This is a genomic window from Aminobacter sp. DSM 101952 (assembly GCF_001424795.1).
Classification (GTDB): Bacteria; Pseudomonadota; Alphaproteobacteria; order Rhizobiales; family Rhizobiaceae; genus Aminobacter; species Aminobacter aganoensis.
On record NZ_LMCL01000012.1, the window covers coordinates 329,913 to 514,214 of the forward strand.

Sequence of the window (184,302 nt, forward strand, 5' to 3'; positions counted from 1 at the left end):
AGCTTCGGACGGCGCGCAATGCCCTGGAACCAGGACACGCCTGTCGAACGCCTGCCGAACGCCCTGCGGAGATTCCAGCCATGACCGACCTTCTGCTGCTTCACGGCACCGTCATCGCGGTCGACCGCGAGCGCCGCATCATCGAGGACGGCGCGGTTGCCATCTCGGGCGACCGCATCGTCGAGGTTGGCACATCGGCCGACCTCGAACCCAAGCACGCCGGCAAGAAGGTGATCGACTGCCGGGGCAAGCTGATCATTCCTGGTCTCGTCGATGCTCATGGCCACGCCGGCCATTCGCTGATCAAGACGATCGGCGCCGACAGCCCGTCGGTGTGGATGCGCATCGTCACCCCGACCTATTTCCACTATACGACGCGCGACTTCTGGTATGCCGACGGCCTGGTTTCGGGCCTCGAACGCCTGCGCGCCGGCGTGACCACCGGCGCCAGCATCATCGCCTCGATGCCGCGCAGCGACGATCCGGTCTTCGGCATCAATCACGCCCGCGCCTATGCGGAAGTGGGCATTCGCGAGATCCTCTGCGTCGGGCCGACAGGATTGCCCTGGCCGCATCCGGTCACGCGCTGGGAGAGCGGCAGGCCGGAGCGCCGGAACATCGGCTTCGAAGAGATGATCGAAGGCGCCGAAGCGGTGATCGAAGCCTGCAATGGCAGCGCCGATGGCCGCATCAAGGTCTACCTGACCCCGTTCACCATCGTGCCTTCGGTCGACCCGTCAAACCCGACGACGCCCGACAAGGCGACCAGGCTTACCGACGACGACCGCATGCAGGCGCGCCGGGTGCGCGAGACCGCCCGCAAATGGGGCGTCCGCATCCATTCCGACGCCTTCGCCGGCCATGTCCGGATGGCGTTCCAGGACAAGGAAAACGCCCTGCTCGGCCCGGACGTGCACCTGCAGCACTGCATCGGCCTGTCGCACGAGGAGGTCGATATCCTTGCCGAGACCGGCACCCACATGACCCATTCGCCGGGTGGCCGCGCGCCGATCCTCGACATGATCTCGAAGGGCGTCAATGTCGCCATCACCTCGGATGGAACCGCGCCGCGCCGGCCGTTCGACATGTTCCAGATGGCGCGCATGGCCCAGTTCGGCCAGCAGTTCCTACATGCAGACCAGTATCTACTGCCGCCCGGCAAGCTGCTCGAAATGATCACCGTCGATGCGGCCAGGGCGCTCGGGCTCGAACACGAGATCGGCTCGCTCGAAGCCGGCAAGAAGGCCGACGTCACCATCCTCGACATGCGCCAGCCGCACCTGACGCCGAACTGGATGTTTGTGCACCGCCTGATGTACCAGGCGGTCGGATCGGACGTCGACACCGTCATCGTCGACGGCAAGATCCTGATGCAGGATCGCAAGGTGCTGACCACCGATGTCCGCGACGCGCTCGATTTCGGCGAGCGCGAGGCCCGCGCCCTGGTCGAGCGCGCCGGCCTGCAAGCCCATATGCGCGACCCGGGCTGGGGCAAGCTCAGCCGCAGCTTCGACGAGCCGATCGATCTGCCGCTGCCGCCCGCGGTCGACTGACGCTACGACCGGCGCGTCTTTCGCGCCGGTCGAATCCACCAACGCCGCATCCTGAGGGAGACAGAAGATGGCCCAGATCGATATCCGTGACGTCCGTAAATCCTATGGCACGACCGCCGTCCTGCACGGCGTCTCGATCGACATCCCCGATGGCGAGTTCGTCATTCTCGTCGGCCCCTCCGGCTGCGGAAAATCGACGCTGCTGCGCATGATCGCCGGCCTCGAAACGGTCACCAGCGGCGACATCCAGATCGGCAATCGCGTCGTCAACCACGTCGCCCCCAAGGACCGCGACGTCGCCATGGTGTTCCAGTCCTATGCGCTCTATCCGCACATGAGCGTCTACGACAACATGGCCTTTTCCCTGCAACTCGCCCGCGTTCCCAAGGCGGACATCGACACGCGCATTCGCAACGCCGCCGAAATGCTGAGCCTGACGGCGCTGCTCCAGCGCTACCCCCGCCAGCTCTCCGGCGGCCAGCGCCAGCGCGTCGCCATGGGCCGGGCCATCGTGCGCAACCCGCAGGTCTTCCTGTTCGACGAACCGCTTTCCAACCTCGACGCCAAGTTGCGCGTCCAGATGCGCACTGAAATCAAGGCCCTGCACCAGCGCCTGAAGACCACCACCGTCTACGTCACCCACGACCAGATCGAAGCAATGACCATGGCCGACAGGATCGTGGTTATGCATGACGGGATCGTCGAGCAGATCGGCACGCCGCTCGACCTCTACGACCGCCCGGTCAACCTGTTCGTCGCCGGCTTCATCGGCTCACCGGCGATGAACTTCCTTAGCGGACGCATCGCCGCCGACGGCAGCAAGGCCTTCATCACCGACGACGGCTACCGGCTTCCGCTCAAGAACGTCCCGGCCGACGGCGCCGGTCGCCAGGCGATCTACGGCATCCGTCCTGAGCACTTCGTGCTTGGCGGCGCCAATTCTGTCCCGCTCACCGTTGAGGTCATCGAGCCGACCGGCTCGGAAACCCAGGTGTTCGCCAAGCTGGGGGACAACAACGTCGTCGGCGTGTTCCGCGAGCGCATCGACGTGCGGCCCGGGCAGGCCATTTCGGTTGTCCCCGACCTGGACCATGTGCATCTGTTCGACGCCGACACCGGTGTCCGCCTCGTTGCCCGCAAGGAAGCGCTGGCAGCATGATTCAGATACGCTGGGCGATCCCCGGCGTGCCGCGCGGAAAGGTCAGGTCTCGATGGCGCTGGCCCTTGCCTGGTCCGCATGGACCCGAATGGCGGCAGCACAGGCATCGAGATAGGCATAGCCATATCTCAGATCGGGTTCGAGATACGCACCCTCGCCCCATTCGTTCCAGGCGTTGATGAAAACCAGGCGCTGGTCGGGAGGATTTTTCGATGCGCGCTGCATGGCCTGCGTCAGCCACTGCTCGAACAGCTTGGGTGTCGATCCATGGTAGATTTGGGCGGAACGGGGCAGACGCGCGCTGTTGTCCCACGATGGCATGACCCCCGGATGGACCACGCCCTGCCCCGCCGGTTTGGCCTTTTCGGCAGCCACCACATCGGCATAGTTTCGAATTCGGCCACCATCCCTGAAATGGGAGACTGCCAGGCCCTTTTCGATGTTGGTTGTGCGGACCTGGTGCGGCGGAAACTCCGACAAGGCGTCGAAGCCATATTGCTCGTGGCCGGCGAAATCGAAGGCGTTGGTCGCGATCAAATAGATGCCCGGATAGCCCATCCGTTCCATTTCGTCGCGCCAGCGCGCAATGGTTGCCTTTAGGTCGGGAAAGAGGCTGGCACGATAGATCGTGAAAACCGGCTTGCCGTCGATCTTCAGGTAGCGCTGATCGCGGAAATACCTGTCGAGACCGCGAATGACGGCGATGTCGTCTTCGGCCGAATGCCTCTGTGCCATGAGCACGTCCTGCTCGCGGCCGGACCAGCGCCGCGACCACGTCTCGTTGGCCCAGCACAGGCAGAACGGCAGATCGAGGCTCGTCGTCTCCAGATAGTGGTCGAGCGGCCTCTCGAGCAGCCGCCTGCCACCAAACCAGTAGAAATGAAAACAGAAGGCCGAGATGCCATGGAGCTTGGCAAGTTCGACCTGTCGTTCCATGACTTCCGGCAGGCGCAGGTCGTAGTAGCCGAGTTCTCCCGGAAGCCGCGGCTGATAGTGGCCCTCGAAGACAGGAAACGCGCGCGCCACGTTGCGCCACTCGGTGAACCCCTTGCCCCACCACGCGTCGTTTTCCTCGATCGCATGGTACTGCGGCAGGTAGTAGGCGATCAGCCGGACGTCGGCCTGCGGCGGCTCTTCGGCTGAAATCGGCACGTGGTCGGTAGGCGGGTAACGTCCCATCGCATTGCCGACATAGCAATCATACATCCGAGCGCCCGTTGCGGAATGCCAGGTTCCGGGCCGGACGGCACGGCGCAACAAGGCCCACAGCTTGCGCGGCCATGACACCTGCTCGCGCCATGGAACCCCGGCGCGCTCGCTCATGAACGCCCGCCGGCATTGTCCATCGGGCGAGCATTGAGGCCGCGCAGGAAGCCGAGAAGCTTGGAACGCCGCGCGCTGCTAAACAGCACATGGGGCGCCATCAGCTTCAGCCACGAGCGGTGGCGCTCCGCCGGCAGGTCGAGGCGCAGGTGATGCTTGTTCATGACATAGACGAGCGAACGGCCCATGGCTTCGCCCTTGATACGTCCGGACTGTGCCGATCGGGCGCTGGAGCAGCCTTCGGCGTGATCGATCACAGCCGCGGCAGCGAGCCGAATCCCGATGCCAGCCTGCCGCAGGCGCAAGCTGAGGTCATCATCCTCATGGAACAGGAAAATGTTCTGGTCGAAGCCGCCAACCCGTTCGAAATGCTCGCGGCGGATGAAGATGCACGCGCCATGCAGAACCGGAATGTCGCAATCGCTGTCGGGCGGCGCCCCAAGCCAGAAATCGGAGGCCGGCAGCAGCCTCGACCAGCGCCTGAAGCGACGGCGCGTACCTGAATAGAAGCGCGGATTGAAGGCAGCGTGTGGGTAGGAAGCCGCAGCCGACACCAGCGCCTCGATGGCGCCGGGTTCGAACCTGACGTCCGGATTGACGAACAGCAGGAACGCCCCGTCGCCGGCAGCGGCGCCCACGTTGCAGGCGCTGCCATAACCGACGTTTTCGCCGATTTCGACAACCTCGACGCCGGCAGCCGCCGCCACCGCGACGGAACCATCGGAACTGCCATTGTCGACAACGATGACATTCACAAAGTCGGGGATGCTGCCAAGAAACGGCCCAAGAACCGAACCGCTATTGTAGCTCACGACGATCAGATCGATGTCGAAGTTCATATTATTGTCCGCATCTCAGAGCGACAACTCCCGCAGAGCTCAAGGCACTCGAAAGCACACCCCGACACCATCTATAGGTTCCATTCTCAAATCTAGCGATCGCGATTGAAGGAAGTCATCGACTGCCTGCTTGGCGGCCGGCACCACGTTGTAATCGTCAACTATTACCCAGCCACCGGTTGGAATACGGTCATAGAGATGGACCAGCGGATCGATAGTAGATTCGTACATATCACCGTCGAGTCGTAGCACCGCTACGTTTTTGCATGGGAGCGTCGGCATGGTGTCACGAAACCACCCTTTTACAAAAACGACTTGGTCATCGAGCAGATCAAACTTCGCAAAATTTGATCTCACGGCATCCAAGGATACCGACAAGTCTACGTAGTTATGGAAGACGGAGCCTTCGTCCACTGGAAACTTGTCGGGGTTCGGGCGCGGAAGACCCTCGAACGAATCGCAAGCAAAAACTCTGCGGTCCGTTACGCAATATGCCTGTAACACCGCACGGGCCATGATACTTGCTCCGCCCCTCCAAACGCCGGTCTCCACGAAATCTCCCGGAACATCCGAGCCGATCACGGATTCCAAAAGTCTCCTCACATTCTCCAGGCGCTTTGATCCGACCATGGTGAAAGCGCGTGAAGGCCAGTCCCAACCGTGAGCCCTGAGGTTGGCGTCATATGCCACTGCCCCGCTCGCAGGCAGCGGTGGATCCTCGCATATCGAACCATCAAGCGATGCGGCAACCACTTTGAGATAGCGATTGCGAATATCTTGAATATAGTCGCCCATATCTACGCTTATCCCAGAGACCTTAACTTAGACCTCATTTTTTTCCAGGCGCGACTTGCCGCATTTTTCTTTTTAACTTTGAAATATGTGAATTGCGCTTGGGCTTCGTGACCATCGGAAGCCTCGGCGGGAATACCGCTGTGCGTCCACTTCATGTAGTTAGATCCTTGTCTAGCGCGTGCGGTTGCTTCAAGAAATTGGTGCCCGTACCTTCGGTCAGGCTCCAAATGGCAACCCTCTGCCCATTCGTTCCACGCATTGATGAAAAGCAGGCGCTCCTTCCCGGGATAGTCCTCGACAGTTTTGCGAATTGCCTCGGACAGCCAGTATTCATAGTTTTCCGGCGTCCCGTTTAGGATCACTGTTCCCCGCGCACCTCGCCGAGCCGTATTGTCCCAAGATGGAAAAACTCCCCTGAACCCACTGTTGGCATCGTCGTATCTGCGGGCAAGGTACATCTCTGCAACGTCCTTGTAGTCGGGGCAATATCCCTCATAGGGAGCGAAGAAATTGAGTTCCGTAGCTCGGTTGGCTGCCGTCATGTTATGAGGCGGAAATTCCACCCCACTGTCGAAGCCATAGGCCTGGTGGTCCCAGTTGCCATGCGTGAGTGCGCACGCGACATGCAAATTCGGAAAGCCTTTTTTGGCGCAGTACTGCCGCCAGACCTCTACAGAGCGCCGTGAGTCTGGCAAATGCTGTGGACGGTACACGAGCAGAAGTGGAGCGCCATCGACCCGGATATATCGCGGGTCCTCAAAAAACGGCATGAGGCTTTTGATGAATTCGACGTCATCCGTAGCTTGGTATTTTTGGGCAATAAGGACTTCTTGCTCGGCCGCATCCCACCGGCGCGTCCAGTTCTCGTTGGCCCAACACAAGCAGAAGGGCATGTTGCTTTGACGATCTCCCAGCATGTCGTCCAGTGGCTGTTCAAGCAACCGCTTTCCGGAGAACCAATAGTAGTAGTAGCAGAAACCATCAATTCCAAACAACTTGGCAAGCTGGATCTGCTCTCGGCGAGTTTCCCGCACCCGCAAATCATAGAAACCCATGTCGGCAGGAAGATGTGGTTGATAGTGCCCCGCAAATTGGGGGCCAACTTTGGTCACATTGGTCCACTCAGTGAAGCCCTTACCCCACCATAGATCATTCTCTGGAATAGGATGAAATTGCGTCAGATAAAACGCGATTAGCTTAACGCGATCACGGTCACTCTTTGCTAGCACGGAATCCACTCCGCTTATGAACCAAACAACCGCCGAGCGAAACGCCCAATGGGTGTCCTGCCGGAGTGCACACGGACAGCGACGCCGTCCCCCATGGTCGATCGTAAGTCGCTATCGTTCCCCGGGGAAAACGAAGACATGACCGATTCCCAATAAGACGCCACCTTCTTTTCCGGAGCAGGAACGTCCACACTCATGAGATCTATTTTGCCAACTGCACGCTCTCGTGGTACCGACCTAGTAACCACCTGGTATACATGCGAATAGCGGTTACGCTCGAGAGCATTCCGGACGTCTTCGGGAAGCCTTGCCCACCTGTGCGCAAATTCGGTCATCTGAGGCGTACGAACAACATACTCCGCCTGCTCGATTTCTAGTCCCTGGGACTGAATAAGAGCTTGCACGTTTTTGATACCGAAGAAGCGGATATGCGTCTTATCCAGAAGGCCCCAAGGGCCGTACTGAAAATCTTCGTCCAAGAGGCACGCCGCAACAGCAGAATGCCCCACATGAGGAATGGATAAGATTACCGATCCTGTGTCGTTGAGCAGGGCTTTCATGCCGTTGAGCACCCTCCAGGGATCGTAAACATGTTCCAGAACGTCCGCCGCGATGACGACGTCAAATTTCCCCTCCAGGTCTTCGATGTTTTGGTGCCACGTGGGGTCGTTAAGATCCAATTTGTACACGCTCCGCGCAAAAGGCTTCAGCTTTTCTAATGCCTCGGGTTCGATCTCCAATGCGACTACGTCGCAGCCAAGCGTCCCAGAAAGATGTCGCGTGATAGAGCCCGGACCTGCTCCAATTTCCAGTACTTTCTTTCCAGTTCCAACCATCCGGAGCACGCGAGCTGGTGCTACATCGCTGCCCAGATCAATATCGTATTCGTATTTGTGCGCCGTTTTGCCATTGCGTTTGGCCATATTGATCAATCCTATGACGTAGTTCAGTTCGTATGTTGGTCTGGCAGCGCTGTCGACTGGTTTTTGTCAAACATGACTTTCGTCCGCTTCGCGAAAGAGGCACACAGCGATATCTGATTCACCATTTCATGATTGTTGGACCAAGGTTTTCACCAGCGCCTCGACCCTCTCCCGCCAGTCTCCCGCTCGAAACCCGAAATCGCGTTGAAAGGCATCGGAGTTCAGCTCCGAATTGGCCGGGCGAACGGCCTTGGTCGGCCATTGCTCGCCGCTGACGGGCTCGACCACTGCCGACGGCCCGCCACGCAAAGCACTGGCCGCGAGCACGTGGCTTGCAAGTTCGAACCAGCTGGCGCGGCCCTGGCCGGCGAGATGGTAGAGACCCTGTGGAAAACCCTTTTGGCTTGGCCAGACGCCTGCCGCCGCCAAAAGGCCATCGGCCAGGTCGTCGGCGCAGGTCGGGTTGCCGAACTGGTCCGCGACCACCTGTATCCGCTCGCGTGCCGCAGCCAGCGACAGCATCGTCTTGACGAAATTGCGGCCATGGCGACTGACAACCCAGGCCGTGCGGACCACCAGGTGATCGGGATTGCCGGCACGGACCGCCTCTTCGCCGACGAGCTTGCTGCGGCCATAGACCGTCTGCGGGTTGGCGCCGTCAGTCTCGGCATAAGGCCTGTTCGACCTGCCGTCGAAGACGTAGTCGGTGGACACTTGGACGATCGGAATGCCGGCAAGCCTTGTCAGTCGCGCCAGTTCCGCCGGAGCCTCGGCGTTGATCCTGAAAGCTCTTTCGGACTCGTTTTCCTGCTGGTCGACACCTGTGTGCGCTGCCGCATTGATCACCATGTCAGGCGCGACCGACTTCAGGACGGGAGCCAATGTCGCCGGATTCTCGAGGTCGAGATCGGGGCGACCGACCAGCACGATCTCCGCCTGCTCCCGCGCCCGCGCTGCGAGGGAACACGCCAGTTGTCCAGATGTTCCTGTTACCAGAATTCTCACTTCGACCGCACCAGCCCCAGCCGGCTCCCGTCGAATTGTTGCGCACGGATCGGACGCCACCACCAGCCATTCGCCAGGTACCAGTCGACGGTTTTCTCCAAGCCGCTTTCGAATGTCTCCCGGGGTGCCCAGCCGAGCTCGACTTCGCTCTTGGTCGGGTCGATGGCATACCTCCTGTCATGGCCGGGACGATCCGCAACGTATGCGATGAGATCGAGATGTGAGCGACCGCCGGCCCTTGGTCTGCATGCGTCGAGCAACGAGCAGATCGTCTCGACGACCTCGAGATTGGTGCGCTCGGCCCGGCCGCCGATGTTGTAGCTCTCGCCGACCTTGCCTTTGGTCAGCACTGCTTCCAATGCCCGGGCATGATCCTCGACAAAAAGCCAGTCGCGCACGTTGGCGCCCTTGCCATAGACGGGCAGCGGCCGCTCGTCGAGCGCGTTGGCAATCACCAACGGGATCAACTTCTCCGGAAAATGGTAGGGTCCATAGTTGTTGGAGCAGTTGGACAGGACGACCGGCAGGCCATATGTCTCGTGCCAGGCCCGGACAAAGTGGTCCGATGCCGCCTTTGAGGCCGAATAGGGCGATGACGGCTTATAGGGCGATTCCTCGGTGAAGACGCCGGAATCGAATGGCAGGTCGCCGAAGACCTCGTCCGTCGAGACATGATGGAGGCGGAACCCCCTGCGGCTCTCCTCGCTCAGGCCGCGCCAGTGGTCGAGTGCCGCCGACAGCAGGCTTGCGGTGCCGACAACATTGGTAGTGACGAAGTCCATCGGCCCGTCGATCGAACGGTCGACATGGCTCTCGGCGGCCAGGTGCATGATCAGCTCGACCTTCTCGTCAGCCAGGATCTGGCGCACGCAGTCTGTGTCGCAGATGTCGGCCTGACGGAAGACGTAGTTGGAATTCCCGTCTATGTCGCGCAGGGACGCCAGGTTCCCCGCATAGGTCAACTTGTCGAGGTTGACGACCCGATAGTTGCCCGTGCCGATCAGATGCCGGCATACGGCAGAGCCGATGAAGCCGGCGCCGCCCGTGACCATGACTGTTTGAAGAGCTTGTCTCACGCGTATACGAACCCGGTTTCGACTTCGTTCAGGCGGGGAGCCGCCGCGTCCTTGGCTGACAGAACCATCTCGGCGACAGCCACCGGCCAATCGATCCCGATGTCGGGATCGTCAAAGCGGATCGAACGGTCATGCGGCTGCGAATAGGGGGCTGAAACCTTGTAGACGACCTCGGTGTCGGGTTCGAGCGTGACAAAGCCGTGCGCGAACCCCTTGGGCACCAGGATCTGGTTCCAGTCCCTGTCCGAAAGGGTCAATCCGATCCATTTGCCGAAGCTCGGCGATCCTTTCCTGATGTCGACCGCAACGTCGAAGATGGCTCCCCGCAGCACGCGCACCAGCTTGTCCTGCGCGAAAGGTGGCGTCTGGTAATGCAGGCCCCTCATCACCCCGCGAGCCCGCGAAAACGACTGGTTGTCCTGGACAAATTCCACCGCGACGCCGGCGTGCGCAAGTTTTTCGGCGTTCCATGTCTCGGAAAAGAACCCGCGCGCGTCTTCGATTTTGGCTGGCCAGATCTCGCAAACCCCATCCAGGCCAAGCTTCCGCACCTCAACCATGGGCGATCTCCCGGACACGGCGCTCGAGATAGCGCGCATAGTCGGTCTTGCCGAGCGACGCGGCCCGGCGGAGCACGTCATCTTCGGTGAGCCAACCCAGTTCGAAGCCAATCTCTTCGGGGCACATGATCTTGATGCCTTGGCGATGCTCGATGGTGCGGACGAAGGAGGAGGCATCGTGAAGGCTGTCATGCGTGCCGGTGTCGAGCCAGGCATAACCTCTTCCAAGCCGGACGACATGCAAATTGCCCTGCTCGAGGTAGGTCCGGTTGACGTCGGTGATCTCGAGCTCGCCCCGGGCCGAAGGTTTGATCGCCGCCGCGATGTCCACTACTGGGTTGTCGTAGAAATAGAGCCCCGTCACCGCCCAGTTCGAACGCGGTTGCACTGGTTTTTCCTCGATCGAAAGCGCCCGCTGGGTCGCCTTGTCGAAAGTCACGACGCCATAGCGCTGAGGGTCCTCGACCTGATAGGCAAAAACGGAGGCCCCGTTTTCGCGCGCAACTGCGGCGCGGCAGCGCTCGGAGAGGCCGTCGCCATAAAAGATGTTGTCCCCGAGGATCAGGGCCACTGGACTGCTGCCGATGAACTCGCGCCCGATGATGAAAGCCTCGGCCAGCCCGTTGGGAGACGGTTGGGCAGCATATGAAAACGACACGCCAAACGCCGAGCCATCGCCGAGAAGCTGCTGGAATTGCGGCAGGTCGCGCGGGGTCGAGACAACGAGGATGTCCTGTATGCCCGACAGCATGAGAACGCTGAGCGGGTAATAGATCATCGGTTTATCATATATCGGCAATATCTGCTTCGATACTGCAAGCGTGACCGGGTAGAGTCTTGTTCCGCTACCGCCGGCTAATATAATACCTTTCACCCAGGCGAGTTCCTGACCTTGTTGCCTTTGGCCCCCGCCTAGGCACCCCATTCGAGAATGATTCTAAGTCATACGCTGTACAGACTCCACGCATTTAGAGTCATAACCGCACAGATTTGATTACAACCGGTAACGTTTGGAGAACGACCTGCGGCTGGGATCGACGAGAACACCGAGACATGCGTCCAATATTGTCGTTTCGATGTGCTTTCAACAACTTAGTGTGCACTGCCGAGGGGAAGATGGTTAACAGTCGAAGGCGCTGGTAGAGATCGCTTACGAACGCGCGAGGTCTCGAATGTTACCAGAACCAGATACTTGCGACGCAAGCCTCTCTGTACTTCGAACGCAAAAAGCCGCCGGGGTTACCGGCGGCTCGAGCGAATGTCGACTGAAGCAGGCTATCGGGCCGAACGGCCTCAGATCGCGGCTTCCAGCGTCGACAGGTGGTTGAGGTAGGATTCTGCCTTGGTGCGAACCTGGTCGTCCTTGGCATCCGACACGTCTTCGCGGGCTTCCTGGATGCGGCGAAGCAATTCGGCGCGATCGATGTCCTTCACCGGCGTTGCCGATTCGGCAAGCAGCGTGCAGCCGGCAGGAACGATATCGGCGAAACCGCCGAACACGACGTAGCGCTCTTCCTTGCCGCCGACGGCCTTCACGGTCACGACGCCCGGCTTGATCGTGGTCATCACCGGCGCATGGTTGGCCATGACAGTCATCTCACCTTCCGCACCGGGAATGACGACGGACTCGACCTGCTCCGAAACGAGCAGACGCTCGGGCGAGACCAGTTCGAATTTGAAAGCTTCAGCCATGGTGTCTCACAAATGCTTGGACGGAGTTCCGAGCAGACCTGCCCGGAAGACCGGACAGTGATCGGTGCGACAGCGCGGACCGAAGGCCCGCGCTGCGGCTCTGATGATTACGCTGCTTCCGCAGCCAGGCGCTGGGCCTTCTCGATCGCCATATCGATACCGCCGACCATGTAGAAGGCAGCTTCCGGCAGGTGATCGTACTCGCCGTCGACCAGGCCCTTGAAGCTCTTGATGGTGTCTTCGAGCGGCACCAACTGGCCCGGCGAACCGGTGAACACTTCGGCGACGAAGAACGGCTGCGACAGGAAGCGCTCGATCTTGCGGGCGCGGGCGACCGTGATCTTGTCCTCTTCCGACAGCTCGTCCATGCCCAGGATGGCGATGATGTCCTGCAGCGACTTGTAGCGCTGGAGGATTTCCTGGACGCGACGGGCGACCGAGTAGTGCTCTTCGCCGACGATCAGCGGATCGAGCATGCGCGAGGTCGAGTCGAGCGGATCGACGGCCGGGTAGATACCCTTTTCCGAGATCGCGCGGTTGAGAACCGTCGTCGCGTCAAGGTGCGCGAACGAGGTTGCCGGCGCCGGGTCGGTCAAGTCGTCGGCGGGCACGTAAATGGCCTGAACCGAGGTGATCGAGCCCTTGTTGGTAGTGGTGATGCGTTCCTGCATCTGGCCCATGTCGGTCGACAGCGTCGGCTGATAGCCCACGGCCGAAGGAATACGGCCCAGCAGAGCCGACACTTCCGAACCCGCCTGCGTGAAGCGGAAGATGTTGTCGACGAAGAACAGCACGTCCTGGCCCTGGTCGCGGAAATGCTCGGCGATCGTCAGGCCCGACAGGGCGACGCGGGCGCGCGCACCGGGCGGCTCGTTCATCTGACCGAACACCAGGGCGCACTTCGAACCTTCGGTCGAGCCGTTGTTCTCGTGCGGGTCCTTGTTGACGCCCGACTCGATCATCTCGTGATAGAGATCGTTGCCTTCGCGGGTGCGCTCGCCGACGCCGGCGAACACCGAATAACCACCGTGCGCCTTGGCGACGTTGTTGATCAGTTCCTGGATCAGAACGGTCTTGCCGACGCCGGCGCCGCCGAACAGGCCGATCTTGCCGCCGCGGGCGTAAGGTGCCAGCAGATCGACGACTTTGATGCCGGTGACGAGGATCTGCGCTTCCGTCGACTGGTCGACATAGGCCGGCGCTTCCTGGTGGATGGCGCGCTTCGACTTGGTCTTGACCGGGCCGGCTTCGTCGACGGGCTCGCCGATGACGTTCATGATGCGGCCGAGCGTTTCGTCGCCAACCGGAACCATGATCGGCGAGCCGGTGTCGCGAACGGCCTGGCCGCGGACGAGGCCTTCCGAGATGTCCATGGCGATGCAGCGGACAGTGTTTTCGCCGAGGTGCTGCGCCACTTCGAGGATCAGGCGGTTGCCGCCGTTCATCGTCTCGAGCGCGTTCAGGATCGGCGGCAGCTCGCCATCGAACTGCACGTCGACGACGGCGCCGATGACCTGCGATACGCGGCCGGCACCCGAGGCGACGACCGCCGACTTTTCGACCTTGGCAGCGGCTGCCTTGGCAGGCGCCGCCTTCTTTGCTGCGGGGGCCTTTTCCGCCACCGGAGCGGCTTTCGGAGTAGCTGCTTTAGCCATCGTTCTAACCTCTGTGTCCGTTCGTTGTTTCACGCGGACCCGCCTTGCGGCGAGCCATCACGTGGCTAGAGCGCTTCGGCGCCCGAAATAATCTCGATCAGTTCCTTGGTGATCTGGGCCTGACGCTGGCGGTTATACGTGATCGTCAGCTTGTTGATCATGTCGCCTGCGTTGCGCGTGGCATTGTCCATCGCGCTCATCTTGGCACCCATCTCGCCGGCGGCATTCTCGAGCAGCGCACGGAAGATCTGCACCGAGATGTTGCGCGGAATGAGATCGCCGAGGATTTCGCCCGGCTCGGGCTCGTATTCGTAGACGGCGCCGCCGCTGGTATCGCTGGCAGCGTCCGCCGCCGAAGCAGCCGCCGGGATGATCTGCTGCGCCGTCGGGATCTGGCTGATCACCGACTTGAACTCGGAGTAAAACAGCGTGCAGACGTCGAAGTCACCCTGGTTGAACAGGGAGATCACCTTTCTGGCGATCATGTCTGCGTGGACGAAGCCAACCTGCTTGGCATCGCGCAATTCGACGCGATCGATGATCAGCGAAGCGAAATCGCGACGCAGGACATCGTAGCCCTTCTTGCCGACGGTGATGATCTTGACCGTCTTACCCGAGGCCTGGAGCTTGCGGACGTGGTCGCGAGCCAGACGCGAGATCTGGCTGTTGAAGCCGCCGCACAGGCCACGCTCAGCAGTGCAGACGACGAGCAGATGCACGTCGTCCTTGCCGGTGCCGGTCATCAGCGCCGGGGCATCGCCACCGCCGCCGACAGCCTGGGCGATGTTCGCGAGAACCGCACCCATGCGCTGCGAGTAGGGACGCGCGGCTTCCGCAGCTTCCTGGGCACGACGCAGCTTCGCCGCAGCGACCATCTGCATCGCCTTGGTGATCTTCTGCGTCGCCTTGACCGAGGCGATACGGTTGCGGAGGTCTTTTAGCGAGGCCATGCCTTATCCGTCAGTGTCAGGCGAAGTTTTTCGCGAAAGCGTCGATGTGACCCTTGAGCTTGCCGCGGAGGTCGTCGCTGAGCGCCTTCTCCGTACGGATGCCGTCGAGGACGTCCTTGCCTTCCGAGCGCATGTAAGCCAGCAGGCCCTGCTCAAACTTGCCGACCTTGTTGAGGGCCAGCTTGTCGAGGTAGCCGTTGACGCCGGCGAAGATCACCGCGACCTGCTCTTCGGTCTTCAGCGGCGAGAACTGCGGCTGCTTGAGCAGCTCGGTCAGACGCGCGCCGCGGTTGAGCAGACGCTGGGTCGCAGCATCGAGGTCGGAGCCGAACTGCGCAAACGCCGCCATTTCGCGGTACTGCGCCAGCTCGCCCTTGATCGAGCCTGCAACCTGCTTCATCGCCTTGATCTGGGCCGACGAGCCGACGCGCGACACCGACAGACCGACGTTCACGGCAGGACGGATGCCCTGGAAGAACAGGTTGGTCTCGAGGAAGATCTGGCCGTCGGTGATCGAGATCACGTTGGTCGGGATGTAGGCCGAGACGTCGTTGGCCTGCGTCTCGATGACCGGAAGTGCGGTCAGCGAACCCGAGCCGTTTTCGTCGTTCAGCTTGGCCGAACGCTCGAGCAGGCGCGAGTGCAGGTAGAAGACGTCGCCCGGATAAGCTTCGCGGCCCGGCGGGCGGCGCAGCAGCAGCGACATCTGGCGGTAGGCCACGGCCTGCTTGGACAGATCGTCATAGCCGATCAGCGCATGCATGCCGTTGTCGCGGAAATATTCGCCCATGGCGCAGCCGGCAAACGGCGCCAGGAACTGCATCGGGGCCGGGTCGGAAGCCGTGGCGGCGATGATGATCGAGTATTCGAGCGCGCCACGCTCTTCGAGCACCTTCACGAACTGCGCGACGGTCGAGCGCTTCTGGCCGACGGCGACGTAGACGCAGAACAGCTTTTCCTTGTCCGGGCCGACCTGGTGGATGGCCTTCTGGTTCAGGATGGTGTCGAGGATGATCGCGGTCTTGCCGGTCTGACGGTCACCGATGACCAGCTCGCGCTGGCCGCGGCCGACGGGGATCAGGGCGTCGATGGCCTTGAGGCCGGTCGACATCGGCTCGTGCACCGACTTGCGGGGAATGATGCCGGGCGCCTTGACGTCGACGCGGCGACGTTCCTTGGCCTTGATCGGACCCTTGCCATCGATCGGGTTGCCGAGCGCGTCGACGACGCGGCCGAGCAGCTCCGGACCGACCGGGACGTCGACGATCGAGCCGGTACGCTTGACGGTGTCGCCTTCCTTGATGTCGCGGTCGGCACCGAAGATGACGACGCCGACGTTGTCGCTTTCAAGATTCAGCGCCATGCCGCGGATGCCGCCGGGGAACTCGACCATTTCGCCCGCCTGGACGTTGTCGAGACCGTACACGCGGGCGATACCGTCGCCCACCGACAGAACCTGACCGACTTCGGTAACTTCGGCTTCCTTGCCGAAATTCTTGATCTGGTCTTTCAGAATTGCGGAAATTTCCGCGGCGCGGATGTCCATCAGCCGACCTCTTTCAGTGCAAGCTTGAGCGAATTGAGTTTGGTTTTGAGCGACGTATCGATCTGGCGCGAGCCCATCTTCACGATCAGCCCGCCGAGCAGCGAAGGATCGACGGCGACCGAGATCGCCACGTCCTTGCCGGCGACGCTCTTCAGCGCCGTCTTGAGTTCCGTTTCCTGGGCTGCCGTCAGCGCATGCGCCGAGGTCACTTCAGCCGAGGTCTCGCCACGGTGCTCGGCAGCGATCTGGCGGAACGCCTTGATCATGCCGGGCAGGGCGAAAAGGCGACGATTGCGCGCCACGAGGCGAAGGAAGTTGCCGGCCAGGCCAGTGATCTTGGCCTTGTCGGCGATCGCCGAGATGGCCTTTTCCTGGTCTTCGCCGGAGAAGACCGGGCTCTTGATCAGGCGGTCGAGATCAGCGCTGCCATCGAGCAGCGCGGCGAAACGACCGAGGTCGGCTTCTACCTTTGCAACAGCGCCTGCATCGAGCGCGAGATCGAACAGCGATCCAGCATAACGCTCAGCAACACCGGAGATTGGCGAGGAAGATTGGGTCACGGACCGTCTTTTCTCTTGTCTGACAGGCCGCAAGATTGTTGGCGCGAGCGTTTGACTCTAGCTAAATCTCTGACCTTACTGCGTTTTTTGACCCCGGAGCTCGCGGCAGCCGCATCCCCCCGGCCGAAAGTCGATTGCCGTCTAGCACAGGCTTTTGAGGACCGCAACACGTCCTCTAACAGCCATTTCAGGCACTATTGTCGCATCTTGGGCCTTGAGGCTGCCTCTGGACGGCGATTCACGGCCAGAAGCCGAAAACAAACCCCAGGGGTAGGACGGCCAGACCCAGTTCGATGACGATGGCTACCCAGTTGTACGGGGTGTTAGCGCCGTCCGACATCATGGCGACGATCCGGCCGAAGGCGGTGAACAGCCACGACACGCCCAACGCCATGTAGAGCCACGGCTGGGCGAGCAGGATCGAGCAAAGGCCTACGCCGAGAAAGAAGCCGGCCATGGTCGCGCGGCCCTGGGCGATCGCTTCGGGATTGTCGGGACGCGCCTGCAGCCGCAGCAGGCGGAAGGCTATCCTGGGCGCGAAGAACAGGATGACGCCGAACAGCAGCGTCGCCGCTGCCGAACTCCACGCCAGCCACTCGCCCTGGCTCATCGGCCACGGAAACGCGAACTCCATTTTTCCCCCTCCGGCAAGGCCCCGAATCCGCGGTGATCATAACTGACGCCGGGCCCGGCGCCAGAGCGCAACTGACGAGGCATGGGCAACCGGTTATGTTGGTGGCAGGACAGCCACAGGAGAGGGCAAATGGCGATACCTGAACGCATTGCCTGGGCGATCGGCCAACTCGACATTTCGGCGGGCGACCGGCTGCTGGAAGTCGGCTGCGGCCGCGGCGTCGCCATCGCCGAGATCGCCCCGCTGCTGATCGATGGCCACGTCACCGGGCTGGACCGGTCCGACAGCGCGATCAATTCAGCGGAGGAGAGAAACCGGGCATCGATCTCCTCCGGCAAGGCAGCGCTCGTCCAGGCCGCTTTGGCGGATTGGTCTAGCACGACCCCGCCTTTCGACAAGATTTTCGCCGTCAACGTCAACCTGTTCTGGCTGGAGGCTGCGCGCGAGCTGAAGCGGATTCGTTCACTGCTCACCCCTGAGGGCCGGCTGTACCTGTTCTTCGAGCCGCCAAGCGCCGGCCAGATCCCGACCATCGAGACGCGATCGCGGTGCGCCTGAAGGCAGCCGGCTATGTGCTGGAAAGGACGATGTACGGTCCAAGCCCGAAGCCGCCGCTGCTCGGCATGGTCGCAAGGCCCGGAGCTGTACCCAGCTAGAGGAAACTTTGCGGGTCGATGTCGACCTGGACCCGCACCGATCCGCGCACCTTCGGCCCGGCGGCGAGCAGCGCGCGGATATAGCCCTGGATGTCGGCCCTCCTGTCGGCCTGCACCAGGAGCCGAAAACGATGCCGGCCGCCGACAAGCGCCAGCGGCGCTTCGGCGGGGCCGAGCACGTGGACGTCCTGCGCCACTTGCGCCGCGCGCCTGAGGCCGCGTGCATGGCTCTCAGCCTCGGGCCGTGTCGCCGCGCTGACGATGATGCCGGCGAGCCTGCCAAAGGGCGGCAGGGCCGAGCGTTCGCGTTCTGAAATCTCGCGCTCGTAGAAAGCCTCCGAATCGCCGGAGACGATCGCCCGCATGACGGGGTGGTCGGGCTGGAACGTCTGCAGCAGACCAAGGCTCTTCTTGCCCGTGCGCCCTGCCCGGCCGGTCACCTGCGACAGAAGCTGGTAGGTGCGCTCTGCGGCACGCGGGTCGCCATTGGCGAGACCGAGATCGGCGTCGACGACGCCGACCAGCGTCATATTGGGAAAATTGTGGCCCTTGGCGACAAGCTGGGTGCCGATGACGATGTCGGCCTCGCCATTGGCGATCGCCTCCAGTTCGAGCCTGAGCCGCTTCACGCCGCCGAGCATGTCCGACGACAGCACGATCGTGCGCGCATCCGGGAAATGCGAGACGACTTCCTCGGCAATGCGCTCCACGCCAGGCCCGCAGGCGACCAGATGATCGAAGGTGCCGCATTCCGGGCAGGCCTCGGGCCGCTTCTCGTTGTGGCCGCAATGGTGGCAGACGAGCTGGCCGCGAAAGCGGTGCTCGACCAGCCATGCCGAGCACACCGGGCAGCCGAAGCGATGGCCGCAGACCCGGCACAAGGTCAGCGGGGCGTAGCCACGGCGGTTGAGGAACAAAAGCGACTGTTCCTGCCGGCCAAGCGTCTCGCGCATCTTGCCGAGCAGCACCGGCGACAGGAAACCGCCGCGCGCCGGCGGTGAACGCCGCATGTCGATGGTGGCAAGCTTCGGCAAAGCGGCTTCGGCAAAGCGCGCCGACAGCACCGAGCGCGCGTACTTGCCTTGCTCGGCGTTGACCCGGCTTTCGACCGAAGGCGTGGCGGAGGCCAGCACCGTGGGAAAGCCGCCGATATGGGCCCGCACCACGGCCATGTCGCGGGCGTTGTAGAAGACGCGGTCTTCCTGCTTGTAGGCAGGGTCGTGCTCCTCGTCGACGACGATCAGGCCGAGGTCGTTGAACGGCAAAAACAGCGCCGAGCGGGCCCCGGCAACCACCCGCACCCCGCCCTCCGCCACCTGGCGCCAGACGCGCTCGCGCATCCGCGGCGGCAGGTCCGAGTGCCACTCCGCCGGCTTTGCGCCGAACCGGTTCTGGAAGCGTTCGAGGAAAACCTGGGTAAGCGCGATTTCCGGGAGCAGGATCAGCACCTGCTTGCCCTTGTCGAGCGCCGCCGCCACCGCCTCGAAATAGACCTCGGTCTTGCCCGAGCCGGTGACGCCGTCGATGAGGGAAACGGCGAAGCGATCTGCTTCCACCTGGCCGCGTAGAGTATTCGCCACCGCCTGCTGGTCGTTGGTCAGTCCGGCGCTGGCATAGGACGTGTCGGGCGCCGCCACCACTGGCCGCGGCGGGATCATCACCGTCTCGAACACGCCTTGCGCCCTGAGTCCGTCGATGACGGTCGAGGACACGCCGGCAGCATGCGCCAGGCCCGAACGTGTCCAGGCCATGCCGTCATTGGCCATTTCGAGGACGCGTGAGCGCGCCGCCGTCATCCGGTCGGGTTCGCCGTCGCTGCGCTTGAGGCCCTCCGTCCAGGGCTCCGGATCGAAAGCCTCCGGCGCCCGTAGGATCATCCGCGCCACCATGCCCGGCGGCGACAGGGTGTAATGCGCGATCCAGTCGACCAGGCGGCGCATCTGGTCGGTGATCGGCGGGCAATCGAAGACGTGGGCGATCGGCCTGAGCTTCTTCGGATCGACTGCTTCGACCGGACCGTCCCAGACGATGCCGGCCACTTCGCGCGGACCCAGCGGCACGCGCACGATCGAGCCGGGCACCACCTGCATGCCGTCGGGGACGGCATAGGAATAGGCGCGCTCGGCCGGCATCGGCACCAGCACGGGGGCGGCCCTGGTTCTTGGCGAATCGGCGGTCATGACGCGTGACCTTGCCCCGAACTTGGTTTAGAGCAAAGGCCGACAAGTGCCGTGCCCCACAGGCACCCTTCCATTGCCAAGGAGACTCCCATGAAGTTTTTCGTCGACACCGCCGACGTCAAGGACATCCGCGAACTCAATGAACTCGGCCTCCTCGACGGCGTCACCACCAACCCGTCGCTGATCCTCAAGTCGGGCCGCAACATCGCCGAAGTGACCAAGGAAATCTGCGACATCGTCGAAGGCCCGGTCTCGGCCGAAGTCGCCGCCACCGAATACGCCGAGATGATGAAGGAAGCGGCGGTGCTGTCGAAGATCGCCGACAACATCTGCATCAAGGTGCCGCTCACCCTCGACGGCCTCCGCGCATGCCGCGCGCTGACCTCGGAAGGCCGCATGGTCAACGTCACGCTGTGCTTCTCCGCCAACCAGGCGCTGCTCGCCGCCAAGGCCGGCGCCACCTTCATCTCGCCCTTCATCGGCCGTCTCGACGACATGGCGGTCGACGGCATGGAACTGATCGCCGAGATCCGCCACATCTACGACAATTACGGCTTCGACACCGAGATCCTCGCCGCCTCGATCCGCTCGACCGAGCACGTCAAGCGCGCCGCCCTGATCGGCGCCGACGTCGCCACCATCCCGCCGGCAACGCTGAAGGCGCTGGTCAAGCACCCGCTGACCGACAAGGGCCTCGAGATGTTCCTGGCCGACTGGGCCAAGACCGGCCAGAAGATCGGCTGATCCTTCTCGACACGATGACCAAGGCCGGCGCCGCAAGCGCCGCCTTTTTCGTGTCCGCCTGCCGTCAGGCCAGCGGCGGCAGCCGCCGCTTCACCGGCTGCGCCTTGACGATCGAGCTGTTGGTCTCGGCCTTGTCGGTGATCTGGTCGAGGATTTTGTCGAGTTCGTCGATGGAACGGATGTGCAGTCTGGCGATGAAGCAATCGTCGCCGGTCACCTTGTCGCATTCCGAGAACTGGGCGATGTCCTCGATCAGCTTCTGCACCTGGTGCAGCTTGCCCGGCAGCGGCCGGATGCGCACGATCGCCTGCAGCGTATAGCCGAGCGCCTGGGGATCGATGTCGACCGTGAAGGCGCGGATGACGCCACGTTCCTCCAGTCGCCGCAGCCGCTCCGAGGTGCTCGGTGACGACAGGTTCACCCGCTGAGCCAGTTCCTTGAGCGAAATCCTGGCGTCGTCGACAAGGATTTCGACGATGCGCCTGTCCAGATCGTCCAGCATGCAATCCTCTTAGGCTACTCTACCATTCTACCTTATATGATTAGGAAACATCGAACAAACGCCTTCCGATAGCCATATACCCTCCCAAACCATAGGCGTAAAAATACAGCCCTGAACCGTAAGGGGCTGCAACATGTCGGACAAGATGCGCGGCACGGTCGATATGACAGCTGCCATGGTGATTTCGGGAACCATCGGACTATTCGTCGTGCTGTCGGGCCAGCCGGTGATGGACGTCGTCTTCTGGCGCTGCGCCTTCGGCGCGGTCACCCTGCTGATCGTCTGCGCCGCGCTCGGCCTGTTCCGCTCCGGTGTTATGTCGCGCAGCCAGATCGCGTGGGCGGCCGTTGGCGGCATCGCCATCGTCTCCAACTGGATCCTGCTGTTCGCCGCCTTCCCGCGCGCCTCGATCTCGATCGCGACCGCGGTCTACAACACCCAGCCCTTCATGCTGGTGGCACTGGGCGCGATGTTCTTCGGCGAACGCCTGACGCTGACCAAGCTGACTTGGCTCGGCATCGCTTTCGGCGGCATGCTGATGATCGTCCAGGCAAAGTCGGGCGCCACCGCTGGAACCGACTATCTCGCCGGCATCCTGCTGGCCCTGGGCGCCGCCTTCTTCTATGCGATTGCCGCCATCATCACCAAGAAGCTCAAGGGCGTGCCGCCGCACCTGATCGCGCTGATCCAAGTCACGGTCGGCATCCTGATGCTCGCGCCCTTCGCCAGTTTCGGCCAACTCCCCACCGGGGCGACTACCTGGGCACTGCTCGTCGCCGTCGGCGTCATCCATACCGGCGTGATGTACATCTTGCTCTACGGCGCGATCCAGAAGCTGCCGACCAATCTCGTCGGCGCGCTGTCCTTCATCTATCCCGTCGTCGCGATCGTCGCCGACTTCCTGGCTTTCGGCCATCGCCTGCAACCGCTGCAGATCATCGGCGCCGCAGCCATCCTGGTCGCCGCCGCGGGCATGACGCTCGGCTGGTCGCTGGCAAAGCCGCGCGTCGTCCGAACCTGAGCAGGCTCAATCGTCGTCCGGCATCAGCCCGCTGGTCCGCATGCCTTCGATCATGGTGGCACCTTCCAGGCGCACGACCGTCAGCGCCCGCGAACCGGTACGGTCATGCACGAAATCGGCAAGCTCGTGTGAATGCGTCACCACCCAGACCTGTGTCCGTTCGGCGGCGCGGGCGATCATGTCGGCGAGGGCCGGCAGCATGCGCGGATGCAGGCTCGCCTCCGGCTCGTTGAGCGCGATCAGCTTCGGCAGGCGGTAGGACATCAGGGCACCTGCCAGCGCCAGGAACCGGACCTGACCGTCCGACAGTTCCTGCGGCCGAAACACCCGCTGCGGAAACTCAGGCAGCACGAGCCCGAAAGTCGCCGTTTCGCCCGGCACCGGAACGTCGAGCAACGCCCCGCCAAGCGCCTCCGCAATGCAGCGGTCGAGATCGACGGTGTCGTCCCTGACATGCCGCAGTGTGGCAAAGACGGCGGCGAGGTTGGCGCCGTCCTCGTCGAGCATCGGCGCCGTCGTCGCCAGCGCCGGGCGGCGCACCAGCGAGTCCGCGTCGGTGCGAAAGCCGTGGTAGAAGCGCCAGCCGGAAACCGCAGCACGCAGGTCGCCGACCTCGGGATAGCGCCCGGCGACGCCGAGCAGCGCGAGCGCCGTTTCGGAACTGAGGATGCGCTCGGGATGCTCGACCCGGCGTCCGTCGCCGTCGCGGGCAAACACCGCCGGTCCCTTGCGTGTCATCATCTCCACCGGGCGGCGCCCGGCCTCGACGGTAAGGATCTCTTCCTTGACGTGCGGTTCGAAGGCGAAGCCGGCCGAAACCGGCGGCGGCAGGCCGATCTCGACCTTGTAGACGTATTTCGCCGCCGTCTCATCGTTGAGGAACTCGGCATCGATGACGACGCGGACCGGCTGGCCAGCGCGACGCTTGCCCGACCACAGCGCCGAACTCATGCCGCCCTCGCCCGCGATCTCGCGGGCCAGCGTTCCCTCGGCAGATGCCTTGATGAGTTGCAGCGAGCGGTAGAGGTTGGACTTGCCAACCCCGTTCTCGCCGACGAAGACACTGACCTGGCCAATGTCGAGCCGGATCGCTCTCAGCGAACGGTAGCCTGCAGCCGAAAAGGACGTCAGCTGCATCGACCGCCCTTCCGTGAAACGGCCTCAGCCCCTGGACATGTCCTGGGCGATGGCCAGCCTGAGCAGTTCGGCCAGCTCGCGTGCCGCGCGGTTTTCGGCGTCGCGCTCGGCGCGCATCCTGGCGAACTCCTGGCGCGGCCGATCGAACGATGCCGAGACGTTGCGTTTGCCCGCGGCGATGCGCTTGCCGGTCTTGACGTCGGTGATGACATAAGTGCCGGTCAGCGTCACCGCGCCCGCGGTCGGCTCATCGTCCTTGCTGGTCACTTCGGCCAGCAGGGAAGCCTCGGTGAGCGCTGCGACCGCCAGATCCATGCTGTAGGGCGCCGCGGCCTGCTGGCCCGCTCCGCCATTGAACATGAAGATCAGGTGGTTGCGGACTTCCTGGCCGTAGCGGGTGTTGATCGGCTTGATGTTGATCGAGGCCAGTTGCGTCGCCGTGCCGGCTTCGACGCCTGCCGACACCGGGCCATCCGAATAGAGCGGGCGCACCGTGCAGGCTGACGCCAGTGCAAGCGAGGCCAGAAAGGCCAGGCGTGCAGCAACACGCACCGGGCCGGCAGAATTTCGCGCATCAGGCAACGACATTGACGATCCTCTGCGGCACAACGATCACCTTGCGCGGCGACTTTCCATCCAGCGCCTTCTGCACTGCTTCCAGTGCCAGCGCCGCTTTTTCGACGGTCAATTGATCTGCGTCGCGGGCGATTGTCAAATCGGCTCGCTTCTTTCCGTTGATCTGCACCGGATAGGTGATTTCATTGTCGACAATGAGCGCCGGGTCGAATTTCGGCCATGGCCGATCGGCGACCATGCCTTCGCCCCCGAGCGCCACCCAGCACTCTTCGGCGAGATGCGGCATCATCGGCGCGATCATCACGATCAGGATGTCGACCGCCTCGCGCAAGGCCGAAACCATCTCGGCCGAAGCCTTGCCGGCGGCAGCGTCGGCCGCCGGGCCCTGCAGCGTGTTGGACAGCTCGTAGATGCGCGCCACGGCCTTGTTGAAGGCCAGCTTGCCGATGTCTTCGCCGACGGCTTTCAACGCCTTGTGCGCGGCCTTGGACACCCCGGATGCATCGCCCTCGATCGCTGCCTTGGCGTTCGCCTTGGCCAGCACTTCGGCAGTTTCCGAAATCAGCCGCCACACGCGCTGCACGAAACGATGCGCGCCCTCGACGCCGGCCTCGGTCCAGATGACGTCGCGCTCGGGTGGCGAGTCCGACAGCATGAACCAGCGCGCCGTGTCGGCACCATAGCTGGCGATGATGTCGTCGGGGTCGACCACGTTCTTCTTCGACTTCGACATCTTCTCGATCGAGCCGATCTCGATCGGCGTGCCGTCGGAGATGAGCGCGGCGCGGCGCTTGCCGTCGGCCTCCTCGATTTTGACCTCGACGGGCGTGACCCAGCCGTTCGGCCCCTTGTAGGTCTCGTGCACGACCATGCCTTGCGTGAACAGCCCCTTGAACGGCTCCGCCAGGTTCAGATGGCCGGCCTCGCGCATCGCGCGGGTGAAGAAGCGCGAATAGAGCAAGTGCAGGATCGCATGCTCGATGCCGCCGATATACTGGTCGACCGGCAGCCATTCATTGGCGGCCTTGGGGTCGGTCGGCTCGTTCTCCCACGGTGCGGTGAAACGCGCGAAATACCACGACGAGTCGACGAAGGTGTCCATCGTGTCGGTTTCGCGGCGCGCATCCTTGCCGCATTTCGGGCAGGCGACATGGCGCCAGGTCGGGTGGCGGTCGAGCGGGTTGCCCGGCCGATCGAACTCGACGTCGTCCGGCAGCTTGACCGGCAGGTCGGCCGTCGGCACCGCCACCACGCCGCAATCGTCGCAATGGATCATCGGGATCGGGCAGCCCCAGTAGCGCTGGCGCGAAATGCCCCAGTCGCGCAGGCGGAACTGCACCTTGCGCTCGCCCATCGGGCGGTTGCCGATCGAGATCTGCTCCAGCCGGCTGGCGACGTCGTCGAACGCGTCCGCCGGCTTCATGCCGTCGAGGAATCGCGAATTGATCATCACGCCGTCGTCGGTGTAGGCCTCCTCGGTGACCTGGAAGCTCTTCGCATCGCCGCCTTCCGGCATCACCACCGGCACGACCGGCAGGCCGTACTTGTTGGCGAAGTCGAGATCGCGCTGGTCGCCCGACGGGCAGCCGAAGATGGCGCCGGTGCCGTATTCCATCAACACGAAGTTGGCGACATAGACCGGCAGCGTCCAGTTTTCGTCGAACGGATGGACGACGCGGATGCCGGTGTCCATGCCCTTCTTCTCGGCGGTCTCGAGTGCTGCCACCGACGTGCCCATGCGGCGCACGTCTTCCATGAAGGCGGCAAGCTCGGGCTTGTTCTCGGCGGCCTTCCTGGCCAGCGGATGGTCGGCAGATATCGCCATGAACGAAGCGCCGAAGATCGTATCCGGACGGGTCGTATAGACCTCCAGTTCGGTCTCGCCGGCGGGTGCCGTGCCGGCGGCCAGCGGCCAGCGGATCAGCAGGCCTTCCGAACGGCCGATCCAGTTACGCTGCATCAGCTTGACCTTCTCGGGCCACTCGTCAAGGCCATCGAGCGCGTCCGACAGGTCCTGCGCGAAGTCGGTGATCTTGAAGAACCACTGCGTCAGCTCGCGCTGTTCGACCAGTGCGCCGGAACGCCAGCCGCGGCCATCGATGACCTGCTCGTTGGCGAGCACGGTCATGTCTTCCGGGTCCCAGTTGACCTTCGAGGACTTGCGCGTCACCAGTCCCTTCTCGACGAAGTCGATGAACAGCATCTGCTGGCGATGATAATAGTCGACGTCGCAGGTGGCGAACTCGCGGCTCCAGTCGAGCGACAGGCCCATCGACTTCAGCTGCGTCCGCATCGTGGCGATGTTCTGGTAGGTCCATTCCTTGGGGTGGACCTTGTTTTGCATCGCGGCGTTTTCCGCAGGCATGCCAAAGGCGTCCCAACCCATCGGATGCAGCACATTGCAGCCAAGCGCGCGGCGGTAGCGCGCGACCACGTCGCCCATCGTGTAGTTGCGGACGTGGCCCATGTGGATGCGCCCCGACGGATAGGGGAACATCTCGAGCACGTAGTATTTTGGCCGCGGATCCTCGTTCTTCGTCTCGAAGAGCTTCGCCTCGGCCCAGGCCTTCTGCCATTTGGGTTCGGAGGCGCGGGGATTGTATCGTTCGGTTGCCATCGGATGTTTTTCACTTAAAAGCGTGCGTGGACCGGGGCGAAAACCCGCGGTTCAGGAAATCGTTGCCGGGTGTTCACCATGGATTCCCGGACCCGTCAACTCCGGCAAGCCGGGGGCGGGCAAAAAGCAGCAGGGCCAGCGATATGGAAAAGTCGGTCGAACAGCTAACGCTGGTGAAAGATAAGATAGGTGCGGCCGAGCGCGAGGCCAACAGGCCGGAGGGTTCGGCAACGCTCGTGGCGGTCTCCAAGACCTTCGACGCCGAGCACATCCGCCCGGTCATCGAGGCCGGCCAGCGCGTCTTCGGCGAAAACAGGGTGCAGGAAGCGCAGGGCAAGTGGCCCGGGCTGAAGGCCGAATTCCCCGACATCGAGCTGCACCTCATCGGCCCGCTGCAGTCCAACAAGGCCAAGGAGGCCGTCGCCCTGTTCGACGTCATCGAGACCGTCGACCGCGAGAAGATCGCCGCCGAGCTCGCCAGGGAAATCGAGCGCCAGGGCCGCGCACCAAGGCTCTACGTCCAGGTCAATACCGGCTCCGAGCCGCAGAAGGCCGGCATCGAGCCGCGCGAGGCCGTGGCCTTCGTCAAGCGCTGCCGCGAGGTCCACGGGCTGGCGATCGAAGGCCTGATGTGCATTCCTCCGGCGGAGGAGAACCCGGGCCCGCACTTCGCCCTGCTCGAAAAGCTGGCGCGTGAAGCCGGCCTCGAAAGGCTGTCGATGGGCATGTCGGGCGACTACGAGCTTGCGGTTGCCTTCGGCGCGACAAGCGTCCGCGTCGGCTCGGCAATCTTCGGGACGCGCTGACCAGCGCCAGCCTGGAAAACGAAAAAGGCCGGAGCTTGCGCTCCGGCCTTTTTCTTGAACAGTTGACGCGCTGGGTTATTCAGCCGCGACGATCTTGCCGCCTTCCCACTTGAACAGCGAGAAGCTCGGCGAGGTCAGGTCGCCGCTTTCGCCATAGGTCAGGTTGCCGATGGCGGTGGCGATCGGCTCGCCCGACTTGAGCGCTGCGGCAACGGCCGCCGTGTCGTCGGCCTTGCCGGCCTTCTCGATGCCGGCCTTCAGCACCTCGACCGCAGCATAGGCGTTGAGCGTGAAGGCTTCCGGCGGAATGCCCTTGCCCTCGAGCACCTTGACGGCGTCGGCCGAAGCCGGGTTCTTCAGCGCGTCGGAGGCGTTGGTGAACAGCGTGCCGGCGGCGGCTTCGTTGCCGATGGCCCAGAACTCGGTGTTCGACAGGCCTTCGCCGCCGATGATCACGGCATTGACGCCACCGTCCTTGAGCTGGCGGGCCAGCAGGCCGCCCTCAGGGTGGTAGCCGCCAAAATAGACCACGTCGACGTTATCGGACTTCAGGCGCGTGACGAGGGCCGACAGGTCCTTTTCGCCAGGGGTCAGCGAGTTCTGCTGAACTTCCTGCAAGCCGCCGGCATTGATCGCTGCCTTAAAGGCATCGGCCAGGCCCTTGCCGTAGGTGCCCTTGTCGTCGATCACCGCGACGCGCTTGTCCTTCATGTTCTTGAGGACATAGGCAGCGGCGACTTCGGCCTGCTGGTCGTCGCGGCCGCAGGTGCGCAGCACGTTGGTCAGGCCACGGGTGGTGAGGTCCGGCGCGGTCGCGGTCGGGGTCACCATCAGGATGCCGTTTTCGGCAAACACGTCCGACGCCGGGATGGCGACGCCCGAGGTCACCGGACCGACGACGTACTGGACGCTTTCGCCGACCAGCAGGTTGGCGGCCGAAACGCCCTGCTTGGGATCGCCGGCGTCGTCGGCGAGCTTCAGCACGACCTTCTCGCCGAGAATGCCGCCCTTCTCGTTGATGGTGTCGACGGCCGCCTGGGCACCGTTCTTGACCTGGTCGCCATAGGCCGCGACCGGTCCGGTCAGCGGTGCAACGAGGCCAATGGTGATGTCGGCGCGCGCAGCAGAACCGAATGCGAGCAATGCAGCCAGCGAAACGCCAGCCAGGATCTTGGTGTTCATCGTAACTCTCCCTTTGACCCGCTGGCATCGAGGGCACAGCGGAAGTTCTCGTGGCGGAATACCCGTCCCGGGACCTGCATGCAATCAGCCCAGTGGCTGCATCGCTTGCGATTGATTTGTGCCAGCACGCCTGCCAGGCCACCGACAGCAGCGAAACCGCCCCTCAAAAGTATCGTCGCACCCGCGGATGCCGGCTCAGCGAGCCAGGCCTGTAGCGAGGGTTGTAATCGTCGAAACGCTTCTCGATGTCGACGCACAGCCTGTCGACGTCGATGGCCTTGCATTGGATCGAACGCTCTCCCGGCAGCCAGAATATACCCAGGCCCGTGCGTTCGTCATGCGCGCGGCCTAGCACCTTTCCTTCGATCTCGACTGCCACGGGAAAATCGAGGCCGGACAAGGTGCGCAGCCTGTCCAGCATCCAGCCGAGACTGAGCTTGGCCAGGTTGTCGTCGTCGTCATATCCCCCGCCGATGTCGGAATGCACGCCTGGAAACCAGCATTGTTCGACGACCTGGCCCGCAGCCCTGCCGTCGGCATCGACCTCGTCCCACGGCACCGGAGCAAATGCCTTGCGGTTTTCGTCGATGGAGAGCGCATGCAGGCCGACGGGAACGCGTACCGACAGTTCGTTGTCGTGGAACTCGTGCTTGTAGGGGTTCACCATGTTCATGATGCCGGGCAGCCCAAGCGCGCGAACGGTGTCGAACACGCCGATCACGTCGGGCACCACGGCTGCCGCACCATGCCTGGCGCCGAAATCGGAACCGGCCCTCTGCCGCTCGGTCTTGTTCTTGATCTTGTAGGCCGTGACCGCCGCCGCCGCGATGGCCCGCCGCCGCTCCGCACCGGCACCCTCCTTGTCCCGCGATATCGGCCCGCCAAGATCGGTCGTCGCGATCCCGCATGTCGCCAGCACACCGCCGAGGCAGCGCACGGTGTAGGCGCCGCGGGAAAAGCCGAACAGCCCGACCTTCATGCCTGGCCGCCAATCCATCATCAGGGCTTCGTAGCAATCGACGATGTTTGCGGTGATGCCCCAGCCGGTGGCCTTGCTCCATAGGTTGCGCAGGGTGCGAGTCCAGTTCCACTCGCCTGCCTCCGGCGCGCCGAGGCCGGCATCGTAGAAGGCGCGGATGCCCGGCCTGCCGTCGATGGCCGAATACATCTGGAACACATTGGTGTTCTTGAACTGCCTATCGCCGACCTGCTCGATCTCGTCGGCCCGGACGCCGCGCTGCCCCGTGCCATCGGAAAAGATCAAAACCCAAGCGCCGCTTGCCTGAGACATGCCGCCTCCCGCCGACTGCCGCCCACCGACGGCGAATACTAGCATGCAGGGCACGCTCACCTGCGCTGAATTGGCCGCGCAAGGTTAATCGGAAGGGCAGTCCGCCTAGTGCATCAGGAATTCGCCATCGACCTTGCGCCACTCGTTGGGTGCGATCAGCTTGCGATGGGTGTAGTGCACCGAATGCAACGGACCATCGAGCTTGGCCCGCCAGAACTCGATGAACCCGAACAGGATCGGAAATTTCGGCGCCAGGTCGTAGTCCTGCCAGATGTAGGTCTGCAGCACATGCGGATGGTCGGGCAGGTGGTACAGGATTTCAGCTGTGGTCAGGCCGTACCCCTTCAGCATCAGTTCCAGTTCAGAAGTGTCGCGCATCGCAAGCCTTCCGTGTCGAACAACTCCTCCACGGCCCGAGTCTGCGCCGCGGTCGTTAACCGTCCACTAAAATGAACGTGATCCACACGTGATAAGTTCCAAGAAATCAGCAGTTTAGAACTCGACCGCAGCCGTTTCCGACGGCTATAAGGCGGCGGCGATTTGCCGCTGCGGAATGCGCCGAGGCAAATCCAATGTCTAATATTGTGGCGAGGCGGGAATTGATAATAATGCCCGCCAACGTGCGGCCCTGAGGTCGCCGTCCGCCGGCCACCAGGAGCCGACGGATCGCATCCGGGAGGAAGGGAAAGAAATGTCCGAAGTCCGTGTCCACCGCGTCCAGCCGGCGTGGAAGAAGAATGCGCTCATCGACAACGACACCTACCTGAAATGGTATGGCGAGAGCGTGAAGAACCCCGACAAGTTCTGGGGCAAGCACGGCAAGCGGATCGACTGGTTCAAGCCCTACACTAAGGTCAAGAACACCTCCTTCGACGGCAAGGTCTCGATCAAGTGGTTCGAAGACGGCCTGACCAACGTTTCCTACAACTGCATCGACCGCCACCTCAAGAAGCGCGGCAACCAGACCGCCATCATCTGGGAAGGCGACAACCCATACGACGACAAGAAGATTACCTACAACGAGCTCTACGAGCACGTCTGCCGCCTCGCCAACGTGATGAAGAAGCACGGCGTCAAGAAGGGCGACCGCGTCACCATCTACATGCCGATGATCCCCGAGGCGGCCTATGCGATGCTCGCCTGCACCCGCATCGGCGCCATCCACTCGATCGTCTTCGGCGGCTTCTCGCCCGACGCGCTCGCCGGCCGCATCGTCGACTGCGAATCGACCTTCGTCATCACCGCCGATGAGGGTCTGCGCGGAGGAAAAGCAATTCCTCTGAAGGAAAACACCGACAAGGCGATCGACATCGCGGCCAAGAACCACGTCATCGTCAAGGACGTGCTGGTCGTGCGCCGCACCGGCGGCAAGATCGGCTGGGCGCCGGGCCGCGACCACTGGTACCATGACGAGGTCCGCTCGGTGAAAGCCGAATGCAAGCCTGAGAAGATGAAGGCCGAGGACCCGCTATTCATCCTCTACACCTCCGGCTCGACCGGCAAGCCCAAGGGCGTGCTGCACACCACAGGCGGCTACCTCGTCTATGCAGCGATGACCCACCAGTATGTCTTCGACTACCATGACGGCGACATCTACTGGTGCACCGCCGATGTCGGCTGGGTCACCGGCCACAGCTACATCGTCTACGGCCCGCTCGCCAACGGCGCGACCACGCTGATGTTCGAGGGCGTGCCCAACTATCCCTCCGCCTCGCGCTTCTGGGATGTCGTCGACAAGCACAAGGTCAACATCTTCTACACCGCCCCTACCGCGATCCGTGCCCTGATGGGCGCCGGCGACGAGCACGTGAAGAAGTCTTCCCGCAAGTCGCTGCGCGTGCTGGGCTCGGTCGGCGAGCCGATCAACCCTGAAGCCTGGGAGTGGTACTACAACGTCGTCGGCGACAAGAAGGTGCCGATTGTCGACACCTGGTGGCAGACCGAGACCGGCGGCATCCTGATCACCCCGCTGCCCGGCGCCACCGACCTCAAGCCTGGCTCGGCGACGCGGCCGTTCTTCGGCGTGGTTCCCGAACTGGTGGACAACGAGGGCAAGCTGCTCGAAGGTGCGGCCGACGGCAATCTCTGCATCGCCGACTCCTGGCCGGGCCAGATGCGCACCGTCTATGGCGATCACGAGCGCTTCATCCAGACCTACTTCGCCACCTACAAGGGCAAGTACTTCACCGGCGACGGCTGCCGCCGCGATGCCGACGGCTACTACTGGATCACCGGCCGGGTCGACGACGTCATCAACGTCTCCGGCCACCGCATGGGCACGGCCGAGGTCGAATCGGCGCTGGTCAGCCACGACAAGGTTTCCGAGGCCGCCGTCGTTGGTTATCCCCACGACATCAAGGGCCAGGGCATCTACAGCTACGTCACGCTGATGTCCGGCATCGAGGCCACAGAGGACCTGCGTAAGGAACTCGTCGCCCATGTCCGCAAGGAAATCGGCGCCATCGCCTCGCCCGACAAGATCCAGTTCGCGCCGGGCCTGCCCAAGACCCGCTCCGGCAAGATCATGCGCCGCATCCTGCGCAAGATCGCCGAGGACGATTTCGGCGCGCTCGGCGACACCTCGACGCTGGCCGATCCGGCCGTCGTCGACGACCTCGTCGCCAACCGCCAGAACAAGCGGGTCTGACCACTCTCCTCCCCCGCATCACCGATGCGGGGGATTTTGCTTCCGGCTGCTGGTCCAACGCCTTCCCGAAGCCGTCAATTGACAACTCCTCACATCGATCGCGGTGCGCGGCAACGCCATGGCGATCCTGCCGGTCGGCTCGCTGGAACAGCACGGACCGCATCTGCCCGTCATCACCGACACGGCCAGCGCCGAGGCCGCAGCCTGATCCGGTCTCGGCGCCCGGCCGCGGCTCGGCATGCGCGACAGGCGCACCGGCCGATCGCAACTCGTCGTCAGTAAGCTCCCGAAACAGGCCTTGACTTAGAGCGCGCTCGAACACCTAGCATCGCGAGCGTCGTAACGAGACAAGGTTGACCATGAAGATCGGAGAACTCGCCAGGCGCAGCGGTTTGACAGCCTACACGATCCGCTACTACGAGCAGATCGGGCTGTTGCCGGCGCCCGACAAGGGCGCATCGGGTCAACGCGACTATGATGCCTCGATCCTCGTCTGGATCGAGTTCCTCGGCCGCCTCAAGGCCACTGGCATGCCGATCCGCGAGATGCTGCGTTATGCGGCCCTCCGACAGACGGGTCCGGCTACCGACGCCGAGCGCCGCGTCCTGCTCGAAAAGCACCGCGACAAGGTGCGGGGCCACATCGCCGACCTTCAGGCCAACCTCCTCGTTCTCGACGCCAAGATCGCTGGCTACGCCGATGCAGAAGAAAGGACCGAGACCAATGGACAAGATCAACGAGAGCCGCTTCGAGCGCGGCACGCGCGCACTCGCTGAGATCGACGGCGCAGGCGGGCAGAAGGTGGTGGATTCCCTCGCCGACATCGCCCCCGATTTCGCCCGCTACATCATCGAGTTCCCGTTCGGCGACATCTACTCGCGCCCGGGCCTGGACCTCAGGTCACGCGAGATCGCTACGATCGCCGCCCTGACCGCGCTCGGCAATGCCACCCCGCAGCTCAAGGTGCATATCCAGGCGGGACTGAATGTCGGGCTCAGCCGAGACGAGATCGTCGAAACGATCATGCAGATGGCTGTCTATGCCGGCTTTCCAGCGGCACTCAACGGCCTGTTCGCCGCGCGGGATGTATTCCAGGAAAAGCACAGTCTCGCCGCATGATGCCGTACCAACGGTCTAGTGCCATGGTCGCACTTGCCAAATCGATGGAAAGCCCCCACCTTCCCTAATGTGTTCAACGAACTGAAAGGAGGTGATCCGATGTCGAGTGATTTCGTTTTCCTGAACGTGGCCTCTGCGGATTGCCTTCTCGGGAAGCAGCCTTCCTGAGCGATGCATGATGTGCGGCGGGCGATGCTCCGGCATCGCTGCTGACGGCCGCGCCACGGACGAAACACGGAAAGGCCGCGTCTTCGCAAGAAGCGCGGCCTTTTTGATTCCTCGCGGTGCCGCCTACTTGGTCAGTGACAGCTGTTCGATGTTGCGGGCGATGGTCTGGAAGGCTTCGTCGAGTTCCTTGCCCGTCGAGACTTCGAAATAACGCTTCAGCGTGCCGGTATCCGGCGTCGCACAGTTCTTGAGCACGGCCTTGGCCGCATTCCTTTCGGACTTCGAGGTGTCCTTGTTGTCGAGGTCGAAGCCGATGGTGAAGACCTCGATGCCGTCGTTCTTCATGTTGGTACAGATGCTTTCGGCATAGCTGCCGGACTTCGCCGACTGGCTGCCCTGGGGCCTTCCCGTGACGCCTGCAAAGGCAGTGTTGAACAGGCCGTCGGTCATCAGGATGGCCACCTTCGCGACCTTCTTCGCATCGGGATTGGCCGGGCCCGCACCGAGGTTCGCATCCTTGATGGCAGTGCGCCATTTGGGCGAAAGCATGTAGTAGCCCCACTGCGCGGCGATGCCGCCTGCGGTCACTCCGTTGGCCCTGAACCCGCCGATCGCGGCCGTCAGCTTCGTCACATCGGCGGTCAGCGGTATCAGCTTCGCCGACGGGCATGACCCGACGCGGTCGTCGCGATTGACCCTGGCGAGATAGATCTCGCCCTGGTTGTTCTCGCGCTCGGTGTAGGGGCCGTCGTCGCTGAAGTCGGCGGAGCCGTCCTTGTCCTTGCGCTCGCTGGCGCAACCGTCGCCGCTGCTGGCAGAAACAGCCTGCCAGGCATCGATCGGGGGCGGCAGGTCGGACTTGCCCGGCTTCTCGACGAAGACGGCGCCCGACAGCCCACCGGTGTTGACCGCCTCGGCATAAGGAACCAGCGCAATGCGTATGCGCGGCTTGTCGGCATCCTGGCCCGTGAGAAGGATATCGACGGCGTTCTGGGCGGCCGTCTTCAGATCCTTGATCTTCTGCCCGCCCATGGAGCCGGTGACATCGAGCATCATCGCAACTTCGATGCGCTTGTCGGAATAGAGCGACGCGGTCGTAGCCGAAACACGCTGCCGGTTGCCCTTGCCGAAAAGCGGGAAGAAGATGTCTACGTCGATCTCTGCGGTCGCCTCGACCGTGCCCGCCAGCCGGTCGACGGTGACGCTGCGCAGCACAACCTTCTCGCCGGGCGCCAGCAGGCTCGCAGCATTGACCTCGAGGAAAGTCCTGACGGACGCGTCGGCATCCTCTGGCTTGATCCTCCCGGTCGTCAGGTCGCGCGCCGTCGATGTCACCGCCCCGTCGACCGCCAGCGCCAGGCCGGATTTGACATTGGACAGCTGGGCGATGTTGACCCCGAAGCCGGCGGCCATGGCCAGCAGGGAAATCGTCACGCCACCCAGGACGGCAAAATTGCCACGACGATCCCCGGCCAGGCGAAGTGCCGTCCGTCCCACCTTCTGAAATTGCAACATGTCCCGCCCCGCCATTCGATTTGCCTCTGGCGAAGGCGTTGCAGGAAACTGGCCGTGTCGGCGCTCTGCTGGCCTCGTCAGGTCGACGGCACGACAAGTTATTGAATTTACAGGATTTCGAGTGGCATCAGGGTAAACGGAGCGTAAACGCAGTCCCCGCATGCACGGTTTATTCACCACTCGCTAGCCACGATGCATGCGGTTCGCCAGAGCCAGTCGTGGAGCTGTCCCGTTTCGGTGCGCAGGGGTGTGCCAAATTCTGTCAGCACCAGGCGTGCCGGGTCAGACCTCGGCATCCAAGCTTTAACCGGCCTCGGGTCAGAGCCGCGGTTCGCCCGTAACCGCGTCGATCTTGATTTCCACCTTGGCCTTGTCCGACGTGTAGTAGACGATGTCGTAATAGCCTTCGCTTTCCCATTCCACTTCGGAAAGATAGCGGAATTGATCGCGCTGCTCGATCTTGGCGATGATCTCGGACAGCTTGAGCGAATTCTGCGGCGGCACCGCCGGTTCCTTGGTCTGCGCCTGCGCCGGTATGGTGCCCAGCAGGGCAGTAACTACGAGTCCGGTAATTGACCACTTTGCCATAATCGCTCCTTTCGCACCTCCCAGCGAAACGACCGGCACGGATTTCAGTTCCCGCTCCAGCGTTCCAGTTGATTAGTCGAATGCAATAATGAATAGATTGACGAAAAGACGGGAGGGGAAGATGAAACGAAGAATAGACTCGGCATTAATTGTCGCGGCTATGCTGTTCTCGACAGGCTGCGTCCAGCAAATTCCGATACAAACGCAGTTCAACAATGCAGAACACGAATTCGCAAACAAGCCGGGCAAGGCGACCATCTCTGGCCAGGCATTCATGCGCCGCAATGATGGCGTGGTTGTTTATGCCGCCGGCAGCCCTGTCTACCTCACACCTCAAACGCCATACACCATGGAGGCGTTCAATCGCAGCGCGTCTGCCACCGGCCCGGTTGTATTCACCAATCCGGACGCGCGTCTGAAGGACTACACACGTGTGACTCAGACCAACGGCGAAGGCCGCTTCACTTTCTCGGGCGTGCCGGATGGTCCATTCATTGTCGCCACCACGGTGCATTGGATGGCTGGCGACATGCGGCAGGGCGGTGACCTGACTAAGCTGTTCGTCGTCACCAACGGCCAGGGTCACGACATCATCATGACCCGCTGACGAAAGCTCAGAAGTCGCTGGTCAGGCCCTTGATTTCCCAGTCGCCGTAGCGTCCCGGTTCCTTGCCGCCACGGCCACCGATCTCGCGCGGCAGCTTCGCCTCCTGCGCCCTGTAGGCTTCGCGGCGTGCCTCGGCCTCGGCTAAGGCGCGCCTGGCGGCCGGCGAAAGTTCCTTTGGTGCGGCCGTCTCGGCTTCGATTTGCGGCTCGGCGTCGTTCATGGGATTCCTCGGAAATGATTGAAACGCACCCTCGTGTTTCCCATCATATAGCGAAGCGCGCGACCGGGATCGACCCTGGCGCAGGCGGAAAAGGACGGAGCGGACGATGAACATGATGCGGACGGCTATGCTTCTGGCGACCATGACGGCGCTGTTCATGGGCGTCGGCTACCTGATTGGCGGATCGGGCGGCATGACAATCGCCTTCCTGATCGCCGCCGGCATGAACCTGTTCAGCTACTGGAACTCCGACAAGATGGTTCTGCGGATGAACCACGCCGTCGAGGTCGATGAGCGCAACGCGCCCGAATATTACGCCATCGTGCGCGGACTTGTCGCCAATGCCGGGCTGCCGATGCCCAAGGTCTACCTGATCGACAATCCGCAGCCCAACGCCTTTGCCACCGGCCGCAACCCGCAGAACGCGGCGGTCGCCGCCACCACTGGCCTGCTGCAGCGCCTCAGCCACGAAGAGGTCGCGGCCGTCATGGCCCATGAACTCGCCCATGTCGAAAACCGCGACACGCTGATCATGACGATCACCGCGACGATTGCCGGCGCGATCTCGATGCTGGGCAACTTCGCCTTCTTCTTCGGCGGCAACCGCGACAACAACAATCCGCTAGGCTTCGTCGGTGTGCTGGTGGCGATGATCGTCGCGCCCTTTGCCGCCATGCTGGTGCAGATGGCGATCAGCCGGACGCGCGAATATTCGGCCGACCGGCGCGGCGCCGAGATCTGCGGCAATCCGCTTTGGCTCGCCTCCGCACTTGACAAGATCGCTCGCAACGTCGAACGCATCCACAACCCCGAAGCCGAGCGCAATCCTGCCATGGCTCCCCTCTTCATCATCAATCCTCTATCCGGCGAGCGCATGGACAATCTCTTTTCGACCCACCCCAACACCGAGAACCGCATCGCCGCCCTGCAGGCGATGGCGAATGAGGGTATCGGTCGACCTGCACAGCGCACGGCACCCCAGCCGACAGCCCAGCGCACGGCTCCTGCCGGTCAGCAGGGCCCGTGGGGCGGTCGCCCCGCTGACGAGACGGCGCCCGAGCAACCGCGCCCGTCCGGCCTGTGGGGCCGCAATCCGACCGGGCCGAAGGGCCCGAGATCGTGAGCGCCGGCCAGCGCGACCGCTCGCGAAACCGCGCACGCACCGGCGACAGCAAGGGCAGCCGGCCGTCCATCGTTCCCGATGTCCCCGGCATCGCCGCGCGCATGGCCGCAGCGCGCCTGCTTGCAGCCACCATCGACGCCAGGACGCCGCTCGACGGCTTGACCGATCACGAGCACGGCCATCCGCAGTTCCGGGCGCTCGACCTGCGCGACCGCGGGCTCGTCCGCGCCATCCTGGCCACCGCCCTTCGCTATCGCGTCACCATCGCCAAGCTGATCTCGCGCCGCCTGGAAAAGCCGCTCCCCGCCAACGCCACCGTGCTGACGCATATCCTGCATGTCGCGGCTGCCCAGATCCTGTTCCTCGACATCCCCGACAGCGCTGCCGTCGACCTCGCCGTCACCCACGCCAAGGCAGATCCGCGCACCGTGCGCTTCTCCGGCCTGGTCAACGGCGTGCTGCGTTCGCTCGCCCGTGCCAAGGATGCCGAACTGCCTGAGATGCTGGCTACGACGAACGACGCGCCGGACTGGTTCGTCGAGCGGCTGACCGCGGCCTACGGCGCGGAACACGCGAAGAATATCCTCGCCGCGCATCGCATCGAGGCGCCGGTCGATTTCACCGCCAAGTGCGATCCCGCCAAATGGGCGGAGCAGTTGGGCGGCACCGTGCTGCCCACCGGCTCGCTGCGTATCGAGCGCCTCGCCGGACCGGTCGCCGAGCTGCCCGGTTTCGCTGAGGGCGCCTGGTGGGTGCAGGATGCCGCCGCAGCACTGCCCGCGCGGCTGTTTGGCGACGTCGCCGGCCAGCGCGTCGCCGACCTGTGTGCTGCGCCCGGCGGCAAGACCGCCCAGCTCGTGCTCACCGGTGCCAAGGTCACTGCGGTCGAGGCCTCGAAGAACCGCCTCGCGCGCCTTGCCGGCAATCTCGAGCGCCTTGGCCTCGACGCCGACAAGGTCAATGCCGACATCCTCGTCTACGAGCCGGAGGAGCTGTTCGACGCCGTGCTGCTCGACGCGCCATGCTCGTCGACCGGTACCGTGCGCCGCCACCCCGACGTGTTGTGGACCAAATCGCCTGAAGACATCGCCAAGCTCGCCGGCGTCCAGCGCGGGCTGCTCGACCGCACGGTGAAGCTGGTGAAGCCAGGTGGCCGGATCGTCTTTTCCAACTGTTCGCTCGATCCGCTCGAAGGCGAGGCGCTCGTCGCCGGCTTCCTCGCCGACCACAAGGGCAAGGTCGAACTCGATCCGATTCGCGTGGGCGAAGTCGCAGGAGCAGACGACTTCATCACCACGGAGGGTTTTCTGCGCACCACACCCGCAGGCCTCGACCTCGGCAATCCCGCCATCTCCGGTCTCGACGGCTTTTTTGCCGCGCGCTTCCGCCGTCTCGCCTGATCCGCCCTCGCATTTACCAAAAATTCACCCTCGCGCCTGCCATTGAAACAACCTAATTTGAGCCATGGCGTGGGTTGCGTCGGGAGGGATATTGTCGATTTCGGCGGACAACACGACGCGCCTGTGGACGCTCGTCGCCAAGGAGTTCTGGCGCAAGGCACGTCGGCGTTTGCGCGCCGGTCCGGCCTATCGCTGGCGCTACTCGGGGCGTACGCCCGAACGCGTGCTCATTGCTCCGCCCGACCTGCGGCTCGCCGATCCCCAGATCGCGCTTGAAATCTACTATGGCCGCTTTCCGCTGTCCGGCCACCTGGTCGAGACCGGCGGCCAGTCACCCTTCACGGTCGAAGTGCCCAACAGGGGCTGGCAGCGCAGCCTGCACGGTTTCCGCTGGCTGCGCCACATGCGCGCCGCCGGCACCGAACTCGCCGCAGCGAATGCGCGGGCGCTGGTGTCCGACTGGATTGCCATGCACGGCAACCGCATCTCCGGCGTCGCCTGGGAGCCGGCCACCACTGCCAAGCGCATCATCGCCTGGCTCCAGCATTCCTCGGTCGTGTTGCAGGGCGCCGAATTCTCCTTCTACCGGTCGTTCCTGCGCTCGCTGGCGATGCAGATCCGCTACCTCCGCTCGATGGCGCGCGAAATGCCCGCCGGCAAGGACCGGCTCAGGGCGCGCATCGCGCTTGCCTTCGCCGCCCTGTCCCTGCCCGCGCCGGTCTCGGCCCTGCGCTCGGCGACGCGCAGCCTCGCCGAAGAGCTCGACCGCCAGATCCTGCCTGACGGCGGCCATGTCTCGCGCAACCCGATGGCGGTGCTGGAGATCCTCGCCGACCTCCTGCCGCTGCGCCACACCTATGCCAACCAGGCCGAGCAGCCGCCGTTGGCGCTGATCAATGCGGTCGAACGCATGCTGCCCGCCCTGCGCTTCTTCCGCCACCAGGACGGCAGCCTTGCCCGCTTCAACGGCATGGGCGCCACCATCCACGACCGCATAGCGGCGATCCTGCGCCATGACGACACCGCCGGCTCGCCGCCGCTGCATGCCACCCACTCCGGCTACGAGCGGCTGGCCATGGGCGGCACCACCGTCATTGCCGACACCGGCACCGCCCCGCCCATCGACGTGTCGAACCACGCCCATGCCGGCTGCCTGTCCTTCGAGATGTCGTCGGGCCGGCAGCACTACATCGTCAACGCCGGCGTCGACACCTATGGCATCGCCGAACTGCGGCCACTGGCCCGCGCCACCGCCGCGCATTCCACAGTCACGATCAACGACACCTCGTCGGCAAGTTTTGCCCATTCGCAGCGCGTCAGCGGCCTGCTCGGCAGCCCGCTTTTCGGCGGCCCCAAATCGGTGTCCACGCAGCGCCTCGACAAGCCCGGCATCCATGGCTTCATCGCCAGCCACGACGGCTACGCCCAGCGCTTCGGCCTCCATCACGAGCGCGAGCTCAGCCTGTCGGCCGGCGGCAGCATCCTGTCGGGCTGCGACCGCCTGCTGCGCACCGGCAAGACGCCGATCCGGAACGACGGCCGCGATCTCGTCAGCGTGCGCTTCCATGTCCATCCCGACATCCAGCTGTTCCGCGACCAGAAGGAGCGGCTGGTGCTGACCGGCCCCGACATCGACACCTGGGTCTTCATCTCGCCGGACATCCCCGCCGAGGTCGAGGAATCGATCTATTTTGCGGGGCTTGGCGGGCCACGCCGCTCGCACCAGATCGTGCTGTCGTTCAAGGCTTCGGAAGTGTCCGAGGTGCACTGGCAATTCTCCCGCACCCGCATCATCAGCCGCCTCGAAAACTGAGCGAAAGGCCCTGCGCGCCTTGATTTCCAAACGTCATATGGTACGCCGCCCGCACGCAGCTCCTCCCATCCAGCCGTGAAAGGCCCCCTCGCCATGGCCGTCGTTTCCAAGAAGATCCCCGCTCCCGATCTGGTGCCGATCCGTCGCGCCCTGCTGTCGGTTTCCGACAAGACAGGCCTGATCGAGTTCGCCAAGTGCCTCGCCAATATCGGCGTCGAGCTTGTGTCGACCGGCGGCACGGCCAAGAGCATCGCAGCCGAAGGGATCGCGGTCCGCGACGTCTCCGAACTGACCGGCTTCCCCGAGATCATGGACGGCCGCGTCAAGACGCTGCATCCGTCGGTGCACGGCGCGCTGTTAGGTGTCCGTGACGACCCCGAGCACGCTGCCGCCATGGCCGAGCACGGCATCGAGCCGATCGACCTCGTGGTGGTCAATCTCTATCCGTTCGAAGAGGTGCGCGATTCCGGCGCCCACTACGCCTCGATCGTCGAGAACATCGACATCGGCGGGCCGGCCATGGTCCGTGCCTCGGCCAAGAACCACGCCTATGTCGCCATCGTCACCGACCCCGCCGACTACAAGGACGTGCTCGACGCCATCGTCGCCAACAATGGCAGCCTGCCCTACGAGATGCGTAAGAAGCTCGCCGCCAAGGCGTTCGCCCGCACCGCGGCCTATGACGCCGCGATCTCCGGCTGGTTTGCCGAAGCGCTCGAAATCGAGACGCCCGACTGGCGCGCCTTCGGTGGCAGGCTCGAGAGCGTCATGCGCTATGGCGAGAACCCGCATCAGTCGGCCGGCTTCTACCTGACCGGCGACAAGCGCCCCGGCGTCGCCACCGCCACCCAGTTGCAGGGCAAGCAGCTCTCCTACAACAACATCAACGACACCGATGCCGCCTTCGAGCTCGCCGGCGAGTTCGATCCGGTCCGCACCGCCGCGGTCGCCATCATCAAGCACGCCAACCCATGCGGCGTCGCCGAAGGCGCCAGCCTCGCGGAAGCCTATGCCAAGGCGCTGGCCTGCGATCCGGTTTCGGCCTTTGGCGGCATCGTCGCGCTGAACCGCATCCTCGACGCCGAGGCGGCCGAGGAGATCGTCAAGATCTTCACCGAAGTCATCATCGCGCCAGCCGCCACGCCGGAGGCCCAGGCCATCGTCGCCGCCAAGAAGAACCTGCGCCTGCTGGTGACGGGTGGGCTGCCCGATCCGGACCGCGCCGGCCTGGCCGTCAAGTCGGTTGCCGGCGGCCTGCTCGTCCAGTCACGCGACAACGCCATCGTCGACGCGCTTGACCTCAACGTCGTCACCAGGCGCCAGCCGACCCAGCGCGAGATCGAGGATATGAAGTTCGCCTTCCGTGTCGCCAAGCACGTCAAGTCGAACGCCATCGTCTATGCCCGCGACCTGGCCACCGTCGGCATCGGCGCCGGCCAGATGAGCCGGGTTGACTCCTCCCGCATCGCCGCACGCAAGGCGCTCGACGCGGCCGAGGCCGCCGGCCTCACCGAACCGCTGACCAAGGGTTCGGTCGTCGCCTCCGACGCCTTCTTCCCCTTCGCCGACGGCCTGCTGTCGGCCGTCGAGGCCGGCGCCACCGCCGTCATCCAGCCGGGCGGCTCGATGCGCGACGACGACGTCATCGCCGCCGCCGACGAGCATGGCATCGCCATGATCTTCACCGGTGTCAGGCATTTCAGGCATTGAGGCCCTTACCCTCCCCCTTGTAGGAAGGGTCGATCCGCGCAGCGGGGTGGGAGTCGCCAAGACTGTACCCAGCCACGTCTCGATCGTTTTACCCGGCAAAGCTTTCCCGCCGGCCCTTCCCGCTAGGGAAGGGTAACGCGCTACTTCACTTCATCAGCCGGATAGGGCGTCCGCAGCAGCACCGCCAGCCCGACGGCGAAGAAGATGATGATCATCGCCATGCCGAGGCGTGGCGAACCGCTCAATGCGGTCACCGTCGCGACCGCGAAAGGCGCGACGAAGCTGGTCGCCCGGCCCGACAGCGCATAGAGCCCGAAATAACGCCCCGCCTCGTCGGCCGAGACGCTGCGCGCCATGTAGGATCGCGACGAGGCCTGCACCGGACCGAAGGCGATGCCGACCAGCAGGCCGAAGGCGATGTAGGCCTTTTCCGCCGGCGTGCCGAACAGCCCGCCGGTGTCGGCGCCCGGCATCTGCCAGATGCCGAACAGCGTGTAACCCGGCCCGGTCGAGACGATGCCGATGGTGGCGATCGTCAGCAGGATGAGTGAGACCACGACCACCACCTTCGAGCCGAACCCTGTGTCGAGACGGCTGGCGACGAGACAGCCGAAGATGGCGACGACGTTGAGGATGATGCCGTAGATGCCGATCTCGGTGATGGTCCAGCCGAACATCGCCGCGGCGAACGCGCCGCCGAGCCCGAGCAATGCGTTGACGCCGTCCTGGTAGATCATGCGGGCGACCAGGAAGCGGAAGATGCCGGTGCGCTGGCGCACCTCGCCCAATGTCGATCTGAGCTCGCTCAGGCCCAGGCGCACGGCCGGGCGGATGGCGATGCCCTTGCCGCTGTCGGGCGTGAGCAGGAACATGGGCAGGATGAAGATCAGGTACCACAACGCCGAGATCGGGCCGGTGGCGCGTGCATCCTCTCCGAGTTTCGGATCGATGCCGAACAGCGGCTCGGCGCCGATGATGGTCTTGCCGGTTTCGAGCGATGCCGCCAGGAAGCCGACGACGAAGACCAGAACGATCATGCCGCCGAGATAACCGAGACCCCAGGCGATGTTCGAAATCTTGCCGATCTCGTCCTTCGCCACCAGGCGCGGCATCATCGAATCGTTGAACACGATCGAAAACTCCGCCGCTACCGAGGCGAGCGAAAAAAGCAAGACGATCGGCACCAGTGGCGAGCCGGGTTCGGCGTACCAGAGCAGACACAGGCTGATGATCTTGATCGCGGCGAAGAAGGCGATCCATGGCTTGCGCGGCCCTGTCTGGTCGGCGATCGAGCCGAGCACCGGCGACAGGATGGCGATGACGAAGCCGGCAGCGGCGATGCCGTAGCCCCAGGCCGCCTGGCCCATGGCCGGATCGGTCGCCATGCGCGAGACGAAATAGGGGCCGAAGATGAAAGTGGTGACCACGGTGAAGAAAGGTTGCGCCGCCCAGTCGAACAGCATCCAGCCCCAGACGCCACGCCGCGGCGTACGTTGAACCACCATCGTCTCAGCCATCATCCCTCCACGCGCGCCGCATCTGCGCGTCGTTGCGAGCTATAACGCAGTTCGCTTGCGTGGTCCTTGAGGAAATGCCCGCCGCGATTTTCCGCGGCAGGCCGGTTTGATAGGCCACTACCGGCCCGACAGGTCGCTCATCAGGCCGGCGGCAACCGTCAGCTTCGACACACTGATGTCGCCGCCCTCGGTCAGCGCCTGCAGCCTTTCGCGGGTACGGTTGATGCGCTCGCCACCGGCGTCGAGCCAGGCAGCGACAGGATCGGCAGCCGAGCCGAAGCCGGTAAGGGCTGCAACCGCGATGCCGCGCCGTGCCGCGCCGATCGTGTCCGACGCCCGGGAAAGAGCCAGCCCCTCATAATAGTCGGAGCTCGATATCGCATTGGCGGCGTCTTCGATGCGCGGAATGCGGAACGCCTCGCTGACGGCGAAGAACGACTTGGCTGCCGCGACGATGTCGGCCTTGGCCGTCTTGGCCACCAGAGCGATGTCAGGCACCAGTTCGCCGACTTCGAGCAGCGACAGCCGCTCGGCCAGTTTCTCGGGCGCACCGGCAGCCGCAAAGCCCGCCTTCCGCTTCTGGATGCGGTCCTGGGTGAAGGCAGGCAGCATGCCGGCAAACTTGTGCTCGAGCGCCGCCCGAGCCTGGTGCAGCTCGGCGATGCGACTTGCCAGCGGCGCGTCGCCGTGGTCGTTCCTGAGGTACCAGCCGCATGTCGCAAACAGCAGCCGGCTCACAGCCTGGTAGAGGTCGAGCTGCGTCGTGCCATCGACGACATTGTCCAGCGCGTCGATCTCGGCATAGAGCCCGGGCAGCGCAAAGCCGTCGCGCACGACCGCAAAGACCCGCGCCACGTCCGCCGCCGACCGGCCGCTCGCTTCCTGCAGGCGGTTGACGAAGGACGGCCCGCCGCGATTGACGAGATCGTTCACCAGCACGCGCGTGATGATCTCGCGGCGCAGCCGGTGGCCGCCGATCTCCGCCTCGTATTTCCTGGCCATGCGACCGGGGAAATAGCCCATCAGGTCGCGTGCGAACTGGGCATCGTCGGGCAGGTCGCTGGCGACGATGTCGGAGAACAGCACGATCTTGGCATAGGCGAGCAGCACGCCGAGCTCGGGTCGGGTCAGCGCCTCGCCGCGCGTCTGGCGCTCGGCCAGCGCAGCCTGGCTCGGCAGGTTCTCTACCGCGCGGTCGAGCAGGCCGCGCGCTTCGAGCGCGCTCATGAAGCGCCCCTGATGCGCGATGTCCTGGATGCCGCGCCGGGCGGCGAGAGACAACGCCAGCGTCTGCTCGTAGTTGTTGGCCAGCACCAGCCCCGCCACCTCCTCGGTCATCTCGGCGAGCAGCTTGTTGCGCGCCAGGCGCTGGAGCGAACCGGAGCGCATCGCCGAAGCCAGGGCAATCTTGATGTTGACCTCGACGTCGGACGAATTCACGCCGCCCGAATTGTCGATGGCGTCCGAATTGCAGCGCCCTCCCTTGAGCCCGAATTCGATGCGCGCCCGTTGCGTCGTGCCGAGATTGGCGCCTTCGCCGATGACCTTGGCGCGAACCTCGCTGGCCGTCGCGCGGATCGCGTCGTTGGCCCGGTCGCCGGCCTCCTGGTTCGTTTCGCCGGTTGCCCGGACATAGGTGCCGATGCCGCCGAACCACAACAGGTCCACCGGCGCCCGCAGGATGGCACTCATGATCTCGGTCGGCGAAGCGGTGGTCTTCTCCAGTCCGATCGCAGCAGCAGCAGCCGCGGGCAGCGTCACCGATTTCTGCGTCCGTGGGACGATCACCCCGCCGACCGACAGCTTCGACTTGTCATAGTCCTGCCAGCTCGAACGCGGCAGGGCGAACATGCGCTTGCGCTCGGCAAACGACGCCGCCATGTCGGGATCGGGATCGATGAAGATGTCGCGATGGTCGAAGGCCGCGATCAGCCTGGTCTGCTCGGACAACAGCATGCCATTGCCGAACACGTCGCCCGACATGTCGCCGACACCGACGGTGGTGAACGGCGACGTCTGGATGTCGCGGTTCATCTCGCGGAAATGCCGCTTCACCGCCTCCCAGGCGCCGCGCGCGGTGATGCCCATCTTCTTGTGGTCGTAGCCGGCCGAGCCGCCCGACGCGAACGCGTCGTCGAGCCAGAAGCCATGCTTCTCGCTGATGCCGTTGGCAGTGTCCGAGAAGGTTGCGGTGCCCTTGTCGGCGGCGACGACGAAATAGGAATCGTCGACGTCGCGCCGCACCACGTCCTTTGGCGGCACGACCTTGTCGCCGTCGATATTGTCGGTGATCGACAGCATCGACGAGACGAAGTTGATGTAGGCCGCCCGGCCCGCCTCGAAGGTGGCATCGCGGCTGCCGCCGACCGGCAACCGCTTCGGGAAGAAGCCGCCCTTGGCGCCGACCGGCACGATGACGGCGTTCTTGACCTGCTGTGCCTTCACCAGGCCCAGCACTTCGGTGCGGTAGTCCTGTGCCCGGTCCGACCAGCGCAGGCCGCCGCGCGCCACCGGGCCAAAGCGCAGGTGCACGCCCTCGACCTCGGAACCGTAGACGAAGATCTCGCGCCACGGCCGCGGCTCGGGCAGGCCGTCAACGCTGCGCGAATCGAGCTTGATCGCCAGCGACTGGCCCCGTTCCTTCTTGCCGGCGACGAAGTGGTTGGTCCTGAGCGACGCCTCGATCAGGTTGACGTAGCGACGGATGATGGTGTCGTCGTCGATGTTAGGGACCGCTTCCAGCGCATCCTTGATCTTGGCCTTGAGATGCTTGGCCGTGACCAGCCCGTCTTTTTCCTGCGCCGGGTCGAGCCTGGCGAGGAACAGCTGGTGCAGGCCGCGCGCGATATCGGGATAGCGGTTGAGCGCCGCGGCGATGAAATCCTGGCTCTGCGGAATGCCGGCCTGCTGCAGATAGCGGCCATAGGCGCGCAGGATGACGATCTCGTTGGCGCCGAGCCCCGCCGTCTGCGCCAGCGCGTTGTAGCCGTCATTGTCGGCATCGCCGGTCCACACCGACAGGAATACCTCCTCGAACAGCAGTCCGCCGTCGGCGAGGTCGATCGGCTGGCCGTAGGCGTTCTCCAGCTCCATGTCGTGAATGAAGATCTGGTCTTCGCCCTTTTCGCCGAGCTCGAAGGTACGCTCGCTGATCACCCGGAAGCCCATGTTCTCGAGCAGGGGCACGCGCCGCGACAGCGCCACCGGCGCGCCGTGGTGGTAGATCTTCAGCGAAGCCTGTTCCGGGGCCTGGCCGGCGTCGCGGTAGCAATCGATGACGATCGGGTTGGCGGCGCTGACGGTGGTGATCCGCTCGGCGTCGAGCAGGGCGGCCGTCGGCGAGAAACTGTTCTGGTAGTCCTGCGGAAAATGGCTGGCGACACTGACCAGCGACGCGGGCGAACCCGCCTCCGCCGACGCTTCGCGCAGCCCGTCTTCCCAGGTCGTGACGATGTCGCGGATCGCCGCTTCGATTGCCGATTGCTCGACCTTGGGCGTCTTGCCGCCGGAGCGGCCGATGATGAAGTGCACACGCGCCAGCCCGCCTTCGGGGAAGGCCGGGTAATAGGCAGACAGGCGGCCTTCGAACACCTTCTTGAGATAGGCGCCGATCCGCTCGCGCGCGACCGAATCGTAGCGGTCGCGCGGCACGAAGACGAGAACCGAGACGAAGCGGTCGAACTGGTCGACGCGAACCAGCGCGCGAACGCGTGGCCGCTCGACCAGGCCGAGGATTGCCTCGGCATGCTTGCGCAACGTCGGCACCGCGATTTGGAAAAGCTCGTCGCGCGGATAGGATTCAAGCACGTTGATCAGTGCCTTGCCGGAATGATCGGCGGGATCGAAACCCGATTTATGTATCACCGTCTCGGCCTTGGACCGCAGATAGGGGATCTTCATCACCGACCGTGTGTAGGCCGTCGAGGTGAACAGGCCGACGATGCGCAACTCGCCCGAAAGCTGGCCCTTGGCGTCGTACGTCTTGACGCCGATGTAGTCGAGATAGGCACGGCGGTGCACGGCCGACTTGGCATTGGCCTTGGTGACGATCAGCGGATCGGGGCCATGCAGGAAGACACGGATTTCCGGCGTCGTCGACATCGCAGCGACGGTGTCGCGGCGCAGAACCAGCACGTCGGGGTCGGCGAGGATACCCAGGCCCGGCTTGTCGGCGCGCTCCAGCGTTCCGCTCTTCTCGCCGCCCGAATATTTGAACTCGCGCATGCCGAGGAAGGTGAAATTGTCATCGCGCAGCCATTCGAGGAAGGCGATCGCCTCGAGCACCGCGTTCTTGTCGAGCGGGATCGGCGCATAGCGGAATTCCGAGATCGCCTGGTCGAGCCGAGCCAGCATCCGCTTCCAATCGGTCACGGCGGCGCGGACCTGGCCGAGCAGCTTCTTCAGCCGCTCGCGCAGCGCTTCCGCGGCGTCCTTGCCGAGCAGCGGGATGTGGACATGGATGACGCTCAGCTTGTCGGCACCCTGGTCGCCCTTGCCGTCGCTCAGGATCTCGTCGACGCCGGTACGGCCGTGGCGCACGCGCAGCACGGGATGGGTGACGAGTACCGGCTCGCCGGCTGCCTCGGTGATCTCGCCGAGGACCGAATCGAACAGGAACGGCATGTTGTCGTTGACGACGGTGACGACAGTCACCGGCCGGCCGTGCCGGATCACGCCCCCGCCGGTCTCGATGTCGATCACCGACGACCCCTTGCGGTGCTTGAGAACCGCCTGCTCGGCCAGGTGAGCCGCGCGCTCCAGCATGCCGGGTTCGTAGTCGGCCACATCCTCGGCAGGAGCGCGGCCAAGCAGGAGTTCAAGAATTTGTGGGGGTTTGGCGGAGGATTTGGAGGACGATGCAGTCTTGGCAGGTTTCGCCTTCGACTTCACTGATGCGGCCATGACGTTAGTTTCTCCCGTCCCGTCATATGCTTTTGCGACTATCGTAGCAGATGGCCCGCGTTTAGCGACAAAGGTTTGACGGAACGTTTGCAAAAATGCCTGCGCAGCGGGCACGCCGTGCCTGCTTTTGAGGCTGACGCAACGTCCTCAGGGCCTCCCGCTGCCAATCCCTGCCGAGAAAACCGGCACTATCTGGCGGCAATCGCCGCAGCCGCTCCAGCCATCGTCGTCGCGCTGACGCGATTGGCGATTCGCATTGCCCGATTGCTCCTCAGCAGCTTGCGCGCCTGCGCAGCCGCAAGCACCCAGCACAGGTCGATGGCGATCAGCACCGCAGCCATCGTCAGCGTCAGTTCCAGCCAGCCGACAACTGTGACGGAAGCGAGATCGATGATGGTCGGCAGCAGCGCGAGGTAGAACATCATGATCTTGGGATTACCCAAGGTCACGGCCATGCCGGCAGCGAACAGCCGGACTGCCGAATCCTGGCGCGGCATCTCGCCTTCACGCGCCTCGACCGGTGCGGTCCACATCTTCCAGGCGAGGTAGACGAGATAGGCGACGCCAAGCCATTTCACGATCACGAACGCCAGGTGGAAAGATTGCGCCACGAATGCGAGCCCGAACACCGCCAGCGACAGCCAGATCGCCTCCCCCATCCACATCGCCGCCAGGAACGGCAGCACGTCGCGAAAACCCTTCGAGATCACCCGTGCAACCAGGGCGGCGATCGACGGGCCGGGCGAACCCGCCGCCACCAGCAATGCGCCGGCAAAGATCAGAAGCGAAGTCGTTTCCATCGTCTTTTCCCCTTGAACTGGCAGCCAGAACTTATGCCAACGGCAAGATCTTGCAACCGGCGGACGATGCCGGCCGCAATGGCGAGATTTTGACGGAACCGGGCACCGGACGGCGCTTGCCCGCGACAGGCTTCGGGCGGATGGTGCGTCCTGCGCTGGCAAGATGCCGGGTGGCCGGCCTGTCGGCACGCCACGGGAGGTATGTCATGGCCAAGTTTCTCTTCGTCTATCACGGCGGTGCGATACCGCAGTCGCAGGAAGAAGGCGCAACGGTGATGAAGGCCTGGATGGACTGGTTTGCCGCCCTGGGAGCGGCCGTCGTCGATGGCGGTGCACCGGTCGGCACGTCCCAGACGGTCGCCGCCAATCCGGTGAGCGGCTACTCGGTCTTCGATGCGAAAGATGCCGCCGACGCTGCGCGCATCACCAAGGGTTGCCCGATCCTTGCCGCCGGCGGTTCGGTCGAGGTGGCGCCGATCATCGAGATGTGACAATCGACGCGATCCTGTCTTGCAAACAAAAAAGGGCGCCTCCAGTGGAGACGCCCTTTTTTGGTTCATGTCGGGTTGGCTTATGCCGCGCCCTTCGACTTTTCGAAGCGCTTGCGCTCGTTCGGGTCGAGATAGAGCTTGCGCAGGCGGATGGTCTTCGGCGTCACCTCGACCAGCTCGTCGTCCTGGATCCAGGCCAGGGCGCGCTCGAGCGTCATGCGGATCGGCGGCGTCAGGCGAACGGCTTCATCCTTGCCGGCGGCGCGGATGTTGGTCAGCTTCTTGCCCTTCAGCACGTTGACTTCGAGGTCATTGTCGCGGCTGTGGATGCCGATGATCATGCCCTGATAGACCTTGACGCCGGCGTCGATGACCATCGGGCCGCGATCTTCGAGGTTCCACATGGCGAACGCCACCGACTCGCCCTGGTCGTTGGAGATCAGCACGCCATTGGTACGGCCGGGCAGCTCGCCCTTGTAGGGCTGGTAAGAGTGGAACAGGCGGTTCATGACGGCCGTGCCGCGCGTATCGGTGAGCAGCTCCGACTGATAGCCGATCAGGCCGCGCGTCGGCGCGTGGAACACCAGGCGCTGGCGGTTGCCGCCCGAAGGACGCAGCTCGACCATCTCGGCCTTGCGCTCCGACATCTTCTGCACGACGACGCCGGCATGCTCCTCGTCGACGTCGATGACGACTTCTTCGACGGGCTCGAGCAGTTCGCCGTTCTCATCCTTCTGCATGACCACGCGCGGACGCGACACGGCCAGCTCGAAGCCTTCGCGGCGCATCGTTTCGATCAGCACCGCAAGCTGCAATTCGCCACGACCGGACACGAAGAACGAGTCCTTGTCCGGCGACTCTTCGATCCTGAGCGCGACGTTGCCTTCTGCTTCCTTCATCAGGCGGTCGCGAATGACGCGGCTGGTCACCTTGTCGCCCTCGGTGCCGGCCAGCGGCGAATCGTTGACGATGAAGGACATGGTGACGGTTGGCGGATCGATCGGCTGCGCGGCCATCGGCGCGTTCACCGACGGATCGCAGAAGGTGTCGGCGACGGTGCCCTTCGAAAGACCGGCAATGGCGACGATGTCGCCTGCGTGGGCCTCTTCGATCGGCTGGCGTTCGATGCCGCGGAAGGCGAGGATCTTGGTAACGCGGCCGTTTTCCAGCAGCGTGCCGTCATGGTGCAGCACCTTGACAGCCTGGTTCGGCTTCAGCGTGCCGGCCTCGATGCGGCCGGTGATGATGCGGCCGAGGAACGGGTTGGCCTCGAGGATGGTGCCGATCATGCGGAACGGGCCGGGATTAACCGTCGGCGCCGGAACATGCTTGAGCACGAGGTCGAACAGCGGTGCCAGGCCCTGGTCCTTCGGGCCTTCCGGATTCTCGGAAACCCAGCCATCGCGGCCCGAACCGTAGAGGATCGGGAAGTCGAGCTGCTCGTCGGTGGCGTCGAGCGCCGCGAACAGGTCGAACACCTCGTTGATGACTTCCTGGTGGCGGGCGTCGGGACGGTCGATCTTGTTGATGACGACGATCGGGCGGAGGCCGACCTTGAGCGCCTTGCCGACCACGAACTTGGTCTGCGGCATCGGGCCTTCTGCAGCGTCGACAAGCACGATGGCGCTGTCGACCATCGACAGGATGCGCTCGACTTCACCGCCGAAATCGGCGTGGCCCGGCGTGTCAACGATGTTGATGCGGGTCTCTTTCCAATCGACCGAGGTCGCCTTGGCCAGGATGGTGATGCCGCGTTCTTTTTCGATATCGCCCGAGTCCATCGCGCGCTCGGCGACGCGCTGATTTTCACGGAAAGAACCGGATTGCTTGAGGAGCGCATCGACGAGCGTGGTCTTGCCATGGTCGACGTGCGCGATGATCGCGATATTGCGGAGGTTCATATGTCTACTCGGGAGCGTTGCGGGCACTGCCTGTCGACGCGCCGCGTTTCGTGTGGGCGGGCTCATACAGCTTTTTTCGCAAATGCGAAAGGGGGGCGGGCAAATCGACTGATTTTCCTTCGCCCCGCAAGGCTACAAAATGTCGCCCCAGTCGACCCGGCGCGCCGTCCTGAACTGGTCGCCGTCGCGCTTGGTCAGGAGTTTTTCGACGAGGGAGCCATCGCTCTGGCAAAGCTTCAGCTGGATCTTTCCCGAGCCGCCGCGCGCTGGCGCCAGCACCCGGGCGGCATGCGTGTCGGCGGGCAGGCGCGATGCCGCAAGGAAGATGTACTTCTCGTCTTCCCAGGGCACGTCGCCGCGCTTGGTCAGGCGATGAACGCGCGAGCGCGCCACGCGCCGCGAAAAATGGCACCAGTCGGGTTCGACGATCGGGCAGGCCTGGCTGTGCGGACAAGGTGCCGCCAGATGCCCACCCAGCTCGACGAGCCGCGACCGCACCCCGACGATCCGTCGCCAGCCGGCCGGCGTGCCCGGCTCGACGATGACCAAGAGCCCCGAGGTCGCAGCCCACAGCCGCTCGATCAGGGTCAGCCCTTCGGCCGGCGAAAGCTCGTCCAGCACATAGGCCAGCGTCACCAGTTCGGCTTTTTCGGCGTCGAAGCTCTTGGAGGCATCCGCTGCTCGCCACTCGACATCGACACCCGCATGCGCCGAAAGCTCCTCTCCGACCTTCCGGATCGGCTGGCTGGCTTCGAGCATCGTCGCCGAGGCAAGCGTCGGCCAGCAGTCGGCGGCGGCCCAAAGTGCCGTGCCGGGCCCGGCGCCGACGTCGAGCAGGCTCTTCGGCTCGAAATCCGGCATAAGCTCGGCCGCGCTCTCGAGGCTCGCCCTGACCGCGGCAAATGTCGCCGGCAGCCGTGTCGCCAGATAGGCACGGGCAAACATCTCGTCGGACAGGTGCAGGCGGCCATCGCGCGTCTCGGCGCGATAGCGGCTCGACAGCGTGTCGGCGGCGCACTGCAACTCGGCCAGCGGCACGCCTTCCAGCGCCCGGTCGACCGCCGCCCGCAATGCTGCCGGTAGTTCCATCTTTGTCCTATTCCTAATGCTCTTGGTGGTGTTGATACACCCACCCGTCCCCCACCCCACAAGGGGGACGCCCTCTCGCCACCTCCGATGAAACGTCAAGGCAGTGCAAAGACATCAACGAAAGAGCTCGGCATGCGAAGCCCTCAAGTTCCGCTCCCCTTTGTGGGGAGGGGTTAGAGGTGGGGGCAGCCCGCAGTGCCTACCAAACTAAAAGTCAGTTCAGCCCGCGCTTTTCCATCATCGCCTCGGGCGACGGCATCTTGCCGCGGAAGGCCTTGTAGAGCTCCTCCGGATCGGCTGAACCGCCGGCCGAGTAGATGTGCTTGCGCAGCTTCTCCGCCATTGCCGGATTGAACGCATCGCCCGTTTCCTCGAAGGCGGCGAAAGCGTCGGCATCAAGCACTTCCGACCACATGTAGGAGTAGTAGCCGGCCGAATAGCCTTCGCCTGAGAACACATGCAGGAAATGCGGGGTGCGGTGGCGCATGACGATCGCCTCTGGCATGCCGAGCTTTTCCAGCGTCTCGGCCTCGAAGGCCGCCGGTTCCGCCGGCGCATCGGGACGGGCGTGGTAGGCCATGTCGACGAGCGCCGACGAGGTGAACTCGACGGTGGCGAATCCGGCGCCGAAGGTCTTGGCCGCCAGCATCTTGTCGAGCAGTTCCTTCGGCATCGGCCTGCCTGTCTTGTAGTGCAGCGCGTGCTTCTCCAGCACCGCCGGCACCGTCAGCCAGTGCTCGTAGAGCTGCGACGGCAGCTCCACGAAGTCGCGGCTGACCGAGGTGCCCGAGACCGACGGCCAGGTGACGTCGGTCAACATGCCATGCAGCGCGTGGCCGAACTCGTGGAACAGGGTCTTGGCCTCGTCGAGCGACAGCAACGCCGGCTCGCCCGCCGCCGGCTTGGCGAAGTTCATGATGTTGTAGATGAAGGGCGTTGCCCCCTTGCCCAGCCTGTGCCCCGACTGCAGCGAACTCATCCAGGCGCCGGAACGCTTCGACTGCCGCGCGAAATAGTCGGCCAGGAACAGGCCACGCTTGCTGCCGTCGGCGTTGAACACCTCGAAAACCCTGGCATCCGGATGCCAGGCGGCAATGCCCGGCTTTTCCTTGAAAGTGACGCCGAACAGCCTGGTCGCCACGTCGAAGCAGGCGTCGATGATCTTTTCGAGCTGGAGATAGGGCTTCAGCTCGGCCTCGTCGAAAGCATACTTCTCGGCCCGCAGCTTCTCCTGGTAAAAGCGCCAGTCCCAGGCGGCTAGCTTGTCATTGCTGCCCGCCGCTGCAGCCAGCCTCTGCAATTCCGCCTCGTCGGCGGCCGCCTTCTCGCGCGCCTTGTTCCACACCGGCTCGAGCAGTTCCATCACCGCCTTCGGCGTCTTGGCCATGGTGTCGTCGAGTTTCAGCGACGCATAGCTGTCGTAGCCGAGCAGCTTCGCCTTTTCGGCGCGCAGCCGCAGTGTATCGCGCACGACGCCGGCATTGTCGGTCGCGCCACCCGTTTCGCCACGCCCGGAAAATGCCTTGAAGGCCTTTTCGCGCAGGTCACGCCGCTCGGAGAAGGTGGTAAAAGGCTCATAGATCGAGCGTGACAGGGTGACGGCATACTTGCCCTTCTGGCCGCGCGTCTCCGCCGCCTGGGCCATTGCGCCGCGCACGAACTCGGGCAGCCCGGCGAGATCGGCCTCGTCGAGGAACAGCACCCATTCCTTCTCGTCGGCGAGCACGTTCTGGCCGAACCTGGCGCCCAGCGAAGCCAGTTCCTCCTGGATCGCGGCAAGCCGCTGCTTGCCCTCGGGATCGAGCTTGGCGCCGGAGCGGACAAAGCCCTTCCAGGTCTTTTCCAGTACCCGCAGCGTCTCGGCATCAAGGCCAAGCGCGGCACGGCGCCCATAAAGATCATCAATGCGGGCGAACAGCTTCTCGTTCATCGAAATGGCCGAGAAGTGCCGGGCCATCTTCGGCGAAATCTCGCGCTCCATGGCCTGGATCGCGTCATTGGTGTGGGCGCCGGCCCGGCACCAGAAGATCGACGACACACGATCGAGCGCGTCGCCAGCGAGCTCCAGCGCTTCCAGCGTATTGGCAATCGTCGCCGGTTCGGCATTGGCCGCGATCGCATCGACTTCGGCGGCATGCGCAGCAAGTGCCGCGTCGAACACCGGTCCGAAATCGCCGTCCGCGATCCTGGTGAAATCCGGCAGGCCCAGCGGCCCGGCCCAATGGGTCAACGGATGGCGCGCGAGATCGATCGTGACGGACATGGAAAGCTTCCTTGATTGGCGTTCGGTGCGGACAGCTTCGATGTAGGGCCGGACCGGAAGCTGCGCAACCGCATTGACTCGTCGCCTACGGTAAACTAAGTATTCCATATAATAAGGATTACTTAGCAAATGCCGAACAGCAGCGAAACCGACACGTTCGGCTTCATCGTCAACGACCTGTCGCGCATCATCCGCGCCGAGATGGACCGCCGCACTGGCGAGGCCGGCCTCGGCCTGACCACTGGCGAAGGCCGCGTGCTGTTCAATGTCCGCCGCGCCGGCCCGCTCCGCCAGACCGCGCTTGCCGAGCGCCTCGGCATCGAGGCGATGACGCTGAGCGGACTACTCGACCGGCTCGAAGGCAAGGGATATGTCGAGCGCCAGCCAGACCCGGCCGACCGGCGGGCCAAGCTCGTCAAGCTCACCGACGCGGGTTCGGCGGTGGTCGCGCAGATCGAACCCATCGCCGCCGGCATCCGCAGCGATGCCGCGCAAGGGATCGATCCCGACGACTGGCAGCGCCTTCTCGCCGCCCTCAGGTCCGCCCGCGCCAACCTGCTCGCCTCCCGGACCGAAGCCCAGTCGACCGAAAGCACGGCGGCATGAACATGCGTCCTGACATTTCAGCCGCCGAACCGCTGGCAACCGTCTCCGCGCCGATCATGAGCGAACGCCGGGTGTCCCTGATCGGCGGCCTGATGGTTGCCATCGGCCCGATCTCGCTCGCGCTCTTCACCCCGGCCATGCCCGAGATCGTCCAGGCCTTCGGCACCACCGAGGCGGCCGTCAAGATGACGCTGTCGCTCTATTTCGGCGGCTTCGCCTTCGCCCAGCTCGTCTGCGGCCCGCTTTCCGACGGCTTCGGCCGCCGTCCCATCACCCTTGTCTTCATGGCAATCTATCTCGCCGCATCGGTGCTGGCGCTGGTCGCGCCCAACATCGAAACCCTGATCGCCGCCCGTTTTCTCCAAGGGGTCGGCTCCGCTGTCGGCGTGTCGGTGTCGCGCGCGGTCGTCCGCGACGTCTTCACCAGCGAGCGCTCGGCCCGCATCATGAACATGATCGGCATCCTGTTGGCGCTCGGCCCGGCCATCGCCCCGACGCTCGGCGGCCTGACCATGGAGTTCTTCGGCTGGCACGCCATTTTCGTCGTCATGGTGTTGCTCGGCATCGTCGTCATGCTGGTCACCATCTTCGCCCTGCGCGAAACGGTGACCCGCGATCTCAGCCGCATCCGCCCGGCCGCGCTTGCCAGGTCCTATGGCTCGGTGCTGCGCAGCCCGTATTTCGTCCTGTGCAGCCTTGTCATCGCCGGAACCTCGGGCGCCATCTACACCCAGGCGACGGTGCTTGCCTTCATCCTGATGGACCGCGTCGGCCTGACCGCCACCCAGTTCGGCGTCGGAATGCTGATGCAGACCGCTAACTTCATGGCCGGCGCGCTGATCATGCGCAAGCTGATGCCGCGCTACGGCGCGGCGCGCATGGTGCCGGTCGGCCTGTTCTTCGTCGCCGTCGGCTCGATCGCCATGGCCATCGTGCTCAGGGCCTACGAGCCCACCTTCCTGCGCGTCATGGTCCCGGTCGGCATCTACGCCTTCGGCATCGCCATGGTCATGCCGGCCATGATGACGGCCGCCCTTGCTCCATTCCCCGGCAATGCTGGCGCCGCCTCGGCGATGATGGGCTTCTTCCAGATGGGTGCCGGCATGGTCGGCGGCGCGGCGTCCGCCTGGATGGGCGACCCCATCAACGCGCTGGCCACGGTCATTCCGCTGATGGGCCTCACTGCCATCTTGTCATGGCTGACCTGGCGCCGGCTGCCCCAGCCGACGCTGATGACGCGCCTGAAATAGGCTCAGAAGCCGTCGCAGTTCTCGCCGATGGTCATCTGCGTGTTGGCGACGATGACGCCGTCCTTGGTGGTGAAGGTCTCACGCATGGTCATGTCGTTGTTGAGGAAGTCGTAGCAGGTCCGCACGGCAACCGTGTCGCCCATTTCGGCCTCGATCTTGTGTCGGATGGTGGCGCCCTTCACGGCCACCTGCCACTCGCCCATCGAGGCGAGAAACTCCTGCTTCGTCTGGGTCACGCCGATGTCGTCGAGCCGGATCGTGGCATTGTCGGCCAGCATTGCTGAAAGCGCCACTCCGTCGGCCTTGAGCAGCGCCGCGTACCAGCGGTCGACGATGCTCTCCTGCGCCACCGCACTGACGGTCGCCAGCAAGGCCAGGGCCGCCGCCATCGCACGAATGGGTCTCATCGCACGTCTCCGTGTCGGATGACGGCATTAAACCCAGATCGCGACCGGAATGCCATGGCTATCCCGCCCGGGCGGCGACGGAAAGCTCATCGTTTCTCCGTGCCCGTGGCGCTGCGCAACCAGCATCATCGCGCAGGCATCGAGGAAATCGTCCGATGCAGCCCCGCGCGGCGGCGCTTGATCGAGGAAGCCGCGGTCATGACCGCAGCGTGCCAGCAGCGCCTTGCGCTCTTCCATGCCGGCGGCATTCACGCTGCCCTTGATCTTCTTCGGCAGGCTCATCGCCTGCCCGCCGTTCAGCCGCCAGAACGCCACCTCGGGATGCGATTCGATCACCCGCCCGCGCAGTTCCGGCCGGGCCAGCATCAGCGCATCGATCTCGCGGATCTTGGAAAAAATGCCGAACGCCTGGATCGACACGCCGCGCGGCGGTTCCGACGTTTGCATCGCCACCTCGCTCGACTTGCGATGGGCCGCATACCAGCTCTCAAGGTCGGTGAAGGCTGCCGGCTCGGCATGGACAGCCGCCCGTGACGGGATCGAAAACACGCTCGACTGCCTTTGGCCGAGCAATGGCCGCACCAGCGCCTCAGGCCCGCGTCCGCCCCTGGTCGTGAAATCGGGAAGCCCGATCGGCATGTCGACGGCAACGACCGCGTCATCGGGCAATGCCGCCAGCAGTCCCGTGAAGCTGCCAAAAACCTCGGCCTTCGTCGCAGCGTCGTTGCGGATCACCGCGATCCAGCCGGCCTTGCAGCCGTCGACGCCGACAATTGTCACGCCCCAGAATCCTGATCGGGTTTTCGGCGCCTGGAGGGATGGATCAGCGTGCGCAGTTCGACCTGTGCCATCGGATGCGACAGGCTCTGCGCATCGGTTTCGAGCTGCAACTCGTCGCCGCCACGTTTCGACGTGCGCGCCAGGATCTCGTAGACCGACGCCGTGGTCGACTGCAGCGCCTTGGCTGCCGGCTGTCCGGCCAGGAGCCGCGCCAGGAACACCGCGGCACTCAGGTCGCCAAGCCCGTTGGGCGGGCGCTCGACGGTCCGGTGTTCGGCCAGCAGTGCCTGTGTTTCGGTGACCAGCAGGTTGCCGGTGCCGCCGGCCATCATTGCCGGGGCCGATGTCACCAGCATCGTCGGCGGCGGTGCTGCGAGCGCTGCCGCCATGGTCGTGCGCATGTCGTCGAGCGTGGTGCCGGTCAGCCATTCCAGTTCGTAGCGGTTGGGCGTGGCGATGTCCGCCAGCGGCAGCAGCCGGTCTCGAATGCCCGACGCCAGCGCTTCCGCAACATAGAGCCCGCCCTTGTCGCCAATGACCGGATCGCAGATGTAGAGCGCCTGCGGGTTCCTCGCCTTCACCGTCTCGACCAGAGACGCGACCGCCTCCACCTGGCCGGCTTCGCCGAGATAGCCGGACAGAACGGCGGTTACCTCGCCCAGCCACGGCGCCCTTTCGAGATCGGCCATGAAGGCGGCAAACTGGTCGGTCGGCGGCACGATGCGCGTCGCCCGGCCATGCCCCGGATGCCAGGGCAACATGACGGTCGGCACCGCCCAGACCGGGTGCCCAAGCGTTTCCAGCGCGAAGACCGCCGCACGGTTGCCCACCGAGCCCCGCGCGACATGGCTCGACACCACGATCACCGCGCGTGGCGCGGCTGTCTCGCCTTGAACTATCATGAAGTCATCCGCCTCGAACGAGATAGTTGATCAGCCACAGGACCAGGCCGACCGTCAGCACGAAGCCCAGGATACGGCCGATGCGCGTCCCGAGGTGCTCGATCGGATCGGCCTTGTCGACATCGGCGGCCGCGAGATGGTTACGCATCTCGTCGGCCTTGCGCGCCACGAAGGAGGCGCCGCCCGGGTCGCTTTCGCGCGCGATGCGGTCGAGGATACGGCGCGATTCCTTTTCACCGTCGCTGTCTCTCGGCGAAGCCATCGTCAAAACTCTCCCGGCATCATCGCCATGGCGCGAACGGTTTTCTCCGCGCATGTTTGTGATAATGCTGTGCCATCAGTCGCTTTGTCGAGGGGACATTCCAATGCAGATGCAAGCTTCGCCGGCACTTCCCGCTTTCCGTTTCCGTCCGGCGGCGATCCTCCTGTTGCTTGTGATGCCGCTCCTGTCGGCTTGCGGCTACAACACCATCCCGACGCAGGAAGAACAGGCCAAGGCCGCCTGGAGCGAGGTGCTGAACCAGTACCAGCGCCGCGCCGACCTGATCCCCAACCTCGTCGAAACCGTGAAGGGTTACGCCTCGCACGAGAAGGACGTGCTCGAAGGCGTTGTCGAGGCCCGCGCCAAGGCCACCCAGGTCACCGTGACGCCCGAGACGCTGACCGACCCCAATGCCTTCAAGGCCTTCCAGGAAAACCAGGCCGGACTGACCAGCGCGCTGTCGCGCCTGCTCGCCGTCGTCGAGAACTACCCCGACCTCAAGGCCAACCAGAACTTCCTCGCCTTGCAGGCGCAGCTCGAAGGTACCGAAAATCGCATCGCGGTCGCCCGCCGCGACTACATCGAGACCGTTCGCGTCTACAACACCTCGCTCAAGACCTTCCCCGCCATGCTCTGGAACACCTTCTGGTTCCGCAACGAGCCGTTCCAGAACTTCACCGTCGCCGAAGACAAGCTCGAGGCGCCGAAGGTGAATTTCGGCACCAAGCAGGGTGGGTGACGCGCGGCCGTCGGGAACCCAGCAGTGCATTTCTCGCCAACGGAAGAGCCATGCCCCTCGCCCTTACCCTCTCCCCGTAAACGGGGAGAGGGAGGCGCCGACGTGGCCGCTTGTCCCTTCTCCCCGTCCTTCACGGGGAGAAGGTGCCGGCAGGCGGATGAGGGGCAGCGTATCCTTCGCATGAGGACACTGTTCCGGCTGCTTGTAGCGCTTGCTGGCGCCTGGCTGCTGTTCGCAGCCCCTGCCCTCGCCGCCGAGCTTCCCGCCCTCACCGGCCGTGTGGTTGACGACGCCAACATCATCGATCCCGCGACAAAGGCCGAACTCGTCCAGAAGCTCGAAGCCTTCCAGCAGAAGTCCTCCGACCAGATCGTCGTCGCCACGATTCCCAGCCTCGACGGCGAAGAAATCGAGCCCTACGCCAACCGGCTGTTTCGCGCCTGGAAGCTCGGCCAGGCCGGCGAAGACAACGGTGTGCTGCTGCTCGTCGCGCCCAACGACCGGCGCATGCGCATCGAGGTCGGCTATGGGCTGGAGGGCGTGCTGACCGATCTGCACACCAAGCTGATCATCGAAAACACCATGGTGCCGGCCTTCCGCGCCGGCGATTTCTCCGGCGGCATCTCCAAGGCGGTCGACGACATCGTCATGGTGGTCGAGGGCGAAGGTGCCGAACTCGAGGCCCGTGCCAAGCGCAACGAGCAGACCGGCATCTCCGGCATGAGCGAAGACGACATCATCTTCTTCGTTTTCATCGCGCTGTGGGCGACCCTGTTCTTCGGCGGCATGGCCATGGCCATCCTGCCGCGCATCTATGGCCGCAAGCTCGGTCCGGGCCGCTACGAATGGCTGGGCATGACCTTCAACTACAACCAGCGCTCCGGCTCCTCGTCGCGCGGCGGCTGGACCTCGGGCGGAGGCGGCTGGTCTTCCGGCGGCGGTGGCGGCGGCTGGTCGTCGGGCGGAGGCGGCTTTTCCGGTGGCGGTGGCTCCTCCGGCGGCGGTGGCTCTTCGGGAAGCTGGTAGGACGACATGACAGAAGCGACCCTCAATTCCGGCGACCACGAACGCATCGCAGCGGCGATCCGCGCGGCCGAGGCCGCAACGGCCGGCGAGATCTACTGCGTCGTCGCCCGCCGCAGCGACGGCTATTTCTTCGCCGCCGCCTTCGCCGTCACGTTGGGCATCCTGCTCGTCAGCCTCGCCGCTGCCTTCGCCCTCGAATACTGGTGGATCGCGGTCAGGCTGCCGCATTTCGTCGTCGTCCAGTTGCTGGCGGTCGCCGCCGCCTGCGCACTTTTGTGGTGGCTGCCTGGCCTGCGCCTCTGGCTGGTGCCGCGCCGGCTGCTCTGGCGCGCGGCACATGCCAATGCGCTCAGGCAGTTCCTCGCCCGCAACGTCCATCTGACCAGCGAACGCACTGGTGTCCTGATCTTCGTTTCGCTGGCCGAACGTTATGCCGAGGTCGTCGCCGACGCCGGCATCAACGCCAAGGTGCCGCAGGACACCTGGGACGGAATCGTCCGCGACCTCACCGCGCAAGCCCGCGACAACCGCCTCGCGGACGGCTTCGTAGCCGCCATCGCCACCGTCGGCGGCCTGTTGTCCCGGCATTTCCCGGTGTCGGCAAACGACGTCAACGAGCTCGACGACCATCTCGTCGAAATTTGACACGGCCGGCATCAGCTGAGTCCATTCGGACACACCTGCGCGCCGATCTCGTTCCCAATCCTGTGAAAGGCCCGTCGGCCCATCGGCGGACTCTTTGCAACGGCCGAAACGCGGTTTATGGTTAAGAAACTATGAACACGCTGACAATCGACATCAGGAAAGCCGAGCCCCGCGACGCGGATGCCATCGCCGAAGTGCATCATGAGGCCTGGCGCGGCGCCTATTCCGGCATCATCCCGCATCGCGCCCTGACCGCCATGATCAACCGCCGCGGCGGCGAATGGTGGGCCAACGCGATCCGTCGCGCCGCCACCGTGCTGGTCATCGAGATCGGCGGCAAGATTGCCGGCTACGCCACCCTCGGCCGCAACCGCGCCCGCGAGCTCAAGCAGCAGGGCGAGATCTACGAACTCTACTTGCGCCCCGAATGCCAGGGCATCGGCCTCGGCAGCCGGCTGTTTGCCGCCGCCCGCCAGCGCCTCGCCGACCACGGCCTCAAGGGCATGGTGGTCTGGGCACTCGAGGAAAACGAGAACGCCTTGTCCTTCTACGCCGGCGCCGGTGGCCGCGACATCGCCGAGGGCGTCGAAGTCTTCGACCAGAAAGCACTGAAGAAAGTCGCTTTCGTCTGGGAGTGATGGGAAAGGCTCGCCTTTCGTCGCAGCCTCCGGACATCAATATTGCATTGCACACGCGACCCAACGCGTTTATCGGGAGGCACCTTTAATCTGGAGCTTCCCTCATGCGCATCGATGCAATCGCGATCGGCAAGAATCCGCCCGAAGACGTCAACGTGATCGTCGAGGTGCCCGTTGGCGGGCAGCCGATCAAGTACGAGATGGACAAGGAAGCCGGCACGCTGGTCGTCGACCGCTTCCTCTACACCCCGATGCACTATCCGGGTAACTACGGCTTCGTGCCGCATACGCTTTCCGGCGACGGCGATCCGATCGACGTGCTGGTCTGCAACACGCGCCAGCTCATCCCCGGCTGCGTCATCAATGTGCGCCCGATCGGTGTGCTGGTCATGGAAGACAATGCCGGCCAGGACGAGAAGGTCATCGCCGTGCCGTCGCCCAAGCTGACGCGCCGCTACGAGGACGTGCATGAATACACCGACCTGCCCGAGATCACCCTCAAACAGATCGAGCATTTCTTTGCGCACTACAAGGATCTCGAACCCGGCAAGTGGGTCAAGATCGAGGGCTGGCACGATGCGGCCTACGCCAAGAAGATGATCGTCGAGGCGATCGAGCGCGCCAAGCAGCAGAAGGCCTGAGGCTTTTCGCTCCGGACCGGAGCCCGTCAATCTTAAGGCGCGGACGGTCCAGCCGTCCGCGCCTTAGTTCGCCGTCCTGTCGACTGAGATGAATTCGGGAATGGGCTCGCCGACGAGCACCCGCTCGTCGGCCCCGCAAGCAAAATCACGGGCCTGTTCGTCGGCGATCTTTCGTGCCAGCTCGTTGGCATTGGGCTTTCCCGTCGCCAGCACAAGCCCGACCGCGCAACCATCCGCCTTGCCCGGCTGGCCGACCTTGGCCACCACCAGCACCTCGATCTGCTTCGCATCGCTGGCCTCGTCCTGCACATACCAGCGATGGATGGTCGCGAACGGTACGGACAGGCCGTCATGGCTGGAAATACGCCACTCGATCCTGCCGCCGGTCGAATTGAAGGTACCGAAGCTCTGCCACGGCACGCCGTCGAGATTGGCTGGCGGAAAGCCGTAGTACATCGACTCCCTGAGGTCGCCGGTGAACATCAGCACCGGATAACCGCGATATCCCGCACAGGCGAAATTGGCGAAATCGCCGTCGTCGGCGCCGGCCTTCTCGTAGGTCACGCAATCCTGCTCGGTCCTGATCTCGGTGTAGGCGCTCGAGATTTCTTCCGCCGCCGCCACGGGCCAGGGCATCGCCAGAACGCCAGCCAGAACCAGTTTCCGCATCTCGGCCTCCCCGGCAATGGGCGATCTTGCCACGCCACCGGCCGCGAGTATGCCCCCTCGCCGCCGCCCGATCCAGGGATCTCAGGCTTTCCGTCCGGCCAGAAGGGCAAGCCCGGGCGCGAGGTCTCCCGGATGGCCAACGATCCGCACCGTCTTCAGTCGCGATGTGCCGCCGGCAACCACCGAGACCGATTTTTTGGGAATGCCGAGCGACGCGGCCAAAAGCCTTTCCAGCGCGGCATTGGCCTCACCCTTTTCCGGCACGGCGCGAACCCGTGCCGCAAGGTGGCTGCGTCCGTCGGCGGTCGTCTCAAGGCCTTCGACCGCATCTTTTGCGGCGCGCGGCGTCAGCCGCACGAACACCTCGACACCGTCACGGCATTCCCGGAAGAAGCCGGCCACCGGCAGGCCGCTCAGATGACGAGCGGCAGCACCGTCGTCAGGATGAACTGGCGCACGAAGAACAGCAGCAGCAAGAGGATGATCGGTGAAATGTCGATGCCGCCGAGGTCGGGCATGAAGCGGCGGATCGGCTTCAGCGCCGGTTCGGTCAGGCGGAACAGCATATTGCCGATGGTGCCGACGAACTGGTTGCGCGAGTTGACGACGTTGAAGGCATAGAGCCAGGAGAAGATCGCCGAGGCGATGATGATCCACCAGTAGAGGTCGAGGGCCAGAACGATCGTCTGAATGAGGGCGAGCATGCCGTTCTCCAATGTGTTGCCGACATTTAGCCATTGCATGCTTTTGCGGCAAGCCCCGGTCGCCTGGGCCGTGTCGATCGCAACACCGGCCATGGCCGGGACCAGGGGGTGCGCCCCGGTGGATCAGGCTGGAGCAGGGTCGCGAGAGGGAGGCGCTGCCGGCGCATGTTGAACGCCGACCTTCGCATAGCGGCCCGATCGGCCAACGCGCCCAAGGCCTGGCAATTGCCATTGCAATGCGCGTCGGCCATGCCGCCCCTGCGTCACGTGCCGCTTGACAGAAGCCGCCCACCGTCAATAAATGCGGCCATCCGCTGGACGGGGCTGTAGCTCAGCTGGGAGAGCGCGTCGTTCGCAATGACGAGGTCAGGAGTTCGATCCTCCTCAGCTCCACCATCGGACATTTCAAGCTATGTTACCTATTAAAATCAGATAGATAACGGAAGATGGCCTTTTGCTTTGGCCCACGCGTTTGGCCCACGCTTGATTTCCGAACTTGACTGCCCCTTAGAGAAAGTATGCAACATTGCTTTGGGGGAGCAATGAGCGGCACGACGTCCAATTTCAATTTCTTGGCAGTTCACGACACGAGACTGGTGACGCTCGGCGGGCTAGCCGAACGCTATTTCCGCGACGATCCATCCACCGCAATCGTCAAGCTGCGGCAGTTCGCTGAACTGATGGCCAAGCTTATCGCCGCTCGCAATGCTGCCTATCGCAACGAGCGCGAGACATTCGAGGAGACGCTGCGCCGGCTGTCCTATGAGCGCCTCATCCCGAAGGAAGTCGCGGATCTCTTCCACGCACTGCGCAAGACCGGCAATACAGCAGTGCATGAAGCGGAGGGCAACCATGCCAACGCGCTGACCTCCCTGAAGTTTGCGCGTTCCCTGGGCGTGTGGTTCCACCGAACCTATGGCAAGCAGCCCAACTTCAATCCCGGACCTTTCGCCCCTCCGCCGGAACCTGTCGACGCCACCGCACCACTAAGGGATGAGATCGAGGCGCTGCGCCGGAAAGTCGCTGAGAGCGAGGACGCCGTCGTTGCTGCTCGTCGTGAGGCGGAGGAACAGGTTCTCGTCCGTGAAACGCTGGAAGAGCGGCTCAAGCGCGAGGCTGACGATCGCGCAACATGGGAGCAACTCGCACAGGAGAACGAGACTGAGAAGGCAGCGCTCGCGGCTAAGCTTGCCAGCCTGCAAGCCGCAGCCGAAGCAGCGCCGCGTGCTGATGTTCTGGAACTCGTTCAGCGCGGCGAAGAAGCGGCAGCCAAGCTCGACCTGGACGAGGCCGAAACCCGCGCCCTGATCGACCAACAGCTTCGGGATCGCGGCTGGGAAGCCGACACAAAGACGTTGCGCCATAGCGCAGGTGTCCGGCCCGCCAAGGGCCGCAACGTTGCGATCGCCGAATGGCCGACCGCCAACGGTCCCGCCGATTATGCGCTCTTCGTCGGCACCATGTTCGTGGGGGTTGTGGAGGCCAAGCGACGGCGCAAGAACGTCTCGGCGGCCATCGATCAGGCCGAACGCTATTCCGTCGGGATCAAATCCTCATCAGACTTCGTGACCGCTGGAGGGCCGTGGGCAGAGCATCAGGTCCCCTTCGTCTTCTCGGCCAATGGCCGGTCCTATCTCAAGCAGATCGAAACTGAGAGCGGCATCTGGTTCCGCGATACCCGTCGCAGTGCCAATCATCGCCGCGCTCTGGTGGACTGGCCAACACCGAACGGATTGTCAGGTTTGCTGGAGGTCGATCAGGATGCCGCCACCGCTGCACTGAAGGGCCAGCCATTCGAGTTCGGCTTTCCGCTTCGCCCCTATCAGGAAGGGGCCATTCGTGCCGTTGAGACCGCCCTATCTGCCGAACAGCGATCTATGCTCGTTGCAATGGCCACTGGCACCGGCAAGACCAAGCTGGCGATTGCCCTGCTTTATCGTCTGCTGTCGGCCAAACGGTTCCGGCGTATCTGCTTTGTAGTGGATCGCAGCGCCCTCGGGCACCAGACTGAGGGTGAGTTCTCGACCACCAAGGTGGTGTCGGGCAAGACCTTTGCCGAAATCTTCGGGCTTAAGGGGCTTGAGGACGTGACCCCCGAACTGGAAACGAAGGTCCACATTTGCACCATTCAGGGGCTAGTCAAGCGGGTGCTGTTTGCCGCTGACACGTCGGAAGCACCACCCGTCGATCAGTATGACCTGATGGTCATTGACGAGTGCCATCGCGGCTATCTGCTCGACCGGGAAATGTCCGACGCGGAACTCAGCTTCCGAGGACAAGACGATTACATCTCCAAATACCGCCGTGTGCTGGAGTACTTCGACGCCGTGAAGATTGGCCTCACGGCCACGCCAGCGCTGCACACCACCGACATATTTGGCGAGCCGATCTTCAGATATTCGTACCGCGAGGCCGTGATCGACGGCTATTTGATCGACCACGAGCCACCAATCCGCATCGAGACAGCCTTGGCGCGGGCAGGCATTGGGTTCGCCGAGGGCGAGCAGGTCGAATACCTGGCACCCGAGACCGGCGAGATCAACACTGCGGTCCTGCCCGACGAAATCCGCTTCGAAGTCGATCAGTTCAACAAACAGGTCATCACGCCAGAGTTCAATCGAGTAGTGGCAGAGGAACTGGCCAGGCATATCGACCCGGCATTAGCCGGCAAGACGCTGATCTTTGCCGCCACCGACGCCCATGCCGACATCATCGTCGACGCGATCAAGAAAGCATTCGCCGATGCCTATGGCGAGATCGACGATGCGGCGGTGAAGAAGATCACCGGGAGCGTCGACAAGGTGCAGATCCTCATCCGTTCGTTCCGCAATGACGCCAATCCGCAAATCGTCGTCACCGTCGATCTACTCACCACCGGCATCGACGTGCCGAAGATCACCAATCTGGTCTTCTTGCGACGTGTCAACAGCCGCATCCTCTACGAGCAGATGATAGGGCGGGCCACACGCCAATGTCCCGAGATCGGCAAGGAGGTGTTCCGCATCTTCGACGCCGTGGACCTCTATCCACACCTGCAGAACCTGACCGACATGAAGCCTGTCGTGGTCAATCCGGCGATCAGCTTCGAGCAGCTCGTGCGCGAAATGACCGAGGCCACGGACCATCATCACCGCGACACGATCCGCGAACAGCTTGCGGTCAAACTGAGACGCCGTCTGAAGAAGCTGCCCGACGAGGCCCGTCAGCGGTTTGAGGCAGTCGCGGGCGAGACACCGGAGGCGATGCTGCAGCGTCTGCTGGCCGGAGATACTGTAACACTTGCGGCCTGGCTGAAGGGTCGCGCAGCCATTGGCCCTATCCTCGACTGGCAAACGGACGGCGAGAACCCTCGCTTCGTACCGATCTCGCATCATGCCGATGAGGTTGTCGCCGTCTCGCGCGGCTATGGCAAAGCGGATAAACCCGAAGACTTCCTCGACGGTTTCTCCGCCTTCGTGCGCGACAACATCAACACCATTGCCGCGCTGAAGCTGGTCGTACAGCGTCCCCGCGACCTGACCCGTGCCGATCTGAAGGAGCTTCGCCTTGCGCTAGACCGGAAGGGTTATTCCGAGGCCAATCTGCGCCGGGCGTGGGCCGATGCGAAGAACGAAGAGATCGCTGCGTCGATCATCGGTTTCGTCCGTCAGGCCGCCCTTGGTGACCCGTTGACACCATATGAGGACCGTGTGCGCTCCGCTATGCGCAGCATCATGACGAGCCGCCAATGGACCGAGCCGCAGAAACGCTGGTTGAAGCGCATTGGCGATCAGATCGAGAAAGAGGTTGTCGTGGACCGCGCAGCGATTGACAGGGAGCCCTTCAGCGCCGACGGAGGGTTCAACCGGCTCAACAAGGTGTTCGGCGGCGAGCTTGAAAGCATCCTCGCCGGGATCAACGAAGAAATGTGGAAGAAGACCGCCTGATGACCATCACCACCGACATCGTCGCCAAGCTCTGGGGCCTGTGCAACGTCCTGCGTGACGATGGCGTCACCTTCAACGAGTACGTCACCGAACTGACCTTCCTGTTGTTCCTGAAGATGCTTGAGGAGACCGGCAAGGAGGACCGTCTGCCTGATAGCTATCGCTGGGGCGTTCTGGCCAAACGCGAGGGCATGGAGCAGTTGGACTACTACAAGGCCATGCTGCTGGACCTCGGCAAGGCGAAAGACACTCTCGTGAGCGCAATCTTCATAGACGCCCAGACTCGCCTTCGTAAGCCGACCAACCTCAAGGCGCTGACCTCCAACATCGACCAGTTGGACTGGTTTTCGGCCCGCGAGGAAGGGCTGGGTAACCTTTACGAGGGGCTGCTGGAGAAGAACGCCTCTGACAAGAAATCCGGTGCCGGACAATACTTCACGCCGCGCCCGCTGATTGACGCTATCGTGCGCCTCATGAAGCCGCAGCCCGGCGAGACCGTGCAGGATCCTGCGGCCGGTACTGCTGGGTTCCTCGTTGCCGCCGACCGCTACATCAAGGACCACACCGACGATCTGTACAAGCTGCCGGAGGCGCAAGCGTTCTTCCAGCGGCACAATGCTTTCGTCGGGGCGGAGCTTGTGCCCGACACACACCGGCTCTGCATGATGAACCTGCTGTTGCACGGTATCGAGGGCGGTGTGGACAACATCGACACGCTGTCGCCCGATGGCGAAACACTGTCGAAGGCCAACCTAATCCTGACCAATCCACCGTTCGGGACCAAGAAGGGCGGCGGGCGTCCGACACGCTCCGACTTCTCAGTGACGGCGGACACTTCGAATAAACAACTTGCCTTTGTGGAGCACATCGTGCGTGCCCTGAAGCCAGGTGGTCGTGCTGCGGTGGTGGTTCCCGACAATGTGCTGTTTGAGGACAACACAGGACGACGTTTGCGCACGTGGCTGATGGAGCTTTGCAACCTGCACACCATTCTGCGCCTGCCGACCGGCATCTTCTATGCGCAGGGCGTCAAGACCAATGTGTTGTTCTTCCAGCGCGGCAACACCGACAAGGGCAACACCAGCGCAGTCTGGGTCTACGACATGCGTGCCAACATGCCCGCTTTCGGCAAAACCCGTCCGCTCACCGTGGCCGATTTCTCCGCTTTCGAGATAGCTTATGGCACTGATCCGAATGGCGAAGCCGACCGACTGGAGCAGGGTGAGGATGGGCGCTGGCGCAAGTTCACTCGCGATGCCATCGCCGACCGCAACGACAATCTCGACATTGCATGGCTGCGCGACACGGATGCTGAAGCCGAAGAGAGCCTGACCGAACCGGAGGACATTGCCGCTGCCATCATAGGCCACCTCAAGGCTGCATTGGAGGAGATCGAGGCGCTGTCTGAGGAACTGGAGCCGGATAGCGTCGACGAAGTCGTTGCCGTTGCGGAGGCGGCGGAATGAGTGAGTTGCCGGAGGGGTGGGAGATCGCAACAGGGGACGACTTGTTCGCTTCAGTGCGGGGGGTGACTTACAACAAAGCGGACGCTTCCTCGACACCCGCAGTTGGCCTTATCCCGATTTTGCGTGCCAACAACATTGCCGATGGTCAGATCATTGCCGATGATCTTGTGTACGTGCCGGAGAGTTATGTCGCGCCTGAGCAGTATCTTCAGGCCGGCGATCTCTTGCTCGCGACGTCATCCGGGTCAAGAACCGTTGTGGGCAAAGCAGCAGCGGCCAGCGAAGTGCATACTCCATTTGCCTTCGGCGCTTTCTGCACAGTGGCGAGGCCGAGAACTGAGGGCTTTGGACAATGGCTATCGTCATTTGCCCGGACACGGGCATATCGCGACTACGTAGAGCAGGTCGCTCTCGGGATAAGTATCAACAACTTGCGAGGCTCTGATCTTAAAGCGATGCCTATGGCTATTGCTCCGCTCCCCGAACAGCGGCGGATCGTGACGAAGATTGACAGCCTAACCGGTAAATCCAGACGCGCCCGCGATCACCTCAACCATGTGCCCCGCCTCGTTGAGAAATACAAACTGGCGGTGCTGGCGGCGGTGTTCAAGGGCGACCTGACGCGGGAATGGCGTCGCGACCAACAATACTTCCCTCCAGTCTCGGCACGAGAAGCTGGCGAGGTCAGGAGTAAGTTTGCCGACGCTGGCGAGTTTGTACCGCCATACGAACTGCCTGCCAGTTGGCGATGGCAGCGACTGCCTCAACTTGGCGATCTAGATCGAGGCAAGTCTCGTCACCGACCTCGTAACGACAAGCGGCTGTTTGGCGGTTCCTATCCCTTTATCCAAACTGGCGAGATAAGGCAGGCGGATCGTTTCCTCACCTCGCACTCAGAGACGTACAGTGAATTTGGACTGGCGCAGAGCCGGCTGTGGCCGGTCGGCACGGTCTGCATTACGATCGCAGCTAACATCGCCGAGACTGCAATTTTGGGGATCGATGCGTGTTTCCCAGACAGCGTGGTTGGCTTCCTTCCTGATAGCGATAGAATTGATGCAAGCTATGTGGAGTTCTTCATGAGGACTGCCCGCAGTGAGCTACAGGCCTTCGCCCCTGCGACTGCCCAAAAGAACATCAATCTGGACACTCTCGCCACCATTCGGGTGCCCACAGCGCCAAAGGCCGAGCAGACAGAGATCGTTCGCCGCGTGGAGAATGCGTTCACTTGGATCGACCGGCTTGCCTCAGAGGCGACCAGCGCCCGTAGGTTGATCGACCGTCTCGATCAATCCGTCCTCGCCAAAGCCTTCCGGGGCGAACTCGTGCCGCAAGACCCAACCGATGAACCCGCCAGCGTCCTGCTAGAACGCATCAGGGCGGAACGCGAAGCGGCACCGAAGGTGAAGCGGGGAAGGAAAGCCTACGCTGCTGCATAGAGAGGGGCTGATGGCAAAACCAATCGGGGAACACAGCGACCAGCAGTTGCGGAACATCGTCGGCAATCACCGCAAGAACGGCAAGCTGAACGAAACCTACTATCTTGATGCGCTAGAAGAACTGGCGCGACGCAAGGGGCATGGTCTCGATTTCCAGAGGTCGTTCGAGCTGATCCGCAAGGCGGCTGCGGAACACCGGTTCCTGTCCTACAAGGCGCTGACCGACGAGAGCGGCGCGGACTGGTCGAAGGTGCGATATGCCGTCAACGGTCATCTCGGCGATCTGATCGACTATGCCCACGGCAAGGGCTGGCCATTGCTCAGCGCCATCGTCGTCAACCAGAAGCATGTCGCAACTGGCGATATGGAGCCAACGACATTGAAGGGCTTTGTCGAGGCGGCCCGGGCGCTGGGATATGCAATCACCGACGAAACCAAGTTTCTACGGGTTGAGCAGCAGAGGGTCTTCGACTGGGCCAATAGGAAGGGCAATTCGATCGGGAACGAATGGCGCAATGAGAAGTAAGGTTTCAGCCGCGCCGCGTCAGACCTACTGCAAGTGGGTCGTCAATGCTCTCAAAGCGATCGGTCCATCCCGACTAAAGGTCGTGCATGGGTGGACCCGGCGCAAATGAGCCGCCCCTCCAGTGATCTTGCCGGCTCTACCACCTGTTCGAGAAGAATGTGCGCTGGACTCGTTTCGATCTGGCAAAAGAAGGCACGCCCAACCCGAGGAGTTTGGGCGCTAAGCACACGAATTTCATTCCATACGCCATGAGAGTGATCTGCTGGAACACCCAATGGCATCGCGGGACGTCGTGGCAGGGTGCGGCGATCCGTGATCGTCTCTTCGCCGCTCAAGCCGAGATCATCTGCTGTCCCGAGGCACACGAGGATTTCCTGGCCGATGAATGGCACGGCATCTTTAGCCAGCGGGATGCTGGTTGCCCGATTAAGGCGGGACGGCGGAAGGTCACGCTGTGGAGCCGACATCCGTGGGCCGAGATTGACGATCTGGATCGCACGACCTACCTTCCGGGCGTTTCGTTCGTGCCACCACCACGACAAGCCTCGGCCCGGTTGACGTGATCGGCATCTGTATTCCGTGGTTTGCGGCACATGTCTCAAACGGGCGACGTGACCGGCAGCGTTGGGAGGATCATCTCCTCTATCTTCGTGCGCTGAAGCCGCTGTTGGAGCGCAAGGTTGTCATGCCGACCATCATCATCGGTGACTTCAATCAAGCTCTCCCGCGCCGAACAGCCCCTACCAAGGCCCACGACGAGTTGCAGGTTGCGCTCGGAGATTTCGAGGTATGGACCGTGGGTGCAATGCCGACCTTGACGCCTTCCCGGTGTGCCACATCGCAAGCTCGGCGCACTTCACCGCAACCGCCGTGGCAGCGTTCTCCCGGCGGCAGGAAGGGAGAGCGTTGAGTGACCACGACGGGCTCATTGTGGATCTGGTGTTGCGCTGAGTATGCTGAGCAAGTCGTGGTGATCGAGGAGCAGTTCGGTCGCTTCTTGCAATGCCATCCCCAAGTGCCACAGGACACGACCGCGCGACCTTGGGTAGACGTGAAGCTCAGTCGCGCCGGGCCCTTCACCCCATCGCTTGTGCGTTCCGGACGCCAGCTTGTGGACCAACTTGGCAGCCTGGACTTGTTTGAACTCGATCTTCATCTCAGCCTGCGGATCAGCGCGGATGACCAACTCGACGGCCAGCCAAGCCGCGACCACTCGCCGAGGGTCCACCTTGGCCTTCCTAAGCCTTGCCCACGCTGCTCTTGCCCGCTCTTCCGGTGAGAGCCCGCGCAGCCTGAACGCCTCGACATGTGGCCCTGCGGCCCTATACAGCCCCTCCACACGCTCGACGGCATTGCGGACCCACAAGTCACCCTCGTTGACCTCCAGCCACGCCACTGCGGCCTTGCGATGTGGGGCGATCTCCTTTGCCGTGTAGGAGCCCTTGTAGGGGCTGCCGTGTCGGCTGTAGTGGTCTGAGTGCTTTCTGCAGAAGTACGTGTCCAGACCGTCCCCGGTGCCAGCACGGGCGGGCTTGTCGCAGCCGACCACACGGCAGCGGGTGAACATGTGGCTCGGCTCGGCAGCACGGGCCTTGACCTCGTTCTTACGCTCTCGCTTCTTCGTCCAATTCGTCAATCTCGAGTCCCTCTTAGGTGTCCCGTAGGTTTCCCCTTAAAGGGTACTGATCAGTCTGCTGGGGTGCCCTGAACGATCCACATGATCGTTGCCTAGACTCAGTAAAGGGATGGGACATCCCCCTCATGGGCTTCAACCGTAACAATGCCCTGAACATGGGTATGGGCATTGAAGACACGTAGCATGACCTCCTCGGCCATCGACACCTCCGAGGCTGGAACCATCACTGCGTCGTGGATCGGCAGAGCGACGATGCCCTTGGCCCGAAGATCAAGGAGAACATCGACGAGGATGTTGCTCTCGATGAATTGAGCGTCGTGGCCCAGACCCCTGTGGAAATAATCCTTGATGAGCGGGTGCTTCGCTTCGATGGCGTCGACCACTTCACCAATCTTGTCACCTTTGCGGAACAGCCTCCGGGTGTCTTTCGGGAACCGTTCAAGCCGTTCCTCGGCAAAGATCATGGCACTCATCACCTTCTTGATGCCACCCCGCTCGTGCTGGCCATAGCCATACATCGAATAGAGGTCTTCGGCTGCCGGCTGATGCCCCGCCATGCCATACAGGATGCGCGGCCCCATCTGACCGTAGTCCAACTCCACCGCCTTCTCTCCGTTGATCCTAAGCCCCTGCCGTCGCTCGTGCTTCCGCAACCGCTGCCAGAAGCCGCCAAATAGCCTCCCGCCACTGTCGAACCGCGCCTGTGTGAAGACGCGCCGCAATCGCCTGTCGCGGATGTCGAACGCGGTGTGGGGCCAAGGGATGCCGAGAGGGTCGTATTGGAGGTCCGCCGATGCCAGCCATTGGTTGATGTCATCAAGCTCACGGCGATAACGCTCCGTGACTGGGATGTCCTCGTACTCCTCCAGGCCGCCCTCATCCCAATAGTCGCCCCGGTCTTTCACGCGCTTGAGGATGATGGTCTCACCGTGGGGATGCTCGTCGAGGTCGTTGGCACCAATGCCGTGATCATCCATTCCCGCCAAGAGGGTCATGCCCGGTCGGATGATCGTCGACCTCGGAGTCCCTGCTATAGGTGCCGCCTTGTCCTGCAGGACGTAGCCCAACCCCGGCTCCGCCAAGAGGTCGAGAATGTCAGGAAACTTCTTGCTGTAGGCTCGCGGTCGATACCGGCTCTTCGTCCCCAAGATGCGATTGGACCGCCTGACATAGATGCCAGCGGGATACTCGACGACATGATGGTGCATCAGGTCGGACAGGATCGCATCCACGGTCAGGTCAAATGTCACCTGATCCCTGGCGCGTCGCTTGTTCCTCTTCAGGCCGACGCGCTGTTCATGGTCCAGAAGCGACGTGATGGCTTCCGCAACGATGCCCTTGGCGTTGTCCGAAGAAGCGAACCGATAGGCGTTGAAGGGGCGATCTCGTTCTTGATCGACATCATCCGTCGTGACGGTGAGCGGGGTAATCTGGTCCAACAGCAAGCTTCCAATTCTTCAATATGGCCACCCCGCACCCACGGCCACACAGAAGGCCATAGGCGGGCAGGGAGCCGTCAGGCAGGCAAGGGACTCGGCTGCGGCCGGCGACTCTGCTGGACCCCTCTGTGAGCGCCTCTGAGCCCTGGGGAGGCGACGCCTACCTTGACGTCAGCAGCCGACTAGGCGCGATACAGAGAACGATGCCCGATGCCAACAGACTTATGGCCCTCAGGCTCACATATCCCACAGGGCTAGCGCTTTCTCCGCGCCGACGCGGTCATCTCTGATCCTCAGGATGGCTTGTCGGGACAGATTGGTAGTGGCAGCGATTGCCGACGCCCCAGCTCCAGCGTCGATCATCCCGGTCACCACATCGAATGTCTCCCGGTCATAGCTCGGCTTTCGACCTCGATATGTCTTAGGGTCGGCCTTGGCTTCCGCTATCCCGGCTCGCTGGGCTTCCTTCGTCGCTGTTGCCTGCGCTTCTGCCGTCGCCGCCATAAAAGCGATCAGCGCGTCCCTGACGGCTTGCTGGATCGGGTCCTTGGTCGCACCATCGAACACCATGGAATTGATGACGGTCTTGATGATCACGCCATCCCGCATGAAATGGCGGATGCTGTCCGACACGTCACGATAATCGCGGCCCAACCGGTCGACCCAGCGCACAACGAGCGTGTCACCGGGGCGGAGAATGTCGAACAGCCGCTTGCCCTCGGGGCGCTCTGCTAGCTTTGTGGAGACACCGGAGACACCATGGTCCGCCACAACCTTGTCGATCTTGAAACCCGCAGCTTCCGCTTGGGTGCGTTGGTGATCGAGAGTCTGGTCGGCGGTGGATACGCGGGCATAGAAGACGGTCTTGGACACGGGCAGGCTCCTCCTATCCGCAGAGGTTATGTCCGTTGTATATGATGTCCGTAGATTGAAGTCAATCCTAACGGACACCATTTCGGGCACCTACCTGCATGTCCGCTGGACTATACCTTAGCGAACACTATCCGTTGCCGCATCGCTGATCGGGCTGCCCCCCGGCCCGCGCTGTCCATGGGTCCAGTCTCAGCCGCAGCGCTCGACGCCACTGGCGCGGCATCCACAGGGCAAAGCTGACCTTCTAAAGATGGCCGAGGATGGGCTGAGGCGTAACGGAAGGGGGGTACGGGGGTGAATGCGTGGTGCCCATATCTGATCGGGGTCAGAGAAATCTGTCCCAAATTATTCCGGCTAAACTACCTCTCTCTTAAAACGGGATTTCTCCGTCCAGTTCCTTCCCTGTCCGATAAGCAGGATCATTCTTTGGCGCGGGCAAAGCCCGAGGCATTGGGGGCAGTGGTTTTGGCTGCGGCGGGGGGCCAAGCCTCACGGCCTCGGCATCTTCCGCAACCTTGTCGGCACCAATCAGGCTGGTGATCGTGGCAACGGCATTAGGAGCGTCGGCAAGAAACGAGTTCGCTCCAATCAAGGTGGCGCTAACAACCCCCAAAATGGCCAACACTTTGCCGAACCTGACGCGCGGCTGGGACAGCTCGACGGAAAGTTCATTTAGTTTGTCCAGCAACCCTTTGCGTTGCGCCTCGGACAGATCACTGCTGAGAATGACGTCCCGCAACTTCGCAATCTGCTGTTCAATGCGTCCTCGGGTCTTGTTGGCAAGGCGGACTGAGTATGCATCAAGTTTGCCGGCGCCTCGCAATCGAAACCGTGTGGCGGCCCCGGCAGCTTTGAGAAGGAAGGTTTGAAATGCATCCGCTGGCTGCTCCATGTGCCAAGGAAAGTCGAACCCTTCGACCCCACACTCCTCAGCGGCGGCGGCTATCAACGTCATATATTGCATCCTAAGCATTTGATCGAAATGCTCCGGAGTTTCTCTTGTTATGCTTTGGTTTAGGTTACGCCGACAGATTTCCTCAAACGCAACAAACTTCTCCGACAAATCGTCAGGAAGAGATGCGAAATCCTCTGGAGAGACAAGTTCCAACTCAACCTCCTACCCAACGTCTACCTATATTTACTTGCGCGGTAGGCATTCTTCCAGTCCCATCCAAACTTTCCCCCATCGGCGGTCTAAGCTGGCGCTACAGGGGACGGTCTTTCATCCCGTGATGGGTGCCGTTTGGGTCTGCTTAGGCAACTTCACGGCCTCGACACAAATCACCTTCTGTGCATCGCTCGGCCCGCCCTTGTTGTAACCGCCAAAGGTCTGCCCCTTGCGTCCCACGGCGTGACCCACGACTGCCGCAACGGTCGTCTCAGGGATGCCTAGGTGCTCTGTCTGAGCGACAAACCAGCGCCGGCAGGAGTGGAAATTCACAAGACTTCTGCGCTTCCCCGGTTGCATGTCATCGACACCCAGCGCCAGTCGGTAGCGTCGGAACTGTTTGCCAAAAGCGTCACCGGGATCACGCTCGCCAGCCAACTCATGGAACAGCCAGTCCTTTGGTTTCTTGCCCTTTGTGCGGCGCTCCACGATCTCTTTCAGGTCAGTGTGTATCGGCACCGTACGAGGCGCTGAGCCGGTCTTACCGTGCTTCAGGTCAAACAGCTCGTCGTGGATGTCCTCGACCCATAGCGTTGCTACCTCAGCCAGCCTGAGCCCGGACAGACATGAGACCCGCAACATGTCCTCTATTCGCTGTTGAAACTCCGTTCCGATCTTCTTCGCCGGATAGTCGGCATAAAGGAGCGCCTTGAGTTCCTCGGTCGTGAATGGGCGTTCCTTGCTGTCCCTCTCTCCGCGCTCTACCCGCCGCTTGTTGTCCGGCAGCATCTGCCCTAGCCACGGGCTTTCGACCGCCTTGCCGTTCATGACCGCACCCGGCACATGGCCCCTGAGCGTAAGATAATCCCAGTAGCCCCGCAGTGCCGTCATGTGCTTCTTTGCGGTGCGGCGGTCCATCGGCTCAATAGCCGTCGTGACGTAGCGCCCAGCGGCCTTGCGGTCGATGTCCAGTAGCTTCAGTTCCTCCTGTTCGCACCATCGGGCGAACCGCTTCACCAACCCGCGCCGCTCGTTGGTCGTCTTGTCGGCAAGCCTGATCGCCTTCAGGTACGCCTCCAAATGCTCGTCCACGGGAACCCTTCCGGCAAATGCCGCGTCGAACTCATGCAAATCCTTGCCGCGAAGCTTCTCGGCCTCCTCTTGGGCTAGGTCTTGAGCGATGTCGTAGAGGCTGGGCTCGCCGGGGAGCGCGTCGGTGGCGTCATCGCGCACGAGGTCTGCCAGCGTCTCGCGCCAGAGAGTGCCACGCTCCCGCGCCGTTAGCGCAGCCGGACTGACCACCTTACCAGCCGCGATGTCCTTGAAGTGCTTCTGCACCTCGCGCTCAACCCGATCTCGCCGCTCCATCGCTAGCCGGATGTCACCCGTCTGAAGGTTCTCGCGATAGTGAGTCTTGGCGTCGAAATGGTGTCGGACCTTCGCCGGGATGCCGATCTTGAACCACCAGACTCTCCGCTTCAATTCAAGGTAGCGTCTGGCGCTGTTGCGTCGTTTCGGCATGAAAGACCCTCGGTTTGGCCCACGCTTTTGGCCCACGTTCCGGGGATCTATGCCACTGATTTACATTCAATTCAAGGAGTTAACCGACTCATGCGTCGATCCTCCTCAGCTCCACCAGCGGATTTTCATTTTTTCTCCTGGCACCTGACGCCCGGTGGCCGGCTATTGACCGTCTGGATCGGGCCGTAGGCCGACAGCTGGTTGCCTCCCGTCTGCTCGCGTTGAAGGTCCGCAGGTGTCCATCAGCCTGTGATGGACATCTGCGTGCGATCCGTGGGTATCAGGCCGCGCCGTTTGTTCCGGTCTGGTAGGTCATCGTGCGCGCTATGTCCTGCGCCGGACGCTTCTCGCCGGCGAGGACCTCGAAATCGAGTTGGTTCTCACGGGGGACCAGCGGACAGGTGACGAAGTTGGTGAAGGCACAGGGCAGCGCGACGGCGTAGTTGAAATCGATCCAGTCGATGCGGCTGTTTTTGTCATCGGCGAACTGCAACTCGATGACGCGGCCGGCACCATAGGTAACAGGGCCGCTGGTGCGGTCGCGAATGTGCGCGACAGGCTGCACGCCGGTCGCCGTGTCCTTGCCGATCAACTGGACGCTGTAGCTCTTGCCTTTGTGCTCGAACGTGAAGGTGCCGATGCGTGGCGTCGATTCACGCACGCCGGCTTCCACGGTTTCGGCCTCGTAGTCGGTGATCTCGGTCGGCGTGTAGATGCCGGGGACCCGCCAGGCAGGATCATAATCGAAAGCGGTGACGCCGGCGTCCTCCAGGCGCGTCGCCTCGCGCGGGTCGCGCACGCGCACGCCATAGAGGGACTGGCCGTCATGCTTGCTGCGCAGGATCGTCTCGACCTCGTTCACGCCGAAATAGACCGGCTCGCTCTTGCCGTGGCCGTAGGTCTGGTTGCGACCCGGGATGATTTCGACCGGCTCTGTCGGATACCTGCCATTCACCGTGAGGGTCGGACCGGAAGCCGGTGGCGTGAACATGACCCGGCCGTCTTCGACCGACCATGTGCCGGGCAACATGTCGAAGCTGACATCCTTGTCGTCGGCTTCGAGCCAGTACTGGGCAACCAGCGAGGTCCAGCCATAGGGGCGGAACATCGTGGCGACATGAGCGTAGCGCCATTCACGCCACTGGCCTTCCAAATGTTCTTTTGTGGGCATGTTCGTCTCCCTTTCGAAGAATTCAGCTGTCTGCTTGCGCATGGGGATTCCGGCTGGCTGCGCCTTGGCCGGCAGAACCGGCGGCCTCGCCCAGGAAGGCGAGCATGCCGCGCCAGGAGCCGTCATCGGCTCTGGTATTGCCGGAGGGCGTGCCGCCATTGGTGTAGGGCACCTTCGAGACCGGATGCAGGCGGCTAAGTTGCGTCGACGGCACGATCGGCAGGTTGATCGCGTGGCCGGCATCGTCGAAGTCGAGATGGCGGACCAGGTGAGGATGGTCATGCTTCCGCAGCGTCGAGACCACCATGCGGGAATAGAGACTGGACGGCCAGGCGCGGTCGTCGCGGCCCGAGATCAGCAGCACCGGGCCAGCGATGTTCTCGACCGGAATGCGCGCGCGCTCTGCCAGTGCTGTGTCCTTCAACCCTTCGAAGAAGACCGAGTGGTGCCGGCTGGGCGGGGTATCGCCAGCCCAGGGGTGCCAGTGCACGGCGGCATTGTCCTGCCACAGATGCGGCAGCGGAATGCCGCCCCGGGTCCAGGTCGTGCCTTGCCAGCCGCCACGGGCGGGATCGCCGGCTCCTTGAGCACCGTGGACCATGGCGCCGGGCACGAAGGCGATCACGGCGGAGACCAGATGCGGGAAGGTGGCGCCCAGCAGGAGTGCGAGTTCGCCGCCGCGCGACTGGCCGCTGACCGCAACGAAGCCGTCCTTTGGCTTCAGTTCCCGGTGCGCCCAGCGCAGGCCGGTCTCGAGATATTCGAGCGGCGTCTCGGTGATGAAGGGTGACAGGCCCGGTGCCTTGAAATAGCCGAGCGCGAAAGCCCGGTAGCCGCGCGACGCAAGAAGTGCCGCGCGCGGTTCGTTGATGCCGCCGCCCGAGCCGTTGAGCACCACCACGACCGGATGAGGGCCCGGTCCCGCCGGCGTGAACAGCGTGCCCACCAGTCCGTTCTCGCGAACTTCCCGCCGCTCCACGCCAGCTGCGGCAAATCCCTGGGCGAGCTTGCCCTCGGCCCGGACGCCATCTGCGGTTTCTGCCGTCAGCGTCGTTTGCAGGGGCTGCATGACGTCGTCGGGAAAGAGCTCGGCGCTCGTGCTGTCGACTGGTTGCTGGCCCCAGATCAGGCCCATGGCCGAGACTTCCGCATAATCGCCGCCGACGGGGGCGTCACGCTTCAGGTCGACCACGCCCTCGGCGTCGGCCATGAAGGTCGCCTGGCTCATCCAGGTAACGCCGCGTGCGCGTGCCGTACGGGCGGAAATGGCAACGAGTTCGTCGGGAGCAAGACCGGAGACGACGATCCGGCGCGGCTCATCGATCAGGCCATCGACCGGTTCGATGGAAAACACAGGTGCGGAAACTGGCTTTGTCGTCATCTGGGTCACAATCTCTGCAGGTGGAGCGCCGGCGCGATCATCGGCCCGGCTGGCCGGTCATGCGGGCGAGACAGGCGTCGAGACGCTGCGCGAAATCATCTTCCAGCACGGCTTGGGCCGACTGCCTGCCGCCGCGTGGCCAGTGACCGCCGCCATTCGTCCAGTCGCTCTTCAGCCTGGCGAGCTTGGCATTCCAATCGACACCTTCGCCGGGCCGGACGGGATCGAAGGCGAGGATGAACACGCCCCGACCCTTCGGGTCACCCCGGCCCCCGCCGGCGACACCGGCCATGAGCTCGACCACGAGCCCCAGCAGCGAGCCGACCTGGCCGCCGCGTGGCAGCAACGCTGCAACATCAGTGGCGAGGCTGGTCGGTCGTCCGTCGCCGTCCAGGGCGATCCCGTCAGGCAATGGCGTGCCGGAGGCGCGGGCATTGCGGATATCCGCCATCGTGGCGGTGCTTGTGGCGACGTCGATCACGACCCGATCGCTGCCCTGTCCCATGGCGAGTGCCAGCGGGTTGGTGCCGATAACCGGGCGGGTGCCGCCATGCGGCGCGACGAAAGGCGGCCCTTCAGCGCCAGCAATGCCGAGCAGGCCGGCATCGGCGAGATGGCGAACGAAGGGGGCGAGCCGGCCAAAACCCCTGACGCCGTGCAGGAAGACAGCGGCGATGCCGAACTGCCGGGCCGCCTCGGCCACGTCGAGCGTGGCGCTGGCGACAGCGAGCGGCGCAAAACAGGAGGAGGCATCTACCCAGCTTATGGCCTGCGGACTCGCGCCCGTCGGCACCGGGGCCGCATCGGCCGTCCACTCGTCGAGCATGGCGATGCCGAAGCGTGGCAGGCCGAGCGCATCGGCCTCGACCAGGGCCGAGGCCGCGAACTTGGCTGCCGGGCTGCCGCCCAGCGCCACGGCCAGCCGGCCGACCGCATCGGGAAATGCAATCATTCGCCCGGGCTCCGTGCTGCGGCGCCAAGCTGGATTTCATTTTCCGAGAGGTAACCCAGCGTCATCAGCCGCTCGATCAGGAATTCCCTGGCGTGCTTGATATGGGCAAACTCGATGGCGGCGGCCTTCTCGCCGTCGCCGGCTGCAATCGCATCGACGAGCGCCGTGTGCTCGTCGGAATGCTCGCCTGCCTTTACGGTGAAATCGATGGCAAAGCGCAGCAGGCGCTCGAGCTCGTCGAACAGGCTCTCCGACAGCGCAACGACTCGCTTGTTGCGGCTGCAGCGGGCGATAGCGAGGTGAAAGCGCCGCGCCACCTGTTGCATGGTGCCGATGTCCATCGGCGCGGCGTATTCCCTGACGATCTGGCGCAGCAGGGCGATTTCGGCCAGCGTGGCATAGCGTGCCGCCTGCCGCGCCGCATGCGGTCCGATCGCCGCGCGCATGTCGAGAATGTCATGCACGGCCTGGAACGTGATCGGGGCGACGCGATAGCCGCTGCGCGGCAGGATGGTCACCAGACCGTCGGCGGCGAGCTTTTGCATCGCGTCGCGCACCGGCGTCTTCGACACCTCGTATTGGCTGGCGATGGACGCCGCGTCGAGCGTCGTGCCCGGCACGATCTCGCAGCGCATGATCTCCTGGCGCAGCGCCAGGTAGATGCGCTCCGAAACCGGTGCGTGGGCGGTTGCGTCAGCCTCGACGGTCATGGCGTCTGCTCCTCAGCCCCTCAGTGCTTGGCCCAGGGCACGAAACGCCGCTCCAGCGCCTCGAGCGCGAGAATGGTGAGATAGCCCATGGCCGAGATGGCGACGATGCCGACAAACATGCGCGACACGGCAAAGGTCTGCCACGACGCCCAGATGAAGAAGCCGACGCCGCTGCGCGCGCCAAGAAACTCGGCGGCCGCGATGATGATGTAGGACGAACCGGCGGCGAGCTTAAGCCCGGTGAATACGCTCGGCAACGCCGCCGGGAAGGCGATGCGCCGGAAGATCTGCAGCCTGGTCGCGCCGGCATTCTTGGCGACGTCCATGTAGATCTGGGGCGTCTGCATCACCCCGCCCATGGTGTTGTAGAACATCAGGAAGAACACGCCGATGGCGATGACGACGAATTTCGATGCATCGCCGACGCCGAAGATCAGCAGGATCAGCGGCAGGATGGCGATCTTCGGCACGGGATAGAGCGCCGAGAAAATCGGACCCAGCAGCCGGCGAGCCGGTCGCGACAGGCCCAGGATCAGTCCCATGACGATGCCGGGCACCGCACCCATGACATAGCCGATGCCGACGCGGCGCAGCGTAGCACCTATGTGCTCGAACAGTTCGAAGCTTACGATCATGCGCCAAGCGGTGCCGGCAATCGCGCTCGGCGCCGGGAAGAAGCGCCGGTCAATCAGGTTGAACTGGCTCGACAGTTCCCACAGCAGCAACAGCAGCAGCGGGCTGAAATAGGAGGCAATGCGGAATATCCGTTCCCGGCGCGCCGGTGCCTTGAGCCGACGCCACTGTTCTTCCGTCAGAGTGGGAGTGACGCTCATCTCAGTCCCTCGCAGGCGAGGCCAGCAGACGCCAGACCTCGTAAGTCATGTCCCAGAACCGCTTGTCGCGGCGCATCTCGACAACGTCGCGCGGCCGCTCGAAGGGAACCATCAGATTGGCGACCAACGTGCCGGGACGCGGCGACATGACGAGCACACGATCGGCCAGCGTCAGCGCTTCGTCCACACTGTGGGTAATGAAGACCACGGTCTTGCCGGTCGTCTCCCATATCCGCAGCAGCTCCTGTTGCAGGACCAGGCGGGTCTGCTCGTCGAGCGCACCGAAGGGTTCGTCCATGAGCAGGATATCGCGGTCGTCGACCAGGGCGCGGGCCACCGAAACGCGCTGCTTCATGCCGCCGGAGAGCTGGTGCGGGCGGGCCTTGGCAAATTCAGTGAGGCCCGTCAGCGCCAGGAGGTCGCGCACGCGCGCTTCCTGCTCCGCGCGGGACACGCCCTTCAGGCTCAGCGGAAAGGCGATGTTCTCCGACACCGTCAGCCAGGGCAGAACGGAGGCCTCCTGGAAAACCATGGCCGGCGGGGTCGTGCTGTGCAGCTTCACCGTGCCGCCGAGCTTCTCTTCGAGATCGGCCAGGATGCGGAGTACCGTGGTCTTGCCGCAGCCGCTCGGGCCGACGATGCAGACGAATTCACCGCGCGCCACCGAGAAGCTGACATCGGAGACGGCCACGGTCACGCGGTCACCTTCGCTGTCGTAGAAGGCCTTGGTCAAATGGCTGACCTCGATGGCCGGCGGCAGCGCTTCCGCCGCAGCCGCATGCATCTCGCGCACGATTTCCATCACTTCTTGCTTGCAAGCAGGTCGTTGGCGCTCTTCAGCAGGTCGAGACGATAGACGGCGTCGATCTTGGCCTGGCCTTCATATTCGAGCGCGCCGCGCTTGCGGAAGAATTCCTCCTGCTCGCGCACCGAAGCCATGTCGATGGCGCCGTCCTCGGAACGGACGGTATAGGGGATGCCGCGCAGCGTATCGGGCTCGGTGCCGGTGTATTTCGACACGACCTCGACGACCTTGTCGTCCTTCCATCCGCCATTATCGAGCAGCCGGGCAGCCTTGAGATAGCCCGCCATGAAGCGCACCACCGCCTCCTCGTTCGCGGCGACGAAATCCTGGTTGAAGGCGATCAGGCCAAGCTCGGTGCCGAAGGTATGATCCTCGACCAGCCGGCGGCCAAACCCCTGCTTTTCGAGTTGCTGGGCGAAGGGCTCGATGCTCCACCCCGCTTCGAGGGCGCCATTGGCGAAGGCGGCTGCAGTGGCGGGGGGCGGCAGGAAGACCGCCTCGACGTCCTCGATCGTCAGCCCGCCCTTCTCCAGGGCCTTGGCGACGGAGTACATGCCAAAGCCTCCCGGGCCGGGAATGCCGACGCGCTTGCCCTTGAGGTCGGCGACGGTCCGGATCCCTGCGTCCCAGGCCGCCTGCGAGACCATGAAGGGCGATGGCGACGGAACCGTGGCCGGCATCCGGGCCAAGGTAGCGATGATCGCGACGGTTGCGCCTCGATCGAGCGCGTTGAAGAGGCTGGCGCCCCAGGTCGCGCCGCCGGCCTCGATGTTGCCGGAGGCGAGCATCTGGATGGTCTCCGCCGTGTCGCCCTTCGGCGAGAGCGTCACCTCGACGCCGAACTCATCGAAGAATCCGAACTCCTTGGCGACGAAGAACGGCGCGTAGTCGGCATAGGGCGAATAGAGGAACTCCAGCTTCGGCTGCTCTTGCGCCCAGGCCGGCAGGGCGAATGAGGACGCCAAAGCGACGGCAGCCGCGGCAGCCATGAGATCACGACGATTGATTGAAGACATGCGCGAGACTCCCCCCTCATGCACCAGTGCGGCTTTCGGGCCGGCACCAAACGATCCTGTCACTCCCGAAGCCAGGTTTTCGCCGCGGGTGAGCCGATGATCCATCGGAAAGACTGCTTACAACTGATGCATCAGATGCGCAACCTGATATTTCGATGACGTACCGCTGATCATCCACCGGCACTGGCATCCGCAACTTTCAGACTGCTGGAAATCATGAAGGATGAGGTTTTATGGCGGACATGGTCAGCGCCGGTGTGTACGCCTTGGGCGTGCTCGACGCGCAGCCGGCCCCGCCTCGGCGGGACCAACCTCGACTGACGAGGTTTGGTGGAAAGCAGAACGCGGCCGGCCAATGGTCATGACTGTGCGTCTCAACCGCTTGACCAAGCGTCCCAAGCTATTGACTGCTCCGATAGTTGCAGATCACCTCATATTGCTTGATCGGCGCTGCCGATGCAGGGGGATGAAAGAAGTCAAACCGGGGCTTGGAGCGACCATGGCAACGCCACAGCGACAGGAATGGCCATTTCCGCCTGGCGCGGAGTGCTTCGCCGCCTGGAAGAAGGCGATTTCTCTGCTTGTCGACTGCTCCTTGCCCGAGGACGCCGACCCCGCGCTTTTTGATTTCCATGGCTCCAGCTGGCAGCTTCCGGGTGCCTTTCTGCACGTGAGCGGCGGCTCGGCGATGGCGATGTCGCGGACGCAACAGGTCATCGACGAGCGGCCGACGCCGCATATGGTGTTGTTCATGGTCCTGTCGGGACGGGTGACGAGCAATTACGACGGACTGGTCCAGGAGCATGAGCCCGGAGACATCGTCGTCGTCGACTATTCGTTGCCGTACGAGAGCCAGACTTCAGGCTTCGAGGCCATCACGCTGACATTCGACAAGGCCAGCGTGCCGGCCGAGCTTCAGAACAACGCGCATGGTCTCGTGCTGACGGCAAACGACCCCACCGGCGCCATGTTGGGAACCCAGATCAAGGCGTTGGCGGAGCACATCGACGGGCTCAGCGTCCACCAGGGCCAGGTGACGGTCGACGGCATCCTGCAATTTGCCGCGGCCGCCTATGCCACCCCGACGACGCGGGAGAGGCGCGACAGGCGCTTCCTCTTCCAGCGCGCGTCATCGACCGCGCGACAGAGCCTGTCCGATCCCGACTTCGGCCCGGATGAGCTGGTCAACGCCCTGGGTGTCTCCCGATCGAAGCTGTTCCGCCTGTTCGAGCCGTATGGCGGCGTTCAGCGCTGGATGCTCGCCGAGCGGCTGAGGGGCAGCTTGCAGAGCATCCTGCGCTCGACACCGGACCACAAGATTGCCGCCATCGCCCGCAATCATGGATTTCGCAGCGAGGCCCACTTCAGCCGCGCCTTCCACAAGCGATATCAGATCAGCCCGAGTTCCGTCCGCACCCTCGCCGGAGAATCAATGCGGATGGCGACATACGAGACCATGCTGAGGCACGGCGGTGGCAACGGAGGAGCAATCGTCGAAGCCTGGCTCGCGGCGGCCCGCGCCTGAGATGCGCGAGCTGCGGACGGTCGTGCCAAACTAAAGGCGGCCTGAAGGCCGCCTCGTCATCTCCTGCGACCCGGCTCAGAACTTGTAGTTCAGGCCGGTCTTGAGCGTATGGAAGGCGGTATTCATTTCGATCCGATCTCCAGTGAACATGAGATTCGTCGACTTCAGGCTGCCGAGATCGACATAAAGATATTCGGTCTTCAGCGTGATGTCGCTGGTGATGCCATGTTCGACGCCGGCGCCGGCGGTCCAGCCCAGACTGGTGTCGCTGAGCGATTCGTTGTAGCCGTCGCTAGTTTGGTCGGAATACGCAATCCTGCCATAGGCGGCGCCGCCCGTGCCGTAGAACAGGACATTGTCCTGGGTGTAACCGAGGCGGCCGCGCAGCGTCCCGAACCAGTCGATCTGGATCGCATAGTTAGAGCTGTAGTCGTCAGTCGTCTCGCTGTGCTCGGCCTTGATCCCGGACAAGGAGAAGTCTGCTTCAACGCCAGCCATCCAGTTGGGAGCGATCTGGTGGTTGTACCCAACCTGGACACCGCCGAAACCACCGAACGCCCGGTCGCTGGCGAAGTAGCCGATCGGGCCAACCTCGGTGGCGATGACGTAGGAATTGTCAAACTCGCCACCGCCGATGCCGCCTGCCACGCCGATATAGAAGCCGCTCCAGTCACGGGCGAAGCGTTCCTCAACCGGCGCCGGCACCGGCTCGCTGAGGACATCGGCGGCTTGCGCCGAAGCTTGCCCCAGGAAAAAGATGGCGGAAATCGCAGTAATTCTGGAAGGATTTTTCAAAACAGGCCCCAAGATTTGCAAGTGAGAACACGAATGATCTCTACATGAGACGGCGGCCATCTACCTTGACCGACCGTCTCATCTTGATGACCGGACGTCCCAATGTGCCCGGCGGCTCGGTTCCGGGCAGTGACACCGCCATCCGGCGGTGCGAAACCTTCGGCGGCAGTTCACCGAATGCTCTGCCGGTGGCTGGCGCGCGCAATGTATGCTTCTTGCGTTGCGCCAGCCTCTTTCACGCTGTCCAGGCGTTTGATCGAGCCGGCACCATCCACCCGCCAAACTCATGACCGACCGTCTCATCTTGATGACCGAACGTCCCAATGTGCTTGGCAGCGCTCCTCGGGGCAGTGACAGCTCGGTCGAGTTCGCCGACAGATATTCTGGGTTCTGGCCGCAAGCCTGCTTGCCATGCGCAACGACCGGCAGGTCAGGACCGTCGCGGAACGTTGGAGCGAGCGCCAGGGAGGGTACGAGCATGCCAGACGAAGCAGTTCAGATGCAGCAGATCGGGGAAGTGCTGGCGGAGCAGCCTGCCCCCGGACACTCCTCGTATCTGGGACAGGTGATCGGCAGGGCATGGGCTCGTCTCACGGCGGCTGGCCCACGCCGACAGCAGTCGCCGCGGCCGGATGGCCTGGAAGCATTTGATATGCTCGGCGGCTGGAAGGGGTCCGATGCCCGGCAGCGCATCCCCTGAAAGTCCGCGTCTACGTTATCCGACGCCGATGACTGAACATCCGGCCTGAACCGGCAGAGCGACTTTCGGCGCACCGAACGCTCCCGGAGGCGCACTGCGCCTGTATTGGCTGCCTGAAAACTGAACATTTCGAGGGGAAAATGCCCAGCATTGCCAAGATGTATTTTATGACTGCGATCTTTTTTCTGGTCGCTGGAATTCTGGTCGGCCTGCAGATGTCGATCGCTCATGACTACGCCGCAACTGGCGCGCACGCGCATATCAACCTGCTCGGCTGGGTAACCATGTCCATCTTCGGCACGTTCCACGCGCTCAACCCGCGCGGAGCCGCAACCCGTTTGGCCAGGGCGCAGTACTATGTCTACACCGGCGGTGTGATTGTGATGACGCTCGCTCTCTATTTGCTCCTGACCGGCAACCCTTCACTGGAGCCGGTTGTTGCCGTCTCATCCCTTGTGGTTTTCGTTGGCGTGCTGATGTTCGCCGCGATCATTTTTCGCGCCCGCGCAGGCCAGGTCGACCCGCTCGCACAAACCTAGTCCGCCGTCCGGAACACCTCGCGCACGGTCTTGATCGCGCCGGCGTCGTTGACGCGGTAGCCGGGCAGTTGCGAGATCGCCGCGTGGAACTCTTCGCCGCGCATGATCGACAGCACGCGCTTGATGGCGTCGAGTTCGAGGATCTCCTTGCGGCAGACGAAGAAGTAGTCCTCGGTCACCAGCCGGACGAAGTCGAGATCGAACTGCCGCGCCGCAGCCTCGACGCCGAAGGCAACGTCCGCCATGCCGCTGGCCACATAGGCCGCAACGGCGGCATGGGTGAATTCGGCGTGCTCGTAGCCATTGATGCGGGAGCTGTCGATGTGGTGCTGGGCCAGCAGGTGACCGAGCAGCATCCGCGTGCCGGAATCCGGGTCGCGGTTGACGAAGCGGATCTGCGGATCGAGCAGGCGCTCGAGCGATGTGATGCCGAGCGGGTTTCCGCGCGCTACCATCAGCCCCATTTCCCGCGTCACGAAGCCGATGACACGGTGCGCGCTCGGCGTCAGCCAGCCCTTGCTCGCCGCGATGGCGCGCTTGCGCAACTCGCCCTGCGGCAGGTGCATGCCGGCAAGGTCGCAGCCGTCATGCGCCAGCGAGGCCAGCGAATTCTGGTTGCTGACATAACGGAAATCGACCCCGATGTCGGGCTCGCGGCTGAGCAGTTCCCTCAGCTTCGGCACCGCGAAGCCATGGCTGGCATGCACCCGCAGGATCAGCGGCCCATGTGGCAGCAACTGGTTGATTTCGGTCTCCAACTCCTGCGACAGGTTTTGCAGCAGCGGTCCGAGCCGCGCCTCCAGCCTCTGGCCGGCCCACACCAACTTGTCGCCGAACGGCGTCAGGCTGGTGCCGCTGCCCTGCTTGCGCACCACCAGAGGCGTGTCGAAAAAGGCCGACCATTTCTCGATCAAATTCCAGGCGTGGCGGTACGAAACGCCGGCGAGATCGGCAGCCTTGGTGATTTTGCCGCTCGACCGTATCTCGGCCAGGAAACCGAGCATGATCTGCATGGATTGTGAATCCGCACTGCGCCTGAAACGCCAGACGGGATCGATCTCGATACGGATCATCGCAACCTCCCAACCGCTGCAGCCAAATAAGATATGACTTTCATATCATATCTTGTCGGGTTCCAAACCGGCAGTCGGGATCATGTCTCAGGCCAAAAAGTTAGGCAACATATATCTTATTCCCATGGGAAAATATCTTTCCTACGGTGAGATCAGTCTCCCGGCGGTGGTTGGAGGAATCGATGCTCCGATCGGGAAATAGGAAATAAAGTTCATATGTGGAGGATGACCCGTGGTATACGCCTTTTCCGACTGGACCCAGAAGCTGTTGATTGACGGCAAGCGGGTCGACGCGCTTTCCGGCCGCACCTTCGACACGCTCGACCCCTCGACAGGCAACGTCATCGCCAGGATCGCCGAGGCCGACGCCGCCGATGTCGACGTTGCCGTACGCTCCGCCCGCGCCGCCTTCGAGGGCGAATGGGGCCGGATGCGCGCCAGCGAGCGCGGCCTGCTGATGCTCAAGCTGGCCGAGCTGATCCGCCAGAACGAGGACGAGCTGGTCAACCTGGAAAGCCTCGACAGCGGCAAGCCGGTGTCGGCCATCCGCCGCCAGGACCTGCCGGCGGTCATAGACACGCTGGTCTACTATGCCGGCATGGCCGACAAGATAAACGGCCAGGTCATCCCGGCGCGCCAGGACGCGCTGACCTACACCGTGCGCGAGCCCCTCGGCGTCGTCGGCGCCATCATCCCGTGGAACTTCCCGCTGATGATCGGCATGTGGAAGATCGCGCCGGCGCTGGCCTGCGGCTGCACCGTGGTGCTGAAGCCGGCCGAGATCACGCCGCTCACGGCGCTGCGCATCGGCGAACTGGCACTCGAGGCCGGCTTCCCCGCCGGCACGCTCAATGTCGTGCCGGGCTTCGGCAAGATCGCCGGACAGGCGATCGTCGACCATCCCGACATCGACAAGGTCACCTTCACCGGCTCGCCCGTCGTCGGCCGCCAGATCCTGCAGGGTGCCGCCAGCAACCTGAAGCGGGTTACGCTGGAACTCGGCGGCAAGTCGGCCAACATCATCTTCCCCGACGCCGACCTCGACGCCGCGGTCAAGGCAGCCGGTGCCGGCATCTTCTTCAACACCGGCCAGGTCTGCTCGGCGGGGTCGCGCATCCTCGCCCATGAATCCGTCTATGACGAGGTCGTCGAGCGCCTGGCAGCGCGTGCCGCGTCCACCCGCATCGGCGACCCGCGCGAGACCTCGACCGCCATGGGCCCGTTGGTCTCGGAAGTGCAGATGAAGCGCGTGCTCGACTACATCGAGATCGGCAAGAAGGAAGGCGCTGCCCTGGTCGCCGGCGGCAGCCGCCATGGCGACACCGGCTACTACGTCCAGCCGACCGTCTTTGCCGGCGTCGAACACGAGATGCGCATCTCGCAGGAAGAGATTTTCGGCCCGGTCGCCACCGTCATCAGGTTCAAGGACGACGACGATGCCCTGCGCATCGCCAACGGCACCGTCTACAGCCTCGCCGCAGGCGTCTGGACCGGCGACATCGCCCGGGCCCATCGCTTCACCCGGCGCCTGAAGGCCGGAACCGTGTGGGTCAACACCTACGGCCCGACAGACATCAGGTTGCCATGGGGCGGCGCCCGCGATTCCGGCTTCGGCCGCGAGCATGGCGACATGGCGATCGAGAATTTCACCGAGCCCAAGGTCGTCTGGATCAACACCGGCCGCTGACACGGCGCCTCGCCTGAGGGCGGGGCGCTCCCCAATCCCTGAGGAAATCCGGCAGCCCTGTCCACGGCAGGGACCGGAGAAGCTTTGCCAAGATTCTGGAGGAGTACAGCATCATGCGAATTGCAATCATCGGACAGCAGGCATTCGGACAGAGCGTGTTGGAGGCGTTCCTGGCGCGCGGCGATGAGGTCGCCGGCGTCTTCTGTGCGCCGGAAAAGACGGGCGCCAGGCCAGACCCGCTGCGGCTTGCGGCGGAAAAGGCCGGCCTGAAGGTGTTTCAGCTTCCGAGCCTCAAGGGCGAGGCGGCGGAAAACGCGCTGCGCGCGCTCGATGTCGATCTCGCCGTCATGGCCTATGTGCTGCAGTTCGCACCGCAGGCTTTCGTCAACATCCCCCGGCACGGCACCATCCAGTACCACCCCTCGCTGCTGCCCAGGTACCGCGGCCCGAGCTCCATCAACTGGCCGCTGATCAAGGGCGACACCGAGACCGGCCTCACCATCTTCCGCCCGACCGACGGCCTCGACGAGGGCCCGGTGATCCTGCAGAAGACGGTCGGCATCGGTCCCGACGACACGCTCGGCAGTGTCTATTTCGACTGGCTGTTCCCGCTCGGCGTCGACGCCATGCTGGAGGCGGCGGACCTGGTCGTCGCGGGCAAGCACAGCGAAACCGAGCAGGACGAGAGCCAGGCCTCCTACGAGGGCTGGTGCAAGGACGGCGAAGCCAGGATCAACTGGAGCGCCCACATCGACGCCGTGCACAATCTCATCCGAGGCTGCGACCCCGCGCCGGGCGCATGGACCACGGTCAACGGCACCAAGGTGCGGCTGTTCGAGGCGCGCAAGCATCTCGTTCGCCGGTTCGAGGATGTCACCGGCAAGCCCGGCGAGATCGTCTCGATCGGCGAGCGCAGCATCGGCATATCGGTGCAGGGTGGCGTGGTGGAGATCTTCAAGGTCCGCACCGAAGCCGGCCAGAAGCTTTCCGGCGCAGGCCTCGCCGAAGCCTTCGGCCTGAAGCCGGGCATGAAGCTCGGCACCGACGCACCGGCACCAGCGCAGGCCCCTGTGCCAACGAAGACAGCCGAACCGGTCGGCTGAACATTCCCCCCGCGTCGGCCGAGGCCGACCATCCTCCCGCGAAGCCGCCGAGCAATCGGCGGCTTTTGCTCTGGGCCGCTCCGCGACGCTTCCGCCGACGATCGCTTCCTTTGACTGCTACGCGGTCACGCCGTCTCACTTGACCTGGAAGGTAGGCTTGAACCAGGCCGGCGCCAGGCTTCGCTCGAGGTCGAGCGACTGCACATTGGTCCGGTCGACGATCTCGACCGGCGGGCCGACATGGCGATAGCGCAGCGTACCTTCGATCGCCCGGATCGCCTGGTCGATGGCGATGCGGCCCTGCAGTGGCGGCGAGTCGGTCGGCGCGGCGACGACCTTGCCACGGTTGATTTCGCGGAAGGTGCCGTGGGTGAAATAGTCAGCCAGGATCCGTACCTGGTTTGCCCGCCCCTGCGCCCTTAGGATACTGACCGCGGCGTCGGCCGTCGGCGCGCTGCCGACGATGTAGTCGATGTTGGGCTGCGTCTCGAGCAGTTCCTCGATCAGCAGCAACTGGATCTCCACGCCCGTGTCGCCCCATTTGACGGCTGCAATCTCGGCCGAGCTCTGCTTCAGCGCATCCCGGAAACCAGCTTCGACGAACTTGACCCAGCCGGCCCCCTTGGGACCTGGAAACCAAGCCACCCTGACCGGCATGGTCCCGGCCGGGTGAAGGCGGGCAAGATAGGCGCCGATCGACCGGCCCATCTCCTCCCACGAAACCCCCGACTTTGCCGTGATGCCGGCGTCGTCGATGTCGTTGACCGAGGCTATGACCGGGATGCGGCGGGCGATTTCCTTGATCGTCGGCGTCAGCCCCTCATAGGACACGGTCCCGACGATCAGGGCGTCGGCGGTGGCGCTGCAGGTCCGGATCTGCTCGATCTGGCGGTCGAGATTGGGGTAGCCTCCGGCCTCTACGACGGTCAGCCTCACGCCCGCCGAACGCGCCTGCTCGACCATGCCGTAGTTGACGCTGACCCAGTAAGAATCCTTGAGATGCGGATAGGAAGCGCAGATGCGCCAGGCTTTCGCGGCCTTCGCCACCGGCTGGTAGTCGATCGTCGTCGCCGGCCGGGAATAGCCGAACGGCTCCGCCCACGCGTTGAGCTTCCATGTGCCGGCGACATCCTCGGCCATGGCCTGCTGGCCGCAACCAAGCGCCAGGAAGACGGCGGCGAGGAAGCTGAAGCGATCAGGGCGTGCCGGCAATTTCATCGGCGCAAGCTAGACAGCTTACGCCGGCAGCGCAAATATGGACCATGCTTCATCGTTTCGGCATCGGCGGAAGGCTGTTCCTCGCCTTCCTGTGCATCACGGGATTGTCGCTGTCGTCGGGCATCGCCAGCTGGCTGATCCTGCGCAACATCGCCGACGCCCAGGCCGTGGTGAACGCCCAGGCGCTGCCCGCGGTGGCGGCAACCCAGCACACCGCCGAACTGAGCGCGAAGCTGATCGCCACCGCCCCCGCCCTTGCCGCCGTGCGTTCGCCCGACGAATTGCTGGCCGAGCAAGGCAAGCTCTCGACGCTGTCGCAGGAACTCGTCAAGTCGCTGACCGAGGTCAGGCGGTTGTCGATCGATCCCCGGCTCGTCGAGGAATTTGCCGGCTCGGTCGAAAAGATGCTCGCCAACCTCAAGCAGAACAACGAGCTGGTGCGGCAGCGGCTGGACGAGGACAAGGCCTACCGCGAGGGCGCCGAAGCGGCGGCAACAGCTGCCCAGTCGATCCTGCTGCTGTCCGAGACCTTGATCTCCAATGCATCTGCCGGTGCCTCGGCGGTGACGGCCAATCTCTACGGCCTGATCGGCGATCCCGCGCGCCGGGAAGACGCCTACACCGCCGTCGACCGGCTGATCGAGCACGACATCTATCTGATGGAGCGCATGTACGAGCTGCGCCACCGCAGTGCGCAGGTCAGCCTGCTGATCAACCGGCTCGGCCGGGCGGAGTCGCGTTCCGAAATCAGCGAGATCAGCGGCATCTTCCAGGACCACATGAAGGTCATCCGCCGCCGCATCCTGAGCATCGACGATCCGGTGCGGCGCAAGCAGGGTGTCGCCTTCTTCAGCGCCATCGAGGCGGCCGCCGGCGAGGTGCCGGTTTCGGGCTCCATCTTCGGCCGCCGCCAGCAGGTCATCGACCTCGCCGACAGGCTCGACGCCATGGCCCAGGCCAATCGCGATCTCGCCGTGACCCAGAACCAGGTCGCCCGCGACATCCTCGATCGCTCCGACGAGTTCGCCAGGACGACGGCCGACCGCGCCGACGACGCCGTCCGCATCGGCGTCATCGTGCTCGTCGTGACCCTGCTCGGCGCCATCCTCGCTTCGGGGGCGATCGTCTGGCTCTATGTCGAGCGCAACCTTGTCCGCCGGCTGAGCGGCTTGTCGCGCGCCATGCAGCGGCTGACCGCAGGCGATCTCGATGTCACAGTCACCGATACCGGCGACGACGAACTGCGCACCATGGCGGTCGCCGTCAACCAGTTCCGCGACGAGTCGCGCCGCCGCCTCGAACTGGAGCAGGAGCGCGAACGCATCACCGACGAACTCCGGCGCCACCGCGAGGAACTTCAGCAACTGGTCGAGGAGCAGACCGAGCAGATCAGGCAGGTCAACACCCGCCTGCGCCAGGAGGCGATCGATCACGACCAGGCGCGAGCGCGAGCCGAACAGGCAAGCAGCGCCAAGTCGGCATTCCTCGCCACCATGAGCCACGAGATACGGACGCCGATGACCGGCATGCTCGGCATGATGCGCCTGCTGGCCGACACCCGGCTCGGCCCGAGGCAGCGCGAGCACCTTTCGGTGGCGGCGAATTCGGGCGAGGCGCTGCTCGGCATCCTCAACGCCATCCTCGACTACTCCAAGGTCGAGTCGGGCAATGTCGCCGTCGAGAAGGTCGACTTCGACCTGTCGAAGCTGGTCACCGGCGTCGTCGCCTTCATGCGCCCGATGGCGACGGAAAAGGGCCTCGACCTGTGGCTCGAAATCGACCCGAAGCTGGCGCCTGCCTTTAGCGCCGACGCCGGCAAGATCCGCCAGGTCCTGTTCAACCTGGTCAGCAACGCGATCAAGTTCACCGAGCAGGGCCATGTCCGGGTCAAGGTAACGGTCGCCGCCGGCGCCAGCCAGGCGCAAACGGTGCGTCTCGCCGTTTCGGACACCGGCATCGGCATTTCGCCGAAGCGCCAGGAAGACATCTTCCAGGCCTTTACCCAGATGGACGCCTCGATCACCCGACGCTTTGGCGGCACCGGACTGGGGCTGGCGATCAGCCGCGAATACGCCCGGCTCATGGGCGCCGATCTCTCGGTCAGTTCGCGCCAGGGCGCAGGCAGCATCTTCACGCTGGAGGTGCCATTGCGGAGGGCCGCCATCGAGGCCGGCCTACCCGCCGTCAAAAGCCGCCGCTCGCGCAAGGCCGCTGCCTCGCCGCGCAACATCCTGCTGGTCGAAGACGACGACGCCACCCGGCTGGTCTCGACCACGTTGCTGTCCCAGGCCGGCCACCGTGTGAAGGCGGTAAGCTCAGGCTATCTTGCCTTGGAAGCCATCGCCGACTTCCGGCCCGACATCCTGGTGATGGATGTCAGCCTGCCCGGCATCGACGGCATCGAGACGATGAAGCGGCTGCGCGCCGCGCTCTCGGCGCCCGACCTCCCCGTCGTTGCGATGTCGGCGCATGTGTTCAGGTCGGACATCGATCGCTATCTCGACTCGGGCGTCGATGCCTTCGTGGCAAAACCCATCGTCCACGAACAGCTGCTCGACGCGGTGGCGGCACTTGCCGGCCGCCCGGCCTCGGCCGCAAAACCCATCGCCGCCTTCGACGCCGCCGCCGGCCAGGCCGATCTCGACGCACTCGGCCCCGAGACAGTGCGGCGGCTGCACCGCATCGCCCATGACAGCCTGCCCGGACGCTTCAAGTCGATGCACGATGCGCTGGAAGCCGGCGACCGAAAGACCATCGGCGACCTCGCCCATGCGACGCGAAGCTCGGCCGGCTCGCTCGGTTTTCCGCGCCTGCTGCAGGCGGCCGCGGCGCTCGAAGCAGCGGCGGCCGACGAACCCGTCGCCGGGCTGAAGCGCAGGGTCAAGGACTGCGAGGCGGCCTTTGCCGAGGGCACGAAGCAATGGCAGACGTTGCTGGAGGCCGACCCGGCGCATTCGGCCTGACGACAGGCCCTGGCCTCAGAAGCTTGCCGACGCGCGCACCATCTGGTGTGCATCCGGCGCGAAGAAATAACCCTCGCCATGGGCGGTGACGATGATGCGCGGCGTGCGCGGATTGTCGTTCAGCTTCTGCCGCAGCCGTCTGACCAGCACATCGACCGTGCGGTCGCTGGCGTCCCATTCGCGCCGCGAGATCTCGTGCAGCAGGCGTTCGCGCGACAGCACCTGTCCCGGATTGGCGGTCAGCACCGATAAGAGCTTGAATTCGGCGCCGGTCAACTCGATGAAAGTGCCGTCGTCAGCCTGCAGTGTGCGCCGCGCCACCTCCAGCGTCCAGCCGTAGAAATGGCGAGTGCCCGAGGCCACGGGGGCCAGCCGTCCCTTGCCGACGCGGCGCAAAAGGCCCTTGACACGGGCCAGCAGCTCGCGATGTTCCACCGGCTTGGTGACATAGTCGTCGGCGCCGATCTCGAGCCCAACGATGCGGTCCACCGTGTCGGTCCGGCCGGTGACCAGGATGATGCCAACGTCGGAGCGTTCGCGCTGCTCGCGGGTCAGCTTGAGGCCGTCCTCGCCGGGCAGATTGATGTCGATCATCAGCAGGTCGGCCGGATGCCTGCCCATGATGGCCCGCATCTGCTCGCCGTCGCCCGCCTCGCTGACCTTGTAGCCCTCGGCCAGGAAGTAGCCGGCAAGCTTCGCCCGCGTGACCGGGTCGTCCTCGACGATCACGATGTGGTGCTGAGCCCGCATGCCATCTTATCCTCCCAAGCCCTGATTAACATCTTTTCACAAGTCAGACCACGACTTTTACACCCCGCCCGACACCGGTTCACTTCTCACGGCTATGTTTGCTGGGCTGGAGTGGAAACAGGTCCACAGAGACCGACCTCCGCATCCCGTGGGAACAATCGCAACACAAAGGAAAGGGAGGTTCAATGAGGAATTTCACGAAGTCCGCAACTATGGCCACGATTCTGGCTTTTGCGACGGGCACGGCATTTGCCGAGGATTCCACTGACCCCATCAAGATCCCGACGCACAACTGGTCGAGCCAGATCGTCGGCGCCCACATCGTCGGCAAGCTGCTCGAAAAGGGCGGCGCCAAGGTCGAATACGTTTCCGCCGACAGCCAGGTCGTCTACACCGCGCTCTGCGAAGGCGACGTCAGCCTCGTGCATGAAGTCTGGGAAGGCGCCTTCGGCGTCGCTTTCCAGAAGGTGGTCAAGGAAGGTTGCGTCGTCGATGCGGCCACCCACGACGCCAAGACACGCGAGGAATGGTGGTACCCGACCTATGTCGAGGAAGTCTGCCCCGGCCTGCCGGCATGGGAAGCGCTGAATGCCTGCGCCGACAAGTTCGCCACCGCCGAAACCTCGCCGAAAGGCCGCTTCCTCGGCGGTCCGGTCGACTGGCTGAAACATGACTCCGAACGCGTCGAAGCCCTCGCCATGAATTTCGAGGTCGTCAACGCCGGTTCGGCTGCAGCCCTCTGGGCGGAGCTCGATTCCGCCGTCAAGCGCAAGGAGCCGATCGTCCTGTTCAACTGGACGCCGAACTTCGTCGAAGCGCTGTACGACGGCAAGTTCGTCGAATTCCCGGCCTTCGACCCCAAGTGCAAGGACGATCCGGCCTGGGGCAGCAACAAGGACCTGAGCTACGACTGCGGCAACCCGAAGGACGGCTACCTGAAGATCGCCGCCTGGAAGGAATTCCCGACCAAGTGGCCCAAGGCCTACGCCATCCTGCAGAAGATCAACTTCTCCAACATGGACATCGCGGTTCAGGCAAAGCTTGCCGACATCGACAACATGGAGCCCGAGCAGGCCGCCGACAAATGGCTGGCCGACAACGAGGCTCGCTGGAAGGCCTGGCTGGGTTCCGCCAGCTAACCCTGCACCAAACGACATCGCGTGGTGAAAGTGGCGCTTGCAGCAGCAGGCGCCACCTCGCCCCTGCACACCCATCGGCCACCTTGGCGAGAGGCAAACTCGACATGACCGAAGCAAAAATCGCATGCCGCAATCTCTGGAAGCTCTACGGCGCCGACCCTGCCGGCTTCCTGAAACGCCACGCCGGCAACCCCTCGATCGAAACCATCAGGGCCGAAGGCTACGTTCCCGCCGTCCGCAACGTCTCGTTCGAGGTCATGCCGGGCGAAATCCTTGTCGTCATGGGCCTGTCGGGCTCGGGCAAGTCGACACTTCTGCGCTGCCTCGCACGCCTGGTCGAGCCGACCTCCGGCGAGGTCATGTTCGAGGGTCGCGACATCCTTGCCGCCAGCGAGCGCGAGCTGATCGAGATCAGGCGCCACAAGATGGGCATGGTCTTCCAGCACTTCGCCCTGCTGCCGCACCGCACCGTGCTCGACAATGTCGCCTTCCCGCTCCAGGTCCGCGGCACCGACCGCCAGAAGCGCGAGGCCCGCGCCCGTGAAGTGATCGAACTGGTCGGTCTGAAAGGCCGCGAGTCCTACTATCCGCGTGAGCTCTCCGGCGGCCAGCAGCAGCGTGTTGGCATCGCCCGTTCGCTCGCCGTCGGTCCCGACGTCTGGTTCCTCGACGAGCCCTTCTCGGCACTCGACCCGCTCATCCGCCGCGAGATGCAGGACGAGTTCCTGCGCCTGCAGAAGATGCTCAACAAGACCATCGTCTTCATCACCCACGATTTCGACGAGGCGATCCGTGTCGCCGACCGCATCGCCATCATGAAGGATGGCGTCGTCGAACAGCTTGGCACCGCGGAAGAACTGGTCACCTCCCCGGCCACGCCCTACGTCGCCGAATTCACCCGCAACGTTTCTCACGACCGCTTGCTCTCGGTGGGCGCCGTCATGGCGCCGGCATCCGCCCGCAAGCCGGATGCGGCAGCCGTCCAGGTCGAGGCGCTTCTGGCGAGCGTCGCCCGCCAGGTGCTGTCGTCGGAACGCCCGGTCGACGTCGTCGACGACGGCGGCGCCCTTGTCGGCACCCTCAGCCGCGACAGCCTGCTCGATGCGCTCTACGGCAAGGAACAGCACGCATGAGTGCCGCGATCCTGACCCGCGCCACCGAGATGGAGCCGCAAAAACCCCTGGCGTCCCTGACGAAACCGCTGCTCGTGGTGCTGCCCTTCATCATCCTGCTGCTGGCAGCCTCGCTGCTGCCCGCCTGGGCGGTCAAGGTTCCCGCAGGCTGGACCGTCCCGTTCGTCGGCTGGGCGAACACGCTGATCGAGCACATGCGCGACGACGCCATCTTGGGGCTGTTTTCGTTCCGCGACCTGACCCGCGCCATCGCCGAACTCATCACCTGGCCGCTGGCCTTCGTCGAGGGCCTGCTGGTTTCAGGCTTTCCGAAGATCGGCCTGGCAGCAATGCCATGGGTCATGACCGCAGGCCTGTCCGGCGTGCTCGGCTGGTATCTGAAAGACTGGCGCCTCGGCCTGCTCTCCGCAGGATGCGTCGCCTATATGGCGATCTTCGGCAAGTGGGAGCTGTCGATGATCACCTTGTCGGTCGTGCTTGTCGCAGCCCCGATTGCCGGGCTCATCGGTTTCCTGATCGGTATCCTCGCGGTCAAGAAGCCGTGGTTCGAGGCACTCGTCGTGCCCCTGCTCAACGTGCTGCAGTCGCTGCCCCACTTCTCCTACCTGATCCCGATCGCCGTCTTCATCGGCGTCGGCCACAAGGCCGGAACGATCGCCACCGTCATCTTCGCGATCCCGCCCATGGCGCGCCTTACCATCCTCGGCCTGAAGGGCGTTGCCGAGGAAGTTCGCGAGGCCGGCAAGATGGCCGGCTGTACCCGCTTCCAGACATTGTGGATGGTCGAGATCCCGTCCGCTCGCCAGCCGCTCCTGGTCGGCGTCAACCAGGTCATCATGCAGTGCCTGGCAATGGTGGTGATCGCATCCTTCGTCGGCGCCCGCGGCCTGGGACACGATCTCCTGTTCCGGCTCCAGGCGCTGAAGATCGGCCAGGCGCTGGAAAGCGGCGTCGCCATCGTTCTGATGGCGATCACGCTCGACCAGCTGAGCCGCGCCGCCGCCCACAAGGAGCCGTCGCATGTCGCCGCGGACGCCACTCTCCTGCAGCGCTTTCCGTTCCTCGCGGCTTCCGTTCTGGTCGTCATGGCGTCGCTCCTGCTGGCCGCGATCACGCCCTATGCCCAGGCCTGGCCGTCCGAACTTGCCCTCAGCACCGCACCGCTCTGGGATGCGCTGGTCGACTGGGTCACCGTCACCTTCTACGACCCGCTGCAATATGTCCGCAACGCCATGCTGCTCTACGTGCTGATCCCGGTGCGCGACCTGTTCCAGAGCATTCCCTGGACGGCGATGGTCGCGCTCGTCGCCGCGGCAGGCTGGTCGCTCGGCGGCTTGCGCCTCGCGCTCACCGTCTCCGGCTTCGTGCTGTTCATCGCCTTCGCCGGCTACTGGGAGCGGTCGCTGATCACCGCCTACATGGTGACGGTCGCCGTGCTGATCTGCATCCTGGTCGGCCTTCCGATCGGCATCTGGGCATCGCGCAGCGAACGCCGCACTGCCATCGTCAAGCTGCTGTGCGACACCTTCCAGACCTTCCCGTCCTTCATCTACCTGATCCCCGTGATCATGCTGTTCAAGGTCGGCGACGTCGCGGCGATTTCAGCGATCATCATCTACGCGATGATCCCGATCGTCCGCTACACGATCTTCGGGTTGCGCAACGTGCCGTCCGAAATCGTCGAGGCCGGCATCACCTCGGGCTGCACCAGGCGGCAGCTGCTGTGGAACATCCGCATGCCGCTGGCCTTCCCCGAGATCATGCTCGGCATCAACCAGACCATCATGTTCGCGCTGTTCATGGTCATCATCGCTGCCTTCATCGGCACCAAGGACATCGGCCAGGAGATCTTCCGCGCCCTGACCTTCAACGATGCCGGCAAGGGGCTGGTGCTCGGCCTCTGCGTCGCCTTCATGGGCCTCACCGCCGACCAGCTGATCACCGCCTGGGCGGCCCGCCGAAAGCAGCGGCTCGGCCTGTCCTAGAAACTCGGGCCCGGCGGGCGCTTGCGCCTCCGCCGGGCCCACCTCAGCGTTCGCGCAGCATCAGCCGGTTGGCAAAGCCGCAGGTCAACGCCAGTCGCGTCGTCCGCTGGCCGCTGCCGCCTGGCCCGGTGCACCGGATCCCGATCCGCGAGTTGATCGTTTCGAGCAGCGCCGTATCCTCTGCCGCCGCGACCAAGGCCGCGACAGCCAGGGGATCGACGTCGTCGGGCGCCCCTTGGTCTGCTCCGCCAGCCTTCACCATGTTTCCGTCATCGGCTGCGTCGGCATAATGCCTTAGCATCGCCCGGATCAGCTCGCCCTTGGTCGAGAAGTGGTGCAGCAGCCCGCCCTTGCTGATGCCGGCCTGTCGGGCAACGGCATCGAGGGTGACCTTGCCGAAGCCGTTTTCCAGCGCCACGCAAACCGCCGCATGGAACAGGCGCTCCTTTTGCTCGAGCCGTCGCACGAGTGCTGTCCGTCCGGATGCCGGCCGGCTGGCGGAACCGGTCATTCCGCCGGCACCCGTTCCGCCTCGGACGCATCTGTGCCCGCCTGCGCTTCCGCCTTGCCCCGCCGCGTCAGCTTCATGACGGCGACGAAGAACACCGGCACGAAGAACACGGCAAGCACGGTCGCCGAGATCATGCCGCCCAGCACGCCGGTACCGATCGCGTTCTGGCTCGCGGCACTGGCCCCGGTGGCAATGGCCATCGGCACGACGCCAAGGCTGAAGGCCAGCGACGTCATGATGATCGGCCGGAAGCGCAGCTTGGCCGCTTCCACCGTCGCATCGAGCAGCGACATGCCTTCCTTGCGCAGGTCCTTGGCGAACTCGATGATCAGGATCGCGTTCTTGGCCGACAGGCCGATGATGGCGATCAGGCCCACCTTGAAATAGACGTCGTTGGGCATGCCCATGACCATCACCGCCAGCACCGAGCCAAGCACGCCCAGCGGCACGACGAGGATCACCGACACCGGGATCGACCAGCTCTCGTAGAGTGCCGCCAGAAGCAGGAACACGAACAGGATGCTGAGCACGATCAGGGCCGGCGCCTGCGAGCCGGACTGGATTTCCTGCAGCGACTGGCCGGTCCATTCATAGCCGAAGCCGGACGGCAACTGGTCCGCCAGGCGCTCCATCTCCGTGATCGCCGCACCCGAGGAATGGCCCGGCGCCGCCTGGCCGCTGATGCGCACCGCAGGATAGCCGTTGTAGCCGACGACCTGCGCCGCGCCCTTCTGCCATTCGACGCTGGCGAACGACGACAGCGGCACCATACCGCCATGGGCGTTACGCACGTTGAGGCTCATGAGGTCCTCGGTTTGCATGCGCCGCCCTGCATCCGACTGCACCGTCACGCGCTGCATCCTGCCGGCATTCGGGAAGTCGTTGACATAGGCCGAGCCGAGATTGGCCGAGATCGTCGAATTGATATCGGCGAAGCTGACGCCGAAAGTGTTCGCCTTCTCGCGGTCGATCAACAGGTTGACCTGCGCCGCATCGGGCATGCCTTCGACGCGCAGGCCGGTGATGACGTCGCTGTCCGCCGCGGCCGCCATCAGCTGGTCGCGCGCGGCAGCCAGCGCCGCCTGGCCCCGTCCCGACCTGTCCTGCAGCCGGAAGGTGAAGCCGTTGGACGTGCCGAGGCCCTGGATCGGCGGCGGCGACAGCGCGAAGGACACCGCGTCCTTCATCTGGAACAGCGCCTTGTTGGCCCGGCCGGCGATGGCCGCAGCCGAGTTGTCGTCGTCGCGTTCGCTCCAGTCGTCCAGCGTCACGAAGGCTAGGCCGGCGTTCTGGCCGGCGCCCGAGAAGCTGAAGCCGTTGACCACCACCATGCGGTCGACCGCCTCCTCGCCCATGAAGATCGTCTCGACATTCTCGGCGATCGCCCGAGTGCGGTTGCTGCTCGATTCCGGCGGCCCCTGGATGTCGACGATCAGGAAGCCCTGGTCCTCATTGGGCAGGAACGACGTCGGCAACTGGATGAAGGACCAGCCGAGGCCGACCAGCAGCGCCAGGTAGATGACCATGAAGCGGCCCGTACGCTTGACGATCCATCCAACGCTGGAAGTATAGCTGCGCGTCGTCCGGTCGAAGCCGCGGTTGAACCAGCCGAAGAAACCCTTCTTCTCATGGTGCCCCTTGGCGACCGGCTTCAGGAAGCTGGCACAGAGCGCCGGCGTCAGCGACAGCGCCAGGAAGCCGGAGAACAGGATCGACACCACCATCGTCAGGCTGAACTGCCGGTAGATGACACCGACGGCTCCCGGGAAGAACGCCATCGGCACGAACACCGCCGTCAGCACCAGAGTGATGCCGATGATCGCACCGGAGATCTGCTTCATCGCCTTGCGCGTCGCCTCGCGTGGCGACAGCCCCTCTTCGGCCATGATGCGCTCGACATTTTCCACCACCACGATGGCATCGTCGACCAGGATGCCGATGGCCAGCACCATCGCAAACATCGTCAGCACGTTGATCGAGAAGCCGGTCGCCAGCATCACCGCGCAGGTGCCGAGCAGCGCCACCGGCACGACCAGGGTCGGGATGACCGTGTAGCGGAAGTTCTGCAGGAACAGGAACATCACCGCAAAGACGAGCAGGATCGCCTCGAGGAGGGTGCTGATCACCTTCTCGATGGACACCTTCACGAAAGGCGAGGTGTCGTAAGGGATCGCGTATTCCAGCCCGTCGGGGAAGAAGCGCGACAGCTCCTCCATCTGCGCCCGGACCGCTTCCGATGTCGCCAGCGCATTGCCTGTCGGCGACAGCTGCACCGCAATCGCCGCGCTCGGATTGCCGTTCAGCCTGGTCGAGAAATTGTAGTTCTCGGCGCCGACCTCGATCCGCGCCACGTCGGACAGCCGCACCGAAGAGCCGTCGGGATTGGCGCGCAGCACGATCGAGCCGAACTCCTCGGCGGAGGTGAGCTGGCCCTTGACCAGGACGGTAGCCGATATCTGCTGCGTGATCGGGTTGGGGTCGGCACCGATGCGGCCGGCGGCGACCTGCGCGTTCTGGGAGCGGATCGCGTTGGTGATATCGTCCGACGTCAGGTTCAGGCCGACCATCTTGTCGGGGTCGATCCAGATGCGCATCGCGCGCTGCGTCGCAAACAGCTGCGCCCGGCCGACGCCGTCGATGCGGCGGATTTCGCTGAGCACGTTGCGGCTCAGATAGTCGCCAAGGCCGACGACGTCGAGCGAACCGTCCGTCGAGGTCAGCGCCACCATCATCAGGAAGCCGCTGCCGGCCTCCTCGATGCGGATGCCGACCTGCTTGACGACTTGCGGCAGCCGCGGCTCGACGCGGCGAACCGCGTTCTGGATGTCGATCGAGGCCTGGCCGCTGTCGGTTCCCGGCGCAAAGGTCGCGGTGATGCTGACCATGCCGGAAGAATCCGACGTCGATTCGAAATAGAGCAGACCGGGGACCCCGTTCAGCTCTTCCTCGATCGGCCGGGTGACGCTCTGGTAGATATCTTCAGGCGCAGCACCGGCATAGGTCGCATTGATCGAGACCTGTGGCGGCGCGACGTTCGGATATTGCGCAACCGGCAGGAACGGAATGGCGATGGCGCCGGCGAGCATGATGAAGATCGCCACGACCCATGCGAAGATGGGTCGATCGATGAAGAACTGAGGCATGTCTGATAATCCTTAGCCGGCCTTGGGCTTGCTGGCTGGAACTGCCGCGCCGCTGCTGCCGGTTGCTGACGTCTTGTCCTGCGGCTTCCACGCCTGGGCCGCCACCTCGGCGCCCGGCCTGACTTTCTGGAACCCTTCGACGACAACTTTGTCGCCCGCCTCGACGCCGTCTTCGACGACCCAGCGGTCGCCGACCACGCGCCCGACCCGGACCTGGCGACGCTCGGCCACGTTCTTGTCGTTCACCACATAGATCTGGGCGCTGCCGCCGGAATCGCGCTGGATCGCCTGCTGGGGGATGGCGATGGCGTTCTGCTGAACACCCTGCTCGATCAGCACCCGGACATACATTCCAGGCAGCAGGTCGCCCTCGGGATTGGGGAACTCGCCACGCAGCGTCACCTGCCCGGTCATCGCGTCGACCGCGGCCTCCAGGAACAGCAGCTTGCCCGGATGGGCATATTCGCTGCCGTCGTCGAGACGAAGCCCGACGCGCGCGGCCCCTGCCTCGTCATTCGTCAGCGCGCCGTCTTCGAGCCCGCGCCGCAGCCTGAGAAGCTCGTTCGCCGACTGGGTAAAGTCGGCATAGACCGGATCGATCTGCTGGATCGTCGCCAGGCTTTCGGGACCGTTGGCGCTGACGAGCGCACCCTCGGTGACCATGGCGCGGCCGATGCGCCCGGAGATCGGTGCCTTGATTTCGGCATAGCCGAGATTGAGCTGCGCCGTCGCAAGCCCCGCGGTGGCGATCGCCACGTCGGCGTCGGCCTGCGCAAGGGCGGCGACGGCATTGTCGAGTTGCTGGCCGCTGGAGACATTGCGCTCGCGCAGTTCGCTCTGGCGCTCGGACTGCTGGCGCGCCTGGAGTTGCACGGCCTGCGCGCGTTGCAGCGTCGCCTCAGCGCTTGCCACCTGCGCCTGGAACAGCGCCGGGTCGATGCGGTAGAGCACGTCGCCCTCCTTCACCAGGCTGCCCTGTTCAAAGACGCGCTCCAGCACGATGCCCGAGACGCGCGCCCGCACCTCGGCGATGCGAGTCGGGGCAATGCGCCCCGGCAGCTCGTTCAGGATGGGCAGCGCTTCGGGAACCACCTCGATCACGCTCACCGGCGAAGGCGGAGGGGCTGACGGCTTCGGTTCGGACGAGCTGTTGGCGTCGCTGCATCCGGAGACCAGGGCGAGCAGGCCGATGGCCGCTGCAAGTTTCAGCGGCAGGGCGGGAATACGCATGGGAAAATCCACAAAAGGTTGACGGTGGCCGGAACGGCGAGTGATGGTTTGATGATGGGATGGCTTGATCGGGAGCGATCAGTCGCCGGCGTCTCTGGGTGGTTTCAGGTGATCGGCGTCGATCAGCCAGCCTATGTCGCGCAGCATGTCCGCGCGTTCGGCATCCGACCAGGGATGCAGATTGTGCATCTCCAGGCGCTTGAGCCCTTCAAGCGCCAGGAATGCGAGAATGGCGCCGCGGGGGTTTTCCGCAGTCTCGGTGACCGAGGCGATTGTCCTGGTATAGACCGCTTCGATGATGCCGCGTGCTTCGGCATCCTGGGCTAGGGCCGAGACCAGGTTGACCGCCACGGCGCGGGCATGATCGCGGGGCCGCTCGGCAGCCGCTGCAATGAGCCCGTTGATTGCCGGGCTTGCAACGGGGCCCAGGCCAGCCGTCACCGCCTGGACGCGCTGCTCCTCGTTCTCCACCCGCCGCCGGATGACGGCGTTGATGAGCTCGCGCTTGGATTTGTAGTCGTAGACGACGCTGGCCTTGCCGATCCCGGCCGCCGTGGCGACAGCGTCGAGCGTCAGATGCGCGGCGCCTTCGCGCACGACCACGAGTTCCGCCGCATCCAGAATGTCGCTCTGTTCGATTACCCTGGGACGGGCCATACGTTCACGCCTGCACTGCTTCGACAATTACCGAACAACCGGTCGGTAATTGATAATAGGTGCGGTGCAGCGATAACTTCAATTCACCAATATGTGTGCGGAGACGGCCACGCCCCTGCCTCCGACCAGATTCGAGATCCCCGTTTGCATCGATTTTCCGGTAGGATCCGCCGCTGCGGATCCCCGATGTCGCGTCCGTCCGCGGCAAAGCTTGCCACGGCCGGAAGCCTTCGAAACCGGGGCTTGCAGGCTGGTTTTTGGAACCGGCCGCCCGGGCTTTCGATTGCCAAAGCAGACACGACAGAGCCGTCTCGCAGCCCTGTCCGCAACCTCGCGTCGTCTAGAAGTTCGAGGTCATGCTGACCCAGAGCCGTCGCCCTTCCATCACGGCATTGTGTTCCGCGGTCTCGACCCTCTCGTCCATCAGATTGTAGACGGCGGCGTTCATGACGAAGCTTTCGCTGAAGGCATAGGTCGCCCCAACATCGATGGTGGCATAGGCGTCGTACTTCCTCCCGACTGCGCCGTTGCGGATCACCGGCGTACCGATGATGCCGACGCGCGGCCCGGCATTGATCTCCGAGCCGTGGTAGTTGGCCGCCGCCCATGCCGACAGCCCGTCGACCGGCGTCGTCCAGTCGGCACGGATGTTGGCGAGATGCGCCGGCGTGCGTGCCAGCGGGAAGCCGGCATAGACGCCCGTCTGCTGCTCCGAATGGGTGTAGGTATAGCTGCCGCGCAAGGTCAGCGTGTCGGTCGCCTCCCAGCCCGCCGTCAGCTCGACGCCCTGGATGACGGCATCGTCGATATTGTAGTTGTACCAGAGCCGGTAGTTCGGATCCTCGCTCCAGCGCACCGGATTGCCGGCACCGTCGAGCACCAGCGAATTGGCGATCTTGTCCTTGAAGTCGGTGTAGAAATAGGTCGCCCCCAGCGTGATGCCGTCATGGCTGTCCCACAGCGCGCCCAGTTCGTAGCTGGTGCTGGTTTCTGCCCTGAGGTTCGGATCGGCAATGATCACCCCGCAAGTGCCGTTCGGGCCGTAGGTGCAGCCGCCACCGCCAGTCGTGTAGGCGTAGCCTGGGGCGATGGCGCGTATCTCCGGCGCGCGGAAGCCCGTCGAGATGCCGCCCTTCAGCGTCAGATGGTCGGTCGGGTTCCAGACGCCGTAGAGCCTCGGGCTGAAATGCGAGCCGTATTCCTGGTGCTGGTCGAAGCGCAAGCCACCGGTCAACGCGAAGCTATCGCTGATCTTCCACTCGTCCTCGGCAAACAGCGCCCATTGCGCGATCTGGAACTGCTCGTCGCGGCCTGTCCTGCGGCCCGGATTCTGATCGGTCAGCAGCGCGTCGAAGAACTGGCCGCCGGTCACCAGCGTGTGCGAACCGAAAAGCTCGAACGGCGTCGTGAACTTGCCGTCGATCACCGAGTTGCGCACCTCCGGAGAGCGCGCCTGTTCGAGGTAGCTGCGCCGTGTGCTGTCCCAGTTGAAATTGGTACGCTCGGCCCATTCCTGCATGATCGAGAATTCCGACGTCGTCCAACCCCAGTCGCCGACATGCGACAGCGACCAGTGGTCCCGGTCGTTGTAGTTGTAGGTCGAGGTGCCGTTGGCGGCGAGCGTCTCGCCGGCATTCGCGTCGCGCCTCAGCCGCGCCGTGCCGCCCTCGAGGCGGAACTCGTGGTTCTCGTTCGGCACGAAGGTCAGCCGGCCGCCGAGAGTGCCATCCTTGGCGCCGGTGATGCCGCCCAGAAACTGGTCCTCGTCGCGCTTCAGGCCCTTGCCCCAGACCTGCAGGCCGAGCGTGTCGGTGACGACCGGTCCGTTCAGGTAGAACGAGCCCTGCCCGGAATTGCCGAACTCATTGTGCTGCTGCACGGTGCCGTCGGCGGTGAACGAGCCTGACCACGTCTCCCCGACCTTGCGGGTGATGATGTTGATGACGCCGCCCATCGCATCCGAGCCGTAGAGCGAGGACATCGGCCCACGCACGACCTCGATGCGCTCGATCGCCGCGAGCGGCGGCATGAAATTCTGCTCGAAGCCCGAATTGCCGTTGGTGCGCGCATCGCGCGTGCTCTGGCGCTTGCCGTCGACGAGGATCAGCGTGTACTGGCCCGACAGGCCTCGGATGAAGATGTCCTTTTCGTTGGCCGGTCCCGTCACCGCCACGCCCTGCACGTCGCGCAGGGCATCTGTCAGGTCGCGATACGTCCCCTTCTCCAGCTCCTCGCGCGAAACCACGGTGATGCTGGCCGGGGCGTCCTTGACGTTCTGCTCGAAGCCCGACGCCGTCACCACCAGTTGCTGCAGCACCAGCGCATCGCTTTCCGCGCCCGCCTTTTTCTGGGCGGCCTGTGCGAATGCGGCCGAGGATGCCATCAACGCTATGCCCGAAAGGCAGGTGCATGCGAGCAACGCGCGCCCGAACGGGCCAAAGCCCGTGCCTGGCCAGTAGCGCGCAGTGTCACGCTCCGCGAGCGTATCCGGGTTGAGAACGTTCATGAAAAGCCCCATCACCTAAACTTGAGTATAAAAGTCTTCTTATTTATCGAATAGGGACGGTCAACTCGGGTGTTTGAGAGCGATTCCAAATTCAGAAAAGCGCAATTTGGACTGGTGCCTGCACGTGCCCGGATGGTTTTCGCAGGCGATGAAGGAACAGATGGATAGGACTGACGCGCACGAAACCAGGCCGCCGGCGGAAGCACGCGGCGCCGTGGCGGAGCCGCGCCTCGGCCAACTGCGCCTGCTGGTGGCGTTGGATGCGCTCTTGGTCGAGGGCAGCGTCGGCAAGGCCGCCGCGCGCATGGGCCTTGGCGCTCCGGCCATGAGCCGGCTTCTGAAGCAGATCCGCGAACTCTACGGCGACCCGATCCTGGTGCGGACCGCGCGCGGCATGACGCCGACCCCCTTCGCCGAGACATTGCGCCTGCGCCTGCGCGCCGTGGCGGCAGAGACCGAAGACCTCATCGCCCCGCGACGTGAAGCAGCCGGGAAGGCAAGTACCGAGACCAGCGGCTGGAACCAGGCCACCATCATCGACGCCCCGCCGCTGGCCATGCGCCCGAGCCTCTATCTTGAGGACGAACCGCTGCCAGAGGACTTTGCCCGTAGGCTGCGCTCGATCGGCAAGGATGCCGCGCCGCGGCAGAGGCTGGCCAGACACATCGCGACCACAGGCGCCGGCGTCGGCGGTGCCCGGCCGCTGACCCTCGATGAGGCCGACGACGCCTTCTCCTTGCTGCTCGAAGGCGAGGCCGACCCGATACAGGTCGGAGCACTTCTGGTCGTTCTGCAATATCGCGGCTTGACGGCGATCGAGCTTGCCGGGTTGACCAAGGCGAGCCGGCGCCATCTCGGCTGCCCCGTCCATCCCGGACTGGCCGACCTCGACTGGCCGGCCTATGCCTCGCCGAGATCGAGGTCGGCACCGTGGTTCCTGCAGGCGGCCAGGCTTGTCGCCGACGCCGGCCACCGCGTGCTCCTGCACGGCAACAGCGGCGGCGGCACGACCCCCAACGCGCTCGACATGGCTGCCGGCGCCCTCGGCATATCAGTTGCGGCATCCATTGCCGAAGCTAGCGAGGCCCTGCAGCAACGCCGCATCGCCTACCTGCCGCTCGCGGCGATGTCGCCGCAGCTCCATCGCCTGCTCGGCATCTACAACCTGCTTGAAATGCGCTCGCCGCTCAGCGCCGTCGTGCACCTGCTCAATCCGCTCACCGCCGGGGCCAGCCTGATCGCGGCGTTCCGGCCGAGCTACCGCGACCTGCACCGCGATGCCGCCGCCCTGCTCGGCTGGCCGAAGCTCGGCATCCTAGGCAACAGCCGCGACGTCGCCCAGGCGACGCCCTTTCGCACGACGACGATGTACACCCTCGACGATGGCAGTCCGGGCGAGGTGATCATCCCGTCGCACAGGCGCCCGAGAGCCGAGCTGCCGACGGGGCTCACCAGCTTCGAATACTGGCGGGCGGTCTGGTTGGGACAGGCCAGGGACGAGGCCGCCGAACGCACCGTCGTGGACACTGCCGCCGCCGCCTTGCTGACGCTCGATTCGAAGACGAATTTCGCCGACGCCCGCAGCAAGGCGGGCGAACTCTGGCGCCTCCGCCTGTCGCAATGACTGGTCGCAGAAGCTACCGCGCCGCGTCGGCGAACGTGACGAGCCGCCGGCGGTCTTCGCACCACAGCGCGAGATTGACGCAGGCAACGCTGTTCCAGAAGGTCAGCTTTACGCTCTGGCTGGCGTCGCGCAATTCCGCATTGCTGTCGAAGCAGGCCTGCAGGCGATAGAACGGCACCCGGCTGCACAGATGGTGGATGTGGTGCAGGCCGATCGAACCGGTGATCCACTGGGCCACAGCGGGCAAGGCATACCACGAGCTGCCCCCGAAGGCGGCGACATGCAGGTCCCAGACTTCGCCGGCATCCCAGCGTGTTTCTTCGAATTGATGCTGCACGTAGAACAGCCAGCCGCCGACCCATGCACCCATCACCACGACAGGCAGGATCGCCAGCATCACCGCCCAGCCGGCCACGAACACCAGCCCGCCATAGACGACCAGCAGTGCAAGGTTGAGCCCGCCGGCGCTGCGCCAGGCCTCGACGCGCGGAATGGCGTCGTTGTAGGGCAGCCGGTGCATGATCAGGAAATAGATCGGCACGCCGATCACGATCAGGATGATCGGATTGCGATAGATGCGATACATCAGCCGCTGGCCGGTGGTCATCGCCTCGTATTCGGCGACGGTGCGGGTATCGATGTCACCTATGCCGCGCTTGTCGAGATTGCCCGACGAGCCGTGGTGCACGGCGTGGGCCTTCTGCCATAGCGTGTAGGGCGTGAAGGTGAAGACGCTCAGCACCCGCCCGATGACGCGGTTTGCCTCGCGCGAACTGGTGAAGGAGCCGTGGCCGCAATCGTGCTGGATCGCAAACAGCCGGACCAGGAACGCCGCGCATACCGGCGCCAGCAGCGCCAGCAGCAGCCAGCGCCAGGCGCCGAGTAGCGGTTCGGCATAGGCGGCGAGCCAGACCAGCACCGCTCCCATCGCCAGGAACGGCACCAGCGTCACCGCCAGTTCGAAGGCCGCGCGCCGGTCGTCGGGATCGCGAAAGCGATTGCAATGCGACGCAAGCCGGCGAACCAGCGCCTTTTCAGACGCATGATCGGCAGCAATGACAGCCCCCGCAGGCAGGCCGTCCGCCCTGGACGACATCAATTTCGTCATTCAATCCCCGAAATCTCGCTGCCAACTCGGTCAAGCGCGCCATTTGTCCATAATGCGCGGCAAGCGCCGTGACTAGTGGGTCCGCCGTGGCATATTGGCTAAATACAGTGTCGTTGCACCGCTGCATGCCAATCATGGCGTTTTCCTGTTGAGTGCGGCCGCCAATACGTCTTAGGTCGCGGAATTCATGCAATTCGGCGCCGCCAGCCGCAAGGGAACGCTCTCCATGGCTTCTTTGGACATTTCCGCCGGCTCGGCCAGGTGGACCACGCTCGCCAGCCACCGCCTGTGGCTCTTGCAGCAGGCGGACGCGCTGTTCTCCTTCTTCGAACGCGAAAGCCTCAATCCGCTCGGCGGTTTCCACGATCTCGACGACCGGGGCCACCCGCTGGCGCCCGGTGCCGTGCCGGGCAAGTTCGCCGGCCGCCAGATCCACGTCACCACGCGCATGGTGCACTGCTTTTCGATCGCCCATCTGCTCGGCCGGCCGGGAGCCGGCACGCTCATCGACCACGGCATGGAGTTCCTCTGGAACGGCCATCGCGACAGCGCCAATGGCGGCTATTTCTGGGGCGTCGGCTATGACGGCCCGGCCAACGACACCAAGCAGGCCTATGGCCACGCCTTCGTGCTGCTGGCAGCCTCGAGCGCCAAGGTCGCCGGGCATCCCGATGCCGACCGCCTGCTGACCGACATCTCGACCGTCCTGTCCGAAAAATTCTGGGAAGACGGCCATGGCGCCGTCGCCGAAGAATTCACCCGCGACTGGAAGCCTTTCGACAGCTATCGCGGCCAGAACTCCAACATGCACCTGACCGAGGCGCTGATGGCCGCCTTCGAGGCAACCGGCGACGGCAATTACCTCCGCATGGCCGAACGCATCGCCGATCTGATCATCCGCCGCCATTCGGCCGCTGCCGGTTGGCGCCTGCCGGAACATTTCACCCTTGATTGGAAGCTCGACCGTGACTATTCCGGCGACCCGATGTTCCGCCCCTACGGCACCACGCCCGGCCATTCGCTGGAGTGGGCGCGGCTTCTGCTGCAGCTCTGGGAGCTCGGCGGCCGCAAGCTCGACTGGCTGCCGGATGCAGCCAGGAACCTGTTCGGCCGGGCAACGGCGGATGGCTGGGACGCAGCGACGGGCGGCTTCTACTACACGCTCGAATGGGACGGCTCGGCCCGGATCAAGGATCGCTACTGGTGGCCGTGCTGCGAGGCGATCGGAGCGGCCAGCGTGCTCGGCGCGATCGATGGCGACCCCGCCTACGAGGAATGGTACCGCCGTATCTGGAGCTTCTGCGCGACGCGCTTCATCGACCGTCGCAATGGCGGCTGGCATGCCCAGCTCGACGACGATCTCAAGCCCAATGCCGGCCCCTTCTATGGCAAGCCCGACATCTACCACGCGCTCCAGGCCTGCCTGATCCCGCTTTTGCCAACCACCGGCAGCATCACCCGCGGCCTCAGTCAGGGCGGCATCCAGCTCTAGCCACGACTATGGCCGGCGGTCCGGCTCACTGCCAGTGCGCAGCAATCTGGTTGCCGAAGATCGCGCGCTGCATCGAGCCCGCAAGTGTCGCCGCATAGGGCGTGGCGATGTGATGCCGATCGCGGAAGGTCAGCTTGCCGCCGATCATCGCCGGGCATGTGGTGGCGTTGCAGAACAATTCGGTGAGGTCGACATACCGGACCCCACGCAGGCCGGCCGTCGCGGCCTGTTCGGTCTCCGATATCCGCTCGTCGATCGCCTGGTCTCGCGGTGTGTCGCAGACCGTGGCACTCCGGCCCTGCCACAATGAACGGGCCACGCAGCGGTCGAGATACGATTTGTGGACTGGAACATCCCGCAGCAGCACGACCTCGGCGCCCGTCTCGCCCAGTTTTGCAAGCGATGCCCTCAAGCCGCCACCCCAGACATTGCGGCTGACCAGATGTTCCAGGCCGCCATTCACATCATTTTCGACATAGCTGTAGGAGAACTGCGCGACGATCACGGCGTCGGGCTTCAGCTTGGCGATTTCCTTCATCGCCGATTTCCGCCACGCATCGCATTCTTCATAGGCCCGCATCAGCCGCACGTTCCACGTCGGCACCTCGGCGACCGAACAGGAGGATTTCAGATAGGTGACCACGCGCCAGTTGTTCGCCTCGGCGATCTTTGCCAGCGGTGTCGACCAGTGGTCGGCGTGTGAATCGCCGAAAAGCACGATCGTCTTGCGGGGTTCCTCTGCCCCGAGGCTGCAGCTGCGCGGTTCCGTCTGTTCCAGGCTGGCAACGCAGCCGGCATCGACCTGGCGCGCCGACGACGATCGCGCCGCGCTTTCCGCGATCAGCTTCTGGTCCGGGTCGACGCTTCGCGCCGCGATCTGGGCTGCGCCATAGGACAACGTCACGCCCGATGACGTCAGCAGTGCGGCAAGCCCAAGCGAGCGCACCGAGCCGGCCGACAGCCAGCCGCTCAGGCGCACCGGGTTCTCGACGAAATGGTAGCTCAGCAGCGACAGGCCGAAGGTTGCGGCAAGGCACGCCAGCCTGCCGGCCAGCGACAGGTCGGGGATCAGGATGGTGGCGAACACGATCACCGGCCAGTGCCAGAGATAGAGCGAGTAGGACAGCTTGCCGGTCCACTGGAAGGGCGCAAGCGACAGCAGCGCCGCCGGCCCTGCTGCGCTTTGGCGCGCACCGGAAAGCAGCAACATTGCCGTGCCGAGCACCGGCATCAGTGCAAGGAAGCCGGGGAACGGATCGGCCTCCGACACAGTGAGGTAGGTTACGACGATCAGCGCCAGGCCGGCCCAGCCCATGGCAGGCGCGAAGCGGAAGCCCGACGCCCAGCGTTCGGCGACCGTCAGCGAGACCAGCCCGCCGACGGCGAACTCCCAGGCCCGCAATGGCGAAAAATAGAACGCCCAGGGTTGCGACACCGTGGTCATCCAGGCGCAGGCGGCAAACGACGCCACCGTCGCCACGCCAAGGAAAACGGCCACGCCCCTTTCGCCTGGACGGAACCGTGCCACCAGCAGCAGGAACGCCGGCCATAGCAGATAGAATTGCTCCTCGACCGAAAGCGACCAGAAATGCAGGAACGGGTTGATTGCCGTATCGGCGGCGAAATAGTCGAACGACCACCGCAGCAGCCAGAGATTGATGACGTAGCTCGAGGCGAACAGGGCGCCCTTGGCGTAGAGCTGCTGTTCGGACGGCGCCAGGATGAAATAGCCGGCCAAGAGCGTCGCCACGATCACCAGCAGCGATGCCGGCAGCAGCCGGCGCGCGCGACGCCCGTAGAAGCGCCAGAGGTCGACCGTGCCGCTGCGGCCGATCTCCTGCATCAGGTGCCTGGTGATCAGGAAACCCGAGATGACGAAGAAGATATCGACGCCGATGAAACCGCCGGGCAGGTTCGACATGCCGAAATGGAAGGCCACCACGCCACCCACGGCGATGGCGCGCAAGCCTTCGATGTCGGGCCGGAACGTCGACGGGCCTGCGCTCATGAGGCGGAAATGAGGCTGCTGGACATCCGCGCAGGATCGGCGAGGCAGTCCGGCAGGACAATTCAAACTATGTTGCAATGCAATATGCCCGCTTCCGCGCGATGTGGCGCAACACCATGGAAACGAAGGCGCCACGGCACATGCCGTTCATAACATCTGCCCCGACATTTCTTTCCGGGGCCGATTTGAGCGGAACCGATGCCGCGCCGACCGGTTAAACCGTCGCGAAGGGGTGAAATTCGAAGAGGAAGAAGATGAGACATTCACTCGCCGCCGCGATCCTGCTTGCATCCACCGTCGTTGCTGCGCCCGCCTTTGCCGCTGGTGCCACCAGCAGCGAGGCACAATCCGTGGACACGTCCACCACGGCGAGCACCGGCGCCAAGGCAGATCTCGGCACGGTGCTGCCGGCCATCCAGGCCAGCAGGACCACCGCGACCGCCATCCAGGCCCTCACCACCGTCGGCACCGTCAACGTCGTCAAGCTGTCGCCCACGGGCAATGACAAGGAGGCGCTGGAAAAGGCCGTCAGCGAAAATCAGGCCGACATCACCGGCTTGCAGGCTGCGATCATGGCCAACAGCGCCCTGAAGACGAAACTCGACAGCGAAACGATCGACACGTCGGCGGTGGTCGCCGCCAGCATCGAAGCCGACGGCTCGGTTACGGTCTTTGTGAGATAGCCTCGCATCGGCCGCGCGGCGCGGTCCGGCGGCTCGAAAGCGCCGGACCTCGCTGGCACCTCTCGTGGCACGCTTGCCGAAAAGTTTTGATCCAGCGGCACAATGTTGCCCGCCGGACAGTGATCTGCGCTATTGCACCCTCGCCGGCGTGATCCGATCCGGCGTCGAAACCCGCCGGACCAGATGACAGCCCATCCCGCAACAGCGCCCGAACACCGCTTCGCTGCCTTTCGTCATGGTGCGTTCTCGCGCTTCTGGATCGCGCGTTTCCTCGCCACCTTCTCGACCCAGATCGTCTCCGTCGGCGTCGGCTGGCAGGTCTACGACCTGACGCGAAATCCCTTCGACCTCGGCCTCGTCGGCGTCATCCAGTTCGCGCCGGCCTTGCTGCTGGTGCTCGTCACCGGCGTCGTCGCCGACCGCTTCGGCCGACGCCTCATCATGGCGCTGGCAGCGCTTGTTGAAACTGCGTGCGCCGCTGCCCTGCTGCTCCTCACCTATCATGGCCTCGCCAGCCCGCTGCCGATCTTCGCCGTGCTCGCCGTCTTCGGCATCGCCCGCGCCTTTTTTGGCCCAGCATCGGCATCGCTGGTCGCAAACCTGGTCCCAGCCGAGGATTTCGCCAACGCCGTTGCCTGGAATTCGTCTGCCTGGCAGACCGCCACCATCGTCGGCCCGGTCGCCGGCGGCCTGCTCTACGGCGTCTCGCCCGAAGCCGCCTATGGCGCGGCCACCGTCCTCATGCTCGCCTCGGCGGCGCTGATCTTTTCCATCCCGAAACCAACCCAGCGCAGCGAGACGGACACATCCACCGCCGAAACCCTGTTCGCCGGTTTCCGCTACATATGGGGCGAGAAGATCGTGCTCGGCGCGATCTCGCTCGACCTGTTCGCCGTGCTTCTGTCAGGCGCCGTCGCTCTCCTGCCGGTCTACGCGCGCGACATCCTGGAACTCGGGCCCTGGGGCCTTGGCATGCTGCGCGCCGCCCCCGGCGTCGGCGCCATCGTCGTCGCCGTCTGGCTTGCCGGCCATCCGATCCGCGATCATGCCGGCCTGGTGATGTTCGTCTTCGTCGCCTTGTTCGGCATAGCCACGGCGATTTTCGGCGTCTCGACCATTCCCTGGCTGTCGATCACGGCCCTGGCCCTGATCGGCGCCACTGACATGGTCAGCGTCTACATCCGCGAGACGCTGATCCAGCTGTGGACGCCGGATCGTGTCCGCGGCCGCGTCAACGCCGTCAACGGCGTCTTCGTCGGCGCCTCCAACGAACTCGGCGAATTCCGCGCCGGCACCATGGCAGCCCTGATCGGCACCGTGCCTGCCGTCGTCTTCGGTGGCATCGGCGCCGTCGCCGTCGCCGGAATCTGGGCCTGGACCTTCCCGCAGTTGCGCAAGGTCAGGCGCCTCGACGGCCGCGTCTGATACAAGGGCAGCAGGAAGCCCCCCTGCCTTACCGGCCCCCTCGGCCAAATATCGTGACGAGAAACTCGTCGAGCCAGCGCTTGAGGTGCATGTCCCAGATCAGCCGGCCGCCCAGATGGTCGCGGCCTGGCTGTGCGCCGGGCAGCACGAAGCGTTCGGCCCCGCGCACCACCCAGCGCTGCATCATCACCCGTGTCAGTTCGGCGTGGAACTGGATGCCCCAGGCATTGTCGCCATAGCGGAATGCCTGGTTGGGATAGGTGTCGGATGATGCCAGGAGCACGGCGTCGGTGGGCAGCGAAAAGCCCTCGCGATGAAACTGGTAGACCATCTCGGGCCAGTGCATCAGCTTGCGGCCTTCCTCGGTCGCCTTGATCGGATACCAGCCGATCTCCACCAGCCCATCGCCATGGCCCTCGACCTTGCCGCCGAGATGGTTGACCAGCATCTGCGCGCCAAGGCAGATGCCGAGGAACGGCCGGTTTTCGCTGAGCGGCACCGCCAGCCAGTCGGTCTCGCGGCGCACGAACTCGTCATGGTCGTTGGCGCTCATCGGCCCGCCGAAGACCACGGCGCCGGCATGGTTTTCCAGTGTTTCGGGCAAGGAATCGCCCAGCGGCGGCCGGCGGATATCGAGATCGAAGCCATTCTCGATCAGCAAGTGACCGACACGGCCGGCGCTGGAATGCTCCTGGTGCAGGACGACCAGGATCTTCGCTCTCGCCTTGCCCGGCATCGAGCGCCTATTCGTCCGTTTCGGGTCCGACCGCGCGCTGCGCCTGCTGCGCCGCCTTGCGCTTGGTCTCAATGCGGTCGCGGCTTGCGACCCCGATCAGTTCGGCGATGCGCCAGATGGTGTTGTCCTCCATCTCATGCAGTTCGCCGTCGGCATAGACGATCTCCCACATCATGCCGATGAAATCCTTGCGCGCATCCTCGTCGAGGCTGCGCTTGAGCACGCTGGTGAAGGCGTAGAGATCGATCGCCTCGTTGTCGGCCTGCTCGCCGGCCTTCGCCAGCCGGTCGAGCTCGGTGCCCGAGACGCCGTAACTCTTGGCGAGCAACTGCTTGACGCGCTCCCACTCGATGTCCTGCCGGTCGCCGTCGGCGTCCATGACATGGTACATCAGCGCCGCCGCCGCCACGCGCGGGTCGTCCTCACCGCTGTGCCTGGCGCCTGCCGCGGGCAGGTCCTTCAGGAAGGAAATCATGCGTTCGAACATCGGCGAATCCTGCTTGGGGCAAAGCCTAGACTTAGGGTCGGCCTCGAATCAAAACAAACGGAAACGTCGCTGCGCGTTGTCCCGTTCCACCTCGGGGTCCACGCCGGGATCGTCGGGAAGCCGGATCGGCTCTGCCTTGTCCTCGTCCACGACCCCGGCAACGCCGTCCAGCGCCGGTGGAACGACTTTTGCCACGGCCGGCTCGGCCTCCTTTTCCGGCATGGCCTCGACGTCGCTCTCGACCTCTACGATGTCGTCGCCGGCGGGCTGCGCGGCCCGGATCGCCGGGATCGCCACGCGCTCCTCCGGCTCCTCGTCGTGCTGTTCGATGAGATGGCCGAGCCGTTCCTCCGGCGCCTTCCACTCGAATGCGTCGAGCCTGCCGGTCACCGGCGAGAACGGCGCCCAGCGCTCGGAAACGACGCCGTCGGCGACCCATGCCGGGTCGCGCGGCGCCCGCACCGCCTTGGCCAGCCACTGGCGCACCTTGCCCTGGTTGCCGGTCTCGGCCTCCTCGATGTCCGCGAGCAGCAGATAGGCGCCCTCGCGCGGCTGCATCCGCGCCGCTGCCTCGGCCTCGGCGCGTGCCAGCGCATAGTCCTGCGCCTCCAGCGCAGCGCGCGCCACGGCGAGTGAGGATTCCGGGTGGTTCTGCCGCAGCGACTGCAGCTTCTTCGCCCGGGCCAGCCGGTCGAGAACGGCGTCGCCGGGTCGGCCATGGACATAAAGTTCGGCGACATCGGGCAGCGGCTCGGCCTTCCACGCACCTTCCAGCGCCTTCGAACCCTTGCGCACGTCGTTCTGGCGGAACAGCGCCTTGGCTGCGGCGATCGCCGCCGGGCCGAATTCCGGCCGCAGCCGGTTGGCCTCGAGCGCTGCCGTCCGTGCCGCATTGAAGTCGCTGTCGAACAGCTGCATCGCCTTGGCCGTCAGCAGGACCGAGCGGCGATTGTTGGCGACGTCGCGCTCGATCTGCCGCGTCGACTTCTGGGCATCGACCAGCGCCAGGGCACCGTCCCAGTCGCCGCGTTCGGCCTTTTCCTCCAGCGTCGAATCCGCCGCCCAGGAAAGCTGCGGCGCCAGCCCCGCGGCACGCCCGGCATAGTGGCGCGCGGCCGAGCGGTCGCCCAGTCTCTCGGCCTCGAGATAGAGCCCGCGCAGGCCAAGCAGGCGCATCTCGGGATCGTCGAGCATCGCCTCGAATTTCTGCCGCGCGCCGTCATGATCGCCTTCCAGCAATGCCGCCTGCGCGTCGAGCAGCTGGATCAGCGGTTCCTGGTCGGAGCGGATCAGCTTCGCCGCTTCCTTGTTCTTCTTACGCGCAAGCGCCGCATCGCCGGCACCCGCCGCGATCATCCCGGTCGACAGCGCCTGGTAGCCGCGGTCGCGGCGGCGGGCGCGGAAATGGCGGGCGATGGCATAGGGACTGTTCCACAGCGACTTGGTCAGCCACCACAAGAGCATCACCGCCGCAACGATGGCCGTCACCGCCACCGCCGCCACCATCAGGCTGACCTGGTACTGGTAGCCGCCGAAGGTCACCACCATGTCGCCCGGGCGATCGGCCAGCCAGGCGAAGCCCAGACCGAGAGCGAAGACGATGGCGAGGAAGAACAGGATGCGTATCATCTGGTGTTCCTCACGCCTTCATCGCATTGGCGACCAGTTGGTCGACCAACGCCTCGACCTCCTGCCGCGCCTTGAGCGTGGCGGCGAAATCGGCGCCCGCCGCCTTGGCGGTGTCCGGCAGCGTCTCGTATTCGGCCAGCGCCTTGGCGAAGTCGCCCTGGGTGACCGCCAGTTCCATGCGCGCCACCGTCTCCGGCGCGCCTGCGCCTTCGACGGCGCCGATCGGCCGCACCTTGACCAGTTGCTCCGCGCTCGAAACCAGCCGCTCGAACACGCCGGCATCCGGATTAACCGGCTTCGCCGCCGCGATCATCGCATTGGCGGCGGCGTCGGTTTCGGCAACGATGTTGGCCCGCGTCGCCACGCCCTTTTCGGCATGGGCCCGGAGTTTCGCCAGCTCCGCCGCGTCGGGCGAAATGGCGGCAAAGGTCTCGAGTTCGGCGCCGAACGCGCCACCCCGGTCGACGGCTGCCTTGAGCGCCGATGCGGCAATCGCCAGCGCGATCTTGGGCTGCGATGCCTGTGCGTCGACCTTGGAGGTCAGCGCGGAAACCGACTGCTCCAGCGTCGCGATCTTGCCGTCATCGCTGGAAGCAGCCTCGCCCGCGGCCTTCAGCGCTGTGTCCAAAGCGCCCACCTTCTCGTTCAGGGCCGCAACCTCGCTTGCCGCCGCCCCGCCCTGTCCGAGCGACGTCACCGCCGTCTCGACATCCTTGATGCGCTGGTCGAGCCCGGCCAACGCCTCCGGCGAACCCGCCTGGCTGCCGGCTGTCTTCAGCCCTTCGACCTCGCTCTTCAGCTGCGCGATCTCGCCCGACAGGCTTTCGATCTGTCCGCCGGCGTCGCCGCTGCTGCGCGCGGCCGAAAGTTCGGCCACCTGCGACTTCAGCGAGGCGATCTCGGCCTGCATTTCGCCGCCATCGCCGGCACCAGACGACGGCGCGCCCAGCACGCCTGCATATTGCAGTCCGCCGGCGACCAGCAGCGCGATCAGGCCGCCGGCAAGGCCCGGCAGGAGGCCTGACGTCGGCTGTCGCATCGGCGCTTGCGAGGACGTCGCCGAACTCGAGGCATAAGAACTGCCGCCATCCGAAGCTGCGGCTTGTGCCGGCGCCTCGGCCTTGGGCTGCTGCGCCTGCGGGCCGTTGTCGAAATCATAGTCGTAGGACGCATATCCGCTGTCGGCCGGCGCTTGCGCCTCGCTGGCAGCGGGCTCCGCCGCCATCGCCTCGTCGCCCATCGCCGCCGAAACCTTTTCGCCCTCCGTCACGGTCTCGGCCTTGGCGGCATCCTCGACCCGCGACACCGCGCCTGGCTCAAGCTCGATCATCACCGGCTCGCGATGCGTCTTCGAATGGCGCGTCTTCGGCGTCTTGACCATGCTTGGGGCTCCGCGATTTTCGTTGGCACAGGTCCCGCGGCGAATGCGGGGTCGAAGATCAAAATCAGTAACACCCACCGTCCAGCGAAAAAAGGCCGCGTGATGGCACGGTCGACGCAACGTCAGTCCGGCGCGCCGAGAAGGTCGAGCAGCGCGTCCTCGTTGGGATCTGGCGCGACCTCGATGTCGAAGCCGTCGCCCAGCGCCGAGGCAATCCGCCCTGACAGGCAAAAACACGTCGCGCCCCGGATCAGGTAGTCCGCCTCGGCATGCGTTTCCATCAGCGTCCCGAACGCTGCCGCCGAGCGTGCCGAATAGATCAGCACCGCGTCGATCGGCTGGCCGCCGAGTTGCTGCCGCACGTAAGTAGGAGGCGGTGAAAGTGCGATCGTGTCGTAGGTCTCGATCGGCACCACCTTGATGCCGTTGGCGCCGAGGCGCCGCTCGAAATCCGGCATCCGCACGCGCCCGCAGAGATAGGCCAGCGTCGCCTTGCCCAGCTCGATGGCGATCATGTCGGCAAGTGCTGCTGCATCGCCCGGCCCTTCGCTGACGGAGAAAAAACCCGCCTTGCGCGCGCCCTCTGCGGTCCGGGCGCCGACTGCGTGGCACGGCAGGTGGCTGAGCCGCTCGACCAGCCCGCTCGGGGCGTGGCGGAGCGCGTTGGCACTGGTCACGGCCACTGCGGTGGCGTTGGTCGGCACGCTTTCGCGCGCCACCGGCAGCGGCTGCGTCTCGGAAAGCGGCAGCAGCACCGGTTCGAAGCCGAGCGCTTCAAGGCGCCGCGCGGTGCGGGTGGCGCCGGGATCCGGCCTCGTCACCAGCACACGGCGTGCCATCTAGCTCCATCCCTCGAAGAATTTCTCGCCGGCGCGTGCCCTGACGTCTTCGCCGGCCTTGCGGCCGATCTCGGCGGCGTCCGCCGCGCGGCCTTCGGCCTTTGCCTCGTGCCACAGCGTACCATCTGGCGTCAGGATAAGCCCGGAGAACGCCAGCATGTCGCCATCGATTGTTGCATATCCGGCGATCGGTGTCCGGCATGAACCGTCGAGTGCGGCGAGAAACGCCCGTTCGCAGGCCAGGGCCTGGCCGGTTGGCCTATGGTCGATGGCTGCCAGCATGTCGCGCACGCGGCTGTCGCCGACGCGGCTTTCGATGCAGATCGCGCCCTGCCCCGGCGCCGGCGGAAACATGTCCAGCGGCATCAGGTCGGTGATGATGTCCGCCAGGCCGAGCCGGCGCAGGCCGGCATTGGCCAGGATGGTGCCCTGGGCCACGCCCTCGTCGAGCTTGCGCAGCCGGGTCTGCACGTTGCCGCGGAACATCACCACGTCGAGGTCGGGGCGCATGCGGCGGATCAGCGCCTGCCGCCTCAGCGACGACGAGCCGACGACGGCACCTTCCGGCAGCTCGGCGATCCTGGCGGCAGCCCGGCCGATGAAGGCGTCGCGCGGGTCCTCGCGCGGCAGGAACGCCGACAGTTCCAGCCCGTCGGGCAGCTGCGTCGGCATGTCCTTGGACGAATGCACGGCGAAGTCGACGTCGCCGGCATAGATCGCCTCTTCCAGCTCCTTGGTGAACAGCCCCTTGCCGCCGGCCAGCGCCAGCGAGCGGTCCTGGATACGGTCGCCGCTGGTGGTGATCGGCACGATCTCGAACGCCTCTTCCGGCAGGCCGTGCGCCGCCATCAGCCGCGCGCGCGTCTCATGCGCTTGCGCGAGCGCCAGCAGGCTGCCGCGGGTTCCGATTCTCAAGGCTCTAGTTTGCATCGCGCTTGGTCCGTGATAACCCCGCGCTGGCGGGGCGGTCCCGTACCTCCTATCTAGGAAATTACCACCGGGCAATCATGCAGGGTAGCGACCAATTGATCCGCGTTCTGGGCATCGAGACAAGCTGCGACGAAACCGCGGCCAGCGTGGTCGCGCTCGAAGCGGGCAAGAAGCCGGTCATTCTGTCGAGCACGGTCTTCAGCCAGATCGAGGAACACGCAGCCTTTGGCGGCGTCGTGCCCGAAATCGCCGCCCGCGCCCATGTCGAGGCGCTCGACGGCATCGTCGAGGCCGCACTTGAGGATTCCGGCCTCTCGCTCGATGACATCGACGCCGTCGCCGCCACTGCCGGCCCGGGCCTCGTCGGCGGTCTGATCGTCGGGCTGATGACCGCCAAGGCGATCGCCGCATCCGCGCAAAAGCCGCTGCTGGCCATCAACCACCTCGAAGGCCACGCACTCACCGCGCGGCTGACCGACGGGCTCGAGTTCCCCTACCTTCTGCTGCTCGTCTCGGGCGGACACACCCAGATCGTGCTGGTTCGCGGCGTCGGCGACTACCAGCGCTGGGCCACCACCATCGACGATGCGCTCGGCGAGGCCTTCGACAAGACCGCCAAGATGCTGGCCTTGCCTTATCCCGGCGGCCCCAATGTCGAGAAGGCGGCGGCCTCGGGCGACGCCACCCGCTTCGTCTTCCCGCGTCCGATGAAGGGCTCGGCCCAGCCGGACTTCTCCTTCTCCGGCCTCAAGACCTCCGTGCGTCAGGCCGCCACCTCGGTCGCCCCGCTCAGCGATCAGGATGTCGCCGACATCTGCGCGTCGTTCCAGGCGGCGGTCACCGACACGCTCGGCGACCGCGTCAAGCGCGCGCTCGCCCGCTTCCGTGCCGAATTCCCCGATGTCGCAGCACCGGCGCTGGTCGTCGCCGGCGGCGTCGCCGCCAACCACCAGATCCGCGCCAGGCTTGAACTGCTATGCGCCGGCCATGGCTTCGCCTTCATTGCGCCGCCCATGGCGTTGTGCACCGACAACGCCGCGATGATCGCCTGGGCCGGCATCGAGCGGCTGCGCGCCGGGCTCGCCGAGCCTGACGCATTCGATTTCGTGCCGCGCTCGCGCTGGCCGCTGGACACCGTGTCCGCGCCGGTCGTCGGCTCCGGCAGGCGGGGAGCCAAGGCATGAGCGCATACAAGGTCACGGTTCTGGGCGGCGGCGCCTGGGGCACGGCGCTGGCCCTGGCCATGCTGCGCGCCGGCCATGCCGTCACGCTCTGGGCGCGCGACGCAGACAGCGTTGACGCCATCGCCAGGGGCCAGAACCCGCGCTACCTCCCCGGCATCACCTTCGAGACCGGCATCGTCGCCACGACCGACCTCGCCGCCAGCGTGGCCGGCGCCGACTGCGTGCTGGTCGTCACCCCGGCGCAGGCGCTGCGCAGCGTGCTGTCGGAGGTCAAGCCGCATGTTGCCGCCCATGTGCCCCTGGTGCTCTGCGCCAAGGGCATCGAACGCGACACCGGCACGCTGCTCTCGGCCATTGCCGCCGAGATCCTGCCGGACAACCCGGTTGCGGCCCTGTCGGGCCCGAGCTTCGCCACCGACGTCGCCCGCGGCCTGCCGACCGCCGTCGTCGTCGCCGCCGAGGACGAGGCCCGCGCGTCGGCGCTTGCCCTGCGCTTCTCCGCCGCCAATCTGCGCTGCTACTCGACCGACGACCTCATCGGCGTCGAGCTCGGCGGCGCGCTGAAGAACGTCTTCGCCATCGCTGCCGGTGCCGTCACTGGTGCCGGCCTCGGCGCCTCGGCGCAGGCAGCCCTGGTCACCCGCGGCTTTGTCGAACTGCGCCGCATCGGCGCCGCCTTCGGCGCCCGGCCCGAAACGCTGATGGGTCTGTCCGGCCTCGGCGACCTGATGCTCACCTGCTCTTCCGTCCAGTCGCGCAACTTCGCCTACGGCGTGGCGCTCGGCAAAGGCGAGGAACTGTCCGGCCGGCCTCTGGCCGAGGGCGTGGCCACCGCCTACATCGCCGCCCGCCTGACGCGCGAGCGCGGTATCGATGCCCCCATCGTCGAGGCGGTTGCCGCTTTGCTCGACAAGGCCATCACCATCAACGAGGCCGTCGCCGGGCTGATGACCAGGCCGCTGCGCGCCGAAGCCGACTGAATTCATCGAGAGGGACAACATGCTTTTCGCACTGATCTGCAAGGACAAGCCGGGCCATCTTCAGCTCCGCCTCGACACCCGCCCCGACCACGTGGTCTTCCTCAACGACCTCAACGCCAGGGGCGCGCTGAAATTCGGTGGCCCGTTCCTCGATGCCGACGGCAAGCCGGAGGGTAGCCTCGTGGTCATCGAAGCGGCGGATGCGGCTGTGGCCCAAGCAATCGCCGACGCCGATCCCTACGCCAAGGCCGGCCTGTTCGAAAGCGTCCAGGTCCGTCCGTGGAACTGGGTCTTCAACAATCCGGCCAGCGCCTGAACTGGCATCTATCGGGCATCGAGGGGACGACATGAGCGACAAGAAGTACTGGCTGTTCAAATCCGAGCCGTTCAAATTCTCCTTCGAGATGCTGAAGGCGGCCGGCAAGAAGGGCACGCAGTGGGACGGCGTGCGCAACTACCTCGCCCGCAACAACATGCGCGCCATGCAGATCGGCGACCTCGGCTTCTTCTATCACTCAAATGAGGGGCTGGAAGTCGTCGGCATCGCCGAAGTCTGCGCGCTCGCCCACCACGACACCACCACCGAGGACCCGCGCTGGGAATGCGTCGACATCCGCTACCACAGCGAGATCCCCAGGCCCGTCACGCTCGCCGACGTAAAAGCCAATCCGGCGCTCGAGAAGATGGCGCTCGTCACCTCGATGCGCCTGTCCGTCCAGCCGGTCACGCCGGACGAGTGGCAGGAAGTCTGCCGCATGGCCGGGCTCGACAAGGCGCCGTGACCACGGCCTCCACGACACGCCTGACGTCCGAAGGCGCGGCCACCTTCATCCGCGCCAACACGGCGCTGATGCGGCCGCCGCATGTGCCCGAGATTGCGCTCTACCTCGCCGACGAGGCGCATGATCTCTGGCACCGGACCGAAGAGGAACTGGCCGAGATCGGCCTGCCACCGCCCTTCTGGGCCTTCGCCTGGGCCGGCGGCCAGGGCTTGGCGCGCTATGTGCTCGATCACCCTGGAACCGTGGCCAGCAAGCGCGTCCTCGACTTCGCCTCCGGCTCCGGCCTCGTCGCCATTGCCGCCATGCAGGCCGACGCGGTGTCGGTCGTCGGCGCCGACATCGATCCCTTCTGCGAGGCGGCCATCCGCCTCAATGCCGGGGCCAACGATGTGACGATCGGGTTCGAAGGCGCAGATCTCGTCGGCCATGACGGCGGCTGGGACGTCGTCCTCGCCGGCGATGTGTTCTACGAAAAGCCCTTCGCCGACCGGCTCGTGCCCTGGTTCGAAAAGCTCAGGGCACGCGGCGCAGACGTGCTCGTCGGCGATCCCGGCCGCTCATACCTGCCCAGGGAGCGGCTCGAAAAGCTGGCCACCTACGAGGTGCCTGTCACCCGCGCGCTCGAGGACGCCGAGGTCAAGCGTACCACCGTCTGGCGCTTTGCCTGAGGCCTTCAGGCCAGCGTCTGGGACGCTTCCCCGACAATCCACTCCCGGAAGGCCGCAATGCGCGAATCGCCCTCCGAGCTTTTCGGATAGACGAGGAAATAGGCGAACTCGCGTGACGCCCTGATGCCGAGGTCGAACGGCCTGATCAGCCTCCCCTCGGAAAGATCGTTGGCCACCATGGCGAAATCGGCGAGTGCCACGGCACTGCCGTCAATCGCCGCCTGCACGGCGTCGGACGAATTGGTGAAGACGATGGCCCGGCTGTCGTCGAAGTCGTCGACGCCCGCCGCCGCCATCCACATCCGCCAGTTCGGCCAGGTCACGCCCTGCTGCGACCATTCGATGTGCACAAGCGTGTGATGGAACAGGTCGCGCGGCACGTTGAGCGGCCGCTCGGATTGCAGAAGCCTCGGACTGCACACCGGAATGATGATGTTGTCGAACAATCGTTCGGCATGCAGCCCCGGATACTTGCCCGTGCCGAAGCGGATACCGACATCGACATCGTCGAGGTCGAAATCGCGCACGTCGTAGCTGATGTCGAACCGCAGCTCGACGTCTGGATGCAGCTTGCGAAAAGCGTCGATGCGCCGCATCAGCCATTTCGAGGCGAAATGCGCATCGAGCGTCACCTTCAGAAGCGCCGTCCCGCGCGTCAGCTTGCGCGCCTTCGAAACGGCCCGGTTGAGCAGGTCGATGGCATCGGCCGATGCATCCACCAGCGCCACCCCCGCCTCGGTCAGCCGGATGCTGCGGCTGGTGCGCGTGAACAAGGTGACGCCGAGCTGGTCCTCGATTTCCTTGATTTGGTGGCTGACGGCGGCCGGCGTCAGCCCGAGTTCGTCGGCGGCACGCGTGAAATTCAGGTGCCTGCCGGCAGCCTCCAGCGTCCGCAAAGCACGTGTCCCGGGTACGAAGCGCATCGCCAGATCTTCAAATTCGGTTTGAGGATCGAGAAAGAACTACTCGTTTCTCTTTTGTCTTTCAGCGCTGCATCATGAGCCCAGTTCAATCAATGTCAAACCGGATTTGATGTCCGGACGAAACGGAACCGACCATGTCTACCGATGTCCTGAAAGCCACCTTTGTCCAGCCGGCACGGCTGCAGCCGGTTTTCGATTGGTTTCGCCAGATGAGGGCAGCTCTCAACGTGCCTGTACAGGACGCGTCCGAGTTGTCCGAGCACTACCGCCGCGACACCGGTATCGCCAAGCAGGACATCGCCAAGGCCGTCGACGCCGATCTTGGCCGCCTGGGCCTGCTCGACATCGGCTGGCAGCAGCCGCGCCGCCAATCCCATCGCTGAAACCCCTCTCCCACTCACTCTGGGAGTTCACTCGGCCCGAAGATCACGTCTCCCGATCTTCGGGTCGCTTTCTTTGCCGCGCCTCGCGTCTATCTGGACGCGCAAAAACGCACCGCGTTCCCTTGGATCGTCCTAGCGTACCACTTTCAAGATCGTGCGGCTCGATAGGTGCGGCAAAAGCCGCGCCATCGTCTGCGCCGTCACCGCCACGCAGCCCTGCGTCGGGGTGAAACCCGGCCGCGCCAGGTGGAAGAAGATGGCGCTGCCGCGCCCGCGCCGCCGTGGTCGGATGTTCCAGTCGAGCACGATGCAGGCGTCGTAGAGCCGGTCGTCGCGCTTCATCCGCTCGTGGCTCGCGCCGTAGGGGATTTTCACCGGCCTGTTGTAGTTGCGATCGTCGGGCACCTCGCACCAGCCGAGATCCGCGCTGATCGGGCTCATCTCAAGCCGCGTGCCCCGCCCTCTGAAGTGGTCGTTGCGGAAATAACCCGACAAGAGCCGCATCTGCCCGAGCGGCGTGCCGCCATCGCCCTCGCGCTTGTTGGCGGTGATGCCGCCACGCCCCAGCGCACAGGGAAACACCACCCCGCCGACTTGCAGCAGCCCCTTGGTCGGCTCGCCCGGCTTGGCGCGCACGACGATTGTCGAAATGCGTTGTCGCAAAAAACCGTCCGCCCCAATTACGCCTTTGATTTTTCTTGTATGATCGTACGCGGAACAAATCACCGCGTTGACAGTTGTGCCGTTCAGCTTCTTCATCCAATTGCCGCGGTCAACAGAATTTTGATTTTAAAACAACGGATTGATTCATGACCTCACGTACCATCCTGATCGTCGACGACGACGACGATCTGCGCAGCACGCTGGTCGAGCAACTCGCGCTTTATGAGGAGTTCGAAGTCCTCGAGGAGGCTTCCGCCGCCAAGGGCGTCAACGTCGCCCGCGCCGGCCTCATCGACCTGCTCATCATGGATGTCGGCCTGCCCGACATGGATGGCCGCGAAGCGGTGAAGATCCTGCGCAAGGGCGGCTACAAGGCACCCATCATCATGCTGACGGGCCACGACACCGATTCGGACACCATTCTCGGTCTCGAAGCCGGCGCCAACGACTATGTCACCAAGCCGTTCCGCTTCGCCGTCCTGCTCGCCCGCATCCGCGCCCAGCTGCGCCAGCACGAGCAGAGCGAAGACGCCACCTTCTCCGTCGGTCCCTACACCTTCAAGCCGAGCCAGAAGCTTCTAATCGATGCGCGCGGCGGCAAGGTCCGGCTGACCGAGAAGGAAGCCTCGATCATCAAATATCTCTATCGCGCCGACCAGAAGGTGGTCACCCGCGACGTGCTTCTCGAAGAGGTTTGGGGCTATAATTCGGGAGTGACGACACATACGCTGGAAACACATGTCTACCGGCTGCGGCAGAAGATCGAGCGCGATCCTTCCAATGCGGAAATTCTTGTGACAGAAAGCGGCGGATACAAGCTGGTTCCCTGACCGGTTTTCCGGCGGTGTGGGGCCGCCGGCCAACAACAGGGAGAAGGAGCCGGTCTGAGAAGTCGGGGACATAATGGCGCTGGATGACGACATCCGCATCCTGTCCGGCGTGAGGCTGTTCGAGGGCTTCACCCAAGAACAGCTGCGTTTGCTGGCCTTCGGCGCGGAGAACGTAAATCTCCCGGCCGATCGCAAGCTCTATCGCGAGGACGACGAGGCTGATTCGGCCTATGTCGTCATCTCGGGCCGCATCGCGCTCTATCGCGAGGCCGATGGGGTGCGTCTCGACCTCGGCTCCGCCGGCCCCGGCGCGATGCTCGGCGAACTCGCCCTCATCGCCGACACCAGGCGGCTGACCAGCGCCGCCGCCGCCATCGATTCGGAAATCATCCGGCTCAACCGCAAGATGTTCCACCGCATTCTCGAGGAGTACCCCGAGGCCGCCGCCCGCCTGCACCAGCACATCCTCGAGGACCTGCAGGACATGCTCGCGCGGATCGAGGACATGGCTCCGAGGTTCGGAAAGTAGGCTCACGTCGGCCAATGGAACGTGAGCATGGGCGAAGGCGACCCGGTAGCCCTCATGGTGAGCCTGTCGAACCACGAGGGCTACGCCAGGCTCAGCTACGTGACGGAAGCGGAGAAAGCTGCGACAGATGCCCGCCGGCGCGTGTTTTCCCTAGTCCAGGTCGAACCGGGCGATGACCGGCACATGGTCCGACGGACGGTCCCAGCCGCGTGCAGCGCTTAGGATCTCGATGCCGGTCAGCTGCGGCGCCAGATTGGCCGACGACCAGACATGGTCGAGACGGCGGCCGCGATTGGAAATCTCCCAGTCCTTCGCCCGGTAGCTCCACCACGTGTAGATCTTCTGGTCGTCCGGCACGTTGAGCCGCATCAGATCGACCCAACCGCCGGCCTTGCGCATCGCCTCGAAATTCTCCGTCTCGACCGGCGTGTGGCTGACCACGTTGAGCAACTGCTTGTGCGACCAGACGTCGTGCTCCAGCGGCGCGATGTTCAGGTCGCCGACCAGGACCGAGGCCGACTTTTCGTCGTGAGCCGCCGGGATGGCATTCATCTCGGCGACGAAATCGAGCTTGTGGCGAAACTTCGCGTTTATCTCGGGATCGGGCTCGTCGCCGCCAGCCGGCACGTAGAAATTATGCGCCGTCACCTTCTTGCCGCCGGCGTCGAACCGCACCGACAGGTGGCGGCTGTCGTCGATTTCGCAGAAACGCCGCTTTTCCACAATCTCCAGCGGCCGCCGTGCCACAGTCGCCACGCCATGGTAGCCCTTCTGGCCATGGATCGCGATGTGCTCGTAGCCGAGCTTGCGAAACGCCGCCGACGGAAACTGGTCGTCCGGGCACTTGGTTTCCTGCAGGCACAACACGTCGGGCGCGTATTCGTTCAGCAGCCGCTCGACCAGCGGCATGCGCAGGCGCACTGAGTTGATGTTCCAGGTGGCGATGGACAAGGGCATGGCGGGTTCCGGCACGAAGTTGCCGCGGAACCTGCCAGCAAGGCCAAGCGATGACAAGGCGCGAAGACGGATGCAGCGCCGGTCGCGGCGCTGTCCACAGCTTAGCCGTGCGGAACGGCGTCAGTCGTTCTTCTTTTGCGCGTTGAGTTCGCGGTTGAGCTTGTAATCGATCTTGAACGTGTCGGCGGCAAACGAACCGCCCTGCTTGACGTTGAACACCATGACGGTGGTGTCCTTGCCCTGCGCGTCGGTGATCGTCCACTGCCGGAGCTCATAGGTCTTCGGGTCGAACATCATGGTGATGGTCGAATTGCCGAACACCTGCCGGTCGGACAGCTTGATCGTCGTCAGGTCGTCCTCTTCGGTGACGCTCTTGACCTTGTTGCCGGTGAGATCGATGCGCTCGTCGAGCAGCAGCTTCAACGGCGTCTTCGACAGCGGATAGAGATCGGAGGTCCGCATCTTGGAGTTCAGGATGACCACCGACTTGCCGTCGGAGATGACCTTGAAATTCGACGGCGCCTCATAGTTGAAGCGGATCTTGCCCGGGCGCTGCAGGAAGAACTTGCCGCCCGTCTGTTCGCCGCGCGGACCGAACTGCACGAACTCGCCCGACATCGAGCGCACGTTCGAAAAATGGTCGGCGATGCGCTGCGCTGCCTCGGAAGCCTGCGCCTGGACCGGGGTGGCCTGCAGCGCCATCAGCGGCGTCGCGGTCAGGGCCATCGCTGCCGCGAAGCCGAGCAGGCGTCGGCGGGTCGGGGTGCGAAAATCGTCGTTCATGCCGTTACTCTCTCATTCCATTTGGACGGTTCTATCGGCACTTAGTAGGGCTGAAGTTTGACATGGTTCACGCCATGCGCCCAGAACGCGAAAACGTGATCGCGGGTTCCCCTGATCCTACATCTTGTCGTCTTCGGTCGGCACCAGGATCTCGCGCTTGCCGGCATGATTGGCCGGCCCGACGATGCCTTCCTTCTCCATCTTCTCGATGATCGAGGCGGCACGGTTGTAGCCGATGCCGAGACGGCGCTGGATGTAGCTGGTCGAGGCCTTGCCGTCGCGCAGCACCACGGCGACCGCCTGGTCGTACGGATCGTCCGAATCCTCGAAATTTCCGCCGCCACCGCCGCCCTTGCCCGACGGCTGGTCGTCCTCGTCCTCGCCGTCGTCCTCGGTGATCGCGTCGAGATATTCCGGTACGCCCTGCAGCTTGAGATGGGCGACCACCTTCTCGACCTCGTCGTCCGAGACGAAGGGGCCGTGCACGCGCTGGATGCGGCCGCCGCCGGCCATGTAGAGCATGTCGCCCATGCCGAGCAATTGCTCGGCGCCCTGCTCGCCCAGGATGGTGCGGCTGTCGATCTTCGACGTCACCTGGAAGGAGATGCGGGTCGGGAAGTTTGCCTTGATCGTGCCGGTGATGACGTCTACCGACGGACGCTGCGTCGCCATGATGACGTGGATGCCGGCGGCGCGGGCCATCTGCGCCAGGCGCTGGACAGCACCCTCGATGTCCTTGCCGGCGACCATCATCAGGTCGGCCATCTCGTCGATGATGACCACGATATAGGGCATCGGCTCTAGGTTGAGGTCCTCGGTCTCATAGATCGCCTCGCCGGTCTGGCGGTCGAAGCCGGTCTGCACGGTGCGCGAGATCTTCTCGCCCTTCTTGTCGGCGGCAGCCACCCGGGCGTTGAATCCGTCGATGTTGCGCACGCCGACCTTCGACATCTTGCGGTAGCGGTCTTCCATCTCCCGCACGGTCCATTTCAGCGCCACGACGGCCTTCTTGGGGTCGGTCACGACGGGCGTCAGAAGGTGCGGGATGCCGTCATAGACGGACAGCTCCAGCATCTTGGGGTCGATCATGATGAGCCGGCATTCCTGCGGCGTCATGCGGTAGAGCAAGGACAGGATCATGGTGTTGATCGCCACCGACTTGCCCGAGCCGGTGGTGCCGGCAACGAGCACGTGCGGCATCTTGGCGATGTCGACGATGACCGCTTCGCCATTGATCGACTTGCCGAGCGCGAGCGCCAGCTTCGACTTGGTCGTCTCGAAGTCGCGGCTCGCCATGATCTCGCGGAGATATACGGTCTCGCGCTTGGCATTGGGCAGTTCGATGCCGATGGCGTTGCGCCCCGGCACCACGGCGACACGGGCAGCGATGGCGCTCATCGAGCGTGCGATGTCGTCGGCGAGGCCGATGACGCGGGACGACTTGATGCCCGGCGCCGGCTCGAGCTCGTAGAGCGTCACGACCGGGCCCGGGCGGACATGGATGATCTCGCCCTTGACGCCGAAATCTTCCAGCACGCCTTCGAGCAGGCGCGCATTCTGTTCTAGCGCGTCCTTCGACAGGCTGGCGTCGCGCGCCACGTTCTTGGGCTCCGAGAGGAAATGCAGCGACGGCATCTCGAAGGTCTCGGAGCCGATCAGCGTCGTCTGCGCCTCGCGTTGTACGCGTGCGCCGGGGGCAGGCCGCGGTGCCGGGGCCGCGACGCGGGCCGAGGCGGGACCGGCCGAGGCCGGCGTGCGGAAGTTCTGCACCTGTGCGCCGCCCTCGAGCGAGGGCATGTCGAAATCATCGTCGTCGCCGAACACATCCTGGTCGTCCGGGGCGATCGAGACCTGGCGGTCCTGCGACACCATCTGCGCGAAAAATTCCGGCTCGACGCGCGCGCGTCCACCCGCGGTCACGCGTGCCTCGGCCCGCTCGGCCGATTCGACGCGCTCGGCGGCCTGGCGCCAGGCGCTCTCGCGCTTCACCGGCGGCATGTCGTAGCCTTCCTGCTCGCGCCGCTTGGCGGCGCGGCGGCGCATCCAGGCCTTGGCCGACAGCCACCAGTGCGTGATCGCGCCCAGCGCCAGCACGCCTTCGTTGTCGTCTTCGTCCTCATCATCGAAGCTGGCGAAATCCTGCTCGCGCATGTCGGGCTTCGGCTTCGGGTTGACCACGGCAAAGCCGTTCTCGCGGTTGAGCAGGCCGGCTCCGAAGGCAAACATCCACAACGCCGGCGCGATCAGCAGCACGCCGATGACGGTGGCGATCAGCCCGGTCGGATAGCCGCCGATGAACAGCCCCGGCACCTTGAGCACCATGTCGCCGAACACGCCGCCGAGGCCGGTCGGCAGCGGCCAGGTCGGCGGTGCGCCGACACAGCCGGCGATCGCCGCCGAAAGCATCGCCGAGCCGAACCAGACCAGGCCGCGCTTGGGCATGCGGTCGACGCCGCGCGCGGTGGCAAACAGCACGCCCCAGATCACTGCCGGCATGAGGGCTGCCACCGAGGCCAGGCCAAAGAACTGCATGGCGAGGTCGGCAAACACCGCGCCGGGATAACCCATGGCGTTGGTCACCGGATTGTCGGTGGCGTGGCTGAAACTCGGATCGGCGACGTTCCAGGTGCCGAGCGCTGCCAGCCCGAAGGCAACGAAGGCAAACAGGCCCAACCCCGCCGCTCGGCCTGCCTGCCGCCGCGCGAATGCCTGGATGCCGTGCCCCGTTTCGGTCAGCGCGAGCGGTGAGGAAACCCCAGAACGCATGCCTCGTCCCCGTCCAATAATGCCTTGGCCCGGGCGCGGACGCGTCTCGGGCAGATTCGACTGTCAGACTATCGGGGCGAAGGTTAAGGCCGCATTAAGGTTAAGCCATCGTTCATCGGGCCGCCCGCAGCCTCAGCGGCCGAGCCACGCGCGATCGAACATCTCGACGAGGCGCTGGAAATCCTCGGTGGCGATCTGGTCGACGCCGCCGTCGCCGCTGCGTTCCAGGAACCTGCGCAGGTGCCCGTCCGCAACTTCGGGCTGGTCGAGGTTGATGCCGAACCGCGCCAGGTCTTCCGTGATCGTCAGGGCCGGATCGAGATAGCCGTCGGCCGCGCTCGCCTGCGTCTCCGGCTGCTTCAGCCGCACCAGCACGGCGCGCGTCGCCGACGGCTGGGATTCCGGGCCGAGCACCGTGGTGCCCGTCAGATATCCGCCAAGCACGCTGCCCGGCGGCGAGAACGGAAACAGCGCGAAGAAGAAATGTGTGTCGTCACCTGCTCCGCCGACATGGATGTAGACACTGCGCCGCGTCACCGTCACCTGGCCCTTGCGCTGCAGGCGCATCGTCGGGAGTTGCTCGGAATAGGTCGCCGTCAGACGCTGCGGCCCGTGCTCCTGTTCGATCACCAGCGTCCCGCGGATGAGCTGGCCGCGAAAATAGGGCGACCAGCTGTGCGAATAGCAGGCATAGCGGCCGACGATCGTGGCGCCACTGTCGTCCAGTCCGTGCAACTGGGGCTTGCCGAAGGCCGCCGCCCTCCGCTCGAGCTGCTGGCGGTTCTTGCCGTGGTGGTCGCAAATCTGGCCGACGAAGGTTTCCAGGTCGCAGTCGACGATCCAGTCAGCCGGCTGCGGCAGGTCCAGCAGCCTGATCCAGTCTTCATAGACGCTGAACTGTCTAGGCCTTGATCGACCCTGCAGCCACTTGTCTGCACGGTCGACATCGAATGCGGTCGTCGGGTTGATCCGCCTGAAAGCCGCCGCCAAGTCCTTACGTGTCGCAGCACCGACAAAAGCTGCGGTCAGGCGCAGCTTCCGGTCAATATTCATTCCAAGAAATCTCCCAAGCCCCAGCGGCATATTTTCTTCTTTGCCGCCGAAAGCAAGGCATGTCGGGAACTTCCCGGAAATTCCACAGTGTTCCAGCCATTCCATATCCGTTGCATTTACACTGCCATCAGCCTGCGAGATCGTCCGCTCGCACGGTCGGGCATTGTCGCCGGGGGGCGCCAGACTGCTCGATGACGCGGGCCATAGGCCCAAGCCGGGTTCCGGCTTGGGCCGGCGCCGCGTGTCCCCGCTTTCGGCACTGGAAGGGCGCAAACTCATGCAAGGCGATGCGATCCAGCTACGGCAGCCTGCCGATGGCAGTCCCAAGGCTGCCTTCCGGCGTTCATACCTCGCCAACGTCTTCCGGCGCGCCCTCGCGCTGTTCCCGTCGACACGGTCGCATCCCCAGGAGCACGCCGACGGCCTCGAAGCCTTTGACATGCTCGGTGGCTGGCAAGGCTCGGACCGGAAGCAGCGCAAACGCTAGCCGGCGGTAAAGATCTCCACCCCGGACGCCTCCTGCGCCTGCCTTTGGGCGCAGCCCCTCCTGCTCGCCGCTCAATTGATGCAACCATGCCGGCCTTGGGCCGTTGGTACGGCGAGGGACGCAACCAAGGAGAAGCAGAATGAGAAAGCTCGTTTTGGCTTTGGGTGCCGCGGCACTCATGACAGGTGCAGCTTGGGCCGCCTCGGCCGACGGCGTCGTCAAGGAGTTCAATAAGGACACCCGCGTCGTCACGATGGAAGACGGCAAGAGCTACACCGTGCCGGCTGACGTGGCACTGCCGGCCGATCTGGCAGCCGGCATGAAAGTCACGGTCACGACGGCCGACGACGATGCCACAAAGGTTACAGCACTGACGATGTCCGCGATGTAGCGCATGTTGCAGGCCTGATCTCTGGAAACCCCGCTCCATCCGAGCGGGGTTTTTCCGTTCCGGCAGGCCGATACGGGCTTGCCGCGGCATCGGCACCGCCATACCTTTGTATATTAGCGAAAACTAAAAGGAGGCAACGATGAAGCACCATAGCATCGAGCAATTGCAAGCCTTCGCTGAAGTCCGTCCCGCCAGCCCGCACCTGCCGATGACGCGAACCGAGCGCCTCGAACGCTGGGCCGAGCTTCTCGAGCGCGAGCCGGAACGGCGCCTCGGAACGCTTTCGGGCACGGAGTACACGCCGCGCGCCGCACGGCAGGCGCTGCGCGTCGCGGGCTCCCCCATCACCGTGGCATTCGAAGACGCGGGCTTCCGGGCCGATGGCCTGGCCGACGACAGCTATGGCGAGGCAAAGCGCTTTTTCGACTTGTCCGACAGGCAACTGCACAACATCGTTTGCTACTGCCACTTCGGCGAAGCGGTGAGAGGTGCCAATGCCGCCCGCCGCGTGCGCGCAGCGATCGGCTGGTGGCCGCGGATACGGGCGTTTTTCGCCTGAGCTGGTGCGCACGGCATGAAAAAAGAGGGCCCGGATTGCTCCGGGCCCAAGGCGCGGGCGCCTTTCGGGCGGCCACGACGGGATAGGGAGGATGCGGCGCCGGATCTGAGATCCGCCGCCGACCGGGATTACGTGTGGTAGGCCACTTCGCCATGCGAGGTCAGGTCGAGACCCTGGCGTTCGGCCTCGACGGTCGGGCGCAGGCCGACGACGAGGTCGACCAGCTTGTAGAGCACCAGCGAACCGACGCCGCACCAGACGACCGTGACCGATACGGCGAGGATCTGCGTCCACACCTGGCCGGCGATCGACATATCGCCATAGCCAATGCCGCCGAGCGACTCCGCGTTGAAGATGCCGGTGCCGATCGCGCCGACGATGCCGCCGACACCGTGGATGCCGAACACGTCGAGCGAGTCGTCATAGCCGAGCTTGATCTTCACCACAGCCACGAAGAAGTAGCAGATGGCCGAGGCGATGGCGCCGAGCACGATGGCGCCGACCGGGCCGACGAAGCCAGCGGCAGGCGTCACCGCAACCAGCCCGGCGACCATGCCGGAAGCCGCGCCCAGCATCGAGGCCTTGCCGCGGGCGACCACTTCGATGAGCACCCAGGCCAGGATCGCGCCGGCGGTGGCGGTGAAGGTGTTGACCATGGCAAGTGCTGCGCCGCCATTCGCTTCGAGGTTGGAGCCGGCATTGAAGCCGAACCAGCCGACCCACAGGATCGAGGCGCCGACCATGGTCAGCGTCATCGAGTGCGGTGCCATGTTGTCCTTGCCGTAGCCCGTGCGCTTGCCGACGAGCAGGGCGCCAACCAGCGCTGCGATGCCGGCATTGACGTGCACGACGGTTCCGCCGGCGAAATCGAGCGCGCCCCAGCCATAGATCAGGCCGTCCGAATCCCAGACCATGTGGGCGATCGGGAAGTAGACGAAGGTCACCCACAGCGCCACGAACAGCAGTACCGCCGGGAATTTGATGCGTTCGGCAAACGAGCCGACGATCAGCGCCGGCGTGATGCAGGCAAAGGTCATCTGGAAGACGATGAACACATATTCGGGAATGACCACGCCCTTGGTGAAGGTCGCCGCCATGCTTTCCGGCGTCACGCCGGCAAGGAAGGCCTTGCCGAGGCCGCCCCAATAGGGGCTCGCGGCGTCGCCGAAGGCCATCGAATAACCCCAGAACGTCCAGATCACGATCACCAGCGCCACGATCATCGTGCACTGCATCAAGACCGACAGCATGTTCTTGGCGCGCACCAGGCCGCCATAGAACAGCGCCAGGCCCGGCAGCGCCATGAACAGCACCAGCAGCGACGAGGTCAGCATCCAGGCGACGTCGCCCTTGTCCATGACGTCGGCGGGCGCGGGTGCGGCGGCCGCGGCGTCAGCGGCAGCCGGTGCGGCTTCCTGGGCGAAGGCCGCGACCGTTCCCAGGGCGGTCAGCGCGAGCGTGCCGACAAGGGCCGTCCGCGCCGCCGTCTTCAATGAGGTTGGAATTTGCATTGAGGTCTCCATGAGAATTGGTTGGCCGGCTCAGAGCGCGTCGGTGTCGGTTTCGCCGGTACGGATGCGCACGGCCTGGTCGATGCCGAAGACGAAGATCTTGCCGTCGCCGATCTGGCCGGTCTTGGCCGCGCCGGTGATCGCCTCGACCGCCTTGTCGACGAGGTCGGTGCTGACGGCGACTTCGATCTTGATCTTGGGCAGGAAGCTGACGGCATATTCGGCGCCGCGGTAAATCTCGGTATGCCCCTTCTGGCGCCCGTAGCCCTTGACCTCGGTGACGGTCAGGCCCTGGATGCCGACATTGGTGAGCGCTTCGCGCACCTCGTCGAGCTTGAACGGCTTGATGATGGCCATCACGATTTTCATCAGGTTTCACCCCTTTCTGATGCGGGTCCCCCGCGATTGCAGACGTCGCCGGCGGACCCGAAAGCCACCGGTGAGTGCAATACGGGATTCAAGCTCCGTGCCAGTTTGCGCGGACAGGAGATAAAGCACTGAAATTCAAGTGAAATTCCAAACGGACAAGCAGCATCCCGAGCAGATGCCGCAAGGCATCTGCTTACAGAATATGCAGAATCTCCGAAATGCCTATTTTGAAGGCTTCGTGCGCAGGCGGATCAGCCCTTCCTGGGCCACCGAAGCGATCAGGGTGCCGTCCTGGGCGTAGAGCGCGCCGCGCGTGAAACCGCGCGATCCCGATGTCGACGGGCTGTCCTGGGTGTAGAGCAGCCAGCCGTCCAGCGCATGCTCGCGGTGAAACCACATGGCGTGGTCGATGCTGGCGGCCTGGATGTCGGGATCGAAGATGCCGCGGCCATGGGCAAAGGTTGCCGTATCGAGCAGCGTCATGTCGGAAACATAGGCAAGCACCGCGGCGCGCAATGCCCGGTCGTTGGGCACCGGCCCGGTCAGTCGCAGCCATACCTTCTGCAGCGGTGGCAGCTTGTCGCGACTGGAATAGTGCTCGGCATAGACCGGCCGCAGCTCCAGCGGCCGCTCCTTGGCCCAGAACAGCCGGATCTGCTCGGGCACGTGCTTGGCCTCCTGCAGAAGCTCGCGCTGCGATTTCAGCTTCTCCGGCGGCGGCACGTCGAGCGGCATCGGCATCTGGTATTCGAGCCCCTCCTCCTCGACCTGGAAGGATGCCTCGAGCGAGAAGATCGCATGGCCGTGCTGGACCGCCACCACCCGTCGCGTGGTGAAGCTTGAGCCGTCGCGGATGCGGTCGACCTCGTAGACGATCGGCACGTTGATGTCGCCCGGCCGCATGAAATAGCCGTGCAGCGAATGCACGTGCCGGTCGGGCGTCACCGTGCGCTGTGCCGCCACCAGGGCCTGGGCGATGGTCTGGCCGCCAAACACCCGTTGCCAGTGCGCCTGCGGGCTGCGACCACGATACAGGTTGTGTTCCAGCTTCTCGAGATTGAGAATGCTCAGAAGCTCTTGTATTCCGGCCGGCATGCTTTCCCCTTTTCGGGACGAAGTATCCCCGGGTTCCATCAGGAAGCCCCTGTCGAGTCAAGGCAGGAAGCCTAGCCGCAAAGGACACCGCCATGGTCGCACGCCAGACTGACGACAACAAACCGACACAGCTCGACGTGCTGGTCGCAGGCGCCGGCTATGTCGGCCTGGCGACCGCCGTGTCGATCAAGCAGGCCCGGCCCAACCTGCACGTCGCCATTGTCGACGCCGCTCCGGCCGAGGTCTGGCGCAAGGATGGCCGTGCCTCGGCAATCGCCGCTGCCGCCTGCCGCATGCTCGACCAGCTCGGCTGCTGGGAAGAGATCGCGCCGGAGGCGCAGGCCATCACCGACATGGTCATCACCGATTCGAAGAGCGCCGATCCTGTCCGCCCGGTTTTCCTCACCTTCGACGGCGACGTCGGCGCCGGCGAACCCTTCGCCCATATGATCGAGAACAAGGTGCTCAACGGCGCGCTGCGCCGCCGCGCCGCCGAACTCGGCATCGACATCATCGAAGGCGTTGCAGTCGAGGCCTTCGAGGCAGGCATCGCCGGCGCCAAGGTCCATCTCGCCGATGGCGTCAGCATCGACACCCGCCTTCTCGTCGCTGCCGACGGCGTGAAGTCGCGGCTGCGCGACATGGCCGGCATCAAGACCGTACGCTGGGACTACGGCCAGTCCGGCATCGTCTGCACTGTCGCCCACGAACGCCCGCATGGCGGCCGCGCCGAAGAGCATTTCCTGCCGGCCGGCCCCTTCGCCACGCTGCCGCTCAAGCCGAAGGACGGAGTCAACCGCTCCTCCATCGTCTGGAACGAACGCACCGAGGACGCCGACAAACTGGTCAACGGCGACCCGTTCGTCTTCGAGATCGAACTCGAGCAGCGCTTCGGCCTGAAGCTCGGCGAGATCCGCGTCGAAGACAAGCCCCGCGCCTGGCCGCTCGGCCTGACGCTGGCACGCGCCTTCGTCGCGCCCCGCTTCGCGCTTGCCGGCGACGCCGCCCACGGCATCCACCCGATCGCCGGCCAGGGCCTCAATCTCGGCTTCAAGGATGCCGCCGCCCTCGCCGAGACCATCGTCGAGGCCGACCGCCTCGGCCAGGACATCGGCGCGCTCGACGTGCTCGAACGCTACGAGACCTGGCGCCGCTTCGACACCGTGCGCATGGGCGTCACCACCGACGTCCTCAACCGCCTGTTTTCCAACGACATCGCCCCCATCCGCGCCATCCGCGACATCGGCCTCGGGCTGGTCGACCGCGTGCCCCGGCTCAAGGACTACTTCATCCGCCAGGCGTCGGGCCTGACGGGCGAAACGCCACGACTGCTCAAGGGCGACGCGATCTAGGAACGAGGTTATTCCACCTCACCCGGAAGTCTGTAAATCGCGGAGTTCTCCGCTACTCGCAACACAGGCGATTGGCGGACGCGCTCCCTCAACCGTCATCCTCGACTTCGCGAGCGAGCGAAGCGAGCGGAAGAGTGTCGGGGATCCATGCGGGAACGGTGAGGCCTGAACCGGTCCAGAACCTCCCACCCACCTCGGCCCGTGCAGCCGGTCGGTTGTGCGTCCTTCGACAGGCTCAGGATGAGGGCCTTGGTGCTGCTGACGTGCACGTCGAGAGGTTCTGCTAGACGGCAGCGCATCGGTCCTCATCCTGAGCCTGTCGAAGGACGCACAACCCAGGCAACCTCGCTTCTACACCTCCCGCAACGGGCGCCAGCGCGGGCACGAGCGCACCGCCCCCGAGACAGTTTTTTCGCCCGACATGGCTTTCCTGGCGCCGGAACTCTGGCAGCCGCGTCAACCGGCGCTATAGTCTCATCCGGCTGCCGAACCCGGCCCCGTCAGAAATCATGGAGAAGATCATGAACCACAGCGCCAACGCCGTCTGGAAAGGCAATCTGAAGGAAGGTTCCGGGACGCTCGACACCCAGAGCGGCGCGCTCAAGGGCCAGCCCTATTCGTTCAAGGCACGCTTCGAGGACGAGACCGGCAGGTCCGGCACCAATCCCGAGGAGCTGATCGCCGCCGCCCATGCCGGTTGCTTCGCCATGCAGCTGTCGCACTTCCTCGCCGAGAATGGCACGCCTGCCGACAAGCTCGACGCCAAGGCAGTCGTGACGCTCGTCCCGGGCACCGGCATCACCGAAAGCGCGCTCACCCTCGTCGGCACCGTCCCCGGCATCGACAACGCCAAGTTCCAGGAACTCGCCGCCAAGGCCAAGGAAGGTTGCCCCGTGTCCAAGGCGCTCGGCGCCATCAAGGTCTCGCTCGACGCCAGGCTCGCCTGATCCAGGCTTTCCCATGAGGCGCCGGGCGATGGCTCGGCGCCCTCATGCCGCCAGAACCCCCGCGCGGATGTCCGACGGCGTGACGCCGTAGCGCTTGCGGAATGCCCTGTTGAAATAGGACAGGTCGTTGAAGCCGGCCTCATAGGCGATGTCGATGATGCCGTGACCCGCCCAGACCGGATCGGCCAGCATCCGGTGCGCCCGCATCAGCCTTTGCCCAAGCGCGAATGCGGTGAACGACAGCCCCTCGCCTTCGAACAGCTTCCTGACATAGCGCGCCGACAGCCTGTGCTCGGCCGCGAGTGCTTCGGCTGAGAGCCCGCGCAGGTCGGCCCGCGCCGAAATGTCGGCCTTGATCGCCGCCAGGCGCGCCGCCCGCAGCCCGCGCCCCATCGCCACCTGCTCGGCGTCGCGCGTCGCCCCCAGCGTCAGCGCCGTCAGGTCCAGCATGTGGCTTGCCACCTTGCGCGCCATGTCCCCGGGCAAGGCATCGTCCAGTTGCTGAAGAGCAGTGGCATAGCTCAGCAGCAGGTGCATCGGCCCTTGGTCCACGGCGATCGGGCGCATCATCAGCTTCGACACGTCTCCGACAAGCGGCTGCAGCGTCTTCCGCTCGAAGCGCAGGTTGACATAGCTGAAGCCTGGCCGCGTCACATTGGCGCCTGCCCGTCCGCCGGGCACGAACATTGCGCAACCGGGCAGCACGCTTTCTTCCTGCTTGCCGATCTGCATGTGGCTGCCACCGGCGAGCGCGGCCAGGAGAATGACGTCGTCATTCTCGATCATCTCGGATTTGACGCCGACCTTGATCGGCGAGGCCGTGCCGGTGGCGATGCCGATCCCCGGCAACAGCCTGACCCGCATGTCCATCTCAAGTGGACTGTCGTCGACGGGTTCGAGGTCGGCCTTGAGGATGGTCTTGCCATAGACCTCGCGCAGCATGGGCAACCTGTCCTCTACCGGCAGGTCCGCCGTCACGATGCGGAATGAAGTGAACTGTCCGTCAGTTGCCATCGACTCACCCAACCAGATACAACCCGTACGCGAGATTGCGCTTTCTAGTTCTCGTTTGATGATAGGTCAATCCAGGACCGCCCAGACCCGGCGCAGGTGCCGTTCCGTCCAAGAATCTGCACTGGCCGGCCTCTAGTTTGCCGCCCGTACATCGAACTTGGTCCAGTCCAGTCACGAGGAAACGGGCATGCACCATCTTCAGTTCTGGAAGACTTTGAAGGCCCTGGCCGCGGCGGGGTTCAACCCGCGCGCGTTTCTGGCGCCGATGGCATCGGGCAGCAAGCTTCCAGGGCCGCCCGAGCCGAAACCGCCAAGGGAGCGGGACGAACGAAGGCGCTGAGGGCGCAGGGACCGTACGGATTGACAGGTCTGGCTGCAGAGCAAGCAAGCTGGGGGCAGTGGCAACTTGCGGCAGCACAGCGGCCGGGCGTCGGGTGGGCAGACCTGGCGTCCGGCCATTTTTTCGTTTGTTGCGCGGCAGCCCGCGCAAGCGCAACGCGCGGTCGCGGCGCGCCCTGTCTTCGAAACCAAAAATCGCCCGAAATGTTTACCCTCCAGGGGATCAGCCTACCGGGAGGAGCCCTCATGCTGAATGTCCTGGAACCGCGCCACCAGAAGCTTGCCGGCGCAACCACGCTCGAAATCACCGACATCACCGCAGACGTTGCCCGCCTCGACGGTTTCGACCGGCACGAGCAGGTCTGGCTCGGCCGCGACACCGCGCGCGGGCTGACGGCCATCGTCTCCATCCACACCACCGTGCTTGGCCCGGCGCTGGGCGGCACCCGCATCTGGCCGCATGTCAGCTTCGAGGCCGGCGTCATCGACGCGCTGCGGCTGTCGCGCGGCATGACCTTCAAGTCGGCCATTGCCGGCCTGCCGCTCGGCGGCGGCAAGGCGGTCATCATCGCCGACGCGAAAAAGGACAAGACGCCGGCCATGCTCGAGGCCTATGCGGAGATGCTCAACAAGCTCCAGGGCCAGTACATCACCGCCGAGGACGTCGGCATGACGCTCGCCGACGCCGACTTCCTCGCCGAGCGCGCGGCCAATGTCAGCGGCACCACCAAGGGCGGCAGCGGCAACCCCTCGCCCTTCACTGCGCAGGGCACCTTTGTCGGCCTCAAGGCAGCGCTGCGCCACCGCACCGGCAGCGACGCACTGTCGGGCGTCCGCGTCGCCGTCCAGGGCCTCGGCTCGGTCGGCTGGTCGCTGTGCGAAAAGCTCCATGCCGAAGGTGCCGTGCTCACCGTCTCCGACCTCGATGTCGCCAGGACCGCCCGCGCCGCCGAAAAGTTCGGCGCGATGGTGGTGTCCGGCGATGCCATCCTGTCGGCCGACGTCGACATCTTCGCACCCTGCGCGCTGGGCGGCATCCTGTCCGCCGAGACGATCCCGCAGCTCAAGGCCGGGATCGTCTCCGGCGCCGCCAACAACCAGTTGGCGACGGCCGAAGACGGCATGCGCCTGGTCGAGCGCGGCATCCTCTACGCCCCCGACTACGTCATCAACGCCGGCGGCGTCATCAACGTCGCTGCCGAGATGGCCGAGGGCGGCTACAGCGTCGGGGCGGTTTCCCCGCGCGTCGAAAAGATCGCCGACACGTTGGCCGCCATCTTCCAGCGCGCCGACCGCGAAGGCCGCACCACTGACGCGGTCGCCGAAACCATGGCCCGCGAGATCGTCGAAGCGGCACGGAAGTAAGCCATTAGCTCCCTTCTCCCCGCCCGCGGGGAGAAGGTGCCGGCAGGCGGAAGAGGGCAGCGCCGCCTCTGCGAACACCCACCCAATGCAAAACGGCCCGGCTGCTTCCGCAACCGGGCCGTTTTCAATTACCCTGCCAAGCGCCTAAGCCCCGGCAGCGTCAAGCCGTGCCTTCAGCGCCGCCACTTCTTCTTCCAGAAGCCGGACGCGTTCCTCGAGCTCAGAAACAGCGGGGGCGCTCACGCTCGGCGCCCGGCTTGCCGTGACAACCGCAGCGTCGACATCACCGGACAACAGATGCGCGAAGCGATCTTCGCGCTGGCCGGGTGCTCGGCCGATCTCCTTGACCAGCGCCGGCCTGCGGCCGATCAGCATGTCGAGTTCGCTGCGCACGGCGTCGGCATCGGCAAAGTTCGCCATGCGCTCAGTGCGGGCGAGCAGTTCGTAGACGGTCTGCGGTCCGCGCAGCAGCAGCAGGCCGATCAGCGCACTCTGGTTGCGCGTCAGCGAGAACTTCTGCGCCATCTGGTGTTCATAGCGCTCGACACGCGATGCGAATTGCTGCTTCGCCAGTCCCTTTGCCTGCAGCGAACCAAGCGTCCTGGTGATGTCGACCATCTCCAGGGCCATCACCGGCTCGCGCGACGTCTTCTGGTTGGCAGCAGCAACCAGCGCATTCGACGTCATCGGATAGACGTCAGGCGTCAGTTCCTTCTTCTCGATCAGGCAGCCAAGCACGCGTGCTTCGGCTGGAGTAAGGTGGGGAAGGTCCGTGTCCGTCATATGCGCTGTTGCCTCAAGCCGATCGACGAAACTACACCCGGCGTTCGACCATCATCTTCTTGATCTCGGCGATCGCCTTGGCCGGGTTCAGCCCCTTGGGGCAGGTCTGGGCGCAGTTCATGATGGTGTGGCAGCGATACAGCCGGAACGGATCCTCGAGATCGTCGAGGCGCTCGCCCTTGGCCTCGTCGCGGCTGTCGATCAGCCAGCGATAGGCCTGCAGCAGCACGGCCGGGCCGAGGTAGCGGTCGCCGTTCCACCAGTAGCTCGGGCAAGAGGTCGAGCAGCAGGCGCACAGGATGCACTCGTAGAGGCCGTCGAGCTTGGCGCGGTCTTCATGGCTCTGCAGCCATTCCTTCGCCGGCTCCGGCGACACAGTCTTCAGCCACGGCTCGATCGAGCGGTGCTGAGCGTAGAAATTGGTGAGGTCGGGCACCAGGTCCTTGACCACCGGCATGTGCGGCAGCGGGTAGATCTTCACCGCGCCCGAAATGTCGTCGCAACCCTTGGTGCAGGCCAGCGTGTTCGAGCCGTCGATGTTCATCGCGCAAGAACCGCAGATGCCCTCGCGGCACGAGCGGCGCAAGGTCAGCGTCGGGTCGATCTTGTTCTTGATGTAGAGCAGGTGGTCCAGCACCATCGGGCCGCAATCGTCGACGTCGACGAAATAGGTGTCGATGCTCGGGTTCTCGCCATCGTCCGGCGACCAGCGATAGATCCGGTATTCGCGCAGGTTGGTTGCGCCCTCGGGCTTGGGCCAGGTCTTGCCCTGCCTGATCTGCGAGTTCTTGGGGAGCGTTAGTTCGACCACGATCGGTTCCTCACAGCTTGGCGCAGTTCCTTGCGGATGACGAGCTTGAGCCCGCTCCACACGGCGTCCACGGCACAGACCTTGACGTCCACCAGCCCCTCGGGCAGCGCCACGTCGCGAATGACATCTTCGGTGATGTCGGTGGCGATCTTCGACGCCTTCTTGGGCCAGGAAATCCAGACCGCGCCGTCGGGCGCGATCATCTTCTTGAAAGTCCCGACATTGTCGTCGAGATCGGCACGGCGCCGCGTGAAGGCGTGCACCACGTCGTGGCCCCCGCCTGCCTCGCCCAGCGCCGGCCAGTCGGTCAGCGTCTTGACGGCGAAGTCACGCGCCGTGGCCAGGTCGCCAAGCGCGTCCGGCAGGCCGACAAACACCACGCTCTGGCCGTCCTTCAGGCCGAGCTTCGCCGCAAGCGGCGTTGGCGAATATCCTGCTGCCGCCGACGCCATGGCTCAGTACACGCGCGCCTTCGGCGCGATCTTGGCCAGGCTGATGCCGCCGTCTTCTTCCTTGAGCAACGGCTCGGTGTGCACCGGCCGGTAGGTCAGCGTCACCTCGCCATTTTCGGCGACATTGGCCAGCGTGTGCTTGCGCCAGTTGGCGTCGTCGCGCGCCGAGAAGTCCTCACGGGCATGCGCGCCGCGGCTTTCCTTGCGTGCTTCGGCGCCATAGACGGTGGCGATCGCGTTCGACATCAGGTTCTCGAGTTCCAGCGTCTCCACCAGGTCCGAGTTCCAGATCATCGAGCGGTCGAAGACCTTGATGTCCTTCATCTCGCCCCAGATCTGGGAGATGCGCTTGCAGCCCTGCTCCAGCGATTCCTGCGTCCGGAACACGGCGGCGTCGTCCTGCATCGCGCGCTGCATCTTCTCGCGCAGAACCGCCGTCGGCGTGCCGCCATTGGCGTGCCGCAGGCGATCGAAGCGGTCCATGATCTTTTCGACCGATGCCGCGTTCGGCGCCTGGATCGGCGCGTTGCGGTCGACCACTTCGCCGGCGCGGATGGCGGCGGCGCGGCCGAACACCACGAGGTCGATCAGCGAGTTGGAGCCGAGGCGGTTGGCGCCATGCACCGAGGCGCAGCCGGCCTCGCCGACGGCCATCAGGCCAGGAGACACCTGGTCCGGATTGCCGGCTGTCGGGTTCAGCACCTCGCCCCAGTAATTGGTCGGGATGCCGCCCATGTTGTAGTGCACCGTCGGCAGCACCGGGATCGGCTCGCGGGTCACGTCGACGCCGGCGAAGATCTTCGCCGATTCCGAGATGCCGGGCAGCCGCTCGTGCAGCACCGCCGGATCGAGGTGGTCGAGGTGCAGGAAGATGTGGTCCTTGTTCTTGCCGACGCCGCGGCCGTCGCGGATCTCCAGCGTCATGCAGCGCGAAACCACGTCACGCGAGGCCAGGTCCTTGGCCGACGGCGCGTAGCGTTCCATGAAGCGCTCGCCCTCGGCGTTGACGAGATAGCCGCCTTCGCCGCGCGCGCCTTCGGTGATCAGGCAGCCCGAGCCGTAGATGCCGGTCGGGTGGAACTGCACGAACTCCATGTCCTGCAGCGGCAGGCCGGCACGCGAGGCCATGCCGCCGCCGTCGCCGGTGCAGGTATGCGCCGAGGTCGCCGAGAAATAGGCGCGGCCGTAGCCGCCGGTCGCCAGCACCACCATCTTCGCCGAGAAGCGGTGGATGGTGCCGTCGTCGAGGTTCCAGGCCACGACGCCGGTGCAGGTGCCGTCCGGCTCCATGATCAGGTCGAGGGCGAAATACTCGATGAAGAACTGCGCGTTGTTCTTCAGCGACTGGCCGTAGAGCGTGTGCAGGATGGCGTGGCCGGTGCGGTCGGCGGCAGCGCAGGTGCGCTGCACGGGCGGGCCGTCGCCGTAGTTCATCATGTGGCCGCCGAACGGCCGCTGGTAGATTTTGCCTTCCTCGGTGCGCGAGAACGGCACGCCGTAGTGCTCGAGCTCGTAGACGGCGGCGGGTGCTTCGCGCACCAGGTATTCCATGGCGTCGACGTCGCCGAGCCAGTCCGAGCCCTTGACGGTGTCGTACATATGCCACTGCCAGGAGTCAGGCCCCATGTTCTGCAGCGAGGCGGCAATGCCGCCCTGTGCCGCGACCGTGTGCGAGCGGGTCGGGAACACCTTGGTGATGCAGGCGGTCTTCAGGCCCTGCTCGGCCATGCCGAGCGTGGCGCGCAGGCCGGCGCCGCCGGCGCCGACGACGACGACGTCGAACTTGTGGTCGACGAATGTGTAGGCGGATGCTCCGCTGGTCTTGCTGGCCACCGTATCAGCCTCCGAATGCGATCTTGAGCAGGGCGAACAGCGAAGCCGCACCCACCACAATGGTGAAGAAGGTGTTCAGCATGAGCAGGGCAAGCTTGCCGCCCTCGCCATGCACATAGTCCTCGATGACGATCTGCATGCCGAGCTTCATGTGGTAGAGGCCCGAGATCAGCACCAGCGCCATCACCAGAGCCACCAGCGGATTGGCGAGCGTGGCGCGCACGGCGGCGTAATCGGCGCCGTTGAGCGCGATCAGCAGGCCGACGAAGATCAGCATCAGCGGAATGTTGGCGACCGCCGTCAGGCGCTGGCGCCAGAAATGCAGGGTGCCTTCGCGGGCGGAACCCAGGCCGCGCACCTTGCCGAGCGGCGTGCGCATGTCGTTGTTGCTCCCGCTCATGTCAGGCTCCCCGAACCATGTAGCCGACGATCCAGACCAGCGCGGTCACCACCACGGAGGCGACCACCGTCGCCCAGGCGATCTTCGACGCGGTGTGCTTCTCCAGGCCCACGCCGGTGTCCCAGACCAGGTGGCGGATGCCGCCCATCATGTGGAATACCAGCGCCCAGGTGTAGCCGAGCAGCACCAGCTGGCCGAACCAGCTGCCGTAGATCCCGCTGACGAAATCGAAATATTCCTGCGACGTCGCCGCCGCGATCAGCCACCAGGCGACCAGCAGCGTGCCGAAATACAGCGCGCCGCCGGTGATGCGGTGCAGGATCGACGTCGTCATGGTGATCGGCGGGCGATAGACGGTCAGGTGCGGCGACAATGGCCGCGCACGCGATGTGGCTTGGGTGGCTTGTGATTTGCTCATGGCTCCCCCGGTCTGCATCCGAGCGTGGCTATGTTTGAATACGGCGCCGCCGCACCGTTTTGCGACGTCGGACTGCGCGCTTTCTAATGTGCTTTTTGCACCGCGTCAAAGACCAAAAAACCGTTCAGGCGCACCTATTTAGTCGCATCGCGGCTTCAATCGATTGAACGCCGATTGGAGCTACCCGCCTGGGTAAGTGGGGGATCGGCGACCGGGCACGGGTAACAGCCAAGGCCTCCCCATTGGGGCGAGCGACGCCCTACCCGGTCGGGTGAGTCGCAACCTGCCGGTCGCATCGGGGCAGAATTAACCATGTTCGTTAATCAGTGCGGCCCCGACCGTGCCGGCCTCTTAACAAAGATTAAGAAAAGGTTAAGGTTCGAATCGAAACTTCGCGCCGCAAACCATGGAGATTGCGCGATGCGCCTCCCGTTGGCTTTCCTCGGAACTGCGTCCCTCGCACTCGCGGCGACGATGGCCTTGGCGACACCTGCCGTTTCCGGCGGCTGGGACCATGACCGCGTCTACGCCGATTCGTTCGGCAATCTGGTGGTCGACAGCGCTGCCGGCTACAAGCGCATCGTCGTCGGCCAAGGCCATTCGGCACGCCAGTTGGCCGAATACACCGGCTCCGCCAAGCCAAAGGTCGTCTATCTCGACGAAGGCCGGCGCGCCGCGCGGCATTGCTACCGGCCGCCGATGCTGCTCAAGGGCCGCAGCTACATGTATGGCTTCTCCGAGGGAGAAATCCCCCAGCCCGGCCTGCGCTGCTACTGATTTCGGGTCAGGACTTGCCGCCGAAGGGCACGATGTTTGACTCGGCGTGCATCTCGACGACGCTGCCGGAGGCCACCCGCACGCAGTCGCGCCCGTCCTTCTTGGCTTCGTAGAGTGCTGCGTCCGCGCGGCGCATCAGCTGGTCGATGAACTCGCCGGTGACCAGTTCGGCCACGCCGAAGCTCGCGGTGAACCGTTGGTTCGACGGCAGCCCTTCGATCGGCAGGGCCGAGAACGCGCTGCGCGCGCCTTCGGCGAACAGCCGTGCCGCCGCCAGGTGCGTGCCGGGCAGGATGATCGCGAACTCCTCGCCGCCGATGCGCCCGGCGATGTGATGGCCCACCTTGGATTCGTGGATGAAGCGCGCGAACGCCTCGATCACCCGGTCGCCGGACAGATGGCCATAGGTGTCGTTGATCGACTTGAAATGGTCGAGGTCGGAGATCACCAGCGTCACCGGCAGGCCCTGGCGCTCCGCCTCGCGTAGCGCAATCGCCGCCTGGCGCTGGAAACCGCCGCGGTTGAGCAGGCCCGACAGCGCGTCGGTCTCGGATTTCTGCGTTGCATCGGCAAGGATGTCGCGGACCAGGATGACCAGCAGCATCAGCGCGATCGACAACGCAAACACCGTGCCCAGCGCCTGCGAAATCATCGCATAGGTACTCTGCAGATATTGATGCGGATCGGAACCGGAGCCGACGGCTAGCGCCAGATAGGGCTTGGAAAAGAACTGCAGCGCACTCGCCAGCAGCACGCCGGCGAGGCCGTAGTCGAACTGGCTGAGCTTGTCCCGCGACCTGAGCACGATCGCCGCCCCCATCGCCTGCACCGCGGCATAGGGCGTCTGGAACATCATCATCCTGAGCAACGAATCGCGCGGCAGGCCCTGCGTGATATAGACGGCCACCGTGGCCGCCACGACGAACACCAGCATCGTGCGCCAGGGCGGCGGCACCTCGTAGCGACGCGCCAGCCCGACATTCATGATGCACAGCGTCGCCAGGAAGGCGGCGAAATTGGCGGTGACGATGGGCCTCGTGTTCTCGAACCACGGGATCGAGAATTCCGTGCCGATATAAAGCAGGCCGGTCAGGTAGCAGAGCGCGAACCAGCGCGCCGAAGCGCGCTTGGCGTCATAGATCGAGATCGCCATGAACGCCGCGGCCAGCAGGCCGGCAACGAACACGTTGATCGCGAGAATGAACTCTGCACCACTCATCGTCTGGCGTCGTCTCCCACCTCCGGACCAAACCATATCGGGGAGAAAAAGACGTTAACATGACCCCACGGAAGCAGAAGCTTCTCGACATCCTCAACAAAATGAAAAGGCGGCGGGCTCGCGCCCACCGCCTCGAATTTGACAGGCCGATATCGCCCGCGCTGGTCAGTGCCAGTCGCGGATGTCGACGAAATGGCCGGCGATTGCCGCTGCCGCTGCCATGGCCGGCGACACCAGGTGGGTGCGACCCTTGAAGCCCTGGCGGCCCTCGAAGTTGCGGTTCGAGGTCGAAGCGCAGCGCTCATGCGGCTTGAGCCGGTCGTCGTTCATGGCCAGGCACATCGAGCAGCCCGGCTCGCGCCAGTCGAAGCCGGCGGCAACGAAGATCTTGTCCAGGCCCTCGGCCTCCGCCTGCTCCTTGACCAGTCCCGAACCCGGCACGATCATCGCGCTGACGGTCGACGCCACCTTCTTGCCCTCGACGACCTTGGCGACGGCGCGAAGGTCCTCGATGCGGCCATTGGTGCACGAACCGATGAACACGCGGTCGACCGCGATGTCGGTGATCTTGGTGCCGGCGGTCAGGCCCATATAGTCGAGCGCGCGCTTCTTGGAGTTGCGCTTGGCCTCTTCCTCGATCACTTCCGCGTCCGGCACCACGCCGGTGACGGCGACGACGTCCTCGGGCGACGAGCCCCAGGTGACGATGGGCGGCAGCTTGCCGGCATCGAGCACGATGATCTTGTCGAAATGCGCGCCTTCGTCTGTGTGCAGCGTCTTCCAGTAGTCGAGCGCCATGTCCCACGCCTTGCCCTTCGGCGCGCGCGGTTTGTCCTTGACGTATGCGTAGGTCGTCTCGTCGGGCGCGATCAGGCCGGCGCGGGCGCCACCCTCGATCGACATGTTGCAGATCGTCATGCGGCCTTCCATCGACAGCGCGCGAATCGCCTCGCCGGCATATTCGATGACGTAGCCGGTGCCGCCCGCGGTGCCGATCTCGCCGATGATGGCGAGCACGATATCCTTGGCGGTGACGCCTTCCGGCAACTGGCCGTCGACACGCACCAGCATGTTCTTGGCCTTCTTCTGGATCAGCGTCTGGGTCGCCAGCACGTGCTCCACTTCAGACGTGCCGATGCCGTGGGCCAGCGCGCCGAACGCGCCATGCGTCGAGGTGTGGCTGTCGCCGCAGACGATGGTCATGCCCGGAAGCGTAAAGCCCTGCTCGGGGCCGACGATGTGCACGATGCCCTGGCGCTTGTCGTTCTCGGAGTAATATTCCACGCCGAAATCGGCCGAGTTCTTGGCCAGCGCCTCGACCTGGATGCGGCTTTCCTCGTTCTTGATGCCGTTTTTGCGGTCCGGCGAGGTCGGCACGTTGTGATCGACGACGGCCAGCGTCTTCTCGGGGTGACGCACGGTGCGGCCGGTCATGCGCAGGCCTTCGAAGGCCTGCGGGCTGGTCACTTCGTGCACCAGATGGCGGTCGATGTAGAGCAGGCAGGTGCCGTCGTCCTGGCGGTCGACAACGTGGTCATCGAATATCTTGTCGTAGAGGGTACGCGGTGCGCTCATGATCTTGGATCCGTCGATGGCAATAAATGAAAATGACCGGCCGAAATGCCGGAAGGAGCCCGTCGGCTCAGGGAAGTCGGCAGCTTAGCGCGCCGGAAATGCGGGCAAAGAACCGGGCCGGCAGGCGCTTGTGGTCCTGCAGCACGAAACCTTTGTAGGCCGGATCTCCAAAGAGCTCTTCCATAAGCGGCTCAATATCAATCTTTTGACGTTCCGGCAATCGGCTGCTTGCCCGGGCAGGCTGACCGGCGACCTGAGACCGCCAGACAGGGACACGCAGGGCTCAAGCTGTACGCGCCAACGCCTGGGCATTCGCTCGCAATCCGTGCCGGTCTGCCCACCCGGCAATGGCTGCGGCAATCGCCTCGGGCTGATCCTCTGGCGCTGCATGCCGCGCCGGCCCGCAATTCTCGACCTCGATGCCGGCGATGTTCTCGGTACACCACGCGGTCATCTCCGCACCTATCATCAGCGTCTCGGGCGACCCCTCGAAGGTCAGAAGCAGCTTGGGCACATCCGGACTCTCGGCCAGCCAGCGGTCATAAGCCTCGATGCGGGCGATCACATCGGCCGGCTCGCCGTTGATCGGCATGGCGCGCGGCCATGCCAGCAGCGGCCGCCGGCTGTCGCGTGTCGGATAGGGCTTGCGGTAGGCGTCGAGGTCTTCGTCGCTCAGCCCGTTGAGCACGGTCGCACGCAGGGCGAACTCGATGAAGAAGTTCTCGTCCAGCACCTTGGCCTCGCCGGTGCCCGCGCCGCGCAGCGCCTCGTAGCGCGGCCTGGCACTGTCGGGAAAATCGGCCCATGTCATCGGCCGCACGATGGTCTCCATCACGGCAACCCCGCGCACTCCACCGGGATGCCGCGCCGCCCGGTCGAAGGCCAGTGCCCCGCCCCAGTCGTGGCCGACCAGAACGACCTCCTCCAGCCCCATCGCCTCGAACCAGGCGTCGAGATAGCGGGCGTGGTCGTCGAAGCTGTAGGCGATGTCAGGTTTGCCGGAATTGCCCATGCCGATCAGGTCGGGCGCAAGGCAGCGCACATTGGCGCCCATCCCAGGCAGCACGTTGCGCCACAGATAGGACGAGGTCGGGTTGCCGTGCAGAAAGACGAACGGCACGCCATGGCCAATGTCGACATATGAAATCTCGGAGTCGAGTACGCTGATGTTCGGCATCCGGCTTCCCTTCCCGCCCGGCAGATAGTAAGGTACCTGTCTATATATCATTTGGTCAGGCAGCTGTCTATCTTGAAGGAAACGATTCCCGACAATCCCCCGCTCGGCCTGTTGCTGCGCCTCGTCCACCAGCATTGGACCCAGGCCGTCGACAATGCGCTCGATGCCGCCGGCTTCGGCGACATCCGTCCGCCGCATGCCAACGTCTTCACCTTCACCCCGCCGGAAGGCATCCAGGTGAGCGAACTCACCAAGCTCGCCCATGTGCGCAAGCAGACCATGACGCAGGCGGTCGAGGAACTGGAAAAACTTGGCTATGTCGAGCGCCGGCCCGACCCCAACGACCGCCGAGGCCGGCTGGTCTTCCTCACCGAGCGCGGCAGAGCGGTGCGTCCTATCGCCTCCGCCACCGGCCGCAAGGTCGACGAACGCTGGGCCGAACTCACCAGCCCGGAGGAAATGGAGATGCTGCGCCAGGCGCTCAAGCTGCTGTTCGAGAAGCTGCGCGACGACCAGCCGGCCGGTGCGGTGTCGACATCGAGGTCTGATAGCTAGGCCCGCTTGCTCTTTGCCGGGGCCTTGCGCGCCTCGGGCTTCTCGTCACGCTTGTCCTCGCTGAGGTCGAATTTCACTTCGAGCGAGTGCATCAGCCCGAGCACGACGAGCACCAGCAGCGTACCAAAGCCGGCGATCTGCCAGAAGCCGAGCCCGGCGGCCAAGCCGATCGCGCCGGCCAGCCACATGCCGGCCCCTGTGGTCAGCCCCTGCACTTCGCCGCGCGCAAACAGGATGGTTCCGGCTGCCAGGAAGGCGACGCCCGCCGTCACCGCCTCGACCGCGCGGATCGGGTCGACCTTGACCATCTCCTTCATGCCGCCCGCCGCGAACATCGGCGCATGCACGATCTCGATAGTCAGGATGCCGAAGGTTGCCGCGGCAACGCACACCAGCACATGGGTCCTGAGGCCCGCCGGCCGGTTGCGCCATTCACGCTCGAAGCCGATCACCGCGCCGAAGATCGTGGCCAGCAAAAGCCGCGCCACGATGACGGGAAAGGATGTGTAGGTCGGGTGGCCGAATTCCTCGACAAGCTGTTCCATGGCGCCTCTCGCTGGTTCGGCCCCCAACGCGCCGAGACAGCCGAGGTTCCTTCGCCACCTTACAGGACTTCGAAAACGAAGGCCTGCACCAGCACCTCCGGCTCGGCCACGGCGAAGGCCCGGAACGGCGGGCTCTCTTCGACCGGCCGCCACTTTCTTGCCAGCTCCAGTGCGGCGAATTTCGGCCGGAACCCGCCAGCCTCCAGCACCACGTCGCGCACGGTGAAGATGACGAAGCCGCCCGGCCGTGTGATCCTGGCCAGTTCGTCCAGGCTCGAGGCCGGCGCGTGCCCCGCGGTGAACACGCCGGTCGAGAAGGCGGCGGCGAAGTGCCCGTTGGCCCACGGCAACGGCCCGCCCAGCGCGGCCCTGGTCAGCGCCGTGTAGCCGCCGCGTGCCCGGGCGAGGTCGAGCATCTCGTCCGACAAATCGAGCCCTTCGATCTCGTCATAGCCCAGTGCCCGGAGATACGGTCCCGACAGCCCGGTGCCGCAGCCGGCGTCGAGCAGCGGCAATGCACCCTTGGCGACGTGCCGCGCCACCCACGCCGCGATCACGAAGGGCAGGCAGTAGCCCAGCGCCGCCGTCTCCGTGTCATAGCTATTGGCCCATGCCGCATAGGCAGCCGCCAGTTCCGTTTCAGTCGAGGCCGCATAGACCATGTCGAGCGCGGTCTTGTCGGCCTCTCCGGTCATGGCTTGAAATCCCTCCGTATCCGCCGCTCCAGCGCCCTGAGGCTGAGCGACAGCCCGACGGTCAGGAGCAAGTAGACATAGGCTACGATGGAATAGGTTTCGAAGAAACGAAATGAGCCCGAGGCATAAACCTTGGCCATCTGGGTGATGTCGGCGACGCCGAGCACCGACACCAGCGAAGAATCCTTCACCATGGCGATGAAGTCGTTGCCATAAGGCGGCAGGATGGTCCTGAACGCCTGCGGCCAGACGATCAGCCGGAAGCGCTGATAGCGCGACAGCCCCAGCGCCTTCGCCGCCTCGATCTGGCCGACATCGACGGCCTGGATGCCGGCGCGGAATATCTCGGCGATGAAGGACGAATATGCGATCGTCAGCGCGAGGATCGCCCGCCACAACAGCGAGAAGTCGCGCACCTGCATCGGCTCGACCAACCCCGCCGACTGCAGCGGGATGGTCACCCAGTTCCACCCAACCACGAAGGCCGGGGCACCGACGAAGGCGATCCAGAACAGCAGCACCAGGATCGGCAGCCCGCGGATGATCTCGACATAGAAGCGCGAGATCTGGCGCAGCACCTTTGAACTCGACAGCCCGAGCAGCGCGATGAACAGGCCGAGCGCCGAAGCCATGGCGAAGGCGACGATGGTGACGAACAGCGTCACCCACAGCCCTTTCACCAGCGTCGCGAGAATCTGGCTGTAGACGTCGCTGGTACCGATTGCCACCGCCGAGACCGCCGCGATTGCCACCGCGGTCACCAGCCACCACGGAAAATCGTCCTTCTTGACCGGATGGCTCATAGCGCTGCGTCCAGCCGCGCAAACGACTGCGGCAGCGTCTCGAACTGGTCGAGAATCGCAACCACCTGGCGGCCGCCCGATGTCAGCGAATAGACCACGCCGCGAGGGAAGGCGGCGACTGCATCACGCTCGACAAGCCCACGCCGCGACAGACCGTCCAGCCGCTCCGACAACACCTTGGCGGTAATGCCGGGCAGACGCGCCATCAGGTCGCCATGCCGTTTCGGACCAGCCGACAGCTGCCACAGCACCAGCGCGTTCCAGCGGTGACCGAGAAAGGAAAGCCAGTCCTCGACCGGGCACACCTCCGGCCGCCGTGGCATCGGCACCTCGCGCTCGCTGGTCGCGGTCATCTCTGTTCTCATTCGGGGTATCCGTTTGGATAGTTCTGGAACGGCATGTTTTGCTCGCCAAAACAGGAGAAAGCCAATGTCATCGCCAATGTCATCGAAAGTCTACCGGCCTGCCGACATGAACAAAACCTTCGCCGCCATGCGCAACAGTGGCGATGTCGGGGCTATGCTGGAGCTCTACGAGGAAGGCAGTCAGTTGCTGGTCGATGCCAGCGGCTCCGGCTTCACCGGCAAGGCCGCGATCGCCGAGGAGCTTGAACGGCTGGTGCGCATGCCGGGCAAGATGACGTCCAAGAACACCTTCTGCGTCGAGCACGGTAACCTGGCGCTGCTGCGCGCCGATTTCGCAATCGTCAATGAGGAAGGCGTGACCCTCTATTCCGGCTTCACCGCCGAGATTCTGCGCAAGCAGGCCGACGGCGCATGGCTCTATGTCGTCGACCACGCCGGCGCCAGCCGCTACGGAGCGGACGCTTAGCCGGCAGCTTGCCGTCTCCGCCGCGAAGCGGAGACGGCAGCGCAATCACTGGCCCATCTTGTAGTCGAGGAACCACTTCTTGTTCATCCCGTCGAACGTGCCGTCGGCCTTGAGCGCGGCGATCGCCGCGTTGATCGGGGCAACGAGGTCCGAGCCCTTCTTGAAGATGAAGCCGAAATCCTCGCTGCCCAGCGGCCCGCCCACCACCTTGAGCTTGCCTTCCGAGGCGTCGACATAGCCCTGGGCGGCGACGCTGTCGGTCAGCACCAGGTCGACGTCGCCGGCCTTGAGCGCCTGCACGGTGGCCCCAAAGGTCTCGAAGAGCTTGATGCGCGGGTTCTGCTCGTTGCCGTCGAGGATCTCGTAGACGGCGGTGTAGAACGGCGATGTGCCCGGCTGTGCCGCGATCAGTCCGTCCTTGAGGGCGCCGAAGCTCTTGGCGTCGGTGAAGCGGCTCTCGTCGGCGCGCACCAGCATGAACTGCTGCGAGCGCATGTAGGGATCGGAGAAATCGACCTTTTCCTTGCGGTCGTCCTTGATGGTGATGCCCGTCATGCCGACCTGGTACTGGCCGTCCGACACCGCCTGGATCATCGCGTCCCAGCTGGTGTTCTGGTACTCGATCTTGAAGTTCAGCCGCTTGGCGATCTCGTCCATCGCGTCATATTCCCAGCCGATCTGCTTGCCGGTCTTGGGATCGACGAACTGCAGCGGCGGATAGGCGTTCTCGGTCACCACCACCACCGTCCTGCCGCCGAGGTCGGGCAGGCTCTGGGCCTGGGCGGCGAAGGGCGAAAGAACGAGGGCGAGAGCGGCGGCAAGCGCGAGCTTGAGATGGTTCATGGTCAGTTCCCCGAAAACACAGGACCGGCGGCGCCGGTCGTTTGCGCCAGACTTTAGCTCGCCGCGGGCCGCATGCAAGCAGGCGCCCTGCCTCGCGCATGGAAGAACTGGAATTCCATCCCCCCGAAACACAAAAGGGCGACCGAAGCCGCCCTTTCGAAAATCATGAAGTGCCGGAGATTATTCGGCTGCAGGCTCGGCGGCGGCTGCCTCAGCTGCCTTGGCGGCCTCGTCTGCTGCCTTCTTCTCTGCTGCTTCCTGGGCGGCCTTCTCGGCGGCCAGGGCCTGGGCGGCTGCGACCTTCTCGGCCTCGATGCGAGCCTTCTCGGCGTTGGCTGCCTCGCGCTCGGCGTCGTTCAGCTTGCGGGCGCGCACGCCGGTGTTCTCGACGATACGAGCCGACTTGCCGCGGCGATCGCGCAGGTAGTACAGCTTGGCGCGACGGACCTTGCCGCGGCGGACGATCTCGACGCCCTCGATCATCGGCGAGTAGACCGGGAACACACGTTCCACGCCTTCGCCATAGGAGATCTTGCGGACGGTGAAGTTTTCCTGGAAGCCCGAGCCGGCGCGGGCGATGACGACGCCCTCATAGGCCTGCACGCGGGTGCGCGAACCTTCGGTGACGCGGACCAGAACGCGCACGGTGTCGCCTGGCTGGAATTCCGGCAGGGTGCGCTTGGCTTCGATCTTGGCGGCCTGTTCGGCCTCGAGCTGGCGGATGATATCCATCTCAACTATCCACTTCTTGTTCTTCCGACAGCCAGAGCGCCCGCGCTCGCCTTGCAGTTCCAATGACCGCTCGGATATGCCTTGTTCCCTCGCGGGCCTTCCGGCAGGGGCGACTACACCGTCACTGTTGACGGGTCCGGTCGATTATTCGTCCGGTTCGGGCGGGCACATACCGCTATTTCAGCCATTTGTCACGCCTTTGCCGCGTCTTTTTTGCGCGCCTCGCGTGCTGTCGCCGCTATCGGGAGCTTGGACCACATGGCCGCCATCGGCAAGCCATGGCTTGCATCGCCGGCCCGGGCTTCCTACAGACCCCATGGCGCAGCGTATCGGAGCAGGCAACCCGTGACCTTCATCACAGTCGTGATCCTCTTTGTCGCGGGCTTTTTGTCGGGCGTGGTCAACGCCATTGCCGGCGGCGGCACCTTCCTGACCTTCGGCGCGCTGACGATGGCCGGCCTGCCGCCGATCTCCGCCAATGCGACGTCGTCGATCGCCCAATTCCCCGGCTACATCACCTCGACCTGGGCCTACATCAAGGACATCCGCCTGATGTGGCGCGGCGCGCTTGCTTTCGCCGTCATCTCGGCCGTCGGCGCCCTCATCGGCTCGCTGTTCCTGCTTTCGCTCGACAATGTCTCTTTCGGCGCGCTGGTGCCGTGGCTGCTGCTCGCAGCAACCGCGCTGTTCGCCGCCGGTCCCTGGCTTCGCCCGGCAAAGCTCGCCGATCGGCCGGAAGGTGCGCCGTCGTCGCTCGCCGGCCGCATCGTCCAGTTCTTCACCGCGATCTATGGCGGCTTCTTCGGCGCCGGCATGGGCGTCATGATGCTGGCGACGCTTGGCCTGACCGAAGGCGGCGACTACCACCGCCTCAATGCGCTGAAGAACATGCTCTCCATCGTCATCGCCGCGGTCGCCATCGTCATCTTCGCCTCAGGCGGCGTCGTCGCCTGGACGGCAGCGGCGGTCATGGTGCCCGGCGTCGCGCTCGGCGGCTATGCCGGCGTCTGGACCGCCCGCCGCGTGCCGCAGTCCATCGTCCGCGCGCTCGTCGTCGCCATCGGCCTGTTCCTGGCGTTCTATTATTTCACCAGGGGCTGACCAGCCGGCCAGGCTCGCTGAACCTTCCCAATTCGGGAAATTTCTTGTTCCCAAATTGGGAAACGGCTATATGAAGACATGCAGATATTGAGCGGGAAGACGCTGCGTGACTTCTGGGAGAAACACCCCCAGGCGCAGCGTCCGCTCACCGCTTGGTATCAGGCCGCAAGCGTCGCTGTTTGGTCGGGCCCAGCCGACATCAAGGGCGCGTTCGGCGCGAGCGTGAACTTTGTCGCCGACAACCGTGTGGTCTTCGACATTGCCGGCAACAAATACAGGCTGGTCGTGCATGTTAGCTATACGTTCAGACGTGTGTTGATCAAATTTGTCGGGACCCATGCCGAGTACGACAAGATAGACGTGGAGAAGGTGTGATGGACAACATTCGACCTATCCGCAATGACGCAGACCTCGAATGGGCCATCTCAGAAGTAGCCCGCTACTTCGAGCATGAGCCCGAACCGGGCAGCGCCGATGCGGAACGCTTCGACGTGCTGTCGACACTCATCGAGGCTTACGAAGACAGGTACCATCCGATCGAGATTCCGGACCCGGTCACCGCCATCGTCGCGCATATGGAGATGCGGGGTCTGAAGCAGCGCGACCTCGCCGTCGTCCTTGGATCGGCATCGCGCGCGTCTGAGATCGTCAACCGCAAGCGTATGCTCAATGTCGACATGATCCAGCGGCTTCACGCGCAGTGGAAGATGCCGGCAGAGGCGCTGATTCAGCCCTACCACCTCGCAGCGCCAGACACTCGCGCGGTGAGAAAGCCGTCAAAACGTTCGGCGGCGGCGGTCCACAAGTCGTAGGGCACCGCCTTCAGCTCTTGTGTTGCGCCCACAAATCCGGCCGCCGCTCTTTCGTCAGCCTCTCCGCCTCGGCGCGGCGCCATTTGGCGATCTTGCCGTGGTTGCCCGAGGTCAGCACTTCGGGGATGGCAACACCCTCGAATTCCTGAGGCCGGGTGTAGTGCGGATGCTCCAGCAATCCGCCCTCGAAGCTCTCTTCTTCGCCCGAAGTCTCGTTGCCCATCACGCCGGGCAAAAGCCGCACCACGGCGTCGAGCAGCACCAGCGCCGCGGGCTCTCCGCCAGAAAGGATGAAATCGCCGACCGAGATCTCTTCCAGCTCGCGCGTGTCGATCACCCGCTGGTCGACGCCTTCGAAGCGGCCGCACAGGATCACCGCGCCCGGCCCGGCCGCCAGTTCGCGCACCCGCTCCTGTGTCAGCGGCCTGCCGCGCGGGCTCATCAGGATGCGTGGTCGCGCGTCGCCCTCGGGCGAGGCATGGTCGATCGCCTTGGCCAGGATGTCGGCACGCATCACCATGCCAGCGCCACCACCTGCAGGCGTGTCGTCCACGGTGCGATGCTTGTCGGCGGCGAAATCGCGGATCTGCACCGCCTCCAGCGCCCAGTCGCCCCGCTCCATCGCCCGCCCCGCCAGGGAAACCCCCAGCGCGCCCGGAAACATCTCCGGATAGAGCGTCAGGACAGTTGCCCGAAACCCGGGCAAATTCTTCTCATCATTTCCCGACACGATCAGCCGCGCGCCTTTCGTTTTTCTTCTCTCTCGATCTCGTGCTTGGCGGCGACCGCCAGAAAGCCCGAGCGCGTATAACCCGATTGCTGCGCAAACAGGTCGATCTGCTTGAGCACATCCTCGGAGAAGGTCACGTTGACGCGAATGGAGCGCTGGTCGAGCGGCGGAGCTTTGACCAGCACAGCAACGCCGTCGCGGTTTTCGGCGACGCCCATCACATCCTCCAGTGACGTCGGCTCGGGAATTGGCTCACCGTCCTCCATCATGCCTTCGATATGCAGCGCCAAGGCCTCTTCGGCGCCGGCACGCGCTTCATCGAGCGTCGGACCAGCCGACACGCAACCCGGAAAGTCGGGGAACGATACGCCGTAGTCGCTGTCGGCGTCCTTGTGGATGAGGGCAATGTAGTTGGCCATGCTATTTCAGCCTGATCCCGGATTGTTTCTCGATGCTGCGCAGCGTGCCCAGGGGAATGTCCCTTTTAGGATCCGGCACGGTGACCCTGCCTTTCTTGACAGGATGCTTGAACTGGACGTGGCTGCCTTTGCGCGCCACCTCAAGCCAGCCGTCCGCAACAAGCAGTCTGATCACCTCACGGCTGCGCATGATGTGTATCTATACACATAGAGACCGCAGTTCAAGATCATCGAAGTCTGATCTGACTAGCGATTGCCCCCGGCGTCCTTCGGTCCGCGCGGCCGGGCCTTGTGCTCGAACTCGCCATCGGATGGCGCGTTCTCGTCGTCTTCGTCCTCGACAAGCCCGGCCGCCACCGTATCGATGGCGACGAAGCCGCCGGCGATGTCGACCACCGGAACCGCCGCTTGCGTGAAGGGTATCAGCACGCCCTTGCGGCCCTGGTACTGGATTTCGAGGATGTCGCCGCCGCCGAAATTCTGCACGGCAAACACCTTGCCGACCGGCTCACCGGTCTCGTCGCGCACGACAAGCCCGACAAGGTCGGTGTGGTAGAACTCGCCCTCCTCGCCATCGTCGGGCAGGGCCGAGCGGTCGACGAACAACTCGGTATTGGTCAGGGCCTCGGCGGCATTGCGGTCGTTGACGCCCTTGAAGCGCACCACCACCACCTCGTTGGCCGGCCGGATCGCGGCAATCTCGAAGGCGCGGCCGTCCTTGGCGTAAAGCGGGCCGTAGTCGGCCAGCGCCAGCGGATCGCCGGTGAAGGTCTTCACCCTGAGTTCGCCCTTGATACCGTGGGCAGCGCCGATCACGGCCATCTGGATTGGATTTTGGGGTCTGGCCATTGCCTGCGCTTCACCGGTTGCTAACTTCGCTCGTTCAACACTGCCTTATTCCAATCGGACGCCGACTGCCAATGCAGGAATTCCTCATCGCTGCAAAACCCGACCTCCAGGCCGCCCGCCAGGGCTGGCTGAAGTCGCTGGCCGGCGAACGCCGCCTGTCGGCACTGACGGTCGATGCCTACGAACGCGACACGCGCCAGTTCCTGCAGTTCCTCACCGGCCATTGCGGCGGCCCGCCCGGCATCTCCGACATCAGCGACCTCCGCCCGGCCGACCTGCGCGCCTATCTCGCCGCCCGCCGCACTGATGGGGCCGGCCCCCGCACGCTTGGCCGCGGCCTTGCCGGGGTGCGCTCGCTGCTGCGTTTCCTCGAACGCCAGGGCCTGGTCAATGCTGCCGGCTCTGCGGCGCTGCGCGCGCCGAAACAGCCAAAATCGCTGCCCAAGCCTCTCACCGCGATCGATGCCAGGCGTGTCGTTTCGGCCGGCGAGCAATTGGCGGAGGAGCCCTGGATCTCCGCCCGCAACGCCGCCGTGCTCACCTTGCTCTACGGCTCGGGCCTGCGTATTTCCGAAGCGCTCAATCTGTCCGGCACTGAACTCGATTCGCCCTCCGACACCGTGCTGCGCATATCGGGCAAGGGCGGCAAGACCCGCCTCGTCCCGGTCCTGCCGGTGGCCCTGCAGGCGGTCGCCGAATACCGCAAGCTCTGCCCATATCATCTCGCTGCAGAAGGCGCGCTCTTTCGCGGCGCCCGCGGCGGCCGGCTCGACCCGGCGATCATCCAGCGCGAGATGCGCAAGATGCGCTCGGCCCTGAACCTGCCCGACACGGCGACGCCACATGCGCTGCGCCACTCCTTCGCCACCCACCTGCTCGGTCGTGGCGGCGACCTGCGCACCATCCAGGAACTGCTCGGCCACGCCAGCCTGTCGACCACCCAGGTCTATACCGGCGTCGACACCGCACGCCTGCTGGAGGTCTACGACGCCGCGCACCCCCGCGCCTGACCTCGCGAGGCTGACAATTGTCACTGCGGCATTAACCGTTTTGCCGCTTTTGGCGGCTACACAAATGCCCATGACACGTCTCACCGCCCTTGCCGACCGCGCCTCGCTGCCAGCGCTGAAGCTGCTCGCAGCACTCAACGTGCTGTTCTTCGTCCTGTTCTTCGCCGTCGCGTTTCTGTTCGCCGGCAAGGCCCATGCCGAAGCGCCCGTCTGCACCGGCTCCGACATCCTGGCGGAACTCGCCAAGGACAACCCGGCGGTTCTGGCCAGGATCGAGACCGAGGCCAAGGCCACGCTGAACGGCCAGGGCCTGTTGTGGAAGCTGGAAAAGCCCGGCCAGAAACCGTCATGGCTCTACGGCACCATGCATGTCACCGATCCGCGCGTCACCAAGCTCCAGCCCGAGGCGCAGAAGGCCTTCGACGGCTCGCACACTTTGGTCATCGAAACCACCGATGTGCTCGACCAGAACGCCATGGTCGCCAGCCTGATGAAGCAGCCCGAACTGATGATGTTCACCGACAGCACGACGCTGCCGTCGCTGATGTCCCCGGAAGAACTCGCGACCGTCAATGCCGCACTCGAAGCACGCGGCATCCCGCCGGCAAGCGTCTCCAAGATGAAGCCGTGGATGCTGTCGTCCATGGTCGCGCTGCCGGCCTGCGAACTCACCCGCAAGGCTGCCGGCGCGCCGGTGCTAGACATTCTCATTGCCCAGCAGGCCAAGGCCGCCGGCAAGGAGGTCAAGGGGCTGGAGAGCGCCGCCGACCAGCTTTCAGCCATGGCCTCGCTGCCGATCGAGTTCCACATCAAGGGCCTTGTCGAGACCCTCAAGCTCGGCAGCCGCATGGACGACGTCATCGAAACCATGGTCGTGCTCTACCAGCGCGGCGACACCGGCATGTTCTGGCCGCTGTTCCGCAATGCCCTGCCATCCGGCGGCTCCGACGATTCCGGCTACGCCGCCTTCGAGGAAACGATGGTGACGACGCGCAACAAGACCATGGCCGAGCGCAGCGCACCTCTCGTCGCCCAGGGCGACGTGTTCATGGCCGTCGGCGCACTGCACCTGCCCGGCCCCGAAGGCCTGGTCGAGCTGTACCGCAAGGCCGGCTACACCGTCACTGCTGCCGACCGCTAGAGCAATTCCAGGAAAAGTGTGCAGCGGTTTTCCGTCCGGAATTGCGCAATAACAAGAGCTTAGAGCGTTTTCGCGTTTCGAAGAAAAGCTGAAACACTCTAGACGGTCAGCCGGGCCAGCATCGCCGGAACGATGATGCGGTGGAACGGCGTGACGACTGCAAGGTAGATCCGGCCGAACCGGTTGTGCGGCCTGACCAGCGTCGTCGCACTGACCTCCTGCCGCCCCGCGCCCAGTTCCCTGACCTCGACCAGCAGCCGGAAATCGAGATGGCGGTCGTCGAGGCCGAGAACCACCCGCTCCGGCGCCTCGCTGATCACCGGAAACATCCCCACCCGCTTTTGCTTGGGCGGCAGGTCGCCGTGCCCGGTTTTCAGCCCGAACGGCCGCACCAGCAGATTGCGCAGCATCATCAGCCGGCCGATCCAGGCCGGGCCATTGACGATGGCGCGCTCCGCCGATGTCATGGCATCCAGCGACTGCCCGCCGACCACCACGGCGTAGCGGTCGGCAAAGCGTGTGCCGGGCAAAAATTCGTCTGTGTTGGAAAGGCACTGCACCACGGGCATGTCGCTGGCCTCAGGGTCGCTGCATCTCGCTCGAAGCTAGCGCGAATTGCGGGCCTCGGCGGCGTGGCGAAACGCCGCCGTCCCCGCCTCCTGCCCGCCATCCACCGTCGGCCTGCTGTATTTGCAGTCTTTTTTCGTCTCCGGTGAAACCGAAATGCGTTTCGCGCGTTGATTGCGATGTTCACGCAATGATTGCGGAGCGCAGCTGAGGGAGATCTCAATGGTGAACAATCCAGATCCAGGACGCCCCACCGGTCAGTCGAGCATGGGCAGCACGTGGCTGATAGCCATCATCGTCGTGCTGCTCGCCGCCGTGGCTTACTACATCTTCGGCCCGACCGGAGAAGCGCCGGCACCGGCCGAACCCCCGGCTGCGACAACGCCAGCTCCCGCTCCTTCAGAACCGGCACCCGCCCCCGCGCCGGCAGAGCCTGCCCCTGCGCCCGCACCGGCGGAGCCTGCTCCTGCGCCAGCTCCGGCTGAACCGGCTCCGGCTCCTGCTGAGCCCGCCCCGGCAACACCGGCACCTGCCCCGGCAGCCCCTGCCAACTGAGGTTGGTCCCGACATGCAAACGGCCCGCTCAAGAGCGGGCCGTTTTTGTTTTCAGGCGTGGTCGCCGGTCCTACATGTGGATCGGCTTGAAGAAGGTGGCGAGCGCCGCCTCCTTGACCGCTTCCGACATCGTCGGATGCGCGTGGCAGGTGCGGCCGAGGTCTTCCGACGACCCGCCGAATTCCATCAGCACCGCCGCCTCGTGGATCATCTCGCCGGCGCCGAAGCCGACGATGTGCACCCCCAGAACCTTGTCGCTGTCCTTGTCGGCCAAGACCTTGACGAAGCCGTCGGTGTGCAGCATGGCGCGCGCCCGGCCATTGGCCGTGAACGGGAACTTGCCGGCCTTGTAGGCGATCCCGGCCTTCTTGAGTTCTTCTTCGGTCTTGCCGACCGAGGCGACCTCGGGGCTGGTGTAGACCACGCCGGGAATGACGTCGTAGTTCACATGGCCGGCCTGGCCGGCAATGATCTCGGCAACCGCCACGCCTTCGTCCTCAGCCTTGTGCGCCAGCATCGGGCCCGCGACGACGTCACCGATGGCGTAGATGCCGGCGACGTTGGTGCGCAGGTGGCCGTCGGTCTTGACCCGGCCGCGCTCGTCCATCTCGACGCCCGCCTCCTTGAGGCCGAGGCCTTCGGTGTAGGGCTTGCGGCCCGTGGCGACCAGCACGACGTCAGCCTCGATGGTCTCGGCAGCACCGCCCTTGACCGGCTCGAAGGTCACAGTCGCGCCCTTCTTGGCCTTGGCGACACCGGTCACCTTGGAGCCGAGCTTGAACTCGAAGCCCTGCTTGGCCAGCATGCGCTGGAACTGCTTGGCGACGTCGCCGTCCATGCCGCCCAGGATGGAGTCGAGGTACTCGACCACCGTCACCTTGGCGCCGAGGCGCGCCCACACCGAGCCGAGCTCGAGGCCGATGACACCACCGCCGACAACCACCAGGTGGCCGGGAACCTTTTCCAGCGACAGGCCGCCGGTCGACGAGATGATCACCTTCTCGTCGAAGGCGACGTCGACGCCCGGAATGCCGGCGACGTCCGAGCCGGTGGCAATGACGATGTTCTTGGTCTCGATTTCCTGGCTCTTGCCGTCAGCACCGGTCACGCCGACCTTGCCCGCGCCCAGCACCTTGCCGGTGCCCTGGAAGCTCTCGATCTTGTTCTTCTTGAACAGGAACGACACGCCGGTCACGTTGGCGGCGACGGTGGCGTCCTTGTGCGCCATCATCTTCTTCAGGTTCATCTTCGGCGTGCCGACCTCGACGCCGAGCGCATCGAAGGAATGCTGCGCCTCGGCCAGCATTTCCGAGGCGTGCAGCAACGCCTTGGAGGGGATGCAGCCGATGTTCAGGCAGGTGCCGCCGAAGGTCGCGTTCTTCTCGACCACGGCGACCTTCAATCCGAGCTGTGCCGCCTTGATGGCGCACACATAGCCGCCTGGGCCCGAGCCGATTACGACGACGTCATATGCCATTGTTCTTTCCTTCTTGCCTGGGGCGGTCAGCGGCCGCCGCTCACGTTCAAAATCGAGCCCGTCGTATATGATGCCTCATCCGACAAAAGCCAGATGACGGCGTGGGCAACTTCCTCAGCCTTGCCTTCGCGCTTCACCGGCACCATGCCGCGAATGGCGGCGATCCGGTCCGGCTGCCCGCCGGACGCATGGATCTCGGTGTCGATGATGCCGGGGCGCACCGCGTTGACGCGCACGCCCTCGGTCGCCACTTCCTTGGCAAGCCCGATGGTCAAGGTGTCAATCGCCCCCTTGGAAGCGGCATAGTCGACATATTCGCCGGGAGAACCCAGTGTGGCCGCCACCGACGAGATGTTGACGATCGCGCCGCCGGCGCCGCCGTGCAGGCTCGACATGCGCTTCACCGCCTCGCGGGCGCACAGGATCGAGCCGACGACATTGATGCGCATCATGCGCTCCAGCCGGGCCACGCTCATCTCGTCGACGCGCGCCTTCATGTCGACAACGCCGGCATTGTTGACGAAGGCATCCAGCCGGCCGAACGTCTTGTCGACCTCGGCGAACATGGCCAGCACGTCGGCCTCGTTGCCGACATCGCCCTTGATGGCGATGGCCTCGCCGCCGGCTGCCTTCAACTGCGCCACCAGGGCATTGGCCGCCGCATCGTTGGTCACATAGCTGAAGGCCACGCGATAGCCTGCCTCGGCACCAAGCCGGCAGATGGCGGCACCGATGCCGCGGCTCCCGCCGGTCACCAGCAGTACCTTTCGGTGAGCGCTCATTCCTGGCACCCCTGTATCTCGAACACGTCCCACGGCACTTTCGAAAAGCCGTCCGGACCATAGGCCGCCGACATGCGCAGCGAATGGCCAAGGTCGGCGAAGATCAGCTTCTTGGGTGCTGCCGCCGCGATGCGCTCGCGCGGCAGGAGCCCGACATTGCCCTGCTCGTCGACGCTGTAGATCACGCCTTGCCACACCGTGCAGGCATCCAGCTCCTCGCCGGTCACATCGCCTTCCGGGCACTGGTGCATCAGCATGCCGTTGGGCCGCGCCACCTCGTCCGACCACATCACCACGCCGTCCAGCACAATGTCGTTGTCCATCACCATCTTGAAGCTGTTGGTGACTGTCGCCGACTCCAGCGTCGGCCGGAAGTCGATCGACGCCGCCTTGTCGCGGTCGCCATAGACGGCCAGTTCGATCGGGCAGGCGGCGTTGGCCGTCGTCGCCCAGAGCACCGCCACAGCCGGGATCAGGGCCGCGAACCGCATCAGCCGGCCTGTACGGTGGCGAGCTTCACGCCAAGCCCGATGAAGATCATGCCGGTCGCCTTGTTGAACCAGCGGCCCCAGGAGACGAAGCGCTCGCGCACCGACGCCATGGTGAAGAACATCGACACGCCGACGAACCAGGCGATCAGCACCACAGCCATCAGCAGGCCATAGATGCCCTTCACGCTCGCCGGCGTTTCGTGGCTCACCATCGCCGTGAACAGCGGCACGAAGAACAGCACCGCCTTGGGGTTGAGCGCATTGGTGACGAACCCCATCAGGAAGCAGCGCGCAGCCGAAATGGACTTCGGCTCGTCAGCCCCCTCCGGCACGTCGACGGAGACCATGTCCATCGGACCGGCGCGCAGCGCCATGATGCCGAGATAGATCAGATAGGCGGCACCGGCCCATTTCAGCATTGAAAACAGAAGCAGCGACTTCGACACGATCAGCCCGATGCCGAGGATGGTGTAGCTGACATGGAACAAAAGCGACGTGCCGATGCCGAAGCTGGTGATGATCGCCGCGCGGCGGCCGTGCACCACGCTCTGGCGCACCACCATCACGAAATCGGCGCCGGGCACCACCATCAGCACCGAAAACACCGCCAGCAGGCCGGCAAATTCGAACACGTATTGCGTCATGTCCTGTCCTCCGCCGCCGTGCCCAGGGCAGCGTTGCCCAGGGGCGCGTTGAAGGCCCAGACATGGCCAAACGGATCGCGGATGCGGCCGTAGCGGGCGCCCCAGAACACATCGTCCGGTTCCATGGTGATCTCGGCACCGGCGGCGACCGCGCGCTCGACGGCCTGGTCGACTTCGCCGGGCAGCTTCAGGTTGATGTTGACGGTCATGCCGGCGCCGCCTCGCGACAGCGGCGACAGCACGTCGGCGCCGATTTCGGGAAACTCGTCGTGCAGCATCACTTCGCTGCCGAACATGGCAAGGTTGGCATGCAGCACGCGCACCCCGTCATCGGCCAACTGCTCGAAGGTCTCGACCGCGTCGAACGCCTTCTCGTAAAAGACAATCGCTTCCTTGCCGCCCTTGACGCAGAGATGCACCTGGATCGGGGGAATGTCGGGTTCGAATGCCATGCAACCGTCTCGTTTCCGTTTCTTCAGGCGGCAAGGTTACGTCATCAGGCGGACGATCATCAGGACCAGTCCGGCAATCGAAACGAACCAGACGATCGAGCGCAGCACCGGCACGCCGGACACGTACAGGACCGCATAGGCGACGCGTGCGACGATCCACATCATCGCCCCGACGGCACCAAGGTCGCCGGTCTTGCCGGTGACGGCCAGCGCCAGAGCCAGCCCGATGAAGACCGGATAGGTCTCCAGCATGTTGTTGAGCGACCTGATGAGCCGCCCTGCCACCACGCTTTTCGGCACGCGCTGTTCGTCGCGCGGGCCGAGCAGGTATTTCGTGCCGAGACCGTCGGAGAGATCGAGCGCCAGCGCCTGCACCAGTATGTGCGCGATCAGCAGCACCGCGCTCCAGCCAAGCACCCAGATTTCAGTCGATACAGCCGCGGCTTCCATCACGTCTCCCCACTCTCAACATCGCTGATCAGCAAGGCGTTCCCGATTACCGGCAATTCCCCCGGAGGTAAGGGAAGGCAGGGTGCCCGGCCACGCGGGCACCCCTTGAGCTTGTCCGATCAGAGATCGAGGACCAGGCGCTCCGGATCTTCCAGGCTATCCTTGACGCGGACCAGGAAGGTCACGGCTTCCTTGCCGTCGACGATGCGGTGATCGTAGGACAGCGCGAGATACATCATCGGGCGGATGACGATCTGGCCACCGACGACCATCGGGCGCTCCTGGATCTTGTGCATGCCGAGGATGCCCGACTGCGGTGCATTGAGGATCGGCGTCGACATCAGCGAACCATAGACGCCGCCGTTCGAGATGGTGAAGGTGCCGCCCTGCATGTCGGCGACCGACAGCTTGCCGTCACGCGCCGCGAGGCCGAGACGGCCGATTTCCTTCTCGATCTCGGCGATCGACATCTGGTCGGCATCGCGCACCACCGGCACCACCAGGCCCTTGTCGGTGCCGACGGCGACGCCGATATGGGCGAAGTTCTTGTAGATGATGTCGGTGCCGTCGATCTCGGCATTGACCGCCGGGATCTCCTTCAGCGCGTGCGTCACCGCCTTGGTGAAGAAGCCCATGAAGCCGAGCTTCACGCCGTGCTTCTTTTCGAAGATGTCCTTGTACTTGGTGCGCAGCGCCATCACCGCGCTCATGTCGACCTCGTTGAAGGTGGTCAGCATGGCGGCAGCCGACTGCGCCTCCTTGAGGCGGCGCGCGATCGTCTGGCGCAGCTTGGTCATGCGCACGCGCTCTTCGCGCGGTGCGTCCGCCGTGGCCGACGGAGCGCGTACGGCCACCGGGGCGGCAGGCGCTGCCGGCGCCGCGGCGGGAACACCCTTGGCGATGGCTTCGAGCACGTCGCCCTTCAGCACCTGGCCGCGCTTGCCCGAACCGGCGACCTGGTCGACCGAGAGGTTGGTCTCGGCGAGCAGCTTGGCGGCTGCCGGTGCCGGCGGCATCTTGCGTTCTTCGATCGGCGGTTCGCCTGCGATCTTGGCGGTCTGGGCAACCGCCTCCTTGACCGTCGAAGCGGCTTCCGGCGCGGACGCCTGCGCCACGGCCGCGGGCTTGGCGGCCGTTGCGGCCCCGTCGCCGGCACCGATGGTGCCGAGCAGCGCGCCGACGCCGACGGTCTCGCCTTCCTTGACAGTCAGCTCGACCAGCACGCCGGCGGCGGGCGCCGGCACTTCGATGGTGACCTTGTCGGTCTCAAGCTCGACCAGCGGCTCGTCGACGGCGATCACGTCGCCGGCCTTCTTGAACCACTTGCCGATGGTCGCCTCGGAAACGGATTCGCCGAGGGTGGGGACACGGATTTCGGTAGCCATTTTTTGCCTGTCCGTTCTTTGGTTATTCGCCGAGGGCGTCGTCGAGGAATGCCTGGAGCTGCGCCAGGTGCTTGGACATCAGGCCCGTCGCCGGGGAGGCGGCGGCCGGACGGCCGGTGTAGCGCACGCGCTGGTGCTTGGCGTCGATATGGGCGAGCACCCATTCCAGATACGGGTCGATGAACGACCACGCGCCCATGTTCTTGGGCTCTTCCTGGCACCAGACCATCTCCGCGTTGCGGAAGCGGCTGAGCTCGGTGATCAGCGCCTTGGCCGGGAACGGATAGAGCTGCTCGACGCGCAGCAGGTAGATGTCGTCGATGCCGCGCTTCTCGCGCTCCTCGTAGAGGTCGTAATAGACCTTGCCGGTGCACAGCACGACGCGGCGGATCTTCGAATCCTTGACCAGCTTGATCGGCTCGTTGCCGAGATACTGGGCATCGTCCCACAGCAGGCGGTGGAACGAGCTCTCGCCCGAGATCTCCGACAGCGAGGACACGGCGCGCTTGTGGCGCAGCAGCGACTTCGGCGTCATCAGGATCAGCGGCTTGCGGAAGTCGCGCTTCAGCTGGCGGCGCAGGATGTGGAAGTAGTTGGCCGGCGTCGTGACGTTGGCCACCTGCATGTTGTCTTCGGCGCAGAGCTGCAGGAAGCGCTCGAGGCGTGCCGACGAGTGCTCCGGGCCCTGGCCTTCATAGCCGTGCGGCAAGAGGCAGACGAGACCCGACATGCGCAGCCACTTGCGTTCGCCCGACGAGATGAACTGGTCGAACACCACCTGCGCGCCGTTGGCGAAGTCGCCGAACTGCGCTTCCCACAGCGTCAGCGCCTTGGGCTCGGCGAGCGAGTAGCCGTATTCGAAGCCGAGCACGGCCTCTTCCGAGAGCATCGAGTTGATGACCTCGTAGCCGGCCTGCGCCGCCGACAGGTTGTTGAGCGGAATGTAGCGGTTCTCGTCGCGCTGGTCGTAGAGCACGGTGTGGCGCTGCGAGAAGGTGCCGCGCTCGGAATCCTGGCCCGACAGGCGGACCGGGTTACCGTCGAGCAGGATCGAGCCGAACGCCAGCGATTCCGCCGTCGCCCAGTCGATGCCTTCGCCCGATTCGATCGCCTGGCGGCGGTTTTCGAGGAAGCGGCCGATGGTGCGGTGGACCTCGAAGTCCTTCGGCACTTCGGTCAGCTTCTTGCCGATTTCCTTCAGCGTCTTGACCGGCACGGCGGTCTTGCCACGGCGCTGTTCGTCCTGGTTGTCGGCCGTGCGCATGCCCGACCAGGCGCCGTCTAGCCAGTCTGCCTTGTTGGGCTTGTAGGCCTGGCCGGCCTCGAACTCGGCTTCCAGGAAGCCGCGCCAATCGGCGCGCATCTTGTCGACCTCGGCCTGGTTCATCAGGCCTTCGGCCATCAGCTTGTCGGCATAGGTCTGCACCGTGGTCTTATGGGTGCGGATGTTCCGGTACATGATCGGCTGCGTGAACGCAGGCTCGTCGCCTTCATTGTGGCCGAAGCGGCGGTAGCAGAACATGTCCACGACCACCGGCTTGTGGAACTTCATGCGGAATTCGGTCGCGACCTTGGCCGCGAACACCACCGCCTCCGGATCGTCGCCGTTGACATGGAAGATCGGCGCCTCGATCATCTTGGCAACGTCCGACGGATAGGGCGACGAGCGCGAGAAACGCGGGTTCGTCGTGAAGCCGATCTGGTTGTTGATGATGAAGTGCAGCGTGCCGGCGACGCGGTGGCCGCGCAGGCCCGACAGGCCGAGGATTTCCGCGATCACGCCCTGTCCGGCGAATGCCGCATCGCCGTGCAGCAGAAGCGGCATCACCTTGGCGCGCTCTTCCTGCGGCACGATCTCGCCGCGGGCCCGGCCGAACAGCTGGTCCTGCTTGGCGCGCGCCTTGCCCATCACCACCGGATCGACGATCTCGAGATGCGAGGGGTTGGCGGTCAGCGACAGGTGCACCTTGTTGCCATCGAACTCGCGGTCCGACGAGGCACCGAGATGGTACTTCACGTCGCCCGAACCCTCGACGTCGTCTGGGGCGTAGGAACCGCCCTTGAACTCGTGGAACACCGCGCGGTGCGGCTTGGCCATGACGTTGGTAAGCACGTTGAGGCGGCCGCGGTGGGCCATGCCGAGCACGACTTCCTTGAGGCCGAGCGAACCGCCGCGCTTGACGATCTGCTCGAGCGCCGGGATCAGTGACTCGCCGCCATCGAGGCCGAAGCGCTTGGTGCCCTTGTACTTGACGTCGATGAACTGCTCGAAGCCCTCGGCCTCGATCAGCTTCGACAGGATCGCCTTCTTGCCCTCGGGCGTGAACTCGATCGCCTTGTCCGGACCCTCGATGCGAGCCTGGATCCAGGCCTTTTCCTCGGGATCGGAGATGTGCATGAACTCGACGCCGAGCGTCGAGCAATAGGTGCGCTTCAGGATCTCGAGCATCTCGCGGATTGTCGCGTATTCGAGGCCCAGCACATGGTCGATGAAGATCGGCCGGTCGTAGTCGGCTCCGGTGAAGCCATAGGCCTCCGGCGACAGCTCGTTATAGTCCTCGAGCGGCTTGGCGATGCCGAGCGGGTCGAGATTGGCATGCAGGTGGCCGCGCATGCGGTAGGCGCGGATCATCATGATGGCGCGCACCGAATCGCGCGTCGCCTGCAGCACGTCGGCCTTGGACGGCTCGGCGCCGGTGGCGGCCACGGCCTTGTCCTTGACCTTCTTTTCCAGGTGCTTCTCGACCAGGCCCCAGTTGCCGTCGAGTGCCGACACCAGTTCGCCATTGGCCTGCAGCGGCCAGCTCGGGGTCGACCACGAGGCGCCCTTGGCATTCTGGCGGATGTCGCCGGCGTCGTCCTTCAGGGCCGAGAAGAAGTCGCGCCACTCGGGATCGACCGCTTCCGGATCGTCAAGGAAGGCAGCGTGCAAAGCCTCGATGTAGTCGGCGTTGCCGCCGTAGAGGAACGAAGTGAGGGAAAATTGATCGTTGGCCTGATCTGATCGCGCCATCTTACCGCTCGGAGCCTCTGGCTCCTCTCCTGTTTCAGCGCCAATAGAGAGTAGCGAATAGCGAGTAGGACTTTGCTTTTGCTTGGTCGCTCATCGCTCTTCTCTACTCTCTATTCGCTACTCTCTATTGGCTGTTAACTTAGCCCTTGATCGCCTCGACAAGCGTGGTGCCGAGACGTGCCGGCGACGGCGACACGCGGATGCCCGCTGCCTCCATTGCCGCAATCTTGTCTTCCGCGCCGCCCTTGCCGCCGGAGATCACAGCACCCGCATGGCCCATGGTGCGGCCTTCCGGTGCGGTGCGGCCGGCGATGAAGCCGGCCATCGGCTTCTTGCGGCCGCGCTTTGCCTCGTCGATGAGGAACTGCGCTGCGTCCTCTTCGGCCGAGCCGCCGATTTCGCCGATCATGATGATCGACTTGGTCTCTTCGTCGGCCAGGAACATCTCGAGCATGTCGATGAATTCCGTGCCCTTGACCGGGTCGCCGCCGATGCCGACAGCCGTCGACTGGCCGAGACCGGCATTGGTGGTCTGGAACACCGCCTCATAGGTAAGCGTTCCCGAGCGCGAGACAACGCCGACCGAACCCTTGCGGAAGATATTGCCCGGCATGATGCCGATCTTGCACTGGTCCGGCGTAACGATGCCCGGGCAGTTCGGCCCGATCAGCCGCGAGGCCGAGCGGTCGAGGCGTGCCTTGACCTTGATCATGTCGGAAACCGGGATGCCCTCGGTGATGCAGACGATCAGCGGGATCTCGGCGTCGATCGCCTCGATGATCGCAGCCGCAGCCCCTGCCGGCGGGACATAGACCACTGATGCGTTTGCGCCGGTCTTTTCCTTGCCTTCGGCAACCGTCGAGAAGATCGGCAGCGGTACCGAGCCGTCCCACTTCTCGCCGCCCTTCTTGGGGTGGATGCCGCCGACCATCTGGGTGCCGTGATAGGCCAGCGCCTGCTCGGTGTGGAACGAACCGGTGTTGCCGGTCAGGCCCTGCACCAGGATCTTGGTGTTCTTGTCGATGAGAATGGACATTGGCTCAGTTTCCCTTCACCGCGGCGACGATCTTCTTCGCCGCGTCGTCGAGGTCGTCGGCGGAAACGACGTTCAGCCCGCTCTCGTTGATGATCTTCTTGCCCAGTTCGGCATTGGTGCCTTCGAGGCGAACCACCAGCGGAACCTTGAGACCGACTTCCTTGACGGCTGCGATCACGCCTTCGGCGATGATGTCGCACTTCATGATGCCGCCGAAGATGTTGATCAGGATGCCCTTCACGGCCGGATCGGCGGTGATGATCTTGAACGCCGCCGTCACCTTCTCCTTGGAGGCGCCGCCGCCGACGTCGAGGAAGTTGGCGGGCTCGGCACCGTAGAGCTTGATGATGTCCATCGTCGCCATGGCGAGGCCGGCACCGTTGACCATGCAGCCGATGTTGCCGTCCAGCGCGACATAGGCGAGGTCGTACTTCGACGCCTCGATTTCCTTGGCGTCTTCCTCGGTGGTGTCGCGCAGCTCAAGCACGTCGGCGTGGCGGAACAGCGCGTTGTTGTCGAACGACACCTTGGCGTCGAGCACGCGCAGGCGGCCGTTCTTCATGACGATCAGCGGATTGACCTCGAGCAGGCTCATGTCCTTCTCGACGAACGCCTTGTAGAGGATCGGGAACAGGCTCTCGCCGTCCTTGGCCGCATCGCCCGACAGCTTCAGCGCGCCGTTCAGCGCCTTGAGGTCGTCGGCCGTCACGCCCTTCTCGGGGTCGATTGCAACGGTGATGATCTTTTCCGGCGTGTCGTGGGCGACAGCCTCGATGTCCATGCCGCCTTCGGTCGAAACCACGAAGGCGACGCGGCCGACCGAGCGGTCGACCAGGATCGACAGGTAGAGTTCGCGGTCGATGTCGGCGCCGTCTTCGATGTACAGGCGGTTGACCTGCTTGCCGGCCGGGCCGGTCTGTTTGGTCACCAGCGTATTGCCGAGCATCTCTTTCGCGAACTCCACGACCTCGTCGACCGACTTGGCAAGGCGCACGCCGCCCTTGGCGTCGGCCGGCAGTTCCTTGAACTTGCCCTTGCCGCGGCCGCCGGCGTGGATCTGGCTCTTCACGACGTAGAGCGGGCCCGGCAGCGCCTTGGCCGCCGCTTCCGCTTCCTCGATCTTGAACACCGGTACGCCGTCAGCGACGGGCGCACCGAAACCCTTGAGCAGTTGCTTGCCCTGGTACTCGTGGATGTTCATACGCTTGGTCCTTACTTCTTGGCGAGGTTCGGCGCGATCGCGACGCAGGCCTCGCACAGGCCCTTCACCGCTTCGACCGACTTTTCGAACATCTTCTGCTCGGCCTTGTTGAAGTCGAGTTCGATGATGCGCTCGACGCCACCGGCGCCGATCACCACGGGCACGCCGACATACATGTCCTTGACGCCATACTGGCCCGACAGGTGGGTCGCGCAGGGCAGCACGCGCTTCTTGTCCTTGAGATAGGCCTCGGCCATCTGGATCGCCGACGAGGCCGGCGCGTAATAGGCCGAGCCGGTCTTGAGCAGGCCGACGATCTCGCCGCCGCCCTTGCGGGTGCGCTCGACGATGGCGTCGAGCTTGTCCTGGCTGGTCCAGCCCATCTTGATCAGGTCCGGCAGCGGGATGCCGGCAACCGTCGAGTAGCGCGTCATCGGCACCATGTCGTCGCCGTGGCCGCCCAGCGTCATGGCACTGACGTCCTCGACCGAAACCTTGAACTCTTCCGACAGGAAGTAGCGGAAACGGGCCGAGTCGAGCACGCCGGCCATGCCGACGACATGGCTCTTCGGCAGGCCCGAGAACTTCTGCAGCGCCCACACCATGGCGTCGAGCGGGTTGGTGATGCAGATGACGAAAGCCTTCGGCGCATACTTCTTGATGCCGGCGCCGACCTGCTCCATCACCTTGAGGTTGATGCCGAGCAGGTCGTCACGGCTCATGCCCGGCTTGCGCGGCACGCCGGCGGTGACGATGCAGACGTCGGCACCCTCGATGCCGGCATAGTCGTTGACGCCGGTGAAGCGCGAGTCGAAGCCGTCGACCGGCGAGGACTGGGCGATGTCGAGGCCCTTGCCCTGCGGCGTGCCCTCGGCAATATCGAACAGAACCACGTCGCCGAGATCCTTGAGACCGACCATGTGGGCGAGCGTGCCGCCAATCATGCCGGAGCCGATGAGGGCTATCTTGTTGCGTGCCATGAAGGAATTTCCCTTTGCCTTTAACGACGCCGTGGCGGCGGGGTGGAGTAGGTTTGGGCCAGGAGGCCGCGAGAATGCAGCCAGAAATAGCGGCTCGCAATAGCTCTGCGGCCAAAAAAATTCAACCGATTATTTCGACCTCAACTTTTTCAATCGGTTAGAAACAATGGGATTTACGTAAACGTCAAAGTTTTATGACAAAAATACAAACGAAGGATGAAGGCGCTGCAATGACTGCCATCCAGATCCGCAGACTCGTCCCCGGCGATGAAGCCCTTCTCGGCACCGTCGCGCCCGACGTCTTCGACGCCCCCGTTGACCCAGTCCGCGTCGACGTCTGCCTTGCCGCGCCCGGCCACCTGCTCTTCGTCGCCCTCGATGATGGCCAGGTTGTGGCGCAGGCCGCCGGCATGATCCACCACCATGCCGACCGGTCGCCGGAACTCTACATCGACAATGTCGGCGTCTCGCCCGCCTGGCGCCGCCTCGGCATCGCCAACCTCCTGGTCGACGCCCTTTTCGCCGCCGGCCGCGACGCAGGCTGCGAGGAAGCCTGGCTCGGCACCGAACCCGACAACCTTGCTGCGCGCGCACTCTACGGGCAACGCACGGAGCCTGCGGAAGCCGCAGAGACATTCGTCATGTACGCCTACGACCTGCGCGCCGGAAGCTGAGCGCAGCCCTCATCCTGAGCCTGTCGAAGGATGTATGAAGGCGGCCCACGTCACGCGGCCGCCCAAACAAAAGCCGCCGGAGCTTGCGCCCCGGCGGCTGTTTCACATGAATCGCGCAGAAAGCTTACGCTGCGAGGTCGCGCAGGACGTATTGCAGGATGCCGCCGTTCTTGAAGTAGTCGAGTTCGTCGAGGGTATCGATGCGGCASAGGATCGGCACGTCCTTGGTMGAGCCGTCGGCGAAGGTGATCCTGGCCGTCATCTTCTGGCGCGGCTTGATCGTCTCGAGGCCGTCGATSGTSACCTGCTCGTCGCCCTTGAGACCGAGCGTCTTCCAGCTCGTGCCCTCTTCGAAGGTGAACGGGATGACGCCCATGCCGACCAGGTTGGAKCGGTGGATGCGCTCGAACGACTGGGCGATGACCGCGCGGACGCCGAGCAGGTTGGTGCCCTTGGCCGCCCAGTCGCGCGACGAGCCGTTGCCGTATTCGACGCCGGCGAAGATCACCAGCGGCACGGTACTGCATGGCGGCGTCGTAGATCGGCATCTCTTCCTTGGACGGGTAGTGGAAGGTGTAGCCACCCTCGCGGCCGTTCTCGCCCAGCATGTGGTTGCGGATGCGGATGTTGGCGAAGGTGCCGCGCATCATCACYTCGTGGTTGCCGCGGCGCGTGCCGTACTGGTTGAAGTCGGCGACGCCGACGCCATTGTCGGTCAGGTACTTGCCGGCGGGCGAGGCCGCCTTGATCGAACCGGCCGGCGAGATGTGGTCGGTGGTGATCTTGTCGCCGAACAGGCCGAGCACGCGCGCGCCCTCGATCTTGCCGATCGCCCCCGGGCGCGAGCCCATGCCGGCGAAGTAGGGCGGGTTCTGCACATAGGTCGAGTTGTCGTCCCAGGCATAGGTCTGGCCTTCCGGCGCCTGGACGTTCTGCCAGTTCTCGTCGCCCTTGAAGACGTCGGCATATTTGCGCGCGAACARCTCGCGGGTGACGTTTTCGGCGATGAACTGCTCGATCTCGACATTGGTCGGCCAGATATCCCTGAGGAACACCGGCTTGCCGTCGCGGTCCTCGCCCAGCGGTTCGGTCGTCAGGTCCCTGGTCACCGARCCGGCSAGCGCATAGGCGACCACCAGCGGCGGCGACGCCAGGTAGTTGGCCTGCACGTCGGGCGACACGCGGCCTTCGAAGTTGCGGTTGCCCGACAGCACTGCAGCCCCRATCAGGCCCTTGTCGTTGATGGTCCTGGAGATCGGCGCCGGCAGCGGGCCGGAATTGCCGATGCAGGTCGTGCAGCCGAAGCCGACGAGGTTGAAGCCGATCTGGTCGAGYTCCTTCTGCAGGCCCGACTTCTCGAGATATTCRGCSACCACCTGGCTACCGGGCGCCAGCGAGGTCTTGACCCACGGCTTCTGCTTSAGGCCGATGCGGTTGGCGTTGCGGGCGAGCAGGCCGGCACCGATCAGCACGCTCGGGTTCGAGGTGTTGGTGCASGAYGTGATCGCCGCGATCACCACGTCGCCATGGCCGAGGTCGAAGGTCTCGCCCTCGACGGCATAACGCTTCGACTGGTCGACGGTCTTCTTGTATTCGGCTTCAAGGGCGGTGGCGAAGCCCGAGGCGATGCCTTCGAGCGGGATGCGGCCTTCGGGGCGCTTCGGGCCGGCCATCGACGGCACCACGGTTGCCATGTCGAGYTCGAGCAGGTCGGTGAASACGGGATCGGCCGAGCTGGCRTCGCGCCACATGCCCTGGCACCTGGAATACTCCTCGACCAGCGCGATGCGGTTTTCGGCGCGSCCCGACATGTTGAGGTAGCGGATGGTCTCGGCATCGACCGGGAAGAAGCCGCAGGTCGCGCCATATTCCGGCGCCATGTTGCCGATGGTGGCGCGGTCGGCCAGCGTCATGTTGCTGAGGCCCGGGCCGAAGAACTCGACGAACTTGCCCACCACGCCCTTCTTGCGCAGCATCTGGGTGACGGTCAGCACCAGGTCGGTGGCGGTGACGCCTTCCTTCAGCTTGCCGGTCAGGCGGAAGCCGATGACCTCGGGCAAMAGCATCGACACCGGCTGGCCGAGCATCGCGGCYTCYGCCTCGATGCCGCCGACGCCCCAGCCGAGCACGCCAAGGCCATTGACCATGGTGGTGTGCGAATCGGTGCCGACGCAGGTGTCGGGATAGGCCGTGGTCTCGCCGTCCTCGGTGTTGGTCCACACCGTCTGCGCCAGGTATTCGAGGTTGACCTGGTGGCAGATGCCGGTGCCGGGCGGCACGACGCGGAAGTTGCGGAACGCCTGCTGGCCCCACTTCAGGAACTTGTAGCGCTCTTCGTTGCGCTCGTATTCGAGCTCGACGTTGCGGGCGAACGCCAGCGGCGAACCGAACTCGTCGACGATGACCGAGTGGTCGATGACCAGGTCGACGGGAACCAGCGGGTTGATCTTCTCAGGGTCGCCGCCGAGCGAGGCCAGGCCATCACGCATGGCGGCGAGGTCGACGACGGCGGGAACGCCGGTGAAGTCCTGCATCAAGACGCGCGCCGGGCGGTAGGCGATCTCGACGCCGGCGGTGCCCTTGTCGGTCAGCCAGCCGGCAACCGCCTGGATCGCCTCCTTGGTGACGGTGCGGCCGTCTTCGTTGCGCAAGAGGTTTTCCAGCAGCACCTTCATCGAATAGGGCAGCTGCGAGATGCCGGTCAGGCCGTTCTTCTCGGCCTCGATCAGGCTGTAATAGACATAGTCGGTGCCCGCAGCGCTCAGCGTGCGGCGGCAATTGAAACTGTCGAGTGATTTGGACACGGTGCGATCCATCCTTGGAGGTTCAGCCTACGCGGGAACGGACTCCGATGGCATGCAATCACGCGCAAAGGTGCGGGTACGGCCATTTCCGCTGTCCGCTCCCAAGCAACCCGAGCCGTTCAAGGCGGCGCGTGCGCTGGTTCGGCGCATATTCTCTTTACCATGCCGACCGCTGGCATCGTCGACTGGCATATAG

The 184,302-nt window shown here is 64.5% G+C and carries 176 protein-coding genes, 1 tRNA gene and 1 pseudogene (1 of these 178 cut by a window edge); 66 read left to right on the forward strand and 112 right to left on the reverse strand.

Annotation, left to right across the window (positions count from 1 at the left end; translation table 11 throughout):
* From ASC75_RS11700 to ugpC, 3 genes are all read left to right on the forward strand, one after another.
* Positions 1–84 carry the final stretch of a TIM barrel protein gene (locus tag ASC75_RS11700; protein ID WP_055974864.1) on the forward strand. 849 nt of this gene lie to the left of the window's left edge, so only the last 84 of its 933 coding nucleotides appear in the window; its start codon lies off the left edge, out of view; it ends in the stop codon at positions 82–84.
* The gene (locus tag ASC75_RS11705; RefSeq protein ID WP_055974867.1) at positions 81–1,553 is read left to right on the forward strand and encodes an amidohydrolase family protein; all 1,473 of its coding nucleotides are present in this window, start codon (positions 81–83) and stop codon (positions 1,551–1,553) included. Before ASC75_RS11700 ends, ASC75_RS11705 begins: the two co-directional genes overlap by 4 nt.
* Positions 1,554–1,620: 67 nt before the next feature.
* On the forward strand, positions 1,621–2,712 hold the full coding sequence (gene ugpC, locus ASC75_RS11710; RefSeq protein WP_055974870.1) for a sn-glycerol-3-phosphate ABC transporter ATP-binding protein UgpC: 1,092 nt from the start codon (positions 1,621–1,623) through the stop codon (positions 2,710–2,712).
* A gap of 42 nt (positions 2,713–2,754) precedes the next feature.
* Here ugpC and ASC75_RS11715 read toward each other — a convergent pair whose 3' ends face one another.
* The 15 genes from ASC75_RS11715 to ASC75_RS11790 form a co-directional block, all read right to left on the reverse strand.
* Complete coding sequence (locus ASC75_RS11715; protein WP_082496525.1) at positions 2,755–4,035, reverse strand: glycoside hydrolase family 99-like domain-containing protein; 1,281 nt, start codon at positions 4,033–4,035, stop codon at positions 2,755–2,757.
* Positions 4,032–4,874 (reverse strand): glycosyltransferase family 2 protein, encoded by an 843-nt coding sequence (locus tag ASC75_RS11720; protein WP_055974877.1) that lies wholly within the window; start codon positions 4,872–4,874, stop codon positions 4,032–4,034. The genes ASC75_RS11715 and ASC75_RS11720 overlap by 4 nt, the downstream gene beginning before the upstream one ends.
* Positions 4,875–4,913: 39 nt before the next feature.
* Positions 4,914–5,669 (reverse strand): TylF/MycF/NovP-related O-methyltransferase, encoded by a 756-nt coding sequence (locus tag ASC75_RS11725; RefSeq protein ID WP_082496526.1) that lies wholly within the window; start codon positions 5,667–5,669, stop codon positions 4,914–4,916.
* An 8-nt stretch (positions 5,670–5,677) separates the two neighbouring features.
* Positions 5,678–6,898 carry a glycoside hydrolase family 99-like domain-containing protein gene (locus tag ASC75_RS11730; RefSeq protein WP_162244917.1) on the reverse strand — a complete coding sequence of 407 codons (1,221 nt, stop codon included), beginning with the start codon at positions 6,896–6,898 and terminating at the stop codon, positions 5,678–5,680.
* 14 nt (positions 6,899–6,912) lie between these two features.
* A complete protein-coding gene (locus ASC75_RS11735) occupies positions 6,913–7,821 on the reverse strand; it encodes a class I SAM-dependent methyltransferase (RefSeq protein ID WP_082496528.1) in 909 nt (302 codons plus the stop codon).
* A gap of 126 nt (positions 7,822–7,947) precedes the next feature.
* Positions 7,948–8,886 carry a dTDP-4-dehydrorhamnose reductase gene (gene rfbD, locus ASC75_RS11745; RefSeq protein ID WP_343065570.1) on the reverse strand — a complete coding sequence of 313 codons (939 nt, stop codon included), beginning with the start codon at positions 8,884–8,886 and terminating at the stop codon, positions 7,948–7,950.
* A complete protein-coding gene (rfbB, locus tag ASC75_RS11750) occupies positions 8,823–9,878 on the reverse strand; it encodes a dTDP-glucose 4,6-dehydratase (protein WP_055974893.1) in 1,056 nt (351 codons plus the stop codon). The genes rfbD and rfbB overlap by 64 nt, the downstream gene beginning before the upstream one ends.
* Before the next feature lie 20 nt (positions 9,879–9,898).
* Positions 9,899–10,462: a dTDP-4-dehydrorhamnose 3,5-epimerase gene (gene rfbC, locus ASC75_RS11755; RefSeq protein ID WP_055974896.1), complete on the reverse strand. Its 564-nt coding sequence runs from the start codon at positions 10,460–10,462 to the stop codon at positions 9,899–9,901.
* Positions 10,455–11,336: a glucose-1-phosphate thymidylyltransferase RfbA gene (rfbA, locus tag ASC75_RS11760; RefSeq protein WP_055974899.1), complete on the reverse strand. Its 882-nt coding sequence runs from the start codon at positions 11,334–11,336 to the stop codon at positions 10,455–10,457. The genes rfbC and rfbA overlap by 8 nt, the downstream gene beginning before the upstream one ends.
* A 419-nt stretch (positions 11,337–11,755) precedes the next feature.
* Positions 11,756–12,154 carry a F0F1 ATP synthase subunit epsilon gene (locus tag ASC75_RS11765; protein ID WP_055974902.1) on the reverse strand — a complete coding sequence of 133 codons (399 nt, stop codon included), beginning with the start codon at positions 12,152–12,154 and terminating at the stop codon, positions 11,756–11,758.
* 107 nt (positions 12,155–12,261) lie between these two features.
* Positions 12,262–13,809: a F0F1 ATP synthase subunit beta gene (gene atpD / locus ASC75_RS11770; protein ID WP_055974905.1), complete on the reverse strand. Its 1,548-nt coding sequence runs from the start codon at positions 13,807–13,809 to the stop codon at positions 12,262–12,264.
* 65 nt (positions 13,810–13,874) lie between these two features.
* Complete coding sequence (locus tag ASC75_RS11775; protein WP_055974908.1) at positions 13,875–14,759, reverse strand: F0F1 ATP synthase subunit gamma; 885 nt, start codon at positions 14,757–14,759, stop codon at positions 13,875–13,877.
* A 16-nt stretch (positions 14,760–14,775) separates the two neighbouring features.
* Positions 14,776–16,305, reverse strand: coding sequence for a F0F1 ATP synthase subunit alpha (gene atpA, locus ASC75_RS11780; protein WP_055974911.1), 1,530 nt, complete (start codon positions 16,303–16,305; stop codon positions 14,776–14,778).
* Complete coding sequence (locus tag ASC75_RS11785) at positions 16,305–16,865, reverse strand: F0F1 ATP synthase subunit delta (RefSeq protein ID WP_055974913.1); 561 nt, start codon at positions 16,863–16,865, stop codon at positions 16,305–16,307. The genes atpA and ASC75_RS11785 overlap by 1 nt, the downstream gene beginning before the upstream one ends.
* Positions 16,866–17,103: 238 nt before the next feature.
* The gene (locus ASC75_RS11790; protein WP_055974916.1) at positions 17,104–17,499 is read right to left on the reverse strand and encodes a DUF4345 family protein; all 396 of its coding nucleotides are present in this window, start codon (positions 17,497–17,499) and stop codon (positions 17,104–17,106) included.
* A gap of 129 nt (positions 17,500–17,628) precedes the next feature.
* Between ASC75_RS11790 and ASC75_RS11795 the strand changes: the two genes are divergently transcribed.
* Entirely contained in the window at positions 17,629–18,057 is a 429-nt protein-coding gene (locus ASC75_RS11795) for a class I SAM-dependent methyltransferase (RefSeq protein WP_055974920.1), read from the forward strand.
* Between the two features lie 94 nt (positions 18,058–18,151).
* Here ASC75_RS11795 and ASC75_RS11800 read toward each other — a convergent pair whose 3' ends face one another.
* Positions 18,152–20,335: a primosomal protein N' gene (locus ASC75_RS11800; protein WP_055974923.1), complete on the reverse strand. Its 2,184-nt coding sequence runs from the start codon at positions 20,333–20,335 to the stop codon at positions 18,152–18,154.
* Positions 20,336–20,425: 90 nt separating this feature from the next.
* Here ASC75_RS11800 and fsa point away from each other — a divergent pair, with 90 nt between their 5' ends.
* A complete protein-coding gene (gene fsa / locus ASC75_RS11805) occupies positions 20,426–21,079 on the forward strand; it encodes a fructose-6-phosphate aldolase (RefSeq protein ID WP_055974926.1) in 654 nt (217 codons plus the stop codon).
* Positions 21,080–21,143: 64 nt separating this feature from the next.
* On the opposite strand, the gene ASC75_RS11810 is transcribed toward fsa, so the two are convergent.
* Positions 21,144–21,581: an Lrp/AsnC family transcriptional regulator gene (locus tag ASC75_RS11810; protein ID WP_055974929.1), complete on the reverse strand. Its 438-nt coding sequence runs from the start codon at positions 21,579–21,581 to the stop codon at positions 21,144–21,146.
* A 133-nt stretch (positions 21,582–21,714) separates the two neighbouring features.
* Here ASC75_RS11810 and ASC75_RS11815 point away from each other — a divergent pair, with 133 nt between their 5' ends.
* Complete coding sequence (locus ASC75_RS11815; RefSeq protein ID WP_055974932.1) at positions 21,715–22,602, forward strand: DMT family transporter; 888 nt, start codon at positions 21,715–21,717, stop codon at positions 22,600–22,602.
* Between the two features lie 6 nt (positions 22,603–22,608).
* Here ASC75_RS11815 and ASC75_RS11820 read toward each other — a convergent pair whose 3' ends face one another.
* From ASC75_RS11820 to leuS, 3 genes are read right to left on the reverse strand one after another with little or no spacing between them, the layout of a single operon-like run.
* On the reverse strand, positions 22,609–23,739 hold the full coding sequence (locus tag ASC75_RS11820; RefSeq protein WP_055974935.1) for an AAA family ATPase: 1,131 nt from the start codon (positions 23,737–23,739) through the stop codon (positions 22,609–22,611).
* Positions 23,740–23,763: 24 nt separating this feature from the next.
* The gene (gene lptE / locus ASC75_RS11825) at positions 23,764–24,327 is read right to left on the reverse strand and encodes an LPS assembly lipoprotein LptE (protein WP_055974937.1); all 564 of its coding nucleotides are present in this window, start codon (positions 24,325–24,327) and stop codon (positions 23,764–23,766) included.
* The gene (gene leuS, locus ASC75_RS11830) at positions 24,314–26,932 is read right to left on the reverse strand and encodes a leucine--tRNA ligase (RefSeq protein WP_055974940.1); all 2,619 of its coding nucleotides are present in this window, start codon (positions 26,930–26,932) and stop codon (positions 24,314–24,316) included. Before leuS ends, lptE begins: the two co-directional genes overlap by 14 nt.
* A gap of 143 nt (positions 26,933–27,075) precedes the next feature.
* Between leuS and ASC75_RS11835 the strand changes: the two genes are divergently transcribed.
* The gene (locus ASC75_RS11835; protein WP_055974943.1) at positions 27,076–27,738 is read left to right on the forward strand and encodes a YggS family pyridoxal phosphate-dependent enzyme; all 663 of its coding nucleotides are present in this window, start codon (positions 27,076–27,078) and stop codon (positions 27,736–27,738) included.
* A gap of 75 nt (positions 27,739–27,813) precedes the next feature.
* On the opposite strand, the gene ASC75_RS11840 is transcribed toward ASC75_RS11835, so the two are convergent.
* The 3 genes from ASC75_RS11840 to ASC75_RS11850 all read right to left on the reverse strand — a co-directional run bounded on the left by ASC75_RS11840 (position 27,814) and on the right by ASC75_RS11850 (position 30,589).
* Positions 27,814–28,920: a branched-chain amino acid ABC transporter substrate-binding protein gene (locus ASC75_RS11840; RefSeq protein WP_055974946.1), complete on the reverse strand. Its 1,107-nt coding sequence runs from the start codon at positions 28,918–28,920 to the stop codon at positions 27,814–27,816.
* 163 nt (positions 28,921–29,083) lie between these two features.
* On the reverse strand, positions 29,084–30,211 hold the full coding sequence (locus ASC75_RS11845; protein WP_162244918.1) for a DUF2235 domain-containing protein: 1,128 nt from the start codon (positions 30,209–30,211) through the stop codon (positions 29,084–29,086).
* Positions 30,212–30,316: 105 nt separating this feature from the next.
* Positions 30,317–30,589, reverse strand: a complete 273-nt coding sequence (locus ASC75_RS11850; protein ID WP_055974952.1) for an usg protein — start codon at positions 30,587–30,589, stop codon at positions 30,317–30,319.
* A 313-nt stretch (positions 30,590–30,902) separates the two neighbouring features.
* Here ASC75_RS11850 and acs point away from each other — a divergent pair, with 313 nt between their 5' ends.
* The 4 genes and pseudogenes from acs to ASC75_RS11865 all read left to right on the forward strand — a co-directional run bounded on the left by acs (position 30,903) and on the right by ASC75_RS11865 (position 33,977).
* The gene (gene acs, locus ASC75_RS11855) at positions 30,903–32,858 is read left to right on the forward strand and encodes an acetate--CoA ligase (protein ID WP_055974955.1); all 1,956 of its coding nucleotides are present in this window, start codon (positions 30,903–30,905) and stop codon (positions 32,856–32,858) included.
* Positions 32,859–32,955: 97 nt separating this feature from the next.
* Positions 32,956–33,063 (forward strand): annotated as a pseudogene (locus tag ASC75_RS25435) (creatininase family protein); the annotation flags it as partial.
* Between the two features lie 154 nt (positions 33,064–33,217).
* On the forward strand, positions 33,218–33,634 hold the full coding sequence (locus ASC75_RS11860) for a MerR family transcriptional regulator (protein ID WP_055974959.1): 417 nt from the start codon (positions 33,218–33,220) through the stop codon (positions 33,632–33,634).
* The gene (locus tag ASC75_RS11865; protein ID WP_184117378.1) at positions 33,582–33,977 is read left to right on the forward strand and encodes a carboxymuconolactone decarboxylase family protein; all 396 of its coding nucleotides are present in this window, start codon (positions 33,582–33,584) and stop codon (positions 33,975–33,977) included. Before ASC75_RS11860 ends, ASC75_RS11865 begins: the two co-directional genes overlap by 53 nt.
* A 291-nt stretch (positions 33,978–34,268) precedes the next feature.
* On the opposite strand, the gene ASC75_RS11870 is transcribed toward ASC75_RS11865, so the two are convergent.
* Positions 34,269–35,660, reverse strand: a complete 1,392-nt coding sequence (locus ASC75_RS11870) for a pilus assembly protein (RefSeq protein ID WP_055974966.1) — start codon at positions 35,658–35,660, stop codon at positions 34,269–34,271.
* 318 nt (positions 35,661–35,978) lie between these two features.
* Positions 35,979–36,248 (reverse strand): PepSY domain-containing protein, encoded by a 270-nt coding sequence (locus tag ASC75_RS11875; RefSeq protein ID WP_055974969.1) that lies wholly within the window; start codon positions 36,246–36,248, stop codon positions 35,979–35,981.
* Between the two features lie 121 nt (positions 36,249–36,369).
* Here ASC75_RS11875 and ASC75_RS11880 point away from each other — a divergent pair, with 121 nt between their 5' ends.
* Entirely contained in the window at positions 36,370–36,855 is a 486-nt protein-coding gene (locus tag ASC75_RS11880; RefSeq protein WP_156381210.1) for a hypothetical protein, read from the forward strand.
* A gap of 7 nt (positions 36,856–36,862) precedes the next feature.
* On the opposite strand, the gene ASC75_RS11885 is transcribed toward ASC75_RS11880, so the two are convergent.
* Entirely contained in the window at positions 36,863–37,075 is a 213-nt protein-coding gene (locus tag ASC75_RS11885; protein ID WP_055974974.1) for a DUF1674 domain-containing protein, read from the reverse strand.
* A 106-nt stretch (positions 37,076–37,181) separates the two neighbouring features.
* On the opposite strand from ASC75_RS11885, the gene htpX reads away from it, so the two are divergent.
* The 4 genes from htpX to purH all read left to right on the forward strand — a co-directional run bounded on the left by htpX (position 37,182) and on the right by purH (position 43,121).
* A complete protein-coding gene (gene htpX, locus ASC75_RS11890; protein ID WP_055974978.1) occupies positions 37,182–38,198 on the forward strand; it encodes a zinc metalloprotease HtpX in 1,017 nt (338 codons plus the stop codon).
* 68 nt (positions 38,199–38,266) lie between these two features.
* Positions 38,267–39,598: an RsmB/NOP family class I SAM-dependent RNA methyltransferase gene (locus ASC75_RS11895; RefSeq protein WP_055975472.1), complete on the forward strand. Its 1,332-nt coding sequence runs from the start codon at positions 38,267–38,269 to the stop codon at positions 39,596–39,598.
* 91 nt (positions 39,599–39,689) lie between these two features.
* Positions 39,690–41,411, forward strand: coding sequence for a heparinase II/III family protein (locus ASC75_RS11900; RefSeq protein ID WP_055974981.1), 1,722 nt, complete (start codon positions 39,690–39,692; stop codon positions 41,409–41,411).
* 93 nt (positions 41,412–41,504) lie between these two features.
* On the forward strand, positions 41,505–43,121 hold the full coding sequence (gene purH, locus ASC75_RS11905) for a bifunctional phosphoribosylaminoimidazolecarboxamide formyltransferase/IMP cyclohydrolase (protein ID WP_055974984.1): 1,617 nt from the start codon (positions 41,505–41,507) through the stop codon (positions 43,119–43,121).
* A 140-nt stretch (positions 43,122–43,261) separates the two neighbouring features.
* Here purH and ASC75_RS11910 read toward each other — a convergent pair whose 3' ends face one another.
* The 3 genes from ASC75_RS11910 to ASC75_RS11920 form a co-directional block, all read right to left on the reverse strand.
* Positions 43,262–44,638 carry an MFS transporter gene (locus tag ASC75_RS11910; RefSeq protein WP_184117379.1) on the reverse strand — a complete coding sequence of 459 codons (1,377 nt, stop codon included), beginning with the start codon at positions 44,636–44,638 and terminating at the stop codon, positions 43,262–43,264.
* Between the two features lie 117 nt (positions 44,639–44,755).
* On the reverse strand, positions 44,756–49,540 hold the full coding sequence (locus tag ASC75_RS11915) for an NAD-glutamate dehydrogenase (protein WP_055974988.1): 4,785 nt from the start codon (positions 49,538–49,540) through the stop codon (positions 44,756–44,758).
* Positions 49,541–49,728: 188 nt separating this feature from the next.
* The gene (locus tag ASC75_RS11920) at positions 49,729–50,340 is read right to left on the reverse strand and encodes a LysE family translocator (RefSeq protein WP_055974990.1); all 612 of its coding nucleotides are present in this window, start codon (positions 50,338–50,340) and stop codon (positions 49,729–49,731) included.
* A gap of 206 nt (positions 50,341–50,546) precedes the next feature.
* On the opposite strand from ASC75_RS11920, the gene ASC75_RS11925 reads away from it, so the two are divergent.
* On the forward strand, positions 50,547–50,831 hold the full coding sequence (locus tag ASC75_RS11925; RefSeq protein ID WP_055974993.1) for a YciI family protein: 285 nt from the start codon (positions 50,547–50,549) through the stop codon (positions 50,829–50,831).
* A gap of 80 nt (positions 50,832–50,911) precedes the next feature.
* Here the strand turns inward: ASC75_RS11925 and typA are convergent, their stop codons facing one another.
* The 3 genes from typA to ASC75_RS11940 all read right to left on the reverse strand — a co-directional run bounded on the left by typA (position 50,912) and on the right by ASC75_RS11940 (position 56,084).
* The gene (typA, locus tag ASC75_RS11930; protein WP_055974997.1) at positions 50,912–52,732 is read right to left on the reverse strand and encodes a translational GTPase TypA; all 1,821 of its coding nucleotides are present in this window, start codon (positions 52,730–52,732) and stop codon (positions 50,912–50,914) included.
* 132 nt (positions 52,733–52,864) lie between these two features.
* Positions 52,865–53,821: a small ribosomal subunit Rsm22 family protein gene (locus tag ASC75_RS11935; protein WP_055975000.1), complete on the reverse strand. Its 957-nt coding sequence runs from the start codon at positions 53,819–53,821 to the stop codon at positions 52,865–52,867.
* A gap of 214 nt (positions 53,822–54,035) precedes the next feature.
* A complete protein-coding gene (locus ASC75_RS11940) occupies positions 54,036–56,084 on the reverse strand; it encodes a M3 family metallopeptidase (protein WP_055975003.1) in 2,049 nt (682 codons plus the stop codon).
* A gap of 129 nt (positions 56,085–56,213) precedes the next feature.
* Between ASC75_RS11940 and ASC75_RS11945 the strand changes: the two genes are divergently transcribed.
* Both ASC75_RS11945 and ASC75_RS11950 read left to right on the forward strand, forming a co-directional pair.
* Entirely contained in the window at positions 56,214–56,690 is a 477-nt protein-coding gene (locus ASC75_RS11945; protein WP_055975007.1) for a MarR family transcriptional regulator, read from the forward strand.
* On the forward strand, positions 56,687–57,940 hold the full coding sequence (locus ASC75_RS11950) for a multidrug effflux MFS transporter (protein ID WP_055975010.1): 1,254 nt from the start codon (positions 56,687–56,689) through the stop codon (positions 57,938–57,940). Before ASC75_RS11945 ends, ASC75_RS11950 begins: the two co-directional genes overlap by 4 nt.
* Before the next feature lie 2 nt (positions 57,941–57,942).
* On the opposite strand, the gene ASC75_RS11955 is transcribed toward ASC75_RS11950, so the two are convergent.
* The 4 genes from ASC75_RS11955 to ASC75_RS11970 are packed head-to-tail and all read right to left on the reverse strand — an operon-like array spanning position 57,943 to position 60,291.
* The gene (locus ASC75_RS11955) at positions 57,943–58,347 is read right to left on the reverse strand and encodes a nuclear transport factor 2 family protein (RefSeq protein ID WP_055975012.1); all 405 of its coding nucleotides are present in this window, start codon (positions 58,345–58,347) and stop codon (positions 57,943–57,945) included.
* A gap of 27 nt (positions 58,348–58,374) precedes the next feature.
* Complete coding sequence (locus tag ASC75_RS11960) at positions 58,375–59,127, reverse strand: DUF429 domain-containing protein (RefSeq protein WP_055975016.1); 753 nt, start codon at positions 59,125–59,127, stop codon at positions 58,375–58,377.
* Positions 59,124–60,029 (reverse strand): pyridoxal kinase PdxY, encoded by a 906-nt coding sequence (gene pdxY, locus ASC75_RS11965; protein WP_055975019.1) that lies wholly within the window; start codon positions 60,027–60,029, stop codon positions 59,124–59,126. Before pdxY ends, ASC75_RS11960 begins: the two co-directional genes overlap by 4 nt.
* Before the next feature lie 4 nt (positions 60,030–60,033).
* Positions 60,034–60,291 (reverse strand): hypothetical protein, encoded by a 258-nt coding sequence (locus tag ASC75_RS11970; protein ID WP_055975022.1) that lies wholly within the window; start codon positions 60,289–60,291, stop codon positions 60,034–60,036.
* Between the two features lie 103 nt (positions 60,292–60,394).
* Here ASC75_RS11970 and ASC75_RS11975 point away from each other — a divergent pair, with 103 nt between their 5' ends.
* From ASC75_RS11975 to ppa, 5 genes are all read left to right on the forward strand, one after another.
* Positions 60,395–61,030, forward strand: coding sequence for a LemA family protein (locus tag ASC75_RS11975; protein ID WP_055975025.1), 636 nt, complete (start codon positions 60,395–60,397; stop codon positions 61,028–61,030).
* Positions 61,031–61,210: 180 nt separating this feature from the next.
* On the forward strand, positions 61,211–62,056 hold the full coding sequence (locus ASC75_RS11980) for a YgcG family protein (RefSeq protein ID WP_210309437.1): 846 nt from the start codon (positions 61,211–61,213) through the stop codon (positions 62,054–62,056).
* Positions 62,057–62,062: 6 nt separating this feature from the next.
* On the forward strand, positions 62,063–62,701 hold the full coding sequence (locus tag ASC75_RS11985; RefSeq protein ID WP_055975028.1) for a TPM domain-containing protein: 639 nt from the start codon (positions 62,063–62,065) through the stop codon (positions 62,699–62,701).
* A 131-nt stretch (positions 62,702–62,832) separates the two neighbouring features.
* Positions 62,833–63,339 (forward strand): GNAT family N-acetyltransferase, encoded by a 507-nt coding sequence (locus ASC75_RS11990; protein WP_055975030.1) that lies wholly within the window; start codon positions 62,833–62,835, stop codon positions 63,337–63,339.
* 104 nt (positions 63,340–63,443) lie between these two features.
* Positions 63,444–63,980, forward strand: a complete 537-nt coding sequence (gene ppa / locus ASC75_RS11995) for an inorganic diphosphatase (RefSeq protein ID WP_055975033.1) — start codon at positions 63,444–63,446, stop codon at positions 63,978–63,980.
* A 63-nt stretch (positions 63,981–64,043) separates the two neighbouring features.
* On the opposite strand, the gene ASC75_RS12000 is transcribed toward ppa, so the two are convergent.
* The 3 genes from ASC75_RS12000 to ASC75_RS12010 all read right to left on the reverse strand — a co-directional run bounded on the left by ASC75_RS12000 (position 64,044) and on the right by ASC75_RS12010 (position 65,353).
* On the reverse strand, positions 64,044–64,649 hold the full coding sequence (locus ASC75_RS12000) for a hypothetical protein (RefSeq protein ID WP_055975036.1): 606 nt from the start codon (positions 64,647–64,649) through the stop codon (positions 64,044–64,046).
* Between the two features lie 81 nt (positions 64,650–64,730).
* Positions 64,731–65,051, reverse strand: a complete 321-nt coding sequence (locus ASC75_RS12005; RefSeq protein ID WP_055975040.1) for a DUF167 family protein — start codon at positions 65,049–65,051, stop codon at positions 64,731–64,733.
* Positions 65,052–65,062: 11 nt separating this feature from the next.
* The gene (locus ASC75_RS12010) at positions 65,063–65,353 is read right to left on the reverse strand and encodes a YggT family protein (protein WP_055975475.1); all 291 of its coding nucleotides are present in this window, start codon (positions 65,351–65,353) and stop codon (positions 65,063–65,065) included.
* Positions 65,354–65,673: 320 nt separating this feature from the next.
* Here ASC75_RS12010 and ASC75_RS12015 point away from each other — a divergent pair.
* The 6 genes from ASC75_RS12015 to ASC75_RS12040 all read left to right on the forward strand — a co-directional run bounded on the left by ASC75_RS12015 (position 65,674) and on the right by ASC75_RS12040 (position 73,273).
* A tRNA-Ala gene (locus ASC75_RS12015) sits at positions 65,674–65,749 on the forward strand.
* A 146-nt stretch (positions 65,750–65,895) separates the two neighbouring features.
* Positions 65,896–69,279 carry a type I restriction-modification system endonuclease gene (gene hsdR / locus ASC75_RS12020; RefSeq protein WP_055975044.1) on the forward strand — a complete coding sequence of 1,128 codons (3,384 nt, stop codon included), beginning with the start codon at positions 65,896–65,898 and terminating at the stop codon, positions 69,277–69,279.
* Complete coding sequence (locus tag ASC75_RS12025) at positions 69,279–70,745, forward strand: N-6 DNA methylase (protein WP_055975047.1); 1,467 nt, start codon at positions 69,279–69,281, stop codon at positions 70,743–70,745. The genes hsdR and ASC75_RS12025 overlap by 1 nt, the downstream gene beginning before the upstream one ends.
* The gene (locus ASC75_RS12030) at positions 70,742–72,184 is read left to right on the forward strand and encodes a restriction endonuclease subunit S (protein ID WP_055975050.1); all 1,443 of its coding nucleotides are present in this window, start codon (positions 70,742–70,744) and stop codon (positions 72,182–72,184) included. The genes ASC75_RS12025 and ASC75_RS12030 overlap by 4 nt, the downstream gene beginning before the upstream one ends.
* A gap of 10 nt (positions 72,185–72,194) precedes the next feature.
* Entirely contained in the window at positions 72,195–72,710 is a 516-nt protein-coding gene (locus tag ASC75_RS12035; RefSeq protein ID WP_055975053.1) for a hypothetical protein, read from the forward strand.
* A 158-nt stretch (positions 72,711–72,868) separates the two neighbouring features.
* Positions 72,869–73,273 (forward strand): hypothetical protein, encoded by a 405-nt coding sequence (locus ASC75_RS12040; protein WP_156381212.1) that lies wholly within the window; start codon positions 72,869–72,871, stop codon positions 73,271–73,273.
* Between the two features lie 362 nt (positions 73,274–73,635).
* Here the strand turns inward: ASC75_RS12040 and ASC75_RS12045 are convergent, their stop codons facing one another.
* The 12 genes from ASC75_RS12045 to ASC75_RS12100 all read right to left on the reverse strand — a co-directional run bounded on the left by ASC75_RS12045 (position 73,636) and on the right by ASC75_RS12100 (position 86,155).
* A complete protein-coding gene (locus ASC75_RS12045; RefSeq protein WP_055975058.1) occupies positions 73,636–74,346 on the reverse strand; it encodes a hypothetical protein in 711 nt (236 codons plus the stop codon).
* Positions 74,347–74,444: 98 nt separating this feature from the next.
* Entirely contained in the window at positions 74,445–75,785 is a 1,341-nt protein-coding gene (locus tag ASC75_RS12050) for a hypothetical protein (RefSeq protein WP_055975476.1), read from the reverse strand.
* 237 nt (positions 75,786–76,022) lie between these two features.
* Entirely contained in the window at positions 76,023–76,658 is a 636-nt protein-coding gene (locus ASC75_RS12055) for a recombinase family protein (RefSeq protein WP_055975480.1), read from the reverse strand.
* A gap of 370 nt (positions 76,659–77,028) precedes the next feature.
* Positions 77,029–77,766 carry a hypothetical protein gene (locus ASC75_RS12060; protein WP_156381213.1) on the reverse strand — a complete coding sequence of 246 codons (738 nt, stop codon included), beginning with the start codon at positions 77,764–77,766 and terminating at the stop codon, positions 77,029–77,031.
* 114 nt (positions 77,767–77,880) lie between these two features.
* A complete protein-coding gene (locus tag ASC75_RS12065) occupies positions 77,881–79,287 on the reverse strand; it encodes a tyrosine-type recombinase/integrase (RefSeq protein WP_055975066.1) in 1,407 nt (468 codons plus the stop codon).
* 280 nt (positions 79,288–79,567) lie between these two features.
* Positions 79,568–80,458 carry a DUF1684 domain-containing protein gene (locus ASC75_RS12070; RefSeq protein WP_244487813.1) on the reverse strand — a complete coding sequence of 297 codons (891 nt, stop codon included), beginning with the start codon at positions 80,456–80,458 and terminating at the stop codon, positions 79,568–79,570.
* 22 nt (positions 80,459–80,480) lie between these two features.
* A complete protein-coding gene (locus ASC75_RS12075) occupies positions 80,481–81,839 on the reverse strand; it encodes an acyl-CoA thioesterase/bile acid-CoA:amino acid N-acyltransferase family protein (protein WP_055975072.1) in 1,359 nt (452 codons plus the stop codon).
* 37 nt (positions 81,840–81,876) lie between these two features.
* Positions 81,877–82,791, reverse strand: coding sequence for an Ldh family oxidoreductase (locus ASC75_RS12080; protein WP_055975075.1), 915 nt, complete (start codon positions 82,789–82,791; stop codon positions 81,877–81,879).
* A complete protein-coding gene (locus tag ASC75_RS12085; protein ID WP_055975078.1) occupies positions 82,788–83,501 on the reverse strand; it encodes a GntR family transcriptional regulator in 714 nt (237 codons plus the stop codon). The genes ASC75_RS12080 and ASC75_RS12085 overlap by 4 nt, the downstream gene beginning before the upstream one ends.
* Positions 83,502–83,521: 20 nt before the next feature.
* A complete protein-coding gene (locus ASC75_RS12090; protein WP_055975081.1) occupies positions 83,522–84,334 on the reverse strand; it encodes an ABC transporter permease in 813 nt (270 codons plus the stop codon).
* Position 84,335: 1 nt separating this feature from the next.
* Positions 84,336–85,136, reverse strand: coding sequence for an ABC transporter ATP-binding protein (locus ASC75_RS12095; RefSeq protein WP_055975084.1), 801 nt, complete (start codon positions 85,134–85,136; stop codon positions 84,336–84,338).
* On the reverse strand, positions 85,136–86,155 hold the full coding sequence (locus ASC75_RS12100) for an ABC transporter substrate-binding protein (RefSeq protein ID WP_244487814.1): 1,020 nt from the start codon (positions 86,153–86,155) through the stop codon (positions 85,136–85,138). The genes ASC75_RS12095 and ASC75_RS12100 overlap by 1 nt, the downstream gene beginning before the upstream one ends.
* 361 nt (positions 86,156–86,516) lie before the next feature.
* Here ASC75_RS12100 and ASC75_RS12105 point away from each other — a divergent pair, with 361 nt between their 5' ends.
* Positions 86,517–87,680 (forward strand): AraC family transcriptional regulator, encoded by a 1,164-nt coding sequence (locus ASC75_RS12105; protein WP_244487815.1) that lies wholly within the window; start codon positions 86,517–86,519, stop codon positions 87,678–87,680.
* 75 nt (positions 87,681–87,755) lie between these two features.
* Here ASC75_RS12105 and ASC75_RS12110 read toward each other — a convergent pair whose 3' ends face one another.
* Positions 87,756–88,535 carry an outer membrane protein gene (locus tag ASC75_RS12110; RefSeq protein ID WP_082496531.1) on the reverse strand — a complete coding sequence of 260 codons (780 nt, stop codon included), beginning with the start codon at positions 88,533–88,535 and terminating at the stop codon, positions 87,756–87,758.
* Between the two features lie 780 nt (positions 88,536–89,315).
* On the opposite strand from ASC75_RS12110, the gene ASC75_RS12120 reads away from it, so the two are divergent.
* Positions 89,316–89,714 (forward strand): hypothetical protein, encoded by a 399-nt coding sequence (locus ASC75_RS12120; RefSeq protein WP_055975096.1) that lies wholly within the window; start codon positions 89,316–89,318, stop codon positions 89,712–89,714.
* Here the strand turns inward: ASC75_RS12120 and ASC75_RS12125 are convergent.
* Positions 89,711–90,787: a substrate-binding domain-containing protein gene (locus ASC75_RS12125; protein ID WP_055975099.1), complete on the reverse strand. Its 1,077-nt coding sequence runs from the start codon at positions 90,785–90,787 to the stop codon at positions 89,711–89,713. The two genes, ASC75_RS12120 and ASC75_RS12125, sit on opposite strands and share 4 nt — an antisense overlap.
* Positions 90,788–91,019: 232 nt before the next feature.
* Between ASC75_RS12125 and ASC75_RS12130 the strand changes: the two genes are divergently transcribed.
* Complete coding sequence (locus ASC75_RS12130) at positions 91,020–92,474, forward strand: aldehyde dehydrogenase family protein (protein WP_055975101.1); 1,455 nt, start codon at positions 91,020–91,022, stop codon at positions 92,472–92,474.
* 113 nt (positions 92,475–92,587) lie between these two features.
* Positions 92,588–93,577 (forward strand): methionyl-tRNA formyltransferase, encoded by a 990-nt coding sequence (locus ASC75_RS12135; RefSeq protein ID WP_055975104.1) that lies wholly within the window; start codon positions 92,588–92,590, stop codon positions 93,575–93,577.
* A gap of 135 nt (positions 93,578–93,712) precedes the next feature.
* Here the strand turns inward: ASC75_RS12135 and torT are convergent, their stop codons facing one another.
* On the reverse strand, positions 93,713–94,795 hold the full coding sequence (gene torT / locus ASC75_RS12140; protein ID WP_244487816.1) for a TMAO reductase system periplasmic protein TorT: 1,083 nt from the start codon (positions 94,793–94,795) through the stop codon (positions 93,713–93,715).
* 44 nt (positions 94,796–94,839) lie between these two features.
* Between torT and torS the strand changes: the two genes are divergently transcribed.
* Entirely contained in the window at positions 94,840–97,758 is a 2,919-nt protein-coding gene (gene torS, locus ASC75_RS12145) for a TMAO reductase system sensor histidine kinase/response regulator TorS (RefSeq protein WP_055975107.1), read from the forward strand.
* 15 nt (positions 97,759–97,773) lie between these two features.
* Here torS and torR read toward each other — a convergent pair whose 3' ends face one another.
* On the reverse strand, positions 97,774–98,508 hold the full coding sequence (torR, locus tag ASC75_RS12150; RefSeq protein WP_055975111.1) for a two-component system response regulator TorR: 735 nt from the start codon (positions 98,506–98,508) through the stop codon (positions 97,774–97,776).
* Between the two features lie 212 nt (positions 98,509–98,720).
* Between torR and ASC75_RS12155 the strand changes: the two genes are divergently transcribed.
* From ASC75_RS12155 to ASC75_RS12165, 3 genes are all read left to right on the forward strand, one after another.
* A complete protein-coding gene (locus ASC75_RS12155; protein WP_082496532.1) occupies positions 98,721–99,647 on the forward strand; it encodes an ABC transporter substrate-binding protein in 927 nt (308 codons plus the stop codon).
* A gap of 104 nt (positions 99,648–99,751) precedes the next feature.
* Positions 99,752–100,780 (forward strand): betaine/proline/choline family ABC transporter ATP-binding protein, encoded by a 1,029-nt coding sequence (locus tag ASC75_RS12160; protein WP_055975118.1) that lies wholly within the window; start codon positions 99,752–99,754, stop codon positions 100,778–100,780.
* Positions 100,777–102,765 carry an ABC transporter permease subunit gene (locus tag ASC75_RS12165; protein WP_055975121.1) on the forward strand — a complete coding sequence of 663 codons (1,989 nt, stop codon included), beginning with the start codon at positions 100,777–100,779 and terminating at the stop codon, positions 102,763–102,765. Before ASC75_RS12160 ends, ASC75_RS12165 begins: the two co-directional genes overlap by 4 nt.
* A 43-nt stretch (positions 102,766–102,808) precedes the next feature.
* Here ASC75_RS12165 and ASC75_RS12170 read toward each other — a convergent pair whose 3' ends face one another.
* The 5 genes from ASC75_RS12170 to ASC75_RS12190 all read right to left on the reverse strand — a co-directional run bounded on the left by ASC75_RS12170 (position 102,809) and on the right by ASC75_RS12190 (position 110,689).
* Entirely contained in the window at positions 102,809–103,276 is a 468-nt protein-coding gene (locus ASC75_RS12170) for a helix-turn-helix domain-containing protein (RefSeq protein ID WP_082496533.1), read from the reverse strand.
* Entirely contained in the window at positions 103,273–106,419 is a 3,147-nt protein-coding gene (locus tag ASC75_RS12175) for an efflux RND transporter permease subunit (RefSeq protein ID WP_055975128.1), read from the reverse strand. The genes ASC75_RS12170 and ASC75_RS12175 overlap by 4 nt, the downstream gene beginning before the upstream one ends.
* A 12-nt stretch (positions 106,420–106,431) precedes the next feature.
* Positions 106,432–107,649, reverse strand: coding sequence for an efflux RND transporter periplasmic adaptor subunit (locus tag ASC75_RS12180; RefSeq protein ID WP_055975131.1), 1,218 nt, complete (start codon positions 107,647–107,649; stop codon positions 106,432–106,434).
* Positions 107,650–107,727: 78 nt separating this feature from the next.
* Complete coding sequence (locus ASC75_RS12185; RefSeq protein WP_055975134.1) at positions 107,728–108,306, reverse strand: TetR/AcrR family transcriptional regulator; 579 nt, start codon at positions 108,304–108,306, stop codon at positions 107,728–107,730.
* A 340-nt stretch (positions 108,307–108,646) separates the two neighbouring features.
* Entirely contained in the window at positions 108,647–110,689 is a 2,043-nt protein-coding gene (locus tag ASC75_RS12190) for a TonB-dependent receptor (RefSeq protein ID WP_082496546.1), read from the reverse strand.
* Positions 110,690–110,972: 283 nt separating this feature from the next.
* Between ASC75_RS12190 and ASC75_RS12195 the strand changes: the two genes are divergently transcribed.
* Positions 110,973–112,436 carry a glycosyl transferase family protein gene (locus ASC75_RS12195; RefSeq protein WP_156381215.1) on the forward strand — a complete coding sequence of 488 codons (1,464 nt, stop codon included), beginning with the start codon at positions 110,973–110,975 and terminating at the stop codon, positions 112,434–112,436.
* Positions 112,437–112,449: 13 nt separating this feature from the next.
* Here the strand turns inward: ASC75_RS12195 and ASC75_RS12200 are convergent, their stop codons facing one another.
* On the reverse strand, positions 112,450–113,544 hold the full coding sequence (locus tag ASC75_RS12200) for a fatty acid desaturase (RefSeq protein ID WP_055975137.1): 1,095 nt from the start codon (positions 113,542–113,544) through the stop codon (positions 112,450–112,452).
* A 226-nt stretch (positions 113,545–113,770) separates the two neighbouring features.
* Between ASC75_RS12200 and ASC75_RS12205 the strand changes: the two genes are divergently transcribed.
* On the forward strand, positions 113,771–115,036 hold the full coding sequence (locus ASC75_RS12205; protein ID WP_055975499.1) for an AGE family epimerase/isomerase: 1,266 nt from the start codon (positions 113,771–113,773) through the stop codon (positions 115,034–115,036).
* A 25-nt stretch (positions 115,037–115,061) separates the two neighbouring features.
* Here ASC75_RS12205 and ASC75_RS12210 read toward each other — a convergent pair whose 3' ends face one another.
* Positions 115,062–117,044 (reverse strand): acyltransferase family protein, encoded by a 1,983-nt coding sequence (locus ASC75_RS12210; RefSeq protein WP_055975139.1) that lies wholly within the window; start codon positions 117,042–117,044, stop codon positions 115,062–115,064.
* A gap of 254 nt (positions 117,045–117,298) precedes the next feature.
* On the opposite strand from ASC75_RS12210, the gene ASC75_RS12215 reads away from it, so the two are divergent.
* Positions 117,299–117,727 (forward strand): hypothetical protein, encoded by a 429-nt coding sequence (locus ASC75_RS12215; RefSeq protein WP_055975144.1) that lies wholly within the window; start codon positions 117,299–117,301, stop codon positions 117,725–117,727.
* 183 nt (positions 117,728–117,910) lie between these two features.
* Complete coding sequence (locus ASC75_RS12220) at positions 117,911–119,152, forward strand: MFS transporter (protein WP_055975146.1); 1,242 nt, start codon at positions 117,911–117,913, stop codon at positions 119,150–119,152.
* Between the two features lie 28 nt (positions 119,153–119,180).
* On the opposite strand, the gene ASC75_RS12225 is transcribed toward ASC75_RS12220, so the two are convergent.
* The 6 genes from ASC75_RS12225 to hemC form a co-directional block, all read right to left on the reverse strand.
* The gene (locus tag ASC75_RS12225) at positions 119,181–119,888 is read right to left on the reverse strand and encodes a glutamine amidotransferase (RefSeq protein WP_055975149.1); all 708 of its coding nucleotides are present in this window, start codon (positions 119,886–119,888) and stop codon (positions 119,181–119,183) included.
* Between the two features lie 7 nt (positions 119,889–119,895).
* Positions 119,896–120,375: a TerB family tellurite resistance protein gene (locus tag ASC75_RS12230; protein WP_055975152.1), complete on the reverse strand. Its 480-nt coding sequence runs from the start codon at positions 120,373–120,375 to the stop codon at positions 119,896–119,898.
* A gap of 48 nt (positions 120,376–120,423) precedes the next feature.
* The gene (locus ASC75_RS12235; RefSeq protein WP_055975156.1) at positions 120,424–122,004 is read right to left on the reverse strand and encodes a heme biosynthesis protein HemY; all 1,581 of its coding nucleotides are present in this window, start codon (positions 122,002–122,004) and stop codon (positions 120,424–120,426) included.
* 10 nt (positions 122,005–122,014) lie between these two features.
* Positions 122,015–123,385, reverse strand: a complete 1,371-nt coding sequence (locus tag ASC75_RS12240) for a hypothetical protein (RefSeq protein WP_055975160.1) — start codon at positions 123,383–123,385, stop codon at positions 122,015–122,017.
* Between the two features lie 122 nt (positions 123,386–123,507).
* Positions 123,508–124,224, reverse strand: a complete 717-nt coding sequence (locus tag ASC75_RS12245; protein ID WP_055975163.1) for a uroporphyrinogen-III synthase — start codon at positions 124,222–124,224, stop codon at positions 123,508–123,510.
* Positions 124,225–125,154 carry a hydroxymethylbilane synthase gene (gene hemC, locus ASC75_RS12250; RefSeq protein WP_055975165.1) on the reverse strand — a complete coding sequence of 310 codons (930 nt, stop codon included), beginning with the start codon at positions 125,152–125,154 and terminating at the stop codon, positions 124,225–124,227.
* 98 nt (positions 125,155–125,252) lie between these two features.
* Between hemC and tsaD the strand changes: the two genes are divergently transcribed.
* From tsaD to ASC75_RS12275, 5 genes are all read left to right on the forward strand, one after another.
* On the forward strand, positions 125,253–126,338 hold the full coding sequence (gene tsaD / locus ASC75_RS12255; protein ID WP_184117386.1) for a tRNA (adenosine(37)-N6)-threonylcarbamoyltransferase complex transferase subunit TsaD: 1,086 nt from the start codon (positions 125,253–125,255) through the stop codon (positions 126,336–126,338).
* Entirely contained in the window at positions 126,335–127,318 is a 984-nt protein-coding gene (locus ASC75_RS12260; protein WP_055975171.1) for an NAD(P)H-dependent glycerol-3-phosphate dehydrogenase, read from the forward strand. The genes tsaD and ASC75_RS12260 overlap by 4 nt, the downstream gene beginning before the upstream one ends.
* Positions 127,319–127,337: 19 nt before the next feature.
* Positions 127,338–127,634 carry a YciI-like protein gene (locus ASC75_RS12265; protein WP_055975174.1) on the forward strand — a complete coding sequence of 99 codons (297 nt, stop codon included), beginning with the start codon at positions 127,338–127,340 and terminating at the stop codon, positions 127,632–127,634.
* Between the two features lie 31 nt (positions 127,635–127,665).
* Entirely contained in the window at positions 127,666–128,100 is a 435-nt protein-coding gene (locus ASC75_RS12270; protein ID WP_055975177.1) for an EVE domain-containing protein, read from the forward strand.
* Between the two features lie 68 nt (positions 128,101–128,168).
* Complete coding sequence (locus tag ASC75_RS12275; RefSeq protein ID WP_055975502.1) at positions 128,169–128,768, forward strand: methyltransferase; 600 nt, start codon at positions 128,169–128,171, stop codon at positions 128,766–128,768.
* A 5-nt stretch (positions 128,769–128,773) separates the two neighbouring features.
* Here the strand turns inward: ASC75_RS12275 and gcvA are convergent, their stop codons facing one another.
* The gene (gene gcvA, locus ASC75_RS12280) at positions 128,774–129,691 is read right to left on the reverse strand and encodes a transcriptional regulator GcvA (RefSeq protein ID WP_055975181.1); all 918 of its coding nucleotides are present in this window, start codon (positions 129,689–129,691) and stop codon (positions 128,774–128,776) included.
* Positions 129,692–129,825: 134 nt separating this feature from the next.
* Here gcvA and ASC75_RS12285 point away from each other — a divergent pair, with 134 nt between their 5' ends.
* Positions 129,826–130,074 (forward strand): hypothetical protein, encoded by a 249-nt coding sequence (locus ASC75_RS12285; RefSeq protein ID WP_055975184.1) that lies wholly within the window; start codon positions 129,826–129,828, stop codon positions 130,072–130,074.
* Between the two features lie 132 nt (positions 130,075–130,206).
* On the opposite strand, the gene ASC75_RS12290 is transcribed toward ASC75_RS12285, so the two are convergent.
* Positions 130,207–130,833: a L,D-transpeptidase gene (locus ASC75_RS12290; protein ID WP_082496536.1), complete on the reverse strand. Its 627-nt coding sequence runs from the start codon at positions 130,831–130,833 to the stop codon at positions 130,207–130,209.
* Positions 130,834–130,883: 50 nt separating this feature from the next.
* On the opposite strand from ASC75_RS12290, the gene ASC75_RS12295 reads away from it, so the two are divergent.
* Positions 130,884–131,567, forward strand: coding sequence for a response regulator transcription factor (locus ASC75_RS12295; RefSeq protein ID WP_055975187.1), 684 nt, complete (start codon positions 130,884–130,886; stop codon positions 131,565–131,567).
* Between the two features lie 73 nt (positions 131,568–131,640).
* Positions 131,641–132,096 carry a cyclic nucleotide-binding domain-containing protein gene (locus tag ASC75_RS12300; RefSeq protein ID WP_055975190.1) on the forward strand — a complete coding sequence of 152 codons (456 nt, stop codon included), beginning with the start codon at positions 131,641–131,643 and terminating at the stop codon, positions 132,094–132,096.
* A gap of 150 nt (positions 132,097–132,246) precedes the next feature.
* On the opposite strand, the gene ASC75_RS12305 is transcribed toward ASC75_RS12300, so the two are convergent.
* The 4 genes from ASC75_RS12305 to ASC75_RS12320 form a co-directional block, all read right to left on the reverse strand.
* Positions 132,247–133,053, reverse strand: a complete 807-nt coding sequence (locus tag ASC75_RS12305; protein ID WP_055975508.1) for an exodeoxyribonuclease III — start codon at positions 133,051–133,053, stop codon at positions 132,247–132,249.
* Between the two features lie 120 nt (positions 133,054–133,173).
* Positions 133,174–133,836 (reverse strand): outer membrane lipoprotein carrier protein LolA, encoded by a 663-nt coding sequence (locus ASC75_RS12310; protein WP_055975194.1) that lies wholly within the window; start codon positions 133,834–133,836, stop codon positions 133,174–133,176.
* A gap of 117 nt (positions 133,837–133,953) precedes the next feature.
* On the reverse strand, positions 133,954–136,602 hold the full coding sequence (locus ASC75_RS12315) for a DNA translocase FtsK (RefSeq protein WP_055975195.1): 2,649 nt from the start codon (positions 136,600–136,602) through the stop codon (positions 133,954–133,956).
* 132 nt (positions 136,603–136,734) lie between these two features.
* Positions 136,735–137,655, reverse strand: coding sequence for a hypothetical protein (locus tag ASC75_RS12320; RefSeq protein ID WP_055975198.1), 921 nt, complete (start codon positions 137,653–137,655; stop codon positions 136,735–136,737).
* 277 nt (positions 137,656–137,932) lie between these two features.
* On the opposite strand from ASC75_RS12320, the gene ASC75_RS12325 reads away from it, so the two are divergent.
* From ASC75_RS12325 to ASC75_RS12335, 3 genes are all read left to right on the forward strand, one after another.
* Entirely contained in the window at positions 137,933–138,142 is a 210-nt protein-coding gene (locus ASC75_RS12325) for a hypothetical protein (protein ID WP_055975202.1), read from the forward strand.
* A gap of 139 nt (positions 138,143–138,281) precedes the next feature.
* Complete coding sequence (locus ASC75_RS12330) at positions 138,282–138,533, forward strand: DUF1344 domain-containing protein (RefSeq protein WP_156381216.1); 252 nt, start codon at positions 138,282–138,284, stop codon at positions 138,531–138,533.
* A 139-nt stretch (positions 138,534–138,672) separates the two neighbouring features.
* A complete protein-coding gene (locus tag ASC75_RS12335; RefSeq protein ID WP_055975208.1) occupies positions 138,673–139,092 on the forward strand; it encodes a hypothetical protein in 420 nt (139 codons plus the stop codon).
* A gap of 128 nt (positions 139,093–139,220) precedes the next feature.
* Here ASC75_RS12335 and ASC75_RS12340 read toward each other — a convergent pair whose 3' ends face one another.
* The 3 genes from ASC75_RS12340 to ASC75_RS12350 form a co-directional block, all read right to left on the reverse strand.
* Positions 139,221–140,603, reverse strand: coding sequence for an ammonium transporter (locus ASC75_RS12340; RefSeq protein WP_055975211.1), 1,383 nt, complete (start codon positions 140,601–140,603; stop codon positions 139,221–139,223).
* 30 nt (positions 140,604–140,633) lie between these two features.
* Positions 140,634–140,972, reverse strand: a complete 339-nt coding sequence (locus ASC75_RS12345; RefSeq protein ID WP_055975214.1) for a P-II family nitrogen regulator — start codon at positions 140,970–140,972, stop codon at positions 140,634–140,636.
* Positions 140,973–141,194: 222 nt separating this feature from the next.
* Complete coding sequence (locus ASC75_RS12350; protein ID WP_055975218.1) at positions 141,195–142,067, reverse strand: acyl-CoA thioesterase II; 873 nt, start codon at positions 142,065–142,067, stop codon at positions 141,195–141,197.
* A 92-nt stretch (positions 142,068–142,159) separates the two neighbouring features.
* On the opposite strand from ASC75_RS12350, the gene ASC75_RS12355 reads away from it, so the two are divergent.
* Together ASC75_RS12355 and ASC75_RS12360 are read left to right on the forward strand one after the other, a co-directional pair.
* The gene (locus ASC75_RS12355; RefSeq protein ID WP_055975221.1) at positions 142,160–143,419 is read left to right on the forward strand and encodes a ubiquinone biosynthesis hydroxylase; all 1,260 of its coding nucleotides are present in this window, start codon (positions 142,160–142,162) and stop codon (positions 143,417–143,419) included.
* Positions 143,420–143,940: 521 nt separating this feature from the next.
* Positions 143,941–144,366 carry an OsmC family protein gene (locus tag ASC75_RS12360; RefSeq protein WP_055975511.1) on the forward strand — a complete coding sequence of 142 codons (426 nt, stop codon included), beginning with the start codon at positions 143,941–143,943 and terminating at the stop codon, positions 144,364–144,366.
* Positions 144,367–144,408: 42 nt separating this feature from the next.
* Here ASC75_RS12360 and ASC75_RS12365 read toward each other — a convergent pair whose 3' ends face one another.
* The gene (locus ASC75_RS12365) at positions 144,409–145,380 is read right to left on the reverse strand and encodes a helix-turn-helix domain-containing protein (RefSeq protein ID WP_055975223.1); all 972 of its coding nucleotides are present in this window, start codon (positions 145,378–145,380) and stop codon (positions 144,409–144,411) included.
* Between the two features lie 187 nt (positions 145,381–145,567).
* On the opposite strand from ASC75_RS12365, the gene ASC75_RS26445 reads away from it, so the two are divergent.
* Positions 145,568–145,720 (forward strand): hypothetical protein, encoded by a 153-nt coding sequence (locus tag ASC75_RS26445; protein ID WP_184117380.1) that lies wholly within the window; start codon positions 145,568–145,570, stop codon positions 145,718–145,720.
* 245 nt (positions 145,721–145,965) lie between these two features.
* Positions 145,966–147,084, forward strand: coding sequence for a Glu/Leu/Phe/Val dehydrogenase dimerization domain-containing protein (locus tag ASC75_RS12370; protein ID WP_082496537.1), 1,119 nt, complete (start codon positions 145,966–145,968; stop codon positions 147,082–147,084).
* A 144-nt stretch (positions 147,085–147,228) separates the two neighbouring features.
* Here ASC75_RS12370 and ASC75_RS12375 read toward each other — a convergent pair whose 3' ends face one another.
* Genes ASC75_RS12375 through sdhC form a run of 6 tightly spaced genes read right to left on the reverse strand, consistent with a single transcriptional unit; the run spans position 147,229 to position 151,781 of the window.
* Positions 147,229–147,867 (reverse strand): DUF480 domain-containing protein, encoded by a 639-nt coding sequence (locus tag ASC75_RS12375; protein WP_055975227.1) that lies wholly within the window; start codon positions 147,865–147,867, stop codon positions 147,229–147,231.
* A 31-nt stretch (positions 147,868–147,898) separates the two neighbouring features.
* The gene (locus ASC75_RS12380; RefSeq protein WP_055975230.1) at positions 147,899–148,678 is read right to left on the reverse strand and encodes a succinate dehydrogenase iron-sulfur subunit; all 780 of its coding nucleotides are present in this window, start codon (positions 148,676–148,678) and stop codon (positions 147,899–147,901) included.
* Positions 148,666–149,130, reverse strand: a complete 465-nt coding sequence (locus tag ASC75_RS12385) for a DUF3052 family protein (RefSeq protein WP_055975232.1) — start codon at positions 149,128–149,130, stop codon at positions 148,666–148,668. Before ASC75_RS12385 ends, ASC75_RS12380 begins: the two co-directional genes overlap by 13 nt.
* 3 nt (positions 149,131–149,133) lie before the next feature.
* Positions 149,134–150,963 carry a succinate dehydrogenase flavoprotein subunit gene (gene sdhA / locus ASC75_RS12390; protein WP_055975236.1) on the reverse strand — a complete coding sequence of 610 codons (1,830 nt, stop codon included), beginning with the start codon at positions 150,961–150,963 and terminating at the stop codon, positions 149,134–149,136.
* A 4-nt stretch (positions 150,964–150,967) separates the two neighbouring features.
* Positions 150,968–151,363: a succinate dehydrogenase, hydrophobic membrane anchor protein gene (gene sdhD, locus ASC75_RS12395; protein WP_055975238.1), complete on the reverse strand. Its 396-nt coding sequence runs from the start codon at positions 151,361–151,363 to the stop codon at positions 150,968–150,970.
* 1 nt (position 151,364) lies between these two features.
* On the reverse strand, positions 151,365–151,781 hold the full coding sequence (gene sdhC, locus ASC75_RS12400) for a succinate dehydrogenase, cytochrome b556 subunit (protein ID WP_055975515.1): 417 nt from the start codon (positions 151,779–151,781) through the stop codon (positions 151,365–151,367).
* Between the two features lie 420 nt (positions 151,782–152,201).
* Between sdhC and ASC75_RS12405 the strand changes: the two genes are divergently transcribed.
* Positions 152,202–152,558, forward strand: a complete 357-nt coding sequence (locus tag ASC75_RS12405; RefSeq protein WP_055975240.1) for a hypothetical protein — start codon at positions 152,202–152,204, stop codon at positions 152,556–152,558.
* A 7-nt stretch (positions 152,559–152,565) separates the two neighbouring features.
* Here the strand turns inward: ASC75_RS12405 and ASC75_RS12410 are convergent, their stop codons facing one another.
* From ASC75_RS12410 to ASC75_RS12420, 4 genes are all read right to left on the reverse strand, one after another.
* The gene (locus ASC75_RS12410) at positions 152,566–153,777 is read right to left on the reverse strand and encodes a GGDEF domain-containing protein (protein ID WP_055975244.1); all 1,212 of its coding nucleotides are present in this window, start codon (positions 153,775–153,777) and stop codon (positions 152,566–152,568) included.
* Between the two features lie 165 nt (positions 153,778–153,942).
* Positions 153,943–155,352 carry a 3-isopropylmalate dehydratase large subunit gene (leuC, locus tag ASC75_RS12415; RefSeq protein ID WP_055975247.1) on the reverse strand — a complete coding sequence of 470 codons (1,410 nt, stop codon included), beginning with the start codon at positions 155,350–155,352 and terminating at the stop codon, positions 153,943–153,945.
* Between the two features lie 67 nt (positions 155,353–155,419).
* Positions 155,420–155,572 carry a hypothetical protein gene (locus tag ASC75_RS25980; RefSeq protein ID WP_162244913.1) on the reverse strand — a complete coding sequence of 51 codons (153 nt, stop codon included), beginning with the start codon at positions 155,570–155,572 and terminating at the stop codon, positions 155,420–155,422.
* A gap of 63 nt (positions 155,573–155,635) precedes the next feature.
* Positions 155,636–156,529: a haloalkane dehalogenase gene (locus tag ASC75_RS12420; protein WP_055975250.1), complete on the reverse strand. Its 894-nt coding sequence runs from the start codon at positions 156,527–156,529 to the stop codon at positions 155,636–155,638.
* 72 nt (positions 156,530–156,601) lie between these two features.
* Here ASC75_RS12420 and ASC75_RS12425 point away from each other — a divergent pair, with 72 nt between their 5' ends.
* Complete coding sequence (locus ASC75_RS12425; protein ID WP_210309440.1) at positions 156,602–157,084, forward strand: MarR family transcriptional regulator; 483 nt, start codon at positions 156,602–156,604, stop codon at positions 157,082–157,084.
* Here ASC75_RS12425 and ASC75_RS12430 read toward each other — a convergent pair.
* The 4 genes from ASC75_RS12430 to ASC75_RS12445 are packed head-to-tail and all read right to left on the reverse strand — an operon-like array spanning position 157,081 to position 159,480.
* Complete coding sequence (locus ASC75_RS12430; RefSeq protein WP_055975257.1) at positions 157,081–157,629, reverse strand: MgtC/SapB family protein; 549 nt, start codon at positions 157,627–157,629, stop codon at positions 157,081–157,083. The two genes, ASC75_RS12425 and ASC75_RS12430, sit on opposite strands and share 4 nt — an antisense overlap.
* Positions 157,630–157,688: 59 nt before the next feature.
* Positions 157,689–158,324: a class I SAM-dependent methyltransferase gene (locus ASC75_RS12435; protein WP_055975261.1), complete on the reverse strand. Its 636-nt coding sequence runs from the start codon at positions 158,322–158,324 to the stop codon at positions 157,689–157,691.
* Positions 158,321–159,127: an amino acid ABC transporter permease gene (locus ASC75_RS12440; RefSeq protein ID WP_055975264.1), complete on the reverse strand. Its 807-nt coding sequence runs from the start codon at positions 159,125–159,127 to the stop codon at positions 158,321–158,323. Before ASC75_RS12440 ends, ASC75_RS12435 begins: the two co-directional genes overlap by 4 nt.
* Positions 159,124–159,480, reverse strand: a complete 357-nt coding sequence (locus ASC75_RS12445) for a helix-turn-helix domain-containing protein (protein ID WP_244487817.1) — start codon at positions 159,478–159,480, stop codon at positions 159,124–159,126. Before ASC75_RS12445 ends, ASC75_RS12440 begins: the two co-directional genes overlap by 4 nt.
* A 76-nt stretch (positions 159,481–159,556) precedes the next feature.
* On the opposite strand from ASC75_RS12445, the gene ASC75_RS12450 reads away from it, so the two are divergent.
* Positions 159,557–159,958, forward strand: a complete 402-nt coding sequence (locus tag ASC75_RS12450; RefSeq protein WP_244487818.1) for a hypothetical protein — start codon at positions 159,557–159,559, stop codon at positions 159,956–159,958.
* A gap of 45 nt (positions 159,959–160,003) precedes the next feature.
* On the opposite strand, the gene ASC75_RS12455 is transcribed toward ASC75_RS12450, so the two are convergent.
* Both ASC75_RS12455 and rplS read right to left on the reverse strand, forming a co-directional pair.
* The gene (locus ASC75_RS12455; RefSeq protein WP_055975270.1) at positions 160,004–160,801 is read right to left on the reverse strand and encodes a basic amino acid ABC transporter substrate-binding protein; all 798 of its coding nucleotides are present in this window, start codon (positions 160,799–160,801) and stop codon (positions 160,004–160,006) included.
* A gap of 180 nt (positions 160,802–160,981) precedes the next feature.
* Positions 160,982–161,533 carry a 50S ribosomal protein L19 gene (gene rplS, locus ASC75_RS12460; RefSeq protein WP_055975272.1) on the reverse strand — a complete coding sequence of 184 codons (552 nt, stop codon included), beginning with the start codon at positions 161,531–161,533 and terminating at the stop codon, positions 160,982–160,984.
* A 345-nt stretch (positions 161,534–161,878) separates the two neighbouring features.
* Between rplS and ASC75_RS12465 the strand changes: the two genes are divergently transcribed.
* From ASC75_RS12465 to ASC75_RS12475, 3 genes are all read left to right on the forward strand, one after another.
* Positions 161,879–162,634 (forward strand): sulfite exporter TauE/SafE family protein, encoded by a 756-nt coding sequence (locus ASC75_RS12465; RefSeq protein WP_055975523.1) that lies wholly within the window; start codon positions 161,879–161,881, stop codon positions 162,632–162,634.
* 78 nt (positions 162,635–162,712) lie between these two features.
* A complete protein-coding gene (locus tag ASC75_RS12470; protein WP_055975276.1) occupies positions 162,713–163,009 on the forward strand; it encodes a type II toxin-antitoxin system HigB family toxin in 297 nt (98 codons plus the stop codon).
* Positions 163,009–163,446: an XRE family transcriptional regulator gene (locus tag ASC75_RS12475; RefSeq protein WP_055975279.1), complete on the forward strand. Its 438-nt coding sequence runs from the start codon at positions 163,009–163,011 to the stop codon at positions 163,444–163,446. The genes ASC75_RS12470 and ASC75_RS12475 overlap by 1 nt, the downstream gene beginning before the upstream one ends.
* Before the next feature lie 10 nt (positions 163,447–163,456).
* On the opposite strand, the gene trmD is transcribed toward ASC75_RS12475, so the two are convergent.
* From trmD to rimM, 4 genes are read right to left on the reverse strand one after another with little or no spacing between them, the layout of a single operon-like run.
* A complete protein-coding gene (gene trmD / locus ASC75_RS12480) occupies positions 163,457–164,176 on the reverse strand; it encodes a tRNA (guanosine(37)-N1)-methyltransferase TrmD (RefSeq protein ID WP_280137954.1) in 720 nt (239 codons plus the stop codon).
* Between the two features lie 2 nt (positions 164,177–164,178).
* Entirely contained in the window at positions 164,179–164,595 is a 417-nt protein-coding gene (locus tag ASC75_RS12485; protein ID WP_055975283.1) for a type II toxin-antitoxin system HicB family antitoxin, read from the reverse strand.
* A gap of 1 nt (position 164,596) precedes the next feature.
* Complete coding sequence (locus tag ASC75_RS12490) at positions 164,597–164,785, reverse strand: type II toxin-antitoxin system HicA family toxin (protein ID WP_055975286.1); 189 nt, start codon at positions 164,783–164,785, stop codon at positions 164,597–164,599.
* Positions 164,786–164,841: 56 nt separating this feature from the next.
* Complete coding sequence (gene rimM, locus ASC75_RS12495) at positions 164,842–165,444, reverse strand: ribosome maturation factor RimM (RefSeq protein WP_055975290.1); 603 nt, start codon at positions 165,442–165,444, stop codon at positions 164,842–164,844.
* A 71-nt stretch (positions 165,445–165,515) separates the two neighbouring features.
* Between rimM and ASC75_RS12500 the strand changes: the two genes are divergently transcribed.
* Together ASC75_RS12500 and ASC75_RS12505 are read left to right on the forward strand one after the other, a co-directional pair.
* A complete protein-coding gene (locus ASC75_RS12500) occupies positions 165,516–166,454 on the forward strand; it encodes a tyrosine recombinase XerC (protein ID WP_055975293.1) in 939 nt (312 codons plus the stop codon).
* A 70-nt stretch (positions 166,455–166,524) separates the two neighbouring features.
* Positions 166,525–167,595: a TraB/GumN family protein gene (locus tag ASC75_RS12505; protein WP_055975525.1), complete on the forward strand. Its 1,071-nt coding sequence runs from the start codon at positions 166,525–166,527 to the stop codon at positions 167,593–167,595.
* A gap of 98 nt (positions 167,596–167,693) precedes the next feature.
* Here the strand turns inward: ASC75_RS12505 and ASC75_RS12510 are convergent, their stop codons facing one another.
* The 13 genes from ASC75_RS12510 to mdh all read right to left on the reverse strand — a co-directional run bounded on the left by ASC75_RS12510 (position 167,694) and on the right by mdh (position 180,628).
* On the reverse strand, positions 167,694–168,164 hold the full coding sequence (locus ASC75_RS12510; RefSeq protein WP_055975296.1) for a DUF2867 domain-containing protein: 471 nt from the start codon (positions 168,162–168,164) through the stop codon (positions 167,694–167,696).
* A 36-nt stretch (positions 168,165–168,200) separates the two neighbouring features.
* Complete coding sequence (locus ASC75_RS25985) at positions 168,201–168,395, reverse strand: hypothetical protein (protein WP_156381218.1); 195 nt, start codon at positions 168,393–168,395, stop codon at positions 168,201–168,203.
* A 392-nt stretch (positions 168,396–168,787) separates the two neighbouring features.
* Positions 168,788–170,194 carry a dihydrolipoyl dehydrogenase gene (lpdA, locus tag ASC75_RS12515; protein WP_055975299.1) on the reverse strand — a complete coding sequence of 469 codons (1,407 nt, stop codon included), beginning with the start codon at positions 170,192–170,194 and terminating at the stop codon, positions 168,788–168,790.
* A gap of 26 nt (positions 170,195–170,220) precedes the next feature.
* Entirely contained in the window at positions 170,221–170,976 is a 756-nt protein-coding gene (locus ASC75_RS12520) for an SDR family oxidoreductase (RefSeq protein ID WP_055975302.1), read from the reverse strand.
* Positions 170,973–171,467: a hypothetical protein gene (locus ASC75_RS12525; protein WP_055975305.1), complete on the reverse strand. Its 495-nt coding sequence runs from the start codon at positions 171,465–171,467 to the stop codon at positions 170,973–170,975. The genes ASC75_RS12520 and ASC75_RS12525 overlap by 4 nt, the downstream gene beginning before the upstream one ends.
* Positions 171,467–172,111 (reverse strand): LysE family transporter, encoded by a 645-nt coding sequence (locus tag ASC75_RS12530; RefSeq protein ID WP_055975308.1) that lies wholly within the window; start codon positions 172,109–172,111, stop codon positions 171,467–171,469. Before ASC75_RS12530 ends, ASC75_RS12525 begins: the two co-directional genes overlap by 1 nt.
* Complete coding sequence (locus ASC75_RS12535) at positions 172,108–172,563, reverse strand: VOC family protein (protein WP_055975311.1); 456 nt, start codon at positions 172,561–172,563, stop codon at positions 172,108–172,110. The genes ASC75_RS12530 and ASC75_RS12535 overlap by 4 nt, the downstream gene beginning before the upstream one ends.
* Positions 172,564–172,599: 36 nt before the next feature.
* Entirely contained in the window at positions 172,600–173,013 is a 414-nt protein-coding gene (locus ASC75_RS12540; RefSeq protein WP_055975314.1) for an MAPEG family protein, read from the reverse strand.
* Between the two features lie 119 nt (positions 173,014–173,132).
* Complete coding sequence (odhB, locus tag ASC75_RS12545; protein WP_055975317.1) at positions 173,133–174,398, reverse strand: 2-oxoglutarate dehydrogenase complex dihydrolipoyllysine-residue succinyltransferase; 1,266 nt, start codon at positions 174,396–174,398, stop codon at positions 173,133–173,135.
* Between the two features lie 22 nt (positions 174,399–174,420).
* Positions 174,421–177,411, reverse strand: a complete 2,991-nt coding sequence (locus ASC75_RS12550; RefSeq protein ID WP_055975319.1) for a 2-oxoglutarate dehydrogenase E1 component — start codon at positions 177,409–177,411, stop codon at positions 174,421–174,423.
* A 139-nt stretch (positions 177,412–177,550) separates the two neighbouring features.
* Positions 177,551–178,447: a succinate--CoA ligase subunit alpha gene (sucD, locus tag ASC75_RS12555; RefSeq protein WP_055975323.1), complete on the reverse strand. Its 897-nt coding sequence runs from the start codon at positions 178,445–178,447 to the stop codon at positions 177,551–177,553.
* A gap of 4 nt (positions 178,448–178,451) precedes the next feature.
* On the reverse strand, positions 178,452–179,648 hold the full coding sequence (sucC, locus tag ASC75_RS12560) for an ADP-forming succinate--CoA ligase subunit beta (protein ID WP_055975326.1): 1,197 nt from the start codon (positions 179,646–179,648) through the stop codon (positions 178,452–178,454).
* An 11-nt stretch (positions 179,649–179,659) separates the two neighbouring features.
* On the reverse strand, positions 179,660–180,628 hold the full coding sequence (mdh, locus tag ASC75_RS12565) for a malate dehydrogenase (protein WP_055975329.1): 969 nt from the start codon (positions 180,626–180,628) through the stop codon (positions 179,660–179,662).
* A gap of 230 nt (positions 180,629–180,858) precedes the next feature.
* Between mdh and ASC75_RS12570 the strand changes: the two genes are divergently transcribed.
* On the forward strand, positions 180,859–181,302 hold the full coding sequence (locus ASC75_RS12570) for a GNAT family N-acetyltransferase (protein WP_055975332.1): 444 nt from the start codon (positions 180,859–180,861) through the stop codon (positions 181,300–181,302).
* A gap of 50 nt (positions 181,303–181,352) precedes the next feature.
* On the opposite strand, the gene acnA is transcribed toward ASC75_RS12570, so the two are convergent.
* Entirely contained in the window at positions 181,353–184,106 is a 2,754-nt protein-coding gene (acnA, locus tag ASC75_RS12575; protein ID WP_348271289.1) for an aconitate hydratase AcnA, read from the reverse strand.
* Positions 184,107–184,302 lie beyond the last annotated feature (196 nt).

Excerpts from the sequence above, each read along its gene's own strand:
- ASC75_RS11705 (WP_055974867.1), top strand. The coding sequence starts at position 81 with ATGACCGACCTTCTGCTGCTTCACGGCACCGTCATCGCGGTCGACCGC.
- ugpC (WP_055974870.1), top strand. The coding sequence starts at position 1,621 with ATGGCCCAGATCGATATCCGTGACGTCCGTAAATCCTATGGCACGACC.
- ASC75_RS11715 (WP_082496525.1), bottom strand. The coding sequence starts at position 4,035 with ATGAGCGAGCGCGCCGGGGTTCCATGGCGCGAGCAGGTGTCATGGCCG.
- ASC75_RS11720 (WP_055974877.1), bottom strand. The coding sequence starts at position 4,874 with ATGAACTTCGACATCGATCTGATCGTCGTGAGCTACAATAGCGGTTCG.
- ASC75_RS11725 (WP_082496526.1), bottom strand. The coding sequence starts at position 5,669 with ATGGGCGACTATATTCAAGATATTCGCAATCGCTATCTCAAAGTGGTT.
- ASC75_RS11735 (WP_082496528.1), bottom strand. The coding sequence starts at position 7,821 with ATGGCCAAACGCAATGGCAAAACGGCGCACAAATACGAATACGATATT.
- rfbB (WP_055974893.1), bottom strand. The coding sequence starts at position 9,878 with ATGGTCACGGGCGGCGCCGGCTTCATCGGCTCTGCCGTATGCCGGCAT.
- rfbC (WP_055974896.1), bottom strand. The coding sequence starts at position 10,462 with ATGGTTGAGGTGCGGAAGCTTGGCCTGGATGGGGTTTGCGAGATCTGG.
- ASC75_RS11765 (WP_055974902.1), bottom strand. The coding sequence starts at position 12,154 with ATGGCTGAAGCTTTCAAATTCGAACTGGTCTCGCCCGAGCGTCTGCTC.
- atpD (WP_055974905.1), bottom strand. The coding sequence starts at position 13,809 with ATGGCTAAAGCAGCTACTCCGAAAGCCGCTCCGGTGGCGGAAAAGGCC.
- ASC75_RS11775 (WP_055974908.1), bottom strand. The coding sequence starts at position 14,759 with ATGGCCTCGCTAAAAGACCTCCGCAACCGTATCGCCTCGGTCAAGGCG.
- atpA (WP_055974911.1), bottom strand. The coding sequence starts at position 16,305 with ATGGACATCCGCGCCGCGGAAATTTCCGCAATTCTGAAAGACCAGATC.
- ASC75_RS11790 (WP_055974916.1), bottom strand. The coding sequence starts at position 17,499 with ATGGAGTTCGCGTTTCCGTGGCCGATGAGCCAGGGCGAGTGGCTGGCG.
- ASC75_RS11795 (WP_055974920.1), top strand. The coding sequence starts at position 17,629 with ATGGCGATACCTGAACGCATTGCCTGGGCGATCGGCCAACTCGACATT.
- ASC75_RS11800 (WP_055974923.1), bottom strand. The coding sequence starts at position 20,335 with ATGACCGCCGATTCGCCAAGAACCAGGGCCGCCCCCGTGCTGGTGCCG.
- fsa (WP_055974926.1), top strand. The coding sequence starts at position 20,426 with ATGAAGTTTTTCGTCGACACCGCCGACGTCAAGGACATCCGCGAACTC.
- ASC75_RS11810 (WP_055974929.1), bottom strand. The coding sequence starts at position 21,581 with ATGCTGGACGATCTGGACAGGCGCATCGTCGAAATCCTTGTCGACGAC.
- ASC75_RS11815 (WP_055974932.1), top strand. The coding sequence starts at position 21,715 with ATGTCGGACAAGATGCGCGGCACGGTCGATATGACAGCTGCCATGGTG.
- ASC75_RS11820 (WP_055974935.1), bottom strand. The coding sequence starts at position 23,739 with ATGCAGCTGACGTCCTTTTCGGCTGCAGGCTACCGTTCGCTGAGAGCG.
- lptE (WP_055974937.1), bottom strand. The coding sequence starts at position 24,327 with ATGTCGTTGCCTGATGCGCGAAATTCTGCCGGCCCGGTGCGTGTTGCT.
- leuS (WP_055974940.1), bottom strand. The coding sequence starts at position 26,932 with ATGGCAACCGAACGATACAATCCCCGCGCCTCCGAACCCAAATGGCAG.
- ASC75_RS11835 (WP_055974943.1), top strand. The coding sequence starts at position 27,076 with ATGGAAAAGTCGGTCGAACAGCTAACGCTGGTGAAAGATAAGATAGGT.
- ASC75_RS11840 (WP_055974946.1), bottom strand. The coding sequence starts at position 28,920 with ATGAACACCAAGATCCTGGCTGGCGTTTCGCTGGCTGCATTGCTCGCA.
- ASC75_RS11845 (WP_162244918.1), bottom strand. The coding sequence starts at position 30,211 with ATGTCTCAGGCAAGCGGCGCTTGGGTTTTGATCTTTTCCGATGGCACG.
- ASC75_RS11850 (WP_055974952.1), bottom strand. The coding sequence starts at position 30,589 with ATGCGCGACACTTCTGAACTGGAACTGATGCTGAAGGGGTACGGCCTG.
- acs (WP_055974955.1), top strand. The coding sequence starts at position 30,903 with ATGTCCGAAGTCCGTGTCCACCGCGTCCAGCCGGCGTGGAAGAAGAAT.
- ASC75_RS11860 (WP_055974959.1), top strand. The coding sequence starts at position 33,218 with ATGAAGATCGGAGAACTCGCCAGGCGCAGCGGTTTGACAGCCTACACG.
- ASC75_RS11865 (WP_184117378.1), top strand. The coding sequence starts at position 33,582 with ATGGACAAGATCAACGAGAGCCGCTTCGAGCGCGGCACGCGCGCACTC.
- ASC75_RS11870 (WP_055974966.1), bottom strand. The coding sequence starts at position 35,660 with ATGTTGCAATTTCAGAAGGTGGGACGGACGGCACTTCGCCTGGCCGGG.
- ASC75_RS11875 (WP_055974969.1), bottom strand. The coding sequence starts at position 36,248 with ATGGCAAAGTGGTCAATTACCGGACTCGTAGTTACTGCCCTGCTGGGC.
- ASC75_RS11880 (WP_156381210.1), top strand. The coding sequence starts at position 36,370 with ATGAAACGAAGAATAGACTCGGCATTAATTGTCGCGGCTATGCTGTTC.
- ASC75_RS11885 (WP_055974974.1), bottom strand. The coding sequence starts at position 37,075 with ATGAACGACGCCGAGCCGCAAATCGAAGCCGAGACGGCCGCACCAAAG.
- htpX (WP_055974978.1), top strand. The coding sequence starts at position 37,182 with ATGAACATGATGCGGACGGCTATGCTTCTGGCGACCATGACGGCGCTG.
- purH (WP_055974984.1), top strand. The coding sequence starts at position 41,505 with ATGGCCGTCGTTTCCAAGAAGATCCCCGCTCCCGATCTGGTGCCGATC.
- ASC75_RS11910 (WP_184117379.1), bottom strand. The coding sequence starts at position 44,638 with ATGGCTGAGACGATGGTGGTTCAACGTACGCCGCGGCGTGGCGTCTGG.
- ASC75_RS11915 (WP_055974988.1), bottom strand. The coding sequence starts at position 49,540 with ATGGCCGCATCAGTGAAGTCGAAGGCGAAACCTGCCAAGACTGCATCG.
- ASC75_RS11920 (WP_055974990.1), bottom strand. The coding sequence starts at position 50,340 with ATGGAAACGACTTCGCTTCTGATCTTTGCCGGCGCATTGCTGGTGGCG.
- ASC75_RS11925 (WP_055974993.1), top strand. The coding sequence starts at position 50,547 with ATGGCCAAGTTTCTCTTCGTCTATCACGGCGGTGCGATACCGCAGTCG.
- typA (WP_055974997.1), bottom strand. The coding sequence starts at position 52,732 with ATGAACCTCCGCAATATCGCGATCATCGCGCACGTCGACCATGGCAAG.
- ASC75_RS11935 (WP_055975000.1), bottom strand. The coding sequence starts at position 53,821 with ATGGAACTACCGGCAGCATTGCGGGCGGCGGTCGACCGGGCGCTGGAA.
- ASC75_RS11940 (WP_055975003.1), bottom strand. The coding sequence starts at position 56,084 with ATGTCCGTCACGATCGATCTCGCGCGCCATCCGTTGACCCATTGGGCC.
- ASC75_RS11945 (WP_055975007.1), top strand. The coding sequence starts at position 56,214 with ATGCCGAACAGCAGCGAAACCGACACGTTCGGCTTCATCGTCAACGAC.
- ASC75_RS11950 (WP_055975010.1), top strand. The coding sequence starts at position 56,687 with ATGAACATGCGTCCTGACATTTCAGCCGCCGAACCGCTGGCAACCGTC.
- ASC75_RS11955 (WP_055975012.1), bottom strand. The coding sequence starts at position 58,347 with ATGAGACCCATTCGTGCGATGGCGGCGGCCCTGGCCTTGCTGGCGACC.
- pdxY (WP_055975019.1), bottom strand. The coding sequence starts at position 60,029 with ATGATAGTTCAAGGCGAGACAGCCGCGCCACGCGCGGTGATCGTGGTG.
- ASC75_RS11970 (WP_055975022.1), bottom strand. The coding sequence starts at position 60,291 with ATGGCTTCGCCGAGAGACAGCGACGGTGAAAAGGAATCGCGCCGTATC.
- ASC75_RS11975 (WP_055975025.1), top strand. The coding sequence starts at position 60,395 with ATGCAGATGCAAGCTTCGCCGGCACTTCCCGCTTTCCGTTTCCGTCCG.
- ASC75_RS11980 (WP_210309437.1), top strand. The coding sequence starts at position 61,211 with ATGAGGACACTGTTCCGGCTGCTTGTAGCGCTTGCTGGCGCCTGGCTG.
- ASC75_RS11985 (WP_055975028.1), top strand. The coding sequence starts at position 62,063 with ATGACAGAAGCGACCCTCAATTCCGGCGACCACGAACGCATCGCAGCG.
- ASC75_RS11990 (WP_055975030.1), top strand. The coding sequence starts at position 62,833 with ATGAACACGCTGACAATCGACATCAGGAAAGCCGAGCCCCGCGACGCG.
- ppa (WP_055975033.1), top strand. The coding sequence starts at position 63,444 with ATGCGCATCGATGCAATCGCGATCGGCAAGAATCCGCCCGAAGACGTC.
- ASC75_RS12000 (WP_055975036.1), bottom strand. The coding sequence starts at position 64,649 with ATGCGGAAACTGGTTCTGGCTGGCGTTCTGGCGATGCCCTGGCCCGTG.
- ASC75_RS12010 (WP_055975475.1), bottom strand. The coding sequence starts at position 65,353 with ATGCTCGCCCTCATTCAGACGATCGTTCTGGCCCTCGACCTCTACTGG.
- hsdR (WP_055975044.1), top strand. The coding sequence starts at position 65,896 with ATGAGCGGCACGACGTCCAATTTCAATTTCTTGGCAGTTCACGACACG.
- ASC75_RS12025 (WP_055975047.1), top strand. The coding sequence starts at position 69,279 with ATGACCATCACCACCGACATCGTCGCCAAGCTCTGGGGCCTGTGCAAC.
- ASC75_RS12030 (WP_055975050.1), top strand. The coding sequence starts at position 70,742 with ATGAGTGAGTTGCCGGAGGGGTGGGAGATCGCAACAGGGGACGACTTG.
- ASC75_RS12035 (WP_055975053.1), top strand. The coding sequence starts at position 72,195 with ATGGCAAAACCAATCGGGGAACACAGCGACCAGCAGTTGCGGAACATC.
- ASC75_RS12065 (WP_055975066.1), bottom strand. The coding sequence starts at position 79,287 with ATGCCGAAACGACGCAACAGCGCCAGACGCTACCTTGAATTGAAGCGG.
- ASC75_RS12070 (WP_244487813.1), bottom strand. The coding sequence starts at position 80,458 with ATGCCCACAAAAGAACATTTGGAAGGCCAGTGGCGTGAATGGCGCTAC.
- ASC75_RS12075 (WP_055975072.1), bottom strand. The coding sequence starts at position 81,839 with ATGACGACAAAGCCAGTTTCCGCACCTGTGTTTTCCATCGAACCGGTC.
- ASC75_RS12080 (WP_055975075.1), bottom strand. The coding sequence starts at position 82,791 with ATGATTGCATTTCCCGATGCGGTCGGCCGGCTGGCCGTGGCGCTGGGC.
- ASC75_RS12085 (WP_055975078.1), bottom strand. The coding sequence starts at position 83,501 with ATGACCGTCGAGGCTGACGCAACCGCCCACGCACCGGTTTCGGAGCGC.
- ASC75_RS12090 (WP_055975081.1), bottom strand. The coding sequence starts at position 84,334 with ATGAGCGTCACTCCCACTCTGACGGAAGAACAGTGGCGTCGGCTCAAG.
- ASC75_RS12095 (WP_055975084.1), bottom strand. The coding sequence starts at position 85,136 with ATGGAAATCGTGCGCGAGATGCATGCGGCTGCGGCGGAAGCGCTGCCG.
- ASC75_RS12100 (WP_244487814.1), bottom strand. The coding sequence starts at position 86,155 with ATGTCTTCAATCAATCGTCGTGATCTCATGGCTGCCGCGGCTGCCGTC.
- ASC75_RS12105 (WP_244487815.1), top strand. The coding sequence starts at position 86,517 with ATGACTGTGCGTCTCAACCGCTTGACCAAGCGTCCCAAGCTATTGACT.
- ASC75_RS12110 (WP_082496531.1), bottom strand. The coding sequence starts at position 88,535 with ATGGCCGCCGTCTCATGTAGAGATCATTCGTGTTCTCACTTGCAAATC.
- ASC75_RS12120 (WP_055975096.1), top strand. The coding sequence starts at position 89,316 with ATGCCCAGCATTGCCAAGATGTATTTTATGACTGCGATCTTTTTTCTG.
- ASC75_RS12125 (WP_055975099.1), bottom strand. The coding sequence starts at position 90,787 with ATGATCCGTATCGAGATCGATCCCGTCTGGCGTTTCAGGCGCAGTGCG.
- ASC75_RS12135 (WP_055975104.1), top strand. The coding sequence starts at position 92,588 with ATGCGAATTGCAATCATCGGACAGCAGGCATTCGGACAGAGCGTGTTG.
- torT (WP_244487816.1), bottom strand. The coding sequence starts at position 94,795 with ATGAAATTGCCGGCACGCCCTGATCGCTTCAGCTTCCTCGCCGCCGTC.
- torS (WP_055975107.1), top strand. The coding sequence starts at position 94,840 with ATGCTTCATCGTTTCGGCATCGGCGGAAGGCTGTTCCTCGCCTTCCTG.
- torR (WP_055975111.1), bottom strand. The coding sequence starts at position 98,508 with ATGCGGGCTCAGCACCACATCGTGATCGTCGAGGACGACCCGGTCACG.
- ASC75_RS12155 (WP_082496532.1), top strand. The coding sequence starts at position 98,721 with ATGGCCACGATTCTGGCTTTTGCGACGGGCACGGCATTTGCCGAGGAT.
- ASC75_RS12160 (WP_055975118.1), top strand. The coding sequence starts at position 99,752 with ATGACCGAAGCAAAAATCGCATGCCGCAATCTCTGGAAGCTCTACGGC.
- ASC75_RS12165 (WP_055975121.1), top strand. The coding sequence starts at position 100,777 with ATGAGTGCCGCGATCCTGACCCGCGCCACCGAGATGGAGCCGCAAAAA.
- ASC75_RS12170 (WP_082496533.1), bottom strand. The coding sequence starts at position 103,276 with ATGACCGGTTCCGCCAGCCGGCCGGCATCCGGACGGACAGCACTCGTG.
- ASC75_RS12175 (WP_055975128.1), bottom strand. The coding sequence starts at position 106,419 with ATGCCTCAGTTCTTCATCGATCGACCCATCTTCGCATGGGTCGTGGCG.
- ASC75_RS12180 (WP_055975131.1), bottom strand. The coding sequence starts at position 107,649 with ATGCGTATTCCCGCCCTGCCGCTGAAACTTGCAGCGGCCATCGGCCTG.
- ASC75_RS12185 (WP_055975134.1), bottom strand. The coding sequence starts at position 108,306 with ATGGCCCGTCCCAGGGTAATCGAACAGAGCGACATTCTGGATGCGGCG.
- ASC75_RS12190 (WP_082496546.1), bottom strand. The coding sequence starts at position 110,689 with ATGGCATCCTCGGCCGCATTCGCACAGGCCGCCCAGAAAAAGGCGGGC.
- ASC75_RS12195 (WP_156381215.1), top strand. The coding sequence starts at position 110,973 with ATGGATAGGACTGACGCGCACGAAACCAGGCCGCCGGCGGAAGCACGC.
- ASC75_RS12200 (WP_055975137.1), bottom strand. The coding sequence starts at position 113,544 with ATGACGAAATTGATGTCGTCCAGGGCGGACGGCCTGCCTGCGGGGGCT.
- ASC75_RS12205 (WP_055975499.1), top strand. The coding sequence starts at position 113,771 with ATGGCTTCTTTGGACATTTCCGCCGGCTCGGCCAGGTGGACCACGCTC.
- ASC75_RS12210 (WP_055975139.1), bottom strand. The coding sequence starts at position 117,044 with ATGAGCGCAGGCCCGTCGACGTTCCGGCCCGACATCGAAGGCTTGCGC.
- ASC75_RS12215 (WP_055975144.1), top strand. The coding sequence starts at position 117,299 with ATGAGACATTCACTCGCCGCCGCGATCCTGCTTGCATCCACCGTCGTT.
- ASC75_RS12220 (WP_055975146.1), top strand. The coding sequence starts at position 117,911 with ATGACAGCCCATCCCGCAACAGCGCCCGAACACCGCTTCGCTGCCTTT.
- ASC75_RS12225 (WP_055975149.1), bottom strand. The coding sequence starts at position 119,888 with ATGCCGGGCAAGGCGAGAGCGAAGATCCTGGTCGTCCTGCACCAGGAG.
- ASC75_RS12230 (WP_055975152.1), bottom strand. The coding sequence starts at position 120,375 with ATGTTCGAACGCATGATTTCCTTCCTGAAGGACCTGCCCGCGGCAGGC.
- ASC75_RS12235 (WP_055975156.1), bottom strand. The coding sequence starts at position 122,004 with ATGATACGCATCCTGTTCTTCCTCGCCATCGTCTTCGCTCTCGGTCTG.
- ASC75_RS12240 (WP_055975160.1), bottom strand. The coding sequence starts at position 123,385 with ATGGTCAAGACGCCGAAGACGCGCCATTCGAAGACGCATCGCGAGCCG.
- ASC75_RS12245 (WP_055975163.1), bottom strand. The coding sequence starts at position 124,224 with ATGGCACGCCGTGTGCTGGTGACGAGGCCGGATCCCGGCGCCACCCGC.
- hemC (WP_055975165.1), bottom strand. The coding sequence starts at position 125,154 with ATGCAAACTAGAGCCTTGAGAATCGGAACCCGCGGCAGCCTGCTGGCG.
- ASC75_RS12260 (WP_055975171.1), top strand. The coding sequence starts at position 126,335 with ATGAGCGCATACAAGGTCACGGTTCTGGGCGGCGGCGCCTGGGGCACG.
- ASC75_RS12265 (WP_055975174.1), top strand. The coding sequence starts at position 127,338 with ATGCTTTTCGCACTGATCTGCAAGGACAAGCCGGGCCATCTTCAGCTC.
- ASC75_RS12270 (WP_055975177.1), top strand. The coding sequence starts at position 127,666 with ATGAGCGACAAGAAGTACTGGCTGTTCAAATCCGAGCCGTTCAAATTC.
- ASC75_RS12275 (WP_055975502.1), top strand. The coding sequence starts at position 128,169 with ATGCGGCCGCCGCATGTGCCCGAGATTGCGCTCTACCTCGCCGACGAG.
- gcvA (WP_055975181.1), bottom strand. The coding sequence starts at position 129,691 with ATGCGCTTCGTACCCGGGACACGTGCTTTGCGGACGCTGGAGGCTGCC.
- ASC75_RS12285 (WP_055975184.1), top strand. The coding sequence starts at position 129,826 with ATGTCTACCGATGTCCTGAAAGCCACCTTTGTCCAGCCGGCACGGCTG.
- ASC75_RS12290 (WP_082496536.1), bottom strand. The coding sequence starts at position 130,833 with ATGAAGAAGCTGAACGGCACAACTGTCAACGCGGTGATTTGTTCCGCG.
- ASC75_RS12295 (WP_055975187.1), top strand. The coding sequence starts at position 130,884 with ATGACCTCACGTACCATCCTGATCGTCGACGACGACGACGATCTGCGC.
- ASC75_RS12300 (WP_055975190.1), top strand. The coding sequence starts at position 131,641 with ATGGCGCTGGATGACGACATCCGCATCCTGTCCGGCGTGAGGCTGTTC.
- ASC75_RS12305 (WP_055975508.1), bottom strand. The coding sequence starts at position 133,053 with ATGCCCTTGTCCATCGCCACCTGGAACATCAACTCAGTGCGCCTGCGC.
- ASC75_RS12310 (WP_055975194.1), bottom strand. The coding sequence starts at position 133,836 with ATGAACGACGATTTTCGCACCCCGACCCGCCGACGCCTGCTCGGCTTC.
- ASC75_RS12315 (WP_055975195.1), bottom strand. The coding sequence starts at position 136,602 with ATGCGTTCTGGGGTTTCCTCACCGCTCGCGCTGACCGAAACGGGGCAC.
- ASC75_RS12320 (WP_055975198.1), bottom strand. The coding sequence starts at position 137,655 with ATGAATATTGACCGGAAGCTGCGCCTGACCGCAGCTTTTGTCGGTGCT.
- ASC75_RS12325 (WP_055975202.1), top strand. The coding sequence starts at position 137,933 with ATGCAAGGCGATGCGATCCAGCTACGGCAGCCTGCCGATGGCAGTCCC.
- ASC75_RS12330 (WP_156381216.1), top strand. The coding sequence starts at position 138,282 with ATGAGAAAGCTCGTTTTGGCTTTGGGTGCCGCGGCACTCATGACAGGT.
- ASC75_RS12335 (WP_055975208.1), top strand. The coding sequence starts at position 138,673 with ATGAAGCACCATAGCATCGAGCAATTGCAAGCCTTCGCTGAAGTCCGT.
- ASC75_RS12340 (WP_055975211.1), bottom strand. The coding sequence starts at position 140,603 with ATGCAAATTCCAACCTCATTGAAGACGGCGGCGCGGACGGCCCTTGTC.
- ASC75_RS12345 (WP_055975214.1), bottom strand. The coding sequence starts at position 140,972 with ATGAAAATCGTGATGGCCATCATCAAGCCGTTCAAGCTCGACGAGGTG.
- ASC75_RS12350 (WP_055975218.1), bottom strand. The coding sequence starts at position 142,067 with ATGCCGGCCGGAATACAAGAGCTTCTGAGCATTCTCAATCTCGAGAAG.
- ASC75_RS12355 (WP_055975221.1), top strand. The coding sequence starts at position 142,160 with ATGGTCGCACGCCAGACTGACGACAACAAACCGACACAGCTCGACGTG.
- ASC75_RS12360 (WP_055975511.1), top strand. The coding sequence starts at position 143,941 with ATGAACCACAGCGCCAACGCCGTCTGGAAAGGCAATCTGAAGGAAGGT.
- ASC75_RS12365 (WP_055975223.1), bottom strand. The coding sequence starts at position 145,380 with ATGGCAACTGACGGACAGTTCACTTCATTCCGCATCGTGACGGCGGAC.
- ASC75_RS26445 (WP_184117380.1), top strand. The coding sequence starts at position 145,568 with ATGCACCATCTTCAGTTCTGGAAGACTTTGAAGGCCCTGGCCGCGGCG.
- ASC75_RS12370 (WP_082496537.1), top strand. The coding sequence starts at position 145,966 with ATGCTGAATGTCCTGGAACCGCGCCACCAGAAGCTTGCCGGCGCAACC.
- ASC75_RS12375 (WP_055975227.1), bottom strand. The coding sequence starts at position 147,867 with ATGACGGACACGGACCTTCCCCACCTTACTCCAGCCGAAGCACGCGTG.
- ASC75_RS12385 (WP_055975232.1), bottom strand. The coding sequence starts at position 149,130 with ATGGCGTCGGCGGCAGCAGGATATTCGCCAACGCCGCTTGCGGCGAAG.
- sdhD (WP_055975238.1), bottom strand. The coding sequence starts at position 151,363 with ATGAGCGGGAGCAACAACGACATGCGCACGCCGCTCGGCAAGGTGCGC.
- sdhC (WP_055975515.1), bottom strand. The coding sequence starts at position 151,781 with ATGAGCAAATCACAAGCCACCCAAGCCACATCGCGTGCGCGGCCATTG.
- ASC75_RS12405 (WP_055975240.1), top strand. The coding sequence starts at position 152,202 with ATGCGCCTCCCGTTGGCTTTCCTCGGAACTGCGTCCCTCGCACTCGCG.
- ASC75_RS12410 (WP_055975244.1), bottom strand. The coding sequence starts at position 153,777 with ATGAGTGGTGCAGAGTTCATTCTCGCGATCAACGTGTTCGTTGCCGGC.
- leuC (WP_055975247.1), bottom strand. The coding sequence starts at position 155,352 with ATGAGCGCACCGCGTACCCTCTACGACAAGATATTCGATGACCACGTT.
- ASC75_RS12420 (WP_055975250.1), bottom strand. The coding sequence starts at position 156,529 with ATGCCGAACATCAGCGTACTCGACTCCGAGATTTCATATGTCGACATT.
- ASC75_RS12430 (WP_055975257.1), bottom strand. The coding sequence starts at position 157,629 with ATGGAACAGCTTGTCGAGGAATTCGGCCACCCGACCTACACATCCTTT.
- ASC75_RS12435 (WP_055975261.1), bottom strand. The coding sequence starts at position 158,324 with ATGACCGGAGAGGCCGACAAGACCGCGCTCGACATGGTCTATGCGGCC.
- ASC75_RS12440 (WP_055975264.1), bottom strand. The coding sequence starts at position 159,127 with ATGAGCCATCCGGTCAAGAAGGACGATTTTCCGTGGTGGCTGGTGACC.
- ASC75_RS12445 (WP_244487817.1), bottom strand. The coding sequence starts at position 159,480 with ATGACCGCGACCAGCGAGCGCGAGGTGCCGATGCCACGGCGGCCGGAG.
- ASC75_RS12450 (WP_244487818.1), top strand. The coding sequence starts at position 159,557 with ATGTCATCGCCAATGTCATCGAAAGTCTACCGGCCTGCCGACATGAAC.
- ASC75_RS12455 (WP_055975270.1), bottom strand. The coding sequence starts at position 160,801 with ATGAACCATCTCAAGCTCGCGCTTGCCGCCGCTCTCGCCCTCGTTCTT.
- rplS (WP_055975272.1), bottom strand. The coding sequence starts at position 161,533 with ATGGATATCATCCGCCAGCTCGAGGCCGAACAGGCCGCCAAGATCGAA.
- ASC75_RS12470 (WP_055975276.1), top strand. The coding sequence starts at position 162,713 with ATGCAGATATTGAGCGGGAAGACGCTGCGTGACTTCTGGGAGAAACAC.
- ASC75_RS12475 (WP_055975279.1), top strand. The coding sequence starts at position 163,009 with ATGGACAACATTCGACCTATCCGCAATGACGCAGACCTCGAATGGGCC.
- ASC75_RS12485 (WP_055975283.1), bottom strand. The coding sequence starts at position 164,595 with ATGGCCAACTACATTGCCCTCATCCACAAGGACGCCGACAGCGACTAC.
- ASC75_RS12490 (WP_055975286.1), bottom strand. The coding sequence starts at position 164,785 with ATGCGCAGCCGTGAGGTGATCAGACTGCTTGTTGCGGACGGCTGGCTT.
- rimM (WP_055975290.1), bottom strand. The coding sequence starts at position 165,444 with ATGGCCAGACCCCAAAATCCAATCCAGATGGCCGTGATCGGCGCTGCC.
- ASC75_RS12500 (WP_055975293.1), top strand. The coding sequence starts at position 165,516 with ATGCAGGAATTCCTCATCGCTGCAAAACCCGACCTCCAGGCCGCCCGC.
- ASC75_RS12505 (WP_055975525.1), top strand. The coding sequence starts at position 166,525 with ATGACACGTCTCACCGCCCTTGCCGACCGCGCCTCGCTGCCAGCGCTG.
- ASC75_RS12510 (WP_055975296.1), bottom strand. The coding sequence starts at position 168,164 with ATGCCCGTGGTGCAGTGCCTTTCCAACACAGACGAATTTTTGCCCGGC.
- lpdA (WP_055975299.1), bottom strand. The coding sequence starts at position 170,194 with ATGGCATATGACGTCGTCGTAATCGGCTCGGGCCCAGGCGGCTATGTG.
- ASC75_RS12520 (WP_055975302.1), bottom strand. The coding sequence starts at position 170,976 with ATGAGCGCTCACCGAAAGGTACTGCTGGTGACCGGCGGGAGCCGCGGC.
- ASC75_RS12525 (WP_055975305.1), bottom strand. The coding sequence starts at position 171,467 with ATGCGGTTCGCGGCCCTGATCCCGGCTGTGGCGGTGCTCTGGGCGACG.
- ASC75_RS12530 (WP_055975308.1), bottom strand. The coding sequence starts at position 172,111 with ATGACGCAATACGTGTTCGAATTTGCCGGCCTGCTGGCGGTGTTTTCG.
- ASC75_RS12535 (WP_055975311.1), bottom strand. The coding sequence starts at position 172,563 with ATGGCATTCGAACCCGACATTCCCCCGATCCAGGTGCATCTCTGCGTC.
- ASC75_RS12540 (WP_055975314.1), bottom strand. The coding sequence starts at position 173,013 with ATGGAAGCCGCGGCTGTATCGACTGAAATCTGGGTGCTTGGCTGGAGC.
- odhB (WP_055975317.1), bottom strand. The coding sequence starts at position 174,398 with ATGGCTACCGAAATCCGTGTCCCCACCCTCGGCGAATCCGTTTCCGAG.
- ASC75_RS12550 (WP_055975319.1), bottom strand. The coding sequence starts at position 177,411 with ATGGCGCGATCAGATCAGGCCAACGATCAATTTTCCCTCACTTCGTTC.
- sucD (WP_055975323.1), bottom strand. The coding sequence starts at position 178,447 with ATGTCCATTCTCATCGACAAGAACACCAAGATCCTGGTGCAGGGCCTG.
- sucC (WP_055975326.1), bottom strand. The coding sequence starts at position 179,648 with ATGAACATCCACGAGTACCAGGGCAAGCAACTGCTCAAGGGTTTCGGT.
- mdh (WP_055975329.1), bottom strand. The coding sequence starts at position 180,628 with ATGGCACGCAACAAGATAGCCCTCATCGGCTCCGGCATGATTGGCGGC.
- ASC75_RS12570 (WP_055975332.1), top strand. The coding sequence starts at position 180,859 with ATGACTGCCATCCAGATCCGCAGACTCGTCCCCGGCGATGAAGCCCTT.